General features: G+C 72.4%; 199 protein-coding genes, 3 pseudogenes and 1 riboswitch (1 of these 203 only partly in view). Of the genes and pseudogenes, 96 read left to right on the top strand and 106 right to left on the bottom strand.

All coding sequences use genetic code 11. The features are described from left to right. Positions 1-802 precede the first annotated feature (802 nt). The 7 genes from ACGFIM_RS30710 (at position 803) to ACGFIM_RS30680 (ending at position 7,213) form a co-directional block, all read left to right on the top strand. On the top strand, positions 803-1,276 hold the full coding sequence (locus tag ACGFIM_RS30710; protein WP_393207781.1) for a hypothetical protein: 474 nt from the start codon (positions 803-805) through the stop codon (positions 1,274-1,276). A gap of 582 nt (positions 1,277-1,858) precedes the next feature. After that, positions 1,859-3,217 carry a Pup--protein ligase gene (gene pafA / locus ACGFIM_RS30705; protein WP_393207210.1) on the top strand — a complete coding sequence of 453 codons (1,359 nt, stop codon included), beginning with the start codon at positions 1,859-1,861 and terminating at the stop codon, positions 3,215-3,217. Between the two features lie 301 nt (positions 3,218-3,518). Next, positions 3,519-4,451, top strand: coding sequence for an FKBP-type peptidyl-prolyl cis-trans isomerase (locus ACGFIM_RS30700; RefSeq protein ID WP_393207207.1), 933 nt, complete (start codon positions 3,519-3,521; stop codon positions 4,449-4,451). Between the two features lie 232 nt (positions 4,452-4,683). After that, a complete protein-coding gene (locus tag ACGFIM_RS30695) occupies positions 4,684-5,580 on the top strand; it encodes an FKBP-type peptidyl-prolyl cis-trans isomerase (protein WP_393207204.1) in 897 nt (298 codons plus the stop codon). Positions 5,581-5,595: 15 nt separating this feature from the next. Next, positions 5,596-5,970, top strand: a complete 375-nt coding sequence (locus ACGFIM_RS30690) for a hypothetical protein (RefSeq protein WP_393207201.1) — start codon at positions 5,596-5,598, stop codon at positions 5,968-5,970. A gap of 24 nt (positions 5,971-5,994) precedes the next feature. Then, on the top strand, positions 5,995-6,666 hold the full coding sequence (locus ACGFIM_RS30685) for a helix-turn-helix transcriptional regulator (protein ID WP_393207778.1): 672 nt from the start codon (positions 5,995-5,997) through the stop codon (positions 6,664-6,666). Between the two features lie 61 nt (positions 6,667-6,727). Beyond that, positions 6,728-7,213 (top strand): DUF3291 domain-containing protein, encoded by a 486-nt coding sequence (locus tag ACGFIM_RS30680; protein WP_393207198.1) that lies wholly within the window; start codon positions 6,728-6,730, stop codon positions 7,211-7,213. Here the strand turns inward: ACGFIM_RS30680 and ACGFIM_RS30675 are convergent. Further along, entirely contained in the window at positions 7,153-8,226 is a 1,074-nt protein-coding gene (locus tag ACGFIM_RS30675; RefSeq protein ID WP_393207195.1) for a DUF3866 family protein, read from the bottom strand. The genes ACGFIM_RS30680 and ACGFIM_RS30675 overlap by 61 nt on opposite strands. Before the next feature lie 40 nt (positions 8,227-8,266). Between ACGFIM_RS30675 and ACGFIM_RS30670 the strand changes: the two genes are divergently transcribed. From ACGFIM_RS30670 to ACGFIM_RS30625, 10 genes are all read left to right on the top strand, one after another. After that, positions 8,267-9,229 carry a helix-turn-helix transcriptional regulator gene (locus tag ACGFIM_RS30670; protein ID WP_393207192.1) on the top strand — a complete coding sequence of 321 codons (963 nt, stop codon included), beginning with the start codon at positions 8,267-8,269 and terminating at the stop codon, positions 9,227-9,229. A 52-nt stretch (positions 9,230-9,281) separates the two neighbouring features. Continuing rightward, positions 9,282-10,256, top strand: a complete 975-nt coding sequence (locus tag ACGFIM_RS30665) for a helix-turn-helix transcriptional regulator (protein WP_393207189.1) — start codon at positions 9,282-9,284, stop codon at positions 10,254-10,256. Then, entirely contained in the window at positions 10,253-10,420 is a 168-nt protein-coding gene (locus tag ACGFIM_RS30660; protein WP_393207186.1) for a hypothetical protein, read from the top strand. Before ACGFIM_RS30665 ends, ACGFIM_RS30660 begins: the two co-directional genes overlap by 4 nt. Before the next feature lie 66 nt (positions 10,421-10,486). Continuing rightward, on the top strand, positions 10,487-10,816 hold the full coding sequence (tatA, locus tag ACGFIM_RS30655) for a Sec-independent protein translocase subunit TatA (protein WP_393207183.1): 330 nt from the start codon (positions 10,487-10,489) through the stop codon (positions 10,814-10,816). A gap of 105 nt (positions 10,817-10,921) precedes the next feature. Further along, a complete protein-coding gene (gene tatC / locus ACGFIM_RS30650; RefSeq protein ID WP_393207180.1) occupies positions 10,922-11,755 on the top strand; it encodes a twin-arginine translocase subunit TatC in 834 nt (277 codons plus the stop codon). Between the two features lie 39 nt (positions 11,756-11,794). After that, positions 11,795-12,682: a diacylglycerol/lipid kinase family protein gene (locus ACGFIM_RS30645; RefSeq protein WP_393207177.1), complete on the top strand. Its 888-nt coding sequence runs from the start codon at positions 11,795-11,797 to the stop codon at positions 12,680-12,682. A gap of 90 nt (positions 12,683-12,772) precedes the next feature. Continuing rightward, complete coding sequence (locus ACGFIM_RS30640) at positions 12,773-15,496, top strand: DEAD/DEAH box helicase (protein ID WP_393207174.1); 2,724 nt, start codon at positions 12,773-12,775, stop codon at positions 15,494-15,496. A gap of 793 nt (positions 15,497-16,289) precedes the next feature. Continuing rightward, on the top strand, positions 16,290-17,954 hold the full coding sequence (locus ACGFIM_RS30635; RefSeq protein WP_393207171.1) for an ABC transporter ATP-binding protein: 1,665 nt from the start codon (positions 16,290-16,292) through the stop codon (positions 17,952-17,954). 1,297 nt (positions 17,955-19,251) lie between these two features. Continuing rightward, on the top strand, positions 19,252-19,833 hold the full coding sequence (locus ACGFIM_RS30630; RefSeq protein WP_393207168.1) for a TetR/AcrR family transcriptional regulator: 582 nt from the start codon (positions 19,252-19,254) through the stop codon (positions 19,831-19,833). A 486-nt stretch (positions 19,834-20,319) separates the two neighbouring features. After that, positions 20,320-21,513, top strand: coding sequence for a hypothetical protein (locus ACGFIM_RS30625; RefSeq protein WP_393207165.1), 1,194 nt, complete (start codon positions 20,320-20,322; stop codon positions 21,511-21,513). Positions 21,514-21,608: 95 nt separating this feature from the next. Here the strand turns inward: ACGFIM_RS30625 and ACGFIM_RS30620 are convergent, their stop codons facing one another. Then, a complete protein-coding gene (locus ACGFIM_RS30620) occupies positions 21,609-22,505 on the bottom strand; it encodes a siderophore-interacting protein (protein ID WP_393207162.1) in 897 nt (298 codons plus the stop codon). A 172-nt stretch (positions 22,506-22,677) separates the two neighbouring features. Here ACGFIM_RS30620 and ACGFIM_RS30615 point away from each other — a divergent pair, with 172 nt between their 5' ends. Together ACGFIM_RS30615 and ACGFIM_RS30610 are read left to right on the top strand one after the other, a co-directional pair. After that, the gene (locus ACGFIM_RS30615; RefSeq protein WP_393207159.1) at positions 22,678-24,750 is read left to right on the top strand and encodes an alpha-galactosidase; all 2,073 of its coding nucleotides are present in this window, start codon (positions 22,678-22,680) and stop codon (positions 24,748-24,750) included. An 85-nt stretch (positions 24,751-24,835) separates the two neighbouring features. Next, entirely contained in the window at positions 24,836-25,789 is a 954-nt protein-coding gene (locus ACGFIM_RS30610; protein WP_393207156.1) for an ACT domain-containing protein, read from the top strand. 20 nt (positions 25,790-25,809) lie between these two features. Here ACGFIM_RS30610 and ACGFIM_RS30605 read toward each other — a convergent pair whose 3' ends face one another. The 9 genes from ACGFIM_RS30605 to ACGFIM_RS30565 are packed head-to-tail and all read right to left on the bottom strand — an operon-like array spanning position 25,810 to position 36,475. Beyond that, positions 25,810-26,712 (bottom strand): dihydrodipicolinate synthase family protein, encoded by a 903-nt coding sequence (locus tag ACGFIM_RS30605; RefSeq protein ID WP_393207153.1) that lies wholly within the window; start codon positions 26,710-26,712, stop codon positions 25,810-25,812. Then, positions 26,709-28,049 (bottom strand): aminopeptidase P family protein, encoded by a 1,341-nt coding sequence (locus tag ACGFIM_RS30600; protein WP_393207150.1) that lies wholly within the window; start codon positions 28,047-28,049, stop codon positions 26,709-26,711. Before ACGFIM_RS30600 ends, ACGFIM_RS30605 begins: the two co-directional genes overlap by 4 nt. Next, positions 28,042-29,319 carry an alpha/beta fold hydrolase gene (locus ACGFIM_RS30595; protein WP_393207147.1) on the bottom strand — a complete coding sequence of 426 codons (1,278 nt, stop codon included), beginning with the start codon at positions 29,317-29,319 and terminating at the stop codon, positions 28,042-28,044. Before ACGFIM_RS30595 ends, ACGFIM_RS30600 begins: the two co-directional genes overlap by 8 nt. Beyond that, positions 29,316-30,128, bottom strand: coding sequence for an ATP-binding cassette domain-containing protein (locus ACGFIM_RS30590; RefSeq protein WP_393207144.1), 813 nt, complete (start codon positions 30,126-30,128; stop codon positions 29,316-29,318). The genes ACGFIM_RS30595 and ACGFIM_RS30590 overlap by 4 nt, the downstream gene beginning before the upstream one ends. Next, positions 30,125-30,925, bottom strand: coding sequence for an ABC transporter ATP-binding protein (locus ACGFIM_RS30585; RefSeq protein ID WP_393207141.1), 801 nt, complete (start codon positions 30,923-30,925; stop codon positions 30,125-30,127). The genes ACGFIM_RS30590 and ACGFIM_RS30585 overlap by 4 nt, the downstream gene beginning before the upstream one ends. Beyond that, positions 30,922-31,920, bottom strand: coding sequence for an ABC transporter permease (locus ACGFIM_RS30580; RefSeq protein WP_393207138.1), 999 nt, complete (start codon positions 31,918-31,920; stop codon positions 30,922-30,924). The genes ACGFIM_RS30585 and ACGFIM_RS30580 overlap by 4 nt, the downstream gene beginning before the upstream one ends. Continuing rightward, positions 31,917-32,855, bottom strand: coding sequence for an ABC transporter permease (locus ACGFIM_RS30575; protein ID WP_393207135.1), 939 nt, complete (start codon positions 32,853-32,855; stop codon positions 31,917-31,919). Before ACGFIM_RS30575 ends, ACGFIM_RS30580 begins: the two co-directional genes overlap by 4 nt. Then, positions 32,856-34,541: an ABC transporter substrate-binding protein gene (locus ACGFIM_RS30570; protein WP_393207132.1), complete on the bottom strand. Its 1,686-nt coding sequence runs from the start codon at positions 34,539-34,541 to the stop codon at positions 32,856-32,858. After that, positions 34,538-36,475 (bottom strand): glycoside hydrolase family 127 protein, encoded by a 1,938-nt coding sequence (locus tag ACGFIM_RS30565; RefSeq protein ID WP_393207129.1) that lies wholly within the window; start codon positions 36,473-36,475, stop codon positions 34,538-34,540. Before ACGFIM_RS30565 ends, ACGFIM_RS30570 begins: the two co-directional genes overlap by 4 nt. 159 nt (positions 36,476-36,634) lie before the next feature. On the opposite strand from ACGFIM_RS30565, the gene ACGFIM_RS30560 reads away from it, so the two are divergent. Continuing rightward, complete coding sequence (locus ACGFIM_RS30560; protein ID WP_393207126.1) at positions 36,635-37,252, top strand: DedA family protein; 618 nt, start codon at positions 36,635-36,637, stop codon at positions 37,250-37,252. Here the strand turns inward: ACGFIM_RS30560 and ACGFIM_RS30555 are convergent. From ACGFIM_RS30555 to ACGFIM_RS30545, 3 genes are all read right to left on the bottom strand, one after another. After that, positions 37,226-37,966, bottom strand: a complete 741-nt coding sequence (locus ACGFIM_RS30555; RefSeq protein WP_393207123.1) for a GntR family transcriptional regulator — start codon at positions 37,964-37,966, stop codon at positions 37,226-37,228. The two genes, ACGFIM_RS30560 and ACGFIM_RS30555, sit on opposite strands and share 27 nt — an antisense overlap. A 64-nt stretch (positions 37,967-38,030) precedes the next feature. After that, on the bottom strand, positions 38,031-38,729 hold the full coding sequence (locus ACGFIM_RS30550; protein ID WP_393207120.1) for an HAD family hydrolase: 699 nt from the start codon (positions 38,727-38,729) through the stop codon (positions 38,031-38,033). Continuing rightward, entirely contained in the window at positions 38,726-39,346 is a 621-nt protein-coding gene (locus ACGFIM_RS30545) for a hypothetical protein (protein ID WP_393207117.1), read from the bottom strand. Before ACGFIM_RS30545 ends, ACGFIM_RS30550 begins: the two co-directional genes overlap by 4 nt. Positions 39,347-39,586: 240 nt before the next feature. Between ACGFIM_RS30545 and ACGFIM_RS30540 the strand changes: the two genes are divergently transcribed. Continuing rightward, positions 39,587-40,423 carry a helix-turn-helix domain-containing protein gene (locus ACGFIM_RS30540; RefSeq protein WP_393207114.1) on the top strand — a complete coding sequence of 279 codons (837 nt, stop codon included), beginning with the start codon at positions 39,587-39,589 and terminating at the stop codon, positions 40,421-40,423. Positions 40,424-40,438: 15 nt separating this feature from the next. Here the strand turns inward: ACGFIM_RS30540 and ACGFIM_RS30535 are convergent, their stop codons facing one another. Further along, positions 40,439-41,092 (bottom strand): GntR family transcriptional regulator, encoded by a 654-nt coding sequence (locus tag ACGFIM_RS30535; RefSeq protein ID WP_393207111.1) that lies wholly within the window; start codon positions 41,090-41,092, stop codon positions 40,439-40,441. Between the two features lie 68 nt (positions 41,093-41,160). Between ACGFIM_RS30535 and ACGFIM_RS30530 the strand changes: the two genes are divergently transcribed. The 3 genes from ACGFIM_RS30530 (at position 41,161) to ACGFIM_RS30520 (ending at position 43,604) form a co-directional block, all read left to right on the top strand. Then, entirely contained in the window at positions 41,161-42,348 is a 1,188-nt protein-coding gene (locus tag ACGFIM_RS30530) for a CaiB/BaiF CoA transferase family protein (protein ID WP_393207108.1), read from the top strand. Then, a complete protein-coding gene (locus ACGFIM_RS30525) occupies positions 42,345-43,190 on the top strand; it encodes an HpcH/HpaI aldolase/citrate lyase family protein (protein WP_393207105.1) in 846 nt (281 codons plus the stop codon). The genes ACGFIM_RS30530 and ACGFIM_RS30525 overlap by 4 nt, the downstream gene beginning before the upstream one ends. Positions 43,191-43,355: 165 nt before the next feature. After that, positions 43,356-43,604 carry a hypothetical protein gene (locus ACGFIM_RS30520; protein WP_393207102.1) on the top strand — a complete coding sequence of 83 codons (249 nt, stop codon included), beginning with the start codon at positions 43,356-43,358 and terminating at the stop codon, positions 43,602-43,604. Here the strand turns inward: ACGFIM_RS30520 and ACGFIM_RS30515 are convergent. The 5 genes from ACGFIM_RS30515 to ACGFIM_RS30495 form a co-directional block, all read right to left on the bottom strand. Next, positions 43,570-44,760, bottom strand: a complete 1,191-nt coding sequence (locus ACGFIM_RS30515; RefSeq protein ID WP_393207099.1) for an FAD-dependent monooxygenase — start codon at positions 44,758-44,760, stop codon at positions 43,570-43,572. The two genes, ACGFIM_RS30520 and ACGFIM_RS30515, sit on opposite strands and share 35 nt — an antisense overlap. A gap of 132 nt (positions 44,761-44,892) precedes the next feature. Beyond that, entirely contained in the window at positions 44,893-45,744 is an 852-nt protein-coding gene (locus ACGFIM_RS30510) for a class I SAM-dependent methyltransferase (protein ID WP_393207096.1), read from the bottom strand. A gap of 788 nt (positions 45,745-46,532) precedes the next feature. Further along, entirely contained in the window at positions 46,533-51,242 is a 4,710-nt protein-coding gene (locus ACGFIM_RS30505; protein ID WP_393207093.1) for a GH92 family glycosyl hydrolase, read from the bottom strand. 331 nt (positions 51,243-51,573) lie between these two features. Further along, positions 51,574-52,341: a helix-turn-helix domain-containing protein gene (locus ACGFIM_RS30500; RefSeq protein ID WP_393207090.1), complete on the bottom strand. Its 768-nt coding sequence runs from the start codon at positions 52,339-52,341 to the stop codon at positions 51,574-51,576. An 8-nt stretch (positions 52,342-52,349) separates the two neighbouring features. Continuing rightward, entirely contained in the window at positions 52,350-52,943 is a 594-nt protein-coding gene (locus ACGFIM_RS30495) for a histidine phosphatase family protein (protein WP_393207087.1), read from the bottom strand. Positions 52,944-53,125: 182 nt separating this feature from the next. On the opposite strand from ACGFIM_RS30495, the gene aroQ reads away from it, so the two are divergent. The 8 genes from aroQ (at position 53,126) to ACGFIM_RS30455 (ending at position 61,950) form a co-directional block, all read left to right on the top strand. Then, complete coding sequence (gene aroQ / locus ACGFIM_RS30490; RefSeq protein WP_393207084.1) at positions 53,126-53,755, top strand: gamma subclass chorismate mutase AroQ; 630 nt, start codon at positions 53,126-53,128, stop codon at positions 53,753-53,755. Positions 53,756-53,871: 116 nt separating this feature from the next. After that, a complete protein-coding gene (locus ACGFIM_RS30485) occupies positions 53,872-54,411 on the top strand; it encodes an RNA polymerase sigma factor (protein WP_393207081.1) in 540 nt (179 codons plus the stop codon). Then, positions 54,408-54,887, top strand: coding sequence for a hypothetical protein (locus ACGFIM_RS30480; protein ID WP_393207078.1), 480 nt, complete (start codon positions 54,408-54,410; stop codon positions 54,885-54,887). Before ACGFIM_RS30485 ends, ACGFIM_RS30480 begins: the two co-directional genes overlap by 4 nt. A 313-nt stretch (positions 54,888-55,200) precedes the next feature. Further along, the gene (locus ACGFIM_RS30475; RefSeq protein ID WP_393207075.1) at positions 55,201-56,730 is read left to right on the top strand and encodes an alpha-N-arabinofuranosidase; all 1,530 of its coding nucleotides are present in this window, start codon (positions 55,201-55,203) and stop codon (positions 56,728-56,730) included. A 121-nt stretch (positions 56,731-56,851) separates the two neighbouring features. Beyond that, positions 56,852-57,850 (top strand): LacI family DNA-binding transcriptional regulator, encoded by a 999-nt coding sequence (locus ACGFIM_RS30470; RefSeq protein WP_393207072.1) that lies wholly within the window; start codon positions 56,852-56,854, stop codon positions 57,848-57,850. A 98-nt stretch (positions 57,851-57,948) separates the two neighbouring features. Next, positions 57,949-59,436, top strand: a complete 1,488-nt coding sequence (locus tag ACGFIM_RS30465) for an alpha/beta fold hydrolase (RefSeq protein ID WP_393207069.1) — start codon at positions 57,949-57,951, stop codon at positions 59,434-59,436. Positions 59,437-59,596: 160 nt separating this feature from the next. Beyond that, positions 59,597-61,057, top strand: a complete 1,461-nt coding sequence (locus ACGFIM_RS30460) for a glycoside hydrolase family 43 protein (RefSeq protein ID WP_393207066.1) — start codon at positions 59,597-59,599, stop codon at positions 61,055-61,057. A gap of 164 nt (positions 61,058-61,221) precedes the next feature. Next, complete coding sequence (locus ACGFIM_RS30455; RefSeq protein ID WP_393207063.1) at positions 61,222-61,950, top strand: protein-L-isoaspartate(D-aspartate) O-methyltransferase; 729 nt, start codon at positions 61,222-61,224, stop codon at positions 61,948-61,950. Between the two features lie 63 nt (positions 61,951-62,013). Here ACGFIM_RS30455 and ACGFIM_RS30450 read toward each other — a convergent pair whose 3' ends face one another. The 3 genes from ACGFIM_RS30450 to ACGFIM_RS30440 form a co-directional block, all read right to left on the bottom strand. After that, positions 62,014-62,982, bottom strand: coding sequence for a CapA family protein (locus ACGFIM_RS30450; protein ID WP_393207060.1), 969 nt, complete (start codon positions 62,980-62,982; stop codon positions 62,014-62,016). A gap of 150 nt (positions 62,983-63,132) precedes the next feature. After that, positions 63,133-63,990 carry an IclR family transcriptional regulator gene (locus tag ACGFIM_RS30445; protein ID WP_393207057.1) on the bottom strand — a complete coding sequence of 286 codons (858 nt, stop codon included), beginning with the start codon at positions 63,988-63,990 and terminating at the stop codon, positions 63,133-63,135. 251 nt (positions 63,991-64,241) lie between these two features. Beyond that, entirely contained in the window at positions 64,242-65,108 is an 867-nt protein-coding gene (locus tag ACGFIM_RS30440) for an LLM class F420-dependent oxidoreductase (RefSeq protein WP_393207054.1), read from the bottom strand. Positions 65,109-65,267: 159 nt separating this feature from the next. Between ACGFIM_RS30440 and ACGFIM_RS30435 the strand changes: the two genes are divergently transcribed. After that, entirely contained in the window at positions 65,268-67,544 is a 2,277-nt protein-coding gene (locus ACGFIM_RS30435; protein WP_393207051.1) for an FdhF/YdeP family oxidoreductase, read from the top strand. A 12-nt stretch (positions 67,545-67,556) separates the two neighbouring features. Here ACGFIM_RS30435 and ACGFIM_RS30430 read toward each other — a convergent pair whose 3' ends face one another. The 7 genes from ACGFIM_RS30430 to ACGFIM_RS30400 form a co-directional block, all read right to left on the bottom strand. After that, entirely contained in the window at positions 67,557-67,694 is a 138-nt protein-coding gene (locus tag ACGFIM_RS30430) for a hypothetical protein (protein WP_393207048.1), read from the bottom strand. A 149-nt stretch (positions 67,695-67,843) separates the two neighbouring features. Beyond that, on the bottom strand, positions 67,844-69,097 hold the full coding sequence (locus ACGFIM_RS30425) for an NAD(P)/FAD-dependent oxidoreductase (RefSeq protein ID WP_393207045.1): 1,254 nt from the start codon (positions 69,095-69,097) through the stop codon (positions 67,844-67,846). A gap of 209 nt (positions 69,098-69,306) precedes the next feature. After that, complete coding sequence (locus ACGFIM_RS30420) at positions 69,307-70,824, bottom strand: PucR family transcriptional regulator (RefSeq protein WP_393207042.1); 1,518 nt, start codon at positions 70,822-70,824, stop codon at positions 69,307-69,309. A gap of 70 nt (positions 70,825-70,894) precedes the next feature. Further along, the gene (locus ACGFIM_RS30415) at positions 70,895-71,224 is read right to left on the bottom strand and encodes a TraR/DksA family transcriptional regulator (RefSeq protein ID WP_393207039.1); all 330 of its coding nucleotides are present in this window, start codon (positions 71,222-71,224) and stop codon (positions 70,895-70,897) included. Positions 71,225-71,292: 68 nt separating this feature from the next. After that, entirely contained in the window at positions 71,293-72,186 is an 894-nt protein-coding gene (locus tag ACGFIM_RS30410) for a hypothetical protein (protein WP_393207036.1), read from the bottom strand. 819 nt (positions 72,187-73,005) lie between these two features. Further along, positions 73,006-73,389, bottom strand: coding sequence for a hypothetical protein (locus ACGFIM_RS30405; RefSeq protein ID WP_393207034.1), 384 nt, complete (start codon positions 73,387-73,389; stop codon positions 73,006-73,008). A 261-nt stretch (positions 73,390-73,650) separates the two neighbouring features. Then, complete coding sequence (locus tag ACGFIM_RS30400; RefSeq protein WP_393207031.1) at positions 73,651-76,215, bottom strand: ATP-dependent Clp protease ATP-binding subunit; 2,565 nt, start codon at positions 76,213-76,215, stop codon at positions 73,651-73,653. Positions 76,216-76,572: 357 nt separating this feature from the next. Between ACGFIM_RS30400 and ACGFIM_RS30395 the strand changes: the two genes are divergently transcribed. Then, entirely contained in the window at positions 76,573-77,757 is a 1,185-nt protein-coding gene (locus ACGFIM_RS30395) for a substrate-binding domain-containing protein (protein ID WP_393207028.1), read from the top strand. A 25-nt stretch (positions 77,758-77,782) separates the two neighbouring features. Here the strand turns inward: ACGFIM_RS30395 and ACGFIM_RS30390 are convergent, their stop codons facing one another. Then, positions 77,783-79,759 (bottom strand): DUF2264 domain-containing protein, encoded by a 1,977-nt coding sequence (locus ACGFIM_RS30390; RefSeq protein ID WP_393207025.1) that lies wholly within the window; start codon positions 79,757-79,759, stop codon positions 77,783-77,785. A gap of 393 nt (positions 79,760-80,152) precedes the next feature. Between ACGFIM_RS30390 and ACGFIM_RS30385 the strand changes: the two genes are divergently transcribed. The 9 genes from ACGFIM_RS30385 (at position 80,153) to ACGFIM_RS30345 (ending at position 90,873) form a co-directional block, all read left to right on the top strand. Further along, positions 80,153-81,160, top strand: a complete 1,008-nt coding sequence (locus tag ACGFIM_RS30385; protein ID WP_393207022.1) for a hydroxyacid dehydrogenase — start codon at positions 80,153-80,155, stop codon at positions 81,158-81,160. Between the two features lie 33 nt (positions 81,161-81,193). Then, positions 81,194-82,489 carry an ABC transporter substrate-binding protein gene (locus ACGFIM_RS30380; protein ID WP_393207019.1) on the top strand — a complete coding sequence of 432 codons (1,296 nt, stop codon included), beginning with the start codon at positions 81,194-81,196 and terminating at the stop codon, positions 82,487-82,489. Between the two features lie 78 nt (positions 82,490-82,567). After that, positions 82,568-83,479 (top strand): sugar ABC transporter permease, encoded by a 912-nt coding sequence (locus tag ACGFIM_RS30375; RefSeq protein ID WP_364065191.1) that lies wholly within the window; start codon positions 82,568-82,570, stop codon positions 83,477-83,479. Then, a complete protein-coding gene (locus ACGFIM_RS30370) occupies positions 83,476-84,354 on the top strand; it encodes a carbohydrate ABC transporter permease (protein ID WP_393207015.1) in 879 nt (292 codons plus the stop codon). The genes ACGFIM_RS30375 and ACGFIM_RS30370 overlap by 4 nt, the downstream gene beginning before the upstream one ends. Beyond that, positions 84,351-85,067, top strand: coding sequence for a hypothetical protein (locus ACGFIM_RS30365; protein ID WP_393207012.1), 717 nt, complete (start codon positions 84,351-84,353; stop codon positions 85,065-85,067). The genes ACGFIM_RS30370 and ACGFIM_RS30365 overlap by 4 nt, the downstream gene beginning before the upstream one ends. Before the next feature lie 51 nt (positions 85,068-85,118). Continuing rightward, complete coding sequence (locus tag ACGFIM_RS30360; RefSeq protein ID WP_393207009.1) at positions 85,119-85,985, top strand: LLM class F420-dependent oxidoreductase; 867 nt, start codon at positions 85,119-85,121, stop codon at positions 85,983-85,985. A 171-nt stretch (positions 85,986-86,156) separates the two neighbouring features. Then, on the top strand, positions 86,157-87,008 hold the full coding sequence (locus ACGFIM_RS30355) for a fumarylacetoacetate hydrolase family protein (protein WP_393207006.1): 852 nt from the start codon (positions 86,157-86,159) through the stop codon (positions 87,006-87,008). Beyond that, the gene (locus ACGFIM_RS30350; protein ID WP_393207003.1) at positions 87,009-88,016 is read left to right on the top strand and encodes a zinc-binding dehydrogenase; all 1,008 of its coding nucleotides are present in this window, start codon (positions 87,009-87,011) and stop codon (positions 88,014-88,016) included. It abuts the gene before it with no gap. A gap of 13 nt (positions 88,017-88,029) precedes the next feature. Then, a complete protein-coding gene (locus ACGFIM_RS30345) occupies positions 88,030-90,873 on the top strand; it encodes an FAD-binding and (Fe-S)-binding domain-containing protein (protein WP_393207000.1) in 2,844 nt (947 codons plus the stop codon). Positions 90,874-90,899: 26 nt separating this feature from the next. On the opposite strand, the gene ilvA is transcribed toward ACGFIM_RS30345, so the two are convergent. Then, on the bottom strand, positions 90,900-92,234 hold the full coding sequence (gene ilvA, locus ACGFIM_RS30340; protein WP_393207775.1) for a threonine ammonia-lyase IlvA: 1,335 nt from the start codon (positions 92,232-92,234) through the stop codon (positions 90,900-90,902). Positions 92,235-92,648: 414 nt separating this feature from the next. Here ilvA and ACGFIM_RS30335 point away from each other — a divergent pair, with 414 nt between their 5' ends. Next, the gene (locus tag ACGFIM_RS30335) at positions 92,649-93,158 is read left to right on the top strand and encodes a hypothetical protein (protein WP_393206997.1); all 510 of its coding nucleotides are present in this window, start codon (positions 92,649-92,651) and stop codon (positions 93,156-93,158) included. Between the two features lie 356 nt (positions 93,159-93,514). Continuing rightward, positions 93,515-95,176 carry a hypothetical protein gene (locus ACGFIM_RS30330; protein WP_393206994.1) on the top strand — a complete coding sequence of 554 codons (1,662 nt, stop codon included), beginning with the start codon at positions 93,515-93,517 and terminating at the stop codon, positions 95,174-95,176. 177 nt (positions 95,177-95,353) lie between these two features. Here the strand turns inward: ACGFIM_RS30330 and ACGFIM_RS30325 are convergent, their stop codons facing one another. Together ACGFIM_RS30325 and ACGFIM_RS30320 are read right to left on the bottom strand one after the other, a co-directional pair. Further along, complete coding sequence (locus ACGFIM_RS30325; RefSeq protein WP_393206991.1) at positions 95,354-95,614, bottom strand: helix-turn-helix domain-containing protein; 261 nt, start codon at positions 95,612-95,614, stop codon at positions 95,354-95,356. Positions 95,615-95,705: 91 nt separating this feature from the next. Further along, positions 95,706-98,378, bottom strand: a complete 2,673-nt coding sequence (locus ACGFIM_RS30320) for an AAA family ATPase (RefSeq protein WP_393206988.1) — start codon at positions 98,376-98,378, stop codon at positions 95,706-95,708. Between the two features lie 258 nt (positions 98,379-98,636). Here ACGFIM_RS30320 and ACGFIM_RS30315 point away from each other — a divergent pair, with 258 nt between their 5' ends. Continuing rightward, positions 98,637-99,047 (top strand): ATP-binding protein, encoded by a 411-nt coding sequence (locus ACGFIM_RS30315; protein ID WP_393206985.1) that lies wholly within the window; start codon positions 98,637-98,639, stop codon positions 99,045-99,047. 102 nt (positions 99,048-99,149) lie between these two features. Then, entirely contained in the window at positions 99,150-99,941 is a 792-nt protein-coding gene (locus tag ACGFIM_RS30310; RefSeq protein ID WP_393206982.1) for a class I SAM-dependent methyltransferase, read from the top strand. A 105-nt stretch (positions 99,942-100,046) separates the two neighbouring features. Here ACGFIM_RS30310 and ACGFIM_RS30305 read toward each other — a convergent pair whose 3' ends face one another. After that, complete coding sequence (locus tag ACGFIM_RS30305; protein ID WP_393206979.1) at positions 100,047-100,520, bottom strand: hypothetical protein; 474 nt, start codon at positions 100,518-100,520, stop codon at positions 100,047-100,049. Between the two features lie 495 nt (positions 100,521-101,015). On the opposite strand from ACGFIM_RS30305, the pseudogene ACGFIM_RS30300 reads away from it, so the two are divergent. Both ACGFIM_RS30300 and ACGFIM_RS30295 read left to right on the top strand, forming a co-directional pair. Beyond that, positions 101,016-101,060 (top strand): annotated as a pseudogene (locus tag ACGFIM_RS30300) (hypothetical protein); the annotation flags it as partial. A gap of 120 nt (positions 101,061-101,180) precedes the next feature. Then, a pseudogene (locus tag ACGFIM_RS30295) lies at positions 101,181-101,400 on the top strand (DUF4865 family protein); the annotation flags it as partial. A gap of 373 nt (positions 101,401-101,773) precedes the next feature. On the opposite strand, the gene ACGFIM_RS30290 reads toward ACGFIM_RS30295, so the two are convergent. The 11 genes from ACGFIM_RS30290 to ACGFIM_RS30240 all read right to left on the bottom strand — a co-directional run bounded on the left by ACGFIM_RS30290 (position 101,774) and on the right by ACGFIM_RS30240 (position 114,015). Next, positions 101,774-102,646 (bottom strand): aldehyde dehydrogenase family protein, encoded by an 873-nt coding sequence (locus tag ACGFIM_RS30290; RefSeq protein ID WP_393206976.1) that lies wholly within the window; start codon positions 102,644-102,646, stop codon positions 101,774-101,776. After that, a complete protein-coding gene (locus tag ACGFIM_RS30285; protein WP_393207772.1) occupies positions 102,639-104,060 on the bottom strand; it encodes an aldehyde dehydrogenase family protein in 1,422 nt (473 codons plus the stop codon). Before ACGFIM_RS30285 ends, ACGFIM_RS30290 begins: the two co-directional genes overlap by 8 nt. A gap of 14 nt (positions 104,061-104,074) precedes the next feature. Then, positions 104,075-105,004 carry a deoxyribose-phosphate aldolase gene (deoC, locus tag ACGFIM_RS30280; RefSeq protein WP_393206973.1) on the bottom strand — a complete coding sequence of 310 codons (930 nt, stop codon included), beginning with the start codon at positions 105,002-105,004 and terminating at the stop codon, positions 104,075-104,077. Further along, positions 104,988-105,971, bottom strand: a complete 984-nt coding sequence (locus ACGFIM_RS30275; protein WP_393206970.1) for an ABC transporter permease — start codon at positions 105,969-105,971, stop codon at positions 104,988-104,990. The genes deoC and ACGFIM_RS30275 overlap by 17 nt, the downstream gene beginning before the upstream one ends. Positions 105,972-106,009: 38 nt before the next feature. Further along, positions 106,010-107,509 carry a sugar ABC transporter ATP-binding protein gene (locus tag ACGFIM_RS30270; RefSeq protein ID WP_393206967.1) on the bottom strand — a complete coding sequence of 500 codons (1,500 nt, stop codon included), beginning with the start codon at positions 107,507-107,509 and terminating at the stop codon, positions 106,010-106,012. After that, positions 107,506-108,444, bottom strand: a complete 939-nt coding sequence (locus ACGFIM_RS30265) for a sugar-binding transcriptional regulator (protein ID WP_393206964.1) — start codon at positions 108,442-108,444, stop codon at positions 107,506-107,508. The genes ACGFIM_RS30270 and ACGFIM_RS30265 overlap by 4 nt, the downstream gene beginning before the upstream one ends. Beyond that, positions 108,434-109,945 carry a ribulokinase gene (locus tag ACGFIM_RS30260; protein ID WP_393206961.1) on the bottom strand — a complete coding sequence of 504 codons (1,512 nt, stop codon included), beginning with the start codon at positions 109,943-109,945 and terminating at the stop codon, positions 108,434-108,436. The genes ACGFIM_RS30265 and ACGFIM_RS30260 overlap by 11 nt, the downstream gene beginning before the upstream one ends. Before the next feature lie 2 nt (positions 109,946-109,947). Next, positions 109,948-111,003, bottom strand: coding sequence for a galactitol-1-phosphate 5-dehydrogenase (locus tag ACGFIM_RS30255; protein ID WP_393206958.1), 1,056 nt, complete (start codon positions 111,001-111,003; stop codon positions 109,948-109,950). A 33-nt stretch (positions 111,004-111,036) separates the two neighbouring features. Then, positions 111,037-112,026 (bottom strand): substrate-binding domain-containing protein, encoded by a 990-nt coding sequence (locus ACGFIM_RS30250; RefSeq protein WP_393206956.1) that lies wholly within the window; start codon positions 112,024-112,026, stop codon positions 111,037-111,039. Between the two features lie 153 nt (positions 112,027-112,179). After that, the gene (locus ACGFIM_RS30245; RefSeq protein ID WP_393206953.1) at positions 112,180-112,614 is read right to left on the bottom strand and encodes a hypothetical protein; all 435 of its coding nucleotides are present in this window, start codon (positions 112,612-112,614) and stop codon (positions 112,180-112,182) included. An 873-nt stretch (positions 112,615-113,487) separates the two neighbouring features. Further along, the gene (locus ACGFIM_RS30240) at positions 113,488-114,015 is read right to left on the bottom strand and encodes a DUF6292 family protein (RefSeq protein ID WP_393206950.1); all 528 of its coding nucleotides are present in this window, start codon (positions 114,013-114,015) and stop codon (positions 113,488-113,490) included. Between the two features lie 341 nt (positions 114,016-114,356). Here ACGFIM_RS30240 and ACGFIM_RS30235 point away from each other — a divergent pair, with 341 nt between their 5' ends. Further along, positions 114,357-115,199, top strand: a complete 843-nt coding sequence (locus tag ACGFIM_RS30235) for a helix-turn-helix domain-containing protein (protein ID WP_393206947.1) — start codon at positions 114,357-114,359, stop codon at positions 115,197-115,199. A 67-nt stretch (positions 115,200-115,266) separates the two neighbouring features. Further along, positions 115,267-115,449, top strand: coding sequence for a DUF397 domain-containing protein (locus ACGFIM_RS30230; protein ID WP_393206944.1), 183 nt, complete (start codon positions 115,267-115,269; stop codon positions 115,447-115,449). Positions 115,450-115,582: 133 nt separating this feature from the next. Here the strand turns inward: ACGFIM_RS30230 and ACGFIM_RS30225 are convergent, their stop codons facing one another. After that, a complete protein-coding gene (locus ACGFIM_RS30225) occupies positions 115,583-116,335 on the bottom strand; it encodes an SDR family NAD(P)-dependent oxidoreductase (RefSeq protein ID WP_393206941.1) in 753 nt (250 codons plus the stop codon). 130 nt (positions 116,336-116,465) lie between these two features. Here ACGFIM_RS30225 and ACGFIM_RS30220 point away from each other — a divergent pair, with 130 nt between their 5' ends. After that, complete coding sequence (locus ACGFIM_RS30220; protein ID WP_393206938.1) at positions 116,466-117,218, top strand: SDR family oxidoreductase; 753 nt, start codon at positions 116,466-116,468, stop codon at positions 117,216-117,218. Positions 117,219-117,468: 250 nt separating this feature from the next. Here ACGFIM_RS30220 and ACGFIM_RS30215 read toward each other — a convergent pair whose 3' ends face one another. Together ACGFIM_RS30215 and ACGFIM_RS30210 are read right to left on the bottom strand one after the other, a co-directional pair. Then, positions 117,469-118,209 carry a glycoside hydrolase family 25 protein gene (locus ACGFIM_RS30215; RefSeq protein WP_393206935.1) on the bottom strand — a complete coding sequence of 247 codons (741 nt, stop codon included), beginning with the start codon at positions 118,207-118,209 and terminating at the stop codon, positions 117,469-117,471. 12 nt (positions 118,210-118,221) lie between these two features. Continuing rightward, positions 118,222-118,366: riboswitch (cyclic di-AMP (ydaO/yuaA leader) on the bottom strand. Between the two features lie 188 nt (positions 118,367-118,554). Beyond that, entirely contained in the window at positions 118,555-119,775 is a 1,221-nt protein-coding gene (locus ACGFIM_RS30210) for a malate:quinone oxidoreductase (protein ID WP_393206932.1), read from the bottom strand. Positions 119,776-119,941: 166 nt separating this feature from the next. Between ACGFIM_RS30210 and ACGFIM_RS30205 the strand changes: the two genes are divergently transcribed. Together ACGFIM_RS30205 and ACGFIM_RS30200 are read left to right on the top strand one after the other, a co-directional pair. After that, entirely contained in the window at positions 119,942-120,244 is a 303-nt protein-coding gene (locus ACGFIM_RS30205) for a hypothetical protein (RefSeq protein ID WP_393206929.1), read from the top strand. A 180-nt stretch (positions 120,245-120,424) separates the two neighbouring features. Next, positions 120,425-121,309, top strand: coding sequence for an NAD-dependent epimerase/dehydratase family protein (locus ACGFIM_RS30200; RefSeq protein ID WP_393206926.1), 885 nt, complete (start codon positions 120,425-120,427; stop codon positions 121,307-121,309). Positions 121,310-121,323: 14 nt separating this feature from the next. On the opposite strand, the gene ACGFIM_RS30195 is transcribed toward ACGFIM_RS30200, so the two are convergent. Both ACGFIM_RS30195 and sigJ read right to left on the bottom strand, forming a co-directional pair. Further along, positions 121,324-122,505 (bottom strand): NAD(P)/FAD-dependent oxidoreductase, encoded by a 1,182-nt coding sequence (locus ACGFIM_RS30195; RefSeq protein WP_393206923.1) that lies wholly within the window; start codon positions 122,503-122,505, stop codon positions 121,324-121,326. A 70-nt stretch (positions 122,506-122,575) separates the two neighbouring features. Continuing rightward, positions 122,576-123,454 carry an RNA polymerase sigma factor SigJ gene (sigJ, locus tag ACGFIM_RS30190; protein WP_393206920.1) on the bottom strand — a complete coding sequence of 293 codons (879 nt, stop codon included), beginning with the start codon at positions 123,452-123,454 and terminating at the stop codon, positions 122,576-122,578. Positions 123,455-123,957: 503 nt separating this feature from the next. On the opposite strand from sigJ, the gene ACGFIM_RS30185 reads away from it, so the two are divergent. Beyond that, the gene (locus ACGFIM_RS30185; protein WP_393206917.1) at positions 123,958-125,577 is read left to right on the top strand and encodes an ABC-F family ATP-binding cassette domain-containing protein; all 1,620 of its coding nucleotides are present in this window, start codon (positions 123,958-123,960) and stop codon (positions 125,575-125,577) included. Positions 125,578-125,658: 81 nt separating this feature from the next. Here ACGFIM_RS30185 and ACGFIM_RS30180 read toward each other — a convergent pair whose 3' ends face one another. The 6 genes from ACGFIM_RS30180 to ACGFIM_RS30155 form a co-directional block, all read right to left on the bottom strand. After that, complete coding sequence (locus tag ACGFIM_RS30180) at positions 125,659-126,090, bottom strand: cupin domain-containing protein (RefSeq protein WP_393206914.1); 432 nt, start codon at positions 126,088-126,090, stop codon at positions 125,659-125,661. 197 nt (positions 126,091-126,287) lie between these two features. Then, positions 126,288-126,761, bottom strand: coding sequence for a hypothetical protein (locus tag ACGFIM_RS30175; RefSeq protein ID WP_393206911.1), 474 nt, complete (start codon positions 126,759-126,761; stop codon positions 126,288-126,290). Positions 126,762-126,891: 130 nt separating this feature from the next. Next, complete coding sequence (locus ACGFIM_RS30170) at positions 126,892-127,401, bottom strand: GNAT family N-acetyltransferase (RefSeq protein WP_393206908.1); 510 nt, start codon at positions 127,399-127,401, stop codon at positions 126,892-126,894. A gap of 239 nt (positions 127,402-127,640) precedes the next feature. After that, positions 127,641-127,772 carry a hypothetical protein gene (locus tag ACGFIM_RS30165; protein ID WP_393206905.1) on the bottom strand — a complete coding sequence of 44 codons (132 nt, stop codon included), beginning with the start codon at positions 127,770-127,772 and terminating at the stop codon, positions 127,641-127,643. Between the two features lie 125 nt (positions 127,773-127,897). Beyond that, entirely contained in the window at positions 127,898-129,559 is a 1,662-nt protein-coding gene (locus ACGFIM_RS30160) for an RICIN domain-containing protein (protein WP_393206902.1), read from the bottom strand. Positions 129,560-129,878: 319 nt separating this feature from the next. Then, positions 129,879-130,823: an SDR family NAD(P)-dependent oxidoreductase gene (locus ACGFIM_RS30155; RefSeq protein WP_393206899.1), complete on the bottom strand. Its 945-nt coding sequence runs from the start codon at positions 130,821-130,823 to the stop codon at positions 129,879-129,881. 58 nt (positions 130,824-130,881) lie between these two features. Between ACGFIM_RS30155 and ACGFIM_RS30150 the strand changes: the two genes are divergently transcribed. The 4 genes from ACGFIM_RS30150 to ACGFIM_RS30135 all read left to right on the top strand — a co-directional run bounded on the left by ACGFIM_RS30150 (position 130,882) and on the right by ACGFIM_RS30135 (position 133,308). Next, positions 130,882-131,298 (top strand): MerR family transcriptional regulator, encoded by a 417-nt coding sequence (locus ACGFIM_RS30150; protein WP_393206896.1) that lies wholly within the window; start codon positions 130,882-130,884, stop codon positions 131,296-131,298. A gap of 218 nt (positions 131,299-131,516) precedes the next feature. Next, on the top strand, positions 131,517-132,125 hold the full coding sequence (locus tag ACGFIM_RS30145) for a hypothetical protein (protein WP_393206893.1): 609 nt from the start codon (positions 131,517-131,519) through the stop codon (positions 132,123-132,125). Positions 132,126-132,722: 597 nt separating this feature from the next. Beyond that, entirely contained in the window at positions 132,723-133,091 is a 369-nt protein-coding gene (locus ACGFIM_RS30140) for a YciI family protein (protein ID WP_393206890.1), read from the top strand. A gap of 7 nt (positions 133,092-133,098) precedes the next feature. After that, on the top strand, positions 133,099-133,308 hold the full coding sequence (locus ACGFIM_RS30135) for a hypothetical protein (RefSeq protein WP_393206887.1): 210 nt from the start codon (positions 133,099-133,101) through the stop codon (positions 133,306-133,308). Between the two features lie 397 nt (positions 133,309-133,705). Here ACGFIM_RS30135 and ACGFIM_RS30130 read toward each other — a convergent pair whose 3' ends face one another. From ACGFIM_RS30130 to ACGFIM_RS30120, 3 genes are all read right to left on the bottom strand, one after another. Next, positions 133,706-133,897, bottom strand: coding sequence for a hypothetical protein (locus tag ACGFIM_RS30130; protein ID WP_393206884.1), 192 nt, complete (start codon positions 133,895-133,897; stop codon positions 133,706-133,708). Between the two features lie 3 nt (positions 133,898-133,900). Next, complete coding sequence (locus ACGFIM_RS30125) at positions 133,901-134,260, bottom strand: cupin domain-containing protein (RefSeq protein ID WP_393206881.1); 360 nt, start codon at positions 134,258-134,260, stop codon at positions 133,901-133,903. A 227-nt stretch (positions 134,261-134,487) separates the two neighbouring features. Beyond that, positions 134,488-135,645, bottom strand: a complete 1,158-nt coding sequence (locus ACGFIM_RS30120; protein WP_393206878.1) for a GDSL-type esterase/lipase family protein — start codon at positions 135,643-135,645, stop codon at positions 134,488-134,490. 407 nt (positions 135,646-136,052) lie between these two features. On the opposite strand from ACGFIM_RS30120, the gene ACGFIM_RS30115 reads away from it, so the two are divergent. Further along, positions 136,053-138,128, top strand: a complete 2,076-nt coding sequence (locus ACGFIM_RS30115) for an alpha/beta hydrolase-fold protein (protein ID WP_393206875.1) — start codon at positions 136,053-136,055, stop codon at positions 138,126-138,128. Positions 138,129-138,283: 155 nt separating this feature from the next. Here the strand turns inward: ACGFIM_RS30115 and ACGFIM_RS30110 are convergent, their stop codons facing one another. The 5 genes from ACGFIM_RS30110 to ACGFIM_RS30090 all read right to left on the bottom strand — a co-directional run bounded on the left by ACGFIM_RS30110 (position 138,284) and on the right by ACGFIM_RS30090 (position 142,769). Next, positions 138,284-139,123: a lytic polysaccharide monooxygenase gene (locus ACGFIM_RS30110; protein ID WP_393206872.1), complete on the bottom strand. Its 840-nt coding sequence runs from the start codon at positions 139,121-139,123 to the stop codon at positions 138,284-138,286. A 193-nt stretch (positions 139,124-139,316) separates the two neighbouring features. After that, complete coding sequence (locus ACGFIM_RS30105; protein ID WP_393206869.1) at positions 139,317-140,288, bottom strand: glycine betaine ABC transporter substrate-binding protein; 972 nt, start codon at positions 140,286-140,288, stop codon at positions 139,317-139,319. A 69-nt stretch (positions 140,289-140,357) separates the two neighbouring features. Beyond that, positions 140,358-141,140 carry an ABC transporter permease gene (locus tag ACGFIM_RS30100; RefSeq protein WP_393206866.1) on the bottom strand — a complete coding sequence of 261 codons (783 nt, stop codon included), beginning with the start codon at positions 141,138-141,140 and terminating at the stop codon, positions 140,358-140,360. Then, entirely contained in the window at positions 141,137-142,129 is a 993-nt protein-coding gene (locus ACGFIM_RS30095; RefSeq protein WP_393206863.1) for an ABC transporter ATP-binding protein, read from the bottom strand. Before ACGFIM_RS30095 ends, ACGFIM_RS30100 begins: the two co-directional genes overlap by 4 nt. After that, entirely contained in the window at positions 142,116-142,769 is a 654-nt protein-coding gene (locus ACGFIM_RS30090; RefSeq protein ID WP_364065040.1) for an ABC transporter permease, read from the bottom strand. The genes ACGFIM_RS30095 and ACGFIM_RS30090 overlap by 14 nt, the downstream gene beginning before the upstream one ends. A gap of 124 nt (positions 142,770-142,893) precedes the next feature. Here ACGFIM_RS30090 and ACGFIM_RS30085 point away from each other — a divergent pair, with 124 nt between their 5' ends. After that, a complete protein-coding gene (locus ACGFIM_RS30085) occupies positions 142,894-143,760 on the top strand; it encodes an IclR family transcriptional regulator (protein ID WP_393206859.1) in 867 nt (288 codons plus the stop codon). 406 nt (positions 143,761-144,166) lie between these two features. Beyond that, positions 144,167-144,982: an SAM-dependent methyltransferase gene (locus ACGFIM_RS30080; protein WP_393206856.1), complete on the top strand. Its 816-nt coding sequence runs from the start codon at positions 144,167-144,169 to the stop codon at positions 144,980-144,982. 14 nt (positions 144,983-144,996) lie between these two features. Here the strand turns inward: ACGFIM_RS30080 and lexA are convergent, their stop codons facing one another. Next, positions 144,997-145,665 carry a transcriptional repressor LexA gene (lexA, locus tag ACGFIM_RS30075; RefSeq protein ID WP_393207769.1) on the bottom strand — a complete coding sequence of 223 codons (669 nt, stop codon included), beginning with the start codon at positions 145,663-145,665 and terminating at the stop codon, positions 144,997-144,999. A 91-nt stretch (positions 145,666-145,756) separates the two neighbouring features. Between lexA and ACGFIM_RS30070 the strand changes: the two genes are divergently transcribed. Next, positions 145,757-146,077: a hypothetical protein gene (locus ACGFIM_RS30070; protein WP_393206853.1), complete on the top strand. Its 321-nt coding sequence runs from the start codon at positions 145,757-145,759 to the stop codon at positions 146,075-146,077. Between the two features lie 46 nt (positions 146,078-146,123). On the opposite strand, the gene ACGFIM_RS30065 is transcribed toward ACGFIM_RS30070, so the two are convergent. The 4 genes from ACGFIM_RS30065 to ACGFIM_RS30050 form a co-directional block, all read right to left on the bottom strand. Next, positions 146,124-146,504 (bottom strand): hypothetical protein, encoded by a 381-nt coding sequence (locus ACGFIM_RS30065; protein ID WP_393206850.1) that lies wholly within the window; start codon positions 146,502-146,504, stop codon positions 146,124-146,126. 136 nt (positions 146,505-146,640) lie between these two features. Next, entirely contained in the window at positions 146,641-146,883 is a 243-nt protein-coding gene (locus ACGFIM_RS30060) for a hypothetical protein (protein ID WP_393206847.1), read from the bottom strand. A 397-nt stretch (positions 146,884-147,280) separates the two neighbouring features. Further along, positions 147,281-148,900, bottom strand: a complete 1,620-nt coding sequence (locus ACGFIM_RS30055) for an FAD-binding oxidoreductase (protein ID WP_393206844.1) — start codon at positions 148,898-148,900, stop codon at positions 147,281-147,283. A 168-nt stretch (positions 148,901-149,068) separates the two neighbouring features. Then, positions 149,069-149,662: a MarR family winged helix-turn-helix transcriptional regulator gene (locus ACGFIM_RS30050; RefSeq protein WP_393206841.1), complete on the bottom strand. Its 594-nt coding sequence runs from the start codon at positions 149,660-149,662 to the stop codon at positions 149,069-149,071. Between the two features lie 168 nt (positions 149,663-149,830). Between ACGFIM_RS30050 and ACGFIM_RS30045 the strand changes: the two genes are divergently transcribed. Continuing rightward, entirely contained in the window at positions 149,831-151,966 is a 2,136-nt protein-coding gene (locus ACGFIM_RS30045) for a serine/threonine-protein kinase (RefSeq protein ID WP_393206838.1), read from the top strand. Between the two features lie 170 nt (positions 151,967-152,136). Here the strand turns inward: ACGFIM_RS30045 and ACGFIM_RS30040 are convergent, their stop codons facing one another. Beyond that, positions 152,137-152,466 carry an ArsR/SmtB family transcription factor gene (locus tag ACGFIM_RS30040; RefSeq protein WP_393206835.1) on the bottom strand — a complete coding sequence of 110 codons (330 nt, stop codon included), beginning with the start codon at positions 152,464-152,466 and terminating at the stop codon, positions 152,137-152,139. 308 nt (positions 152,467-152,774) lie between these two features. Here ACGFIM_RS30040 and ACGFIM_RS30035 point away from each other — a divergent pair, with 308 nt between their 5' ends. The 9 genes from ACGFIM_RS30035 to ACGFIM_RS29995 all read left to right on the top strand — a co-directional run bounded on the left by ACGFIM_RS30035 (position 152,775) and on the right by ACGFIM_RS29995 (position 162,693). Continuing rightward, the gene (locus tag ACGFIM_RS30035) at positions 152,775-153,758 is read left to right on the top strand and encodes a sugar ABC transporter substrate-binding protein (protein WP_393206832.1); all 984 of its coding nucleotides are present in this window, start codon (positions 152,775-152,777) and stop codon (positions 153,756-153,758) included. Continuing rightward, complete coding sequence (locus ACGFIM_RS30030; protein WP_393206829.1) at positions 153,755-154,786, top strand: ABC transporter permease; 1,032 nt, start codon at positions 153,755-153,757, stop codon at positions 154,784-154,786. Before ACGFIM_RS30035 ends, ACGFIM_RS30030 begins: the two co-directional genes overlap by 4 nt. Beyond that, positions 154,783-155,544 (top strand): ATP-binding cassette domain-containing protein, encoded by a 762-nt coding sequence (locus tag ACGFIM_RS30025; protein ID WP_393206826.1) that lies wholly within the window; start codon positions 154,783-154,785, stop codon positions 155,542-155,544. Before ACGFIM_RS30030 ends, ACGFIM_RS30025 begins: the two co-directional genes overlap by 4 nt. A 276-nt stretch (positions 155,545-155,820) precedes the next feature. Beyond that, positions 155,821-156,795: an alpha/beta hydrolase gene (locus ACGFIM_RS30020; RefSeq protein WP_393206823.1), complete on the top strand. Its 975-nt coding sequence runs from the start codon at positions 155,821-155,823 to the stop codon at positions 156,793-156,795. A gap of 201 nt (positions 156,796-156,996) precedes the next feature. Beyond that, entirely contained in the window at positions 156,997-158,307 is a 1,311-nt protein-coding gene (locus tag ACGFIM_RS30015) for an MFS transporter (RefSeq protein ID WP_393206820.1), read from the top strand. Continuing rightward, the gene (locus tag ACGFIM_RS30010; protein WP_393206817.1) at positions 158,304-159,251 is read left to right on the top strand and encodes a hypothetical protein; all 948 of its coding nucleotides are present in this window, start codon (positions 158,304-158,306) and stop codon (positions 159,249-159,251) included. Before ACGFIM_RS30015 ends, ACGFIM_RS30010 begins: the two co-directional genes overlap by 4 nt. Then, entirely contained in the window at positions 159,239-160,273 is a 1,035-nt protein-coding gene (locus tag ACGFIM_RS30005; RefSeq protein WP_393206814.1) for a DUF917 domain-containing protein, read from the top strand. The genes ACGFIM_RS30010 and ACGFIM_RS30005 overlap by 13 nt, the downstream gene beginning before the upstream one ends. After that, positions 160,270-161,784 carry a PucR family transcriptional regulator gene (locus tag ACGFIM_RS30000; RefSeq protein ID WP_393206811.1) on the top strand — a complete coding sequence of 505 codons (1,515 nt, stop codon included), beginning with the start codon at positions 160,270-160,272 and terminating at the stop codon, positions 161,782-161,784. The genes ACGFIM_RS30005 and ACGFIM_RS30000 overlap by 4 nt, the downstream gene beginning before the upstream one ends. 36 nt (positions 161,785-161,820) lie before the next feature. Beyond that, on the top strand, positions 161,821-162,693 hold the full coding sequence (locus ACGFIM_RS29995; RefSeq protein ID WP_393206808.1) for a metallophosphoesterase family protein: 873 nt from the start codon (positions 161,821-161,823) through the stop codon (positions 162,691-162,693). 210 nt (positions 162,694-162,903) lie between these two features. Here the strand turns inward: ACGFIM_RS29995 and ACGFIM_RS29990 are convergent, their stop codons facing one another. From ACGFIM_RS29990 to ACGFIM_RS29980, 3 genes are all read right to left on the bottom strand, one after another. Continuing rightward, positions 162,904-164,532, bottom strand: coding sequence for a hydantoinase B/oxoprolinase family protein (locus tag ACGFIM_RS29990; RefSeq protein ID WP_393206805.1), 1,629 nt, complete (start codon positions 164,530-164,532; stop codon positions 162,904-162,906). Further along, positions 164,529-166,553: a hydantoinase/oxoprolinase family protein gene (locus tag ACGFIM_RS29985; protein WP_393206802.1), complete on the bottom strand. Its 2,025-nt coding sequence runs from the start codon at positions 166,551-166,553 to the stop codon at positions 164,529-164,531. The genes ACGFIM_RS29990 and ACGFIM_RS29985 overlap by 4 nt, the downstream gene beginning before the upstream one ends. 204 nt (positions 166,554-166,757) lie before the next feature. Continuing rightward, on the bottom strand, positions 166,758-167,165 hold the full coding sequence (locus ACGFIM_RS29980; RefSeq protein WP_393206800.1) for a hypothetical protein: 408 nt from the start codon (positions 167,163-167,165) through the stop codon (positions 166,758-166,760). 81 nt (positions 167,166-167,246) lie between these two features. Between ACGFIM_RS29980 and ACGFIM_RS29975 the strand changes: the two genes are divergently transcribed. Next, positions 167,247-167,867: a YigZ family protein gene (locus ACGFIM_RS29975; RefSeq protein ID WP_393206797.1), complete on the top strand. Its 621-nt coding sequence runs from the start codon at positions 167,247-167,249 to the stop codon at positions 167,865-167,867. A gap of 98 nt (positions 167,868-167,965) precedes the next feature. Here ACGFIM_RS29975 and ACGFIM_RS29970 read toward each other — a convergent pair whose 3' ends face one another. Continuing rightward, positions 167,966-169,195: an isochorismate synthase MenF gene (locus ACGFIM_RS29970; protein WP_393206794.1), complete on the bottom strand. Its 1,230-nt coding sequence runs from the start codon at positions 169,193-169,195 to the stop codon at positions 167,966-167,968. Between the two features lie 218 nt (positions 169,196-169,413). Between ACGFIM_RS29970 and ACGFIM_RS29965 the strand changes: the two genes are divergently transcribed. Beyond that, positions 169,414-170,253: a GDSL-type esterase/lipase family protein gene (locus ACGFIM_RS29965; protein ID WP_393206791.1), complete on the top strand. Its 840-nt coding sequence runs from the start codon at positions 169,414-169,416 to the stop codon at positions 170,251-170,253. Between the two features lie 4 nt (positions 170,254-170,257). On the opposite strand, the gene ACGFIM_RS29960 is transcribed toward ACGFIM_RS29965, so the two are convergent. Further along, entirely contained in the window at positions 170,258-170,974 is a 717-nt protein-coding gene (locus tag ACGFIM_RS29960; RefSeq protein WP_393206788.1) for an HNH endonuclease family protein, read from the bottom strand. A gap of 72 nt (positions 170,975-171,046) precedes the next feature. On the opposite strand from ACGFIM_RS29960, the gene ACGFIM_RS29955 reads away from it, so the two are divergent. From ACGFIM_RS29955 to ACGFIM_RS29945, 3 genes are all read left to right on the top strand, one after another. Continuing rightward, the gene (locus tag ACGFIM_RS29955; RefSeq protein ID WP_393206785.1) at positions 171,047-171,502 is read left to right on the top strand and encodes a CrcB family protein; all 456 of its coding nucleotides are present in this window, start codon (positions 171,047-171,049) and stop codon (positions 171,500-171,502) included. Beyond that, positions 171,499-171,858, top strand: coding sequence for a fluoride efflux transporter CrcB (gene crcB, locus ACGFIM_RS29950; protein WP_393206782.1), 360 nt, complete (start codon positions 171,499-171,501; stop codon positions 171,856-171,858). The genes ACGFIM_RS29955 and crcB overlap by 4 nt, the downstream gene beginning before the upstream one ends. Before the next feature lie 184 nt (positions 171,859-172,042). Next, positions 172,043-172,963 (top strand): S1C family serine protease, encoded by a 921-nt coding sequence (locus ACGFIM_RS29945; protein ID WP_393206779.1) that lies wholly within the window; start codon positions 172,043-172,045, stop codon positions 172,961-172,963. A 32-nt stretch (positions 172,964-172,995) separates the two neighbouring features. Here ACGFIM_RS29945 and ACGFIM_RS29940 read toward each other — a convergent pair whose 3' ends face one another. The 4 genes from ACGFIM_RS29940 to ACGFIM_RS29925 form a co-directional block, all read right to left on the bottom strand. Beyond that, entirely contained in the window at positions 172,996-174,333 is a 1,338-nt protein-coding gene (locus ACGFIM_RS29940; RefSeq protein ID WP_393206776.1) for a glycosyltransferase family 4 protein, read from the bottom strand. Between the two features lie 159 nt (positions 174,334-174,492). Beyond that, positions 174,493-177,660 carry a PDZ domain-containing protein gene (locus tag ACGFIM_RS29935; RefSeq protein ID WP_393206773.1) on the bottom strand — a complete coding sequence of 1,056 codons (3,168 nt, stop codon included), beginning with the start codon at positions 177,658-177,660 and terminating at the stop codon, positions 174,493-174,495. Between the two features lie 486 nt (positions 177,661-178,146). Beyond that, positions 178,147-179,985: a GTP-binding protein gene (locus tag ACGFIM_RS29930; protein ID WP_393206770.1), complete on the bottom strand. Its 1,839-nt coding sequence runs from the start codon at positions 179,983-179,985 to the stop codon at positions 178,147-178,149. 907 nt (positions 179,986-180,892) lie between these two features. Beyond that, a complete protein-coding gene (locus ACGFIM_RS29925; protein WP_393206766.1) occupies positions 180,893-181,936 on the bottom strand; it encodes an Rv2578c family radical SAM protein in 1,044 nt (347 codons plus the stop codon). Positions 181,937-182,069: 133 nt separating this feature from the next. On the opposite strand from ACGFIM_RS29925, the gene ACGFIM_RS29920 reads away from it, so the two are divergent. Beyond that, a complete protein-coding gene (locus ACGFIM_RS29920) occupies positions 182,070-182,351 on the top strand; it encodes a DUF3040 domain-containing protein (protein WP_393206763.1) in 282 nt (93 codons plus the stop codon). A gap of 228 nt (positions 182,352-182,579) precedes the next feature. On the opposite strand, the gene ACGFIM_RS29915 is transcribed toward ACGFIM_RS29920, so the two are convergent. From ACGFIM_RS29915 to ACGFIM_RS29890, 6 genes are all read right to left on the bottom strand, one after another. After that, the gene (locus ACGFIM_RS29915) at positions 182,580-183,050 is read right to left on the bottom strand and encodes an OsmC family protein (RefSeq protein WP_393206760.1); all 471 of its coding nucleotides are present in this window, start codon (positions 183,048-183,050) and stop codon (positions 182,580-182,582) included. Between the two features lie 251 nt (positions 183,051-183,301). Next, positions 183,302-184,876, bottom strand: a complete 1,575-nt coding sequence (locus ACGFIM_RS29910; protein ID WP_393206757.1) for a penicillin-binding transpeptidase domain-containing protein — start codon at positions 184,874-184,876, stop codon at positions 183,302-183,304. 82 nt (positions 184,877-184,958) lie between these two features. Then, positions 184,959-185,618 carry a lysophospholipid acyltransferase family protein gene (locus tag ACGFIM_RS29905; protein ID WP_393206754.1) on the bottom strand — a complete coding sequence of 220 codons (660 nt, stop codon included), beginning with the start codon at positions 185,616-185,618 and terminating at the stop codon, positions 184,959-184,961. 524 nt (positions 185,619-186,142) lie between these two features. After that, positions 186,143-186,739, bottom strand: a complete 597-nt coding sequence (locus ACGFIM_RS29900; protein WP_393206751.1) for an NUDIX hydrolase — start codon at positions 186,737-186,739, stop codon at positions 186,143-186,145. A 33-nt stretch (positions 186,740-186,772) separates the two neighbouring features. Next, the gene (locus ACGFIM_RS29895; protein WP_393206748.1) at positions 186,773-187,039 is read right to left on the bottom strand and encodes a hypothetical protein; all 267 of its coding nucleotides are present in this window, start codon (positions 187,037-187,039) and stop codon (positions 186,773-186,775) included. 121 nt (positions 187,040-187,160) lie between these two features. Then, positions 187,161-189,179, bottom strand: a complete 2,019-nt coding sequence (locus ACGFIM_RS29890; protein ID WP_393206745.1) for a HelD family protein — start codon at positions 189,177-189,179, stop codon at positions 187,161-187,163. Between the two features lie 67 nt (positions 189,180-189,246). Between ACGFIM_RS29890 and ACGFIM_RS29885 the strand changes: the two genes are divergently transcribed. Next, positions 189,247-189,849: a TetR family transcriptional regulator gene (locus ACGFIM_RS29885; protein WP_393206742.1), complete on the top strand. Its 603-nt coding sequence runs from the start codon at positions 189,247-189,249 to the stop codon at positions 189,847-189,849. A gap of 314 nt (positions 189,850-190,163) precedes the next feature. Here ACGFIM_RS29885 and ACGFIM_RS29880 read toward each other — a convergent pair whose 3' ends face one another. Beyond that, positions 190,164-191,138 (bottom strand): helix-turn-helix transcriptional regulator, encoded by a 975-nt coding sequence (locus ACGFIM_RS29880; protein WP_393206739.1) that lies wholly within the window; start codon positions 191,136-191,138, stop codon positions 190,164-190,166. 123 nt (positions 191,139-191,261) lie between these two features. Between ACGFIM_RS29880 and ACGFIM_RS29875 the strand changes: the two genes are divergently transcribed. After that, the gene (locus tag ACGFIM_RS29875) at positions 191,262-191,657 is read left to right on the top strand and encodes a RidA family protein (protein ID WP_393206736.1); all 396 of its coding nucleotides are present in this window, start codon (positions 191,262-191,264) and stop codon (positions 191,655-191,657) included. 96 nt (positions 191,658-191,753) lie between these two features. Here ACGFIM_RS29875 and ACGFIM_RS29870 read toward each other — a convergent pair whose 3' ends face one another. Continuing rightward, complete coding sequence (locus tag ACGFIM_RS29870) at positions 191,754-192,725, bottom strand: tyrosine-type recombinase/integrase (RefSeq protein ID WP_393206733.1); 972 nt, start codon at positions 192,723-192,725, stop codon at positions 191,754-191,756. 10 nt (positions 192,726-192,735) lie between these two features. Next, positions 192,736-194,400, bottom strand: a complete 1,665-nt coding sequence (locus ACGFIM_RS29865) for an acetolactate synthase large subunit (RefSeq protein WP_393206730.1) — start codon at positions 194,398-194,400, stop codon at positions 192,736-192,738. 137 nt (positions 194,401-194,537) lie between these two features. On the opposite strand from ACGFIM_RS29865, the gene ACGFIM_RS29860 reads away from it, so the two are divergent. Further along, positions 194,538-195,545, top strand: coding sequence for an aldo/keto reductase (locus ACGFIM_RS29860; RefSeq protein WP_393206727.1), 1,008 nt, complete (start codon positions 194,538-194,540; stop codon positions 195,543-195,545). A 234-nt stretch (positions 195,546-195,779) separates the two neighbouring features. Continuing rightward, positions 195,780-196,163 carry a VOC family protein gene (locus ACGFIM_RS29855; protein WP_393206724.1) on the top strand — a complete coding sequence of 128 codons (384 nt, stop codon included), beginning with the start codon at positions 195,780-195,782 and terminating at the stop codon, positions 196,161-196,163. Here ACGFIM_RS29855 and ACGFIM_RS29850 read toward each other — a convergent pair. Both ACGFIM_RS29850 and ACGFIM_RS29845 read right to left on the bottom strand, forming a co-directional pair. Then, positions 196,158-196,724 (bottom strand): hypothetical protein, encoded by a 567-nt coding sequence (locus ACGFIM_RS29850; protein WP_393206721.1) that lies wholly within the window; start codon positions 196,722-196,724, stop codon positions 196,158-196,160. The genes ACGFIM_RS29855 and ACGFIM_RS29850 overlap by 6 nt on opposite strands. A 165-nt stretch (positions 196,725-196,889) precedes the next feature. Continuing rightward, positions 196,890-197,291 (bottom strand): cation:proton antiporter regulatory subunit, encoded by a 402-nt coding sequence (locus ACGFIM_RS29845; protein WP_393206718.1) that lies wholly within the window; start codon positions 197,289-197,291, stop codon positions 196,890-196,892. Positions 197,292-197,723: 432 nt separating this feature from the next. Here ACGFIM_RS29845 and ACGFIM_RS29840 point away from each other — a divergent pair, with 432 nt between their 5' ends. Continuing rightward, complete coding sequence (locus ACGFIM_RS29840; RefSeq protein WP_393206715.1) at positions 197,724-199,442, top strand: potassium/proton antiporter; 1,719 nt, start codon at positions 197,724-197,726, stop codon at positions 199,440-199,442. A gap of 304 nt (positions 199,443-199,746) precedes the next feature. Then, the gene (locus tag ACGFIM_RS29835; RefSeq protein WP_393206713.1) at positions 199,747-200,775 is read left to right on the top strand and encodes a hypothetical protein; all 1,029 of its coding nucleotides are present in this window, start codon (positions 199,747-199,749) and stop codon (positions 200,773-200,775) included. 455 nt (positions 200,776-201,230) lie between these two features. Here ACGFIM_RS29835 and ACGFIM_RS29830 read toward each other — a convergent pair whose 3' ends face one another. The 5 genes and pseudogenes from ACGFIM_RS29830 to ACGFIM_RS29810 form a co-directional block, all read right to left on the bottom strand. Next, the gene (locus ACGFIM_RS29830; protein WP_393206710.1) at positions 201,231-202,493 is read right to left on the bottom strand and encodes a sulfite oxidase; all 1,263 of its coding nucleotides are present in this window, start codon (positions 202,491-202,493) and stop codon (positions 201,231-201,233) included. Positions 202,494-202,619: 126 nt separating this feature from the next. Continuing rightward, positions 202,620-203,765 (bottom strand): alpha/beta hydrolase family protein, encoded by a 1,146-nt coding sequence (locus ACGFIM_RS29825; protein ID WP_393206708.1) that lies wholly within the window; start codon positions 203,763-203,765, stop codon positions 202,620-202,622. A 70-nt stretch (positions 203,766-203,835) separates the two neighbouring features. Continuing rightward, positions 203,836-204,357, bottom strand: coding sequence for a phosphotransferase (locus tag ACGFIM_RS29820; protein WP_393206705.1), 522 nt, complete (start codon positions 204,355-204,357; stop codon positions 203,836-203,838). Between the two features lie 276 nt (positions 204,358-204,633). Then, positions 204,634-205,299, bottom strand: a complete 666-nt coding sequence (locus ACGFIM_RS29815; RefSeq protein WP_393206702.1) for a TetR/AcrR family transcriptional regulator — start codon at positions 205,297-205,299, stop codon at positions 204,634-204,636. 55 nt (positions 205,300-205,354) lie between these two features. Continuing rightward, positions 205,355-205,516 (bottom strand): annotated as a pseudogene (locus ACGFIM_RS29810) (cytochrome P450); the annotation flags it as partial. Between the two features lie 198 nt (positions 205,517-205,714). Here ACGFIM_RS29810 and ACGFIM_RS29805 point away from each other — a divergent pair. After that, positions 205,715-206,344, top strand: a complete 630-nt coding sequence (locus ACGFIM_RS29805; RefSeq protein ID WP_393206699.1) for a TetR/AcrR family transcriptional regulator — start codon at positions 205,715-205,717, stop codon at positions 206,342-206,344. A 211-nt stretch (positions 206,345-206,555) separates the two neighbouring features. Here the strand turns inward: ACGFIM_RS29805 and ACGFIM_RS29800 are convergent, their stop codons facing one another. The 7 genes from ACGFIM_RS29800 to paaA all read right to left on the bottom strand — a co-directional run bounded on the left by ACGFIM_RS29800 (position 206,556) and on the right by paaA (position 212,116). Then, positions 206,556-207,443 carry a 3-hydroxyacyl-CoA dehydrogenase family protein gene (locus ACGFIM_RS29800; RefSeq protein WP_393206696.1) on the bottom strand — a complete coding sequence of 296 codons (888 nt, stop codon included), beginning with the start codon at positions 207,441-207,443 and terminating at the stop codon, positions 206,556-206,558. Beyond that, the gene (locus ACGFIM_RS29795; RefSeq protein ID WP_393206693.1) at positions 207,433-208,194 is read right to left on the bottom strand and encodes an enoyl-CoA hydratase/isomerase family protein; all 762 of its coding nucleotides are present in this window, start codon (positions 208,192-208,194) and stop codon (positions 207,433-207,435) included. The genes ACGFIM_RS29800 and ACGFIM_RS29795 overlap by 11 nt, the downstream gene beginning before the upstream one ends. Positions 208,195-208,265: 71 nt before the next feature. After that, positions 208,266-209,354, bottom strand: a complete 1,089-nt coding sequence (gene paaE / locus ACGFIM_RS29790) for a 1,2-phenylacetyl-CoA epoxidase subunit PaaE (RefSeq protein WP_393207766.1) — start codon at positions 209,352-209,354, stop codon at positions 208,266-208,268. Next, positions 209,351-209,896, bottom strand: a complete 546-nt coding sequence (paaD, locus tag ACGFIM_RS29785) for a 1,2-phenylacetyl-CoA epoxidase subunit PaaD (protein ID WP_393207763.1) — start codon at positions 209,894-209,896, stop codon at positions 209,351-209,353. Before paaD ends, paaE begins: the two co-directional genes overlap by 4 nt. Before the next feature lie 23 nt (positions 209,897-209,919). Further along, complete coding sequence (paaC, locus tag ACGFIM_RS29780) at positions 209,920-210,852, bottom strand: 1,2-phenylacetyl-CoA epoxidase subunit PaaC (RefSeq protein WP_393206690.1); 933 nt, start codon at positions 210,850-210,852, stop codon at positions 209,920-209,922. An 11-nt stretch (positions 210,853-210,863) separates the two neighbouring features. Then, a complete protein-coding gene (paaB, locus tag ACGFIM_RS29775; protein ID WP_364064855.1) occupies positions 210,864-211,157 on the bottom strand; it encodes a 1,2-phenylacetyl-CoA epoxidase subunit PaaB in 294 nt (97 codons plus the stop codon). Then, positions 211,154-212,116 carry a 1,2-phenylacetyl-CoA epoxidase subunit PaaA gene (gene paaA, locus ACGFIM_RS29770; RefSeq protein ID WP_393206685.1) on the bottom strand — a complete coding sequence of 321 codons (963 nt, stop codon included), beginning with the start codon at positions 212,114-212,116 and terminating at the stop codon, positions 211,154-211,156. The genes paaB and paaA overlap by 4 nt, the downstream gene beginning before the upstream one ends. 104 nt (positions 212,117-212,220) lie before the next feature. Here paaA and paaZ point away from each other — a divergent pair, with 104 nt between their 5' ends. The 6 genes from paaZ to ACGFIM_RS29740 all read left to right on the top strand — a co-directional run bounded on the left by paaZ (position 212,221) and on the right by ACGFIM_RS29740 (position 219,742). Beyond that, positions 212,221-214,266: a phenylacetic acid degradation bifunctional protein PaaZ gene (gene paaZ, locus ACGFIM_RS29765; RefSeq protein WP_393206682.1), complete on the top strand. Its 2,046-nt coding sequence runs from the start codon at positions 212,221-212,223 to the stop codon at positions 214,264-214,266. Further along, complete coding sequence (locus tag ACGFIM_RS29760) at positions 214,263-215,054, top strand: enoyl-CoA hydratase/isomerase family protein (RefSeq protein WP_393206679.1); 792 nt, start codon at positions 214,263-214,265, stop codon at positions 215,052-215,054. The genes paaZ and ACGFIM_RS29760 overlap by 4 nt, the downstream gene beginning before the upstream one ends. Before the next feature lie 153 nt (positions 215,055-215,207). Next, complete coding sequence (locus ACGFIM_RS29755; RefSeq protein ID WP_393206677.1) at positions 215,208-215,747, top strand: Lrp/AsnC family transcriptional regulator; 540 nt, start codon at positions 215,208-215,210, stop codon at positions 215,745-215,747. Between the two features lie 404 nt (positions 215,748-216,151). Next, on the top strand, positions 216,152-217,249 hold the full coding sequence (gene pdhA, locus ACGFIM_RS29750) for a pyruvate dehydrogenase (acetyl-transferring) E1 component subunit alpha (protein WP_393206674.1): 1,098 nt from the start codon (positions 216,152-216,154) through the stop codon (positions 217,247-217,249). Positions 217,250-217,259: 10 nt separating this feature from the next. Beyond that, complete coding sequence (locus tag ACGFIM_RS29745) at positions 217,260-218,309, top strand: alpha-ketoacid dehydrogenase subunit beta (RefSeq protein WP_393207760.1); 1,050 nt, start codon at positions 217,260-217,262, stop codon at positions 218,307-218,309. Further along, positions 218,306-219,742, top strand: a complete 1,437-nt coding sequence (locus ACGFIM_RS29740; protein WP_393206672.1) for a dihydrolipoamide acetyltransferase family protein — start codon at positions 218,306-218,308, stop codon at positions 219,740-219,742. Before ACGFIM_RS29745 ends, ACGFIM_RS29740 begins: the two co-directional genes overlap by 4 nt. A gap of 27 nt (positions 219,743-219,769) precedes the next feature. Here the strand turns inward: ACGFIM_RS29740 and ACGFIM_RS29735 are convergent, their stop codons facing one another. Beyond that, the gene (locus ACGFIM_RS29735; protein ID WP_393206669.1) at positions 219,770-220,483 is read right to left on the bottom strand and encodes an aspartate/glutamate racemase family protein; all 714 of its coding nucleotides are present in this window, start codon (positions 220,481-220,483) and stop codon (positions 219,770-219,772) included. A 204-nt stretch (positions 220,484-220,687) separates the two neighbouring features. On the opposite strand from ACGFIM_RS29735, the gene ACGFIM_RS29730 reads away from it, so the two are divergent. Both ACGFIM_RS29730 and ACGFIM_RS29725 read left to right on the top strand, forming a co-directional pair. Then, on the top strand, positions 220,688-221,224 hold the full coding sequence (locus ACGFIM_RS29730) for a DUF488 family protein (RefSeq protein WP_393206666.1): 537 nt from the start codon (positions 220,688-220,690) through the stop codon (positions 221,222-221,224). Between the two features lie 217 nt (positions 221,225-221,441). Continuing rightward, the gene (locus tag ACGFIM_RS29725; RefSeq protein WP_393206664.1) at positions 221,442-223,115 is read left to right on the top strand and encodes an FAD-binding dehydrogenase; all 1,674 of its coding nucleotides are present in this window, start codon (positions 221,442-221,444) and stop codon (positions 223,113-223,115) included. A 25-nt stretch (positions 223,116-223,140) separates the two neighbouring features. On the opposite strand, the gene ACGFIM_RS29720 is transcribed toward ACGFIM_RS29725, so the two are convergent. Both ACGFIM_RS29720 and ACGFIM_RS29715 read right to left on the bottom strand, forming a co-directional pair. Continuing rightward, positions 223,141-224,985 (bottom strand): SulP family inorganic anion transporter, encoded by a 1,845-nt coding sequence (locus ACGFIM_RS29720; protein WP_393206661.1) that lies wholly within the window; start codon positions 224,983-224,985, stop codon positions 223,141-223,143. Beyond that, the gene (locus ACGFIM_RS29715; RefSeq protein ID WP_364064827.1) at positions 224,982-225,323 is read right to left on the bottom strand and encodes a metalloregulator ArsR/SmtB family transcription factor; all 342 of its coding nucleotides are present in this window, start codon (positions 225,321-225,323) and stop codon (positions 224,982-224,984) included. The genes ACGFIM_RS29720 and ACGFIM_RS29715 overlap by 4 nt, the downstream gene beginning before the upstream one ends. 277 nt (positions 225,324-225,600) lie before the next feature. On the opposite strand from ACGFIM_RS29715, the gene ACGFIM_RS29710 reads away from it, so the two are divergent. Then, complete coding sequence (locus ACGFIM_RS29710; protein ID WP_393206658.1) at positions 225,601-227,214, top strand: polyprenyl synthetase family protein; 1,614 nt, start codon at positions 225,601-225,603, stop codon at positions 227,212-227,214. Next, a protein-coding gene (locus ACGFIM_RS29705; RefSeq protein ID WP_393206655.1) for a phytoene desaturase family protein crosses the window boundary here: on the top strand, positions 227,207-228,095 show its 5' portion. Its footprint extends 566 nt past the window's final position; 889 of the gene's 1,455 nt are visible here — the first part of the coding sequence; it begins with the start codon at positions 227,207-227,209; its stop codon lies off the right edge, out of view. Before ACGFIM_RS29710 ends, ACGFIM_RS29705 begins: the two co-directional genes overlap by 8 nt.

Below are 228,095 nucleotides of genomic sequence, written 5' to 3'. Positions count from 1 at the left end.
CAGGAAGACCGTGTGTCCGGGGTCACCGCGTGTCCGGGGCCACCGTGTGTCAGGAAGACCGCGTGTCCAGGGGGCACCGTGTGTCCGGGCCGGTGGTGTGTGTGGTCCCGCCGGTCTTCGGCGCTCGACCGGGGTGTCTCGGCCCCGGCGTGCCCGGGTGCCTGCGGGCTGTGAGCGGCCCGCTGCGGGGTTCCGGGAGGCCGTCGTGTCCTCGTGGGCCTGATCATCCCTCCCGCGAGGTGAGAGAGGCCTCAGGGGCGTGGACAGGCCCTGTCCGCCGGCAGGGGTCGGTCGGCGGACAGGGTCCGCCTGAGGCGGGCGCAACGGGTCACGGTTTCCGCCCTGGCCGGGGCCGATCGCTCCGAAGGGGGCGCGGCGCGATGGCCGGGAGGGCCTGTTCGTGCAGGGTTCCGGCAGTGGGTGAGGAGGGGCCTGCTCGGAGGAGTCGGGCGATGGCGGAAGGGCCTGCTCGAAGGGTTCAGGTGCTGGGCGGGGAAGGGCCTGTTCGACGGGTTCGGGTGCCGGGCGGGGAGGGACCCGGTCGGAGAGTTGGGCGCTGGGTGGGGAGGGGGCCAGTCGGGGTGGCTCAGGTCTCAGGTGAGGACCGGAAGCGGGCTGGTCTGAGCGGCCCGAGCAGGAAGGGGCAGGCCCCGTCCTGGGCGAGGCGAGCGGCGGGTGGAGGGTGGGGAGTGTGACCTGTTTCACTCTGATACGCCCGAACTCGCCAGGCCGCCCGTGGATCTCAAAAGCCGTGAACACTCCACTACGTAGCCTGGCGGCGTTAGGCGCCGCCGCGGCCGTGATGCTGGCTTCGGGCGCGCCCGCCGAGGCGGCCCCGAAGATTCCGAAGTTCAAGGCGCCGAAGACCTTCGGCACCACCTTCCAGTCCGACCCGAAGCACGATTTCACCAAGGGCATCCACTCCCGCCGCAACGGCATCCTGCGCGGGTGGATCACCTACATCCGGGGCGGCGTCGCCGAGTACGAGCCCATCAAGTGGAAGCCCGCCAAGCGCACCGAGGGCTACTTCGTGGGCCCGCCCGAGGGCAGCGCGATGGCCTACGCCTCGCCCATCGCCAAGGACGTGGTGTACCTGTCGGCCTTCGGCTGCAAGGCCTCGATGAGCGAGCTGACCACCACCCGCAACAGCAGCCTGGGCAACAAGCGGTGCTCCAGATCCACGCTGATCAAGCGGCACGGCAAGTCACCGATCCCGTCGCTCATCACCGTCTATAAGGGCAGGATCGTCAAGGTTCAGGAGATCTTCACTCCCTGACCTGCGCAGTGGCGGAACCCGCGCCCCGTGGGGCGGGCGCGGGGTACGAACGGTACGAGCCCCCGCGCTCCCGCGGAATCGCGGCCGGGACAGGCTCCGGTGGCCGGTGAAAGACGCGTCCGGAATTCGGCGGAAACGGTCTCGTGGCCCGGCCGGGAGACGCCCACCATCCCTGGCGAAGGGTCTCGGGGCCGGGTCGGAAGGCGGCTGAACGTCCGGCCGGCAAGGGTTTCGGGGGCAAGTCGAGAGGCGGCCGAACGCCCGGCCGGCCTCGGGGTCTGGTCGGAGGCGCTGGTTCCGGCGGGGATGGTCTCGGGATGCCGGCGGGAGGCGTTCGGTTCCGGCGGGTACGTATGCGAGGGCCGGTCGGGAGGCGTTCGGTTCCGGCGGGGACGGACGCGGGGGCCGGTCGGGAGGCGTTCGAGGCCCGGTCGGGAGCGGTCTCGGGGGCCCGCCGGAGAGGATTCCGGACTCGGCTTGGGCGGGCTGCGGGGGTCGGGCGGGGGTCATTCGGGACTCGAAGCGGAAAACACGTGGGAAAGATCTCTCCCGCTCGCCGATCCGTGGGCATAGTGTGAGGTGATGGATCGTCGCATCTTCGGGCTGGAGAACGAGTACGGCGTGACCTGCACGTTCAGGGGCCAGCGCAGGCTGTCCCCCGACGAGGTCGCGCGGTACCTGTTCCGGCGGGTCGTGTCCTGGGGCCGATCGAGCAACGTCTTTCTCCGCAACGGCGCGCGTCTGTACCTCGACGTGGGCAGCCATCCTGAATACGCAACACCCGAGTGTGACAACGTCATCGAGCTCGTCACCCACGACAAGGCCGGGGAGCGCATCCTAGAGGGCCTGCTCGTGGACGCCGAGAAGCGGTTGCGCGAAGAGGGCATCGCCGGTGACATCTACTTGTTCAAGAACAACACCGACTCGGCCGGCAACTCGTACGGCTGCCACGAGAACTATCTGGTGGGCAGGCACGGCGAGTTCGGCCGGCTGGCGGATGTGCTGATCCCGTTCCTGGTGACGCGGCAGATCGTGTGCGGCGCGGGCAAGGTGCTGCAGACGCCGCGCGGCGCGGTCTACTGCGTGTCCCAGCGGGCCGAGCACATTTGGGAGGGCGTCTCCAGCGCCACGACCCGTTCGCGGCCGATCATCAACACGCGTGACGAGCCGCACGCGGACGCCGAGCGGTTCCGCCGCCTGCACGTGATCGTGGGCGACTCGAACATGAGCGAGACCACGATGCTGCTCAAGGTGGGGGCCACCGACCTGGTGCTGCGCATGATCGAGTCGGGTACGGTGATGCGCGACCTGTCGCTGGAGAACCCGATCAGGGCCATCCGCGAGGTCTCCCACGACATGACGGGCCGGCGCAGGGTGCGGCTGGCGAACGGGCGCGAGGCGTCGAGCCTGGAGATCCAGCAGGAGTACCTGTCGAAGGCGAAGGACTTCGTCGACCGGCGCGGCGGCGACGCCATCGCGCACCGGGTGCTGGAGCTGTGGGAGCGCACGCTGACCGCGGTCGACACGGGCAACCTCGACCTGGTGGCGCGCGAGATCGACTGGGTGACGAAGTACCAGCTGATCGAGCGGTATCGCCGTAAGTACGACCTGCCGCTGTCGTCGCCCCGGGTGGCCCAGCTCGACCTGGCCTACCACGACGTGCACCGCAAGCGCGGCCTGTACTACCTGCTGCAGAAGCGCGGCTCCGTGGAGCGGGTGGCGTCCGACCTGAAGATCTTCGAGGCCAAGTCGGTGCCGCCGCAGACCACGCGGGCCCGGCTGCGGGGCGAGTTCATCCGCAAGGCGCAGGAGAAGCGGCGCGACTTCACGGTCGACTGGGTGCATCTCAAGCTGAACGACCAGGCGCAGCGGACCGTGCTGTGCAAGGACCCGTTCAGGAGCGTGGACGAGCGGGTCGACAAGCTGATCGCCGGCATGTGAGCGCGGGCGGGGTGCCGGTGCGGCCCGCCTTCCTTCGCGCGGGAGGGAGGGGTCGCACGGCCCCCGTCGCGGGGCCGGACTCTGGGGCCGCGCTGGGCCTCAGGGCGGGCGCCGGGCCGGGCTGAGCACGGGGCGGGTGCTCGGTCAGGGCGGGTGCGGGTTCGGCTGAGCTCGGGGGCGGGTTCTCGGTCAAGGCGGGTGCGGGCCGGGCCGGGGCGGGTTCTGGGGCGTCGTTTACCGCGGCCCTACGTCGAAGTCGGGTAGTGTGACGCGAATCTGACGTCTCTTCCGAGGGAAATCCATGCGCCGCGCTCTGGCCGTACTGGCCGCCGTGCCATTGATCTTGTTTGCCGCCGCCTGCGGCTCCGACGACGGTTCCGGCACGACCGCCTCCTCCGGCGGATCGTCCGGGGTCAAGGTCGAGGGGAACGTCGGGGCCAAGCCCACCGTGACGTTCCCGTCCGGTTCGCCCGCGACCACCTCGTCGTACGAGGTGATCGAGCCGGGGAACGGCGAGGGCGTCCAGGCGGGCGACCGCGTGGTCGTGAACCTGACCGTCTACAACTGGGACGGCAAGGACAACGCGGTCCAGGGGTCGTCGTACGACACGAAGGCGCCGGAGACGATCCCGGTGACCGAGCAGCTGCCGGAGGTGCTGCAGGAGGGCTTCACCAAGGTCAAGAGCGGCGGGCGGCTGCTCGCCGTGCTGGCCAACGACTCGGTGCAGGGCCAGCAGCAGGACGCGCAGGCCGAGCCGACGAAGGTGTTCGTGTTCGACGTGGTCGGCAAGCGGCCGGCGCCGCTGAAGGCGGCCACCGGCGAGGAGACCGGCGAGTCGCTCAAGGGTGTGCAGGTCGAGAACCCGGGCGGTGACCAGGCGCCGAAGCTGACCACGAAGACGAAGGAGAAGGCTCCCAAGGACCTCGTGGTCAAGACGCTGATCAAGGGCACCGGCGAGAAGGTGACCGCGAACCAGACGCTCACCGTGCACTACACGGGCAAGATCTGGGGGACGGACAAGCAGTTCGACTCCAGCTGGGAGCGTGGCGAGCCGGCCGAGTTCCCGCTCGCTCAGGTGATCCAGGGCTGGCAGAAGGGCCTGGCCGGGGTTCCGGTCGGCAGCCGGGTCGTGTTGAGCATCCCGCCGGAGATGGGCTACGGCAGCCAGGAGCAGCAGGGCATCCCGGCCAACAGCACACTGGTGTTCGTCGTGGACGTCCTGGGCGCTTACTGAGCGCTGAGCCGCTGACCGTCCCGGGACGGGCCCGTCAGGTCGGAGGGCCCGGTTCCGGGGCCGGATCGGCGTTCGGCGGGTACGCCCGCGGGCGGCCCGGTAACATCGCGAGGCCCGGTGGCATGGTGCCGCCGGGCCGCTTCGCGTGGGAGGGCCGATGCGCCGCCGTGCCGCCGTCTGGACGCCGCCGTGCACGCCGCGAAGGTCGCTGAGGGCCTCGCGGAGGCGGTTCGTGAGCGCCGCCGTGCGGGTGCCGGCGGCGGCGGTGCTGGCGCTGCCGATGGCCGCCGGGTGCACGGGTGAGGGCGCCGAGCCGCGGGTGGGCGGGCCGTTCGGGGCGCGTCCGACGATCGTCTTCCCCACCGCCAGGCCGGCCGCGGAGCTGCGGGTGGATGAGCCGGTCGCGGGCAGGGGCGAGCCGCTGCGGACCGGCGATCTGGCGATCGTGCAGTACACCGCGCACGTGTGGGACGGCGCGGCCAGCCGCCTGGTCGGATCCAGCTTCACCCGGGGCACCCCGGCCGCGTTCCCGGTGGGAGAGCTGTTGCCGGGGCTGGAGCGGGCGCTGCGGGGCCGCAGGGTGGGCAGCAGGGTGACCGTGGCGATCCCGCCGGGGGAGGGGTTCGGCGCGGCCCCGCCGCGCGGCCTGAAGGCGGGGGAGGAGCTGTTCTACGTCGTGGACATCCTCGGCGCCCATCATCGGGACGACGCGGTGGCGGCGGGTCCCGGCGAGCTGGCCGGTGTGCGGATCGGCGGCGGCCCCAGGCCCTCGCCGGCGGTGCCGCGGGGTGCGCCGCCGCGGACGTTCGCCTCCGCGGTGCTGCGCAGGGGAGCGGGCCGGCCGGTGCGGCCGGGGATGCTCGTGGTCGCCCAGTACGCGGGCGCCGTCTGGCGCACCGGGAGGGTGTTCGACGCGACGTGGGCGTCCGGCGGGCCGAAGGCGTTCAAGCTGGGCGACGGCGGCGTGATCAGCGGCTGGGAGAAGGGGCTTGCGGGGGTGCCGGTGGGCAGCAGGGTCGCGATGGTGGTGCCGCCCGCGTACGGGTACGGCCCGTCCGGCCGCCCCGAGGACGGGATCGAAGGGTCCGACACGCTGGTCTTCGTCGTGGACGTGATCGGAGCCTACTAAGGCAGGATATTTCCCATGATCCGTTGGCTTGTCATGATGGTATCTGCGTTAACCGTTCTGCTGGGCCTCGCCCCGGCCGCGAGCGCCGCCACCAGCGCCACCACGGGCCCCGCCGAGAACCCGCCGTTCTGCAAAGGCGTCGAACACTGCCGCTTCGGCGGCGACCCCGGCGTGACCTGGGTCACCGCCTACGCCTCCTCCCGCGCCAAGGCGAACAAGGCGGCCGCGCGCCTGCTGCGCAACGCCAAGGCCGTGCACCGCCGCTACGGCGCGCCCGAGCACATCGACATCCGCGTGCTGAAGAGGGGCGGATGCTGGAAGAAGTACGGCCCGGGCATCCTCGAGCCCAGCCGCGTCTGCGTGCTGAAGCGGGTGGAGCGGCGGCTTTAGACTCCGCGTGTGAGTAGCGAGCCCCTGAGCGGCGGCGACCTCGAGGCGCTGGCCCTGTTGCACGATCCCGTCCGCCGCTCCCTCTACGACGTCGTCGCCGCGCACGGCGGCGAGGTGGGCCGCGGCGAGGCGGCGCAGGCGGCGGGCGTGTCCAGGACGCTGGCCGGTCACCATCTCGACAAACTGGTGGAGGCGGGCCTGCTGGAGAGCGGGTTCCGCCGGCCGGAGAAGAAGGGACCGGGCAGCGGCCGTCCCGCGAAGGTCTATCGCAGGGCGAGCGGCGAGCGTTCCGTGAGCCTGCCGCCGCGCGACTACGTGACGCTCGCCTCGGTCCTGGCCGAGGTGGTCGACGGGCTGGGCGCGGAGGAGCGGGCGGAGGCGGCGGCGCGGGCGGCGGGCCAGCGGCTGGCGGGCGAGCGGCGCGGCGAGCCGGTGGAGCGGGTGCTGCGCGAGCGCGGCTACGAGCCGTACGAGGAGGGCGGGCGGCTGCGGCTGCGCAACTGCCCGTTCCACGTGCTCGCGCGGGAGCAGCCGCTGCTGGTGTGCTCGATGAACCTGGCGCTGTGCCAGGGCGTGCTGGAGGGGCTGGGCGACGATCCGGCCAGAGCGGAGCTGGATCCGCGCCCCGGCGAGTGCTGCGTGGTGTTCAGGCGGCCTGATCCTCCGGTGCGGCGGGACGAGCGCCGGCCTGAGTGAGCCGGACTTCTAAAACAAACCCATATTGACATAGAAGCGTCCGCGATGGTGAGCTGAGCCCATGCATCTTGCCCAGCTCAACATCGCCCATCTGCGCGCTCCCGTCGACAGCCCCGAGATCGCCGAGTTCGTCGCCCTGCTCGAACCGATCAACGCCATCGCCGACCAGGCCCCTGGCTTCGTGTGGCGGCTGAAGGAGAGCGAGACCGACCCCACGGCCACCGTCAAGCACGACTACGGCGACCTGCTGCTGGTCAACTTCTCGGTGTGGGAGTCGATGCAGGCGCTGTGGGACTACGTCTACCGCAGCCCTCATCTGGGCGTGCTGCGGCGGCGCAGGGAGTGGTTCCTGCGCATGGCGGAGCCGTACATGGTGATGTGGTGGGTGCCCGAGGGCACGATCCCGTCGCTGGCCGAGGCCATGGCACGGCTGGAACGCCTCAGGGCCGAAGGGCCGGGCCCCGAGGCGTTCACGTTCAAGGACCCCTACCCGGAGCCCAGCAGCGAGGCCGCGTGCCTGCCCGCCGCGGCCGAGGCGAGGAAGTAGGCCAGGTCCTCCTCCAGGCCCCTGCCCATCGTCGACAGCCGCACCGGCGACTCGCGCAGCGCCTCGTGCAGGCCGTCCACGGGGACCGGCACCAGCCGGTGCCGTACGGCCAGCAGCTCCGCCTGGTCCCTGACCCGCTCGCCGAACTCGCCGGGCAGCTCGGGCACCGGCACGTCGGCGGGGCTCAGCGCCACCCGGCCGTAGGCGGTCAGCGAGTGGTGCGAGACGCCGTAATGGCGCTCGCGCTTGTCGCCCTCGCTGACCCGCAGCGCCGCCACCGGCCGCCCGAGCAGCACGCCGGCCGCGTTCACCGCCTCGCCCGCCGACACTCCGGAAAAGCCCCACCGGGTGCCCGTGCCCAGGTTGCCGGGGCCCTGCGCGACGATCGCCAGATCGGCCTCCAGCACGTACTTCGCCGCGAGCAGCCCGGTGTGCACGGTGACCGCCTCGACGTCCCCGCCGAACGCCTGGCCCACCGTCACCACCCCGGCCAGCCAGCCGATCTCGCGCAGCCGGGCCGCCGACATCGAGAACCACGACGGCAGCGCGCCGCCGTCCTGCATCACGTACGCCACCCGGACGCCCTGCCTGGCCTCGTACAGGCCGCACAGGATCGGCGCGAGGGCCGAGTGCAGGTCGGCCACGATCACCGGCATGCCGTCGATGGAGTCCGCCTCGCGCAATCTGTCGTGATGCGGGGAGCCCTGCTCGTCGGCGCCCAGCACCGTGGCCTGCAGCGGTGTGTACCGGGCCTTCACCAGGTGCCCGGGGCCGGAGGGATCTTCCGGCAAACGGTTAGGGACGGCCACCACCATGGCGTAACCTCCCGTACCGAGACCCATCGCGAGCGCGGTCGTGTTGAGCAGCACCTCGTCGCCGGGTTGCGGGCGGCCCACCAACGGCGGGTACGCCAGCGCCCTGCACTCACCCTCGGGCACGGTGACGTCCAGCTCCACCGCTCCCGGCCACTCGCGTCGGATCCGTACGACCTCGCCCTTGCGCCATCTGATCACGGGGGCAGGGTAGCGTCGATGAAGGAGGAGTGAGAGGCAGATGTCGCGCCGGAAGACAGAACGGTTGCTCAATCTCGTGATCTGCCTGCTCGCCACCCGGCGCCCGCTGTCGGCCGAGCAGATCCGCCAGGCCGTCCCCGGTTACGACCGCGAGAGCGACGAGGCGTTCCAGCGCATGTTCGAGCGCGACAAGAACGAGCTGCGCGAGATCGGCATCCCCATCGACGTGGTGCGCGACCCGTGGGAGGACGAGCCGGGCTACCGCATCGAGCGGGAGGCGTACGAGCTGCCCGAGATCACGCTGGAGCCCGACGAGGCGGCGGTGCTGGGCCTGGCGGCGCAGGTGTGGCAGCGCGCCAGCCTGGCCGAGGCGGCCTCGGGCGCGCTGCTGAAGCTGCGCGCGGGCGGCGTGGCCACCGATCAGCCGGTCGGCGGCTCGATGGGCGGCGGGGCGCTGGAGCTGCGCGTCGACACCCGCGACCCGGCCTTCCCCGCGCTGTGGAACGCGGTGCGCGACCGGCGGGTGGTCCGCTTCGACTACCGGGCCTCGGGCAGCGAGACCGTGCGCAGCCGCACCGTCGAGCCGTGGGGCGTGGTGAGCAGGCGCGGGCGCTGGTACCTCGCGGGCTTCGACCGCGACCGCAACGCGCCGCGCGCCTTCCGCCTCAGCCGGATCAGCGGCGAGGTGACCGCGGTCGGCAAGCCGGGCGTCGTCGAGGTGCCGCAGGACGTCGATCTGCGGGCCATGGTGAACTTCCCCGACGAGCCGAGCGAGGAGCGGACGGCCCTGGTGCGGGTCAGGCAGGGCGCGTGCGAGGGGTTGCGCCGACTGGCCGCGTCCGTACGTGAGGGGAGCGGCGGCTGGGACGAGGCGGAGCTGTCGTTCTCCGACACCGAGCGGCTGGCCGGATGGATGGCCAGCCTGGGCGCCGACGTCGAGGTGGTGGAGCCGCCGGACGTCCGCGAGGCCGTCATCCGCCGCCTGAAGGGTGCGCTGGCGTGAACGGCGCGGCGGTGGTCGAGGTGAACGGGCGACTAGGCGAGGGGGAACGGAAGTGAGCGGGTCCGCCGATCGGCTGCCGCGGCTGCTTGCGCTGGTGCCGTACCTGATGTCCCATCCGGGGGCGACGGTGGGCGAGGTCGCGGCGGTGTTCGGGCTGAGCGAGAAGCAGCTCATCGACGACCTGCAGCTCGTGTGGATGTGCGGGCTGCCCGGCCACACCCCGGGCGACCTCATCGACGTGTCGTGGGACGGCGGCGAGATCCTCATCGACAACGCCGACACCATCGCAAGGCCGCTGCGGCTCGGCATCGACGAGGCGAGCGCGCTGCTGGTGGCGCTGCGCACGCTGGCCGCCACCCCCGAGCCGGCGCTGCCCGACGGCGGGGTGCCCGACGCGCTGCCGCGGGTGATGGCCAAGCTGGAGCGGGCCGCGGGCGAGGGCGCCGCCACCGTCAGCAGCCAGGTCGCCGTGGACGTCGACGCCGCGCCCGACGCGCTGCCGCGGGTGCGCGAGGGGCTCACCAAGGGCCGCCGCCTGTCGCTGCGCTACTACGTGCCCGGCCGCGACGAGGTGACGCCGCGCGAGGTGGACCCGATGCGGGTGCTGATCGTGGACGGCCGCGCCTACCTGGAGGGCTGGTGCTACCGGGCCGAGGCGATGCGGCTGTTCCGGCTCGACCGGGTGCTCGGCGTGGAGGTGCTGGACGTGCCCGCCGACCCGCCGGCCGAGGCCGAGCCGCGCGACGTGACCGACGGGGTGTTCCGTCCCTCGCCCACCGACGAGCTGGTGGAGCTGGAGCTGAGCGCCGCGGGGCGGTGGGTGGCCGAGTACTACCCGTGCGAGCAGGTCACCGAGCTGGGCGAGGGGCGGCTGCGGGTGGCGCTGCGGGCCCGCGACGAGGACTGGATACTCAAGCTGGCGCTGCGGCTGGGCGACACCGGCAAGGTCGTCTCGCCCCCGGAGATGGCCGAGGCCGTGCGCCGCGAGGCGGAACGCGCGCTCGCCCTGTACGCTCACCGGTCATGACCTTGCTGTTCGTGTCCGTGGGGATCGGCGTCGCCGGCCTGCTGGCGCTGCTGGTGGCCGGTGCTCGCGTCGTGGTGGCGGCACGTACTCTGAGAAGGGAAGTGGCCGAGGCGCAGGCCCAGCTTGAGCCCCGGCGGGCCAGATTGACCGGCCATGGGGGGTGAGACCACGCCCCCGGCAGCGTACGATCGTGGCTGAACGAGGCAAGTGTCGCTAGAAAGGGCGTTCTCATGCCGAACCTCGGAGTGGGCGAACTCCTGATCATCCTGCTGGCCCTGGTGCTGCTGTTCGGTGCGAAGAAGCTGCCCGACATGGCTCGCGGCCTCGGCCGGTCCCTGCGCATCTTCAAGGCCGAGACCTCCAAGCTGCGCGACGACGATGACGACGACGTCCAGCACACCGCGCAGCAGGCGCCTGCTGCGCAGGCCCAGGCTCAGCCCGTCCAGCCGCTGCCGGCCCCCGCGCCCGGGCTGTCAGCGGAGGAGCAGGCCCGCCAGCTCGAGGAGCAGGCCGCGAGGCTGCGTGCGAGCGCCGCCCAGTCCGACAACAAGCACGCCTGATCTGCCCCCTTTCCTCCTCTTCCTGATCTGGACTGCTAGATGGCGCTGCTCAAACGATCGAGCAATCCGAGGCCGGAACGCGACCCCGAAGGTCGCATGCCCCTCATGGAGCATCTGCGGGAGCTGCGCAACCGCCTGCTCATCGCACTGGCCGCCGTGGTCGTGGGCATCATCATCGGCTTCTTCCTCTTCGACCCGGTCTGGGCGTTCCTCAAGGCGCCGTTCTGTGACACGCCCGCGGCGCAGCAGCTCCGCGTCGGCCAGTGCACGCTCACCTACAACGGCATCTTCCAGTCGTTCTTCCTGACACTGAAGGTGTCGGCGCTGGTCGGCCTCGTGGTCTCCTCACCCGTCTGGCTGTACCAGATCTGGGCGTTCGTCACGCCCGCCCTCTACCGCAACGAGAAGCGGTATTCGATCACGTTCATGTCGATCGCGGTCCCGCTGTTCCTCATCGGTGCCGCGCTCGCGTACATCATCATGGACACCAGCCTCGCGATCCTGCTGGGCTTCGCGCCGAGCGACACGGTCGCGACCATCCAGATCGATGAGTACCTCAGCTACGTGCTCATCATGCTGGTGATCTTCGGTATCTCGTTCGAGCTGCCGCTCCTGCTGGTGTTCCTCAACATCATCGGCGTCCTGTCGCACGCCACCGTCAAGAAGCACCGGCGCACGGTCGTCTTCATCATGTTCGTCTTCGGCGCGGTCATCACGCCCGGCGGTGATCCGCTGACGATGATGGCGCTCGCCATGCCGATGATCGTGCTGTACTTCCTCGCCGAGGGCGTCATCTTCCTGCGCGAGAGGCGCGCGCCGGCCGGGGACGACTTCTCCGGTCTGTCCGACGACGAGGCCTCGCCGCTGCCCGAGGACGGCACGCCGGTGGAGCCCTCCGGGCTGGCGGATGAGGAGCCACCGGGCACCGACAAGCGCTGAGGCATTCCCGTGCCGCCCCGGAAACGATAGGTTCCGGGCGTGTCCCCCCATATCGCCCTGCTCGTCAATCCCGCCGCCCGCGGCGGGCGTATGCTGCGCCTGCTCGAGCCCGTGGCGCGCCGGCTGCGCGCCGGAGGGGCCGAGCTGTCGGTGATCGTCGGTGACGACGCCGCCGACGCGCTCACCCGAGCCTGCACGGCCGTCTCCGAACGTCCCGACGCGCTCGTCGCCTTCGGCGGCGACGGGCTGGTCCATCTGGCGGTGCAGGCGGTCGCCGGCACCGACGTGCCGCTCGGCATCATCCCCGCGGGCACCGGCAACGACATCGCCGCCGCGCTCGGCGTGCCGCGTAAGGATCCGCTCGCGGCGGCCAGAGCCGTGCTGCGGATGAAGACCCGGCCGGTGGACGCCGCCCGCATCGCGGCCGGCGGCGCCGAGGAGCTGTTCGCGGGGGTGGCGTGCTGCGGGTTCGACTCCCGCGTGAACGAGCGGGCCAACGCCCTCACCTGGCCGCCCGGCACGGCCCGCTACCTGGTGGCGACCGCGCGGGAGCTGCGCGCGTTCCGCCCGATCCCGTACCGCATCGCCTTCGACGGTGGCGAGCCGGTCGAGCGGGAGGCGATGCTGGTCGCGATCGCGAACACCACCTCCTACGGCGCGGGGATGCGGGTCTGCCCGGATGCCAGGCCCGACGACGGGCTGCTGGACGTCGTGACGGTGGGCGCGCTGTCCACGGGGGAGTTCGTGCGGGTCTTCCCGAGCGTCTACCGCGGCACCCACGTCACGCATCCGGCGGTGTCGGTACGGCGGGTGCGCAGCGTCCGGGTGGAGGCCCCCGGCGTGATCGCCTACGCCGACGGCGAACGCGTCGGCCCGGCCCCGCTGCACTGCGAGGTGCGGCCGGGCGCGTTACACGTCATCGTATGAGATCTACTTTGTAAAGGCGCCGGGCCGGGAACCCCCGAACGGGCCGCTGCCGGGACGGACCGGAATGGCGGTTTCGATAGGCTGGCGACTATGACAACGCCAGCGGAACGCTATGCGGCCTTCCGTCAGAAGTTCGGGGACGACGGGGCCGCGCTGAGATCGTTCCGAGGTCTCTACGACTTCCCGCTGGACGACTTCCAGGTCGACGCCTGCCGGGCCCTGGAGGCCGGCGACGGCGTGCTGGTGGCGGCGCCCACGGGGTCGGGCAAGACGGTGGTCGGCGAGTTCGCCGTCCACCTCGCCTTGGAGCAGGGCCTGAAGTGCTTTTACACCACCCCCATCAAGGCGCTGTCCAACCAGAAGTACAACGACCTGGTCAAGCGCTACGGCACGGCCAAGGTCGGGCTGCTGACCGGCGACAACAGCATCAACGGCGAGGCGCCGATCGTCATCATGACGACCGAGGTGCTGCGCAACATGCTGTACGCTGGCTCGGCGACCCTGACCGGGCTCGGGTTCGTGGTGATGGACGAGGTCCACTACCTCGCCGACCGGTTCCGCGGCGCGGTCTGGGAAGAGGTGATCATCCACCTGCCGGAGTCGGTGCGGCTGGTGGCGCTGTCGGCCACGGTGAGCAACGCCGAGGAGTTCGGCGAGTGGCTGGGCGAGGTGCGCGGCGACACCACGGTGATCGTGGACGAGCACCGTCCCGTGCCGCTGTGGCAGCACATGATGGTCGGCAAGCGCATCTACGACCTGTTCATCACCGATGACCTGACGCCGCGCATCAACCCGACGCTGATGCGGGTGACGCGCGAAGCGGAGCGGCTGCTGGCCGGCCGCGGCCGGCGCGGCTACGGCCGGGTGCCGCGCTCGCGCCCGCCGGACCGGGTGCAGGTCATCGAGAAGCTCGACGCCGAGGGGCTGCTGCCGGCGATCACGTTCATCTTCTCGCGCGCCGGCTGCGACGCGGCGGTGCAGCAGTGCCTGTACGCCGGCATCCGGCTGACCAGCGACCGCGAGCGGCACGAGATCCGGCAGATCGTCGACGAGCGCACGGCGCACCTGCCGGACGAGGACCTGGCCGTGCTGGGCTACCTCGAATGGCGCGAGGGCCTGGAGCGTGGCCTCGCGGCGCACCACGCGGGCATGCTGCCGGCGTTCAAGGAGGTCGTGGAGGAGCTGTTCACCCGCGGCCTGGTCAAGGCGGTGTTCGCCACGGAGACGCTGGCGCTGGGCATCAACATGCCGGCGCGCACCGTGGTGATCGAGAAGCTGGACAAGTGGAACGGCGAGACCCACGCCGACCTGACGCCGGGGGAGTACACCCAGCTCACCGGCCGGGCGGGGCGGCGCGGCATCGACGTCGAGGGCCACGCGGTCGTGCTGTGGCAGCCGGGCATGGACCCGCTGGCGGTGGCGGGCCTCGCGGGCACGCGGACGTACCCGCTGCGGTCGAGCTTCCAGCCGTCGTACAACATGGCGGTCAACCTGGTCGGGCAGTTCGGCCGCGAGCGGGCCAGGGCGCTGCTGGAGGAGTCGTTCGCGCAGTTCCAGGCGGACCGCGCGGTCGTGGGCCTGGCCAAGCAGCTGCGCAAGCACGAGCAGGCGCTGGAGGGCTACCAGCAGGCGATGACCTGCCACCTGGGCGACTTCGCCGAGTACGCGGCGCTGCGGCGGCGGCTGTCCGACCGCGAGGCGGAGCTGTCGCGGCAGCGCGGCGCCGCGCGGCGGGCCGCGGCGGCGCGCTCGATCGAGGCGCTGCAGCCGGGCGACGTGATCCGGGTGCCGGGCGGCCGGCGCGCGGGCCTGGCGATCGTGCTGGACGTGAGCCGCAACCCGCGCGGTCACGGGCCGAGCCCGCTGGTGCTGACCATCGGCAAGCAGGTGAAGAAGCTCGACCTGTCCGACTTCCCGGTGCCGGTGGAGCCGCTGGAGAAGATCCGCATCCCCAAGAACTTCAACTCCCGCTCGCCGAAGGAGCGGGCGAACCTCGTCGCGACGCTGATGGCGAAGATCGGCGACCGGGACCTCGGCAAGCCGCCGCGGGTGCGCGACCACACCGTGGAGGACCCCGAGATCAACGAGCTGCGGCGGCAGATCAGGCAGCATCCGTGCCACGGCTGCGACGAGCGCGAAGACCACGCCCGCTGGGCCGAGCGCTACTACAAGCTGCTGCGCGAGACCGAAGGGCTGCGCCGCCGGGTCGAGGGGCGCTCCCACGTCATCTCGCGGACGTTCGACCGGATCTGCTCGGTGCTGGAGCAGCTCGGCTATCTGCGCGGCGAGACGGTCACCGACGAGGGGCGGCGGCTCGGCCGCATCTACACCGAGCTGGACCTGCTGACCGCCGAATGCCTGCGCAACGGGCTCTGGGAGGACCTCGACCCGGCCGAGCTGGCGGCGTGCGTGTCGGCGCTGGTGTTCGAGTCGCGGGCGTCCGACGACACGCGGCGGCCGAAGATCCCGGCGGGCAAGGCGCAGGACGCGCTGTCGGCGATGATCCGGCTGTGGGGCGAGCTCGAGGGCATCGAGTCCGACCACGGGCTGTCCACGATCAGGGAGCCGGACCTGGGGTTCGCGTGGGCGGCGTACCGGTGGACGAAGGGGCACAGCCTCGACGCGGTGCTGATGGACGGCGTGGGCGGCAACGAGCTGGCGGCCGGCGACTTCGTACGGTGGATCAAGCAGCTGATGGACCTGCTGGGCCAGCTGGGGAACGCCGCGCCGGAGGGCAGCAAGATCCGGCAGACGTCGGTGAAGGCGATGGACGCGATGCGGCGGGGCGTGGTGGCTTACTCGTCGCTCAACTGACCCCGTGCCCGAAGACCTCGGGCCGGGCGCTGGACCGCCTGGGGGCTCGTTGCTGAGGCGCGCTCCGGAGCTTGTCGCCGCCCCTGCGGTGTGGGGTCGTGCCTTCAGCGTGAGGTGCCCCTGCGGTGTGGGGTCGTGCCTTCAGCGTGAGATGGCCCTGTCGGTGGGAGGCCGCCCCTAAGGTGTGAGGCGGCCCTGTCGGTGGGAGGTGCCCCCTCGGGCGTGAGGCCGCCCTGCTGAGGTGAGGTCGCCCCTCGTTCGCGAGGTCGCCCGGCCGGGGCCCGCCCCCCTCACCCCTGAGGCCGTTCGATGCCCTTCGGCGGGGGGTTCGAGGGCGCGCCGGAAGCGCGGCTTCTGGGGCGCCTTTTTGCATTCGATGACGGTGGTTTTACGTTTTTACCGGTGGGCGGAGGCCTTTACTTCTTCGCCGGAAGCGCCTTTCCGCTCGGGTTTTACCAGTCAAGCCTTCCTGAAATCGACGATTATCTGCTGATTTGCAGCATTTCGGATGCTAACGTCCGATTTGTCAGTGTTCAGCCAACGGGGGAGGAATCATGGCGAACACGCAACTGTCCGCGGTCGGCTTCAAGCAAGGATGGGGATGCCGCAGGCGCCGCCGCTGGCGTCGGTGGGGCTGGGGGTGCGCCCGTCGCAGGTGGTGGGGGTGCTAGACACTCCCGATGAGGGCCGGCGGCCTGGCCGCCGGCCCCCTTTGAGCGCCTCCGGCCGTGAACTCGCTCCGGCGATCACCATTCGCCGCACGTTCCGCGAGTTCTGGCCGGACACTCGCGGATTGCGGCGCCATTTCGCGGCCGGGGTGGTTTTCGCCATCCTTGCCGCGCTCTGCGAGGTCGCCGCGATCCGCCTGTTCGGGCACATCACCGACGAGGTGCTGACGACCCGGAACCTCGATGCGTTCTGGTCTCCGGCGGCCATATGGCTCGGGCTCGCCGTCGGTGCCGGTGCGCTGTCCTTCGCCGGGGCGTACCTGACCGCGCTGGGCGCGGAGCGGTTCCTGCTGGCCCTGCGCGACCGCGTGTACGCGCACGTACAGACGCTCGCCCCCGACTTCTCCGAGAAGCGGCGGCTGGGCGACCTGATGGCGCGCATGACGGACGATGTGGAGGCCATCGAGGAGCTGGTCGGCTCCGGGCTGGTCAAGGCCATCACCACCGTGTCCGGCATCGTCTTCTTCGCCGGGGCGGCCTTCTACATCCGCTGGGACCTGGCACTGCTGACGATGGCGTTGATCCCGCTGTTCGTGATCACCTCGAAGGTGTTCGCCTCGAAGTTCAGGACGGCGGCGGCGCGCGAGCGGGCCAGCAACGGGGCGATGAACAGCGTCCTGGAGGAGGGGCTGGCCAACCAGCCGCTCGTGCAGGCGTACAACCGGCAGGACGAGGAGTCCCGCAGGCTGCACGACGAGGGACGCACCTGGCTGCGGGCCAACATGTCGCAGGCCTGGCTGTCGGGTCTGTACAACCCGGCGGTGCAGGTCATCGAGACCATCTGCCTGATCGCCATCCTCGGGTTCGGCGCGTGGGAGATCGCGGCCGGCCGGCTGACGATCGGCGGGCTGCTGTCGTTCGCGGCGTACCTGGCCCTGCTCTACCCGGCCGTGCAGAGCCTGGGCGAGCTGGCCCTGACCGTCTCCGAGGCGGCGGCGGGATCCGACCGCGTGATCGAGATCCTGCACACCAGGCCCGCCGTACGCGACGCCCCGGACGCCGTCGCGATGGGCCGTTGCAACGGACGGATCGTCTTCGACCGGGTGAGCTTCACCTATCCGGGACGTAGCCGGCAGGTGCTGCGCGACCTGTCGTTCACCGCCGAGCCCGGCGAGGTCGTGGTGATCACCGGCCCCAGCGGGGCCGGCAAGTCCACGATCGCCAAGCTGCTGCTGCGCTTCTACGAGCCGGACTCCGGGCGCATCCTGCTGGACGACACCGACATCCGGGGCATCACGCGGCAGTCGCTGCGCGACAACATCACCGTCCTGCACCAGGAGACGCTGCTGTTCTCCGGCTCCGTACGCGACAACATCGCCTACGGGCGTCCCGGCGCCTCGTTCGACGAGGTGCTCAGGGCGGCCGAGGTGGCCGGGGCGCACGACTTCATCCAGATGCTGCCCCAGGGGTACGACTCGCCGGTCGGGCAGCGCGGCCGGCTGCTGTCCGGCGGGCAGCGGCAGCGCATCGCGATCGCCAGGGCCATCCTGCGCGACACGCCGGTGCTGGTGCTCGACGAGCCCGTCACCGGACTGGACGTCGCCACCGCCGCCCACATCATGGAGCCGCTGCGGCGGCTCATGGCCGGGCGTACCACGCTGCTCATCACGCACGACCTGCGGCAGGTGCCGGAGGGGGCGCGGGTGATCGAGATCGAGCCGGTCCCGCGGGAGGAACGGGGCCGGCTCAAGCGTGTCGGCGCGCGGTCCGGCTGGGGAACGTCCACCTGACCCCCGGTCTCGCCGGCCCGGCACCCGTCCCGACTCCTCCGGGGCGGGTGCCGGGCTTTTCCACCGCCTCCCGCCCGTGGCCGCCACTCCCCGTCGTTACCATCCACCGCTGCACCACCGCACCTACTGAGGTGCCGCCGCAGCACCGACTACGGAAGCCCTCCCGCCCCGCCCCATCACCCCCATCGCCGCGCCGCCATCATCGCCGTCCGGGCCGTCATGTCGTGCCGCCGTCACTGGTTTCGGGGGTTGTGCCGTCATCGTCGCGTCGTTTGGGTTGTGTCGCTGTCCTGCTGCCGGCGTGTCATCGTCGTGCTGGTTCCGTTGGGTGTCTCTGTCGTGCCGCCATCGCTGCTTGCGGGGCATCGTGCCGCCACTGCTGTGGCGTCCCGCGCCTTCGGGCTGTCACCGCCACGCCGCCGTCGCTGGTTTCGGGGCGTTGCGCGGGTCTCGCCACCGCCGTCCCGCTGTCGCTGCCAGGTTGGTGCGTCGTCACCGCCGCGGCGGGATCGTCGCTTACAGGCCGTTTCCGCTCGTCTCGGACCGTCGTGTGGTCATCACCACCGCCGTGACCGTCGCATCGCCCGCAAACATCGTCGCGACGTCCCCGCGACCGTCGCACCGCCCGCAACCGCGTCGCGTCGTCCCCGTAGCCGTCGTGTTGTCTCCGTAGCCGTCGTGTTGTCTCCGGGCCGTCGCCGTCTTGCCGTCGGGTGCCATCGTCGTGTCGGCTCCGTGGTGCCTCCGTCGTGCCGCCGTGGCTGGTTTCGGGGCGTGGCGCCGTCAGCGCCGCGTCGCCCCGGGTCGTCGCGCCGTCTCGCTCACCCCCGGCATCGTCGCTTCGAGGCCGCGCTTCCGCCGCCCTCGAGTCGTCACCGCCGTCATCGTCGTCTCGGGCCGCCGTTGCGGTCGCGGAGCCGTCAGCGCGGAGCCGGCACCTCCGCGACGCTGCCACCCTCCGCGATGTCATCGCCCCTGTGATGCTGCGCCCTGCGCCTTGCGGGGCTGCCTTGTGATGTCGCGATCCTTGCGGCGCTGTCGTGTGATGTCGCGATCCTTACGACGTTGCCCTGTGATGCCGTCACCCTCTAGAAACCGTTGCCGCTCGCCGAGTGGCGGTTGTTGGCGGGATTTTGCGGGGATTAGGCGCGGTCGGCTACTGGGGTGTTTCTGGGGTTTCGGTGGAGTTTTGGGGGTGTATGTCGGGGAATCTCCCGGGATAGAATCGGAGAGCATTCTCCGTTTGTCGCCGCGGGCCGCTTTTCGCCTGCCGGCGGGCCGAAGGCAGGTGGAGATCATGGGCGACGATCACGGCGCCGCCAGGCCGCTGCGCGCCGACGCCCGGCGCAACAGGGAGCGAGTGCTGCAGATAGCCCAGCAGGCCCTGGCGAGCGACGGCCTGACCATCTCCTTCGACGAGATCGCCCGGCGCGCCGGGTTCGGCGTCGGCACCGTTTACCGGCACTTTCCCACGAAAGAGGCCCTGTTCGAGGCGGTGCTGCTGGGGCGGATCGAACGGTTCGTGGCCGACGCCCGCGCGCTGGCCACCGCCGAGGACGCCGGGCGGGCGTTCTTCTCCTGGTTCGCCGGGGTGGTCGAGCAGGCGTCGGTCAATCAGGCGCTGTGCGACATGCTGGACAGCGGTGCGGCCATGCCGGTGCGGCCCGGCTCCACGCTGGCCAGGGACTTCGCCGCCGCGCTCGGCCGGCTGCTGGCGCGGGCGCAGCGGGTGGGGGCCGTACGTGCCGATCTCACCGCCGAGGACGCCCTCGATCTGCTGCGCGGCTGCCTGGTCGCCGAGCGCGGCGCCCGGGCCAGGGGAGGGGCGGTGCGGATGGCGGACGTGATCTGCGACGGGATGCGGGCCCGGTCGCTCTGACCGGCCCGCCGCTGACGGTCAGGGCTCTGGTTCGCGCGGCTTGAACGGCCCGCCCCTGCAGCCGGGTCCGCTTCGCGTGCGGCCCGGCCCTCGGAGGTCTGGTGCGCGCGGCCCAATCGTCCCTGATGGGCCTCAACCGTTTCTGACGGCCCCAACCGTCCCTGATGGATGGGTGCCGGATGCGTGCAGTCTGGGACGTCTCTCATGGCCGGGTGCGCTTTCTCTGGTTGGGTCGCTGGGTGTGTACGGTCCGACCGTCCCTGAAGGATGAAGGCTGGGTGCGTGGGTTTGGGCCGTTCTAGACGGTTGGTGTTGGTGTGTGCGGTGCTTGCGAAAAGGGATCTTGCGTTACCGAATCCAAGAAATGCGGGTCTTATGACGCGCTGTGCTTGCTGAGCGTTATTTGCGGAAATTCAAGTGTTTGTGGGGATCGATCACACTACGCTGCTACCGCTTGCCGGGTACGAGGGGAAAGCGGACAACAACGTGTTCATCGCAGTCACACTGCTGGCCGCGGCCGTGGTCGGCGCGATGGTCTGGTGGCTCCGCCGGGGGACGGGGGATGGTGCCGCCGAGGGCGGATTCGAGGTGGACCGTACGTGGGGGTTGCTGCCGCCCGGCGTGGAGGCGGCTTTCGTGGAGGGGCTGCGGGCGTACCACGACTCCGGCAGCGCGCTGCGGGTCCACGACGAGCTGGAGGTGCTGGTCGCCTGCGACCCGCCGCGGTCGATCTCCCTGCCCCTGCTCGCGGAGGCCTTCGCCGCCCGCGGGGACGCCGCCTTGCACGACCCGCAGGGCACGGTCGCAGAGCTGATGGCCGAGCTGGCGGCGGCCGAGCGCCCCGGCGTCCTGCACCTGCGGGGCGAGTGGCCGGCGGCCGGGCTCGACGCGGCGGACGGTGGCCCGGACGATGGGGGTGGCGCTCCCGAGGGTGCGGACGGCTTGGACGCCGAACGCTTCGCCTCCGCCGTGGCTCGAACCGTGAGAGAGCTGGTGGCCGCGGCGACGGGGACGCCGGGAACAGCGGCCGATGCGGTGGCGGTGGACGCGGGGGCAGCGGCGGCGGATGCCGCCGTGAGCGGTGCGGCGGCTGCGGATACGGCGGTGACGGCCGAAGCGTCTACGGGCGGGACGGCGGCTGCGGATACGGCGGTGACGGGCGAAGTGTCCACGGGCGGGACGGCGGCTGCGGAACCGGCGGTGACGGCCGAAGCGTCCGCGGGCGGGACGGCGGTGGTGGACTCGGTCGGGGAGGGGCTGGTCGCGGCGGCTCCCGAGGAGCCGGTTCCGTGGGCGGTGGATGCGAAGCTCGGGGCGCTTCACGTCCGCGTTCCCGCCCTGCCCCGTGCCACAGGGACAGGGGAGCGGACGCACGTCAACGGGACGCCCGTCAAGCCGCTGCCCGCCCTCCGGGGCGCCGCCAGGGAGCCGGAGGCCGCACGGGACATGGCCGCCGGGGTGGCCCCGGACCGGGCGAACACGCTCATGCTGGATCTCGTCCGCGTGCTCGACCGCTACCGGGCGGTACGCGAGCGGCGCCCGGCCGCGCCTGCCGGTGAGGTGCTGCGCGAGGCGGTCACAGGGCTGATCGCCGCCGGCGGCCCAGGCGTCACGTGGGCCCACCCGCCGACCCGGGCCCAGCGCCGCCTGCTCCAGGGCGGCTCACCCGAGCCGTCCTGATCGCCCCGCGGGCGGCTCGGGCGGGCTCGCCGGCTGTCTGGCGTGCGGTTCGCGCGCGGGCGTGCCAGGGGTGGGCGTCGCCGGTGTGCGGGTGGTCAGTTCTCGGCGCGGCCGAGACGCCAGTAGCCCATGAAGGCGACCGCGCGGCGGTCCATGCCGCGTTCGGCCACCAGGTGGCGGCGGAGGGTCTTGATGACGCCGGCCTCGCCGGCCAGCCACGCGTACAGGGGGCCGTGGTCGGGGGCCTCCTGCGGGACCTCCCACAGCTCCTCGGCGTCGACGTCCACGTCCTCGAAGGAGCCGGGGACGGCGGCGGCGGACGGCGTGGGCAGGAGGCGGGCGGCGGCGGCCTGGACGGCGGGGATGAGCTCGGCGCCGCGCTCGCCGCCGTTCCTCGCCAGCCAGGTCACCTTGACGTTGGCGGGCGCCTCGATGGGCAGGGCGTCGGCGTCGAGTGGCACCTCCATGAGCACTTCGCCGGCCAGGTGCGCGGGGAGGCGTTCGAGGATGGCGCAGATGGCGGGGACGGCGGTCTCGTCGCCGGCGATGAGCACGCAGCCGGTGCCGGCGGGCGGGCGGAACTCCAGGCCGCCGTGCGGGCCCTCGTGGTCGGCGTTGGGGCCGAGGAGCGCGGCCACGTCGCCGGGCTTGACCTGCTCGGCCCAGCGGGCGGCGGGCCCGCCGTCGGGGTGCATGACGATGTCGACATCGACCTCGCCGGTGTCCCGGCGGACCGTCCTCGCGGTGTAGGTGCGCATCACGTTGCGCTTGCCGGGGTCGAGCTCCCGCCAGCGCTGATACCAGTCGGGCCCCTTCGGCAGGTACGCCATGCCGTGCTCGGGGGTCGGCAGGAAGAGCTTGACCCGCTGGTCGAAGCCGTTGTCGGCGAAGTGGCGCAGGTCGTCGCCGGTGAAGGTGACGCGCAGGAAGGACGGGCTGAGGCGGTCGAGCCGGTCCACTCGTACGTCGAACATGCGAAAGGGCTCGGTCATCCCCGGACTCCTCCATTGGCGACATCTTAGGTGAGCCTAACCTAAACGATCGTGGTCATGTAAGCGAGCCCGGGTTAGTGCATCGGCCCCACTCGGGACGATAGCGTCGTGAAGCATCGTGAACGGTGAAAACCGGGCCGCTGTGCCCGCCCTCCAGATTGGAGTCCCGATCTTGTCTTCCGTGATCCTCTCCGCGGCGGGTGCCGCACTGGTGCTCGACGCCTCCGGCCCCGGCCTGCCCCGGGTACGGCACTTCGGCGCGGACCCCGGAGCCGGCGGACAGGACCTGGCAGCGGTGCTGCCGCCGTCGCCGGGCGCACCCGCGCCGTCGCTGCTGCCCGCCCAGGCCGAGTCCTGGTACGGCAGGCCCGGCCTGTCCGGCGTGCGGGACGGCGAGCACTGGCCGGTGCGCTGGAACGTGGAGAACCTGGAGACCTCCGCCGAGCCGGGCGCGGGCGGCACGGTGACCGTCACGGCCGCCGACGAGCGCGCCGGGCTGCGGCTGGTGTGCGAGCTGGTCATGGAGGGCAGCGGCCTGGTACGGATGCGGCACGCGGTGACGAACACGGCCGCCACGCCGTACCGGCTGGCGGGGCTGGTGTGCACGCTGCCGGTGCCCGCCCGCGCTGCCGAGCTGCTGGACTTCACCGGCCGGTGGGCGCTGGAGAAGGTGCCGCAGCGCAGGGAGTTCACCCGCGGGGTGTGGTCGCGGGAGAACCGCAGGGGCCGCACCGGGCACGACGGCACCGGGCTGCTGATCGCCGGGACCGGCGGGTTCGGGTTCAGGAGCGGCGAGGTGTGGGCCGTGCACGCCGGCTGGAGCGGCGACCACCTGCACTACGCCGAGCGGCTGCCCGAGGGCGTGTCGCTGCTGGGGGCGGGCGAGCTGCTGGAGCCCGGCGAGGTCGTGCTGGCCCAGGACGACACCTACCGTACGCCGTGGGTGTTCTTCTCCTGGTCGGGCAGCGGCCTGGACGACGCCTCGCACCGCCTGCACGAGCACCTGCGCGCCCGCCCGCTGCCGGTGCGGCCGGTCACGCTGAACAACTGGGAGGCCACCTACTTCGACCACGGCCTCGACCGCCTGCTCGAGCTGGCCGAGCGGGCCGCCGCGGCCGGCATCGAGCGTTTCGTGCTGGACGACGGCTGGTTCCGGCACCGCCGCCACGACCGGGCCGGGCTCGGCGACTGGTACGTGGACGAGGGCGTCTGGCCGGACGGCCTGCACCCGCTCGCCGACCGGGTGCGCGAGCTGGGCATGCAGTTCGGCCTGTGGTTCGAGCCCGAGATGGTCAACCCCGACTCCGACCTCGCCCGCGAGCACCCCGACTGGATCCTCGCCAGGCCGGAGCGCATGCCGCCGCCCCAGCGCCACCAGCAGGTGCTCGACCTGGCCAGGCCCGAGGCGTGGGCGTATCTGCTGGAGCGGATCGACGCGCTGGTGCGCGAGTACAAGCTCGACTACATCAAGTGGGACCACAACCGCGACATCGCCGAGCCCGTGCACGACGGAGCGCCCGGCGTGCACGCGCAGACCCTCGCCACCTACCGGCTGCTGGACGAGCTGCGCGAGCGTCACCCCGGCCTGGAGATCGAGTCGTGCTCGTCCGGCGGCGCGCGCATCGACTACGGCATCCTGGCCCGCACCGACCGGGTGTGGACCTCCGACTGCAACGACGCGCTCGACCGGCAGTCCATCCAGCGCTGGACCGGGCTGCTGGTGCCGCCGGAGCGGATGGGCGCGCACGTCGGCGCGAACCGCGACCACAGCACCGGGCGGATGCTGCCGCTGGCGTTCCGGGCGGCGACCGCGCTGTTCGGGCACATGGGAGTGGAGTGGGACATTACCTCCGCCACCGCCGGGGAGCTGGAGGAGCTGGCCACCTGGATCGCGCTGCACAAGCGGCTGCGGCCGGTGCTGCACTCCGGCCGGGTCGTGCGGGCCGACCACCCCGACCCGACCGCGTTCCTGCACGGCGTGGTGCTGCCCGAGCGGGGCGTGTTCGCGTACGTGCAGCTCACCTCGCGGGTGGACGCCGGGCCCGCGCCGCTGCGGCTGCCCGGGCTCGACCCCGAGGCGACGTACGAGGTGCGCCTGGCCGGGCCCGTCCCCGAGCGGGCCGTGCTGCCCGAGTGGGCCGCCGGGCCGGTGCGGCTGCGCGGCTCCGTGCTCGGCGAGCTGGGGCTGCCCGCGCCCGCCATGCGTCCCGCCTCGGCGCTCGTCCTCGAGGTCGAGCGGGTCTGAAACCGCGGGCCGGTGAACCGGGTTTAATCCGGACGCAACGCGGACGCCGGTGGTCAGGTAACACGGGTGCCGCAGACTGTCGGTCATGGATGATGCACCCAAAGTGACGCAGGCCCGCCCCGAGCCCGCCACCGGCCGCCGGGCCGGGCTCGGGACCGGGCCGAGCGCCGTGCCGGCCGCCGGGCTCGGGGCGGGGGCGCGTGCCGTCCCCGCCGGCGGGCACAGGAGGGCCTGGTGGCGGGAGCTCGTCGAAATCGCCGCACTGTTCGTCGCGGTCGGACTGGCGCACCTGCTCGCCACCCTGCTCGGCCACAGCGAGCCGGGGCCGATCGTGCTCATCGGGCTGGGCGTGGCGCTGATCGCGGGATCGGCGCTGCACCGGTGGCTCGCCCATCACCGCCCGGTGGGACCCGTACGGCGGCGGGCACGGCGCCGAGGAGCGGAGGCGCCCGAGGCCCTGATGGCGGAGAGCGGGCGCGTCATGACGCTGTGGCGGATCCGGATGCTGGTGGTGGAGCGTCCGGGGCGGCTGGCCACGGTCGCGGGCGCGTTCGGGCGGCTCGGCTGCAACATCCTGGCCCTGCACATCGCGCCGACCGGCGGTGGCGCGATCACGCCCGCCGGGTGCGACGCGCTGGACGAGTTCGTCATCGAGGCGCCGCGCGGCCTCGCGCCCGCCGTGCTCGCCGGCGCCCTGGAGGAGGCGGGCGGGCATAACGTGGTGATCGTGCCCGCCAGGGTCACCGACCTGACCGATCCTGGCGTGCACGCGCTGGTGCTGGCGCAGCGCGTCAGCGACGATCCCGCGCGGCTGCCGGAGGCGCTGGGCGAGCTGCTGCGCGCCCCCGACGTGCAGTGGCGGCGGCCCGGCGACACCGTCGACGACGACGCCGACCCGGCCACCACGATGGTGGTCTCGGTGACCCCGGACAGGGCGCTGCTGGTGCGGCGGCCCGAGCTGCCGTTCACGCCGACCGAGGCGGCCCGCGCCTCGGCGCTCGCCGCGGCCGCCACGCACGCCCGCTACAGCGCCGGGTGACGGCCGCGGGCCGGCCCGGGTCAGCGGTAGCCCTTGGCGAGCACCTCGCGGGTCTGGCGGGTGATCTGGGCCTCCTGCTCGGCGGTGAGCGCGACGCGGGGCGGGCGGCAGGGCCCGCCCTTACGCCCCGCCAGGTCCATCGAGAGCTTGATCGACTGGACGAACTCCGTCTTGGAGTCCCACCGCAGCAGCGGGTGCAGGTCGCGGTAGATCGGCAGCGCCTTCTCGACGTCCCCGGCGACCGCGAGCCGGTAGAGCTCGACGGTGGCGCGGGGGATCATGTTGGGGTATCCGGCGATCCAGCCGACCGCGCCGGCGATGGCCAGCTCCAGCAGCACGTCGTCGGAGCCGATCAGCAGGTCGAGCCCGGGGGCCAGCTCGGCGATCCGGTACGCGCGCCGCACGTCCCCGCTGAACTCCTTGACCGCCACGATGAGCCCTTCATGGTGCAGCTCGGCCAGCAGCTCCGGCGTCAGGTCGACCTTGGTGTCGATGGGGTTGTTGTAGGCGACGATCGGCAGCCCGGCCTTGGCGACCTCGCGGTAGTGGGCGACGACGGCCCGCCGGTCGGCGCGGTAGGCGTTGGGCGGCAGCAGCAGCACGGAGGAGGCGCCGGCCTCGGCGGCCTGCTCGGCCCAGCGCCGCGACTCGGCCGCCCCGTAGGCGGCCACGCCCGGCATGACGTGGAAGCCGTCGGGCGCGGCCTCGACGGCGGTGCGGACGACGCGGGCCCGCTCGTCGGCGGTGAGCGTCTGGTACTCGCCGAGCGAGCCGTTGGGGCAGACGCCGTCGCAGCCGCCCTCGGCGAGGAAGCGGACGTGCTCGGCGTAGGCGTCGTAGTCGATGGTGAGGTCGTCGTGGAAGGGCAGCGCGGCGGCGACGTGCACGCCGTGCCAGACCGGAGCGTTCGCCTGGGCGGTCATGATGTCCTCTCTTTGGTCCAGCTCTCCAGGCCGCTCGCGGTGATGGGCAGCGCGGCCGACAGGTTCTCGGCGCCGCCGGCGGTCACCAGCAGGTCGTCCTCGATACGGACGCCGATGCCGCGCAGCTCGGGCGGGACGGTGGTGTCGTGGGCGTGGAAGTACAGGCCGGGCTCGACGGTGAGCACCATGCCGGGCGCCATGTCGGCGCCGTGGTAGGCCTCGGGCCGGGATCGAGCGCAGTCGTGCACGTCGAGGCCGAGGTGGTGGCCGATGCCGCAGACGAGGTAGCGGCGGTGGTGCTGGCCGTGTTCGGACAGGGCCTCGTCGACGGAGACGGGCAGCAGGCCCCAGTCGTGCAGGCCGCGCGCGATGACCTCCATGGCGGCGTGGTGGAAGGCGGTGAACGGCTTGCCGGGCCCGACCTCGGCGAGCCCGGCCCGGTGCGCCCGCTCGACGAGGTCGTGCACCTGCCGCTGGGCGGGGGTGAAGCCGCCGGATGCGGGGATGGTGCGGGTGACGTCGGCGGTGTAGTGGGAGCGGGTCTCGACGCCCATGTCGAGCAGCAGCAGCTCGCCCGGCAGGACGGGGCCGTCGCAGCGCACCCAGTGCAGGGTGGGGGCGTGCGGGCCGCTGCCGACGATGGAGGCGTAGCCGGGGCCGTTGCCGTAGGTGCGGGCGTAGCGGTCGAAGGTGCCCTGCAGCCAGCGCTCGCCGCCGGCGCGCATGGCGGCCGGCACCTCGGCGGCGACGGCGGCGAAGCCCTCGACGGTGCGGTCCACGGCCTCGCGGAGCTGGGCGATCTCCCAGTCGTCCTTGATCATGCGGAGTTCGGCGAGCACCTGCCGCAGCTGCTCGTCGTCGGCGGTGAGCGCGCCGCCGGGTGTGCCGGGGTAGTCGGGCAGCGGCAGCACCGTCACGCCGAGCGCGGCCGACCACTCGGCGAGCGAGGGGGAGGGGCCGACCCACAGCTCGCCGTAGGCGGCGTCGGCGTAGAAGCCGGTCTCGCCGGGGCGGGCGGGCGGCGGCAGGTAGAGGGTGGCCTCGCCGTCGCGGACGACGGCGATCGCGTTCTCGGCGGCGCAGCCGGTCAGCCAGTAGAAGTCGCTGTCGACGCGGAAGTCGTAGGCGGTGTCGTTGGAGCGGATGGGGGCGCGGCCGGCGGCCACCACGACGGTGCGGCCGGGCAGCGCGGCGGCCAGGCGGGCGCGATGGGCGGCGGCCGCCTCCGCGGCCCCCGGCACCAGGTCGGGGGCGCGGGCGGGAGACTCCCACCCCTGGGCGATGTACTCGGCGAACGCGGGGACCTCCGACAGCCGAGGCAGCCTGCGGTCACTCATCGGCGATTCCTCCTCCCATCTGGCGGACGAGCTCGGTGAGGCGGGCGAAGACGCGTTCGTCGGCGATGCCGTCGTGCTCGTACTCGTTGGTGACCCAGGCCTGGGTGTTGCCGACCCGGGCGGCGGTCTGCAGCTGCAGGCCGGAGTCGACGTACATGTCGTCGAAGTAGACGGCGGCGGCGACGGGCACCTCGTTGGCGGCCAGCCGGTCGAGGTCGTACAGGGGCGGCCAGTCGTCGCGGGCGGCGAGCAGCTCGACGGCGCCGCGGAAGGGCCGCAGGTTGCGGATCTCCTCGAACATCCAGGGGTAGATCATCTCGCCGGTGAACAGCAGCGGCCGTGCGTCCTCGGCGAAGGCGGGGTGGCGCTCGCGCTCGCGCTGCGCGGCCCAGGCGGTGGCGCCGGGGCCCGAGCCGTAGATGCTCTCCTGCAGGGCGGCGAACAGCGGGTTGTCGGCGTAGGAGGAGCGGGCGAGCACCTGCTGCAGGAACGTCTCGGGCAGCCCGTCGGACTCGTCGAGCAGCCAGTGCATGCGCTCGTAGCCGGGTTTCATGCCGAAGTCGATGCCGAGCGACTGCAGCCGCCGCACGGTGAGGACGTCGCCGTCGGGCAGCAGCACGTCGCCTTCGGCGAGCCGGTCGGCCAGGCGGGCGGTGGTCTCGACGTGGTGGGGGTAGCGGCGGTAGAACTCGGCGTTCTTGGCGGCCACCCGCGGATAGGTGCGGCGGTAGACCTCGGCGGCGTCGGGGTCGAGCGAGGGCAGGCCGCCCGCGACGTAGCAGGCGCTCAGGCCCTCGGGCGCGCGCGAGAGGTAGGTGAGAGTGAGGAAGCCGCCGTAGCTCTGGCCGAGCGTGGACCAGCGGCGGCCGCCGAAGACGGTCGTGCGCAGGTGCTCGGCGTCGGCCACGATCGAGTCGGCGCGGAAGTGCGCGAGGTAGGCGGCGCCCTGCTCGGCGGTGAGCGTGCTCATCAGCCGGCCGTCGACGCGGGAGCTGCGGCCGGTGCCGCGCTGGTCGAGCAGGATCACCCGGTACGTCCGCAGCGCGTGCCCGAGCCAGCCGGACGTGCCGACCGGCCGGGGCGCCTTGCCGCCCGGACCGCCCTGGAGGAAGAGCAGGCAGGGCAGCTCCTCGCGGTCGCGGGCCGGGTCCACCAGCTCGCGGGCGAACACCTCGATCGCCGGCCCGTCCGGGTCGGACCAGTCGAGCGGGACGCGTTCGACGTGGTCGCGCACCCGCATGCCGGGGATGGTGTAGGTGGCGGTGATCAACTGTTCTCCCTCCTGCGGCGGTCCCACTCGGGGTTGATGCGGGGGATGGCCGCCAGCAGCGTGCGGGTGTACTCGTCCTGGGGGTCGCCGAAGACCTGCTCGGTGCTGCCGAGCTCGACGATGCGGCCCTTGCTCATGACGGCGACGCGCTGGGCGATCTGGCGCACGACGGCGAGGTCGTGGGCGATGAACACGTAGCTGAAGCCGCTCTCGCGCTGCAGCCGCCGCAGCAGCTCGATGATCTGCGCCTGGACCGAGACGTCCAGCGCGGAGACGGCCTCGTCGCAGATCACCAGCTTGGGGTTGACGGCCAGGGCACGGGCGATGCCGATGCGCTGGGCCTGGCCGCCGGAGAACTGGGCGGGGTAGCGCAGCGAGTGGTCGGGGTTGAGCCCGACGCGTTCCATGAGCTCCTTGGCGTAGGCGCGCCGGCCGCCCTTGGGGGTGCGGCCCTGGTAGATGAGGGGCGCGTTGATGATGCGTTCGACGGTGTGGCGGGGGTTGAGCGAGGAGAACGGGTCCTGGAAGACGACCTGGACGTTGCCGCGGAAGCGGGTCAGCGCCTCGCCCTTGGCGTGGGTGACGTCCTCGCCGTCGAACTCCAGGGTGCCGGAGGTCGGGTCCATCAGCTTGGCGATCATGCGGGCGGTGGTGGACTTGCCGCTGCCCGACTCGCCGACCACGGCGAGCGTCTCGCCGAGCCGTACGTCGAAGCCGACCCGGTCCACGGCGGTGAACTCGGTCTTGGCGCCGAGCGGGCCGCGGGTGACGAACCTCTTGGTGAGGTCCTTGGCGCGCAGCAGCGTCATGGGGCCACCTCGTCGTCGATGCGGGGGATGCTCTCCAGCAGCATGCGGGTGTAGGCGTGGCGGGGCTCGGCGAAGATCTGCTCGGCGGTGCCGTACTCGACCTGCTCGCCGCGGCGCATCACCAGCACGCGGGTCGCGATCGAGCTGATCACGGCCAGGTCGTGGGTGATGAACACCATGCCGGTGCCGCTCTGGCTGCGCAGGTCGGCCAGCAGGCGCAGGATCTGGGCCTGCACGGTGACGTCCAGGGCGGTGGTGGGCTCGTCGGCGATGAGCAGCTTGGGCCGGCACACCAGCGCCATGGCGATCATGATGCGCTGCCGCTGGCCGCCGGAGAACTGGTGCGGGTAGTGGCCGGCACGCCGCTCGGGGTCGGGCAGGCCGACCTGGGCGAGCGCCTCGACGGCGACCTTGCGCGCCGCCTTGCGCGACCGGTCGCGGTGCGCGCGGTACATCTCCTCGATCTGCAGCCCGACCGTGTAGTACGGGTTGAGCGACGACAGCGGGTCCTGGAAGATCATCGACATCTGGTCGCCGCGCAGCCTGCGCAGCTCGCGCTCGGGGCGGCCGAGCAGCTCGACGCCGTCCAGCCGGATGCTGCCGCTGGTCCTGGCGCCCTTGGGCAGCAGGCCCATGACGGCCAGGCTGGTCATCGACTTGCCGGAGCCCGACTCGCCGACGATGCCGACGGTCTCGTCCCTGCCGACGGTGAAGGAGACGTTCCTGACCACGTCCACGGGGCCGCGCGTGGTGGGGAACGTGACGGTGAGGTCTTCCACCTCCAGCAGCTCGCTCATGGCGACGTGATCCTCACTCTCGGGTCGAGCCGGGTGTAGACGAGGTCCACCACGACGTTGCCGACCACCACGAAGAACGCCGCCAGCAGGGTGACCGCCATGATGACGGGCTGGTCGTTCTTGGCGATGGAGTCGGCGGCCATCTTGCCGACGCCGTTCAGCCCGAACACGGTCTCGGTGATGAGCGCGCCGCCCAGCAGGCCGGCGAAGTCCATCCCGAAGATCGTGGCGATCGGGGTGAGCGCCGGGCGCAGGGCGTGCCTGCGCATGGTCAGCAGCGGCGGCAGGCCCTTGCTCCTTGCGGTGCGCATGAAGTTCTCGGCCAGGGTGTCGATGACGTTGGCGCGGGTGAGCCGGGCGTACAGGCAGGCGTAGCCGGTGGCCAGCACGATCCACGGCATCAGGTACGACTGGAACCACGTCAGCGGGTCGTCGGAGAACGCCACCGCCTGCGGAAACGGCAGCACCTGGAGCCGGACGACGAGCACGTACTGCAGGGCGAGCGCCAGCACGTAGTTGGGGATGCTGGAGCCGCCGAGCGCCAGGCCCATCGCGGTGCGGTCGATCCAGGTGCCCTCCTTGACGGCGCTGAGCAGGCCGGCGGCGATGCCGACGAGCAGCCACAGCACGGCGGCGCCGATGGCGACGGTGGCGCTGACCGGCAGCCGCTCCACCACCATCTCCATGACGGACTGGTTGGTCTGGAAGCTGTAGCCGAGGCAGGGCGCGGGGCAGTGGACGAGGTTGGCGCCCTCGCCGTAGTCGCGCCCGGCGAAGATGCCGGCGAGGAAGCCGAAGAACTGGGTGAGGAACGGCCGGTCGAGGCCGAGCACGCCGCGGATCTGGTCGATGCGTTCCGGCGTGCAGGTCTTGCCGCAGATCATCACGGCCGGGTCGGGCTGCAGGGTGAAGAACAGCACGAACGTGAACAGGCACACCAGGAACAGGATGACCACGACGCCGGCCAGCCGGCCGGCCACGTAACGGGCCATCATGCGGCCTCCCCCGCGTCGTAGGCGGCTCTGATCCGGTCGCCGAGCACGGTCAGCGACAGCACGGTGAGGAACAGGAAGCCGCCGGGGATGACGAAGTACATCGGGTCGACGGCGTACCAGCCGACCGAGCTGGAGATCATCTGGCCCCACGACGGGGTGGGCGGGGTGACGCCGACGCCGAGGAACGACAGCCCGGCCTCGGTGCCGACGTACCCGGGCACGGCCAGGGTGGTCATGACGATGAGGGAGCTGCGCAGGTTGGGCAGGATCTCCTTGAACACCAGCGCCCCCGTGGAGGCGCCCGAGGCCCGTGCGGCCTCCACGAACTCCCGGTTGACCAGCGTCAGCGTCTGCCCGCGCACCACCCGCGCCAGGTACGGCCAGCCGAACACGCTGATCACCACGACCAGCAGCACCGGCCGGTTGCCCTGGGGCAGTGCCGACAGGATGGCGATCATGAAGATGAGCGCGGGGAAGGCCATGAGGAAGTCCATGACCCGGCAGATCACCTGGTCCACCCAGCCCTGGTAGAACCCGGCCAGCATGCCGAGCACGACGCCGAGCAGCGTGGTCAGTGCGGTGGCCGAGGCGGCGATGATGAGCGAGACGCGGGCGCCGTAGGCGATGCGGGCGAGGATGTCGCGGCCGTTCTGCGGTTCGACGCCCAGCGGGTGATCGGCGCTGATGCCGCCGAGCGCACCGTACGGGACGCCGCCCAGGTCGGTGTCGACCGCGGCGGTGTCGAAGTCGTTGGGGCCGTGGCCGGTGATCGCGGTGATGAGCGGGGCGCAGACCGCCATCAGCACGATCAGCGCGAGGTAGGCGCCGCTGAGCACGGCGCCCCGATCGCGCAGCAGCACGCGCAGGACGCGCCGGCCCGAGGTGGCGGGCGCGCCGCCCGCCACCTGCTGCTCTGGATGCGCTGCGACCGTCATCTACTTCGTCGGGTCCTTGAGGCCGACGGAGACGAGGTCGACGCCGCCGGAGTAGGAGTTGTGCTGGTAGGCGCCGGCGATGTTGGCGCCGTTGACGAGGATGAGCTTCTCGTAGGCCAGCGGCACGACCGGGGCCAGCTCCATGATCTGCTTGTCCAGTTCGCCGTAGGCGGCGTTGGCCTCATCGACGTCGGTCATCGCGGCGATCTCGTCGATCCTGGCGTTGACGGCCTTGTCGTTGATCTGGGCGATGTTGGCGTTGCCCTTGGCGGTGATGTTGCGGCCGTCGAACAGCGGCGGCAGGAACGTCGCGCCGGACGCCCAGTCGGGGCACCAGCCGGTGACGGCCATGTCGTTCTGCTTGGCGGGGGTGCCGATGACCTCGTAGAAGGTGGACGCGTCGATGTTGTTGATCTTGACGTCGATGCCGATCTTCTTCAGCGACTCCTGCACGGCGACCGAGACGGCGGCCATCTTCGGCTGCGCCCTGGTGTCGAGGGTGAGCGAGAAGCCGCCGGACAGGCCGGCCTCGGCCAGCAGCTGCTTGGCCTTCTCCACGTCGTACGGGTAGGGGTCGTAGTCCACGCGGCCCGCGACGGTGGGCGGCTGGATGGAGGTGCCCTTCTCGGCCAGCGTGGAGCCGCCCAGGGCGGCGACGATGGTGTCCTTGTCGATGGCGTGGTTGATGGCCTGCCGGACGCGCACGTCCTTCAGGTACTTCTTGGTGGTGTTCAGCCCCATGTAGGTGGTGCAGCCGTTGAGGCCGGACAGCGTGCGCGCCTTGATCTGCGGAGCCTGCACGCGGGCCACGGTGGCCGCCTGGATGCTGGGGCCGATCGCGTCGGCGTCGGTCCCCTGCCCGGCGAGCATGCGCTCGTCGATGGTGGCCGGGTCCAGGCCGAAGGTCCACTCGAAGCCGTCCGGCCTGGCCGAGCGCACGGTGTCGGTCTCTGGCTTCCAGTGCGGGTTGCGCTCCAGCTTCAGCGAGACGTTGCGCTGGTAGGAGGCCACCTTGTACGGCCCGCTCGCGATGGGCTCGCTGTCGAAGGCGGCGCCCGCGCCGGTGCCCTTGGGGAAGGGCGTGAAGTTGGGCAGCGCCAGCGCGCTGGGGAAGTCGGCGTACGGCTTCTTGAGGTGGATGACGACGGTCTTGTCGTCGGGGGTCTCGATCGTGTCGAGGTCGCCGGACAGGTAGGGGCCCTTGTAGTCCTTGGGGGCGTCCAGCAGCAGCCGGCCGTACGGGGAGCCGATGCCGGCCTCGGGGTCGAAGGCGCGGGAGAAGCCGAACTTGACGGCCTCGCTGGTGATGGGGGTGCCGTCCTCGAAGAAGATGTCGTCCTTGAGGGTGAAGGTCCAGGTCTTGGCGTCGTCGGACGGGGTGCCGGTGTCGGTGGCGAGATCGGGGACGATCTTCGTGCCCTCCTCGCCGGGCCCGGCGCCGAACGTGGTCAGGCCCCGGTAGATGAGCCGGTAGAAGTTGTTGACGCCGCCGTCGAAGCCGCGCGCCGGGTCCAGGTGGGAGAAGTCCGCGTTGGCCAGTACGTGCACGATGCCGCCCTTGGCGGGGCTGGCGGAGGTGCCGGTCGCGCCCGTGCCGCCGGGGCTCTGGGCCGCTCCGCCGCCGCATGCCGACAGTGCCAGCACGACGGTCATCGTGGCGCTGGCGAGCGCCGCCGGTCGTCTCATGTCGCCTTCTTTCCGTTGGTCGTGTTCGGGGTCCTGACCCAGACCCGCATGGCCGCGGGGCCGCGGTTGCCCCACAGGAAGTAGGGGACGAAGGTCACCGGAACCTGCGTCCGGGGCTGAGGAGTCTCGGTGGCCGGCAGCTCGGGGTAGAGCTCGGGCGGGGGCGGGGGAGCGGTGCGCGCGGTGACGTTCAGCACGACCGCGCCGGGTGCGAGCTCGTCGCGCCGCTCGACGCCGGCCTCGAGGGCCTCCGGCACGCCGACCAGCAGGTCGTCCACGGCGGCCTGCGGGCTGTCGTGCTGCTCGACGCAGTAGACGATCGGGCCGCGGGCCAGCGCGATCGCGCCCCTGGTGGCGTCGAGGTACGGGTGCGAGCCGTGCGCCCTGACCGGCATCGGCAGGGTGAGCCGTACCTCGTCGCCCGCCGACCAGGCGCGCTCGATCGTGAGCCAGCCGCCGTCCGGCGCGCCGCTCCACGCCTCGCCGTTGACGGTGGCGGTCGCGCCGCGGGCCCAGCCGGGCACGCGCAGCGCCACGGCGTACGGTCCTGCGGGGGCGCGGCGGACGGTGATCCGCACGTCGCCGTCCCACGGGTAGCCGGTCTCCATGTCCAGGTCGAGTGCGGCCGTCTCGACGCGGGCGGTGGCGTACTGGGCGATGAGCAGCGCGCCGTCGCGTTCGGCCGCCACGTAGTCGGCGAGCTGCGCCATCCAGCGCACGATGTTGGGCGGGCAGCACGGGCAGCCGAACCAGGCGCGGCGCAGCGGCTCGCCGCCCGCTTCGGCGCCGCTGCGCTGGGCGTGGTCGGGGCGGCGCTGCAGCGGGTTGTCGTAGAAGAACGCGCGGCCGTCGGCGGACAGGCCGACCGCGTAGGCGTTGTAGAGCACCCGCTCGAACACGTCCAGGTACCCTGCGCCGCCGCTGGCGAGGAACATGCGCCAGGCCCACTGCATGAGCGCGATGGCGGCGCAGGTCTCGGCGTAGGCGCGCTCGGACGGCAGCTCGTAGCGGTCGCCGATGGCCTCGTCGGAGTGGCGGCTGCCGAGCCCGCCGGTGATGTAGAGCTTGGTGGCGACCATGTCGTCCCACAGCCGCGTGAGCGCCTGCTCCAGCGTGGGGTCGCCGGTCTCCAGCAGCACGTCCGCCGCTCCGGCCGCCAGGTACGCCATCCGCACCGCGTGACCGGTCACCGACGGCAGCTCGCGGAAGGGCACGTGGTCCTGGAAGTAGTCGCCGGGGAAGATGCTGTGCGTGAGCTGCCCGGAGCCGCGCCGGTCGATGAACGCGGCGGCCAGGTCGAGGTAGGCGCGCTCGCCGGTCTCGCGGTAGAGCTCGACCAGCGCCATCTCCACCTCGGGATGCCCGTCCAGGCCGCTGTCCGCGAAGCGCTCGGTCACCAGGTCGGCGAAGCGGCGGGCGATGCGCAGCAGCCGGTCGTCGCCCATGCGGCGGCTCGCGGCCACGGCGGCCTGGATGAGGTGGCCCAGCGTGTACAGCTCGTGGCCCCAGGCCGGGTCCTCCCACGGCTTCTTGGCGGCGGCCGGGTCCTGGAAGAACGAGTTGAGGTAGCCGTCGGCGGCCTGCACGCGTTCCAGCAGGGAGACGACCTCGTCGTAGAAGCCGCGCACCCCGTCTTCCGCGGTGCCGTCGCCGAGGTCGTAGGCGAGCCCCTCCAGGGTCTTGTAGAGGTCGGTGTCCAGGAAGGGGTAGCGGCCCCGGTACGGCGGAGGGTCCGGCTCCAGGAGGCGGCTCAGGTTGGTCACGTTGCCCGCCGCGCGGAGCTGCTCGATGGTGTGCGGGATCGTGGCCGTGCTGTTGCGGACCCGGAAGTGGTGCAGCAGACCGCCGGTGATCCGCACTCCCGGGAGCGGGCGTACGGCCCCAGAGGCCGTGCACACGGCGCCGGCTCGTGGCGTGACCTGCTCAGACGTCATGAACCATCCAAGTAATGTGTGGCATTGCACTGCACCCTAGAAGTCGGGATGGTTCCTTGCCAAGGGGCACGGGCCTACAGAAACGAACGTAATGACCCCGGAACCTCCGGTTAATACGGACGGTTCGAGCAGCGTCCAGACGGCGCTAGGGTTTTCGAGATGCACATCGATGACTGGCTGCAGGCGATCCCCGCCGGCTGGCTGTACGCCACCGTCGCCCTCGTCATCGGCCTGGAGAGCCTCGGCATCCCGCTGCCCGGCGAGATCGTCCTCGTCAGCAGCGCCATCCTGGCCGCCAAGGGCGTTGTGCACCCGGCCTGGGTCGCCGCCTGTGCCGGCACGGGCGCCATCATCGGCGACTCGGCCGGATACGCCATCGGCCGCAAGGGCGGCGCCGCCCTGTTCGCCCGGCTCGGCCGCCGCTTCCCCCGCCATTTCGGGCCCCGCCACATCAGCAGGGCCGAGCACTACTTCACCCGCTTCGGCATGTGGGCGGTCTTCTTCGGCCGGTTCGTGGCGCTGCTGCGCATCCTGGCCGGACCGCTCGCGGGGGCGCTGCGCATGCCGTACTGGCGCTTCGCCGTCGCCAACGTGCTCGGCGGCATCGTGTGGGCGGCCGGCACCACCGCGGTCATCTACTACCTCGGGCTGGTCGCCGAGAAATGGCTCAAGGGCTTTTCCTGGGCAGGGCTCGGCGCGGCCGTCGTCATCGGCGTGTGCACCACGCTCTACCTGCGCCGCCGCGCGGCCTCAGCGTTCGATGAGGGTGACCTCTAGCGAGTAGTGGGAGGCGCGGTAGACGTGCGAGCCGTGCTCGACCGCCCGGCCCTGGTCGTCGTAGGTGGTGCGGACCATCGTCAGCAGCGGCGCGCCCCTGCGCTCCTGCAGCAGCCTGGCCTCGGCCTGCCCGGCGGCCCGCGCGCCGATGCGCTGGTTGGCCACCCGCATGCGCACGCCCGCGCCGCGCAGCAGCTCGTACAGGCCGCGGCTCTCCAGGTCGGCCGCGGTGAGCTGGGCCAGGCCCAGCGGCAGCCAGTTGTGCAGCACCGCCAGCGGCTCGCCGGCCGCGAAGCGGAGCCGCTCCAGATAGAGGATCTGCGAGCCGGGCTCCACGCCGAGGATGGCGGCGATGTCCTCCTCCACCGGGCGCGGCTCCAGCACCAGCACCTGCGTGGCCGGCTCCTGGCCCGCCCTGCGCAGGTCGTCGTAGAGGCTGGTCAGCTCGACCGAGCGCTTGACCTGGCCGTGCACCACCTGCGTGCCGACGCCGCGCTTGCGCACCAGCAGGCCCTTGTCCACCAGATATTGGATGGCCTGCCGGATGGTGGGCCGCGACAGGCCGAGCTTGTCGGCCAGCAGGATCTCGTTGTCCAGCCGCGAGCCCGGGGGCAGGTCGCCACGCCGGATCGCCTCGGCGATCTGCTCGGCCACCTGGAAGTACAGCGGCACGGGGCTTGACCGGTCGAGGTCGATGGCCAGGTTGGCGGTCATGCTGATCAGCTTAACCCAGGTCAGAATGTCCTGACAAATGTGTCAACCTGTCGTGGCGCCCCGGTCAGGACCGCAGCAACGGCGCCAGCCCGGCCAGCGAGGTGATCCTGGGGAACCCCTCAGGGCCGCCGCCGGCGTCCAGCCGGTCGAGCCAGACCGAGCGCATGCCCGTCGCGGCCGGGCCCGTCACGTCCTTGACGACGTCGTCGCCGACCAGCAGCACCTCCTGCGGCGCCAGCCCCAGCGCCGCCGCGGCCCGCGTGTACGCCTCCGGATCCGGCTTGAAGCGGCCCGCCAGCACCTCGCCGGTCAGCACGGGACCGACCTTGCCCTCCAGCCCGATCGCGCGGACCTTCGCCTCCTGTGCGCGCTGCCCGCCGTTGGTCAGCACGCCGAGTGCGAACCCGGCCAGCTCCGCCACCGCGTCCGCCGCGTCGGGAAAGGCCCGGCAGGAACGCCGGTAGCGGACGAGGAACTCCCCGTAGGCGGCGTCGAGATCGCCGGGGGCGGGCACGTCCAGCTCGGCACAGAGCGCCGAGAGCCGCAGCCGCCGCTGCTCGCCGACGGTGCAGCGGCCCGCGCGCCACATCGCCAGGTACGGCTCCTCCAGCGCCGCCCACAACGCCGGCACCTCCGCCAGCCGCGGATGCCCGGGGAAACGCCCGGCCGCCCAGGAGGCGATGGCCGCGTCGGCCGCGCCGCGATGGTCCAGCAGCGTCCCGTCCAGATCGAACAGCACGCCCTTGATCGCCGGGCCGGTCATGCGGCGGCGCTCGCGGCGATCCTGGCCGCCGTCTCGCGCGGCGGATAACCCAGCGTCAGGCCGCGCACCGACAGCGCCGCCCGCGCGAAGAGCTCCTCGGCCGGCTCCGACAGCACGTACGACAGCGCCGGCGACAGCGCGCGATGCTCCTCCAGCGCCGCCGCCTCCCGGTCGGCCAGCTCCTTCGGCAGCGCCTCGCGGTAGTCGGCGATCAGCGCGTCGAGGTCGAACAGCTGCCCGTAGCGCTCGGAGGTGCCCGCCACCACGCGCACCACGTCGCCCTCGGCCCGCGCCTGGTAGACGAGGTTCGTGCCGCCGCTCTTGGCGAACCAGCGCAGCGCCTCCTCCACCGGCAGCGTGAACGCGCCGTACGGCTTGCGCCCGTACAGCAGGGCCTCGGCGATCCACCGGTCGCACCACAGCTCGTCGCGGTAGGGCGCGGGCGCGCCGGGATCGACCGCCATGCCCTGGGCCAGCACCGGGTTCCAGGGCGACACCATGGGGCTGGAGAAGCGCGGCATGCGGGGCCCGCACCAGCGGCTCAGCGCGTAGCCGTACCAGACGGTCACCACCTCCATCTGGCGCCTGGGCAGCGGCCGCTCGTAGGTGCCGTTCATGATCTGGCCGTCGTCGGGGTGGCGCCACGGGCCCGGCGGGAGGTCCGTCTCAGTGGGGACCGGGGGAGTCCGGTAGTCGGGTTGGAGTGTCCAGGCGTCCGCCAACAGTCCCTGCCTTTCGGATCGGCGTATGCATTCGGGGTCGGGCCACTAGAGTGGCCATCGTGCATCACCCGTCACCCTGTTGCAATAGACCAGGTGTAAACGCTGATATTTGTCATCGGTGGTTGTGACAGACGTATGCAGCTGAGCGTTGTGGCGGCCCGTCTCTCCGCGTTGCGCGTCGAGGCCGGGCTGTCGATGAAGTCCGCCGCCGACGCCGCCGGTCTCAACACCTCCACCATCTTCCGCATCGAGCACGGGCTGGTCGCGCCCCGCGAGGCCACCGTGCGCACGCTGCTGGAGCTGTACGGCGAGGGCGAGCACGCCTCCCGCGTGCTGGCGCTGCTGCGCGAGGAGCGCGCGCCCGGCTGGTACGACGCCCCCGGCGTGCCGCTGCGGCTGTCGGCGTTCCTGGAGCTGGAGGACCGGGCGCAGATCATCTACACCTACTGCCCCCACCAGATCCCGGCCCTGCTGCAGACCCCCGCCTACGCCCTGTCGGCCGCGCTGGCCGGGCTGCTGCCCGGCGCCACCTACGAGAAGGCCGCCGCCTGGGCCGGGATGATCGCCACCCGGCAGCGGCTGCTCGACCGGGAGCGCGGGCCGCGCCTGTGGGCGGTCATCGACCGTACGGCGCTGCTCGACCCGCCGCTCAGCCGGCCCGAGGACCGCCGCGCGCAGCTCGACGCGCTCACCGCGGCCACCAAGCAGCAGCACATCGCGCTGCAGGTGGCCCGGCCGGTCGCCGAGAGCGGCTACCTCTACCAGGGGCCGCCGTTCACGCTGCTGCGCTTCGCCGAGCCGGACCGGCCGGATGCGCTGGTGCTGCACCTGCTGCACGCGCCGGTCGTCGTCGAGGACCGGCGCCGGGTCGAGGAGCACCAGCAGGCGTTCGCCCGGCTGTCGCTGTCGGCGCTGCCGGTCGACGCGACCGCCGACGTGCTCGACGAGATCAGGAACTCCCTGCCCGGCTGATTCCGAGGCCGTCCGTCAGTGGCGCCGGCGGTAGGCGCCGGCGGCCTGGACGTGGTCGATCATGATGCGTTCGGCCGTCTCGCCGTCGCCGGACTCCAGCGCCGCCAAAATGCCCTCGTGCGCGTCGAGCTGCGCCCGCACCTGCGTCTCGTCCAGCCACAGCGACGCCTCGGCGGGCACGGGGAAGCTATTGCGCACCGACCTGGCGTGCCCGCCGAGGAACGCGGGCCCGCCGATGTCCACGATGCGCAGGTGGAAGCGGCGGCTCTGCTCGCCGAGCCGGTCGTTCCTGCCCTCGGCGGCGTCGCGTTCCATCGCGGCGTGCAGCTCGCGCAGCTCGGCCAGCTCGCCGGCGGTGATCCTGGCCGCCGCCAGCCGCGCGCCCAGCCCCTCGACGACCGCGCGCAGCCCGTAGTACTCGGCCAGCGCCTCGTCGCCCAGGTCCACCACGGTCGCGCCGTGGTGCGGCTCGTAGCTGATCAGCCGGTCCTTCTCCAGCCTGCGCAGCGCCTCGCGCACCGGCGTGACCGACACCCCGAGCCGCTTGGCCACCTCGGCGGCCCTGACCGCGGTCCCTCCGGGGATCCGCGCCGAACGGATCTCCTCCAGCAGGACGGTGTAGACGTAGTCGGCCTTGCTCATCGGCGGCCGCGGCTCGGTGTCTGACATATCCCTAAGTGTCTCGCAACATGACCATATGGTTGACCTATGACTTATTTCTTATAAGTTACATACCCATGATGAGCCTCGACGACCTGCGGGTCATCGACGCGGCGACCCTGTTCGCCGGTCCCTCCGCCGCCATGATGCTCGGCGACTTCGGCGCCGACGTGATCAAGATCGAGCACCCGAAGCGGGGCGACCCCTCGCGCGGGCACGGCGCCTCGGTCGACGGCGTGGGTCTGTGGTGGAAGACCCTGTCGCGCAACAAGCGCACCGCCGCCGTCGACCTGTCGCGCCCCGAGGGCCAGGAGATCCTGCGCCGCCTCGTGGAACGCTCCGACGTCCTGATCGAGAACTTCCGTCCCGGCACGCTCGAACGCTGGAACCTCGCGCCCGACGACCTGCTCGCGCTCAACCCCCGGCTCATCGTCGCCAGGATGACCGGGTTCGGGCAGTTCGGTCCCATGGCCAAGCGGCCGGGCTTCGGCACGCTCGCCGAGGCCATGAGCGGCTTCGCCGCCATGACGGGACAGCCCGACGGGCCGCCCACCCTGCCGCCGCTCGCCCTGGCCGACGGCATCGCCGGCCTGGCCATGTCGTACGCGATCATGGTCGCGCTGCACGCCCGCGAGCGCACCGGGCGCGGCCAGGTCATCGACATGGCCATCATCGAGCCGATCCTGGGGCTGCTCGGGCCGCAGATGACCGCGTACAAGGCGCTCGGGATCGTGCCGAAGCGCACCGGCAACCGCTCAAGCAGCAACGCCCCGCGCAACACCTACCGCACCCGCGACGGCCGCTGGCTGGCCATCTCCACCAGCGCCCAGCCCATCGCCGAGCGCGTGATGACCCTCGTCGGCCGGCCCGACCTGGTCGAGCAGCCCTGGTTCGCCACCGGGCACGGCCGGGTGCAGCACGTGGACGAGCTGGACGAGGCCGTCGCCTCCTGGATCGCCGAGCGCGACGCCGACGAGGTCATCGCCGCCTTCGAGGAGGTGCAGGCCGCCGTCGCCCCCATCTACGACGTCAGGGACATCGCCGAGGACCCCCAGTACGCCGCGCTCGGCACGTTCGTCGAGGTGCCGGACGAGGAGCTGGGCTCGCTCACCATGCAGAACGTGCTGTTCCGCCTGTCGGACACCCCCGGCGAGATCCGCTGGCCGGGCCGCCCGCTCGGCCACGACACCGACGAGGTGCTCGGCGATCTCGACTATCCGCAGGACCGCATCGCGCGGCTGCGCGAGGACGGGGTGATCGCGTGAGCGCCCCCGAACGCCCGCCGGTGACCTGGCTGTACGTCCCGGGCGACCGGCCCGAGCGGTTCGGCAAGGCCGTCGCCTCCGGCGCGGACGTCGTCATCATCGACCTGGAGGACGCGGTCGCCCCGGCCCGCAAGGACGAGGCCAGGGAGAACGCCGTCGCCTACCTGCGCGAAAGGCCCGACGGCGGCGTGCTGCACGTGCGGGTCAACGACCCCGCCACCGCGCGCGGCCGCGACGACCTGGCCGCCGTCGCCGATCTGGCCGACGCCGTGCGGCTGCCGAAGGTCGAGTCCACCGCCGTGCTCGACGCGCTGACCGGCGCGCCCGCGTACGCGCTGCTCGAATCCGCGGCCGGCATCGTCAACGCCCACGAGATCGCCGCGCACCCGCGCGTGGCCGGCGTGGCGCTCGGCGAGCAGGACCTCGCCAACGAGCTCGGCATCGCCGACGAGCAGGCGATGAACCACCTGCGGCTGCAGGTCGTGCTCGCCGCCGCCGCGGCCGGGCTGCCCCCGGTGCCGATGTCGGTCTACCCGGACGTCAAGGACGAGGCGGGCCTGCTCGCCTCCTGCCGGGCCGGACGGGCGATCGGCCTGTTCGGCAGGACCGCCATCCACCCGCGCCAGATCCCCGCGATCCGGCGGGCCTTCCGCCCCGGAGAGGAGGAGACGGCCAGGGCCGCCGAGATCGTCGCCGCGGCCGAGCGGGCCGAGCAGGCCGGGCTCGGCGCGGTCGCGCTGCCCGACGGCCGCTTCGTGGACGCCCCCGTCGTCGCCAGGGCCCGCCGCACGCTCGCGCTCGCCCGCCATCTCGCCGAGCCTCCCGCGCAGACCGGCACCTGAACCCCGGGCGCCACACACCCCACCGGCCCTGGGACCTCACGCCATCGAAAGCGCCGCATGGACGCTCATCGCCTGCTCGCCGTCGTCGCCGTCTCTCGTGCTCGTGCCCCGCATGGACGGCGGCGGCCTGGGTAGTCGTGCCGCCGAACATCGCGGGGGGAAAGCATGAAGACGCAGCTGCGGAGCGACAAGCGCGGCATGGACCGGGCCGTCAGGCTGGCGAGGACGGCCGCATCGCCCAAGCCCGGCATGGGCCGGCGGATCACGAAGCGGGTCACGAAAGCCGTGACCCGCCCCAAGACGGTCCTGGTCGGCTCGGCGCTGCTGGCGGCGTTCCTCGCCGGCCGGGCCACGCGCCGCCCCCGCAGGCCGGGTCACCTCATTCCGATATCGGGCGGCGCCCGCCGGGGATGAGCCTGGCGGCCAGCAGCGACAGGTTCTGCGCCGACCGGCCCAGGAAGTAGTACAGGCGCGGCGGCAGCAGCGGCAGCAGCCGCGAGTGCCGCTCGTTCAGCAGCGCGACCATCTGCTTCGGCGGCAGGTCGATGTAGCGGGGCACGTTCTCGTACCAGCGGGAGCTGTTGCGCGCCGCCCGCTGCGAGACCCGGATGGCCGCGCGGCGCTCGCGCTCGTAGCGGGCCAGCGCGCGCTCCAGATCGGGCTCGGCGTGCAGCGCGTCCACCAGGTACGCGGCGTCGCCCAGCGCCAGCGCGGTGCCCGCGCCGATGGAGTAGTGCGTGGTGTGCGCGGCGTCGCCGAGCAGCACCACGTTGCCGCGGTACCACCTGCGGTTGGTCAGCGTGCGGAAGTTCAGCCAGCGCGCGCTGCCGCCGCCCTCGCTGCGGGTGAGCAGCGGATGGCCGTCCAGCACCTCGGCGAACAGCTTCTCCAGCTTGGCCAGCCCGTCGGCCTCGCTCGCCGTGTCCAGCTCCAGGCCCCGCCAGGTCTCCGGCGCGCACTCGACGATGAACGTGCTGTGGCCCGGGTCGTAACCGTAGCCGTAGCCCCAGATCCAGCCGTGCGGCGTCTCGGTGAAGGCGAAGGTGAACGCGTCGAGCGCCTTGGTGGTGCCGAGCCACATGTACATGTTGCGGCCGACCGACACCTCGGTGCCGTAGTGTCCGGAGTCCCGCTCGCGCAGCACGCTGTTGATCCCGTCGGCGGCCACCACCAGGTCGGCGTCCGGGAACTCCGTCTCGGCGGTGATCTCGCGCTCGTACTCGATGCGCACCCCGAGCTCCGTGGCCCGTGCGGCGAGGATGTCGAGCATGCGCCGGCGCCCGACCCCGAACCCCTCGTCGCCGTGCTCGACGACGACCGTGGCGCGGTCCTGCACGTGCACGACCCAGCTGTCCCACCGCACCGACGACTCGCCGATGGCGCGCGCGGACTCGGGATCGACCTCGTGCAGGTAGTCGAACAGCTCCTCCCAGTACGTCACCCCCCATCCGTAGGTGGCGCCGGCCGGGTAACGCTCGTAGACGGTGATCTCGTGGGAGGGGTCCACCCGCTTCATCAGGATGGAGAAATACAGGCTGGCGGGTCCGCCGCCGACGCAGGCGACCTTCACAACGAGCTCCTCACCATACGAAACGTCACCATTCAGGTGCAGAGCGTAGCAACGGGAAAGCGGCGCGACCGGACGCCGCGCCGCTCACCAGGCCGAACGCGTACCTTTTCTGGACCTTCCGCCCTTCGCGGGTCAGGCGGTCACTCTGGCGTGCACGAGGCGGCACACGTCCGACGGGCGCAGCGCGTCGCCGCGCTGCCAGAGCGCCGGATCGACGCAGTCCGCCTGCCGCACGTGCTCCGTCACCTCCAGGCCGTGCCGCTTGAGCAGGGCCGTCAGGTCGTCCGGGGCGAAGAACGACAGCCACGGCTCGCCGCGCTCCGCGGCCGCGCCGGCCGCCTGCTCGGCGTACGCGGCGCCCCGCCCGTCGCGCAGCCCGGGCGGCAGGGCGTACTCCATGACCAGCTCGCTGCCCGCCGGCAGGCGGCCGAGCACGCCGAGGGTGGCCGCGACGGCCTCCTCGGTGAGATACATGGTCACGCCGAGCCAGCTCACGAACGCGGGCTCGCCGTCGCCCGGCCCGGCCGCGCGCAGCGCCCGCGGCAGGTCGCCGGTCTCGAAGTCGAGCGGCGCGAACGCCGGCCCCTGCGGCTGATCGAGGCCCGCCGCGGCCATCAGCTCGCGCTTCCACCGCTGGGTGTCCGGGTGGTCCACCTCGATCACCCGGACCTCCGGTCGCGCCCGCCAGGCGTAGGTGTCGAGGCCCGCGCCCAGCAGCACGTGGTGGCGTACGCCCGCCTCGGCCGCCTTCGCCGCGCGCCGCTCGGTGTAGGCGCTGCGGGTGGTCACCTGGGCGCGGGTGCCGGCCAGGATGGGATGCTCGCCGAAGCGGCGGTGGTAGCCGATCGGCTCGTCGGCCGCGCCGCCGAGCAGCCGGGCGGCCAGGGTGTCGCGGAAAAGGAACGGCTCGGCGTCCACGATGAGATGGGCGGCGCGGGCGGCGGCGGCCATGAGCGCGGTCTGGCTTGGTTGCGCGTCTCGCATGTAGGGTGCGTTCCTTTCGGGAATTGTTCGGGAACGCTGATGTTAAGCGCGCAATTCACCATTGCAAAACCATCATAGCAGCCTAAAATAAAATGCCGATTGTATGCTTATTGCGGGCGAATAACGAATGCTTTCTGGTATTTGTCCGTCACTGCGGTGATGCTCGGGGAGCACGGTCCGGGGACGAGGGCGGAGGGTGCCGGCCTCGAACGGCTTCGAAGCGGAGACGCGCTCGGCCGTCGAACCGATCTCGAAAGCAGCGGGAGCGGGAGCGGCCATAAGGGCGCTGAGCGTGACGTGAGAGGCGTGACGCGACTGCTGGGGGCGCAGGGTTCGCGCGGCGTGAGCGGCGCCAGGAGCCTGGCGCATGATGCGAGGGGAGGCGCGCGAGGGGGCGAAGGTGCGCGTGACGCGGCGCGAGGGGACGCGCGTGACGCGGGGTGCGAGGGGAGGCGGCGCGCGAGATGAAGGGCCCGGAGTGAGGGTGCGCGTGACGCGAGGGTGAGGGGAGGCGCGTGACGCGGGGTGCGAGGGGAGGCGGCGCGCGAGATGAAGGGCCCGGAGTGAGGGTGCGCGTGACGCGAGGGTGAGGGGCGTGCGGGGGTGAGGGCGCGGGGCGCGAGGGGCGAGGGTGGGCGTGAGACGAGGGCCGTGGGATGTGGAGTGGCTGTCGGGGTGATCGAGACGGCGGGGCGTGCACGGAGGGGTGCGGGGAGGTGCCGTGCCTGGGCTCCCGCGAGGGTGGGAGCCCGCCGCGCGGGTCGGGCGGCGGGCAATCCCATCCCGGGTCAGGTGGTCAGGTCGAGGCGGACGTGGGCCAGCCAGGAGCCCCAGCCGTCCTCCGGGCGGCTGTCGCCGATCCGCAGGTAGAAGGTGTGGCCGTCGCCCAGCAGCTCGTCCAGGTCGAGCGTGCGGGGCGAGCGGTTGGACAGGTCGCGGACGTTCTCGCTCTCCCGGAACACCGTCCGCCAGTTCTCGCCGTCGGTGGAGACGTCCACGAGGAACTGGTTGCCGATGTCCAGCGTGAGCGTGCCGCCGCGCACGCCGGACGGCAGCGCGAAGCGGTAGACGGCGTGGCTGTCGCCGTCGGTGAAGCGGGCCCGGCCGTCGAAGACCTCGCCGTCGAGCTGCGAGCCGTCCTCGTCGAGCAGCCACGGCTCCTCCGCCGCGGTGCCGGGCGTGAACTCCACGGTGTCGCCGATCACGGTGATCGTCACCTGCTTCCCGGCGGCGCCGAGGCCGGTGCCGGCGGTGGAGAACCGTAGGCGGTGCGCGCCGGGCGCGGCCGAGGCCGGCACGTTCACCCGGAACGTCACCGTCTGCGAGGCCCCGGAGGCGAGCGGCCCGAACGCCGCCGACGCGGGCTCGGCCGTCCAGCCCTCGGGTACGGCCGCGACGACCTGCCCCTTGGCGGACCCGCCGGAGTGGTTGGCCACGGTCACCGGCACGCTCACCTGCTCGCCGCGCCCGGCCACCGCCGGGGGAGCGGTCAGCACGATCGGCGAGGTGTCCGGCGGAGCGGGCGCGAGCAGCTCGATCTCCGCCAGTGACGTGCCGCCGGTGAACCTGATCCGGTACTGCGCGTACGAGCCCGGCTTGGCGATCTTGAACGGCCGGGTCTGCAGCCGCCACGCGAACGTCTCGCCCGACCGCTCGTCCAGCACCGTCCACCGGGTGCCGTCGTTCGAGCCTTCGAGCACCCAGCCGGCCGGGTCGCCGGCCTCCTCATCGCCGGAGGTCAGCGTGTAGAAGGCGGCCCGCCGCCGCTCGCCGAAGGTGTACGTCACCGTCTCCGGCAACGCCGCCCGCGTCGTGGAGTCGTCGTCGAACAGTGCCGCGACCTCGGCCGGTGCGTCGCCGGGCCGGGTCAGGTCGCCCAGCGGCTCGGGCACCCGGTCACTGCGGCTGATCGACGGCGGCGCGGCGTCCTTGCCGGTGCCCCAGCGCGACGGCCGCGGCCCCATCTCGAACTCCAGCTCGCCGCCCTTGGCGAGCAGGTCGTGCGGCAGGTACGTCTTGCCGTACGGCCTGCCGTCGACCTTCAGCCCCTGCACGTACACGTTGCGGGCGCTGTTGTCGCGCGCCTTGATCACCAGCTTCTTGCCGTTCTCCAGGCGCAGCGTCGCCTTCTCGAACAGCGGCGAGCCGATCGCGTAGTACGGGCTGCCCATCTGCAGCGGGTAGAGGCCGAGCGCCGAGAGCACCTGCCAGGCCGACATCTCGCCGTTGTCCTCGTCGCCGGCGTAGCCCTGGCCGATCTCGCTGCCGAGGTACAGCCGCGACAGCGCCTCGCGCACCTTGGCCTGTGCCCGCCACGGCCGGCCCGCGTAGTCGTACATGTACGGGATGTGGTGCGAGGGCTGGTTGCTGTGCCCGTACTGGCCCATCCGCACGTCGCGGGCCTCGCGCATCTCGTGGATGATCCCGCTGTACGAGCCGGGGAACAGCGCCGTCTCCTGCTCGGCGAAGAACGCGTCCAGCTTGGCCGCGAGCTCGTCCCTGCCGCCGTAGAGCGCGGCCAGGCCGGCGCCGTCATGCGGCACGTGGAAGGCCATGTTCCAGCCGTCGGTCTCGGTGTAGTCGAAGCCCCAGACGCGCGGGTCGTACTCCTGCGGCGGGCGGCGGAAGGAGCCGTCGGCGTTGCGGCCCTGGAAGAAGCGGGTCGCCGGGTCGAACATGTGCACGTAGCCGAGCGCCCGGTTCGTGAAGTACTCGGCCTCCTCCAGGTAGCGGGCGCGCTCGGCGCCCTTGGCACGGGCGGCCAGCGCCTTGGCCATGTTGGCGATGCCGAAGTCGTTGATGTAGCCGTCCAGCGCCCACGACATGGCCTCGCCGGTCGCCTGGATCGGCGTGTAGCCGAGGAACGCCGAGGTGGACAGCCCCTTGCGGCCCACGTGCCGGGTGGGCGGCGTGACGGTGGCGTTCTTCACCGCCGCCTCGTACGCCTCCTTCGCGTCGAAGCCGGGCACGCCCTTGAGGTAGGCGTCGGCAAAGGCGACGTCGGAGCTGGTGCCGACCATCGCGTCCGCGTAGCCGGGCGCGGACCAGCGGGCGATCCAGCCGCCGTCCCGGTACTGCTGCACGAACCCGTCCACCATCTCGCCCGCCGCCTTCGGCGTGAGCAGCGCGTACGCCGGCCAGGTGGTGCGGTAGGTGTCCCAGAAGCCGTTGTTGACGTACACCTTCCCGTCGGCCACCCGCGGCTCGGCCGGGATGTCGGTGGAGGTGGAGGACTGCACGGCGTGCCGGTAGACGGGCCGCTCGGCGGTGCCGGTGTTCTCGTGCGCCGAGTTCGGATACAGGAACAGCCGGTACAGGTTCGAGTAGAGCGTGACGAGCTGGTCCTCGCTCGCGCCCTCCACCTCGATGACGCCCAGCTTGGCGTCCCACGCCTTGCGGGCGCGCTCGCTGACCTTCTCCAGGGTGTCGGATGCGGAGATCTCCAGCTCGAGGTTCTTCCTCGCCTGCTCCACGCTGATCAGCGAGGACGCGATGCGCATGCTGACCTGGCGGCTCTTGCCCGCGTCGAAGGCGAGGTAGCCGAGCACGTTGTCGCGGCCCTGACCGGTCAGCTTGCCGCCGCCGGTGACCGGGCGGTCGAAGACGGCGTAGAAGTACATGCGGCCCGCGCCGTTCGACGACTCGGTGCGCACGTCGGAGTAGCCGGTCACCACGCCGTTCTCCACGTCGAGGGCGAGGCCGCCGCGGTCGTCGACGTTGTCGAAGATCAGCTTGGCGGCGTCGCCGGGGAAGGTGAAGCGGGCCAGCGCCGCGTGGTCCGCGGGCGCGATCTCGGTCTTCAGCCCGTTGTCGAACGTCACCGCGTACAGGTGCGGGCTCGCCACCTCGCGCTCGTGGCGGAAGGGGAGCGCGCGGGCGGTGCGCGACGGGTCCGGCACCCCTTCGGCGGCCGACGGCATGAACTGGAACGTCTGCCGGTCGCCGATCCACGGGCTCGGCTCGTGGCTGGCCGTGAACGCCTCGATCTCCGGCAGGTTGGCGGCGTTGTTGCCGCGGTGGTACTCGTACAGCCAGCGGGTCGAGCCGGCGTCGGTCATCGGCGTCCAGAAGTTGAAGCCGTGCGGCACCGCCGTGGCGGGGAAGGTGTTGCCGCGCGAGAACCCGCCGGTCGAGTGGGTGCCGCGGGTGGTGACCACGTACTGCGAGGGCGAGGTGCGCCGGTGGTCGCGCCCCTCGTACGGGCCGCGCTTGCGCTCGGAGACGATCCTGATGTCGTCCACCCAGCCGCGGAAGCCGGCCTCGCCCGCGGGCGTGTCGAAGGCCACGAGGATGCGCTTGATGCGCCTGCCCTTGGCCACCTCGCCGATCCTGGACCGCTTGTAGTTCCACTGGTCGGCGTAGAGGGTCTTCGACTCGCCCTGCGCGCGCGGGTCGAGCCGGACGCCGTGCTGGTCGGTCGCCTTCAGGTCGCTGAGGTAGGTGCCGTCTGCGAAGGCCAGGTCGATCGAGACGTACGTGCTGGGGTAGCGCAGGTCGGCGCCGGTGAACTCGGGGAAGACCACGTAGGACAGCTCGGTCGTGGGCGTGACCGGGATGTCCACGTCGAACACCTTGTTGGTGGCGTGCCCGCCCTTCTTCGTGGTGGTGCCGCCGGAGTAGCGCAGCGCGTGCAGGCCGGTGAAGCCGGCGCGCGGTTTGGCGGTGTGTCCGCGGGTGGGGCCGGTGCCGACCCGGCTGCGCATGTCGCTGGGCGGCGGCGCGCCCGTGCCGCCGTCGGACAGCTCCCACTCGGCGAGCTGCAGTGTCGAGCCGTCGCCGATGCGGGTGACGTTCAGCCGGTAGTGGGCGTAGGCGGTGGTGTTGGGGAAGCGGTACTCCTTGCGCTGGTGGCGGGCCGTGAACGTCTCGCCGGTGCGGGTGTCGAGCGTCGTCCAGGTCGTGCCGTCCTGCGAGCCCTGCAGCTCCCAGTCGCGCGGGTCGCGTTCGGGGGAGTCGTCTGCGGAGGTCAGCGCGTAGTGCGTGACCGCGACGGGCTCCGACAGCGCGTACGCGGCCCAGCCGGTGCCGGAGAAGACCAGCCACTTGGTGGTGGCGTCGCTGTCGGCCAGGTTCTCGCGGACCTCGCCGCCGCCGGCGTTCTCGCCGCTGGCGGTCACCTGGGCGATCTTCTCGACGATGCTGCCCTCGATGATGCCGGGCATGGCGCCGGTCACGCCGGAGGACTTCTCGGAGGTGTCGGTCCAGGCCGGTGCGGGGTCGCCGGGCTCGAAGGAGGAGGCGAAGGCCGCGCCCTCGTCCTTGGCCAGGGTCTGGCCGTCCTGGGCGGCCCTGCGCTGTGCCTGCTCGGGCGGTGGGGGCTCGGCCGGTGCGGGGCCGGGCGGCGGGCTGTAGGAGGGGCCGGGGGCGGGGGTGCCGGACGGCCCCGGGTTGGGGACGGGCTCGGGGCCCGGTCCCGATGCGAGTGCGTAGGCGGCTGGGGTGGCGATGAGGAGTGCGACGACGGGCGATAAGACCGCCGTGATGAGAGGGCGCTTCACCGGGGTCACCTTTCGTGCGCGGGCTCGTTGACAACGTTGTCAAACCCGATCACTCAAGAAAGTTTCAAGTGGTGAACGTGTTGTCAAGACATCGTTGTCAATCGCCGGGCGAATGGCCAGGAGAATGCCCCGCCGGAAAAGCATGCGGAGAAGCGGTGGATGCGAATCCGGGCACGCCGCCGCTCTCTATGTTCGACGGCGCATGCGGAGAACGGGAGGCGGCGTGATCGGTGACGCCGTGGGCGTTCCCGTGATCGCCGTCGCGGTGGTCACCGTCGTGATCCTGCTGAGGGGCGGCGTGGGCGCATCGCGGACTCGACGGAGACGGACGTCAGGATCCGTCGCCGCGGTAGAGGAGGGAGAGCGGCTCGGTGGTGTCCGGCGCGGCGAGACGCGTGGCGGTGCGGCCGATGAAACGGGTCAGCGACCGCGCCAGATGCGGCTGGTCGAAGTAGCCCAGGCGGTGCACGACCTCGACGGCCGGCACCCCCTCCCGGATGAGCACCGCCGCCGTCCTGGCCCGGTCGATCTGGCGGACCGCGTTCCTCGTCAGCCCGGTGGCGGCGAGGAAGCGCCGCTGCACCGTACGTTCCGACACGAAGGACGCCGGCCCGCCCCCCGAGGCCACCAGCGGGTCGCGCACCAGCACCTCCTCGCGCACCAGCCGCTCCACGAACGGCTCGGCGTCGTCGTAGCCCGGCACCTGCCACCACGACCCCTTCAGGTGGAACGAGCGCCGCGTGGCGCCGGGGAGCACCAGGTTGCCGTCCACCAGCTCCGCGAGCGGCAGGTGCGGCATCGACACGCCCAGCGCGAAGCTGATGCCGACGAACGTCGCCTCCTCCGGCACCGGCGCCCGGCCGGCCCGCGTCTCCGGCCCCTGGACGGCCACGTTCATCCGGCCCTGCTGCTCCCAGAAGACCAGCTCCAGGCGGGCCGAGGCGACCGACAGCATCTGCGAGACGCCGCTGCTGCGGCTGCGCCAGACCCGCTCGACGTACGGCGAGCCGGAGCGCCGGCTCTCCATCTCCAGGCCCATCTCAGGATCGCCTCCTTCCTCGATCGCGCCGGGCGTCGCGGGCCGTCCCGCTGCCGCCATGAGAGAGCTCACACCCGCAGCGCGGCGGGGAAACCGGTCCAGCGCAGCTCGGGCGGCAGGTGGCTCATGTCGTTGAAGAACAGCGGCGACGGCGGCAGCTCGGGGCGGTAGAGGATCACGGTGAGCGCGCAGTTGCCCTGGTTGAGCCCCATCCAGCGGGCCTCGGGCGCGCCCAGCGCGTGCCGGACGAACCAGGCGATGAGGTAGTTGTGCGTGACGATCAGCTCGTGGGTCTCGACCTCGGCCGGGCCGGCGTGCCGGGCGATCGCCTCGGCGGCGAGCGGCGGACCCGAGGTCAGCTCCGTCTCGGTGAAGCCGCCGAGGAACGCGGCGTGCGCGGGCGGCAGCTCCTCGCGCGGCGGCGCGGCCGGGACGTAGTCGCCGTAGACCTCGCCGGACCGCACCTCGGCATGGGGCAGATGGGCGGCGACGATCGCGGCGGTGGCCGCGGCGCGGGGGAGCGGGCTGTGGTGCACGGCGGTGATGGGGTACTCGGCGAGCCGCTTGCCGAGCAGCTCGGCCTGCTCGCGCCCGGTCGCGCTCAGCTCGCCCTCGTCGATCGCCTCGCCGTGCCGCGCCAGGTACAGATAGCGATTCGCCACTTGCGCTCCTTTCAGGGGCGAGAAGGAAGTTTGTCATAAATTGCGGATTTCATGCGGCGCATCCTCCTGGAACGGCCATGCCGGGGTGTCCTCGCCGTCGCGAGGCGCAGGGGCGGATGGTGGACCGCCGCCAAGGGCATGTACGGTGCGTCGTCAAGGATTCACGCACAGGAGTCATCCTCATGCCTCGTCAGGCGCTACCCCTGGCCTGCCATGCCGCGGCCATCGCCGCCGTCCTTTTCGCCGTCACGACCGCGCCCACCCAGCGATCCGGTCTCACCGCCACCGACGACCCGGCGTCGCTGCCCGGACCCGCCGGGCTCGAGGAGCTGCCCGAGCTGGCGGAGCTCACCGTACGCCGGCTGCTGCTCGCCGACGCGGTCGCCGCCGCCAAGTACGGCACCGCCACGCCCGTCACCGACCCGGCCCGCGAACGCGAGCTGCTCGACGCCGTGGCCGAGCACTCCGTCGAGATCGGCCTGCCCGCCCAGACCGGCGTGTGGTTCTTCCGCGCCCAGATCGAGGCGGCCACGCTCGTCCAGCACGGCCTGCACGACCGCTGGCAGGCCCGGCCCGCCCTGCTCCCGCAGCCGCGCCCCGACCTGGCCGGCGAGGTGCGCCCGCAGCTCGACCTGCTCACCCCGCGCCTGCTCCACCTGCTCAAGGAGACCGAGCCGGTACGCGGGGTGCCAGGGCGCTGCACGCCCGCCCTGGCCGAGGCCCGCCGCGCCGCCGAGACCCGCGCCGGGCTCGACCGCCTGCACCGCGACGCCCTGACCCTGGCCCTCGCGCCCGTCTGCGCCGCAGACTGACGCACGGGAGCCCTCTCGTCCGCGAGGCCGGTGAACGGACCGCGATCCTTCTCCTGAACCGGCTCGTGAACCGGATCGGCCTCCCGCCCGACTGTGCAGGGTGACGGGAGGACGAGATGACCGATGAGCTGCTGGTCGTACGCGCCCAGCTGGGAGAGCGGGACGCGCTGGCCGAGCTCGTGTCCCGCTGGCGCACGCCGGTGTGGACGTACGTGCGGCGCATGCTGGACGCCGAGCGGGCCGACGACGTGAGCCAGGAGGTGTGGCTGGCCGTGGTGCGCGGCCTGCCGCGCCTGCGCGAGCCGGACAGGTTCGCGCCCTGGCTGTTCACCATCGCCCGCAGGTCCGTGATGGACCGGCTGCGCGGCCGGTACGCCGCGCCGCCCGCGCCGGCCGGAGACGAGACCGCCTCCGACCCGGCCGGCACGCCGGTCGATCCGGTCGGCGCAATGCTCGACCGCGCCGAGCTGATCGCCGCGCTGGAACTGCTGCCGCCGCCGGAGCGGGAGATTCTCGTCCTCTACTACCTGGAGGACCTGTCCGTCGAGGACTGCGCGCAGATCTGCGGCATCCCGGCGGGAACGGTCAAGTCCCGGCTGAGCAGGGCGCGGCGGCTGATGCGCGCGCGCATGGAAGAGAAGGGGTACCGGCCATGACGAACGAGGAGCCGCGCCTGTCGGCGCGCGAACTGCTGGAACGGCTCGAACCCGCGCTGTCGCCCGCCCGGCGGGCCCGCGCGGTGGCCGCACTGATCGCCGGGGCGGCGGGTGCGCTGTTCGTCACCGGGCTGTGGGCGAGCGAGCCGGGGCCGATGCCGGGGCGCACCCACCTGGTGTTCGGCCTGCTCACCGCGTTCTGCCTGGGCTGGGCCTGCTACGGCGGGTGGCTGCTGCGGCGGCGGGTGGCGCTGTTCGCGATCGACCGGGTGGTGGCCGGGTGGCTCGCGCTGATCGCCTCCGCCTCGACGACCACGCTCGTCGTCGTGCTGGCCGTCCAGCGGGGCGAAGGGCTCGGGGTGGCGCTGGGGGCCGGCGCGCCGGTCGTCGTGGTGGCGCTGGCACTGACCATCAGGGCGCATGTCCAGCGTGCCGCGCTACTACGCCGCAGACGCGAACTGTCCGGCGGCCACTGACACCGCCACCGCTGGAACCGTCATCACCACCGCCGCACATCACCACCGCCCGCCGCCCATCGTCCGCCGCTCGGGGCTCGGCGGGTGGAGGCCGCGGAGACGGGGTGCCGGGCGTTGCTCCTGGAGGCGGGGGTGCGCGGCGTTGCCCCGGAGGAGGTGTGAGGTGCTGCTCCCGGCGGTGGCGGCGGGGTGCCGTTTCCGGCAGGCGGGGCCGGGCGATTGTCCCTGACGTGCCGTCCGGGGGCTCGCCAAGCGGGAAAGTTTATCGATAAAGTCGCTCCGACCGGCACCCTAACCGCGAGGAAACGCAGTGATGAGCCCTGTCACCGTGCCCGCCATCATCAACGTCGACGTCCCAGGCCCCGTGATCAGCCGCCACCTGTACGGCCACTTCGCCGAGCACCTGGGCCGCTGCATCTACGGCGGCTTCTACGTGGGCGAGGACAGCGACCTGCCCAACGAGGGCGGCATCAGGCTCGACGTCGTCGAGGCGCTGCGCGCCCTGAACATCCCCAACCTGCGCTGGCCCGGCGGCTGCTTCGCCGACGAGTACCACTGGATGGACGGCATCGGCCCCAAGGAGAGCCGTCCGGTCATGGTCAACACCCACTGGGGCAACGTCGAGGAGAACAACCACTTCGGCACCCACGAGTTCATGGCCCTGTGCGAGCTGCTCGGCGCCGAGCCGTACATCAGCGGCAACGTCGGCTCCGGCACCGTGCGGGAGATGAGCGACTGGGTCGAGTACCTGACCCGCGAGGGCGACTCGCCGATGGTGCGGCTGCGCAAGGCCAACGGGCGCGAGAAGCCGTGGCGGGTGCGCTTTTGGGGGCTGGGCAACGAGGCGTGGGGCTGCGGCGGCAACATGAGCGCCCAGCAGTACGCCGCCGAGGCCCGCCGCTTCGGCACCTACTGCCGCGACCACGGCGACAACAAGCTCTACCGCATCGCGGCCGGGGCCAACGGCGCCGACTACGCCTGGACCGAGACGCTGATGAAGCAGCTCGGCGAGCTGGGCTGCGCCTACCGGCCGGCGCCGTTCATGCAGGCGCTGTCGTTCCACTACTACACGATCCCCGGCACCTGGCAGGACAAGGGCTCGGCCACCGAGTTCGGCGTGGACGACCACTACCGCACGATGGTGCAGGCCGCCCGCGTGGACGAGCTGATCACCGGTCACTCCAACGTGATGGACTGCTACGACCCCGGCAAGAACGTGGGCCTGGTGCTGGACGAGTGGGGCACCTGGTGGAACGTCGAGCCCGGCACCAACCCCGGCTTCCTCTACCAGCAGAACACGCTGCGCGACGCGCTCGTGGCGAGCCTGCACTTCGACGTCTTCCACAAGCACGCCGACCGCCTGGTCATGGCCAACATCGCGCAGACCGTGAACGTGCTGCAGGCGATGATCCTCACCGACCCCGACTCGGGCGCGCTCGTGCGCACGCCCACGTACCACGTGTTCGAGATGAACAAGGGCCACCAGGACGCCGCCTCGCTGCGGGTGGACCTGCCCGACGGCCTGCCCGCCCGGCAGGTGGACGGGACGGAGCTGCGTACGGTGTCGCTGTCGGCCAGCAGGAAGGACGGGAAGCTGCTGGTGTCGCTGTCGAACGTGGACGCGGCCGAGGCCGCCGACGTCGAGCTCGACCTGCGCGGCGGCGCGATCGCCGAGCCGCGCGCCCGCATCCTCACCGCCGGCGAGCTGCGCGCGCACAACACCCCGGACGCGCCGGAGTCGGTGGCGCCGCGCCCGCACGACCAGGTCAGGGCCACCGCGTCCGGGCTGCGCGTCCACCTGCCCGCGCACTCCTTCGTCACCGTGGAAGCGCGCCTGGCCTGAACCCACGCTCGGCGTGAAGGTGCGTCCGGCTCAAGTCTCGGTCGCCGTGGACGTGCGTCCGGCCTGAGCCGGTCGCCGTGGAGGCGGGCTTCGCCGGAGCCGCGGCGCTACTCTCGGCGGCATGGTGACGATGGACGACGTCGCCCGGCTGGCCGGGGTGTCGAAGATGACGGTCTCCAACGTGGTGAACAACCGCGGCGGGGTCAGTGAGCCGGTGCGCCGCCGCGTGCGCGAGGCCATCGAGCGTTCGGGCTACCGGGTCAACGTCTCGGCCCGCACGCTCAGGTCGGGGCGCACCGGCGTGATCGGGCTGGCCGTGCCGGAGATCGACCGGCCCTACTTCGGGCGGCTCGCCTCCCACGTCATCGAGGCGGCCGGGCGGCGCGGCTTCCACGTCGCGATCGAGCAGACCGGCGCGGCGGCGTCCGGGGAGATCGACGCGATCGCGCACGCGCGGACGCTGCAGTTCGACGGGCTGATCCTCAGCGCGGTGGGGCTGGACGGCCGCGAGCGCGTGCCGCCCGAGGGCGACCATCCGATCGTCATGCTCGGCGAGCAGGACTTCGCCGGGCGCTTCGACCACGTCGCCATGCCGAACGAGGAGGCCACCGCGGCGGCCACCGCCCACCTCCTCGACCGTGGCTGCCGCGCCGTCGCGATCGTCACCGGCCGCCTCGACCTGGGGCTCAACATGGTGACCGCCCGCCACAGCGGCTACCTGTCGGCGCTGGCCGCCCGCGGCCTCGACGCCGACCCGGGGCTGCGCGTGGAGCTGGACACGCTCACCATGGAGGCGGGCCGCGAGGCGGCGCACCGGCTGGCCGCGTCGGGGCGGCCGTTCGACGGCGTGGTGGCGGTGACCGACACCGTCGCCATCGGCGTGCTGCGCGGCCTGGCGGATGCGGGGCTGCGGGTGCCGGACGACGTGCGGCTCGCCGGGTTCGACGACATCGCGGAGGCGGCGTACCTGGTGCCGTCGCTCACCACCGTGGCGCCCGGCCACGCATGGATGGCCGAGAAGGCGGTCGAGCTGGTGACGGCGCGGATCGCCGACCCCGGGCGGCCGACGGGGCGGTTCGTGGCGCCGTACGAGCTGGTGCGCCGCGAGTCCACCCGCTAGGGATATGTCGGTTTTCTCCATTTATGTGAGGTGTGCCGCTCCAAGCTGTTAGATTCGGGGGCCATTGATCTTGGAGGGGCCCCATCCCTAGGAGAAGTGTGCTGAGGAAGACGGCCCTGCTCGCCGCGGTGCTCATGATGGCGGGGACCGCCCTGACGGTCCCCATCGCGACCGCGTCGGTGACGGGCAAGGACGTCACGGACGCCGTCGGCAGGCGCGGCGTCACCTGGCGGCCGTGCAGGGAGGAGCCCGGCGTCGAGTGCGCCACGCTGAAGGTGCCCGTCGACTGGTCCAAGCCCAACGGGCCGGCCATCGGGCTGGCCCTGGCGCGCCGCAGGGCCAAGGACCCCTCCGCGCGCATCGGGTCGCTGCTCACCAACCCCGGCGGGCCCGGCAACTCCGGCGTCGACGGCGTCCTGCGCCCCAGCGGGTTCAGCGAGGAGATCCAAAAGCGCTTCGACATCGTCGGCTACGACCCGCGCGGCGTCGCCCGCAGCGGCTCGGTCACCTGCACCGCCTCGGTCTACAACCGGATGCCGAACCCGGTGATGACCGGCCAGGCCGACTTCGACCAGTGGCTGGCCTTCGGCAGGACGCTGCGCGCCGACTGCCGCAAGCGCACCGGCCCCCTCTACGACCACCTCGACTCGGTCAACGTCGCCCGCGACATGGACGCCATCCGCGCCGCGCTGGGCGAGACGAAGCTCACCTCGTACGGCGTCTCCTACGGCACGCTCGCCCAGCAGATGTACGCCGAGCTGTTCCCCCACCGCATCCGCGCCATGGTGCTGGACGGCAACATGGACCACAGCTTGAACGTCAAGGCGTTCCAGGTGAGCGAGGCGGCCGCCGTCCAGGACGGCTTCGACGAGTTCGCCGCCTGGTGCGAGCGCTCCGCGGACTGCGTCCTGAACGGCCGCGACATCCGCGCGCTGTGGCAGCGGCTCATCGCCAAGGCCGAGCAGGGCCGGCTCGTCTGGCCGGGTGGCGACGACAAGGTGAGCGCCCACAACCTGCGCTGGCTCGCCGTGATCATGAACGAGGCGCCGAACTGGCACCTGGAGGCCCGGGTGCTGCTCGCGCTGGGCGGCGGTCCCGTGCCGGACGACATGCCGGGCCCGCCCGGCAACGGCCCGGTGAACGGCAGGTGGGCCGAGCTGCCCACCGCGATCCTGTGCCAGGACTTCGACCTGGGCCTGCGCGACTACGAGGAGTACGCCGCCATCATGCGGGCAGCCGACGCGGTCGCGCCCGACGTCCGCTACAACCCGATGCCGATGGGCGACATGCCGATCTGCCAGGGCCACCCGGTGACCAACCCGCAGCACCGGCTGCGCTACACGGGCAGCGCGCCGCTGCTGGTGGCCACGTCCAGGCACGACCCCGACACGCCCTACCAGTGGTCGGCGAGCGTGGCCAGGCAGCTCGGCCCGAAGGCGGCGCTGCTCACGTACGAGGGGTGGGGCCACGGCGTCTACGGCATGACCGAGTGCACCACCAAGGCCATGGACGCCTACCTCATCGCGCTGACCGTGCCCGGGCGGGACGCCCGCTGCCCGGCCGAGGAGCCGCAGCCGACGAGCTGAGGACGGTCGCCGAAAGGGGAAGCCGTGTTGCCGTCGTTTGCAGGGGTTCGTTGACCGCCTGGAACCCCGCGATCACACTGAGGGCGCCGCCGATGTGAACGCGACGCCCGGCGGCACGGAAATGTTAACGCTAACAGAAGCGCCTCACGAGGGAGACGCAATGTCCGCGACCCTGCCCCGCAGGACCGCCGTGGTGCTCGCCGCAGCCTACCTCCTGCTCACCTGCCTGGCCGCCCTCGCCCCCAAGCGGGCCGCCGCGCTCGAACCGTTCACCGGCTACCTCATGGCCCACTTCACCGGCGAGTCCGCCAACGGCGAGCAGATCTACCTCGCCCACAGCGACGACGGCCTGCACTGGACCGACCTCAACAACGGGCAAGTCGTCTTACGTTCCACCGTCGGCACGCGCGGCGTGCGCGACCCCTCGCTCGTCCGCTCACCGGACGGCGACCGGTACTGGATCGTCGCCACCGACCTGCGCATCGCCGGCGGCACCTCCTGGGACGACGCGGCCAACCGCGGCAGCACCTCGCTCGTCGTGTGGGAGTCGCGCGACCTCGTGAACTGGTCGGAACCCTGGCTCATCGACGTGGCCGGCGCCATCCCCGGCGCGGGCAACGCCTGGGCGCCCGAGGCCATCTACAACCCGGCCACCGGCGACTACGTGCTCTACTGGGCCACCAACTCGCCTGTCAACGGCATCAAGAAACATCGCATCTGGTACGTCCGCACCAGCGACTTCCGCTCCTTCACCGCGCCTCAGCTCTACATCGAGCGCGGCGGTACCCAGGGCATCATCGACACCCAGATCATCGAGGTGCCCAGCGGTGCCGGCGGATACCACTACTACCGGGCCTCCGCCGACGGCCACATCACGATCGAGGCCTCCGACTCGATCCTCGGCACGTGGACGACCCTCGGCGACCTCTCCCACCTGGGCATCTCCAACGGCACCGGCGGCGGCACCGTCGTCGAAGGCCCCATGTGGGCCCGCTTCAACGACCGCGACGAATGGGCGCTGTGGCTCGACCAGTTCGCCACCGGCCGCGGCTACATGCCCATCACCTCCACGAACCTCGGCAGCGTCCGCAACTTCCGCACCCGCGGCGACTACTCCATGGGCGGCGATCGCAAGCGGCACGGCTCGATACTCAACCTCACCGCCGCCGAAGAGAGCCGGGTGCTCGGCCGCTGGGGGAACACCGTGCCCATCAGCCGCATCCAGTCGTACAACTTCCAGGACCGCTACATCCGGCACGCCGACTTCGACGTACGCATCGACGCGAACGTCAGCCCCGCCGAGGACGCCCAGTTCCGGCTGGTGCCGGGCCTGGCGGGCGGGTCCGGCACCGTGTCCTTCGCCTCGGTCAACTACCCCGGCTACTACCTGCGCCACTACGGGTTCGATCTGACGCTGGCCGCCGACGACGGCAGCGGCACCTTCGCCGCCGACGCCACGTTCCGGCCGGTCGCCGGGCTCGCCGACCCCTCGTGGACCTCGTACCAGTCGGTCAACTATCCCGACCGCTACCTGCGCCACTACGACTACCTGCTACGGCTCGACCCGATCACCGACGCCCAGGCCCGCGCCGACGCCACCTGGCGCCAGGTCGCAGGCTGACGGGCGGTGAGACCGGGCCCTCACGGGTAGGGGGCTCGTACGCCGGAAGGGACGCCGTACGGCACCCGAATCGGCGGGCGGCCCCGCCGCCCGCCGGCCTGGGCGGCCGGAGAACCCGGCCGCGTGGCGGGGAGACGGCCGGCGGTCGCTGGGGGGAGCGCGTGATGACGGCCGCGAGGGGCGCAGGGGACTCCCGCCTGCAGAGCCTGATCGAGGCGGCGAGGCGGGCAGGGGACCCGCACGCCCTGGAGCTGGCCGAGGCCGCCGAACGGGACTGCCGCGCCGCCCGCCTGGTGGTGGCGGCCGAGGAGGCCGGGGTACGCGACCTGCGCCTGCTCGCGGCCATCGCCGCGACGCCGCGCGAGCTGTTCGTGCCCCCGCGCTGGATGGCGCGCGCCTACGAGGACGAGCCCATTCCGCTCGACCACGGCCAGCCCACCAGCCAGCCGTCCCTGGTCGCCCAGATGATCGACACGCTGCGGCTGTCGGGCGGCGAGACCGTCCTGGAGATCGGCACCGGCTACGGCTACCAGACCGCGCTGCTGGCCCGGCTCGCCCGGCGCGTCTCCTCCATCGAACGCCTGCCCGACCTCGCCGCGCACGCCCGCGCCAACCTCGCCGCCGCGGGCATCACCGGCGTCGAGGTGCTGGTCGGGGACGGCGCCGCCGGGCTGCCCGAGCACGCGCCGTACGAGGGCATCATCGTCTCCGCCGCCGCCCCCGACGTGCCCGCCCCGCTGGCCGGGCAACTGGCCGAGGGCGGCCGCCTCGTCATGCCCGTCACGGGACAGATCGCCGACATCGTCACGCTCTTCACCAAGCGCCGCGGCCGGATCACGCGGATCCGCGAGCTGACACCCGCGTCCTTCGTCCCGCTCGTTTCCGGCCCGTAAGAGGAGCATGCCGCCGTCGCCGTCCCGGATGATCCGGTGGCGTCCGGACCGGGCGGTGCGGGGTCAGCGCAGGTCGACCAGGAGGCTGCCGTCCTCCCAGACGACCTTCGTGCCCAGCGCCGCGCAGGCTGCCGTGAAGCGGCTCGCCATCCAGGCCCGTTCCGCGCCTCTGGCCAGGGTCGTACGGCAGTAGTCGAGCTTGAGCGGCACCGCGCGCAGCTGGAGCGGGCCGAGCTGGTCGATGGTGACCAGGAACAGCAGCGACAGGTCGTTCCGCAGGCCGGGGTCGACGGCGTAGTCGTCGATGAAGTCGCCCATGTCGTACAGGACGGGCGGCGCGACCCCGTGCGGGACGTGCGCGGAGTGCCCGGCGATCAGCGTGGCGCCGGCGCCGGCGAGGATGCTCGCGGCGGACCTGATGTACGGCGGCGGCTCGGTCGTCATGTTCGGGCCCCAGTGCGGGCTGACCAGCACGACGTCCGCCTCCGCGCGCGCCCCGGCCACCGTGCCGGTCAGCCAGGACGGCACCCCGGAGGGCAGGTCGGCGTAGGCCACGCCAGGCCAGTCGGGCGTGGCCGCGAAGTCGTCGGGGTGGTCGGTCACGGAGATCACGGCCAGGCGCAGCCCGCCCACGTCGATCAGCACGGGCTCGCGTGCCCGGTCCAGGTCGGGACCGGCTCCGGCGGCGCGGATCTCGACCCGGTGCAGGTGGGCGAGGGTGTCGAGGAGCGCGTCGTACCCGAAGTCGAGCGCGTGGTTGTTGGCCAGCGTCACGCAGCCCACGCCCAGCTCGGCCAGCAGGTCGGCGGCTCGCGGCGGGCCGCGGAAGTGGAAGATCTTGCCCGGCGCGGGCCACGGGCTGCCGCGGTCGGACAGGCAGCATTCGAGGTTGAGCAGCGTGAGATCGGCCTCGGAGAGGTACGCGCGGACCGCGTCCGACACGTAGTCCCCGGGGTCGGCGGACCTCGCCAGCAGGTCGGCGACGCCCCGGCCGAGCATCGTGTCCCCCGCCAGCGCGAGCGTGACCGTCACCTCGCTCCTCTTCCCACCCCACCACCCCCAAACCCGGCCCGGCACGCCGTCCCCGCCTGCCGCGCGGCAGCGCGATCGTGACCACCTCGCCGGTCACCGCGCGCTCGCGCGGCCCCCGCGTGACGGCGGGCGGGGCCCTCCGCAGCACCACTACGACGCCGGGCCGGCCCCCGGGGGAGTGCGCGGGCGGGTGGCCTCGCGTACCCGCCCGTGCGGGCGCGGCGCCGGAGCCCCCGCAGAAGGTGCGCCGAGCGCGCGCGAGATGCTGCGCGCGGTCGTCGTCATCGCCGGGACCAGCGCGTGCGGCGAGGCGGAGCCGCTCGGCACGGTGATGCCGAGCGCCGCCACCACCTTGTCGCGCGGCCCCCTGATCGGCACGGCCACGGCCGTCACCCCGTAGGTGAGCTGGCTCTCCACGACCGCCACCCCCGTCCTGCGCACCTCGGCGAGGAAGCGCCGCAGCTCGTCGGGGTCGGTCAGCGTCTTCGCCGTGTAGCCGCGCAGTTCGCGGGCCAGCACCTCATCCTGGAACTCCTGCGGCGCGTACGCGAGCAGCACCAGCCCGGTGCCGGTGGCGTGCAGCGGCCAGCGCCCGCCCTGGCGGCTCGGCACGGGAACGGTGTCGCGGGCGCGCAGCGACTCGACGTGGATCACGGCGTGCCCGTCGGGCACGCCGAGGTGGATGTTGGCGCGCAGCGCGTGCTGGAGGTCGTGCAGGTACGGCAGCGCGATCTCGCGCAGCCGCCCGCCCTGGGGCGCCAGCGTGCCCAGCTCCAGGATGCGCAGCCCGATGCCGTACGTGCCGTCGCTGTGCCGGGTGAGCGCGCCCCAGCAGCACAGCTCGTTGAGCAGCCGGTGGGTGGTGCTGAGCGTGAGACCGGACCGGCGGCTGATCTCGCTGAGCGACAGCGCCAGGTTCTCGGCGTCGAACGCGCCGAGTATGGACAGCACGCGCTGTGCCGATGTCAGGCGATGGGACTCCGCGGACCGGTCTGCCAGGACAGTCACCTGCTCACCTGCCTGTCCGTTAATCGGGTTATGTGAGTGTTAACACAGGCTGTCCGCGCCGACAACTCACCGACGGTGCACACGAACCTCCCGGAATCGTCTTCCCGCGAAGCGCCTTGTCACCGGCTCGTGAACGCCACGCCGGCCGGCCATCGCAGGCCCGACACGGATGAGCGCTCGGCGAGCCCAGCAGGCCGCGCAGCGGCCTCCGCGGGGTGGCCTCCGCGGGGTGGCCGGGGCGGCGAGGCGGGTCAGCGGCGGAGGCCGAGGGCTTCGGCGGCGGTGGCCAGGGCGGCGAGGTGGTCGTCCACCGTGGCCAGCCCGGCCCGCATGGTGTCGATGGCGATGTGCGTCGCCCCGGACTCGCGCCACCGCCTCGCCAGCTCCGCCACCTCGTCGGCGTCGCCCCGCCAGGGGAGCCGCCCCTCCATGCCGAGCGCGGCCGGGTCACGCCCGGCCTGCGCGGCCGCCTCCTCGACCACCGCCTTGGCCTCGTCGAGGCGCGGCCCCGGCGACATCTGCGGGAACCAGCCGTCGGCCAGCCGCCCCGCACGCCGGTAGGCGGCCGGAGACTGGGCGCCGATCCAGACCGGGATCGGCCGCTGCACCGGCAGCGGCGCCAGCCCCGCCCCGGTGACCCGGTCGAACTCGCCCTCGAACGTGACCGTCTGCTCGGTCCACAGCCGCCGCATCAGCGCGATCTGCTCTTCGGCCCGGCGCCCCCGGGTGGAGAAGTCCTGGCCGAGGGCTTCGTACTCGACCCGGTTCCAGCCCAGACCGACGCCCAGGCGGAACCGTCCCTCGGTGAGCAGATCGACCTCCGCCGCCTGCTTGGCGACCAGCGCCGTCTGCCGCTGCGGCAGGATGATGATGCTGGTGACCAGCTCGAGCCTGGTGATCGCGGCGAGGTAGCCGAACATCACCAGCGGCTCGTGGAAGGTGGTGTGCACGTCGTACGGGCCGTCCCAGCCCTTGTGCACGTCGGGGTCCGCGCCGAGCACGTGGTCGAAGGCCATCACATGGGCGTAGCCGAGCTCCTCCACACCCTGGCCGTAGGCGCGCAGCGCGCCCACGTCGCCGCCGAGCTCGATCTGCGGGAAGACGACACCGATGCGCATGCGTACTGCCTCCAAGAAAGCACTCGATCAGATCAGCACCATCTTCACCGCATTGCACATCATTCACGTACGCGACGCTCCGGGCGGCCCCGCCCGGGGATGAGAGCTGTCGCGGACCGGCGGTAACCTACGCAGCGAGCCGCGAGGAGATGGTCACCGATGAACAGGGCCGAAGGCGACAAGCCTCTTCACGTCACGCCGCCCAAGACGTGGGCGGCCGGTCTGCCCGGCGTCACCCACGCGCTGCAGTACTCCCTGGGCCAGACCACCGTCCGGCGCACGGCGCTGACCCTGCTCAACGTCAACCAGACGGCCGGCATCGACTGCCCCGGCTGCGCCTGGCCGGAGCCGGGCCGCAGGCACCGCAACGAATACTGCGAGAACGGCGCCAAACACATCAGCGACGAGGCGACCTCGCGCCGGGTCACCCGCGACTTCTTCCGCGAGCATCCGATCTCCGAGCTGGCCGGCCGCAGCGACCAGTGGCTCAACCAGCAGGGCAGGCTCACCGAGCCCATGGTGAAGCGCCCCGGCGGCGACCACTACGAGCCGATCGGCTGGGACGAGGCGCTCGGCCTGCTCGCCGGCGAGCTGCGCACGCTCGACGACCCCGACCAGGCGCTCTTCTACACCTCGGGGCGGCTCGGCAACGAGGCCGCGTTCCTGCTGCAGCTCTTCGCCCGCGCGTACGGCACCAACAACCTGCCCGACTGCTCCAACATGTGCCACGAGTCCAGCGGCCACGCGCTCATCGAGACGCTGGGCGTCGGCAAGGGCAGCGTGAGCCTGCAGGACATCCACGACTGCGACCTGGTCTTCGTCGTCGGCCAGAACCCCGGCACCAACCACCCCCGCATGCTCTCCGCCCTGGAGCAGACCAAGCGCTCCGGCGGGCGCGTCGTCGCGGTCAACCCGCTGCCCGAGGCCGGGCTGATGCGGTTCAAGAACCCGCAGAAGCCGCGCGGCGTCATCGGGCGCGGCACCCGCATCGCCGACGAGTTCCTGCAGATCAGACCGGGCGGCGACCTCGCGCTCTTCCAGGTGCTCAACCTGCTGCTGCTCCAGGCCGAGGACGAGCGGCCCGGCAGCGTGCTCGACCGCGCCTTCATCGAGGCCCACACGACCGGGTTCGAGGAGTTCGCCGCGCACACGCGTACCCTCGGCTGGCCCGACCTGCTCGCCGCCACCGGCCTGGACCGCGCGCAGATCGAGCGCGTCCACGAGATGGTGCTGAGCAGCGAGAAGATCATCGTGTGCTGGGCGATGGGGCTGACCCAGCACAAGCACGGCGTCGCCACCATCCGCGAGATCGTCAACTTCCTGCTGCTGCGCGGCAACATCGGCCGCCCGGGCGCGGGCGTCTGCCCGGTGCGCGGCCACAGCAACGTGCAGGGCGACCGTACGATGGGCATCTGGGAACGCCCGCCGGAGTGGTTCCTCGACGCGCTGGAGAAGGAGTTCGGCTTCGCCCCGCCGCGCAAGCCCGGCTTCGACACGGTCGGCGCCATCCAGGCCATGCTGGACGGCCGTGCCCGCGTGTTCCTCGGCGTGGGCGGCAACTTCGTCCGCGCCACCCCCGACAGCGCCGTCACCGAGCGGGCCATGCGCGCCTGCCGGCTCACCGCCCACATCTCGACCAAGCTCAATCGCTCACACACCGTCTGCGGCGAGACCGCGCTCATCCTGCCCACGCTCGGCCGCAGCGACCGCGACGTGCAGGCGAGCGGCGAGCAGTTCGTGACGGTCGAAGACTCGATGAGCCAGGTCCACGCCTCCCGCGGCCGGCTCGAGCCCGCCTCGCCCCACCTGCTCAGCGAGGTCGCCATCATCAGCCGGCTCGCCCGCCGCGTCCTCGGCGACGACCCGGACATCCCGTGGGAGACGTTCGAGGCCGATTACGGCACCGTGCGCGACCGCATCTCCCGCGTCGTGCCCGGCTTCGAGGATTTCAACGCGCGTGTCGCCGATCCCGGCGGCTTCCGCCTGCCCAACCCGGTCAACGAGCGGGTCTTCCGCACCGCGAGCGGCAAGGCCGTCTTCACCGCCAACGCCTTCACCAAGCTGGAGGCCCCGCCCGGCCACCTCATCCTGCAGACGCTGCGCTCCCACGACCAGTGGAACACCGTCCCCTACTCCGACGACGACCGCTACCGCGGCATCCGCAACAGCCGCCGCGTCGTGCTCGTCAACCCCGACGACCTGGCCGAGCTGGGCTTCGCCGACCGCGACGTGGTGGACCTCGTCGGCGTCTGGCACGACGGCGTCGAGCGCCGCGCGCCCGGCTTCACCGTGGTCGCCTATCCGGCCGCGCGCGGCTCGGCCGCCGCCTACTACCCGGAGACGAACGTCCTGGTGCCGCTCGACAGCGTGGCCGACGGCAGCAACACCCCGACCTCGAAGTCGGTCGTCGTCCGGCTGGAGCGCCCCGCGCCGTAGTCGCGGGCGCTCTCAGCCCAGGTCACGGGTGATCAGCGCGAACGAGACCGCGCCCATGAACGCGTACGTGAGCGTCAGCAGCACCGTCCCCGCCACGATCAGCAGGCGGCGGCTCAGCGGCGGCCTCCCCGACATGTCGTCGTCGTGCATAACCGGACGTTAGCATCCGATCACCCCGGGTCACCGGGAAAAGCGAGGAAAGCCGGTCAACGGCCGCGCCGGAGTGTGAGGCCGCCCCGAGGGCGCGATGCCGCGCACCGCGCCGGACCCGCCTCGGGGCGGAGCTCCAGGGGGCGGGCTCAGCGCAGGGGGTCGAACTCGCGCAGCGCGGCGGGCTGCTTGCCCGTGGTGATCTGCTCGGCCAGCAGCCGCCCGGTGGCCGGGCCGTGGGTCATGCCCCACATGCCGTGCCCGCCCGCGACGTACACGCCGGGCATCCGGGTCGCGCCGACCAGCGGGCGACCGTCCGGCGTCACCGGCCGCGGACCCACCCAGACGTCGGTGCGCTCCTCCCACCGGACACCGTCGAGCAGCGGCCGCGCCGAGGCGATGATCGCCTCCAGCCGGGCCGGCACCAGCGGCGCGTCGGGGGAGCGGAACTCCATCGTCCCGGCCACCCGCAGCTTCCCCTGGTACGGCGTGCACGCCACCCGCACCTCCGGCAGGTAGATCGGCCCGGGGACGGGACGGTCGACCGGCACCGTGAAGGAGTAGCCGCGGCCCGCCCGGACCGGCGTGCGCACGCCCCACTTCGCGGCCAGGCGCGGCAGCCACGCCCCGGTCGCCACGACCACCGCGTCCGCCGTCAGCGTCGTGCCCTTGGACGAGGCCACGGTGATCTTCCTGCCGTCGGCGCGCACGTCGGTGACCTCGAAGGCGTATACCGTCGCGCCCCGCTTCATCACCGCGTCGCCGAGCGCGTGCACGAACGCACCGGGATCGACGTACCGCTCGCCGTCGAGCCGCACGCCCGCGGTCAGCGCATCGGAGGCGAGCGGCACGTACTCCACCAGCTGTTCCCTGCCGAGCGGGGCGTGTGGGACCTGCTGCCCGGCGGCGGAGATGCGGCGCAGCTCGCTGAGCAGCGCCCGCGCCTGCTTCGGCGTGCGGAACGCCGCCGTGATCGGGGCGTGCACGAGCGGCGCGCGTACGCCGTTGTACGTGAGCACGTCGAACGCCTCGATGCTCTCCTCGTTGAGCGGCAGGTTGGCCCGCACGGCCCGGGTCCACGACGGCCACCGGCAGTTGGCGGCGAACTTCAGCAGGAACGACCACAGCCCCGGGTCGAGCGTGACGGGAACGTGCAGCGGAGCGGAGGGGTTCAGCAGCGAGCGCAGCCCGTACCGCAGCACGGACGGCTCGTTCAGCGGGATGGCCAGCCCGGGGGAGATCCACCCGGCGTTGCCCCAGGACGCACCGGCCGCCACGCCCTTGCGATCGACGACCTCGACCTCGACCCCGCGTTCCTGCAGGAACCACGCCGTCGACAGGCCGACGATGCCCGCGCCCACCACGATCACCTTGCGCGGCCAGCCGCTGGTGCCGTCGACCATGACGCCGTCTCCTCTCGGCTCTCGGAAGACTCGCTTACGGTGACAGGATGACCGCCGCCGGGCGGGTGAGCGCTGTGCGATGAGGACAATTCGGTCGCGCGAATTGTGCGCCCGTCACAACCGCGTCGCTTACCGCGCGCGGATGGTGCGTCGCTTGGAGACCCGTGTCGCGCGCCGAGCGCGAACGGCGCGTCCCCCCGCAACCCGTGTCACTCGCCGAGTGCGGCGAGTTGGATGATCATGGCGAGGCGCTGGCGGGCGTCGTCCAGGTCGAGCGGGGTGATCTCGCCGATCTTGCGCAGCCGGTTCCTGACCGTGTTGGGGTGCACGCCGAGCCGCTCCGCCGCCGCCACCGGGTCGCCCTGCGCCTCCAGCCAGGCCCGCAGCGTCGCCACATAGCGGGTGCCGTGGCGGGCGTCGTGCCGCCGCAGCTCGCCGACCGGGCCACGCGCCGGAGTCCTCCCGGTACGCGCGGCCGCCCGCAGCCGCTGCAGCAGGATGTCGCCCCACGACTCGTCGTACACCGGCGGCGCGCCGCCCGCGCTCTCGTGCAGCGCCAGGCACTCGTCCGCCTCCTGCCGCCCGGCGGGCAGCTCCGCCGCCCCGGCCGGAGCGCCGATCCCGGCCACCAGCTCCACCTCGGGGGGCAGCGCCGCCTGCAGCGCCGCCACCCACGCCAGCGCGCCCTGCGCCTCCTCGCCCGGCAGGATCGTGTACAGCGTGTTGCCGAGCAGCGTGCTGCGGCCCGGCCGCGACCAGCCGAACCCCGTGGTCGCCCGGTCGAAGGCCAGCAGCAGCGCCGCCGCCCGGTCCCTCGCGGCGCCCGCGCGTACCGCGATGACCCGCATCGGCCCCGGCGCCAGCCCGAGCTGGCTCAGCGCGGTCGCCGCGTCGGCGCTGCCCTCCAGCAGCCGGATCACCAGGTCGGACTCCACCTGCCGCTCCAGGTCCGCGCTCGCGCGCGAGCGCAGCAGGTGAAGCGCCACCGTACGCGCCCCGTCGGACAGCGCGGTCAGCCGCTGGCCCGTCAGCGGCCGGTCGCACGTCGCCCACACCGTGCCCAGCACGTCACGTCCGGCCCGCGCCGCCACCGCCATCCGCCCCGTCAGCCCGTGCTCGGGATCCGGCTCCACGAAGATCGGCTCATCGGACGCGGCCAGCCGGGCCAGCACCCCGCGCGCCTCGAACAGCTCGCGCAGCCGCTCGGGCACCTGCCGGGCCAGGATCGTCTCGAGCCGGGCCGGGTCGCCCGCCTGCTGCGAGCGCGAATACGCCAGCACCCGCGACAGCCGGTCCTCGATCGTCACCGCCGCCCCCACCACGTCGGCCAGGCTGTCGGCCAGCGCGAACAGGTCCGTCGGCCCCCGCCCCGACTCGGTCTCCCTGCCTTCGAGCACCAGCCCGTACACGATCCCCGCGAGCTGGCTCCACGACACCGCCGGATCCACCAGCAGCACCGCCACCCCCGCATCCTGCGGCACCTCGCGCGCCGCCCCATCGCCCGCGCGCACCAGCACCGCCGCCGCGCGTGCCTCCCGCGCCCACGCGATCGCCTCCGCCACCGAGGCCGCGCCCACCGCCAGCAGCACGTCGCCCACCACCTGGCGCTCGTCCGCGGGGTCCGGCATCGCCACACTGCGCAGCTGCACCGTGCGGGCGTCCGTCCTGCCGGCCAGGCGCACGCCGTACCCGCCCAGCACGTTCACCAGGCGGTCCAGTCTGACCACGGGCGTTCGACCTCCGTGCTCGGGGTGGCGGGACGGCCCTTCGGCCGCCCCGCCACGCAGTCTGCCCGCCTCAGGCGGCTTCGTACCGACGCTGGCAGGTGATGCAGAGCTTGGCCAGCGGCCTGATCTTCAACCGCTCGTACGGGATCTCCGCCTCGCAGTCCGAGCAGCGGCCGTACGTGCCGTCCTTGACGCGCTCCAGCGCCTGCGACAGCTCGGCGATCGCGCGGTCGGCCGCCGCCAGGTTCACCATCAGCTCCTGGTACTGGGCGTCCGCGCCCGTGCCGCCCTCCGCCTCGGCCTGCAGGCCGAGCAGCTGGCGGCTACGCCGTTCGAGCTGCTGCTGCAGCTCCTCGCGCAGCTCCTGAAGCTGCACGCTGCTGAGGTGAGAAACGGTCATGACGATTCCCCTTTCTAGAGGACTGTTGTGGGGGGACTGGCTTGTGGGGGCGCCGGGCGCCGGCGCGTTCATCGGCCGTGCCGGGTGATGCGCGGCAGGAGGTCCGGTCGCCGGGCTAGGTAGGACAGGCCGCGGACGGTCGCGTGCTCGGGCTCCGGCGCCGCGTGGACCGGCATGCGCAGGGCCTGCCGCAGGCGCTGCAACAGCCGCTCCTGCCGGGCGCCGCCTCCCGTGACGACCAGGGAGGGTACGGCCCGGCGCACGTCGCCGGGCAGCCGCCGCACCAGCGCCGCGGTCATCTCCACGACCCCGTCCAGTGCGTACGGTGGCAGCCCCGTGCCTGTCGTGGCCCCGAGCTGCAGCGCGGCCGCGTCGCGCACCACGCCGCCGCGCACCGCCACGGCCTCCACGATTCCCGCGCCCACGTCCAGCAGCAGGAACGGCCGCGGCCCCGCCACGTCCAGCCCCGCTCCCGCGGCGGCCGCCACCGGCTCGTCCACCAGCCACACGGGGGCAGCGGCCGGATCGCCGGCCCCGCTCGCCCTCGTCTCGGCAAGGGCGGCGGGTGCCGCGGCGGCCTCGCGCCGGGCGGCCGGTGCGGCGGTGGCCTCGAGCACAGCGCGTGCGGTGGCTTCGTGCGCGGCGGCGGGTGCGGTGGCTTCGTGCGCGGCGATCGCCTCGCGTACGGCGGTGTGCACGGCGCGGCGGTCACTCTGGGTCGCCGCCAGCGGAACGCCCACCAGCACCCCTTCCAAGGGCTCGCCGTCGGGAGGTCTGGCGTCCTGGAGCGCCTCGCGTACCAGCCGGAGGCACGCGGACGGGTCGGCGACCATGCCGTGACGAAGCGGGCGTACCCAGGCATTGGAGTCCTGGGACGAAGCGGCGGGCACCTCCGTCGGACGATCGGCGATGGCGTCCCCGCGCGAGGTACGGGTGCGCGCCGTACCAAGGTCCAACGCCACGAACCCGCACCCGTATTTCACGGACCGCGCTGCCGGGCTCATGCCCCGCCTCCTGAGCGATCCCACCGGACGCGGCCCGTCCGTTCCTGCGATGACCTGATCACGGCCATGACTGACTGACTCCTTGCTGTGACGATGACGACGCGGAACGGCACGACCACCGCCCCACGGACACGACCGGCCGCCCCTCCTCCCACCGCCAACCCGCACAGGCCCAGGCGCCGGCACCCAGCCCAGGGCCGGCACCCCGCGCAAGGGCCGGCGTCGGCACCCGCACAGCGGCTGGTGCCGGCACCCCGCTGGCCGCGCCACGGCTCCCGTCGCCAGGACGCCGCAAGCAGCCGAATCCGGAGCCGGAGCCCGGCAGCTTGTGCCGGAGCCGGGCAGGCCGACGGCTTGTGCCGGAGCCGGGCAGGTCGCGGCCACGCGCCAGGCGCGCGCAGGGCACGGCGCCGGACCTCCGCTCAGGGAGCGAGTGCCGGACCTCCGCTCAGGGAGCGAGTGCCGGACCTCCGCGCAGGAGTGAGCGCCGGCCTCCGAGCCGGTGAGGCGGCCGGGTGCCTGTGTTCACCTGTGGGTCAGCCGATGCCCGGCATCGTCAGCGCCGGTCGGCCGCGCGCTGCGGTACGACCGGGCACGCCGGACATCCGGCCGCGCCGAAGGCGTGCCGGCGCCCCGCCATCGGGTCCCCTGGCCACCGAGTGCCGGAGACCCGCGTCGGCGCGGCGCGTCCGGTCGGAGGATGCGCGAGCGGGGCCTGCCCAGGGCATGGGCCAGGCCGGGCTGAGGATGCCGCGGGTTGCGAAAAGAGAGGAGGGGTCAAGAGAGCGGCGGGCTGCGCGAACCCGCGGTGCGGTGTCCGACCTGCTGCGGGTCGCGGATCGCCGGGCCCTCGGCACCAGGCGAGGGCAGGAGCGCCAGGTGGGCGGCCTCGTTGTTACGCGTGCCGCGCAACGGCGGCCACAGCGACAGCGTGTGGTGCTCACGGGCGTTGCCCGCCTGCGGTGGCAGGCTGGACAGCTTCTCCTTGTACGCGCCCGCGAGCCACACCTGCCCGGCGGACGCACCGGACAGGCCCGCCTGGCCGCCGCCGTACCAGGCGACGGACAACGCGCCGGCCACCAGCAGGGACAGCAGGACCAGGCCCATCACGCCGCCGCGCGGCGAGATGAACCCCCGTGAGGTGAGCCCCGGTCCCGTCATACGGCCGACCATAGCCCAGGAAGTGCGAAAAGGCATGCCCCGCCTTTCCGGACCGCACCCGAGCCGGCGCCATCTCGCCCGGTGCCTGCGCTATCGCGGGTGGGTGTCGGGGGCGTCTGCGAGCCGCCGCGCCTGCGCACCTGAAAGGGCGCACCCGATGTGCCCGCCTGAGCCCCAGTCTGGAGAGGATCCCGGAGTCCGGGCCCGGGGACCGAGACCACGCCGGCCGAAGCCCCGAGCCCGAAGGCTCGGGGCTTGCGGTCAGAGGTAGTGGCCGATGTTCTCTTCCCGCCGGTCCTGCGGCGAGCGGGGCGTCGCCTTGGCGACCGCGTTCGGGCGGGTATCAGGGCCGGCCTCGGCGCCCTGGTCGAGGACGGTGATGGTGAGGTCGTCGTCCCGGACGGCGACGTGCGCGCGCTGCCCCTCGCGGAGCGTCCCGTTGAGCAGCATCCGCGAGAACGTGTTGTCCAGCGTCCGCTGGATCATCCGGCGCAGCGGCCGGGCGCCGAAGGCCGGCTGGTAGCCCTCCCGGGCCAGCCAGTCGATCGCCGCGTCCTCCATCTCCAGCTCCACGCCCTGCGCGTGCAGCCGCCGCCTGGTCTCCTCCAGCAGTAGCGAGGTGATCTCGCGGAGCTGCTCGGCGTCCAGGCCGCGGAACATGATGATCTCGTCGATCCGGTTCAGGAACTCGGGCCTGAACCGCTGCTGCAGCAGCCGCATGAGCTGGCCGCGCAGCTCGCGCGAGGCATCGCCGGGGTGGGACATGATGAGGTCGGCGCCGATGTTCGACGTCATGATCAGCACGCTGTTCCTGAAGTCGACCGTACGGCCCTGCGAGTCGGTCAGCCGCCCGTCGTCCATCACCTGCAGCAGCAGGTTGAACACGTCGGTGTGCGCCTTCTCGATCTCGTCGAGCAGGATCACCGAGTACGGCCTGCGCCGCACCTGCTCGGTGAGCTGCCCCGCCTCCTCGTAGCCGACGTAGCCGGGCGGCGCGCCGACGAGCCGGGAGACCGTGTGCCGCTCCTGGAACTCGCTCATGTCCAGCCGGATCATCCGGTCTTGTTCGCCGAAGAGCGCCTCGGCCAGGGCCCTGGCCAGCTCGGTCTTGCCGACGCCGGTCGGGCCGAGGAACAGGAACGAGCCGATCGGCCGGTTGGGGTCGCTCATCCCGGCGCGGGACCGGCGCACGGCCTCGGCGACCGCCCGTACCGCCTCGTCCTGGCCGACGACCCGCCGGTGCAGGTGCTCTTCGAGGCCCAGCAGGCGCTCGCGCTCCTCCTGGGTGAGCTGGGCGACGGGGATGCCGGTGGCGCGGGAGACGACCTCGGCGATGTCCTCAGGGGTGACCTCGGCGAAGCCGCAGCGGTTGTCCTTGGCCTGCTCGATGCGGGCCTTGAGCTCGGCGATCTCGTCGCGCAGCTCGCGGGCGCGATCGTAGTCCTCGCGTTCGACCGCCTGGTCCTTCTCGCGCTGCCGGTGCTCCAGGTCCTCCTCCAGCTCGCGGGTGCCCGCCGGGGTGGTCCTGGTACGCAACGCGACCCTGGCCCCCGCCTGGTCCATGAGGTCGATGGCCTTGTCGGGCAGGAACCGGTCGGAGATGTAGCGGTCGGACAGCTCCGCCGCGGCCACCAGCGCGTCGTCGGTGAACTTGACCTGGTGGTGCGCCTCGTACCGGTCGCGCAGGCCGCGCATGATCTCGATGGTGTCCTCGACGGTCGGCTCGGGCACCAGGATGGGCTGGAAGCGGCGTTCGAGCGCGGCGTCCTTCTCGATGTACTTGCGGTACTCGTCGAGCGTGGTCGCGCCGATGACGTGCAGCTCGCCGCGGGCGAGCGCGGGCTTGAGCATGTTGGAGGCGTCGATCGCGCCCTCCGCGCCGCCGGCGCCGACGATCGTGTGCAGCTCGTCGATGAAGATGATCAGCTCCTCGCTGTGGGCGCGGATCTCCTCCATCAGCTTGCTCAGCCGTTCCTCGAACTCGCCGCGGTACTTGGTCCCCGCGACCAGGCCGGCCACGTCGAGCTGCACCACGCGCTTGCCGCGCAGCGTGTCGGGCACCTCGCCGCTGACGATGCGCTGCGCGAGGCCCTCGACGATCGCGGTCTTGCCCACGCCGGGCTCGCCGAGCAGCACAGGGTTGTTCTTGGTACGCCGCGACAGCACCTCGACCGCCTGCGTGATCTCGTCGTCCCTGCCGATCACGGGGTCGATGCCGCCCTCGTTGGCGGCGGCCGTCAGGTCGTTGCCGAACTGGTCCAGCGTCGGCGTGCTGCTCGGCTGCGGCGGCTGGTGCGGCATCTGCTCGGCGGCGCTCTTGCCCTCCTGGATGAACGACTCGGGCGTGAGCCGGGCGTGGCGCAGCAGCCGCCCGGCCACCGACAGCGGGTTGGCCGACAGCGCGAGCACCAGGTGCTGCGCCCCGATGTACGACGCCGCCGTGGCCCTTGCCACCTGGCGCGCGTCCAGCAGGGCGCGCTTGGCGGCGGGCGCGAGGCGTACCGGGCCCTCGCGCGGCTCGCGCTTGTCGGCGGTCTGCTCGACCTCTCTGGCCAGCGCCTCCGGATCGGCCCCTGCGTTCTCCAGCATCGCCCGGGTCGACTCCACCTGGGTGGCGGCCCACAGCAGGTGCTCGGTGTCGAGGTAGTCGGCGCCCCACGAGGCCGCCTTCTGGGCGGCGGTGCGCAGCAACTCGATGGCGTCCTCGCTGAGCAGCCGTTCGAGGTCGACCCGCCGGCTGTACGGCGGCGGCCCGAACCCGAAGAACCTGGCCAGCAATTCGTCCATGGGGCCATATCCGTAGTGCCAGTAATCACCAGAGGTCATGGGTCCCCCCTTCATGACGTCGCTTCCGGGCCGCCTACCCCTGGCCGTACGCCGTAAGCACGGCGATTCTGCTGGTGGGCGGACGAGGGGCGATCCCGCTTCTGCTCGTGGGCGCATGGGCGCGAATGCGTGGCGGAGGCGCCGACGAGGCCCGCGAGGATCGGCCGCGCGGGACCCCGGCGCTCCCGGCTGCCAGGGTGATCAAGGCGCACTACGGTAGGCGGGGCGGCGTGGCGGCCGGTACCGGCCCGAGGCCTGATCACGTCCGAGGGCCGTCACAAACGAATCATGTCTGTTACTTGTTAATTCACCTTTGATCAGTTTCGATCGGTACTATGGCCGTCGGCAAGGAGGAGTATGACCAACGTGGCCACGGGCGCATCACCTGCCGAAGACCAGGACGAGGAGCGAAACGGCCGAGCCGCCGACACGCGCGCCGGCTCCGACGCGGCGGGCAGGCTGCCGGACGAGCGGCGCAACCGGCTGGTCGAGCTGCTGCGGCGGCGCGGCATCATGCGCGTGCACGACCTGGCCACCGAGCTGGCGGTGTCGGCGATCACCATCAGGCGCGACATCACGCTCCTCGCCGAAGAGGGCGTCATCCGCCGGGTACGCGGCGGCGCCGCGCTCACCGAGCCGCCCGCGCCCGAGCCGCAGCCCGCACGCGAGCCGTCGGAGGCCCCCGCCCAGCAGGGCAGCCCGCTCACGGTGGGCATGGTCGTGCCCTCGCTCGACTACTACTACCCCGACGTGATCCGCGGCGTGCGCGAGGCCGCGGCGGAGGCGGGGGTGCGGGTGGTGCTGCGCGGGGCCACGTACCAGGTGGCGGACGAGCGCCGCCAGCTCGCCTCGCTCATCGAGTCCGTCGGCGTGGACGGGCTGCTGGTCGCGCCCACCACCGAGAGCGACGAGGGCGAGGAGCTGGTCCGCTGGCTGCACTCGGCGGGGGTGCCGGTGGTGCTGATCGAGCGGGCCGCGGCCGTCGGGCCCTACCGGGAGGCCATGGAGTCGGTCGTCAGCGACCATGCGCTCGGCGCGGCGATGGCCGTACGCCACCTCGCCGTGCTCGGGCACCGCAGGGTCGGGCTGATCACCACGATCAGCAGCCCCACGGCCCCGCACGTGCGCGCCGGCTGGCGGCAGGCCTGCGAGGAGCTGGGGCTGGAGATGGAGGGCACGCCCCAGGCCCGTACGGTGGACCGCCGCGACCCCGGCTGGGCTCAGGCGCTCGACGACGTGCTCGACGCCTGCCTGGCCTCCGGCACCAGGGCGCTGCTCGTGCACTCGGACCCCGAGGCCATCTCGCTGGTCGAGCGGTGCCAGGACCGCGGCATCCGGGTGCCGGAGGACCTGGCGGTGGTCACGTACGACGACGAGGTGGCCGAGCTGTGCGACCCGCCGCTCACCGCGATCCGGCCGCCGAAGAACGACATCGGGCGGGCCGCGTTCACGCTGCTCCTCGAACGCCTGCGCAACCCCGACAGGCCCGCGCACCGCGTCGTGGTCGGGCCGCAGCTCATCGTCCGCGAGTCGTCCTCCTGACCCGCCCGCCCCCGAGGCGGGCGGGTCAGGAGAGCAGCGGAGCGGGCTCGAAGGCGTCGCTCACACCGTCCGGCCAGCTCACCTGGCAGCGCGGGCCGTCCCACGCCACGGCGGGCGGCTCGCCGGGCTCGGCCGCGCCGAGGTGGATCGCCGCCGCGTACCAGACGTCCGTACGGGCCGGGCCGCTCGTCGCCCGCCACGGCACCAGCGTCCAGCGGGCGAGCGGCGAGGCGTCGTCCGCCGAGGTGACCCCGCCGGCGTCCAGCCCGGCCACGTCCCATACTCCGGAGCACAGCTTGCCGTCGCTCACCTGGGAGGCCTTGCCGTCCTCGTGCGGGCCGTCCTCGTGCGGGCCGTTCTCGTGCGGGCCGTCCTCGTGCGGGCCGTCCGCGGGCAGCGGCCAGCCGCCGACCCGCAGCCGGCCGGCCGGAGCGCCGGCGGGATCGGCCTGTGCGCGGACCAGCCGCACCTCCCAGGCCCCCCGCAGCACCGACAGCACCTCGAGCCACGGCCCCAGCCGCACCTCGCCGGACCGCCCAGAGCCGTGATCGGGCGCGTCCTCGTCGGGCTTCACCCAGTGCGCCCGCCAGCGCGAACCGCCGGCGACGGTCCCGGTGGCGAGCCGTTCCAGGCGGAGCGTGTCGAAGCCGGTCCTGTGGCTCGGCTCGCCGTCCGCTGACAGCAGCGTGACCGACTGGTCCAGGGGCCGGGCGGCGTGCGGCCCGGCGAGCAGGGGAGAGGTGGCGGTCGAGTAGCCCAGGCGGGCGTAGAGCGGCGAGTCGGTCAGGTGCGAGCCGGGATGCGAGTGGTCGGTGCCGTGGTTGACGACGCGAACGACGCCGTCGGCCCGCGTCCCGCTGACCAGCCAGCCGGGGGCGGGCAGGACGCGGCCGTAGTCGCCGCGCTCGACCGGCAGCGGCTCCTCCACCGCGGTCCACACCGGGTGGTCGGCGGGCAGGGTGAGCCCGAACAGCCCCTTGGACGCCCAGTACGGCGAGCCGGGCCCCGAGTACGACTGCGCGATCGGCCGCCACGGCCCGTGCCAGCCCAGCGTCAGCAGTCCGTCGTCGCCGGGGGCGCCGTGGGAGACGAAGTGGCGGGCGATGCCGGACGCGGCCCGCCGCAGCAGCCCGGGTGCGGGCGTGTCCAGCCCGTACCTGGCGCCGGTCCAGAACGGCACCGCGGCGGCGAACCGGTAGGTGAGGCTGCGCCCCTGGATGAGCGGCGAGCCGTCGGCGCCGACGAGGTGCACCGCGTCGGCCAGGTAGCGTTCGAGCCGCCGCAGGTAGACGGGGCGGCGGGACTCGGCCTCGGGGCTGCCCGCGGCCATCTCGGCCCACAGCAGCGGGTAGAACTGCAGCGCCCACCCGGCGTAGTGGTCGTAGGAGCGCTCGTCGCCGTCGGCGTACCAGCCGTCCTGGCGGGCGAAGCCGTCGGTCAGCGCGAGCCCGGCCTCGATGTCCTCCGCCGAGTACGGCCCGCCGACGGACTTGAGGAACTGCTCGACGACGATCTGGAACCACACCCAGTTGATCGGCGGATACCACGAGCCGATGGCGGGCTTGAGGTAGTCGACGACCTGCTCCTGCACGACGGGGTCGAGCCGGTCCCACAGCCAGGGCCTGGTCAGGTGCAGGACGAGCGCGAGCGAGGCGGCTTCGACCTTGGCCTGGTCGTGCTCGTCGAGCCGGACCCAGCGCTCGGGCGAGTGCGGGTCGGTGCCGGCGGCGATGCCGTCCGCGTACCACTCCATGAGGTTGAGCGGGTCGGCGCCGTTCTCGCCCGTGACGCGGAAGCCCGCGGCGAGGAACGTGCGGGCGAAGCCTTCGAGCGCGTCCACGTCGGGGCCGTAACCGCCGGGCCGGCCGGGGAAGGAGACCCTGGCGCGCCCGGGCGAGGCGTGGCGGCGGGCCGCCAGCAGCATGCGGTCGGCCAGGTCTGCCCAGTGCGCGCGCGTCCACCCGGTGAACGGTGACAGCCGCAGGTCGTCCAGGGGCGGCATTCACGAGTCCCTTCGTGCCGAGACGATGTTTACGTAACCATCGATTCACGCGATGGTTACAGCGCCCCGGTTGCCCGTCAAGCGGTCACCAGCCCATCCGGCCGCTTTGTTGAGCAGTTGTGATCTAAGGCGAACGTTGATGATCGGAGCGATTGGATTGCCTCTTGACGTTTTCCTCATGGTCGCGCTTAACTCCATGGCAACGCCGACCGATCACAGATGAACGAAGCTGATCGTTTGCCGATCGGATCCCCTTCAGGCGCCCTTCTCTCGCCGTGCCGTCATGCGCGCGTGCCGAAAACACACCCGACGTACCCACGCAACAAGGAGCATCAGGTTGAACAGCAGAATCCGCGTCGCCGGCCGGTCGGACAGGCACACGGGCGCGTCCCGATGACGCGGCCCCAGGCCCTGCTGGTCATGAACCCGGACACCTACCGGCTGCAGTTCGGGCAGCGGCAGATGCGCCGGCTGCGGGACATGGCCGAGCTGGGCGACCCGATCTGCGTCGACGACCTGGACACCCCCTCCGCGCGGCGCCGCCTGCGGGAGTGCGAGGTGCTGCTGACCTCCTGGGGCTGCCCGCCGCTGACCACCGAACGGCTGGCCGACGCCCCCCGCCTGCGGGCCATCTTCCACTGCGCCGGGACCGTGCGCCCGTTCGTCACCGACGAGGTGTGGCGCCGCGGCATCGTGGTGACCAGCGCCGCCGACGCCAACGCCATCCCCGTCGCCGAGTTCACCCTCGCCGCGATCATCTTCGCCGGCAAGAAGGCGCCGTTCCTCGCCCAGGACGCCCGCAAGCACCGCGACGACTGGAACTACGTCTCGCGGCGCGGCGAGCTGAGCAACCGCGGCCGCACGGTCGGCGTCGTCGGCTTCTCGCGGGTGGGCCGCCGGGTCGTCGAGCGGCTGCGCAGCCTGGAGGTGGACGTGCTGGTCTCGGACCCGTACGCGGCGCAGGAGGAGGTGAGCGCGGCCGGCGGCCGCCTGGTCGAGCTGCCCGAGCTGCTGCGCCGCTGCCACGTGCTGACCCTGCACGTGCCCTCGCTGCCCGCCACCCGGCACCTCATCGGCGCCGCCGAGCTGGCCATGCTGCGCGACGGCGCGACCGTCATCAACACCGCGCGCGGCGCCGTGCTCGACACCGCGGCGCTGGAGCGCGAGTGCGCCTCCGGGCGGCTCGACGCCATCCTCGACGTCACCGACCCCGAGCCGCTGCCCGCCGAGTCGGTGCTGTACGAGCTGCCCAACGTCATGATCACCCCTCACATCGCCGGTTCGCTGGGCAGCGAGACCCGGCGCATGAGCGACAGCGCTCTCGACGAACTCGAACGCCACCTGGCCGGCCTGCCGCTGCGCACGGCCGTCACGCCGGACGAGTTCGCCGTCAGCGCCTGACCAACCCCCTGTGACGGAGAGGAGACCGGATCAATGATCACGTCAGGCAAGGGCGGTGCGCGGCGGCAGGCGGTCAAGGGCCTGGCCCTGGCGGGCGCGCTCTCGCTGACCCTCACGGCCTGCGGCTCGGGCGGCTCCGAGCCCGCCGACCCCAACGGCAAGATCACGCTGAGCGTCACGGTGTGGAACCTGGCCAAGACGCCCGAGTTCAAGGCGCTGTTCGACGCCTTCCAGCAGGCCAACCCGAACATCACCATCAAGCCGGTCGACATCCTCGCCGACGACTATCCGGAGAAGGTCACCACCATGCTGGCGGGCGGTGACAAGACCGACGTGATCACGATGAAGAACGTCACCGACTACTCCCGCTACTCCAGCCGCAACCAGCTCCTCGAGCTCACCGACATGGTGAAGTCGACGGACACGAGCAACCTCGCGGGCCTGGACGCCTTCGACGTCGGCGGCAAGTACTACGCGCTGCCGTACCGGCAGGACTTCTGGCTGCTGTACTACAACAAGACGCTGTTCGAGAAGGCGGGCGTCAAGATGCCCGAGAGCATGACCTGGGACGACTACGTCACGATCGCCAAGCAGCTCACCTCGGGCGAGGGCGGCGACAAGGTCTACGGCGCCTACCACCACACCTGGCGCTCGGTCGTGCAGGCCATCTCCGCCGCGCAGACCGGCGGCGATCAGCTCGGCGGCGACTACACGTTCTTTACCGACCAGTACAACGTGGCCAAGGGCCTCCAGGACGCCGGCGCCGTGCTCGACTTCGGCACCGCCAAGTCGCAGCAGGCCGACTACCGCACCCAGTTCGAGAGCGGCAAGACCGCGATGATGCCCATGGGCACCTGGTACATCTCCGGCATCCTCGAGGCCAAGGAGAAGGGCGCCACCGACGTCGAGTGGGGCCTTGCGCCCATGCCGCAGCGGCCCGGCGCCACCGGCGTCACCACGTTCGGCTCGCCGACCGCGTTCGCCGTCAACAAGCGCTCCGAACACGCCGACGCCGCCAAGAAGTTCGTCGAGTTCGCCGCGAGCAAGGCCGGCGCCGAGGCGATCACGAAGGTCGGCGTGGTGCCGGCGCTGCAGACGCCCGAGATCACCGAGGCGTACTTCGGGCTCAAGGGCATGCCCGAGGACGAGCTGTCGAAGAAGGCGTTCGAGCCCGACAAGGTCGTGCTGGAGATGCCGGTCAGCGAGCACACCTCCGACATCGACACGATCCTCAACGAGGAACACGAGCTGATCATGGTCGGCGACAAGTCGATCGCCGACGGCATCCGCTCCATGAACGAGCGCGTCAAGAGCGAAGTACTCAACTAGGGCGGTCGCGGGCCCGGGCCGCCGTCCGGGCCCTCCGGCGCCTCACGGAGAGTTCCGAAGGACACCATGACACAGGCAATGACGCGACCGCTGCCGCCGGCCGCACCGCCCCGCCGCCGACGCTCCTGGCGCAACATCCTTGTCGGCTGGAGCTTCATCCTCCCGAACTTCATCGGCTTCGCCCTGTTCACGCTCGTGCCGATGCTGGCCGCGTTCGCGCTGGCGTTCCTCGACTGGGACTCCTACAGCACCCCCGAATGGGTCGGGCTGGAGAACTTCGAGCGGCTGTGGCGCGACCAGAACTTCCACGTCGCGCTGCGCAACACGCTCTTCTACGCGGCCGGGCACATCCCGCTGACGCTGGCCGTCGCGCTCGGCCTGGCCATCGTCCTCGACAGGAAGATCCGCGGCGTGCAGTTCTTCCGCACCGCCGCGTTCTTCCCGTACATCACCTCGCTGGTCGCCGTCGCGGTCGTGTGGAACATGCTGTTCAACCCGACCGCGGGCCCGATCAACCAGTTCCTGGAGGCGATCGGCATCTCCGATCCGCCGCGCTGGGTGGCCAGCACCGACTGGGCGATGCCCGCCGTCATCATCACCAGCGTGTGGCGGGACATGGGCTACTACATGGTGCTCTACCTGGCCGGCCTGCAGACCATCCCGCGCGAGTACTACGAGGCCGCCAGGGTGGACGGCGCCGGCGCCTGGCAGCGCTTCTGGAACGTCACGCTGCCCTGCCTGCGGCCCACCACGTTCTTCGTCCTGGTCATGCTGACGATCCAGAGCTTCAAGGTGCTGGACCTGATCGTGGTGATGACCGACGGCGGCCCCGGGCGCAGCACGCTCGTGCTGGCCCAGCTCGTCTACCGCGAAGGCATCCGCGAGGGCCAGTTCGGCTACTCATCGGCCATCGCGCTGGTGCTGTTCCTCATCGTGCTGACGGTGACCGTCCTTCAGTTCCGACTCAACGAGCGCAGGAGCACGTCATGACCGCGCTGCCAGGAGCCGCCACCGAGGCGGGCGCCGCCGGCGGGCGCAGCCGCGCGCGGCGGCTGCTCCGCACCGTCCCCGCCTACATCGGCCTGATCGTGATCGCGGCGCTGGTGCTGGTGCCGTTCGCGTGGATGGTGTCGTCCTCCCTCAAACGCGACAACCAGGTCTTCTCGGTGCCGATCCAGTGGATCCCCGACGAGCTGCGCTGGCAGAACTTCGTGGAGATCTGGGAACGCATCCCGCTGCTCACCTACCTCGGCAACTCGGCGTTCCTGTCCGTGACGATCACCGCGCTGCAGGTGCTGACCGGCAGCTTCGCCGCCTACGGCTTCTCCAAGGTGCGCTTTCCCGGCAGGGACGGGCTGTTCCTCGCCTACATCGCGACCATCGCGGTGCCGTGGCAGGCGTACATGGTGCCGCAGTACATCATGATGCAGCGGGCCGAGCTGACCGACACGTTCTGGTCGATCATCCTGCTGCAGGCGTTCAGCGCGTTCGGCGTCTTCCTCATGCGGCAGTACTACATGTCGATCCCCGACGACCTGTGCGAGGCGGCGCGCATCGACGGCCTCAGCGAGTACGGCATCTACCGCCGCATCATGCTGCCGCTGTCGAAGCCGGCGCTGGCCAGCCTGGCGCTGCTGACGTTCGTCAACACCTGGAACGACTACATGGGCCCGTTCATCTACCTGACCAGCAACGAGCTGTGGACGGTGCAGCTCGGCCTGCGCTCGTTCGTCGGCCAGTACGAGGCCGAGTACGCGATGATCATGACGGGCTCGGTGCTGTCGGTGCTGCCCATCCTGGTGATCTTCCTGTTCGGCCAGCGGTTCTTCATCCGCGGCATCGCGACGAGCGGGCTCAAGGGATGAGCGCGCCGCGGGACGTCCCCGAGGGCGGCGGCGGCGTGGCGCGCCGGCTGCTGCGCCCCGCCCGCCAGGAGACCTACGAGAAGGTGTTCTCCACCGTCTACGTCGGCCTCATGACGAACGTGCTGCTGGCGCTCTCCTGCGCGCCGCTGCTGCTCGCCCTTGCCGTCGTACGTGACCCCCTCGCCTCCTGGCCGTTCTTCGGCGTGCTGTCGCTGCTGTGCGCGCCGGCGCTGGCGGGCGCGTTCGGCTGCTTCGAGGCGCTGGACGCGGGAGACACCGGCGTGCTGCGCGCGTTCTGGGGCGCCTACCGGCGGACCTGGCGGCGCGCGCTGGCCGTCTGGGCGGCGGCGGGGACGGCGGTCGCGGTGCTCGCGGTGGACGCGGCGGCCGTGGCCGGCACCGGCTGGGGCCCGGCCCTGGTGCCGTTCTTCTGCACGGCGGCCGCGCTGGTGATCTCGGTGGCGTTCGCGCTGCTGGTGCTGGCCGGCGAGCCCAGGACGGCAGCGGAACGCACGCGGCTGCGCGCGCTGGTGCTGCCCTGCCTGTTCCTGGTCGCCCGGCGCTGGTACCTGGCGGCGGCGACCCTCGTCGTGCTCGGCCTCGCCGTCGCGGTCGTCCTGGTCAAGCCGGTGGCCGGGCTGCTCCTGCTCACCTCCCCGCTGCTGTACGCGGCCTGGGCGACCATGCGGTACGTCGTCGCGCCGATCCGCTGAAGGGCGTGGCGGAGCTCCGCTCGGGCCGATCGGCGTGGTATCACGAGAATCATGAAAAATCTTGCAGGCGCGGGCATTTGGAGCACGCAACTGAGGCACGGTGACCCGGGCGAGGCCGCCGAAGCGGCCGCCGAGCTGGAGGAGCTCGGGTTCACCGCGCTGTGGATACCCGACGTCGGAGGGCCGGTCTTCGAGGCGGTCGAGCGGCTGCTGTCGGCCACCCGGCAGGCGACGATCGCCACCGGCATCTTGAACCTGTGGATGCACACCGCCGAGGAGACCGCCGCCTCGTACGCGTCGCTGACGGCGGCCCACGGCGACCGGTTCCTGCTCGGCATCGGGGTCAGCCACGCCCCCCTGATCGACTCCACCGAGCCGGGCCGCTACCGCCGCCCGCTCGCCGCCATGTCGGCCTTCCTCGACGGGCTCGACACCGCCGAGCAGCCCGTGCGGCCCGGCGACCGGGTGCTGGCCGCGCTCGGTCCCAAGATGCTGGAGCTGGCCAAGGAGCGCTCGCGCGGCGCCCACCCGTACCTCGTCACCGTCGATCACACCCGCCGGGCCCGCGAGGCGCTGGGCGCGGGGCCGCTGCTGCTGCCCGAGCAGACCGCGATCCTGTGCTCGAACCGCGACGAGGCACGCGCGATCGGCACCGACTGGCTGCGCGGCTACCTGTCCCTGCCCAACTACGCCAACAACCTGCTGCGGCTCGGCTTCTCCCAGGAGGACCTCGAGACCGTCAGCGACCGGCTGTTCGACGCGCTCATCGCCTGGGGCGACGAGGAGGCGGTCAAGCGGCGGGTGGACGAGCACCGCGCGGCCGGCGCCGACCACGTGACCGTCCAGGTGCTCACCGACGACCCGAAGGGCTTCCCGCGCGAGGAGTGGCGCAGGCTCGGCCCGGCCCTGAACGGCTAGCGCGGGCTCTGCGGGCCGCCCGCCTCCCGGAGCGGTGCCCGACGCGCTCGGCGCGCTGCGGTCCGCACCCGCCTACCACTGGTCACCGCGGGACGACAGCCTCTCATAATGGGGAAAACCGTCGCACCGCCGTCGTCAGCAGAGACCTGGAGGCGAGCCGCCTTGTACCTCATGCGCATCGGAGCCCCCGGCGCCGAGAAGCCCGTCGTCCGCGTCGACGACACCCGCTACGTCGACGTCTCCGACGTCACCCCCGACTTCGACGAGCGCTTCTTCGCGGCGGGCGGCCCCGCATCCATCGCCTCCGTGGTCGATGAGCGCATCGCCCGCGGCGACGTACGCGAGTTCGCCGGCGAACGCGTCGGCGCGCCCATCGCCCGGCCGCACCAGATCCTGTGCATCGGGCTCAACTACAGCGACCACGCCGCCGAGACCGGGCAGGCGGTGCCGAAAGAGCCGATCCTGTTCACCAAGTCGCCGAACACGCTCGTCGGCCCGTACGACGACGTGCGCATCCCGCGCGGCGCCACCAAGACCGACTGGGAAGTGGAGCTCGGCATCGTCATCGGCCGCCGCACCTCCTACCTCGACTCGGTCGAGGAGGCCAGGGACGCGATCGCCGGCTACTGCGTGGTCAACGACGTCAGCGAGCGCTCCTTCCAGATGGAACGCGGCGGGCAGTGGAGCAAGGGCAAGTCGGCCGAGACGTTCAACCCCGCAGGGCCCTGGCTGGTCACCCCCGACGAGATCCCCGACGTGCGCGACCTCGGCATGTGGCTGAACGTCAACGGCGTGCGCCGCCAGACCGGCAACACCAAGACCATGATCTTCGACCCGTACGTGATCGTGCACCACCTGAGCCAGTTCATGGTCCTCGAGCCCGGCGACCTCATCGACACCGGCACCCCGCCCGGCGTCGGCATGGGCCACGACCCGCAGGTCTGGCTCCAGCCCGGCGACGTCATGGAGCTGGGCATCGACGGCCTGGGCACCCAGCGGCAGACCGTCGTCGGACCCCGCTAGATGCGCGCCCTGGTGCTCACCGGCCCCGGCCAGGCCGAGGTCCAGGAGGTCGAGCCGCCGCGCGCCGCGCCCGGCGAGGTCGTGGTGGACGTCGAGCGGGCCGGCGTGTGCGGCACCGACGTCGAGCTGTTCACCGGCAGGATGAGCTACCTGAGCACCGGGCGCGCCTGGTACCCGCTGCGGCCGGGCCACGAGTGGTGCGGCCGGGTCAGCGCGGTCGGCGACGGCGTGGACCCCGCCTGGCTCGGCCGCCGCGTCACCGGCGACACCATGCTCGGCTGCGGCCGGTGCGCGCGCTGCCTGGCCGGGCGGCACCACGTGTGCGCCGGCCTCGCCGAGATCGGCATCAGCAGGGGCCGCCCCGGCGCGCTCGCCGAGCGGCTCCCCGTACCGGCCGCCGCGCTGCACGCGCTGCCCGACGACCTGGACCCCGCGCTCGGCGCACTGGTCGAGCCGGGCGGCAACGCGCTGCGCGCCGTACGCGCCGCCGCGCTCGGCCCGGGGGAGCGGCTGCTCGTCCTCGGCACCGGCACCATCGGCCTGCTCGCCGCGCTGTTCGCCCGCGCCCAGGGGACCGAGGTCCACCTGCTCGGCCGCGACCTCGCCCAGCTCGGCCTGGCCGCCGGCCTCGGCTTCCCCGGCGTCTGGACCCGGGACGAGCTGCCCGACCTGCCCTGGCACGCCGTCATCGACGCCTCCACCGCGCCCGAGCTGCCCGCGCTCGCCCTGTCCCTCGTCGAGCCCGGCGGGCGCGCCGTCTACATCGGCCTCGCCCCGGACCCGTCCGCGATCGACACCCGTGACCTGGTGCTGAAGGACGTGACGGCAGTCGGTATTCTCGGCGGTTCAGCCGGACTCGACGGGGCCGCCGCGGCCTACGCCGACGGCTCGGTGGACGCCCGGCCGCTGGTCGCCGCCACGATCGGGCTCGCCGAGACCGCCGAGGCGCTGGCCGGGCGCCGCCCGCAAGGCCCGGGACCCAAGATCCACATCGACCCGCGACGCTAAGGAAGCACCTACCGTGATCGACCAGCCGGACCCCGCACTCCTCGCCGCGGTCGAGACCGCCGTGCCGGGGATCGCCCGGACGAGGGCGAGCGACCGGCTCGGCCTGGCCCACGACGCCTCCCACTACCTGCTCACCCCGCAGGCCGTCCTCGTGCCGCGCGACACCGCGCAGGTCGCCGCCCTGCTCAAGGCCGGGCTGCCGATCACGTTCCGCTCCGGCGGCACCAGCCTCAGCGGGCAGGCCGTCAGCGACAAGCTGCTGGTCGACACTCGCCGCCACTTCCGCGGCATCGAAGTGCTCGACGACGGCGCGCGCGTCCGCGTCCAGCCCGGCGCCGTGCTCCGGCAGGTCAACGCCAGGCTCGCCCCCTACGGCCGCAAGCTCGGCCCCGACCCCGCCAGCGAGTCGGCCTGCACCATCGGCGGCGTCGTCGCCAACAACTCCAGCGGCATGACCTGCGGCACGCACGCCAACACGTACCGGACGCTCGAATCCATGACGCTCGTGCTGCCCAGCGGCTCCGTCATCGACACCGGCGCGCCCGACGCCGACGAGCGGCTGCGCGCGCTCGAACCCGCGCTCTACGAGGGCCTGGCCCGCCTGCGCGACCGCGTGCGCGGCAACCCCGAGTCCGTGCGCCGCATCCAGGCGCAGTTCTCGCTCAAGAACACCATGGGCTACGGCCTCAACAGCTTCCTCGACCACGACACGCCCGCCCAGATCCTCGCCCACCTGGTCATCGGCAGCGAGGGTACGCTCGGGTTCGTCGCCGAGGCCGTCTTCCGCACCGTGCCCGCCCACCGCCTGGCCGCCACCGGCCTGCTCGTCTTCCCCGCGCTGCGCGAGGCCATGGCCGCGATGCCCGCGCTGGTCGCCGCCGAGCCCGCCGCCGTCGAGCTGCTCGACGCCGAGTCGCTGCGCGTCGCCCAGACCGACCCCAAGGCCGACGACGTGCTGCGCACGCTCGCCGTCCAGGAGCACGCCGCGCTGCTCATCGAGTGGCAGGAGTCCGAGGCCGAGCTGCTCGCCGAGCGCGAGCGCGCCGCCGAGCGGGCCTTCGCCGAGCTGCGCCTCGCCGTGCCCGCCAGGCTCAGCCGCGACGCCGGCGGCCGCGCCGGGCTCTGGCACATCCGCAAGGGCCTGTACGCCGCCGTCGCCGGCGCCCGCCCCAGCGGCACCACCGCCCTGCTCGAAGACGTCGCCGTCCCCGTGCCCGCGCTGGCCGACCTGTGCGACGACCTCACCGCCCTGTTCGCCGCCCACCGCTACGAGCGCAGCGTCATCTTCGGCCACGCCAAGGACGGCAACCTGCACTTCATGATCAACGAGCGGTTCGGCACCGACCTCGACCGCTACGCCGCCTTCACCGAGGACATGGTGGCGGCCGTCCTCGACCGCGGCGGCACGCTCAAGGCCGAGCACGGCACCGGCCGCGTCATGGCGCCGTTCGTCCGCCGCCAGTACGGCGACGAGCTGTACGAGGTGATGCGCGAGGTCAAGCGCCTGTGCGACCCGGCGGGCACGCTCAACCCCGGCGTCGTGCTCACCGACGACGACGAGGCCCACCTGCGCGACCTCAAGCGGGTCGTCAGCGTCGAGCCCGAGGTGGACCGCTGCGTCGAGTGCGGCTACTGCGAGCCCGTCTGTCCCAGCCGCGACCTCACCACCACGCCCCGGCAGCGCATCGTGCTGCGCCGCGAGCTGGCCGCCGCCCGCGCCGCCGGCGACCACGCGCTCGCCCGCGAGCTGGAGTCCGAGTACGCCTACGACGCCGTCGACACCTGCGCCGTCGACGGCATGTGCGCCACCGCCTGCCCCGTCCTCATCAACACCGGCGAGCTCACCAAGCGGCTGCGCGCCGAGCGGCACGGCCGCCTGGCGAACAAGGGCTGGGCGTCGGCCGCCCGCCACTGGGACGGCGTCACCCAGGCCATGAACCTCGCCCTCGACACCGCCGCGGTCGCCCCCGCCCCGCTGTCCGAGGCCGCCGCCCGTGCCGCGCGCCGCGTCGCCGGAGCGGACGCGGTGCCGCAGTGGTCACGCGACCTGCCCAAGGGCGGCGCCCGCCGCCGTCCGCGCCCGTCGCGGCGGCCCGACGCGATCTACCTGCCGTCCTGCCTCAACACGATGTTCGCGCCCGCCGCCGGCGGGCCCGGCGTGATGACCGCGTTCCAGCGCCTGGCCGCCCGCGCGGGGGTCGAGCTGCTCGTCCCGGAGGGGATCGCGAGCCTGTGCTGCGGCACGCCGTGGTCGTCCAAGGGGTACGGCGACGGCCACGCCACGATGGCGGAGCAGGTCCGCACGGCCCTCGGCCGCCTGGGCCTGACCGGGGACACCGCGCCGGACGGAGGCTCGGCCGGCGACGCGGCTCTTGGTGCTCCGGTTCCGGGCGCCGCGGGCGGGGAGCGCATCCCGGTCGTCAGCGACGCCGCCTCCTGCACGGAGGGCTTCCGCCACCTGCTCCCCGGCGTCGAGGTGCTCGACGCGGTCGCCTACACCGCCGAGCACCTCCTGCCCCGGCTGACCGTCAAGCGCCGCCTGCCGAACCTCGCCCTGCATCCCACCTGCTCGTCCACCCGGCTCGGCCTCGACGCCGCCATCACCCGGCTCGCCGAGGCGATCGCCGAGAAGGTGGTCGTGCCGGACGGCTGGCAGTGCTGCGCCTTCGCCGGCGACCGCGGCCTGCTCCACCCCGAGCTGACCGCCTCGGCCACCCGCGCGGAGGCCGCCGCCGTCCAGGCCGCAGGCTGCACCGCCCACGCCTCGGTCAACCGCACGTGCGAGCTCGGCATGACCCGCGCCACCGGCAAGACGTACCATCACCTGCTCGAATACCTCGACCGCGCCACCGCCTGACGGGTGGCCGCTTGTGCGGTGGCGCGTCAGGTGACGAAGCGGAAGAGCGGGCTGGACGGATCGATCTGCTCGATGCGGTGCGGCGCGGCCTCCATGCGCTTCAGCAGCGCGGGAAGATCGTCGGGGCTGGACAGCTCGATGCCCACCAGCGCGGGGCCGGTCTCGCGGTTGTTGCGCTTGACGTACTCGAACAGCGTGATGTCGTCGTTGGGGCCGAGCACCTCGTCGAGGAAGCGGCGCAGCGCGCCCGGCTCCTGCGGGAACTCGACCAGGAAGTAGTGCTTGCGCTCCTCGTGGACCAGGGCGCGCTCGACGACCTCGGCGTACCGGCTGACGTCGTTGTTGCCGCCGGACAGCACGCAGATCACCGTCGCGCCCGCCGGGATGCCGGTCAGCGCGGGCGTGCGCAGCACGGCGGTGGCCAGCGCGCCCGCGGGCTCGGCGATGATGCCGTCGGTCTGGTACAGCGCCAGCATCTCGCTGCACACCTGGCCCTCGGGGACCGCCACCAGGTCCACGGCGGAGCCGGCGATGATCGGGTACGTGACGTCGCCCGCCCGGCGCACGGCGGCGCCGTCGACGAACGTGTCGATCGTCTCCAGCGTGACCGGCCCTCCGGCGGCCACGGCGGCGGCCACACAGGCGGCCCCGGCCGGCTCGACGCCGATCACCCGGGTGCCGGGGTGCCGCTCCCGCAGCCAGGCCAGCGAACCGGCCAGCAGCCCGCCGCCGCCCACCGGGATCACCACCACGTCCGGCGTCCTGCCGAGCTGCTCGACCGCCTCGCGCAGCACCGTGCCCTGCCCGGCGATCGTCCGTACGTCGTCGAACGCCGGAACCAGCGTCGCCCCCGTCGCCTCGGCGTCGGCCTTCGCCGCGGCGGACGCCTCGTCGTACGTCTCGCCGCCCAGCACGATCTCGATCATGTCGCCGCCGAGCGCCGCGATGCGGTCCCGCTTCTGCCTGGGGGTCAGGCGCGGCAGGTAGACCCGGCCGCGCACACCGAGCGCCGAGCACGCGTACGCCACCCCCTGGGCGTGGTTGCCCGCGCTGGCCGCGACCACCCCGGCCGCTCGCGCCTCCTCGCCGAGCTGCGCGATCAGGTTGAACGCCCCGCGCACCTTGTACGAGCGCACGGTCTGCAGGTCTTCGCGCTTGAGCCAGATCTCGGCGCCCGTCATTTCGGACAGGCGTGGGTTGCGCTCGAGCGGCGTCGTCGCCACGATCCCCGCCAGCCGCCCCGCCGCCGCGTCCACATCGGCTGCACCGACGGCCGCGGCCTCTTTCCCAGCGGCGCCTTTCCCAGCGGCGCTTTTCCCAGCGGCGCTTTTCCCGGCGGTGTGTTCCCCGGCAGCTGCCATCCCGGCGCCGGTGGCTTTCCCGGCGGCGGCGTCCTTCACAGTGGCGGCGTCTCGGGCCGGTGACGCCGCCGCGGCGGACTCGTCCTCACGTGAATCACTCACGTCACATTTCCCCTTGATTGCGTATATGTCGATGCCGGAACCCCCGCCGGCCAGGCGACACGCGCGGATCCCACGGCGGCGCGGTGCAGACCTGCTCTCAGGTTCTTAGTGCATCGAACCCGCCCGGCCAAATCGCCGGATCCCGGTTGTCCGCAATCCGGAGAAATCGGGGGCGACACGGTCCGTCAAGCGACCTGAAGCGACCCCGCAAGTCACCTGAAATCCACTGATCGCCCCCGTAAGCCGCTTGAAATCGCCTCAACGCACAGTAATGCCATCGCACGCACGCCACAGCCCAAAAGGATCGCCGCCATGACGCTCTCCCGGACTCTCGCCCTGGCCACCGCCGCCATCGCCACCGCCGCGACCGCGGCCGCGTTCGCTCCCGCCGCCAACGCCACCACGGCCGGGACCACCACGGAGATCACCGCCTCGGCCGGCACCTCGGCCAAGCGCTGGGGCACCTACTACGCTCCCCGTCGCGCCGCCAAAGCCCTGGGCACGCTGACCATCACCGGCGAGGACCACGCCACCCTGCCCACGGCCGACACCGTCCGCATCTCCGGCAAGGTGTACGACAACACCCGCCGCTCCTCCTGCGGCTGGGCGCTCTTCCGCATCACCTACCGCGACGGCAACCAGCTTCCCTTCCGCGAGCGCTGGGTCCGCGACTGCACCTTCGGCAGCCCGGTCCGCTTCTCCTTCCGCCAGAACGACGTGTACCAGATCGAGCTCAAGGTCTGCTCCGAGCCCCGCGCCGCCCGCCCCTCGGCGAAGTGCCGGTACAGCGGCACCTGGGAGACCCTCTACCTGTCGAAGTGAGCCTTGCCGATCGGCCCTCGGCTCACGGCGCGCCGTGACAACGGACCGCGTCCGCCACGGAGGGGAGGCGGGCGATGCCGGCCGGTGCCGCCGGGATGAGGGGCCGGCAAGGGTCATCGTTCGCGACCGGCCGCGAGCCGGGTACGGCGATGACCGGGCGGCGCGGCCGCCGCGACAACGACGTCGTGGTGGCCGCGCCGCCCTTTCCGCGTTCCTGCACCGTTCCACGGCCATGGACGGGGGTCCTTCCGGGGAGCCTTAGCACTTGTACGTGCCGGTGCGCGGGGCCGGTTCAGTCTCATGCCATATGGCGGTGTACCGGGGGAAACGCCGAAATTTCGCCTGATGATGGGGCAATGACTCACCCTTCAGCACCGGACCCGTGGGGTCCGCAAGCGCATGGGCGGCCGGAGCCGGGAGGGCGCGAGCCCGGCCGCCCTCCGTACGGGCACCCGGCCACGCCCGCCCGGCGCCACCAGGGCTCGGACGCCGCGGGCTACGGTGACCACGAGGTAGGGCCCGCCGATCGCGTCGCCCAGGGACCGCCTCCCGGCTTCGGGGCGCGGCGAGGCCGCCACAGCCAGCCGAGCCCGCCGGACGACGGCTACCCGTACGCCCCGCAGGACTCGAACGCCCAGGGATACGGATCCTCCTACGAGGCCCAGGAGCCGTACGGCCGCCGGCCCGCGTACGAGGCCTCGTACGGTGACCAGACCACCTACCGCGAGCAGGACGTCCACGGCGCCCCGAGCGGGAACGGCGCTCCGAGCGGCCACGGCGAACAGAGCGGTTACGGCGAGCAGGGCGGCTACCGGGAGCGGGATGGTTACGGTGAGCAGGGCGGTTACGGAGAGCGGGGCGGCTCTGGTGAGCAGGGCGGCGGCTACCGGGAGCGGGGTGGCTCTGGTGAGCAGGGCGGCTACCTGGAGCGGGGTGGTTACCCTGAGCAGGATGGTTACGCTGACCGGAGCGTGTACACCGACCGTGGCGTCCACGGCCGCACCGACCGTGGCGTTCCCGGCGAGCAGGACTCGTACGGCGGCCCCTACGCCTCCTACGGCCGCCACGACGACTACGGCCCCCCGAGCCACCCGCATCCGCACTACGGCAGCGGCCCGCACGACCCCTACACTCACCAGCGCCTTCAGGACGGTTTCGACCACCTGACACCAGCCACGCTCGACCCGCCCCTGAAGCGCGGCAAGACCATGGTCATCGCGCTCTCGGCCGCCCTCGGCGTGCTGCTCCTGGGCGGCGGCACGGTCGGCGCGATCTCGTACGTCAAGTCCTCGAACGGCACGCCCGCGGCCCTGCCGAGCGGCGGCACGAAGCCTTCCGCGACGGCGCCGTGGCCGTCGGACGAGCCGGCCGAGGCCGACGCGGGCGGCGACGCCCCACCCTCGGACGACTCGTCACCGAAGGGCGACCCGTCATCGCAGGGTGAGCCGTCAGCGGCAGGAGAGCCGAAGGCGGAGGAGGTGCCGTCGGGCGAGCCGACCGGTCCCGCCACGACGCCGTCGCCCTCCTCCTCGGCCGTCCAGCCCGGCTCGCCCATCGCCCACACCGAGTTCGACGACTGGAAGTTCGACTTCTCGGGCGCCACGTTCGCCGCGAACAAGGTCGGCGGCTGGACGTACGGCACGTGCGAGCCGGTCGACGCCCAGGGCCTGCTGGAGCAGAACAAGTGCCGCCGCGCCGTCCAGCTCGCCTACTCCGCCTACCGGGGCCACCTCAAGGCGATTCAGGTGCTGCTGGAGTTCCCGTCGGTGAAGGCGGCCACGAATGCGGCCACCCAGATGGTCGGCTCCAAGACCGACACCGTCAACGTCCGCAGGGACATGGCCCTGCCGACCTACGAGTACGGCAAGATCAGAACCACCCCGGCCAAGAAGTATGTGGTGGTCACCATCGTCACCGCCGACAAGACCGCCAAGGCGAAGGCCGATGACTTCCACCTGTACATGCAGGCCGACAGGGTCAGCTACTTCCTGCTCCGCGACGTGACGATCACGAGCTGAGAACCCCCGGCGGAGCAGGCACCGCGGCACGATGGGCGCCGACGGAAAGGGGGCGGTCGGCGCCTCAGATGGCGCGCTCGCCGACGAGAAAAGCCCGCACTCGATCAACGGATGAGAACGCGTGGCATGCGGGCTGGGCGAACGTGCGGCGTGCGGGCTGGGCGAACGCGTTCCGTCTCACCGCTTTCCGCCGGTCCGTTCCCAGGACTTCAGCACCTGCCTGACCTGGTCGCTCGTGACCACCACATCCTCGCGCTCGAGTGCCCTGGCAAGACGTTCGGCGCTCCAGGCGGGATACTTTTTCGCCAGCGTGACGATGAGATCTTCAACCGACTTGGAAGGCGGCGTGCCTCCTTCTTTGATCGGCTTGTCCTTTGTATGGATGACGTGATGCGCCGGGGCGCCCAGATCGTCAGCAATACCCAATGTGATCCCCATGTCGTCCTTGACCGAGGTGAGTGGGGCACAGCTTATCTGGGATGTTGGTGTGGACAGGGCGCGATGAGAGGTCTGTTCGCGTTGGCCGGGCTCAGCTCTCGGTTCGGCGGCTCGGTGAGGTGGCGAGGACGTCCATCACGTCCCGCAGCCGGCCAGGGCGCCGCCCGCAACGGTCGAGCCGCTCGAGAAGGAAGCGGAGCCGGTCGACCAGGATCGGCGTGGGCGGGGTCAGCGCACGCGCCTTGCCGAACGCCTCGATGGCGTCCGCGAGCCCGTCGTGAGAGTCCAGCAGCAGGCCGCACAGAGCGAACGCCTTGGCGTCCCATGCGGTGAAGTCGCGCAGGTCCCAGGTGGTCTCGTCGGTCCGATCGGGCATGAGCCTGTGCTCGGCCTCCTCGTGCAGGCGGGCGAAGAGCACCTCAGCCCTGCCGACGTCGCGCAGCTCGCGCGCGAGCAACGCCTCGAGCGCCGGCACGAGCAGGGAGCGGCCTGTGCGCCGGTACCGCGCGGCGCGCTCGATCTCGTACGCGGCCTCGTCGACGCGGCCGGTCCGCAGGTAGGCCAGACAGAGCGTGGTCCTGGCCTGGAGCAGCGAGAGCGGGTCGCTCGTCCGCAGCGCCTGCTCCACCGCCTGGCCGGCCGTCTCGATCGCCCAGCCCACCTGCGAGCCGAGGTAGAGATCGGCCCGGCCGTCCAGGCAGGACGCGAGGAACCACCGGTCGTCACGTGCCGCCTCCTCGCGCTCGGCCGTTTCGAGGAGGCGGACGGCGTCGTCGGACCTGCCCAGCTCGGCGTACCAGCGGGACAGCCGCAGCGCGAGCGCGATCCGCCTCGTCGAGCCGAAGTCCCTGGCGTCGTCGGTGCTCGGGAACTCCGGCAGCAGCAGGATCTCCAGGGCCTTTTCGGCGCAGCCGATGGCCTTCTCGTACTGGCCCCAGCGCCGGTGGCAGTTCGCAAGGCCCTCGAGCGCGCCCATCTTCACCCAGATGTCCCCCTGCCGCTCCGCCTCGTCGAGCGCGTAGACGAACTGGCTGTAGGCGTCGTTGGTCCTGTTGACCTCCCAGTACATGGCCGCCATGTTCGCGTGGATCTTGGTGCGGGCGCCGACGTCGTTCAGGGTGTTCGCGTGGTCGAGCGCTCTGCCGTAGGCGTCGCTGGCCTGCGCGAACTTGCCCTCCCTGGCGTAGAGATCGCCCAGCGCGTTGTCGTTGGCCATCTCGAAGTACTCGTCACCGAGGCGGCTGCGCAGCGCTTCGCGGTGCGGGAGCAGCAGGGAGCCGTAGTTCCACGCGCGCAGCACGGCGTCGATGTCCTCGATCAGCTCGTACGCGGGGCGGTGCAGCCCGGCCCGCATGAGCGCGTTGAGCTCGGCGAAGTGGATGCGCAGATCGTTCACGCCGCGCGGATGGGGGTCGCGGAGCAAGGTCAGTTCGTCGGCGGCGCGGTGCAGCAGGTACGACCAGCGTTTCTCGTGGCCGGGGCCGTGCCCGGCGATGCGCTCCGCGGCCCAGCCGGCCACGAGATGCGGCAGGAAGTACCCGCCTTCCGAGGTTCTGCGCACGAGGCGGCGGGAGACCAGTACGTTCAGCGCGTTGCGCACTTCGTCCTCGCCGCGGTCATCGAGCAGCGCGAGGACCGCTCTTTCGGGCACCGGCGTCGCGTACGCGGTCAGCGCTTCGAGCACGCGGTGCTGCACCGGCCCGAGCCCGCCGGCCACCAGGCCGATCAGAAAGCGCGGAATGTTCTTGGGCGGCAATGTGGCCAGCTGCTTGATGAGCGAGCGCACGCCGAAGCCGGTGTCGATGAGCAGCGCGGCGTAGAGGAGCTCCGCCAGGAGGAGATTGCCCTGCAGGCGGTGGTGGAGGGTGGTGAGCAGGCCGTCGGGCAGGGAGGTCAGGCCCAGCGCCCCGTCCCGGTCGAGCTCGCCGAGATAGGAGACGAAGCAGTCGTACGGCAGCTTCGTGACGACCACCGGCTCCTCCGCGGACGGCCAGGTGCGCTGCTCGGGGGAGCCGGGATCGACCTGGGTCACGAGCACGATCCACACGCGGTGCCGCTGCCGGGTCGCGATCACCTCGAACGCCTCGTCGAGGTCGACGTCGGCCAGCCGGTTGTCGCCGGGGTTCACCAGGTGTTCCGCGGAGTCGATGACGATGACGATCGGACGGTCGCCCAGGTGCTCGAGCGATGCCTCCAGGCGGGCCGGCGACGACTGCCCCTCCCGGGCGGGCGGCGCCGCTCCGGCCTCGATGTCGTCGATCAGTGTCCTGACGTCGAGGCGTACGTCCGGGGTCGCCTCGTGCTCGACGACCCGCAGGCCTGCCGTGCGCCGCCGTACTTCGTCGAGGGCGGCGCGGACCACCGTCGTCTTGCCGACGCCGGCATCTCCCCGCACGATGACGACGCCTCCCCGGGGTTCCGTCAGCCGGGTGACGAGCGCCGCCCGCTCTCTGTCACGGTCCAAGATCTGAGCGGGCTCGGGTTCGGTCGTCTCCGCGGTGGCCGGTGCGGGAGCCTGGTGCGCCTCGGCCGTGACGGCGCTGCTGCCCGAGCGCAGGGTGAGGAGGCCGAAGATGATCGAGATCGGCAGGCCGAGCGCCCCGGTGATCCAGCCGATGCGCTCCACCCAGTCCCACGGGAGCTCCGGGGGATCTCCCAGGAGGGCGCTCCACCAGCTCGATCGCGCGATCGCTGTGAGGAGCAGGGCCAGCAAGGCCAGCAGGATCCCGCCGAATACCACTCGCCGCCATCCCGATCTGCTCACGCCGCCATCTTCGCGCCGTTCCGGGAAACCGGGAAATATACAGATAGGTCACCAATTCGGTGCCATCTGCCACGCTCTGGCGATCATGTCTAGTGGCCGGGTCTCGAAGGCGGGGGAGCGGATCGGCTGAGGTGGCGGCCCTGCGACGGTGCGACATGCCCGCACCTCATGTCCTGAAAATCGCCCAATAATATACGAAAAATTGTTTGTCAAGGGTGGCCTCGGGCACAACCGGGTAATGGACTGGAGGTGACCGGTATGGAACTGGGAATTGCCCTGTCGATTCCCATGGAGAAGGCGTCCGTCACGCTGACTCGAAATGTGGTCGATGTTGCGCTGAAGCGCTGCGGCGTCTCGCCCGACGCCCGTCAGGACATCGGGCTCGCGCTGACGGAGGCGTGCGCGAACGCCGTACGCCATTCGGACACGAAGCGCGAATACCGGGTCGACGCGGCTCTGCGCCACAACCGGTGCGTCGTCGAGGTGACCGATCACGGTGGGGGGTTCGTCATGCCCGATGTGCCGCCCAGCGCGCCGCCGGACTCGGAGGACGGGCGGGGCCTGATGTTGATGTACGCGCTGACGGATCTCGTGGAGATTCACCGGCACTGCGGCGACGGGATGACCGTACATTTCGAGAAGAATCTGGACGGCGCCCTTACCGGGTGACCCGAAAAACCGGGGGCACGTTTCGGGCCGGGCCGTCCGTGGCATGACGGTACTCACCGTACGGCCGACACGGCGAAACCCCTTCACCTGGGAGCGCCCCGCATGAAGCAGCACGCCGAACTCGAGGACTTCTGGGAGCGGCGCCTGGGCGCCGACTGGACGGAGAGCGGGGTCGGCTACCAGCGGCTGGGGCTGGCGTTCAACACGTGGATGTACCGGGTGCGCGGCGAGGTGTTCCGCCGCGAGGTGGGGGCGCTCGGCCTCGACCTGTCATCGTCCCGCGTGCTCGACGTGGGCTCGGGCACCGGCTTCTACCTGCGGCAGTGGCGCGCGCTCGGCGCGAAGTCGGTCACCGGATCGGACCTGACCGCCGCCGCCGTCGGGCGCCTGCGCGAGCGTTTCCCCCACACCGAGATCCTCCGGCCCGACATCGCCGCCCCCGGCGGGACGCTCGAGCCCGGCTCCTTCGATGCGGTCTCGGCCATGGACATGCTGTTCCACATCACCGACGACGCGCGGTACCGCGCCGCGCTGCGCTCCATCGCCCGCGCCCTGCGGCCCGGCGGCGCGTTCGTGCTGTCGGAGAACTTCCTGCACCGGCCGGAGCAGCGCGGCGACCACCAGGTCAACCACACGCTCACCTGGATCACCGGCGCGCTCGGCGAGGCCGGGTTCGACGTCGTGCGCCGCACGCCGATGCTCGTCCTCATGAACGCGCAGGTGGACGCCAACCCCGTGTGGCGCAAGCTGTGGGGCGGCCTGCTGCGGGCCGTCACCCTCACCGAGACCACGGGCGAGATCGCCGGTGGGCTGCTCGCGCTGGCCGAGCGGCGGCTGGTCCGCGTCCTGCGCGAGAGCCCCACGACCGAGCTGATGATCTGCCGCCGCCGCTGATCTCCCGGGGCGGCGGGCGCGGCCGTTCACGGCGCACCGGTCCGCCCAGGGTGTCCGGCGCCGCGCGCCCGGCGGCACCTCCCCGCCGGGCGCGCGGCGCTCGCCTCACTTCTTCGACAGGATCCGCCCGCGGAACTTGGGATGCCTGGTCTCCCAGTACCGCCATCCCTCGACCCGGCTGGGCACGTTGGCGATGCCCGTGGCGACCCGGTGCCGCTCGCAGGTGCCGAGGACCGACCAGGCCGACCAGCCGATGCGGTAGCCGAGCACGCGGTACCACATGTTGCCGTACATGCCGTCGCTGATCTCGCGCCTGTAGTCGTGGCCGGTGAAGACCTTGTGCCGCTCCTGCAGGTGGGGCAGGCCGAGCCGGCGGATGCTTGCCACGACCGTCTTGGTGTCCGGGCCGGTGTCGCCGGGCTTGTCCAGGTCGAAGGCCTTGCTCAGCGTCTTCGTCTTCTCGTTCTCCGTCTCCAGGAACGCGACGATCTCGTGCTCGCGGGTGACGCTCACCGTGATGGAGCCGCCGGGGCCGTCGATGTACCGGGTGCGCGGCACGAAGAAATTCCGCGGTGACATCTGATGAATGCGCCAGAACGTGTGCGGGCGGCAGTTGCGGCCGCCGTCCTCGTCCTTCCTGGTGGTGTGGAAACCCCGGTCGCTGTGAATTTTCCGGAATTTCCGGAGCCGGTCATGGTCGGTGTCCGCGCCGGCAGGCGTCGCGGTGGCCGCCAGCGCCACCGTGAGGAGGGCATGGGCGGCAGGCCGCGCGAGTTTTCGCAGTGGGGTGAACATTTACCGTTCCTCTCGGAAAAGCACTCACGGTGGCCATGGCCCGTACGATGCTTACAGTCGACGCGAGCCAGATGAGAGCGCCACGCCGCACGCGAACATCCCGCACCTGGAAAGAATGGGAAAAAGAGCATCAATATCCGGGCCGCCCGCTGACACTCGCCGTCCACGGCGTCGGCTGTTCTGTACCTACTAGTATGTAAGGGCTCGTCGGTCTTCGAGAAAGGTGGCTCTCACGTGTACGCCAAGCAGTACGAGATCACCCTGCCCGCCGACTACGACATGGAGATCATCCGCAAGCGGATCGCCGGCGCGGGTCACGTCCTCGACGATCGCGCCGGGCTGGGCCTGAAGGCGTACCTCATCCGCGGGCGCGGCGTCGCCGGCCGCCACCCGCCGGCTCACCCCCGTACCCGACGATCGCGACGGCACCGGAACGGGCCTCGCCGCGCTGATCGAGCAGGAGACCGAGCGGCTGCGCGAGCTGTCCCGCCAGGACGGCGTGCACACCACCGCGCTCGCCGTCGATCCCCGCCACTGGCGGCTCGTACGCTTCACGCTCTGGGCGGACGGCGCGGCGCGGGACGCGGACGCCACCGAACGCTACGAGGTGCTGCACCTGTCCGCCCCCGACCTGGGCGAGCTGCCGGAGGGGCGGACCTGGTAGGGCCGGGGCGACCCCGGAGGGAACGGGCGCGACACCAGGAAGGGCGGCGCCGCCTCCGCAGGGGAGGGAACGGGGCGGCCGCCGCCATCACGCACGTCCCTGCCGGGGATCACCGGTCCCTGACGCACCAGCGTCATGCGGCCGGGGCCACGTTCGCGACCATAACAGCAGTTCAGGGGTTACGGACCCGTCTCTCAGCCATTTGTGACTTGTCTGTGTCAAAGACCCGGACATCTCGTGTCATGCCGGAACGCCGGCCGCCGCCGGCGCCTGCAGCGCAGGCACGACGCCGCCGTCAAGAGCCCGGCCGAGGGCCGGGCACGACGCTCGGCCTCGCCCGGGGGAAGGAGACCGGGCGAGGCCGGGTGGACGGTCAGCGGCCGATCGGGTGCCAGACCGTCTTCGTCTCCACGAAGGGCCGGATGCGCTCCAGCCCGGGATCCGCGTCCTCCCAGTCGTCCTCGGGCCGGGGCCGCAGCACCCGCTTGAGCGTGGTCGCCGCCAGCTCCTCCAGCTCGGCCGCGAGCTCGCCCGCGCCCGCGAGGTCGAGCGCGTTCACATCGGCGTGCCCGGCCAGCGGCGGGCCCAGCTCGGCGGTCCTGCCGGTGAGGATGTTGGCGACGCCGCCCGGCAGGTCGGAGGTGGCCAGCGCCTCGGCCAGCGTGATCGCCGGCAGCGGCGCCCGCTCGTCGGCGATCACCACGGCCGTGTTCCCCGCCGTGATCACGGGCGCGAGCACGGCGACGAGGCCGAGCAGCGAGGACCCGGCGGGCGCGAACACGCCCACGACGCCGGTCGGCTCCGGCTCCGACAGGTTGAAGTACGGCCCCGCCACCGGGTTCGCGCCGCCGAGCACCTGGGCGATCTTGTCGGCCCAGCCCGCGTAGTAGACCCACCGGTCGATGGCCGCCGACACCAGCGCCTGCGCGCGGTCGGCGCCCACGCCCTCGGCCGCGGCCACCTCGGCGGCGAACTGGTCGCGCCGCCCCTCCATCATCTCCGCGACCCGGTACAGGATCTGCCCGCGGTTGTAGGCGGTGCGGCCCGACCAGCCGGGGAACGCCTTGCGCGCCGCCACCACGGCGTCGCGCACGTCCTTGCGCGAGGCCAGCGCCGCGTTGGCGAGGTGGGACCCGTCCGCCGAGGTCACGGGGTAGGACCTCCCTGATTCCGAGCGCGGGAACGCGCCGCCGACATAGAGCTTGTACGTCCTGAGCACCGCGATGCGCGGCGGGATGTCAGCCAAGGTACGCCTCCAGTCCGTGCAGCCCGCCCTCGCGGCCGTATCCGGACTCCTTGTAGCCGCCGAAGGGACTGGCGGGATCGAACACGTTGAAGGTGTTGGACCACACGACACCGGCGCGCAGCCGGCTCGCGGTCCACAGCATCAGGGAGCCCTTCTCCGTCCAGACGCCGGCCGACAGCCCGTACGGCGTGTTGTTCGCCTTGGCCACGGCCTCCTCCGGCGTGCGGAACGTGAGCACCGACAGCACCGGGCCGAAGATCTCCTCCCTGGCGATCCGGTGCGCCTGCGTGACCCCCGTGAACACCGTCGGGCGGAACCAGTAGCCCCGCTCGGGCAGCGGGCAGGCGGGCGACCACGAGGTGGCGCCCTCGGCCTCGCCGGCGGCGGCCAGCTCCCGGATCCTGGCGAGCTGCGCCGCCGAGTTGATCGCCCCGATGTCGGTGTTCTTGTCCAGCGGGTCGCCGAGCCGCAGCAGCTCGATGCGGGCCCGCAGCCGCGCCAGCAGCTCCTCGGCGACGGACTCCTGCACCAGCAGCCGGGAGCCCGCGCAGCACACGTGCCCCTGGTTGAAGAAGATGCCGGACACGATGCCCTCGACGGCCTGGTCGATGGCCGCGTCGTCGTAGACGATGTTGGCGCCCTTGCCGCCCAGCTCCAGCGTGAGCCGCTTGCGGGTGCCCGCGACGGCGCGGGCGATCTGCCGCCCCACCTCGGTCGAGCCGGTGAAGGCCACCTTGTCGCCGCCCGGGTGGGCGACCACGGCCGCGCCGGTGTCGCCGGCGCCGGTCACGATGTTCACCACGCCGGGCGGCAGCCCCGCCTCCTGGCAGATCTCGGCGAAGACCAGCGCGGTCAGCGGCGTGGTCTCGGCCGGCTTGAGCACCACCGTGTTGCCGGTGGCCAGCGCGGGCGCGACCTTCCACGCCAGCATGAGCAGCGGGAAGTTCCACGGGATGACCTGCGCGGCCACGCCCAGCGGCCGGGTGCCGAACCCGGCGTGCCGCAGCTTGTCGGCCCAGCCCGCGTAATAGAAGAAGTGCTGCGCGACGAGCGGCAGGTCGATGTCGCGCGTCTCCTTGATGGGCTTGCCGTTGTCCAGCGACTCCAGCACGGCCAGCTCGCGGGAGCGCTCCTGGATGATCCGCGCGATCCTGAACAGGTACTTCCCGCGTTCGGCCGGCGGCATCGGCCCCCACACGCGCTCGAACGCGCGCCGCGCGGCGGCGAAGGCCCGGTCCACGTCGGCCTCGCCGGCCACGGCCACCTCCGACAGCGGCTCCTCGTCGGCCGGGTTGACGGTGACGATGCGCTCGTCGCTCTTGGCGGGGACGAAGTCGCCGTCGATGAACAGGTCGTACGACGGCCGGATGGACACGATGGAACGTGACTCCGGCGCGGGCGCGTACTCGAAGATCTCCACGCCTCTCCCTAGTCGATGGTGTAGTAGTCGGGCCCGGAGTAATGTCCGGTGTCGAGCTTGGTCCGCTGCATGAGCAGGTCGTTCAGCAGCGATGACGCGCCCAGCCTGAACCACGCGGGGTCCAGCCAGTCGGCGCCGGCGATCTCCTTGACCAGCACGAGGTAGCGGATGGCGTCCTTGGTGGTGCGGATCCCGCCGGCCGGCTTCACGCCGGCCTGCCGCCCGGTGGCGGCCCGGTAGTCGCGTACGGCCTCCAGCATCACCAGCGTGACCGGCAGCGTCGCGGCGGGGGAGACCTTGCCCGTCGAGGTCTTGATGAAGTCGGCGCCCGCGTGCAGCGCGAGCCAGGACGCGCGGCGCACGTTGTCGTAGGTGGCCAGCTCGCCGGTCTCCAGGATGACCTTCAGGTGCGCGTCGCCGCACTGCTCCTTGACCGCGACGATCTCGTCGAACACCTTGCGGTAGTCACCGGCGAGGAACGCGCCCCGGTCGATCACCATGTCGATCTCCGTGGCGCCCGCCGCGACCGCGGCCGCCGTGTCGGCCAGCTTGACCTCCAGAGACGTACGCCCCGAGGGGAAGCCGGTGGCCACCGAGGCCAGCCCGACCCCGGTGCCGGCCAGCGCCTCCGCGGCCGTGGCGACCATGTCGGGGTAGACGCACAAAGCGGCCACGGACGGCGCGGTGGGGTCGGCCGGGTCCGGGTGCACGGCCTTGGCGGCCAGCGCCCGAACCTTGCCGGGCGTGTCCGCCCCTTCGAGCGTGGTCAGGTCGACCATGCGGATGGCCAGGTCGATGGCCTTCCGCTTGGCCGTCGTCTTGATCGACCTGGTGGCCAGGCCGGCGGCCCGCCGCTGCACGCCGACCTCGTCGACGCCGGGCAGGCCGTGCAGATAGGCACGCAAGGAACCGGGGATGGTGTCAGGCACGAGCGCCACGCCTCTCGATGAGCATGTTGAGTACGAGGGCGACCAGCAGGATGAGGCCGGTCACCACCATCTGGAAGAAGGAGCCGAGGCCGAGCAGGTTGCACAGGTTGCGCAGCACCGACAGCAGCAGCACCGCCACGAACGTGCCGAACACCCCGCCCCGGCCGCCGAACAGGTTGGTGCCGCCGAGCACGACGGCCGCGATCGCGTCCAGCTCCAGGCCGTTGAACGCGGTGGGCTGCCCCACGGTCAGCCGGGAGGTGAGCAGCACCCCGGCCAGCGCGGCCAGCGCGCCCGACACGGCGAACACGGTCGTGATCACCCCGCGCACCGGCAGGCCGGACAGCCGGGCGGCCTCCTTGTTGCTGCCGACGGCGTAGACGTACTCGCCGAACGTGGTGCCGCGCAGCACCAGCGCCGCCAGCACCGTGATCGCCACGAAGATGATCCCGACGATCGGCACGTATCCGATGAACCCGCCGCCGAGGAGCTGGAACGCCTCCGAGCCGCCCGCCTCGGCGGGCTTGCCGTCGGTCAGCAGGTACGTCAGGCCGCGGATCGCGGTCAGCCCCGCCAGCGTGGTCATGAACGACGGCAACGACAGATACGCCGACATGCCGCCCATGAACGCGCCGAACACCGCGCCGGCCGCCACGCTGATGAGGATCGCCGGCAGCACCGGAACCCCCGACCCCAGCAGCAGCGCGATCGTCATGCCGCCGAACGCGGCCACGCTGCCCACCGACAGGTCGATGCCGGCGGTCAGCACGACCATCGTCATGCCGATGGCCACGATCCCGGTCAGCGACGACTGCTGGAGCAGGTTCGCGATGTTGCGGCCGGTCAGGAACTGCGGCGCGAGCAGCGAGGCGACCACGCACAGCCCGAGGAAGACCAGCAGCAGGTTGGACTTGACGATGAGGTCGGCGCCGCGGCGCCGGCGGGTCATGCCTTCCTGGGGGAGGGCTGTGGTCACGGTCGGTCCCGGCGTACCCGTGGATCCGAGGGAAGCTGTCATGGTGCGGCTCCTGTGATGACGGTGTGCGCGATGACGTTCTCGGGGCTGACCCGGGGGTCGAACTGCGCGACGTTGCGGCCCTCGTACAGGACCTGGATCCGGTCGGCGTTGGCGGTCAGCTCGTTGAGCTCGCTGCTCGCGAGCAGCACGGCCACGCCCTGGTCGGCCAGGTGGCGCACCTGGCGGTAGAGGTCGGCCTTGGCGCCGACGTCCAGGCCGCGCGTGGGCTCGTCCAGCAGCAGGACCTTGATCCCGCCCCGGGTGATCCACTTGGCCAGCACGACCTTCTGCTGGTTGCCGCCGGAGAGCTGGCCGACGGGCTGGTTCGGGCCCGACGCCTTGACGCCGAGGTCGGCGAGCGCCGGTTTGGTCAGGCGCTGCCCGAGCTTTCCGGGCAGCAGCCACGGCGGGCGGCCGAGCGCGCTGATCGCCGCGTTGCGGCTGACCGACAGGCCCAGCATCAGGCCCTGTTCCTTGCGGCTCTCCGGCACGAGCGCGAGGCCCGCGCGTACGGCGGCGGCCGGGCTCGCGACCTTGAGCGGCCGGCCGTCGAGCCGGGCCGTCATCTGGGCCTTGAGGTCGCCGAACAGGGCGCGCAGCAGCGTCGTACGTCCCGCGCCGCCGAGCCCGGCCAGCCCGACGACCTCGCCGGGCCGCACGTCGAGGCCGCGCACGTCCAGCAGGCCAGGCACGTGCACCCGCTCGATGCTCAGCAGCGGCTCGCCGGTCGGGGCGGGCCGGCCTGTCGCGCCCACCAGCTCGCTGCCCGCCTCGCCGATCATGGCGGCGACCAGCTCGTCAGGGCCGGTGGACGACAGGTCGTAGACGCCGACCGCGCGGCCGTCGCGCAGTACCGTGGCCCGGTCGCCGATCTCCATGACCTCGTCCATGCGGTGCGAGATGAAGATCACCGAACGGCCCTCGGCGGTGAGCGACCTGATGACGTCGAAGACCGCCTGCAGCTCGGCCTCGCCGAGCGTCGCGGACGGCTCGTCCATGACGATCACCCGGGCGTCGGCCGTGAGCGCCTTGGCGATGGCGGTGAGCTGCTGCGCCGCGATCGGCAGGTCGCCGACCTTGGCGGTCACCGGGAAGGACGCGCCCACCCGGTCCAGCGCCTCGCGGGCGAGCTTCGCCCGCTGCGCCCTGCGGACGAACGGGCCCAGCCTGGGCGCCCTGCCGAGCAGCAGGTTCTGCGCCACGGTCAGGTCGGGCAGCAGGTCCAGCTCCTGGTAGATGACCGCGATGCCGGCCGCGAGCCCGGCGTGCGGAGTGGCCGGCGCGTACGGCTCGCCGTCCAGCAGGATCGTGCCCTCGTCCGGCCGGTACGAGCCCGCCAGGATCTTCATCAGCGTGCTCTTGCCCGCGCCGTTCTCGCCGAGCAGGCAGTGCACCTCGCCGGGCCGCACGCTGAGCTCGACCCCGTCGAGCGCGACGGTGCCGGGGAAGCGCTTGACGATCCCCGACATGCGCAGGCGTTCGGGAGTCTGGCTCATGCCGCCTCCAGCAGGTGTCTGGCGTTGTGGTCGTCGGTGATCAGCACGTCGCACAGGCCGCTGGTCACCACCGCCCGGCACACCGCGCGCTTGGCCGTGCCGCTGACCAGCGCGACCGAGGTGGTGGACGAGCGCAGGAGGTCGAGCGAGAGCCCGAGGGTGCGGGCGTCGAGGTCGGGGTCGACGATCCGTCCCTCCGCGTCGATGAAACGGCCGAGCACGTCGCCGACCGCGCCCGCGGCGGCCAGCCTGGCCAGGTCGCTCGCGTCGATCTGCCCGGAGTCGACCAGCACCGAGTCGCTGCCCATCGCGCCGGGGCTGAACAGGAACAGGTCCGCCTTGGTCGCCAGGGTCAGCACGTCGGCCACGGCGCGGTCGCTCTCCAGCACCTGGCGGGTGCTGCGCTGCTCCAGGATCGCCGGGGCGGCGAGCAGCGTCGCGGTGCCGCCGCCGTGGTGGGCGATCATGCTGGCCATGCTGTGGGCGCTGGTGGGCTGGCGCGAACGGCTCAGCGCGCCGTTGATCTGCACCACGTGCACGCCCGTCGCCCAGCCGGGGACGAGGTTGCCGGCCAGCCGGTCGAGCGTGCGCCCCCACGACACCCCGATCAGCCGGGGCGCCGGGCGCATCTCCATGAGGTGGTCGGCGCCCGCCGCGGCCACCCGGTCGCGGGCCTGCTCGGCGTCGTCGCCGCCGACCGACACCACGACGGCGTCGCGCAGCCCGAACCGCTCCTTGACCGCCTGCTCCAGCGTGCGCACCCGCGAGCGCGGATGCAGCACCTCGATGCGGACGATGCCGACCTCGCGCGCCTCGGCCAGCATCCTGCCGACCTTCCAGCGGGTCAGGTGCAGCGCGTTCGCGATCTGCTCCTGCGTCTCGCCCGCCTCGTAGTACCGGACGGCCACCTGGTAGAGCTGGTCGTCATCGGTCATCGCGGCCTCCTCCGCTCAGCCGGTGGGAGATGCCGGTCGTCGCGGCCGTGGCCGCCAGATAGTCGGCGTAGCCCGCCTCGTACGCCTGGGCGTGCGAAGCGACCGGCTCGACCGTGCGCACCTTCGGGGCGTACTCGGCCGCCGCCTCCTCCAGCGAGGCGTGCCGTCCCGAGCCGGCCGCGGCCAGCACCGAGCAGGCCCGCAGCGTCAGGTTGTCGCCCGTGACCAGGTGGACGGGGCGGCCGAGCACGTCGGCGGTGGTCTGCAGCCACAGCTCGTTGTGCTGGATGCCGCCGGACAGGAAGATCTCCGACACCGGGACGCCGCCCTCGGTGAAGGAGTCGATGACCTGCCGGGTGCCGTAGGCGACGCCCTCGACCGCCGCCCGGTAGACCTGCTCGGGCGTGCTGGCCAGGGTCAGGCCCAGCACCGCGCCGCGCAGGTGCGGGTCGCGCAGCGGGGTGCGGTTGCCCATGAAGTAGTCGAGCACGATCAGGCCGTGCTCGACCGGCGGCACCTGCGCCGCCGCCGCGATCAGGCCGCCGATCTCCGCGCGCGGCCGGCCGATGAGCCGCTCGCCCGCCCACGACAGCACCGAGCCCGCGCTCACCTGACCGCCCTCCACGAGCCACCGCCCCGTGCGCAGCGCGTCCGGGTACGGCCCCCACACCGTGGGCGGGAACACCGGCTCGGCGATCTCCGTGACGAACGCGTTGGACGTGCCGCACACGATCGACACGTGGCCCTCGTGCGCGCCGCCGATGGCCAGCAGCGACAGGTGCGCGTCGATGCCGCCGCAGACCACCGTGGGAGCGCCGGTGACGCCCAGCTCCTCGCAGGCTCCGGCGGCCATGGGACCGATCGGGTCGCCGACGGGCACGATCTCGTCCGGCAGCTTGTCCGCCAGGTCGGGCACGCCGAGCCGCTCGTACAGGTCGCGGGGGAAGCCCGCGCCGCGCGGGTCGTAATTGCTCTTGCAGACGGCGTTCATGCGCGAGCCGGCCCAGCGGCCGGTGAGCCGCCACACCATGTAGTCGACCGCCTCGACGATGCGCGCCGCCGCGCGGTACGTCTCCGGCTCGTGCCGGGCCAGCCACATCGCCTTGGGCACCAGCCACTCCACGGCGTCGCAGCCGCCCGCGTACCGCAGGACCGGATGGCCGGTGCGCGCGGTCAGCTCCGACTCCTCGCCGGCGCGGCCGTCCATCCACAGCAGGGCCGGCCGCAGCGGCCGGCCCCGCTCGTCGAGCACCGCCACCGTCGAGGCCGTGGTCGCCACCGCGACCGCCTCGATCGCCGGGCCGCCCGCCGCGGCGAGCGCCTCCCGCGCGGCCGACACGCTCGCCCGCCACCAGTCGTCCGGATCCTGCTCGGCCCAGCCGGGCCGGGGGAAGCGGGTCGGATACGCCGCGGCGCCCGACCCCAGCAGCGACCCCTGCTCGCCGTAGACCGCCGCGCGGGCGCCTTCGGTCCCCAGGTCGAGGGCGAGGAAGGCAGCCATGTTCACTCCTCGTTCGGCAGGAAGAGAACCTTCGAACTGAAGATCGACCGCTCGCCGAGCGCGGTCATGGTCTGCGGTAGCGCGTCCAGGCCGAGCTCGTGCGTGATCATGAACTTCCACTTCAGCTCGCCCGAGGACAGCGCGCGCGCCGCCGTCCGCCACTCGTCGCCGGGGAACGGCGCCGAGAAGGAGTTCCACGCGCCGTGCAGGGTCACCTCGCGGCGCAGGAACGCGCTGAACGTCGACTCCGGCAGCACCACCGGGTCGTGCGGGATGCCGATGAACACCGCCTCGCCGTGCCGGCCCGCCAGCGCCACCGCCTGGTCGATCGTCGCCGGCACGCCCGCCGACTCGATGACGACGTCGTAGCCCTCGCCGGCCACGTCGGCCGCCTCCTGGGCGCTGGTCGCCGTGTGCGTGGCACCGGCCTCGGCCGCCATCGCGGCCTTCTGCTCGTTCAGCTCGATCACCAGCACCTCGGAGGCGCCGGCGATCCTCGCCCACTGCACCGCGAACAGCCCGATCGGGCCCGCGCCGACCACCGCCACCCGGCGGCCGCCGCGCATGTTCGTCCGCCACAGGGCGTGCAGCGCGATGGCCGCCGGGTCCATCATGGCCGCCGCCCTCGGGTCCAGGTCCGCGGGCAGCACCATGAGGTTGCCCGCGGGGACCGTCACGTACTGGGCGTACGCGCCGTCGCGGCGGCTGCCGAAGTAGCCGTACCGCTTGCACAGGCTGAAGTGGCCCTGGCTGCACGGGGCGCAGGCGCGGCACGGGATCAGCGGCGGAACGGTGACCAGGTCGCCCTCGCGGACGGTGCCCTCGGCGGCCAGGTTCGCGCCCAGCCGCACGACGTGGCCGGAGAACTCGTGCCCGCAGATGATCGGGAAATGGTAGGCGATTCCCGGTTGCAGCATGCGGGCGATGTCCGACCCGCACACCCCGCAGGCCGCCACGCGTACGAGCGCCTCGTCAGGCCCCGGCTCGGGCACGGGCACCTGCTCGACCCTGATGTCCCCGGGCGCATGGAGCACCGCCGCCTGCATGGTTTCCGCCATCGTTGTGCCTTTCCTGCTTCGTGATTGCCTGGGCTACTGCGCGGTCGCCTGGGCGAACTCGGTCTCGCCGATGTACTGGTCCGCGTTGTCCTTGTCGATCAGCGCGGTGCCGGCGTCGATGTTCGCCTCGACCTGCTCGCCCTTCTTGACCTTGAGCACCGTCTCGACGGCCTTGGCCCCGAGGGAGATCGGGTCGTTGAGCGCGGTGGCCACGTACTGGCCGTTCGGGATCTGCTTGACCGCCTCCATGAGGCCGTCAACGCCCGCGACCAGGACCTTGTCCTTGCCGTTCTCCTTGAGGACCTGCAGCGCGCCGAGCGCCATGTCGTCGTTGTGCGCGTACACGGCGGCGACGTCGGGGTGCACCTGGAGCAGGTCCTGCATCGCGGTGACCGCCTTGGAGCGCACGTAGTCCGAGTAGGGGCCCTCGATGATCTTGATGTTCGGGTTGCTCTTCACGGCCTCGTGGAACCCGGCGCTGCGGTCGCGCGCCACCGCGCCGCCCGCGTCGCCGCGGATCTCGATGACCTTGCCGCCCTTGGCGCCGAGCGCCTCGCTGAGCCGCTTGCCGACGAGCTCGCCCATCGCCTTGTTGTCCCGCCCGACCTGGGCGACCGCGCCCTCGGGCACCGGGCGGTCCACCGTCACGACCGGCACGCCTGCCGCCTTGGCCGCGGCGATGCCCGGCTGCACGCCCTGGGGATCGACCGGGTTGACGAGCAGGACGTCCACCTGGCGGGTGATCAGGTCCTGGATGTCGTTGTTCTGCTTGGTGACGTCGCCGCCCGCGTCGGCGAAGTACAGCGAGGCGCCCGCCTGCTTGGCGGCGGCCTCCGCGCCCTCGCGGAGCTGGACGTAGAACGGCGACTGCTGGGTCGCCTGGCTGAAGCCGATGGCGACGGGGCCGTCGGAGTTCCCGCCGGCCGCGTCCGTGGAACCGCCCGGCGACGTGGACACCGAACAGGCGGTCAGAGCGGTGATCAGGAGGAGTGAGGGGATTGTGAGCAGCCGAAATCTACTCATTGGGGCCTCCGTATGTGATGTAGGTAACGCACCGTAAGTCGGGAATTAACCTCGTTGCAACACTTGAGCCGAAATTTGCTCATATGAGCAGACTCGGGGTCCCTGTCCCGCTCGTACGTTGCCCGTCACAGGAGTTTCCGCAGCTCACAGGGGTTACAGCGGCCCTGCGACGCTTCTGCGCCCCGCGTCCGTGCCGGACTCCCCGTCCCGCCAGGGAGCGATGCCCGATTCCTCGCACCTGCCGGGGACCGATGCCGGATCCCGCACCCGCATGAACTGGCCCGGCCCGCACACACCGCCCCGCGCCGCTATCGCGTCGGCCCGCGCCGCTATCGCGTCGGCCCGCGCCGCTATCGCGTCGGCCCGCGCCGCTATCGCGTCGGCCCGCGCCGCTATCGCGTCGGCCCGCGCCGGCGTCTTCGCCGCCCATCTCCCCGTCGTCACCGCCGCCGTCAGCCTGCCCGCGATCCAGCGGGCCCTGCACGCCTCCACCCCGCAGCCGTCGTGGATGCAGGACGCGTGTGTGCTGCCGGTGGCCGCGCTGAGCCGCACCGCGGGGATCGCCCCCGATGCGCCCGGGCGCAACATGGCCTACCAGGCGGGCCCGCCTGGTGCGCCGGGGCCGCGCTGGTCGCGCTGCGCGCCCCGTCGATCCCCCTCGTCCAGCCCGACCAGGGGGATCGACCCGTGCGGGCGCCGCCGCGCTGCTGCCGTGACGCTCGCGCTCATCGACCACGCTGCGCCGATCCCGCTTCGCGCGGCAAGCGTCGCCGCCCGGCTGCTGCCCGAACTGCGCGCCTCGGCAGCAACTGCGCGGCCCGGCAGCGGCCGTCGCCTCGACCGGCCCCGCCAGATCACCGCCGCCATGACGATCCCCGCGCTCGTCTACGGCGTCATCGGGCAACGCGCACCCCTACGGCACTCCGCGCACCATGGCCGCCCTGGGCGTCGCCGTGCTCGGCGGCACGTCGTTGGCGTCGGTGCCGTGGCGGCCGCCTTGCTCGGGCTCGGTCCCGGCACGACCTTCCGCAGCCTGGCAGGCACCGCCGTGGGCTCCGTACCGTCCCGGCCGGCCGGCATGGCGGCGCCCTTCCGTCAGGTCGGCGGCGCGCTAGGACCGGCCTCGCGCGACGCGCTGCTCACCGTCCGCGCCCTCGATGCGATCCACGGCCATCTCGCCGCCGCGGGGCTCGACGGCCCGCGCGTCCAGCAGGGATGCACGCCGCCGACGCGGACGGGCTCGGCGCGGTCGCCGGGCTCGACCTCGGCGCCGCCGCCGGCCCGCCCTGGCCGCCGAGTCGGGCGTGTTCTTCGACGGCATGCGGCAGGCTCCGCCCCACCGTCTCGGCGATCCTCCTGTGATCGCCGCCGCCGTAGTGCTGCTGCGCCGCCCCCGCCGCACCCGGGGGCCGCCCGCCGCTCCGTCGGCGGAAGACGTACCGGCCGGCTGACCCTTCGCGGTCAGGCGCCCGCGGGCGGCTGCCCGGCCTGGCCCGCGTACGGCACGTCCGGCGGCAGATGTGCCCGCAGCCGGTCGTCGAAGCCGTCGTCCACGTCCCGGTACGACCGGTACGCCGGCGGGTAGCGCCACCCCCAGGGCTGCTCCCGGTGATGACCCCACCACCAGCGGCGCGGCTGCCGCAGCCGCTCCATCATTGCCAGCACCGTGTCCCCCACCTCGGCGGGGTCGGGCAGCACGTCACCGCCGAAGTACCGCTGCCGTCTCAGCAGCGTCGGACAGCGCACGTCCCCCTGCACGAAGCTGCCGAACCGCCACCCGCTCTCCTCGTCCCAGGCCAGCCCCAGGACGCAGTCGTCGACGAGCTCGCGGTCCTCGATGAGAATCGACGCCGAACGTGGCAGGAACTCCGCGATCCAGTGGTCGCTCGGCTGAATGGCCCTGCGGACGAGGGCGAGGTAGACATCGTGCAGGTAGCCGACGTGCAGCTCCTGCCACTCCACATGCCAGACGCCCCGCGGTGTCACCACATCGGTGCCCGTGGGGCGCCGCCCCCACGCGGTAAGCCGGCCATGCTGCATACCGCCCTTGACCCGTACGTGAGAACCAGGGCCATGCAGGGCTCCCCTCTGCCTAGCGGAACCAGGGATGCCGAGCTGCCGACGTGCGGGCCTGTGAAGCAGTTCCCCGTCGTCGGCCAATTCGTTTGTCATTGCACCCCTCCCGCTTACTATGGTGGAGTGCAGTAAGTCTGCATGCAATCTTGCACGCAGTCTTACTTCTGTGGCTCAATGGCTGGAGTGATCAAGGCGCAATCCGGGAATTAGCCACTTTTAGGACATACATGGCCAATCGCACTACTCCGCCCACTGTGCAGCGTCGCATTCTGGCGCGGGAGCTGCGACATTTGCGTGAGCGCAAGTGTCTCACCGGCGACGACATCAAAGAGCGCCTCGGCTGGTCGCCGTCGAAGGTGTCGAGAATCGAGAACGCCCGGATCAGCGTCTCGCAAAAGGACATCGAGCGGCTTCTCGAGGTGTACGAGGCGACCGACAGCCAGCGCGAACGCCTCCTCGCGCTGGCCGGCAAAACCCAGACCCCGCAGTCGTGGCGCGCCTATCCGGCACCGACCCAGGAGTACCTGTCCTTCCTCGACGTCGAGAGGGTCGCCGACTGGATCCGGCAGTGGGAGGTGGGCGTGGTGCCGGGCGTTCTCCAGACGGAGGCGTATGCACGGCATCTGATCCAGAGCTGGCGGACGATCGACAACACGCTGACGCTCAGCGAGATCGAGGATCGCTTGGCCATTCGGATGGGCCGTCAGAAGCGCTTTCTACCCCCTGAATCCGCACAAATCTGGATAATCCTGGACGAAGCAGTACTAATGCGGACAGTGGGTGGGCCCGATGTGATGGCCGAGCAGCTACGGCATCTGCTGGACCTCTCCCTGCTGCCGAACATGACGCTTCAGGTCGTGCCGCTTGACCGCCCCCGGGAGGTGCTGGAGGAATCCTTCACGCTGCTCAACTTGGACCGGAGCAATCCTCTCGAGCAGAGTGTGGTGTACATCGACCGAAACGTCACCGATCAGTTTCTCTTGGACGAGCAGCGGTCGCGCTATTTCGAGAAAATGTTCGATTATTTTCTCAGTTGTGCTCTTGACGAGGAGGCGACCCGAGGCCTTATTCGTGATCAGATGGCGAGGATCGAGTGAGTCATGAGATGGCGAGGATCGGGTGTGTCGGGTGAGTCGCAAGGGGCGCCAGTATAATATCGCCCGCATGCTAAATGAGTGGACGCGTTCCAGCTTCTGCGGGCACAACGGTAATTGCGTTGAAGTTCGTCTGCTGGATGATGATATGGTCGCCATCCGCGACAGCAAGAACCCTGGTCAGCAGCCCCTCGTGCTCACGGCCTCTGTGTATCGCCAGTTCATCGAGAGGGTGAAGCGCGGCGGCGCCTGACGCCCGCTCGCAGCAATCTAGGCCACTTTGTCCGTTTATGCAGCCGGCTCCAAGAAGGGGCCGGCTGCTTGATGTCATGGCCGGGTTCTGTGGCCGCCCCTGGCCGGGAAGCAGCGGCCGGGCATCGCAGGACTCAGGTGAGGGCGAGGCCGCCGTCCACCGCGATGATCTGGCCGGTGATCCAGGTGGCGTGCGGGGTGGCGAGGTGGACGATCCAGGCGGCCACCTCTTCGGGGGTGCCGCGGCGGCCGAGGGGGATGCGTTCGGCCTCGTCCTTCTTGATCTGCTCGACGACCTCGGCGGGCAGGCCGGCGGCGCTCAGCGCCTCGCTCTCCGTGGGGCCGGGGGCGACGGCGTTCACGCGGATGCCGTCGGCGGCCAGCTCCAGGGCCCAGCTGCGGGTGAGCTGCTCGATGGCGGCTTTCGAGGCGGCGTAGTGGGCGGCGCCCGGCAGGGGGCGGTGGCCGTACGTGCTGGAGACGTTGACGATCGTGCCCCGGGTGTCGCGCAGGTGCGGCAGCGCGGCGGAGGCGAGCAGGCTGGGCGCGGTGACGTTCAGCGCGAGCAGGGCGGTGACGCGGTCCGCGTCGGTGTCGGCCAGCGGCATGAGCGCCGTGCCTCCGGCGTTGTTGACCAGCACGTCGAGGCGGCCCCAGCGGTCGATCGACGCATCCACCACGGCCTGCGGCGCGCCGGCGGCGGTGATGTCGGCGGGCAGGACGGCGATGCGGGGATGCCGGGCGGCGGTCTCCTCCAGGGGGCCGGGGCGGCGGCCGACGGCGAGCACGTGCGCGCCCGCCTCGGCCAGGGCGATCGCGGTCGCCCGGCCGATGCCGGAGCCTGCGCCGGTGACGATCGCCGCCTGACCGTCGAGATCACTGGTCATGCGTTCGTTCCTTCGTTGTTCGTGCCGTCATGTCGTCTGCCGCATGAGCGCGCAGGGACTTTGCCGGGGTGAGAGCTTAGCGGGGGATACGGAGGGGAGGGTGGCGTGGACCGTTCCGGGGAGGCGCGTCATGAGGGTCGTGGTGGTCGGCGGGACCGGCCTGATCGGATCGAAGCTGGTGGAGAGGCTGTCGCGGGACGGCCATGAGGCGGTGGCGGCCTCGCCGCGCACCGGGGTGAACACGCTCACCGGTGAGGGGCTGGCCGAGGCGCTGGAAGGGGCGGAGGCGGTGGTCGACGTGTCGAACGCGCCGTCGTTCGAACCGGCCGCCGTGCTCGGCTTCTTCGAAACCTCCACGGGCAACCTGCTCGCCGCCGAGTCGGAGGCCGGGGTCGGGCACCACGTCGCGCTGTCCATCGTCGGTACCGAACGCTCGCCGGACAACGGCTATTTCCGGGCCAAGGCCGCCCAGGAGCGGCTGATCGAGAAGTCGGGCGTCCCGTTCTCGCTGGTGCACGCGACGCAGTTCTTCGAGTTCGTGAAGGGGATCGCCGACGAGGCCGCCGATGGGGGAGTGGTGCGGATCGCGCCGGTGCTGTTCCAGCCGATCGCCGGGGACGACGTGGCGGCGGTGCTGCGCGAGGTCGTGGAGGGCCCGCCACTCAACGGCCGGATGGAGATCGCCGGGCCGGAGCGGGTCAGGATGGACGTGTTCGTCCGCGAGGCGCTTGCCGCTCTGGGCGACCCTCGTGAGGTGGTCACCGATCCCGGCGCTCGGTACTTCGGTGCCGCGCTCGCCGAGCACTCGCTCGTTCCGCTGGGTGAGGCACGGCTCGGCAAGATCCGGTACGGGGACTGGGTGGCCGCCGCGGCCGCTACGTGACGGCACCGCGTGCCGAGGCGACGTGAGGGCTTGTTCGCATGCGAAAGCCGCGTGACGGTCGGTGCTGTCATGCGACAGGACCGGCACGCGGCTTCATGTGCGGCCCCGGCGAGCCCCGAGGCCTGAAACGGCCGGATGAGGGGTCGCGCGCGGAGCGTTCAACGGGCCGGCCGGGGTTCCGCGTCAGGCGGACTGCGGCCGGCCGAAGGGCTGCGCGCCGGGCGTTCAACGGCCGGCCGGGGGCTCCGCGTCAGGCGGACCGGCGGCCGAGGGCGCGGAGCTGGTCGGGCGTCAGCGCGGAGACGTTCTGGTCGACCGGCGTGTCGGTGTACTGGTGGATCGTCCAGGTCTTCCAGTCGGCCGGCGGGGTGACCGCGCCCTTGGCCCGGCTGTAGTGGGCGACCCACAGCGGGTACTGCGACAGGCCGTGGCCGTAGGTGTTGGCGAAGTTCCAGCCGCTGTAGAAGAGCGGCTTGACGCCGGTCTGCTGCTCCACGTACGACAGCCACGCCTTGGCCCAGGCGTTGACCTCCGCGACGGACTTGCCGTCGGTGGTCTCCAGGTCCAGGACCAGCAGGTCGCCGGGCTTGGCGGGCTGGGCGTTCACGGTGGTGAGGAAGTGGTTGGCGTCGGCGATGGGGTCGTTGGCGGGGTGGCCGAAGTGGTACGCGCCGCGCACGATGCCCTTGTTGCCGAGTTCGCGCCAGTGCCTGGCGAAGGACGAGTCGACGAAGTCGGTGCCCTCCGTGGCCTTGATGATGCCGAACTGCGCGGAGCTGGAGCTCCAGTCGTACAGCGCCTCGTAGTGGGAGAGGTCGAGGCCGTAGGTCAGGGAGCGGGCCTGCTGCTGGGAGGTGTGCTGCGCGGCCTCGTGCGGGGCGCCGTGGTCGGCGACGGAGGCGTGGGCGGTGCCGGTGACGGCGGTGACGGCGAGCACGGCTCCGCCGAGCGCCAGTCCGAGGCGCTTGCGGTTGTCGGCAAGCTTGGGCATGCGGGTGTTGACTCCTTGCTTCCATGCCGCCTACCGGGTTAGCTGACGGGTTCGGGACTGGAAGTGCCCTACGGACGCGGGCCTGGCCAGGCGTCCGATTCACCCCGGAAAGGTGGGTCCCCGGTTCCGCATGAGGCGGATTCGGCGGCCGCACGCCGGCTGAAGGCGTACGGTCCGGTCAAAGGTGCGAGGCACGCCGCAGACGTGCCTCGACCCGCAAAAGTACATAATTCGCAAAAGGGTCGGCAAGTACCCTAAAGGGATTGCCTTCGCACTACGCGGGTTACTCCTCCGTAAGCCTTATGTCAGAGCGGTTTCCGGTCAAAGTAAAGTTTTCCGGCCTGCTCACTCCAGGCCCAGCGTCCTGGCCGTCTCCCGCGCCGGCTCGGGCCGCTCGGACGGCGCGGTCCCGTACGCCGGAACGAGCTCCCGCAACGCCGGCCGCCAGCCGGGCAGCCGTCCGGGGAAGGCGCGTTCGATCACGTCCAGCATGATCGCCACGGACGCCGAGGCGCCCGGGGACGCGCCCAGCAGCGCGGCGAGCCCGCCGTACGCCGACGTCACCACCTCGGTGCCGAAACCGGCGATGGATCCGCGCCCGTTCACCGGCTTGACCACCTGCACCCGCTGGCCCGCGGTGATCGGCTCCCAGTCGCCCGCCCGCGCCCGCGGGACGAACCTGCGCAGCGCCCGCAGCCGGTCGCGGCCGGTCTGCGCGAGCTGCCCCACGAGGTAGCGCAGCATGGCGCGCTCGGCGCGGGCGGCGCCGAGCAGCGTGGGCAGGTTGCCGGGGGTGATGGAGCCCGGCAGGTCGGTGAGCCGGCCGCGCTTGAGGAAGCGGGGCGAGAACGCGGCGAACGGGCCGAACATCAGGTACGTGCGCCCGCCCACGACCCGCGTGTCGAGATGCGGCACCGAGAGGGACGGCGCGCCCGGCTCGGCGTGGCTGTAGACCTTGGCGTGGTGGGCGGCCACCAGCTCGGGCCGGTCCGTACGCAGGAACCGCCCGCTGATCGGGAATCCGCCGTACGCCCGCGTCTCGGCCACCCCCGCGCTTTGCAGCAGCGGCAGCGTGCCGCCGCCCGCCCCGAGGAACACGAACGACCCGTGCACCCCGTAGTCGCGCCGGCCCGCCAGGTCGCGCACCCGCAGCCGCCACGACCTGCGGTCACGAGACAGCGAGCGCACCTCGTGCCCGGTCCGCACCTCGACGCCGTCGCGTTCGAGCGCGGCGAACAGCCGCCTGGTCAGCACGCCGTAGTCGACGTCGGTGCCGCCGCGCGAGCGGCACAGCGCCACCTCCTCGTCCGCGGGGCGGCCTTCGAACATCAGCGGCAGCAGCTCCGCCATGGCGTCGCGGTCGCGTACCAGCTCAAGGCCCTCGAAGAGCGGGTGCCCGCGCAGTGCCGCGTGGCGCAGGCGCAGGCGCTCGACCCCGGCCGCGCCCCGCGCGAACGAGTAGTGCGGCACGCGGCGCAGCAGCACGCCGAGCGTGGCGCTCATGGCGCCACCGCCGACCAGCACCACGTCGTAGCCCTCGGCGACCACCGCGACCCGGCTCCCCACAACTCGTATGACAGGTTCGCTCCTTGTATAACATCCTGCGCGCGCGGCCCGGGATCCTCGCTAGCGTGGATCGAGCAGGTCTCCGCCAGGTCGAGGAGGTGATCACGGTGCACCCGGTCTGTTGACGGCCCCATCCCGGGGCGTCACGGAGCCGAAAGGTGACCGTATGAGCAAGACCGACAAGACCCGGCCCTGGTGGGTGAAGATGGCCGACGCGCCGATGGTGTACTGCCGGCCCGTTCACGACCACCGTGACGGCGCCTGCACGCTGCCCGGCCGGATCGACCGGGAGAGCGCCTCGCTCTCCCGGCGTCTGAGCGGCTGCTACTGGCAGGCGACCGGCACGTTCCTATTCGGGGAGGGCCGGCTCAACGGGGGTCGCGAGTGGGCACTCTACCGTCGCGAGACGCGCCGCCGCGAGCGCCGCCAGGCCCGCCGCGAGCTGCGCCGTCGCCGCGACGACGACTGACCGAACCTCTGGGGGTCCGGCCTGATGGCCGGGCCCCTTTTTCCATGCGCGAAAACGGATAGCTCGTCGATTCGGATGACTCATCCGTTTTTCTGGTACGGTCGAAGCAGAGGCCGGAAGGGCGCACGCCCGCCTCCGGCCTCGCGATGCCTCCTCACCCCTGAAGGGAAGCGAACGACCATGCGCATCTTCGTCACCGGCGCCAGCGGCTACTTCGGCGGCGCGCTCACCGAGCACCTCATCGCCGCCGGTCACACCGTCGAAGCCCTCGCCCGTTCAGACCGCGCCCGCGACCGCGTCTCCGAGCTGGGCGCCACCCCCGTCGCCGGCAGCCTGTCGGACACCGGCGTCCTCCACGAGGCCGCCGCCCGCAGCGACGCCGTCGTGCACGCCGCCGTCGACTACGGTGACCGGGACATGCAGAACGTCGAGCAGCCCGCGCTCGACGCGCTCCTGTCCGGCCTCCCCGACGGCCGCCCCTTCGTCTACACCAGCACCGGCCTGGTCTACCCCGACACCAAGGGCAGGCCGGTCACCGAGGACGAGGAGGTCACCGAGCAGACCGCCAGGCAGCCGCACAAGTACCTCGGCGAGCGCCGCGTGCTCGCCGCGGCGAACCTCGCCACCACCGTCGTCAGAGCCGGCATGATCTACGGCCGCGGCGGCACCACCCTGCTCCAGCTCATGATCGGCCAGGCCCGCCAGCAGGGCGTCGTCACGTACGTCGGCGACGGCGCCAACACCTGGTCCACCGTCCACGTGGACGACCTCGCCGCCCTGTACGCCGCCGTCATCACCAGGGAGGAGGGCGGCGGCATCGTCAACGCCGCCAACCGCACCGGCACCGCCATCCGCGACATGGCCGAGGCGGTCGCCACCCTCACCGGGGCGCGCGCCGTCTCGCTGCCCCTCGACGAGGCCATGAAGGCCTTCGGCCCCATGGCGCTCGCGCTCACCAGCTCCACGCCCCTCGACCCGTCGCGGGCCGAGCGGCTCTACGACTGGAAGCCGTCCGGCCCGTCCGTGATCGACGAGATCCTCCACGGCAGCTACGCCGCGGCGTAAGGCGTGCGGCCCGATCAACGGGTGGCCGTCGCGCCGGTACGGCGGGCCTCCACCCGGCCGCCCTCGGCGGCGTCCCGGCGCGCCGGGCCCTTCACCCACATGTAGGTGCCCGGACGGCGGCGCTCCATCTTCAGCGACGCGACCGTGAACCGGCAGATCTGCTCCTTCACCCACGCCGCGGTACGCCCGCTCAGGATCCGCTCCTTCGGCGTGTCGTCACCGTGGACGAACTGGACGAGCCCGTCCCGCCGGCCCAGGCTGACGCACTGCAGCAGGTAGCGGAACCGGAACGGCTCGGCGGGCCGTCCCGCGGCCCGCGCGTTGATCACATCGGCGGCGTGCGCGGCGATCGGCATGCCCGCGGCGCACGACATCCGGTGGGTGCCGCCCGGCAACCGCACGGCGGCCGCGTCGCCCACGGCGTACACGTCGGGGTGCGACACCGACCGCAGCGTCTCGTCCACCACGATCCGGCCATGATCGTCCACGGCCAGCCCGGCCTCGGCGGCCAGTTCATGCACCCTGAACGACCCCGCCCACACCACGACGTCCGCCGCGATCAGGCCCTGGTCCGTACGCACCCCGTCACGTCCCACGCTCTCCACGTGCGTGCCCTCGCGCATGCGCACACCGAGCCTGGTCAGCGTACGGGCCAGGTGGCGACGGCCCTTCTCCGACAGGCCCGCGCCCGCCACGCCGCCGGTGACCAGCGCCACCCGCCACGCCGGGTACGACTCGGCGAGCTCGGCGGCCATCTCCACACCCGTCAGCCCACCGCCGACCACCACCAGCTCACCGCTGCCGCCGTGCAGCCTCGCCCGCAGCTCGCCCGCCTGCTCGGCGGTGTAGGCGTGCTCGGCCACCCCGGGAGTGCCGGTGTCGGTGCGGCTGCCCAGCGCGTACACGAGCGTGTCGTAGGCGAACTCCCGCCCGTCCTCGGTGCGCACCCGCCTGCCGTCCGGGTCGATGGCGTTCACCCGGCCGCGCACGGTCGTGATGCCGGTGCCCTTCGTCAGCTCCTTCAGCGGCACCGTCACCTCGGGACGGCCCGCGGCCAGCTCGTGCAGCCGGATCCGCTGCGTGAAGTGCTCGTCCGCGCTGATGAGGGTGATGCGGTGCTTCCTGTCGATCCGCAGCGCCGTCGTCAGGCCCGCATAGCCCGCGCCGATGATGACGATGTTCCGTGTGGCGTCCATGTCGTGTCTCCTTGTGCGAACTTCTGCGACGGAGACGAGACAGCGCCGGGAAATGTGATGGTGATCCGCGTCACACCGTGGCGAGCTTGGCCGGATTGCGCACCACGTCGATCTCCGTGACCCGCCCGTCCTCGGCGACGGAGAACGCCGCCACCGTGTCCGCCGTGCCGTCCGCGGCCCGCACCACGACCCCGAGCCCGCCGTTCACCTCGGCGAACTCCACCGTCATGCCCTCCAGCCAGCGGCTCACCAGGCCGTGCACCAGCCTGGCCACCCGGTCCGCGCCCGCCACCGGCTGCAGCGCAGACGACACCGCGCCGCCGCCGTCCGAACGCCACACCACGTCCGGATCGAGCGCCGCGACCAGGCCCGACAGGTCGCCGTTCAGCGCCGCCGCGGTGAACGCCTCCACCGCCTTGCGATGCGTCGAACGGTCGGTCGTACGCCGGGGACCGTGCGCGCGCACCCTCGCCCTCGCCCGCGACGCCAGCCGCCGCACCGCCTCCTCACTGCGGCCCAGCACGTCCGCGATCTCCCCGAACGGCACCGCGAACGCATCGTGCAGCACGAACGCCACCCGCTCCGCCGCCGTCAGCCGCTCGAGCACCGCCAGCATCGCCATGCTGACCGAGTCGTCCATGGCCGCCCTGTCCTCCGGGCCGGGCTCCTTCACGACCGGCTCCGGCAGCCACGGCCCGACGTACGCCTCCCGCCGGACCCGCGCGGAGGTGAGAACGTCGTAGCAGATGCGGCTCACCGTCGTGGTGAGGTAGGCGCGCACGTCCCTGACCTGCGCGACGTCGGCGTGCCGCCACCGCAGCCAGGCCTCCTGCACCGCGTCGTCGGCGTCCGCCTTCGTCCCCGTGATCCGGTACGCCACGCCCCACAGGTGATCGCGGTGCTCCTCGAACTCCGCCGGCCGCCCGCCCGCACCCGCCCCGCTCCTCATGCGCCCCATTATCCGATCCCCACCCTGCGGTGGGACCGTCGATCACCGGCAGGCGGCCGGCCGGCGACCGCGTCCACCGCCCTGCCGGCCGCCGTCACCCTGCTGGTGCCCGCGGTGTGGCGCATCCGCGACGCCTGACCGGCCGTGGGGTTCGCGGGGGTGGCGAGGGGCGCGGTGGCCGTCCTGCGTGAAGACGATCGCCGTGGGGCTACCGGCGCGACGCGAAAAGGTGTCGATGCGGCTTGCGATGGCTGCTATGGTGTGACGCGTTCTCGTGCCGGATGTGCCCCGGCCGGGCACGTTCCGCGACTCGACTCGACTCGACGAGGAGACCAGACATGGCAGGTGACGACGACATCTCCGGGTGATACCGGAGGTCCCGGCCCCGGGCGGGCGCGTGCTGAGCGCCGCCGCGTGTGGCCGTGAGTTCGTCGTTCCCTCAGTCCGTGTCGTCATGGCGGGCGGCTTGCCATGCGCCCGCGTTCCCGTACGAGGTCTTCCAGATGTCCGACGTGTCCATCGTCTGCTCCCACCTGTCCTTCTCCTGGCCCGACGACACCCCGGTCTTCGCCGACCTGTCCTTCAGCGTGGGCGGCGGCCGTACCGGGCTGGTCGCGCCCAACGGCGCGGGCAAGAGCACGCTGCTCAAGCTGATCGCCGGCGAGCTGCGCCCGCGCGGCGGTTCGATCACGGTGGAGGGCGAGCTCGGCTACCTGCCGCAGACCCTGCCGCTCACCGGAGACCTGACGGTGGCCGAGGTGCTCGGCATCGCGCCCGTGATCGCCGCGCTGGACGCCATCGAGGCGGGCGACACGGCCGAGGAGCATTTCACCACCATCGGCAACGACTGGGACATCGAGGAGCGCACTCGCGCCCAGCTCGACCGGCTCGGTCTCGGCGGTCTCGCGTTCGACCGCCGGCTGGAGACGCTGAGCGGCGGGCAGATCGTCTCGCTCGGCCTGGCCGCGCAGCTGCTCAGACGGCCGGACGTGCTGCTGCTCGACGAGCCGACCAACAACCTCGACCGCGCCGCCCGCCGCCGCCTCTACGACGTGCTCGGCGACTGGACCGGCTGCCTGCTGCTGGTCAGCCACGACCGCGAGCTGCTCGACCGCATGGACCGCATCGCCGAGCTGGACCGGGGCGAGATCCGGTTCTATGGCGGCGGCTTCACCGCGTACGAGGAGGCGGTGCGCACCGAGCAGGAGGCCGCCGAACGCAGCGTGCGCAACGCCGAGCAGGAGCTCAAGCGCGAGAAGCGGGAGATGCAGCAGGCCCGCGAGCGCGCCGAGCGGCGGGCGGGAAACGCCGCGCGCAACCTGAAGAGCGCCGGTCTGGCGCGCATCGTCGCGGGCGGGCTGAAGCGCAGCGCACAGGAGTCGGCCGGGCGGGCGGGCCAGATGCACGCCTCCCGCGTCGGCGACGCGAAGGCCAAACTCGACGAGGCCGAGCGGGCACTGCGCGACGACCAGCGGATCGTCATCGAGCTGCCGGACACCCGCGTGCCGGCCGGGCGCACGGTGTTCGAGGGCCGCGGGCTGCTCGTGCGGGACCTGTTCGCGCAGCCGGGCATCGATTTGTCGGTACGCGGCCCGGAACGCATCGCGCTCACCGGCCCGAACGGCGCCGGGAAGTCCACCCTGCTCCGCATGATCAGCGGCGACCTGGCGCCCGGCGCGGGCACGACCCGGCGGGCAGAAGGGCGCGTCGCGTACCTGTCGCAGCGGCTCGACCTGCTCGACCCCGGCCGTACGGTGGCCGAGAACCTGGCCGCGTCCGCCCCCGGCATGGCCGCGGCGGACCGGATGAACCTGCTGGCCCGCTTCCTGTTCCGGGGTCAGAGCGCGCACCGGCAGGCCGGCGTGCTGTCGGGCGGCGAGCTGCTGCGCGCCACGCTGGCCTGCGTGCTGTGCGCGGAGCCGGCTCCGCAGCTCCTGCTGCTCGACGAGCCCACCAACAACCTCGACCTGGTCAGCGTGAGACAGCTGGAGAGCGCGCTCGGCGCGTACGAAGGGGCGTTCATCGTGGTGAGCCACGACGAGCGGTTCCTCGCGGAGATCAAGGTGGAGCGGTGGCTCGAGCTGTCGGACGGCCGGCTGCTGGAGACCGCCGCCCCCGCCTGACGGCCGGCCTCTGGAGCCGGCCGGCCCCGTCCGGAGGCTCCGCACGGCACTCATGACCCGCAGGCCTCCGGCCCGGAGGCCTCAGGGGCGTGGGGCGCGGCGGTCGCGGCGGGCCTCCAGCTCCTCCGCGCTCACCGGGATGAGCATCGGCTGCCCGCGCACCCCGAACATCGTCACCACGAACGTGGTCTCTTCGTCGGCGAGGTTGTTGGCGTCCTGATAGTGGATGACGTCGCCGCCCGGCTCCCAGAACGCCTCCCCGGCCATGATGACGCGTTCCTGCTCGCCTTCCAGCTCGAAGAGCATCTCGCCCTTGATGAGGTAGCCGAAGGCGGGCCCGGTGTGCCGATGCGGCGGGTTGCCTGCGCTGCCCGGCGGCAGGGTGACGAGTATCGTCATCGCCTCCGCGCCGTCCGGCACCGGAGGCGCGGGCACCGACGCGACGAGGTCGATCGCCGGCGGCGGGGTGGTGGCGTTCGGGTTGTCGAGGTGGTGGACGTGCTCGGCTTTCATGGTGTCCCCGTTCCTGACCAGCGCGAAGGCGGGGGGATCGGTCCCCTGCCCTGCGTGCGGCCCTGCTCGTGTCCGGTCGGCGGGGTTCACCCTGCCCGCCCCGCCGCGCGGCTACCGGACGGCGGGTTCAAGGCTTGGTGACGATCGGCCCGTGACCGGGCGGGCACGTACGTCATGGCGCGCCCGCCCGCGCGGGCTCACGGGATCTTGTACTCCTGCGCCTTGCCGCAGTAGCTGATGCCGAACGGGGTGTTGCTGAAGCGGCAGACCTGCACCACGACCCGGTCGATGGTGCGCAGCTTCGCCGGGTCGGAGAGCGAGAAGGCGAACTTCACCGTCTCGTCGTCCGCCTCGTACGTCTCGGTGTCGACCAGCTCGTCCCCGTAGTAGCCGTTGAACGTGGCCGTGGAGTGCATGTCGTCGGGGTTGCACACGCTCGGCTTCGCCTCGTCGAGCAGCGCGCCCTCGATGTCGATCCGCGGCGCGATGACCGGGCCGTCGTAGCGCTGGATGGTGCCTTCCGTGGATCCGCGCAGGCAGGAGTCGCCCGAGTCCGCGGCGAACGGCACCGCCTCGGCGGCCAGGGCGGGCGGGGCGGCCAGAAGGCCGGCGGCGAGCACTGCACTGGCGGCGAGCACTGCACTGATCGATAATCCGGCGAGCAGACGCACGAGATCACCTTTCCGTTTCTGCGGAATTACGGAGATTCCTGACCGTGGTGGTGAGCTTCGGTCGTTCGGCCTGTGCCCCGTGATTACAGCCCGCAGCAGTGATTTCGGTCAAGGTCCGTTTCGCGCGAGATCAGCGTCCCGATTCCCACGCCTCTCGTACCAGGCCCATCGTCACCGACGTCCACCATGTCCCGCCGACTTCGATGGAACTTTCATGGACGCGCTCCTCCTGGAACCCGAAACGCTCGTACAGCCGCCTGGCCACCGCGTTGTGCGCGTAGACGCCGAGGGTGACCCGCGAGACGCCGGGGTCGGCGAAGGCGGTGCCGAGCGCCGCGTCCACCATGGCCGCGCCGACGCCCTTGCCCCGCGCGTACGGCGCCACCAGGACGAGGCCGAGGCGTACGGCGCCGTCGCCGGTGGGCCGCAGCGAGAAGTGGCCGATGACGGCGCCGGCGGCATCGGTGGCGACCATGAGGCGGCGGCCGGGATCGGCGGCCCGCAGGGCGAGAAGCTGCTCCGCGGCGAAAGGCCAGGTGAAGCCGGACTTGCCGGACCACAGGATGAGGTCGTCCAGGCCGCCGATCCAGGTGGCGATCGTGGCGGCGTCGGCGGGCTGGAGGTCGCGGAGGCTGAGCATTGTTCACTAGTAGCGCAGCGGCGATGCGCCGGGCAAACCGATTACGGCCGCCGGCACGAAGGCCTCCTGCGGCCCGCCGCGTTCGAAGGCAAGACGATCACGGTCTTCACCGGGTGGGACGCCAGGACGCGGATCAAGGCTCCTGATCCCGGCGAGGCGACGGCGGAGTGACGTCCGGCCTGCGGGGTCCGCTCAGGGCGGCGGCACGGGCTTCGAACAGCTCGCGCTCGCGTTCCGCGTCAGCCCGGCCGCCCGCCCGAACTCGGCCGCCGCCTCCTGGTCCCGGCCCGGCCCAGCGCGAGCAGCGGGCGAGCGGGATCGACGGCGGTCGAACGGGTGGGGGAGAGGATGGTGGAAAGCGGTGCGGTCATGGTGGTCGTCCTCGCGTTCGCGGGCCGCCCGCGCCCTCTCACGGAAGCACCCGGTGTGGCTCGGGGGCCGCGCCGCCAAGGGCTTGCAGGAGGGGCGCGGCCCCGCTGGAGGCTCCCCGGGGGCGTCAGGGGGTTACGGGTGTGCCGCCGAAGGTCACGATGAGGCGGCCGTCCGAGGCGAACGACCAGCTCAGCGGGCCGCTGTAGGAGGAGCAGCGGGAGCCGTTCGAGCCCGTCCAGAACTGGTTGGAGCCGTCGGCGTTGCCCACGACCTTGTCGTTCGACCCGCTGCCGCTGCGGCACGAGGTGTTGTCGCGGAAGACCGACGTGCCGGCCTCGAAGGTGAAGTTGCGCTGGGCGTTGTCGATGCCGATGTTGCCGGAGATCGTCATGGTGCCCGGGTTGCGGTTGTAGGTGAAGCCGTGCTTGCCGTTGCGGTAGGCGATGCTGCGCCGGACGATGTGGTCGACCCCGATGTCCTCGCCGCCGAGCTTGTAACCGTTGCGGTCGCCGTTGCCGGCCTGGCTGCCGTCGCTGAGCGTGCCGTTGTCGTACGACAGCGAGTCCTCGATGGTCACCGCGCCGATGGGGCCGGTGTCGTTCTTGGTGTAGAGGTCCCAGCCGTCGTCGATGTTGTTGCGGGCGACCGAGTAGCGGAAGACGTTCCCGGAGCCGACGGTGAGCTTGGCGGCGAAGCCGTCGGCGTCCTCGCCGTCGGAGTCGGCGTTGTCGTGCGACAGCGCGCTGAGCACGAGGTTGTTGGACGGCCACTGGGAGCGCGGCGTGTCGGAGGAGATCCTGGACAGCTGCAGGCCGGTGTCCCGGTTGTAGCGGGTCACCGTGCGCTCGATGATGTTGTTGCTGCCGCCGACGAAGATGCCGTTGTCGCCGGCCCGCTCCACCACGATGCCGTAGATGTGCCAGTACGACCCGTTGACCGCGAGCCCGCGGTTGGCGGAGTCCTCGCTCTGGGCGGAGAAGTTCAGGATCGGCGTCTCACCCGGGTAGGCGGAGATCTTCTTGCGGGCGCTGGAGGTGCCGTTGTTGCCCGGCGCGATGGTGATCGTCTGCGAGTGGTTGTACGTGCCGCCGCGCAGGTAGATGGTGCCGCCGGGGGCGATGCGGGTGATCGCCGAGGTGAGCGTGGTCGGGTCGGACTGGGTGCCGCTCGCGCCGTCCCTGCCGTTGGGCGCGACGTACAGGACGTCGTCGCCGTCGGCCGGCGGGTCGGTCGGGTCCGGGTCGGGGTTGCCGCTGCCGGCGGTCTTGAGCGTCCACTGCTTGGTGGCGACCGAGTCGCAGGAGTTCTGCTGCAGCGCGGCGCCTGACGAGGTGGAGTTGTCCTTGACGTTCAGGCACTTGCCGCTGTTGACGTTCACGACCCGGTAGCTGGAGCCCGACTCGGTGAGCATCCAGGTCTGGGAGGCCGCGCCCGTGCACGTCTCCTGCTGCACGGCCTTGCCCGCGCTGGTGGAGGCGTCCTTGACGCCGAGGCACTTGCCGCTGTGCGCGGCCTTGATCTGGTGGCCGGCGCCGGACGCGGTGATCGTGAGCACCTGGCCTGCGGCGTCGGAGCAGGCGTTCTGTACGAGCTGCACGCCGTCGCCCGTGCTCTGCCCCGGCACGGTGGCGCACAGCCCGCTGGCGCCGTTGACCAGCGTGTAGTCGCCGTTCGCGGGGGCCGCGGCGGCCGGGGTGCTCACCGCGGTCACCAGGCCGCCGGTCGCGATGAGGCCGCTGGTCAGGACGACGGTGAGCCTTCTGGCGAAGGGTTGGTTCTTGCGCACGTCCCAGCTCCATTCGGTACGGGGGGTGTCGTGTCCGGGCGTGCCGCCCGCCGCGGGGAGGCGGCGGTGGCGGGTGGCCGTCGCGCGCGGAGTGCGGGCGGCACGCGCGGGTCGCTGGTTCTGGTTCTGCGGGTACGGGATGACAACCGGTTGCAGTAACAGTGACGTTACGCGGATGAAACGTCAATACATCCAGGTAAAACTGCAAACGCTGGCGGGCGTTCGCCCTGGTCATGTCCGAGATCACTGCAACAACCGATTGCAATGTTCATGCGATGCGGCCCCGGATCGCACGGTTCCCGCACCCGCGTGCCCGCGCTCAGGAGAAGGCGTCGAGTCCGGTGAGTTCGGCGGAGAGCGCCCAGAGCCGGGACGCGGAGGCGGGGTCGATCGCCCAGGGCTTCACGCCGCCGATGAGCATGTCGTCGGTGGCCGCCATCTCGGCGATGTCGCAGTCCTGGCAGTATGCGCCGCCGTACTCCTCCAGCCGCGGTTCGGTCGCCGCCCACACGGCCGTCGCCGCACCCTGGGCGGGCGTCTTGAAGCCGCGAGCCTGGCGGCCGTCCCGGTCGATCCAGCCCTGAGCGATCTGCTCCTCGCGCGGGATCCGCCGCTGCAACGGGGTGAGGATGCTGCCGGGGTGCACGGAGAAGGCGCGCACTCCGAGAGCGTTGAGGTGCACGGCGAACAGGGCGTTGGCGGTCTTGGACTGCCCGTACGCGAGCCAGTGATCGTAACCGTCGCGGAAGTGCGGGTCGTCCCAGCGGATGTCCGACAGGAAGTGTCCCGCCGAGGCGACGGACACCACGCGCGCCGCATCGGGGGACAGCGCCGGGCGCAGGCGGTTCACCAGGGCGTAGTGCCCCAGGTGGTTGATCGCGAAGTGCGCCTCCCATCCCGGGCCTACGCGCTCGTCGGGGTAGGCCATGACGCCCGCGTTGGTGATGACGATGTCGATGAGCCTGCCGGACTGCAGGAACCGGTCGCTGAACGCTTCGACGCTGCCGAGATCCGCCAGGTCGAGCTCCCCGACCTCCGTGCGGGGGATGCCGCGCAGCGCCTCCTCCGCCACGGCGGGGCGGCGGGCCGGCACGACCACGTACGCGCCCGCCCGTACCAGTGCGCGGGTGGCCTCGAGCCCGAGACCCGAGTAGCCGCCGGTGATGAGCACGGTCTTGCCGGAAAGGTCGATGCCGGCCAGGACGTCGTCCGCGGTGCTGTGCGCGCCGAAGCCCGAGCCGATCTTGTGCTGGATGATTGCCATGCGCCGGAGGCTAGGATCTAGAGTGCGATCTAGGTCAAGTTCTGGGTGGTGCGGCGGAATGGGCGTCAAGGGCGGGCTGTCCATCGGAGACGTCGCGAAGGCGACCGGTCTGGGCGTGCACGCGCTCCGCTTCTTCGAACGCGAGCAGCTCTTTCTCCGCCCCATCCCGCGCACGGCCGGCGGGCAGCGCGTCTACGAGCAGGCCGACGTCGAGTGGCTGCTGCTGTGCAACCGGCTGCGGGAGTCCGGCATGCCCATCGCCACGCTGAAGAGGTTCGCCGAGCTCGTACGCTCAGGGCCCGGCAACGAGGAGGAGCGGCTCGCGCTGCTGGAAGAGCACGAAAAGGCGGTACGGGAGAAGCTCGCCGCATTGACGGCGAGCTTGGAGATCATCCACGACAAGGTCGTGACCTATCGCAAGCACGTCGACGAGGGGACCGCGGCCGGCGTCTGGGCGCCGACGCCCTCGGCGTAGCCGCTACGGGCACCGGGCGAGGAGCCGGCCGGCGGCGCGCGGGTACCCGCTTCGACGGCGGGGCCGCCGGAGGTCTGCGCATCCGGCGCATGCCCGCGCACGGCCTGGTCCCGGCGGGCGCGTCTGCGGGACACGTGGCCGTACTGCTTGGCGAATCTCCGGCCGTGCCCATACGGTCGTCGCGTGCCCATGCGTACTGAGGTCTCAAGGGCGAGACCGTGAAGCCCGCCCGAATCGCGACGTCCACCCCGACCGTCACGAAACACATCTGCGCCGTCATCGCCGTGGCCGCGCTCCTCGCGGCGGGCTGCTCCGGCGGGCGGGAACCGCAGGCGCCCCCGAGCCCCGGCGCGACGTCTCCCACCGGCTCGGCGCCGCCGTCTGGCACGTCGTCCGAGGCGGGCACGCTCAGCCCGACGGCCTCCGCGACGTCGAGCGGTTCACCCAGCCCCACCGTGTCCGAGCCCGCCAACCCGGCCCGCGCCGAAGGCGAGATCAGACGCGCCTGGGAGACGTTCTTCAACGAGCGCGGCTCGACCGCGTCCAAGGTGAAGATCGTGGAGAACGGCGAGATGAACGAGCTGATGGTGCAGGCGTTCGGCGCGGACAAGCGGTTCGGCGAGGTGTCGAGCCGGGTCAGGAACGTGCGCTTCGACTCGCCGACGCGGGCCCAGGTGTCGTACGTGCTGCGCCGCGGCGAGCGGACCCTGCTGTCGAGCAGGCGGGGCAAGGCCGTGGAGCAGGGCGGCCGGTGGAAGATCGCGTTCAGCACGGTGTGCTCGTGGGCGAAGTACGGCGAGGACGTCCCGAAAGCGCCCACCTGCTGAGCCGCGCCCGAGAGACGGCCGGTTCCCAGGGAAGGGCCGGTCACCGGGCCGCGCACGAAAGCGCCGGCCGCGAGGAGCGGGCCGGACACAGGAAAGGGCCGGACACAAGGAAAGGGCCGGACATCGTGTGTGTCCGGCCCTCTCGGGTTCCGTCATGTGATCGGCCACCTCGGTGACCTCTGCTCAGCGGCGCCGCCGCCGACGGCGGGCGCTCTGCCCGGCGTTCCCAGCGTTGCCATTCCCGCCAGGAAGCTCCTTTGGCGGGCGAGCAGCCCCGAATCCCATCAAACCGAAGTAGTGCAGCGTCGCCATGGCAACCAACCCCCGTTTATAGCTGTGTGCGACTCTTCGTACTCGCACTTTGATGCGAACATCTACGGCAACCCGGCGGTTCGCCGGATCCTTCCCGTGAAACCCCCATCACGGCTTTCATCACCCAGTTTTTACCGTCTGACCTGCTCTTTCATCGGCGCGGACGCCGTGTGCGGCGGGCCGCCGTACAGTGATGGCTCCGGCATGTCGAAGACGCCACGGTCGCTCCGACCACCTGATGAGCGGCGCCGATGGCGGTGCCGCCGTCCGTACGGAGGAGACGACGTGAAGTTCCTGTTGATCATGCACGTGAACCCGCAGATCTGGGACGGGCTGACCGAAGAGCAGCGCAACGCGGTGATGAACGGCCACGAGGCGTTCATGGAGACGATCAAGAAGTCCGGCGAGTTCGTCGAGACCGCCGCGCTGGGCGATCCGTCGGAGAGCGCCGTGGTCCGCGTCCGCGGCGGCGTCCCGGCCGTGACCGACGGGCCGTACCTGGAGGCCAAGGAGTACTTCGGCGGCTACTACCTGGTCGAGGTCGAAAACCGCGAGCGCGCTCTCGAGCTGGCCGCGCTCATTCCCGACGCGGCGGTCGAGGGCCTCGGCATCGAGGTGCGCCCGGTCGTCTTCTCGGCGACGGGCGAGGACTGAGCGGGCGGTGCGGTTCGTCCTGACCCTGCATCGCGGGCCGGGGAAGGGCCTCGGGGACCTGGAGTTCCTGGCCGCTGCGGGTGAGGCGGGCGAGCTGGTCGGCGGGCACGCGCTGGCCGACCCGTCCATTGGTGTCGTCGTACGGGTCATGGCCGGCGTGCCGCGCGTGAGCGGCGGGACGTACGTCCGGGCCCGCCCGCCGCCGCTCAGTACGTGATCGACTGCGCTGATCGGGAACGCGCCGTGGAGCTGGCCGTGCTGCTGCTCGGCGACCGGGGCGGTGGCGTCGAGGTGCGGCCGGTGATGACGGCGGCCGGCATGGAGATGTGACGGTGGCGCCGCCGCCACCTGGACGTCGTCGCCGGCTCTCAGGTGGCGGCAGGCGTCGCTCCGGCCCGCACCCGACGCGGGGACCTGGGCCGATCGCCGGAGCCGGCAGCCGGACCATGACGGCATGGCGACCTGGCGGCGTCGCGACCTGACGGTGCGGCGACCTGATGGCGTCGTGACCTGATGGCGTCGTGACCTGATGGTGTGGCGACCTGGCGGCGTGGACGCGGGCGTGCGCTGGCCGGGCGCGGCCGGGCCCACGCGCGATCGCGCCCGTCCGCCGGTCATGGCCTGGTGAGCCAGGTGACCTGGGATCCGTTGCTGAAGATCTCCCGGTGCGTCACCGTGAACTGGGTGGGCTGGAAATCGCCGTTGAACATCGAGATGCCCCCGCCCGCCACCACCGGGTGGCTCTTGACGATGAGCTCGTCGATCTCAGCACTGACGGGCCGGCTCGCGCCGCCGGCCCGTCGCACGGGTTACGTGTCCGCCTTGGCGTACGTCGCGGCGCCGCCGGCGAAGTCGTACATGACGACCTGTTCGTCGCCTACCACCCAGGCGTCGTGCCCCGGTGTGCAGACGAAGACGTCGCCGGGTCCGATCTCGGCCTCCGTGCCGTCGTCGGTGCGCAGCCGCATCCTGCCCTGCACCACGAACGCGTTGTGGTGCACCTGGCAGGAGTCGGTGCCGGCGATCGGCTTGACGGACTCCGTCCAGTGCCAGCCCGGTTCGAACGTGGCGATGCCGAAGGTGCAGCCGGACAGGTTGCAGACTTCCAGATGTCCCATGGGGAAGTCGCGGCGTTCGTCCGGCTTGTCGATGTTCTTGATCTCGATCATGACGGGCCCCCTTCCGTCACCCTCAGTCTTTCACCGGACAAAACCCCTCACAAGCGGGCAAATCACCCATTCTTGGGACGGTGCTGCCGCGCATGCCGGGTCGCCGGTTTCGGCGGAGCCGCTGGGCAGGTGGCGTTTCCTGAGCCGGCGGCGCGAATGAGCGAGGAGATGCCGGAGCCGATGGGGCGGATGCGCAAGCGACGCCGCCGCCCTCGGCGAGGCACCCCCTAGGCGAACGCGCCGCTCGGGCCGAAGGCCAGGCGGGCGAAGTTCGCCGCGATGCGGTGGTGTCCCTCCTCGCTCGGATGCAGGTCGTCGGGCAGCGGCAGCTCGGTGTGGTCGGGCTCGCCGTAGAGCGAGCGGCCGTCGAGGTAGTGCAGGTGCGGGTCGTCGCCGGCCCGTTCGGCGACGATGCGGGCCAGCTCGCCGCGGATGACGTCGAGGGTCAGGTGGCCGGACGCGCGGTCCGCCGGGTCGCCGGTGGGCCGGAAGCGTACGGTGCCGTCCTCGAACGCGGCCGTCAGCGGCCCCGGCGTGTGCTCCTGCATCGGGCAGAGAATCGCCGACACGACCAGCAGCGGCGTCTGCGGATGCCCTTCCCTGATCGTGTCGAGGAAGCCGTGCACGGCGGGAACGAAGGCACGCAGCCGCATGGCGTCGGAGTTGGCCAGGTTGATGCCGATCTTGACGCTGATGAGGTCGGCCGGAGTGTCCCGCATCGTACGGGCGGTGAACGGATCGAGCAGCGCGCCGCCGCTGAAGCCCAGGTTGACCAGCTCGACCCCGCCGAGCGCGGCGGCGAGGGCGGGCCAGATGGCGGTGGGATGGGTGGCGTTGGAGCCGTGGCTGATGGAACTGCCATGGTGCAGCCACACCCGCCGCCCGCCGGACGGTGCGGGGAAGACCGGCGCGTCGGTGCGCAGGGCGCCGAGCTCGGCGGTCTCGTTGTGCGGCAGCCAGATCTCGACGTCCTTGTCGCCTGCGGGCAGCCCGGTGAAGCGGGCGGTGCCCGCCGGTCCTTCGCGCAGCTCGACGGCCCCGGTCGCCAGGTCGGCGACGCGCACCCGCCCGCCGGGCACCGTGGCCTGGGCGGCGAGCCGGCCGTCGATGACCAGGTCGTAGACGCCGTCCTGCGGCTGCGGCAGCCCGCGGTAGGCGCGCTTGGTGGGCAGCACGTCCAGCTCGATGACGGTGGCGGCGGTGCGGAAGGCGAGCCGCACGCCGGACGGCTGGCTCTCGGCCATGGCGAGCTGCGCGTCGGGGATCTGCCTGCGCGCCCACGCGGGCAGCCGGTGGGGGAGCAGCCCGTACGGGGTGCGCTCCGCGTCGAGCGCTCCCCGCAGCAGATCCGCGGTCACGGGTGTGGTGATCAGTTTGCTGTTCATCGCCTCGGCCTGGGAAAAGAGGAAAATAACTTATGCCTATTATGCAATAACTTAAAGATGTTAAGTTCGTTGGCGGTCGTGCCGGCCGTCTCCGCGCCGCCGCTTCGCCGGGCAGGTGCGCTTCCGCTCCGCGCGGCCGCCGGGCCAGGGGGTGCGCGATCGTGTGGCGGGCCGGCTCCGTGGCGGCCCCCTGTCCAGGGTGGGCGGTCGCGTGCCAGGTCGGCTTCGCGTGGCCGCCGGTCGGGGCGGTGTTCGTGTGGTGGGTCGGCTCGGCGCGACCGCCGGGCCGGGGGCGGGCGATCGTGTGGCGGGCCTTTTCCTGTCGGCCGGTTGACAGGGCACCCCCCTCCCCATGAAACTCTCCCGAAACATGAGGCGGGTTCGGTAAACGTTTACAGGAGTGGTCGATGCCCCTACCCCGATGGATCACCGCCGGCGCGCTCGCCGTCGTGACCGCGCTCAGCCTGAGCGTTCCCGGCCAGACCGACGTGCGGGCCGGCGGAACGATCACGACCGGCGCCGCGCCCTCGCCGGCCCTGGGCGAGGACATCGCCTACAACGTCTACCTGCCCGCCGGCTACGACCGGGACGAGTCCCGCCACCCCGTGCTCTACCTGCTGCACGGCCGGGGCGACAGCATGCAGGCGTGGACGCGGGTCAAGACGACCCTCGACGACATGATCAGGACCAAGCGCATCCCGCCCGTCATCGCCGTCATGCCGGACGCCCCCTGGAGCGAGCGCGGAAGCTGGTACGTCGACTCCCGGTACACCGGCGACGACCTGCCGGGCCGACCGGTGGAGACGGCGCTGACCAGGGACCTCGTCAAGCACGTGGACGCGACGTACCGGACGGCGCCCATCAGGCAGGCCCGCCTGGTCGGCGGCTACTCGATGGGCGGCGCGGGCGCGCTGCGCTACGCGCTCGCACACCAGGACCTGTTCGGCGCCGCAGCGGTGCTCAGCCCCGCCGTCTACACGCCGCTGCCGCCGTCCGACTCCTCGGCCCGCGACTACGGCGCGTTCGGCAAGGGCGGTGCGAAGTTCGACGACGAGGTCTACAAGGAGCTCAACTATCCGGCTCTGCTGCCGGACCTCGACCCCGATCTTCCGGTACGGCTGTTCGTCGCGGTCGGCGACGACGAGTACGCCAATCCCGACCCCGCCGACGCCCGTCACGACCTCGACTTCGAGTCCGCCGCGCTCTACAACGCCGCCCGCCGCTCGCCCGCGATCTCCGCGCAGCTCCGGGTGCTGGACGGCGGCCACGACTGGGACGTCTGGACGCCCGCGTTCGAGCAGGCCATGGCCGACCTCGGCCCCGCGCTGAGCGTCACCCCGCCGACGGGCCTGCCCGCGCCGCTGCACGGCGGCGCCGGCGTCGACTGGGCGGGCGGCGTCGCCGTCTCCGCCGACGGCGCCCTGACCATCGGGTACGCCACCACGGAGAACGGCGACCTGGACGCCGTCGTCAGCAGGATCGGCGGCTGGACGCGCCGCATCGCGACGCCCGCCGACGAACGCCTCTACGGGGTCGTCCCGCTGCCGGACGGCGGCGTGCTCGCGGCCGGCTACACCAAGGGCGACCTGGACGGCGAGCACGCGGGCAACACCGGCGACGACGCGTTCGTGGTCAGGATCGGCGCGGACGGCGAGGTCCGCTGGACCACCCAGTTCGGCGCACCGGACGCCGCCGACCGCGTCTACGGGCTGGCCGCCGCCCCCGACGGAGGCGCGTACGTCGCCGGCTACACCAAGGGCGCGCTCGACGGCGAGAACGCCGGAGACAAGGACGCCATCGCCGCCCGCATCACGCCCGACGGCAAGGTGGCGTGGATCCGCCAGTACGGCGGCCCCGGCGAGGACAAGGCCACCGGCGTCGCCGCCGGACGCGCCGGCCTCTACCTGACCGGCAGCACCTCGGCCGCCATGCCCGGCACGACCGCGCGGGGCGGCACGGACGGCTGGCTGGCCGCCTACACCGCCGACGGCACCAGGACCTGGGCCGTCACCGAGGGCGGGGCGGGCGACGACCGGCTCAACGCGGTCACCGTCACCACCGGTGGCCTGGTCGTCGCGACGGGCGCCACCGAAGGCGACGCGCTCACCGTCGCCTACACCGACCGGGGCAAGCGCCGCTGGCAGCACACGCTCGCCACCGCACAGGCGGACGAGGGCGCCGCGCTGGCCGCGCTGCCCGGCGGTGACGTCGAGGTGGTCGGCTACACCCGGGGCAAGGTCGGGGTGCCGGCGGGCGGCGCCGACGTGGTGGCGCTCCGCCTGGACGCCAAGGGAACCCAGCGCGCCGCCGCCCAGCTCGGCACCGCCAGGGACGACGCGGTGGACCCGTTCTCCGAGCCCAACCTGTTCGCCGCCGCTGCGGGGGAGGGGAAGGCCGCGATCTCGGGCCTGACGTACGGCACGCCGGAGGGCGGCCGCGCGCTCGGCAACGGTGACGTCTTCCTCGCCACCGTGCAGCACTGACCAGGGGAGTCCAGCACTGACGAGAGGGATCGTCCGCGGCGAAGCGGACGATCCCTCCTCGCTTACCGCGACGGCTCCTTATATGAGCGACCGCTCCTTATCTATAGGTCAGACGCATAGAGCGGTCAGATCTATAGGTCAGACGCATAGAGCGGTCAGACGCGCTTCCAGAGGGCGGGCACGTTCGGCGGCTCCCAGCCGGTGAGCGAGGTGTGCGCCTGGATGCACTCGTACGTCGCCCCGCCGTACGTCACCCGGTCGCCGACGGCGTAGGCGTGGTTCGGGCTCCAGGAGCCGCCGGGCTGCGGGTCGGGGTCCGGGTCCGTCGGGGTGGGGCTGGGCTCCGGCTCGGGGTCGGGGTCGGGCGTGCCGCCGCCGCCGAAGTCGATGTCGGAGCAGGTGTAGAAGGCCTCGTTGCTGCCGACCACGCGCTGCCAGATCGAGTAGAGGATGTGCCGGCCGGTGCGCTGCGGCAGGGTGATGGTCCAGTTCGTGAACGTGGTCGGGTTCTGGTTGGTGAACGTCTTGATGTGCACCAGGTCCGACCACTTGAGGGGCATGGTGGGGTTCCAGCCCTCGCGGGTGATGTAGAACTCGAAGTCGCTGTTCGCGTGCGGGGCGGTCGCGTGGTAGGTGATCGTGAAGTCGCCGGGCCGCACGGGGGTGGCGGGCCAGTCGGCCCGTTGCAGGTCGAGGCCGCGGTACTTGTCGCGGCCCGCGCTGCAGAGCCTGCCGTCGGGGATGAGCTCGCGGTGCCTGCCGCCCGCTTCGAGGAGGGAGACCTCGTTCCAGTCGTAGAACGCCTGGGTGCCGCCGGCGGCGACGGCCGCCTTGCAGGCTTCGGACTGCGGCGTCTCCGGGCCTTCGTTCTTGCAGACGTAGACGCGGCTCGGCGGGTTGGACATGGTGCCGTGGGCGTGGGCGGCCGATGCGGGCAGCAGCACCAGCACGCCGGTGGCCGCCGTGACGGCGGCGGCGAACGTTCTCTTGCGCACCTGCGCTCCTGGGGGGTGAGGACAGGATTAAAAAGGAAACCTTATTAAGAATTAACGATTCCTGACTGGCGCGCAAGCGGTCCCGGTCAAGGGACCGGTTCGAACGCGGAAGCGGCCCGCGCCATCGTGGCGCGGGCCGCTCGCATCTCTCCCACCGAAGGGGGTGCCGGCGAGAGTCATCGGCGAATGCGGATCAAGCCGCGTCCGAGCCCAGGAAGCCCTCCTTCTTCAGCCACTCGGCGCTGACCTTGTCCGGCTCCATGCCCTCGACGTCCACCTGGGCGTTGAGCTGCTGCATGGTGGCGTCGTCCAGCTTGGCGATGACCGGCTGCAGCACCTGCTCCAGCGCCGGGTACTTCTCGAACGTCTCCTGCCGCACCGTCACGGCGGCGTTGTAGATCGGGAAGAACTTCTTGTCGTCCTCCAGCACCGTCAGGTCGAGCGCGGCGATCCGGCCGTCCGTGGTGAACACCTCGCCGAAGTTGCAGGTCTGCCCCTTGTCGGTCTCGGTGTAGACCACGCCGGTGTCGAGCAGCTTCACCTGGTTCTTCGGGATCTCCATGTCGTACGCCTTGGACAGGCCGGGCAGGCCGTCGTCACGCGTGGAGAACTCCGTCTCGATGCAGAGCGTGACCTCCTGCGGCTTGGTCTTGAGCAGCTCGGCCACGTCGGAGACGGTCTTGACGCCCAGCTCCTGCGCCTTCTCCGAGCGGATGGCCAGGGCGTAGGTGTTGTTGAGCGGGGTCGGCCCGATCCACTTGATCTTGTTCTTGCTCAAGTCCGCCTCGGCGGTGGCCTTGAACTGCTCGGCCGAGTCCTGGATCGGCTTGGTGTTCTTGAGGAACTCGATCCACCCCGTGCCCGAGTAGTCCCAGTACAGGTCGATCTCGCCGGACTCCAGCGCCTTACGGTTCGACACGGTGCCGCCGAGGTTCGTCTTGTCCACGATCTCCGCGCCGTGCGCCTTCAGCAGGTGCACCGCGATCTTGCCGAGCATGATGTTCTCGGTGAAGTCCTTGGAGCCGACGACGAACTTGGCGCCCTCCAGCTCGTTGCCGGCGCTTCCCGTTTCGACGGCGCCGGCGCCGCCGCACGCGCTCGCCGACAGGGTCAGCGCCGCGGCGGCGAGAAAGGTGAGTGTCGTCCTGAGGGGACGGAAACGCATACGGATACACCTCTATGGGGGTTGCTTGCGAGTACTGCTTGACGAAACGGGGGGATTTTCAGGGGAAGATCACATGCCGCGCGGCTTGAGCACGTGCTCGGCCAGACCGCCGAGCCAGTCGATGAGGAACGCGATGGACGCGGTGAGCACGCCGCCCACGATGGTGACGGGCATGCGGTTGAGCTTGAGTCCGTTGATGATCAGCTCGCCGAAGCCGCCGGCGGCGACGAACGCGCCGAGCGTGGCCACGCCGACGGTCAGCACGAGCGCGGTGCGCAGGCCGGCCAGGATCGCCGGCACCGCGAGCTTGAGCTCCACCCGCCACAGCACCTGGCCGCGGGTCATGCCCATGCCCCGCGCGGCCTCGATGAGCGCGGGGTCCACCTGCTGCACGCCGACCATGGTGTTGCGCAGCACGGGCAGCACGGCGTAGGCGACCAGGCCGACCAGCGCGGTCTGGAAGCCGACGCCCATGAGGAACGTGGCGAGCACCAGCAGGCCGATCGCGGGGACGGCCTGGCCCAGGTTGCCCACCGTGAGGATGATCGGGGCGACGAACCTGTTGCGGGCCCGCGAGGCGACGATGCCCAGCGGGATCGCGATGATCACGACGAGGAGCGTCGCGGCGGCCGTCATCTTCACGTGCTCGACGGCCTTGGTGAGGAGGACCGAGGCGTTGAGGCTGCGCTGCTCGATGGAGTCGAGCTCGAGCGTGCCGACCCACAGGTAGAGGGCGGCGAGCACGACGGCCACGGCGAACGGGGTGAGCAGCAGCTGGCGCAGGTGGGGAAAGCGCCGCTCGAGGGGGCGTACCGGCGCGGCCGTGGCGGCGGGCAGCGTCTGGGCGGTCATCGGCCGCCTCCGCTCCCCGCGCGCTGCTGTTCCGGCGCGCCTACGGCCGCGCAGAGCGTGGCGTACGTCACCACCCCCGACGGCGTGCTGCACCGGTCTGTGCCATGGGCCAGCATGAAGTCGAGCGCCTCGCGCAGCGTGGTGCCCGCCGCCACCTGGGGGAGCGCCGGGTCGGGCTCGGGGCTCTCCACCGGCACGTCCTCGACCCGCAGCAGCGCCAGCCGCTTGAGCGTGCCGTCCTGGCCGATGAAGCTCGCCACGTAGTCGTCGGCGGGGTTGGCGAGGATGTTGGCCGGCGTGTCGTACTGGGCGATGTGGGAGCGCTCGCGCAGGATCGCGATGCGGTCGCCCAGCTTGATGGCCTCCTCGAAGTCGTGGGTGACGAAGATGATCGTCTTGCGGAGCTGTTTCTGCAGACGGACGAACTCGTTCTGCAGGTGCTCGCGGGTGATCGGGTCGGTGGCGCCGAACGGCTCGTCCATGAGCATCACGGGCGGGTCGGCGGCCAGGGCGCGGGCGACGCCGACGCGCTGCTGCTGGCCGCCGGAGAGCTGGCGCGGGTAGCGGTCGCGGAACGCGGACGGCTCCAGGCTGACCAGCGCGAGCAGCTCCTCGACCCGCTCGGCGATCTTGGCGGCGGGCCAGCCGAGCAGCTTGGGCACCAGGCCGATGTTCTGCGCGACGGTCAGGTGGGGGAACAGGCCGACCTGCTGGATGGCGTACCCGACGTGGCGGCGCAGCTCGTCCGGGTTGAGGCTGAGCACATCCTTGCCGCCGATGCGGATCTCGCCGGACGTCGGCTCCACCAGGCGGTTGATCATCTTCATCGTGGTCGTCTTGCCGCACCCCGACGGCCCCACGAACACGACGAGCTCGCCCGCGGGGATGTCGAGGGTGACGTTGTCGACCGCTGGAGCCTCCTGCCCCGGGTACTGCTTGGTCAGCGAGCGCAGCTCGATGCGCACGCCTTCGGAGTCACGGTCGAACACGAAGCCCCCTCGGGGTGGTCAGTAGGCGGACGGCGAAGAAGAACAGGTCGAACAGCACGGCGACGACCACGACGCCGAGCGTGCCGGCGAGCGTGGCGTTCAGCGAGTTCACCGAGCCGAGCCTGGACAGGCCCTCGAAGATCTGGTTGCCGAGGCCGGGGCCGTCGACGAAGGCGGCGATGGCGGCGATGCCGATGAGCATCTGCGCCGAGATCCGCACGCCGGCGAGGATCAGCGGCCAGGCCAGCGGGAGCTGCACCTGGAACAGCACCCGCGTACGGGTCAGGCCCATCCCGCGCCCCGCCTCCACGGTGGCCGCGTCCAGGCCGTTGAGCCCGGTCACGGTATTGCGGATGATGGGCAGGAATGCGTACACGACGAGCGAGACCAGCGTGGAACCCCAGCCGAGCCCGGTGATCGGGATGAGCAGGGTGAGCAGCGCCAGCGAGGGGATCGTGAGCACCGCCGCCGAGACCGCTATCGAACTGCCGCGCACTCTTGGCCGGTCGTAGGAGAGGAGTCCGATGCCGACGCCGATCACGGTGGCGATGAGGATCGCTATGCCCACGACCAAGGCGTGTTCCGCGGCGGCCAGCGAGAGAGTGTCCCATCGAGAGACCACGTACTCGCCGAAACTCATGAAGTGACCACCTTCGCTTACGCTTTCATGGATTCGCAAACGTATGCGATCTGTTGCGGTGAGCGCAAAATGTGATGCAGTGAGCGCAACACTAGTGCAATGCTTTCGTTACGAACGGACAAGGATGACGGAGAAGCCGCCATTGTCCTCGGCCGGGCTACGCCGGGACCTGGAGATCCTCGAAGTGCTGGCAGGTCATGGGGATGATCGGGACGCCGACGGCTTCGGCGTGAGCTGGATCGCCGAGCGGCTGGGCCGCGAGAAGAGCCAGGTCTCGCGGGCCCTGCGGTCGCTGGAGCTCGAAGGCATGGTCGAGCGGGATCCCCTGACCAGGCGCTATCGTCTGGGGTGGCGGTTGTTCGCGCTGGCCGCCCGCACCCAGCACGCGCGGCTGGTCCGCCTGGCCGCGCCCTACGTGCGGCGCCTGGCCGCCGCCTTCGACGAGGACGCCTACCTGTGCGTGCTGCGCGGCAGCATGGTCCTGACCCTGCTGTCGGTGCCCTCGTCGCGGGCCTATCACCGGGTCTGGGAGGGGGTGTCGGTGCCGGTCATCATGGCCGGCGCGGGGCGTTCGCTGCTGGCCGACTGGGACGACGACCGCGTTCGCGAACTGCTGAACGCGACCCTGCCGTCCGGGCTGGACAGCGCGGTGAGCAGCGAGGAACAGTGGCTGGCCGCCATCGAGCAGGTCCGCACGGCCGGTTACGCGATCTCCGACACCGAGCTGGACGACAGCGAGATCGCGGTGTCCGCACCCGTACGCGACCACCGGGGGCTGATCACGGCGGCGCTGAGCGTGTCGGTCACCCGGGCCGCCGGCCGGTCCCGCCTCCACGAGATCGGAGGGATCGTCGCGCAGACGGCGGCGGAGTTCTCGATCGCGCTGGGCCACTCGACGCCGGGCCCCCGGCCCGCGGCGGAGCAGCCCCGCCCCCGCAGACCAGGCCGCCCCGCCGCCTCCGCCCGGCAGGACCTCGGCGTCCAGCCCTAAGCACGGCCCCCGGCCCCGGCGCGTCGCCAGGGGCCGGCGCCGCCCGCCGCCCCTCCGGCGATGGGCTCGTCGGCGGCCCACCACACCGGCGGCGGGCTTGGCCGGCGGCCCCTGCGCTGAGGGTGGGCTCGTCGGCGCCGGGCGCTCCGGACACGGCCGGTGCGGTCCCCGGCCGTGTGCCGGAGCCACCCACCGCCCTCCGGGTGGGTCAGGGGTGCGGCGGTTCCGGACGTTCACCGGGCGTCGCGCTGACGTGCCGTGGGGCCGTTCGCCGGGCGTCGTGCCGATGCCTCGCACACCGTTCACGCTGACGGCAGAGACCTGCGGCGTTCTCCCTGCGAAGGCCGACGATCAGGTCTATGTTGATCACGAAAAACGTGAGAAATGTTACTGATGAGGAGCTGTGATGGGGGAGGACCGCCAGCAGACTGACCCCGCCGCGCCGGCCGAGCGGATGGACACCTCCGTGCCGCACCCCGCCAGGGTCTGGAACTACTGGCTCGGCGGCAAGGACAACTACGCCCCCGACCGCGAGGTCGGCGACGAGATCGTGAAGGTGATGCCGGACCTGCCGGTCAACGCGCGCGCAGAACGCGAGTTCATCGGCCGCGTCGTGCGCCACCTGGCCGGCGAGTGCGGCATCGACCAGTTCCTCGACGTCGGCACCGGCATCCCCACCGCCGACAACACGCACGAGGTGGCCCAGCGGGTGAACCCCAGGGCGAAGATCGTGTACGTCGACAACGACCCGATCGTGCTGGCCCACGCGCGGGCGCTGCTGGTGGGCACCGAGGAGGGCGCGACCGACTACCTCGACGCCGACCTGCGCGAACCCGAGCCGATCCTGCGCGACGCCGCCCGCACCCTCGACCTCTCCCGCCCGGTCGCGCTGCTGCTGATGGGCGTGCTGGAGTTCGTGCCGGACGCCGAGCTGGCCCACCGCTCGGTCCGCACGCTCGTGGACGCGCTCCCGTCCGGCAGCTACCTCGCGATCGCCCACAGCGTGCGCAGCCCGTCGATGGACAAGGCCGCCGCCGAGTGGAACGCGAGCGGCGCCACCCCGCTGACGCTGCGTACGGAGGAGGAGCTGCGCGCCTTCTACGACGGGTTCGAGCTGCTGGAGCCCGGCGTCGTCTCGCTGCCGAAGTGGCGTCCGGAGCCGCAGACCAGCTTCCAGGACCGCGAGGTGTTCCAGTACGGCGGTCTCGGCCGCAAGCCCTGACCCGGGGCGCCCGCTCAGACGCTGCGCAGCACCGACACCACGATGCCCAGCACCGTGGCCTCGTCACCGTCGATCACCTCGTACGCCGGGTTGCGCGGCTCGAGGTAGACGTGGCCGCCCCGGCGGCGGAACACCTTGACGGTGGCCTCACCGTCGATCATCGCGGCGACGATCTGCCCCGAGTGCGCCTCGGGCTGCTGCCGCACGATGACGATGTCGCCGTCGCAGATCGCCGCCTCGATCATCGAGTCGCCGCGCACCCGCAGCGCGAACACCGTGCCGCGCCCCGTCAGGTCGCGCGGCAGCGTCAGCGCCTCGTCGATCACCTCGTCGGCCGGGATGGGGACGCCCGCCGCGATGTCGCCCACCACCGGCACGCTCACCAGGTCGGCGCTCGGCCCGGAGGACTCCGGGCGCAGGAACGACCGCACGTCGATCGGCCGCGTCATCGTCGAGCTCCGGCGCAGCAGCCCCTGGTCCTCCAGCGCCTTCAGGTGCTTCGACACCGACGAGGCCGAGCGCAGCCCCACCGCCTTGGCGATCTCGCGCGTGCTCGGCGGGTAGCCGTATCTGACCACGTGATCCCTGATCACGGCCAGGATGTGCTGCTGCCGCCGGGGGAGCGATGAGAAGTCGAAGTATTCGAACGCGTCGGGGTCGCCGTAGGTGCTCACCGGCGAAATGCTAGAGCCTGCCGCCCCGCCGCGTGGTCATCGCGGAGTCAGGCTCCGGGAAGGGCCTATCGCGTCCTGCGCTCCTGCGTACTCTCAGGGCATGGCGCAGACATCGGGCGAAGAGGCGGCGTGGGAGTCGGCGTGGGAGTCGGCGTGGAAGGTGTTCGCACCGGTGACGGACCTGGTCACGCCCATGGCGGTACGCGTGGCGGCCACCCTGCGCCTGACCGATCCCATCGGCGGTGACCGCGTGCCGGCGGAGGAGCCGGCCCGGCGCAGCGGCGCGCACGCCGACGCGCCCACCCGGCTGCTGCGCCACCTGGCCCATCAGGGCGTCTACACCGAGTGTGGGCGCCGGTTGAGCCCTCGCCTGCGCGCCGGCTGGACCGCTCCTCGCCTGCGTGCCGGCCTGGACCGCTGAAACCGCGCTGCTTCGTGGGAACCGCGCTACTTCGTTGAAAATTGGGCTACTTCGTGCAGGACCCGGCCCGCCGGGCGCCGCCGCGTACGCCGTGACCGGCGGGCGGGCGCCAGTCGGAGCGCCGGGGCCGGATCGCCCCGCGCAGGTAAAGGGCGCTGGCGGCGCGGCGCGCGAGGATGTCGAGGTGCGCGTCCAGCAGCGGCACCGGGGTGTCGGCCAGCTCGGTGCGTATCACCTGGACGAGGTGGTCGAGCAGGGGCAGCTCGGCCGGGTCGGCGGGCCGCTCGGGCGCGATCTCGCCACGGTGCAGTCCCGGCCGCCGGGGATCCTCCGGCTCCCCGCAGACGCGGCACTCCTCCTCGGCGTCCGGGTCACCGGGGTCCTTCCAGGGGACGTAACGATGAGGCTGGACATGTGTCTCGTACATGACAATCACCTCATACCCAGCCTAGAAACCCCCTCGGCGCCCGGCCAGCGCCGCAGCCGCCCCGGACGCCGGAGATCGGGCCGGTCGCCCCGGGCACCGGAACCGTGTCGATCGCCCTCTCGACGCCGGGACCAGGTCACTCGCCCCCGTCGCCTCCGTCGCCGCCGAAACCCCCGTCTCCGCCCCCGTAGCTCGCACCCCCTCCGCCGTAGTCGCTGCTTCCGCTGCCGGGCTCGTCCCATGACAAGACGGCGGCGAGTAAGAAACCCAGGAAAATGAAGTATCCGAGGGAGTCGATCCCGGCGTCCGGATCCGTCGCCGCGTAGAGGACGTCCAAGCCCATCAGCGCCAGGATCACGATGCACACCCACTTGCGCACGGCATCTCCTCGCCTTCGCGGGCGGGCCCTCCCGAGCAGAGGAGGGGCCGGGACGGCCGGGCGGGGGGAACCGCAGGCGGACGCGACGTCTCCGATGAGCAGTTTTCCCGGCGCGGGGAGGCGGCAACCGCGGGCCGCCCCGGGGCAAGGCGCGCGGCGGGGCGGCTCGCGGGTGGCGGGTCCCGGGCCTGGGGTGCGGCGGGTGGCCCGTGGGTGGCGAGCCGAGGGCCTGGGGGTTGCGGCGGGTGGCCCGTGGGTGGCGAGCCGAGGGCCTGGGGGTTGCCGCGGGGCGGCTCGCGGGTGGCGGGGTCCCGGCTCAAGGCGCGGGGGCGGTCCGCGAGTGGGGAATCCCGGAGCCTGGCGGAGTGGCCTGCGAGCGGCGGGTCCCTGGAGCGGGTCAGGGCTTGGGGAGGCGGATCGACATGGCGTGGCGGAAGACGTCGCGCGGATCCCAGCGGGCCTTGACCTTCTGCAGCCGGGCGTAGTTCCCGCCGTAGTAGAGGGTCGTCCACGGGACACCGGAGGTGTTCCACTTCGGGTCGGCGTGGTCGATGTCGGGGTAGTTGATGTACGCGCCGCCGCAGTTGCCGCCCGGCACCGGCACGCCGCCGGTGGCCGCGTACAGGTCGCGGTGCAGCTCGCGCACCCATTGGAGCTGGGCGGCGCCGTCCTGGCCGTCCTGCCAGGAGGACAGGCAGATGACCTTGAGGATGCTGGCGCGTTCCGCGGTGGCGGTGGCGGCGGGCGGCACGGTGTTGACCTGCCCGCCGTACGAGACCGCCCACAGCGTCCGCGGCAGGGAGGACGGCTTGCCGAGGTGGTCGTAGGCGGCGTCGATCTGCCGGTCGGTGAAGCGCTTGCGCAGGTAGCTGGACTTGACCTTGAAGTGGCTGGACTGGTCGGCCTCGCTGAGCGCGAACGAGCGCACCGCGTGGTACCAGGGCTGCCGGTCGACCGGCAGGACCGTCATATCCGGCTTGACCCCTTCGCCGACGGCGGCGAAGAACGCCCGCAGCTTCTTCTCGGCGTCGGGGACGGTGGCGTCCATCTGGCAGGCCAGCGTGATACCGCCGGGGTCGGCCCCCTCGCTCTTGCCGTTGAGCATGAGCACGCCGAACAGCGAGGCGTACGGGGAGCCCGGGTCGCTGTTGCGCTCGTGCCACTCGCCGTGGTTGCGGACCAGCCTGCGGAACGACTCCTTCGTCATGCCCTGCCACGGCCAGTACGCGACGCCGGTGAGCAGCGCGGCGGGCGGCCTGGGCAGCAGCGTGGCCGGGTCGCCGCCCTTGGCCTTCGGGTCGCGCAGCCAGTAACGGGTGACGACGCCGAAGTTGCCGCCCCCGGCTCCGGTGTGCGCCCACCACAGGTCGTGGTTCGGGTCGCGCGGGTCACGGGTGGCGACGACCGCGCGGGCCCGGCCCGCCCGGTCCACCACCACGACCTCCACGGCGTGCAGGTAGTCGACGGTGAGCCCGTACATGCGGGACAGCGCGCCGTACCCGCCGCCCAGGATGTGACCCCCGGCCGCGACGGTGCCGCACTGGCCGCCGGGCAGCGTCACGCCCCAGCCGAGGTGGAGGGTCCGGTACGCGTCCATCAGCGTCGCCCCCGGCTCGACCGCGAACGCGCCGCGCCGCTCGTCGAAGTACACCTTGTTCATCTCGCACATGTCGATGACGACCTGCGCGCCGTCGCCGACGAAGTTCTCGTAGCAGTGGCCGCCGCTGCGCACCGTCACCCGTTTGCCCGCGCGCACCGCGTCGCCGACGGCCTTGACCACCTGCTCGGTGGAGGTGACCACGTGGAAGTACTCGGGCTGGGGGCGGAAGCGCTGGTTCATGCCGCGCACGACGAGGTCCGCGTAGCGCGGGTCCGACTTTCCGACGCGGACGAGGCCGGGGCCCTTGGCCGCGGCGGTCGTGGCGGCGGCGGGCAGCGCCGGAAGGAGGCCGGCGGTGGCGGCCCCGCCGAGCACGGCCGTGCCGCCGAGCAGTCGCCGGCGCGTGACGTCACTCATATCTGCGACTCCTGGTGGTGAGGTGATCTCTCAGTGCCTCACCGACGCTAGGAGCGGCCCGCCGGCCGGGGAATGCACCTAGATACACCCCTGGGCGGGCCTGCCTGCACACTTCCGCGGCGCCTTGCTGCAGGCGGCGGGGTGCAGGCGGCGTCTCGGCGCAGGTGATCAGTCCTGGGCGGCGGCGGGAGCGCGGCGGCGGCGTCCGCTGCGGCGGGGCGCGGGCTCGGCGCCGGCGAGCAGCGCCAGCCGCCGCGCCTCGCCCTGCTCCTCCACCTGGAGCACGACCTGGCGCAGACCGTCGGCCAGCGCCCGGCAGGCCTCGCGGTCGAGCCGGGAGGTGACGAACACCTCCTCGGCGTTGAACGCGGGCAGCGACCGCCTCATGAACTCCTCGCCCTCGGCGGTCAGCCGCACCAGCACGAGTCTGCCGTCGGTGGGATGGCGCAGCCGCCGGGCCAGCCCGCGCGACTCCAGCGTGCGCAGGACACCGGTCAGCGTGCCCTTCGAGATCCCGGCCTCCTGGGCGACGTGGCGGCTCTCCGGCTCGCCCCAGAGCCAGATCACCCACAGCACCACGAACGCGGTCCAGGTGAGGTCGCCGCTGCCGCGCAGGACGGTGTTCTCCAGATGCTGGCGTACGGCGGCCGCGGCGCGGTAGATGTTCGCCACCACGGCCATGCGCTCGCGGTCGATCGGCATGTCGCCGAGCCTGGCCTCGACCAGCTTCTCCGCCTCGGTGATCGACCGTTGCCCGGGCACGCGGCCCTCCCTATCGCCTGCGAGCGGAAGTCCGGCTTCCGAAGTATAGGTCCAGCTCCAAGCCCTGCCCGTTCTGCCCGATTTCACGGATCGCCGAACCGTTGCGGCGGTTCCAACGTCTTCAAGTAGAACGGGGGCTTATCGGAGTGAAAGGTGGGCCGGACGAACATGATCATGCCGGAGACCGTGCTGGCGGGCCGCTACCGTTTGCTGTCGCGGCTGGGCAGCGGGGGACACGGCGAGGTCTGGCGTGCCCGGGACGTCCTGCTCGACCGGATCGTGGCGGTGAAGACCGTGCGTGCGGGGCTCGACGGCGACGCGGTGGCCCGCTTCCACGCCGAGGCCAGGGCGATGGCCACCGTCGAGCATCCCGGCGTGGTGGGGGTCTTCGACTACGGGATCGCCGACGTGGACGGGCGGCGCACGCCGTACCTGGTGATGAAATACCTCGACGGCGAGCCGCTGCACCTGCTGCTGGAGCGCAGGGGGCGCATCTCGGCGGGCGCGACGCTCGACCTCGTCGCCCAGACCGCCGAGGCGCTGCAGGCCGCGCACGACGCCGGCGTGGTGCACCGGGACGTCAAACCGGCCAACCTCATCGTCCGGGCCGACGGCAGCGTGGTGCTGACCGACTTCGGCATCGCCCGCGCCGCCGAGGGGCACAAGCTCACCGCCTCCGGCATCGTGCTGGGCACCGCCACCTACTGCGCGCCCGAGCAGGCCGAAGGCGCCGAGCCCAGCGCCGCCATGGACGTGTACGCGCTGGGCGTGGTCGCGTACGAGTGCCTGGCGGGACGGCCGCCGTTCCGCGGCGAGAACGCGGTCGCGATCGCGCTCCAGCACGTGCACGACCCGCCACCGCCGTTGCCCGGCGACGTGCCCGCGCCGGTCGCCGAGGTCGTGATGCGCGCCCTGGCCAAGGACCCGGCGGCCCGCTGGCCCAGCGCCGCCGCCCTGGCCGCGGCGGCCCGCGCCCTGTCCGCCCAGGTGAGCGGCGACTCGCCGCTGACCGACGGCTTTCCCGTCCCCGACCGGCACGCGCAGACCGCCTCGGCGGCGACCCCGCGCGACCGCGCTTCCCAGACGGCGGAGAACCCGGAGGGAGCCTATGACGGCACCGGGTCACGCGGCGGGGCAGGTGCGGCGGGGCCGAGTGGGAGAGCCAAGGACACGACGGGCTCACCCGGCGGGGGCGCGGGTGCGGCGGAGGCGCGCGGTCGTGGCGCCGGTGCGGCGGGGCCGCGAAGCGGGAGCCCGGACGCGGCCGGGAGAACCGCCGGCGGGTTCACGCGCGCTCAGGCCAAGAGCCGCGAGCGGGCGGGCAGGCGGAAGCGGGCGGTGGCCACCGCGGGCGCGCTGGCCGTCGCCGCGAGTGCGGCCGCCGCGGCGTGGGCGCTGCTGCCGGACGAGAAGCGTACGCCGTCGCAGGCCGGCGCCCAGGTGACCGCGGAGGCGTCCCGCCCGGCCGACCCCACCCCCGACTTCATGACGAAGACCGAAGAGCCCGAGCCGAGCAAGACCCCCGAGCCCTCCCGCACCAGCACGTCCCCGACCCCCAAGCCCGCCGACCCCACGCCCACCCCGGCGGAGGGCGCGATCGTGGGCGGCATCCGGTACACGGGGGCGTCCGCGCCCAAGGAGTACCAGCCCGGCATGGTCGAGGTCTTCAACGACAAGGGCAAGCGCGTCGCCGGCCGCCGCGCCGACCGCGACGGCTACCGCTTCGCGCTCCTCCCCGGGGGATACCGCCTGCAGACGCTGCTCGGCGGCACCAAGTGCTGGACGCTCGCCAAGGTCAAAGCGGACGAGACCACCAAGGCCGACCTGACCTGCCGCATGCCGGAGCCGGAGGAGCCGTCGTTCCTGGGCGCCGCGGTGCACGACGCGGCCGGTGACGCCAAGCCGGGCGGTCCCGGCGCGGGCAAGGCGCCCGCGTACGCGGACCTGACGGCGGCGGTGGCCAAGGGCGGCGAGGACGGCGTGCGGCTGGAGTGGCTCACCGGCGGTGCCGTCCCGGCCGAGGCTCCGGCGGAGGGCGCGGGGGAGAGCCGCTACACCGCCACCTTCACGCAGTCGGGGGAGAGCGCGACGGTCACGCTCACCGGCGCCAAGGGCGCCTGGACCGTCGTGGCGTTCGGCAAGGAGGTGCCCGCCAAGCCGGCGTTCGCGGGGACGGGCGTCGCGGTGACGCTCGACCGGGCGACGCTGGAGTCCGCGCCGGTCGACTTCACCAAGCCGTATGAGGTGAGCGCCGCCGCCACCGTGACCGTGGGTGCGCATACCTGGACGGACGCCGCCCCCTGACAGGCGTGCCCCGGCCCCTGATCGCGCGGCCCGGTCACGGACGGCGTATCCCGCTCCTTCGCCGCACGACCCGCCCACGGTGACCGGGCCGGGCCACGCTCGGACCGCCCAGGGAAGGCCGGCCTGCCTGAATCCCCGGACCACCCGCGAACACCCGACGGGCCGGAGGGCTATAGGGAGCGGCCGAGGAGCGCGACGAAGGCGGCGATGCGCTCCTCGTCGCGCCGGTAGTGCGTCCACTTGCCGATCCTGGTGGAGCGCACCAGCCCGGCGCGTTCGAGCACGGCCATGTAGGACGACACGGTCGACTGCGCGAGCCCGGTCTTGGCCTGGATGTGGCTGACGCACACACCGGCCTCGTGCGGGTCGGCGATGCCCTCGGCCATGGGGAAGTGCCGCTCGGGCTCCCGCAACCAGGACAGCACCTGCAGGCGCACGGGGTTCGCGAGCGCTTTGAGCACGTCGATCAGGTCGAGCTGCGGTTCTGTGCGGGCGGTCATGGGCGATCCAGAAGAACGACAATTCGCAAAGTCTCGTTATGGTACCGGCCGCGAGCAGGAGCGCGGAGCACGGCCCGCGCCCCCGGGACGCTGCCGGCACGGCCACCCCGCCGTCTCGCGCGCTCTGCCCGGAAGGGGGCCGCGGCCTGCGGCCCTGGCCTGCCGGCGCTCAGGTCACCCGTTGTCTCGTGTGCTCCGCTCGGAAGGCAGGGCGCGGTCGCGGGGCGATGCCATAAGTCAGCATGTCTATACAAAGGGATGATATTGAGGTACAACCGGGGCGAGCCTGTTGGTGCTGGAGGTGTCCTGTGAGACGTACCCCGATCGTGCTGGCCCTGCTAGGAGCGCTCGCCATCAGCGGCTGTTCCTCTTCCTCCTCCCCGTCCTCCGGAGGCGAGAGCGGCGCGCCGCCCGCCTCCTCAGCCCAGGCGGGCGGCGCCACCTACGCCGTGATCACCCACGCCTCCGCAGGCGACTCGTTCTGGGACGTGGTCAAGAACGGCGCGGAGGCCGCGGGCAAGGAGTACGGCGTGACCGTCACCTACCAGGGCGACGGCGACCCGGCCCGGCAGTCGCAGCTCATCGACCAGGCCGTGTCCGAGAAGGTGGACGGCATCGTCGTCTCCATGGCCAACCCCGACGCGCTCAAGGAGGCCATCGGCAAGGCCGTCGCGGCGAAGATCCCGGTGGTGACCATCAACTCGGGCGCCGACCGTTCGAAGGAGTTCGGCGCGATCACCCACGTCGGCCAGTCGGAGGACGTCGCCGGACGCGGCGCCGGCGAGCAGCTCAAGGCGGCCGGCGTCACCAAGCTGCTGTGCGTGATCCACGAGGCCGGCAACGTCGGGCTCGACCAGCGCTGCAAAGGCGCGGAGGAGACGCTGGGGGGCACGGTCGAGCGGCTGCAGGTGGACGTGAGCAACCTCGCCGACGTCACCTCGAAGGTCGCCGCCAAGCTCCAGTCCGACACGCAGGTCGACGGCGTGCTGGCGCTGAACCCCGCCGTCGCCATGGCCGCCAGGGACGCCATCAAGGACGCCGGCTCCCAGGCGAAGCTGGCCACGTTCGACCTGTCGGCCGACGTGGTGAGCGCGATCACCGACGGCGAGATCCTCTTCGCCGTGGACCAGCAGCAGTACCTGCAGGGCTACCTGCCGATCACGTTCCTCCACCTGTACAAGACCAACCTCAACACGGTCGGCGGCGGCCTGCCGGTCAACACCGGGCCCGGGTTCGTCACCCAGGAGAACGCGGCGCAGGTGGCCGAGCTGGCGGAGGCGGGCACGCGATGACGGCGGTGGCGGACGAGCGGGTGGCGAGGGCCGGGCTGGCCCGCCGCCTGCTCATCAGACCGGAGCTCGGCGCGGTGGTCGGGCTGGTGCTGGTGTTCGCGTTCTTCGCCGCGCAGTCGGAGGTGTTCCGCTCGCCCGACGGCATCGCCAACTGGCTCGACCCGGCCGCGACGCTCGGCATCATGGCGGTCGCGGTGGCGCTGCTGATGATCGGCGGCGAGTTCGACCTGTCGGCGGGCGTGCTGACGGGCACGAGCGGGCTCGTGCTGGTGACGCTGGCCACCAGGTTCGGCTTCAACGTCTGGGCCGCCATGCTGGCCGGGCTGGTCGTGGCGCTGGCGGTCGGGTTCGCCAACGGGATCGTGGTCACCAGGACCAGGCTGCCCAGCTTCATCGTGACGCTGGGCACGTTCCTCATGCTGCAGGGCGTCAACCTGGGCGTCACCAAGGCGATCACCGGCACCGTGCAGGTGAGCGGGCTGCGCCGGGCCGACGGGTTCGAGCTCGCCAACGCGATCTTCGCCGGGACCATCGACATCGGCGGCACCGCGTTCCGGGTGGCGATCCTGTGGTGGATCGCGGTGACCGCGGTGGCGACCTGGGTGCTCATGCGCACGCGGGCGGGCAACTGGATCTTCGCGGTCGGCGGCAACGAGCAGGCGGCGCGGGCGGTGGGCGTGCCGGCCGCCCGTACGAAGATCGCGCTGTTCATGACGACGGCGTTCGCCGCCTGGCTGGTCGGCTCGATCCTGGCGCTGCGCTACACGTCGGTGCAGGCCAACGTCGGCATCGGCCAGGAGTTCATCTACATCATCGCGGCCGTCATCGGCGGCTGCCTGCTCACCGGCGGCTACGGTTCGGCGATCGGCGCCGCCATCGGCGCGCTGATCTTCGGGATGGCGGACAAGGGCATCGTGTTCCTCGGATGGGACGCCGACTGGTTCACGTTCTTCCTGGGCGCGATGCTGCTGCTCGCGACGCTGGCCAACCGCCTGGTACGGCGCTATGCCGAGGAGGTGCGGCATTGACCCCGATCCTGCAGACGCGCGGCATCGGCAAGACGTTCGGCTCGGTGCTGGCGCTGCGCGACGTGTCCATGAGCGTGTCGGCCGGGCAGGTCGTCTGCGTGCTCGGCGACAACGGCGCGGGCAAGTCCACGCTCATCAAGATCCTGTCGGGGGTGCACCGGCACGACTCGGGCCAGTACCTGGTGGACGGCAAGGAGGTGCGGCTGACCGGCCCGCGCGACGCGCTGGACCGCGGCATCGCCACCGTCTACCAGGACCTGGCGATGATCCCCCTGATGTCGGTCTGGCGGAACTTCTTCCTCGGCTCCGAGCCGCGTAAGGGCCTGGCGTTCGACGTCGCCAAGGCCCGCAGGGTGGCGCGCGAGGAGCTGCGCGCGATGGGCATCGACATCCGCGACGTGGACCAGCCGGTCGGCACGCTGTCGGGCGGCGAGCGCCAGTCGGTCGCCATCGCCAGGGCCGTGTATTTCGGCGCGCGCGTCCTCATCCTCGACGAGCCCACCTCGGCGCTCGGCGTGAAGCAGGCGGGGGTGGTGCTGCGCTACATCGCCCGCGCCCGCGATCGGGGGCTCGGCGTGATCTTCATCACGCACAACCCCCACCACGCCTACCCGGTGGGCGACCGCTTCCTGCTTCTCAACCGCGGCACCTGCATCGGCGAGTACGGCAAAGCGGACATCACTCCGGAAGAGCTGACCTCTCTCATGGCGGGCGGCGCGGAATTGGCGGAGCTCGAACACGAGCTGCGGCGCCGGTGATATGACCTGCGCCACTTTTGTGCGCGGGAATAGTGGCGTGCATCACGCTGAACATTGATATTCAGTGTGGTGTACGTCACTCTGCCGTGAATTACGCCAGTGTGGTCTGCGTCACGCCACACCATCGCTGACCTGGATCTTTACGAAAAGCCCGGGATTTACAGGCTTTGCCAGGAGTGATTTGGCCAACATTTGGGATGATCTCGCGATCGATCATGGCTTAAGGCAGGCAGAAGACATCGAACATGCCGAACACGACAGAAAGGTGTGATCGTCATGACCACGACCGCGACGGGCCGAGTCGTTCTGGAGAAGGCCGCTCAGGAGTTTGTTGAGGCCACCGCGAACCCGCCCTTCCTCTACCAGGTCCCGGTCGAGCAGGGCCGCGCGACGGTTGAGCAGGTCCAGTCCGGCGAGGGCGTCGAGAAGCCCGAGATCGACGATGAGTGGATCACGGTCGAGGGCGGCCCGACCGGTTCTGTGCCGGTGCGGATCGTCAAGCCGAAGGGTGCGACCGGCACGCTCCCGGTGATCATCTACATCCACGGCGCCGGCTGGGTCTTCGGCTCGGCCAACACCCACGACCGCCTCGTCCGCGAGCTGGCCGTCCGTTCCAACGCCGCCGTCGTCTTCGTCGAGTACGACCGGGCGCCGGAGAAGAAGTACCCGACGCAGATCGAGCAGAACTACGCCGCCGCCCAGTGGGTCGTCAAGCACGGCGCCGAGAAGGGCCTCGACGCCTCCCGCGTGGTCGTGGCCGGCGACTCGGTCGGTGGCAACATGTCGATCGTCCTGGCCCTCATGGCCAAGGAGCGCGGTGACGTGGAGCTGAGCGGCCTGCTCGCGTTCTACCCCGTGACGGACGCGAACTTCGACACCGGCTCCTACGAGCAGTTCGCCACCGGCTACTTCCTGCACCGCGAGGGTATGAAGTGGTTCTGGGACCAGTACACGACCGACCCGGAGGAGCGGGCCAACCCGCACGCCTCGCCGCTGCGGGCCAGCGCCGAGCAGCTGCGGACCCTGCCTCCCACGGTCGTCATCACCGGTGAGGCCGACGTGCTCCGCGACGAGGGCGAGGCGTTCGCCGCCAAGCTCCGCGAGGCCGGCGGCGACGTGACCGCCGTGCGCTTCGAGGGGATCGTGCACGACTTCGTGATGCTGGACACGCTGCGCAACACCAACGCCGCCAAGGGCGCCCTGGAGCTCGCCACCAGCAAGCTCCGCGAGTGGCTGAAGACCTCGCGGTAAGGCGCACGCCGTGATGCTCTGGCCGGTGCCTCTCCCGGATGGTGCTGACACCCGGGCGAGAGACCGGCGGGCGGGCCGCCCTGCCGGGGCGGTCCGCGTCATCTCAGAGCGGGGGCGGACCTCAGGGGAGCTGGTCGCACAGCTCCCCTCTTGTTAACTCCACGTAAAAGTGAGGTTAACTCCGTCCATTAAGGAGTTTACATGACCGCCGCAGGTGCTGCGCGGACGATGCCCATCGGGGCGGCGTTCGACCACATGCCGTTCACCCGCCGGCACGTGCTCATCGGGCTCGCGCTGTTCGTCGCGTTCGTCATCGAGTCGTGGGAGCAGCTCGCCCTCGTGTACGTCTCCGGCGACCTCGGCGTGAAGCTCGGGATCGGCGAGGCCGGCATCGGCGTGGTGCTGTCGGCGGTCGCGTTCGGGATGATCCCCGGCGTCCTGGTGTGGGGGCCGGCGGCCGACAGGATCGGCCGCCGGCCCACCGCGTTCTGGTCGCTGCTGGCGTACGGGGTGCTCGCGCTGGCCTCGGCCTTCTCCCCGAACGCCGGGGTGCTGGTGGCGCTGCGGGTGGCCTCGGGGCTGGCGCTCGCCGGCATCTACACGATCACCTTCCCGTACTTCCTGGAGCTGCTGCCGACCCGGCACCGGGGCAGGGCGGCGGTCTACCTGTCGATCGGCTGGCCCATCGGCATGCTGGCCGCCATCGGCGCGGCCGTGCTCCTCGGCGACCTCGGCTGGCACGTGGTGGTGATCGCCAGCGCGGCGGCCGGGTTGTGGGCGTTCGCGGTACGGGGATGGGTGCCGGAGTCGCCGTACTGGCTGGCCGCGCGGGGCAGGCAGGAGCAGGCCGGCGCGGTGCTGCGCGAGCTGCGCAGCCCCGCCGCAGGGGCCACCTTCACCGTGGCGGGCGAGCGCGCCGGCCGGCCGCTCGGCCTGTTCAAGGGCGGTCTCGCCCGCATCACCGTGGTCATGCTGGCGCTCAACTTCGTCTTCAACTGGGGCTACTGGGGGCTGCAGACATGGCTGCCGACGCTGCTGCAGGAGCGCGGGCTGACGCTGTCGGCCTCGCTCGGGTTCGCGGCGCTGAGCGCGCTCATGATGATCCCCGGCTACGTGAGCGCGTCCCTGCTGACCGGCCGCTACGGCCGTAAGAAGGTCTTCCTCGCGTACGTGGCCGCCGCCGCCCTGGGCGGCCTGTGGTTCGCCACCGCCTCCTCCACGACCGGCCTGTACCTCGGCAACTTCGTGCTGTCGTTCTTCAGCCTCGGCGCCTGGGGCGTGTGGAACACCTGGAACGGCGAGTTCTACCCGACCAGGCTGCGCGGCACCGGCTACTCGTGGGCCACGGCCGCCCAGCTCGTCGCCACCACCGTGGCGCCGGCGGCGGTGGGCGCGTTGCTCGCGGCGGCCACGGGCTTCACCGCCACCATGCTGATCATCAACGCGTTCTTGGTGGCCACGGCGCTGCTCGCGCTGCCGCTGCCCGAGACGGAAGGACGCGAGCTGGAGTGATCCTCGGCGTCGCGCTCGACACGGCGGCGGGCGGGCAGGGCCCCGCTCCCGTGCTGGTCGCGGCCGGCGAGAGCGGGCCGATCTGGCCGGTCCCGCGGGCGGTGGCGCGCACGGCGGCCCGCGTGTGCGTGGCGCTCGACCTCACCGGCGCCCCGGTGGCCCCGGTCGCCGCCATCCGGGTGGGCGGCCCGTGCCCCGAGGCGCTGCGCCCCGTGGCCGATCCCGGCGTGGCGACCATCGTGCGCGGCGGCCACGGCCTGACGGGGCGACGGCTCGCACCGCTGGACACCGAGGCCGTCCGGCGCTTCGCGGCCGGCTGCGGGCTGCTCGACTTCGCCGTGACCGCGACCGGGTCGCCCGTCCTGCCCGAGCACGAGCTGGAGGTCGCCGCGATCATCATGGCGGAGGTGCCGCAGGCGCGCATCACGCTGTCGTACGAGTTCGGCCACCCAGGGCTGCGCGAGCGGGAGGCCGAGGCCGTCCGCAACGCCGCGCTGTCGGCGGAGGCGGCCCGCATCGCCGACGACGTTGCGCGGGAGCTGCCCGGCGTGCCCGCCTACTTCGCGCGGACGGACGGCGGGCTGGTGTCGGCGAGCTACTTCCGGCGCTTCCCGCTGGCCTGCGACCTGGGCGCGACGGCGAGCCGCGAGCGGGGCCGCGCCGAGCTGGGGCCCGGCGTCTCCGACGGGGTGGCGGCGGCGTACGGCGCCGCGCTCGGCCGGCCGGTCGCGCTGGTGGAGCGGATCGTGCAGGCGCGCGGCAGGGCCGAGCTGGAGCGCGTGCTGCAGGACGCCAGGGACGAGGCGCTGACCCGGGTGGTCAGCGCCGGAGCCGCGCCCGGGTCGGCGGAGATCGCCGAGACGACGGTGAACCCGCTGTCGTACCTGCCCGACGGGCTGTACCGGGTGCGCGTGACCGCGGACGGGCGGCTGTGGCCCGGCTGATCGACCGCGACGGGCTGCACCGCTTCTCGGCCGGGTCGCGGGTGCTCGCCACGGGGGCGGCGGAGTCGGCGTACCGGCTGTCGCTCGACTGGGCGTGCGCGGTCATCGGAGACGGCGTCGAGCTGGTCTCCGCGGACGAGCTGCCCGCCGGCACCTGGTGCGCGGTCATCACGCTGGTCGGCTCGATGACCGCGCTGGGCGAGCAGATCCCCGAGGGCGACGAGCCCGAGCGGGCGGTGCGCGCCCTGGAACGGCGGCTCGGCGAGCGGGTCGGCGCGATCGCGGCGCTCAACCTCGCCGCCGAGAACGCGCTGATGCCGCTGATCACGGCCGCGGGGCTGGGCGTGCCGCTGGTGGACGGCGACGGAACCGGGCGGGTGTTCCCGCTGGTGGAGCAGACGACGTACACGCTGGGCGGGGTGAACGTGGCGCCGCTCGCGCTGGCCGGCGGCTCCGGTGAGCTGGTGGTGCTGGAGACCGCCGCCGATCGGGTGGAGGAGCTGCTGCGCCCCGTCGTGCTGTCGGTCGGCGGCTGGGGGGTCGCCGCCTGCTACCCGATGACCGCCCGCGACCTGGCCGGGGTCGTGGTGCCGGGAACGGTGAGCCTGCTCATGCGGGCGGGCGAGCCCGGCGTGCCGCGCTCGGCGGCCGCCCCGTACGGCGCGCGCACGCTGTGCCGCGGCCGCATCCTCGCCGTGGAGGGCGGCACCGGGCAGGGCCCCGCCGTCGGGCTGCCGTCGCAGCCGTCGTCCATCGTGATCCGCGAGTCCGACGGTCTGCGCCGCCTGGTACGCCTGGAGGCGCACAACGAGGTGGTGCTGGCCCTCGCGGACGGCGCCGTGGTGGCGACCGTACCGGACCAGATCTGCATGATCTCGACCAGCGGCGGCATGGTGGTGGACGTGGACAAAGCCGAGCCCGGCCTGGAGGTGGAGATCATGGTGGTGCGGGCGGCGCCGGTGTGGCACTCCGAGCGGGGCCTGGCCCTGGGTGGGCCGCGCGCGTTCGGGATCCCGCTGTGAGCGGCGTGCGCACGGCCGGCTGGGAGGCCCCCGTCACGGTGGCGGAGCTGGTCAACGCGGGACCGCTGGCCGGGGCCCGCATGTACGGCGCGGGCGAGCACCCCGTACGCGGCGTGCGCATCGTCGACGAGCTGTCGGTCTTCGCGACCGTCGCGCCGCACACCGCGGTCGTGCTGACCGGGTCCGCGGCCGGCGGCGGATGGGCGGTCGAGATGGCCATGCGCCGCGCCTGGGAGCAGGCCGCCGCCTGCGTCATCGCGCCCTCCGGCGGGCTCAGCGAGCACTCGGGCGAGGTGCTCGCGGAACGTCTCGGCGTCACGCTGGTCTTCGTGGACGAGGACCCGCTGCTGGTCGCGCTGCGGGTGGCCTCGGCGGCCTCCCGCCCCGACGCGGCGCGCACCCAGCTCGTGGCCCGCTGCGCGACCCGGCTGGCGGAGGCGGGCCCGTCCGCGCGGCGGGTGCTCGGCGTGCTGAACGCCGAACTGCCCGGCACCGCCGTAACCTTCCTCGACCGGTACGGCCTGCCGCTCGCGGGCCGCCGCGACGCCATCGAGCCGTCGTCGGGGCGCGGCCGCTGGTCGGCCGAGGTGGAGGTGCCCGGCCCGGCGGGCGAGTCGCTGGGCCGGCTGGTGGCGTCGGGCACCTCGCGCTCGCCGGGCTGGCCCGCGGTCGTGCGCACGGTGCTGGACCTCGCCGTGGCGCCGCTGACGGCATGGGCGGCAAGCGAGCGGCTGCACGCATCCCGCGAGTTCGCGCTGCAGGCATCGCTCGCCGAACGCCTGCTCAAAGCCGCCAAGCAGCCCACCGCCGACGCGGACTGCGAGCAGGAGGAGTGTGCGGCGGCCGTCGCGCTCGGCTGGCCGGTCCGGGGCCCGCTGACCGCCTACCACGTGCGCCCGCACACCGAGGACGGCGCCCCGCCGCAGGCCGACCCCGCATCGGCCGCCGTGCTCATCACCGCCGCGCTCGGACAGGTGCCGGTGCTCGTGCGGGGCGGCGGCTGGGCCGGCTGGTCGGCGCTGCCCCCGCAGGACGTCGCCGAGCGGCTGCGGCGCTGCCTGCCCGCCATGCCGTGGCCGGCCGCCGCGGGCGTCGGCACCCAGGTGAACGGGCTGGCCGCGGCGGAGGAGTCGCTGCTGGGCGCGCAGGCGGCGGCGTTCGTCGCCGCTCCCGGCACGGTCGCGCGGGCCGACCGCATGGGCCCCGCCGAACTGCTCGGTGCGCTGCCGGTCGCCGGGCTCCAGGCCCCCGCGGCGGTCGTGCTGCGCCCGCTGCTGGCCGTCGACAAGGACGGCACGCTGCTGGAGACCCTGGCCGCGGTGCTCGACGAAGGAGGCGCGCTGCGCGCCGCCGAACGGCTCGGCGTCCACCGCAACACGATCACCACCAGGCTGGAGCGGATCAAGGCCGCCGGGTTCGACCTCGACGACCCCACCACGCGGCTCGCCTTGCAACTCGCATGCCACGTCGTACGGAGATCATCGGGTACGCCGCACGCCACGCCGGCATGACATCCTCTTAGTCAGCGGCAGGAAAGGAGACCCTCGTTGCCCGAACCCCAGCCCGACGGCAGATTGCTCGCGGTCAGCGACCTGCACGTCGCCTACCCGGAGAACCGCGCCATCGTGGAAGAGCTGAAACCGTACTCACCGGGCGACTGGCTGCTGGTGGCCGGCGACGTCGGTGAGCGGCTCGACGACATCCGCTGGGCGCTCGGCCTGCTGGCCGGCCGGTTCGAGCGGGTGGTGTGGGTGCCGGGCAACCACGAGCTGTGGACCTCGCCAGGGGATCCGCCCGAGCTGCGCGGCGTCGCCCGCTACAACGAGCTGGTGCGCATGTGCCGGGAGCTGGGCGTGCTCACGCCGGAGGACGGCTACCCCTTATGGCTGGGCGCGGGCGGCCCCGTGCGGATCGTCCCGCTGTTCCTGCTGTACGACTACACGTTCCTCCCCGCGGGCCACACCACCAAGGAGAGCGCACTCGCCTACGCCCACAGCACCGGCGTCGTCTGCACCGACGAATACCTCCTCCACCCCGACCCCTATCCCACCCGCGAGGCCTGGTGTCGGGCCCGCGTGGCGATCACCGAGCGCCGGCTGGCCGCGCTGGAAGACGACGTGCCGCTGGTGTTCGTCAACCACTACCCCCTGGTACGCCAGCCGACCGACATCCTGCGCTACCCCGAGTTCGCCCAGTGGTGCGGCACCACGGCCACGAAGGACTGGCACGTACGCCACCCCACCGCCGCGATGATCTACGGCCACCTGCACATCCCGCGCGTCACCCGCCACGACGGAGTGCGCTTCGAAGAGGTGTCGCTCGGCTACCCACGCGAGTGGAAGCCCCGCCCCGGCAACCGGCGGCTGCTGCGCGACGTGCTGCCGGACCGGCGGCCCTCAGGAACACCGGATCGCCCCTGATCGCCTGAGCCCGCCGCCCCGGTGGCAGGGGAAAGCACCGCGCCGAGGCCTGCTTCGAGGTCTCTTCGCCCCGCCGCCCCGATGCCAGGGGAACGCACCGGGACGGCGGGCGAGTCTCATGCGGGCGGGTTCGCGGGTGGGTCCGCCGGGCAGGTCTTTCGCGGGCCGGTCCGCCGGACGAAGTTTTCGCGGGTGGGCCGGGCGGCAGGGCTATCGGGTGACCATGCCTTCCGCGAGGTCCTCGGCCACCGCCTCGGGCGCCCGCAGCTCGGGCGGGCCGTAGCCGCCGCCACCGCCCGTCTCGCAGCGCAGCACGTCACCGGCCTTGACCGGCAGCGCGTTCACCTTGAGCAGGCGCCGCTCGCCGGGCGTGCCGGGGTTGAGCGTGACGCGCGGCGGCGCGCCGTCGCCCCCGCCGGCGAGCCCCCACGCGGGCGTGACCGACCGCTCGAACCACAGCGACAGCGCGCCGTCGGCGCGGAACTCGTACTCGCGCACCACGCCGTTGCCGCCCCGCCAGCGGCCCGCCCCGCCGGTGCCGGGGCGGATCTCGTAGCGGGTGACGCGGACCGGGAACAGCGTCTCCAGCACCTCGATCGGCATGTCCCGCAGCGAGCCGTTGACGTTGTTGATCAGGCAGCTCTCGCCGTCGCCGCCCTCCCAGGCGCCCCAGCCGCCGACCGTGGCCTCCTGCGAGACGTACGGCTTGCCGGTGCGCGGATCGGTGCCGGTGAACTGCACGATCATCGAGTCGCCGTACGACGCGGCCGCCGCCTTGTCCGGCAGCACCGGGGCCAGCGCCTTGACCACCAGGTCGATGAGCAGTCCCAGGTGCGAGTAGTAGTACTGGCAGGCGGCCGGCGACTCGGCGGCCAGCATCGAGCCCGGCCTGGTGCGCACCGTCAGCGGGCGGAACGAGCCGCCGTTGAGCGGCACGTCGCCGGAGAGCAGCAGCTTGTAGCCGACCCGTACGGCCGCGACCGCCTGCGCGGCGCCGCAGTTGACCGGGCCGGTGGCCTGGTCGGCGCAGTCGGTGAGGTCCACGTGCATCGAGTCGCCCGACACCGTGATCACCACCGTGACCGGCAGCGGCGTGTCCAGGTCGATGCCGTCGTTGTCGAGGAGTCCCGAGGCCCGGTAGACGCCGTCGGGGATGGCTGCGATGGCGGCGCGCTCCATGCGCTCGGTCTGGTCGTAGATCTGCTCGCGCGCCTCGGCGAGCGTGTCCAGGCCCCACCGATCGACGATCTCCTTCAGCCGCCGCCGGCCGGTCAGCACACAGCTCACCTGGGCGCGCAGGTCGCCCAGCGTGGCGTGGGGGAAGCGCACGTTGCGGAAGATCACCTCGTGCAGGTCGCGGCAGGGCTCGCCGCCCTCGTACACCTTGACCGGGCCCATGCGCAGGCCCTCCTGGTAGATCGAGGTGGAGTCCATGGAGCCGCCGGGGTCCTTCGAGCCGACGTCCAGCCAGTGGGCGCGCGAGGCGGCGAACCCGGCCAGCTCGCCGCCGGCGAAGATCGGCCCGTAGACGGTGACGTCGTTGAGGTGGGTACCGCCGATGTAGGAGTCGTTGAGCACCCACACGTCGCCCTCCCGCCACACGTCCCGCCCGTACCGGCGCTCGGTCTCGCGGGTGCACACCTCCAGATTCCCGAGGAAGATCGGCAGGCCGGACGACTGGCCGAGCACGTTGTGGTCGCGGTCGAGCAGCGCGACCGCGCAGTCCTTGGCCTCGTAGATGACGGGGGTGTAGGAGCTGCGGATCAGCGTGGTGTTCATGTCCTCCGCCGCCTGCAGCAACGCGCAGCGGATGATCTCCGTGGTGACAGGGTCGATCACTTGTCCACTTTCACGATGAGGAAACCGTTGCCGTCCACGCTCGCCAGGCAGCCCGGCGGGATCACCGTGGTCGCGGTCTCCTCCACCACGATCGCCGGCCCCTCCAGCTCGCCGCTCAGGCCCGCGCGCCGCAGCACCGGCGTGCGGTGCACCTCGCCGTCGAAGATCACATCCCGTACGCCGACCTCCTGCGGCCCCGCGGCGCCCGCCTCGGGGGCGGCGGCGCGGGGGAAGGAGCCGAACCCGGTGCTGCGCAGCATGACGAACTCCACCGGCGCCTCCGGCGTCGCGTGCCCGTACCGGCCGGTGTGCGCCTCGGCGAAGCGGGCGGCGATGCACTCGAGGAAACCCGCCTGGGCGGGCTCGGTGGCGTCGCGCAGCGGGATCGTCAGCGTGTAGTCCTGACCCTCGTAGCGCATCTCCACCGCGTGCTCGACACGGCGCCGGTCCTCGGGCACGCCCTGCGCGGCGAGCGCGGCCAGCGCCTCCCGCTCCAGCCACACCAGCCGCTGCGACATGTCGCCGCCGTCCAGGCTCTCCTGCGGCCGGTAGTACGGGTCGGTCAGGTCCCTGCGCACGTCCGCCTGCAGCATCCCCCAGGCGGAGAACGCGCCGGGGAAGCGCGGCACCACCACTTCCGAGATGCCGAGCTCCTGCGCGATGAACGCGGCGTGCATCGGGCCCGCGCCGCCGAAGGCGACCAGCGCGAAGTCGCGCGGCTCCAGCCCGTGCTCCACGGTGAGCGTACGGATGGCCTGCGCCATCTTGGCGTTGGCCACCGCGCAGACGCCCTCGGCCAGCTGCAGCGGGTCGAGCCGCAGCTCACCGGCCAGATCCGCCACCGCCGCGCCGGCCGCTTCGGCGTCCAGCGTCAGCAGCCCGCCCGCGAACCAGGACGGATCCACCCGGCCGAGCGCCACGTTCGCGTCGGTGACCGTGGGCTGCGTGCCGCCCCTGCCGTAGCAGGCCGGTCCCGGCACCGCGCCCGCCGACTGGGGACCGACGCGCAGCGCGCCCGCCTCAGTACAGGCGATCGAGCCGCCGCCCGCGCCGATCGTGTGCAGGTTGACGATCGGCATCAGCACCGGGTGGCCCTCGATGCGCGCCTCCGCGTTGACGTCCGGCCTGCCGTCCACCACCAGCGACACGTCGAACGAGGTGCCGCCCATGTCGATGCAGATGGCGTTCTCCCTGCCCAGCAGCCGGGCCGCCGCCACGCCGCCCATCGTGCCGCCGACCGGGCCCGACAGCAGCGTCTGCAGCGGCCGGTGCATCGCGTACGCGGCGTTGACCAGCCCGCCGGACGACTGCATGACGTGCACCGGCACGCGAAGGCCGCGCTCGGCGAAGCGCCGCTCGATGCCCGCGAGATAGTGGCGCACCACCGGCCCGGTGTACGCCTCCAGCACCGACGACGACGTGCGCTCGTACTCGCGCCACTCGCGCGCCACCTCGTGCGAGAGCACGACCTGGACGTCGTCGCCCAGCTCCTCGCGCAGGATCCGGCCCGCCCGCACCTCGTGCTCCGGGTTGACGTACGAGAACAGCAGGCACACCGCCACCGCGTCGAACCGCTCGTCGCGCGCCCGCCTGGCCGCCTCGCGCACCGCGTCCTCGTCGAGGGGGACCAGCTCGTGGCCCCGGTAGTCCAGCCGGCCCGCCGCCTCCATCACGTGGCGGCGCGGCACCAGCGGCTCCGGCTTGCGATAGCGCAGGTCGAACATGCGGTCGCGGTTGCCGCGCGCGATCCGGTAGACATCGCGCCCGCCCTCGCTGGCCAGCACCAGCACCCTCGAACCCTTGCGCTCCAGCAGCGCGTTGAGACCCTGGGTGGTGCCGTGCACGAAGAACGAGATCTCCGAGGGGTCGCCGACCACCCGGCCCAGCGCGGCGAAGACGCCGTCCGCGAGGTCGCCCGGGGTGGTGGGCGCCTTCGACGCGGTCACGGCACCCGTACGCTCGTCGTAGCAGACGACGTCCGTGAAGGTGCCGCCGATGTCCATGGCGACGCGATAACTCATGATGTGAACGGTATGTAACGCCGATCGCGCGATCTTGGGCGTCGCGCACAACCTGAGCCGCGCGGAAGTGCAGAGCGCCCCTGCGCGGGCGCCGCCGGTCAGGGCGAGGCGGTGGGCCTCGGCAAGCCAGGGGAAGACGCCGCCCGCGGCTCGGGAGATCAGGGAGGAGGCGCCGTCCTGCCGGCGGCTCGGCGGGCCGGTAGATCAGGGGGAGGCGTCGCGTCCGGCGCTCGCGGGCGCGGGCGTGCCGGGCAGCATGGCCGCCACCTCGGCGCGCAGCAGCGGGTCGGCGCGGAACTCCTTCGTGATGGCCAGCCTCAGCGCGGTCCGGCGGCTCTCGTCGTCGGGCTTGGCGGTCGCCACCGCGCCGATCACCTCGCGGGAGGCGGCGTCGCCGCGGCCGAAGATCCGCTGAAGGATGCGCGCGCCCCGCGCCATCGGCGCGTCCGAGGCCAGCTCGCGGGTCCTCGCCAGCACACCGGTGCCGTAGGCGTCGATCGCCGCCGTCGCGTACGGCATGACCGCGACCGCCGTCCGGTGGGCCTCAGCGCCGTGCGGCCCGGTGTCGTGAGGTACGGTCTCGTGGGGCGTGACGTCTTCCGGACTGTCCATGAGACCCCTCCCGGTCCTGACGGCATCGACGCGATGGTAGCTCGCGCGAGGGCGGTCCGGCGTGGGCGTAATCTGTCGGATGTGCCAGCCCCGTACCTCACGTTGAACACCGTCGTCGAACACGAGACCGAGGCGCGGCGCTCGCGCTTCATCTGCGCGCTGGCCCCGGCGCGCAGCGTGGAGGAGGCCAACGCGTTCATCGCCGAGCGCCGCAGGCTCTACGCCGACGCCACCCACAACTGCACCGCCTACGTGATCGGCGAGCGCATCCAGAAAGGCGACGACGACGGCGAGCCCGGCGGCACCGCGGGCACGCCCATGGTGCAGGCGCTCGTGGGCCGGGGGTTCAGCGACGTGGTGGCGGTGGTGACCCGCTACTTCGGCGGCATCCTGCTGGGCGCGGGCGGGCTCGTACGCGCCTACGGCTCGGCCGTCACCGAGACGCTCGACCGGGTCGAGCCCGTACGGATGGTGCCGGCCAGGCTCGTCCACGTCTCCGTCGCGCACGACCAGGCCGGGCGGGTCGAGAACGACCTGCGGGCATCCCGCTACGCGGTGCGCGACGTCACGTACGCCGCCGAGGTGACCTTCGCCGTCGCGGTGGGGGAGGACGAGGTCGAGGCGTTCACCGACTGGGTGGCCACGCTGACGGCCGGGCGCGCCCGCGTCGAGCTCGGCGACGGCCTCCACGTCCCGGCCTGACCCGCCACGTCGCTGCGCGCCCTGAACCGGCAGCCCGGCGCCCGCGCCTCCACGCTGCCTGCGCGCTCCGGCTTCGGCACCGCTTCTCCGGCGTGCGGTCAGCCCTCCAGGGCGTACTGCATCACGCGGAACTTCGCCTGGGCCTCGGCCAGCTCGGCGGCCGGGTCGGAGTCGCCCATGATGCCGCCGCCCGCGAACAGCCGGGCGCGCCGCCCCTGGATCAGCCCCGAGCGCAGCGCGATGCCCCACTCGCCGTCGCCGTGCGCGTCGATCCAGCCGACCGGACCGGCGTAGCCCGCGCGGTCCATGCCCTCGAGCTCACGGATGACCTGGATGGCGGTGTGGGTGGGGGTGCCGCCGACGGCCGCCGTCGGGTGCATGGCGGCCACCACGTCGAGCACCGACGCACCGTCGGCCAGCCGCCCGGTGACGTGGCTGGCGAGGTGCTGCACGTTGGGCAGCACCAGCAGCTCGGGCTCGTCGGGCGTGGTCAGCGACGAGCAGAGCGGGGCCAGCGTCTGGCGTACGGAGGCGATCGCGCACTCGTGCTCGTGCCGGTCCTTGGCCGAGGCGAGCAGCGCCGCGCCGCGCGCGAGGTCGTCGGCCCGGTCGGTGCCGCGCGGCGTGGTGCCGGCCAGCACCAGCGACTCGATCTCCTGCCCGGTGCGGCGGATCAGCAGCTCGGGCGTGGCGCCCACCAGCCCGGCGACCGAGAACGTGTAGCACTCGGGGTAGCGGCGGGCGAGGCGGGTCAGCAGCAGCCGCACGTCGATCGGCCGCTCCGCGGTGGCGACCAGGTCGCGGGCCAGCACCACCTTCTCCAGCTCGCCCTCGCGGATGCGCTTGGCGGCCTGCGCCACGACGTGCTCCCACTCGGGGGCCGACAGGCTGCCGTCGCCGTAGCTGATGCGCCCCGGGTCGCGGATGGGCGTGAACGTCTCCAGCGGCGACTCGCCGATCGTGGTCAGCCACGCCCGGCCGCCCCGGCGGGCCAGCACGGCCCTCGGCACCACGAGCACGGAGCCGTGGGCGTCCTCGTCGAAGGTGAAGCTGCCGAAGGCGACCGCCCCGGAGCCGGGCGTGCGTACGGAGTCGTCGACCTGGGCCTCACCGAGGACGGTGGACAGCCACTTGCGGGCCCAGGCGAAGCGCCCGGGGCCCGGGGGGACGGCCACCCTGGCGGCCTCACCCCATCCGACGAGGCCCTCGCCGTTCCTGACCCATGCGTACGGGGCCGTGTCGGGGAGGGAAGCCAGCAGGTCACCGGGGTCGCCGACAGGGGTTGTGCGAACCGGCAGCGGGCGGGTTGTTCCGAGCGCGACACTCACTCAAGACACTCTATGCGGGAACTGAACACGTTCGACTCAGACCCCCGTGAATGCACTGTTACCGCTAAAGGACACGGAAAGAGCGGGCTGCGGCCCGGTGCATGGGGCGGCGGGGGCCGGCTGCGGCTGTCAAGCCGCCCTATGAACTCGGTCCTGAACAGGTAGTACGCGTCCCGAGATCATGGCAGGCGGGTGATCGCGTCCCTACGTTGGTGCCCATGATCGCTCGTACGGGCTGCGTGCTCGCCGCCGCCGTCGTCCTCACGGCCTCGGGTACGGCCGTGCAAGCCGCCCCGATCGCCCAGCCGGTGCCCCAGGTCATGGCGGCGCTCGGCGACTCCATCTCGACCGGGTTCAACGCCTGCGGCTGGTACGTCTCCTGCACCGCCCGTTCCTGGTCCACGGGCGACAACAAGACCGTCAACAGCCACTACCTGCGGCTGTCGGAGATGTCCGGCTCGCTCGACAAGCACAACCTGAACTTCGCCAAGCCGGGTGCGACCAGCGCCGACCTGCTCGGCCAGGTGAAGCAGGCGGTCGCCGCCAAGGCCGACTATGTGACGATTCTCATCGGCGCGCAGGACGCCTGTGTCCGCACCGAGGAACGGATGACGCCGGTCGCCACCTACCGCCGCCGCATCGACGCCGCGCTCGCCGAGCTGCGCGCCGGCATGCCGGGAGCGAGGGTGTTCTTCGCCAGCATCCCCGACCTGCGGCGGCTGTGGCAGATCGGCAAGTCCAGCGCGCTGGCCAGGACGTTCTGGGGAGCGGGCCGCATCTGCCAGTCGATGCTGGCCAAACCCGCCTCCACCCGCCGCGCCGACGAGCAGCGCCGGGCCAGGGTGCGGGCCCGCGTCATCGCGTACAACAGGGCCGCCGCCGCGGCGTGCGCCGCCTACGGCCCCTCCTGCCGCACCGACGGGGGAGCGGTCTTCGGCTACCCGTTCACGCTCGACCACGTCAGCCGCTGGGACTACTTCCACCCCAACTCCGAGGGACAGCGGGTGCTGGCCGAGCAGACCTACCGGCGCGGCTTCCGCTGGCTCGACCCGCGCTGAGCGGTCATCGGCACTGTGCCAGCATGATCTTCTTGTCGGCCGGGCGGACCGGCACGTCGTACTTGAGCGCGACCTGCGCGAAGCGGGTCACGTACGCGCAGCGTATGCCGCGCCTCGGGGGCAGCCAGCTCGCCGGGCCCGAGGCTCTCTTCTGCTCGTTGGCCCGTCCGTAGACCGGCAGCAGGTTCAGCGGGTCGTTGGCGAAGTCGACCCGCTTGGACATCGGCCAGCGCGGCGCTCCCATGCGCCAGCTGTAGTTGAGCGGCACCACGTGGTCGACCTGCACCTCGTCGGCGTTCTTCTTCCGCCAGTGGATGACGCGGCCCGTGTAGGGGTCGGTCAGCTCCATGGAGACGACCTCGCAGTCCGAGCCCTTGCGGAATTTCACGTTCCGCCCGTCGCGGGCCAGCAGGTCGTCACGGGTGCGGCAGCCGTTGCGCGCGTACGGCACCCCTGTGGCCGAGTCGGCCCAGTTGTCGCCGAAACGGGTGCGCGCGTACCCCGTGTTCGGGCCGAAGCCCTTCGTCCGCAGGCGTTTGATGATCCCGCGTGCCTCGGCCTTGTCGGACTTCGAGATGATAGGGGCCAGTCCGGGCAGCGTGCCCGTGATGTTGCCCAGCGGGCTTGCCGCGGTGGCGGCCTGAGGGGTTTTCGCAGTGCTGACGAGAGAAGCGACGATGATGGCTCCGGCGAGGACGGCGACCGCGTCCTTGGTGCTCAAGCAAGCCTCCATGAGCTCCGGGTTGTCTAGAGAGATTCCCGGCCCGCCGCGTGACGACACGGGGAGGGTTATGTGACTGATCGTCCTATCGATCCGGATGTCGATCTTCACGTTCCCGCTCAGCGCGCCGAGCTCCACTGGCCGGTGCTCGCGGTGATCGCCGCGGGCGGGGCGCTGGGGGCACTGGCCCGCCACGGCGTGCAGACGGCGCTGCCCGCCGCGCCGGGCGGGTTCCCGTGGGCGACGTTCCTGGTCAACGTGTCGGGCTGCCTGCTCATCGGGGTGCTCATGGTGGTCATCACCGAGGTCCGCACGGCGCACCGGCTGGTGCGGCCGTTCCTCGGCGTGGGGGTGCTCGGCGGCTACACGACCTTTTCCACGTACGTCGTGGACACCCAGCGGACGGTCGCCGCGGGTGCGCCGGCGACGGCCCTCGTCTACCTCGGGGCGACCCTGGCGGCGGCGCTGCTCGCGGTGGCCGCCGGGGTGCGGCTGACCCGGCGGGTGGCCGGAGTGCGTGCCCGATGACGCCGCTGCTGATCGCGCTCGGGGCCGCTCTCGGCGCGCCGCTGCGCTATCTGGCCGACCGGGCCGTGCAGGCGCGCCACGACACGTCCTTCCCATGGGGGACGCTGGCCGTCAACGTCGCGGGCTCCGCGCTTCTCGGCTTCCTGGCCGCGCTGCCGCTCGGCGACGGCGTGATGTCGCTCGCGGGCACCGGGTTCTGCGGGGCGCTGACGACGTACTCGACGTTCGGGTACGAGACGGTCCGCCTGCTGGAGGAGGGTGCCCGCTTCCACGCGGTCGCCAACGCGGTGGCCGGCGTGGCCGCCGGGCTCGGCGCCGCCTACTGCGGCATGGCCATCGCCCAGGCGATCACCTGAGCCGGTCTGTTCGCTGCGGCCTCTCGCTGACCCGCCGACCGGCGTGCCCCGTCGGTCGGTGTGGGCCGCCTTGCCGCTCGTAGCCCCCGCCTGCGGCATCCGCCGGTTCGGAAATGTCTGGATTTCTGCCTGTGTTGCCTTCCGGAGTTACCGTGTAAGCACGTAATCATTTCGTGGAGGCGTGATGGCCGATCCCCTCGACGCCTACTCTCGCGTCGTGTCGTCCGTGGCGGCCGAGTTGCTGCCGAAAGTGGCCGGCGTACGGGCCGGCCGGGGGAGCGGGTCGGCGGTGGTGTTCACCGCCGACGGGTTCCTGCTGACCAACGCGCACGTCATCGGCGGCGCCAGGACCGGCACCGTCGCCTTCGCCGACGGCGTCTCCGGCGGCTTCGAGGTGGTCGGCCGCGACCCGCTGTCGGACCTCGCGGTCATCAGGGCGCAGACCCCCACCCCGCCCCCGGCCGAGCTGGGCGACAGCGACGGCCTCGTGGTGGGGCAGCTCGTGGTGGCCGTGGGCAACCCGCTCGGGCTGACCGGATCGGTCACCGCAGGAGTGGTGTCCGGGCTCGGCCGTTCGCTGCCCGCCCGCAGCGGCGCCGGCATGCGGCTCATCGAGGACGTCATCCAGACCGACGCCGCGCTCAACCCCGGCAACTCGGGCGGGGCGCTGGCCGACGCGCACGCGCGGGTGGTCGGCATCAACACGGCGGTCGCCGGGGTCGGCGTGGGCCTGGCCGTGCCGGTCAACGCGACCACCAGGTCCATCATCGCCGCGCTGATCAGGGACGGCCGGGTCAGACGGGCGTTCCTCGGCCTGGTGACCACGCCCGCCCCGCTGCCCGAGCCGCTGCGGCGGCGCACCGGGCAGGACAGGGCGCTGCGCGTGGTCGAGGTGGTGCCCGGCTCGCCCGCCCAGCGCGCCGGGTTACGCGCCGGCGACCTGATGCTGAGCGCGGGCCGTACGCCGGTGAGCGACGCGCAGAGCCTGCAGCGGCTGATGTTCGCCGACGCGATCGGGCGGCCGCTGCCCATCACCGTGCACCGCAACGGGGCGCTGGTGGACGTCATCGCCGAGCCGGTGGAGCTCACCGGCACCGGCGTCTGACCCGCGCCGGGCGGCGGCACGGCCCGGCGGGGTCAGGTGGCGGCGGGCTCGGCGGGCTGCTCGGCCGGCTGCTCCGGAGGCCGCTGCCGGGGAGTCCGGCCGGCCCCCGTCCGCTTGCGATAGCGGGCCTCGCGCCGAGCGAGCAGGTCGGCGAGCAGCTTGTCCCACTTCTTCCCGATCACCTGCAGGTCGTACTTCTGCGCGGTCTCCAGCGCCCGCGCCCCCAGATCGCGCCGCAGCCGCTCGTCCTCGATGACGCGGATGACGGCCGCCGCCAGGTTGGCGTTCGTCCGCGGTTTGACCAGCAGCCCGTCCACCCCGTTCTTGATCATCTCCTTGGGTCCGTGCGGGCTGTTGAAGCTGACGATGGCGAGCCCCTTGGCCATGGCCTCCAGGATCGTCATCGGGAAGCCCTCGTGGCGCGAGCTCATCACGTAGATCGACGCCTTCTCCAGCTCGGCGCCGACGTCCGTGGTCGGCCCTGGCAGCTCCACCTTGCCTTCGAGCCCGGCCTCGGCGATCTGCCTGGCCAGGTTCTCCTCCTGCGGTCCCGCCCCGTAGATGCGCAGCGTCCAGTCGGGGTGCGCCTGCGCGACCGTCTCCCACGCGGCGATCAGCCGGTGGAAGCCCTTGATGCGGGTCATCCTGCCGACCGCCACGGCCACCTTGGCGTCGAGCTTCGACACCTCGCCGCCCATCGGCGGCACCGCGTTCGGGATGCGGACCAGCTTGCGCGGCTGCTTGGCGAGCGTCTCGCGGTAGTCGTTCAGGTCCGCCTTGGTGAGCGTGACCAGGGCGTCCAGGCGGCGGTAGCGCCACTTGATCAGCTCCTGTACCGGCTCGGGCTGGGTGGCCAGGGCCACGTGCTCCTGCCCGATCGTGATGACGCCGGGCGGCGCGAGCTGCGCCATCGCGAGGTTGAGCCCCGGACGGGTGGCGATGAGCACCCCGTCGTCAAGCGAGCGGATGAACCGCGCCAGCTTGAGGTCGGTCCACAGCGTGAACCGGTGGTAGGCCGACTCCTCCTTGGGGATCAGCCGGCTCGGCAGCTTCGACAGCAGCGCCCGTACGGGATCGCGGCTCGGCTCGAGGCGATCGTCGAGGAAACGGACCTTCACCCGCGGGTCGATCGGGAAGAACGGGTGCTCGGCCTCCTTCAGCACCGAGACGATCTCCACCTCGTGCCTGCCGGCCAGGTACGAGGCCAGGTTGAACACCGTCCTGATCGTGCCGCCCATGCCGTGCGCGTGCAGGAGGAGGATGCGTATCCGCCTCGTCGAGGGCGGCGGTGCGGTGCGTGCCTTACGTCTGTTGTACCCCCGATACAGCCGGCCCACCGCCGACTTGCCCTTGCGTGCGAGTGCGCGCACCAGTCATATCTCCTATCAGCCGCCAATGAGCTGTACACACACATCGCCGGTGGTGAGGACCTACGCCTCGCCACCGGCCCGATCATGATCGGCGGGGTGCGCATTGTTCACGTTTTATGCGCTTTCCCCTCCTATGATCGTTAGACGCCATGAAGATGACTAAGGTTGCATGCCGGGCCGGTGCCGGGGGTCCGGAGTGTGCGGCGGATGCTCGGCCAGCAGCTCGAGAGCGACGTCGATCGCCTTCTCCAGCTGCGTGTCCACGCCCCTGGCGTAGTCCTGCGGCGTGATGTCCACGTCGATGTCCGGGTCGGTGCCGTAGTTCTCCACCTGCCAGCCCACATCGTCGAAGGCGAACGAGAACTCCGGCTGCGTCGTCACCGTCCCGTCCGCGAGCCGATGGCGCGGCCAGATGCCGATCACCCCGCCCCACGTGCGCTTGCCCACCAGCGGGCCGAGGCCGAGCAGCTTGAAGGTGTGGCTGAAGATGTCGCCGTCCGAACCCGCCCACTCGTTCGTCACCGCCACCAGCGGGCCGCGCGGCGACTCCGGCGGGTACGGCTCCGGGGCGCCCCACCGCGGATAGTCGTAACCGAGCCGCCGCCTGGCCAGCTTCTGCAGCAGCAGCGACGAGACGTGCCCGCCGCCGTTGAACCGCACGTCCACGATGAGCGCGTGGCGATCGTACTCGGCGAGGAATCCCCGGTGGAACTCCCCGAACCCCTCGGCCCCCATGTCGGGCACGTGCAGGTAGCCCACCCGGCCGCCCGAGCGCTGGTGGCAGCGGGCCCGGTTCCCGTTCACCCAGTCCCGGTAGCGGGCCGGGCGCTCGTCGGCGAGCGCGCGTACGGTGACCGTGAACACCCGGTCGCCGCGCCGCAGCGTCAGCTCGACCTCCTCGCCCGCCTGGTTGACCAGCCGCTCGTTCGGGGTGGCCATGGGGCCGATCGGCGCGCCGTTGATCGCCAGCACCGCGTCGCCCGGCCGCACGTCGAGACCGAGCCGGTTCAGCGGCGAGGTCGCCTTCGGATCCCACCGGTCGCCGGTCACGATCGACGTGATGTGGTAGACGCCGTCCCTGAGCTCCCAGTCCACCCCCAGCTTGCCCTGGGTGTAGTCCGGGCCAGGACGGTACTCGCCGCCGCTTTCGAAGGCGTGGCTGGTGGCCAGCTCGCCGTGCAGCTCCCACAGCAGGTCGGAGAACTCGCTCCGGGTCGTGACCCGATCCACCAGCGGCAGGTAGCGGTCGTACACCGCCGGCCAGTCCACGCCGGCCATGTCCTCGGTCCAGAAGTTCTCCAGCTGCAGCCGCCACGCCTCGCGGAACATCTGCCGCCACTCCGCCTCCGGGCAGACCGGCACCTTCACCCGCGACAGGTCGATCCAGCCGGTGTCGCGGCCCGGCGCGTCGCCGTCGCCCGGCACCTCCCCGGCTTTGACCACCCGCAGCCGGTCGTCCGCGCGATACAGCAGCGTGCGATGGTCGCGGCCCAGCTCGAACGCGGTGACGCCCTCGGCGAACGTCTCGCTCTCGCCTTTGGCGAAGTCGAACAGGTGCAGCGTGCCCTCGCCCTCCAGCGAGGTGCTGAGGAGCAGCGCCTTGCCCTTGCGCAGCCCGGCCACCTGCTCGTAGCGGCCCTCCGGCAGCGGGAAAGCCGTCACCCGCCCGGCCAGCCCGTCCAGGTCGATCCGCAGCGGCTCACCGCCCCCATCGTCCCCATCTCCTCTGTCGTCGTCGCCGTCGTCCTTGTCCTCGGCGAGCGGGCGCGGCACCGGGACGAACGGGTCCGGCACGTCCGCGCGCAGCGCCACCGCGTACGGCCGGGTGCCCAGCGGGAAGCCCAGGTCGAACTGGAGCTGGTCGTAGACGGGGGAGAAGACGCGCCGGCCGATGAAGTACAGGTAACGGCCCTCGGGGTCGAAGGCCGGCGCCGAGTCCTTCAGCACCGGCTCGCTGGCCAGGACCGTGCGGCCCGTCTCCGGATGGTGCAGCTTGATCGCGGTCGTCTGGGCGTTGAGCGGGCTCGCGTACGCAAGCCACCGCCCGTCCGGCGACCACGCGGGATCCTCGGGCGCGCCGTGCGGGTTGGCCTCCACCAGCACCGGCCGGCCCTGGGACAGGTCGAGCAGGTGCAGCTCGTGGCGGTGGTTGACGATCGCCACCCGGTCGTGGACGGGATCGGGCACCAGGGCGTTGATCCGCCCCAGGCGGGCCACCTCGGCACCGGGGCCCGCGTACGGGTCGTCACCGCTCGGCAGGTCCCCGACCTTGCCCGGCTCCAGGATGACCAGCCGCTCCTCGTCGCCGTCGTCGCTGGCCGCCGCGACGAGCCTGACCCCGTCGTTCAGCCAGGTGAGGAAGCGGTAGCGGACCCCGTCGGGCGAGCCGTAGCGCCGTACCGGGCCCTCCCAGTTCGCCATCCCGTACGCCTTGCCGCGCGTCGTGATCGCCACCGTGCTGCCGTCGGGGCCGAGCGTGGCGCTGTCGAGGTACTCGGCGGCGTCGACGAACCTGCGGTTGCGCTGCGTCCTGGAGCTGGCCAGCCGCACGTCCACCCGGCGCGGCGGCTCGCCCGGCTCCAGCAGGTACAGGTCGGCGCCGGCGTGGTAGACCAGGCGATGCCCGTCGCCCGACAGGTTGCGGGCGTAATAGTCGTCGTGATGGGTGAGCTTGCGCAGGTCGTCGCCTTCTGGGGTGCACGAGTAGACGTTCCCGACGCCCTCGTGGTCGGAGATGAAGCACACCCGGCCGTCGCTCCAGCAGGGCGAGGCCAGATTGCCCGGCAGCCGGATCAGGCGGCGGAACTCGCCGTCCCCCGTCGGGTCGATCCACAGGTCGCCGACCGTGCCGCCGCGGTAGCGCTTCCAGCGCGCCGGGTCCGCGGTGTTGCGGCCCAGCACGATCTTGCCGTCGGGCGCGTACGCGATCGAGTTCGCCGGCCCGTACGGCAGCCGCTCCGGCACCCCGCCCGGCGCCACCCGGTGCAGCCACTTGCGTCCCTCGAAGGGCTGGCCCTGGTCGCTGGCGTACAGGATGCGCCCTTCCGGATCCCAGCCGGTCACCGTGCAGCGGGCGCCGTGGTAGGTCACCCGGCGGGCCGCGCCGCCGCCGGCCGGCATCACGTACACCTCTTCAGGGCCCTCCTCGCGTCCCACGAACGCGAGCTGGTCGCCGCGCGGCGAGATGCGCGGATAGCCGGCCTCGGCCAGTCCCGCGGTCAGCCGGAACGCGCGGCCGCCCTGCGCGGAGACCATCCACAGGTCGTCCTCGGCGGCGAACACCACCACGTCCTGGAACACGGCGGGGAAACGCAGGTAAGCCGACATGAGCGCAGCCTCACAGTCGATCGGACGGTCGAGGCCCCCCGCCTCGGCCGTCCGATCACCTCACCGGACGGGCAGCCTGCGAGGGCTGCCCGGAAGATCACTCTTCGCCGGTCGGCTTGGTCTCCCGCTTGGTCTCCTTGGCCTGCCGGCTCGACTTGATGGCCTGCTTCTTGGACTTGCCGGACTTGGCCGCGGGTTTCTTCTTCGTGTCAGCCATGAGGATCATCCCCCCTGTACGGACGTGGCGCACCGGATTGGTGCACCACGCCCCTTAATACCCATCGAGCGACGAAACCCGACATGCCTCTTATGTACTCTTCGTAACGCCTCGACCACGCAGCCGTATCGGCCGCGAACACCCACGTGCGACCCTCACCGGACCGCCGCCGGGGGCGCGCCCGGTCCGGATGGGAGGCCGGCCGATGGCCGGCGTTCCGGGCGGGTCAGGTCGGCTGCGCGGCCGGGGCCGGATGGCGGACCGGCCGATCACCCGCCGCTTCCGACCACCACACCCCCTCGCCATGCGACACGGCCGGGCAGGCGCTGCTCGAAGACGTGCACCGCCGCCGCCGGGATCTCCCCGGTCAGCAGCCACGTATCGGTCCGCCGCCACGTTTCGCGCAGCTCGCCGCCCAGCGCCGCGAGCTGCGCCGTGACCGGGCCGAACGTCTCCAGCGGCACCTCCACCTCGAACCGGTGGCACGGCTCGTGCACGATCGTGCCCGCCCGGCGCAGCGCCTCCGCGAGCACCCTCGGCGTCCGGCCGCGGAAGTCGGCCGCCACCGTGCCCGGCGCGTAGTAGCCGGTCCTCGTCACCGCCACCGTCACGTCGGTGACCGGCCAGCCCTGCGGCCCCTCGTGCAACGCCGTGCGCACACTCTCCTCGATCGCCTGGTGGAACGCCAGCGGCAGCGAGCCGAGCGCGACCTCCAGCCGGTAACGCACCCCCGTGCCCGGCGGCGCCGGCTCCACCCGCAGCCCCACCGTCGCCATGAACTCGTTGGGGCCGTGCCGCTTGATCTCCTCCAGCGCCTCGCCGGTGCCCGCGGGACGTTCGAAGTAGACGGGGCGGCTCGGCTCGAACGTCGCCTCCACCCCGTACTCCCTGGCCAGGGTCTCGGCGATGACCTCCTTCTGCACCTCCCCGTACAGCAGGACCGAGGTCTCGCCGCTCGCCAGCGTGCGCGTGCCGATCAGCGGGTCCTGCTCGGCCAGCGCGAGCAGCGCCGCATGCAGCCGCGGCTCCTCGCCGGGGACGCGCGCCCGCACCACCGTCTCCAGACTGGGCGGCGTGAAGTGCGCCTGCCCGGCCGGGCCAGGCCCGCCCAGGTGATCGCCCACCCGGATCTCCGGCACGCCCTGCACCTTGACGATGTCGCCGGCCAGCGCCGTCCGCCGCTGCGGCGCACCGGCCACGGTGAGCGCCGTCAGCCGCCCGTCGTAGGCGTGCGTCCCGTCCCGGTAGAAGCCGATCTTCTCGCGGGTACGGAGTGCGCCCGCGCGCAGCCGTACGTACGCCGCCTTCTCCCCGGACGGGGCGCGCTCGACCGCGAACACAAGCCCGCGCGGCCGCCCTCCCTCTTCCGGCTGAGCCACGGAGGGGAGCAGGCCGGCGATGCCGTCGAGCAGCTCGGCCACGCCCTGCCCGGTGATCGCCGAGCCGAACAGCACCGGGTACGCCTCCCCGGCCGCGCACTGCCCGGCCAGCGCCGCGCGTACCTGGCCGGATGTCGGCTCGCCGCCCTCGACCAGCAGCTCCAGGAGAGCGTCGTCGCGTTCGGCCAGCACCTCTGCGGCGGGCCGCAGCGAGGCGAGCGGCCGGGTGACGGCGCCGCGCCCGCCGATCCCCTCGACGGTGGTGATCGGCACGACGGACGGCGACAACCGCCGCCGCATCTCGTCCAACAGGTCGTGCTCGCGCGCCCCCGCCCGGTCGATCTTGTTCACGAAGATCAGCGTCGGCAGGCGCAGCTTGCGCAGGGTCCGCATCAGAACCCGGGTGTGCGGCTGCACCCCTTCGACGGCCGACAGCACCAGCACGGCGCCGTCCAGCACGCCGAGCGCCCGCTCCACCTCGGCGACGAAATCGGCGTGCCCCGGCGTGTCCACCAGGTTGACCCGCAGGTCGCCCAGCGTGAACGAGGCCACGGCGGTGCGGATCGTGATGCCGCGGCGCCGTTCGATCTCGCCGGTGTCGGTCTGGGTGCTGCCGTCGTCCACGCTGCCCGGCCGGTCGATGACGCCGGTCTCGTAGAGCAGCCGCTCAGTCAGGCTGGTCTTGCCCGCATCCACGTGCGCGAGGATGCCGATGTTCAGGATATGCATACGTGAGGAAGCCTCGGAAAACTCTCGAGCTAACAGGGCGCTGGGAGATTCCGTGGCACCTCATCTCGAACTCCTGATCATCGGCGGACACGTGCGTCGATCATGGTGCCACCCGCACCGCATCCGCCGCCAACGATTTTCCGCGCGCCCCTTTGCCCAGAACCCCGCCGCCGACCCACCCGCACCATGCACCCGCCCCAGCCGCCCCGGCGCCCCCGGCCGCCCGCCCCGGGTCCGACCCGCTTGGCCGCTCCGGCGTCTCGCCCGCGTCGGTGTCTCGCCCGGTTGGGCGTCATGCCTGCTCTGGTGCCAGGCTTGCTCGGTCGGCCGCGTCGGGGTCCGACCCGCTTGGCCGCTCCGGCGTCTCGCCTGCCCCACCCTCCGTCCTTTTCCGGACGCCAGGCCCAGCCCATCGGGTGGGCCGGTTGGACGTCTCGCTCGCTCCGGTGCCCGGCTGGCTCGGCTCGCTCGGTCGCCCGCCTTGGTGTTCTCCCCGCTCGGCCGCTCCGGTGCCTGGCCGGCTCGGGCCGGTTTGCCCGCCCCACCAGGGCGCCCGCCTCCGCGGTTTGCCCGCCCGGCCAGGGCGCCCGCCTCGGCCGGGCCGCCACCCCGTGCGGGTCGTGTACCTGGTTTGCCTCGGGGAGGTCGCCCATCCCGTGTGGGGGGGCTCGCCCTGCGCGGGTCGCCTACCTCGCTCACCCGGCGTAGGTCGCGTACCTGCTCATCTCGCGGAGGCCGCGCACCTCGGGGATGTCGCGCACTGGGGCGAGTGCGGCGGGTCTCCGCGGCGGCCTTCGGTCAGGCGGCGCAGCCGGGCGGGCAGTCGCACGCGACGGGCGACGTCGCGGTCCTTGCCATGCCGCGGCGGCTCCGGGCGCCGCACCGGCGAAGAGAGCCGGCTCGCTCGCTACAGCATGCGTAGTTGTTCGGGCTCGGCGACGGGTCGCCTGGGAGCGGAGCGGGCGGGGGGAGGGAGGCGGCGGGCGACGGCGGGGGTGGCGCGGCCGACTCCGTGGCGTTCGGCCAGCTCGCGCACCAGGCCGATGACGCGCTGCTGGTACGCCTTCGGCGCGTAGGCGCCGCGGCCGTACAGCTCCAGGTAGCGCGGGACGAGCCGCGGGTGCTCGCGGGACAGCCACGACAGCCACCACTCACGGGCCCCGGGGCGCAAGTGCAGGACGATGGGGGACAGGTGGGTGGCGCCCGAGTCGGCGATCTCCTTGACCGTGCGGTCGAGCTGGGCGGGGGAGTCGGTGAGGTAGGGCAGGATGGGGGCCATCAGCACGCCGCAGGCGATGCCGTTGTCGTTGAGCGTCGCGCACGTCTCCAGCCGCCGTCGCGGATGCGGAGTGCCGGGCTCGACCGCCCGCCACAGCTCCTGGTCGACGAACCCGACCGAGACGTTGGCCCCCACCTCGGTCACGTCGGCGGCCTCGGTGAGCAGGTCGAGGTCGCGCAGGATCAGCGTGCCCTTGGTGAGGATGGAGAACGGGTTGGCGGCGTCGCGCAGCGCGGCCAGGATGCCGCGCATCAGCCTGTAGCGGCCCTCGGCGCGCTGGTAGCAGTCGACGTTGGTGCCCATGGCGATGTGGTGGCCGCCCCAGCGCGGTGCGGCCAGCTCCTTGCGGGCCAGCTCGGCGGCGTTGACCTTCACCACGATCTTCGAGTCGAAGTCGGCCCCGGCGTCGAAGTCCAGGTATTCGTGGGTCTTTCTGGCGAAGCAGTAGACGCAGCGATGGGTGCACCCACGGTAGGGGTTGATCGTGTATTCGAACGGCACCCGGCTCGCGGCGGGCACGCGGTTGATGATGGATCGGGCCTGGATCTCGTAGAAGGTCATCCCCTTGAACTCAGGGGTGTCGAACGTTCGGGTCACCGCGCCGCGAGCGAACAGCGGCACGGCCGGATCGTCCCGGCCGGGCCCGGCCAGGCGCAGGTTGTCCCAGCGCATGCCATGATTAGAACAAATATTCGAGCTGATCGCAAACCGAAAAGAGGCCGCAATTACATGGTCAGCGGGGGGCTAATGATCTTCATGGTTGGGCAGAAAGACGCCACGGAGCTTGCGTTCGGGAGGTGCACCTATGGCCTGGTCGCAGGACGAGGAGCGGATGCTGGCCCAGATCGAGCAGCACCTCGTCGACGACGATCCGCGGCTCGTGGCTCGGCTTGAGTCCTTCAACGAGCGGGTGCGTCGTGCTGAGGCGAGGTCGAAGGGGCAGCCGGGTCTCAAGCGCCGGCCGCGCCGCTCGACGGTCATCATCTTGATCAGTTGGATCCTGATCGCCACATTGGTCGCGACGTTGCTGGTCATGGTGCTCCGCCATGAGGCCGCTGCCGCCTTGGCCCTGACGGCCATCGTGTGAGATCCGGGTCGCCGTCGGCGTCATCCGCGGCGCGCTGAAGCCCGGGATCTCCGTTCTCGTGTGAGAGAGGCGCGGTGACGCCTCCCCGCCGATGGACTGTGCCCTCGTGCGCCGGCAGACCGTGTCTTCTCGTACGTCGCCCCGTCCGTACGTCGCCCCGTCCGTACGTCGCGTTGCGCCGCCTGCGGTGGCCCGGCGTAACTCGCTGCGGGCCACCGGGGATCGAGGTCAGCCCGCCACGCGGACCGTGGGCTCGTGGCGGACGGGGAAGTTGACCGAGGCGGCGATGAAGCAGGCCTTGTGGGCGTCGGCGTGCAGCGCGATCGCCGTCTCCACCATCTCCGGCGAGGCCACCGTCACCACCGGCCGCAGCACGACCTCGGTGAAGTGTCCGCCCTCCGCGGTCTCGGTCATGGTGCCTTCGGCGGTGTCGACGTAGTCGGTCACGACGACCTTGGCCGTGGCGCACTTGTGCAGGTACCAGAGCATGTGGCACTGCGAGAGCGCGCCCACCAGGAGCAGCTCGGAGTTCCAGCGGGCCGGGTCGCCGCGGAAGTTCGGGTCCGAGCTGGCGAGGATGGCCTCGCGGCCGTCGGCGGCCAGCTCGTGGTCGCGGCTGTAGTCGCGGTAGCCGCTGGTGCCCGTGCCTTTGTTGCCGGTCCAGGTGACCACGGTCCGGTAGTGGTGCAGGCGGCTCATGGGTGCTTCGTCCTCACTCTCGTCGGGGTTCGGCAGGACGACCGTAGCGAAACGGCATCGCCAAGATCTCTCAAGGGTGGCTCTTGTCCGCCGCACACGTAGATTCGCGGGCGAACATTCGGATGCGAGGAGTGCGGCATGGGCAAGCGGCGACCGGTGACCAACCTGCCGGCGCTCGCCGTGCTCACCGCCGTCGTCCAGCGCCCCATGCACCCGTACGAGATGGCCTCCGTCCTGCGGGCGCGCGGGGATCAGTAGTTCTTCAGGAACGTGGCGGCGAGCGGCGCCGCGACCGCACCGCCGCCGCCCCCGCCCTCGACGACCACCGCGAACGCCACGTCCCCTTTGAACCCCATGAACCAGGCGTGCTCGTTCAGGTCGTCGCCGGTGCCGAACTCGGCGGTGCCGGTCTTGCCGTAGGTGCCCGCGGGCAGGCCGGCCTTGCTGGCGGTGCCCTTGGTCACCACGGCCGCCATCATCTGGTGCAGCCCTTCCTTGACCTCGTCGGGCAGCTTGCGCTCCTTCGCCTTCTGCTTCAGCTCGGGCACCAGCGTCGGCGGCCGCCACGTGCCGTCGGCGATCGCGGCGGCGACCGAGGCCATCGACAGCGGACTGGCGGTGATCCTCGCCTGCCCGAACGACTCGGCCGCGAGCTCGGCGTCGGACTGCGGCCGGGGGAAGCTCGCCTTGGTGGCCGGCACGCCGATGTTGAGCGGCTGGTTGAAGCCGACGCTCTCGGCCGCCTTCAGCAGCTTGTCCGCGCCCAGCTTCTGCGCCGCCAGCGGCGCGAACGTGGTGTTGCACGAGTGGGCGAAGGAGTCGAGCAGCGACAGCGAGCCGAACGACTCCTCGCCGGAGTTGCGGATCTTCAGGCCGCCGACCGTGGAGTACTTGGGGCAGGTGACCTTGTCCTGCGGCGACATGCCGGCCGCGAGCAGCCCGATCGCGGTCACCGCCTTGAACGTCGAGCCGGGCGGGTAGCGGCCGTCCAGCGCCCTGTTGAACCCGCCCACCGTGTTGACCACGGCCAGGATCTCACCGGTCGACGCCTTGATCGCGACCAGCGACGTGGGCTTCTTCATGTGCTTGACGGCCGTCACCGCGGCCTCCTGGGCGCGCGGGTCGAGGGTGGTGCGCACCGGCTCGCCGGGCTTGCCCTCGATGGTCTTGAGCGTCTTGTCGCCGAGCTTGATCTCCGTCGTGGGCGTGCCCGCGAGCCGCTTCTGAAACGTCTCCTGCAGCCCGCCGCGCCCGACCGCCTGGCCGACCTTGTAGGAGGAGCCGAGCTTGGCGACGTCCTTCTTGGTCGCCTTGTCCAGGTAGCCCACGAGCTGCTGCACGGAACCGCCGGCCTCGCCGGTGTCGATGCGCGAGCCCTCGCTGTCGGTGATCTCGGCGCGCTGCGGCCAGCGGGTCTTCAGCGCGAACTTCTCCCCGCCGGTCAGCGAGGGATGCAGCGTCGAGGGCTTCCAGTCGACCTTCCACGTGCGGTCGGACACCACCAGGTCGATCTTGCCCTGGTAGGTCCACTCGCCGACGTTCTTCAGGCCGAGCGTGGCGGTGTAGGGGACGCTGGCCCGGTCGTCGCCCTCGGTGACCCGGCCCAGCTCGATCTTGGTGGACTCGACGGCGAGCGCGCTGCGCTGCTGGTCGTACGCGGTGAGCTGCTGCGGCTTGGCCAGCTCCTTCGTCATCGCGTTCTTGTCGCCCGCCTCCCAGGCGGCGGCGAACCGCTGCGCGGTCTCGACGGGTGTGCCGCGCGTGTGCAGCACGTAGTAGGCACCCCCAGCCGCGGCACCCACCGCGAGCACGGAGGTCACGGACACGATCGCGATGGTACGGCCCCGCGCCACTGATCAGCCCCCCGCTCACTCGACGACAAGTTACGAGACTAGCGGGAGCTCCTAATCAGGACATACCATTCTCGGCTTTGACGCTGGCGGCGTACCGCGGCACGTACTCCTGGCCGGACAGCCTCTGAATGGCGGCCATGATCTCGTCGGTGACCCGGCGGCGGTCCTGCGCCTTGGTGTGGTCGCCGGTGAAGTGCATGGGCGCGCCGATCGCGATGCCGATGGGCGCGGGGCGCGGCACCTTCGCGCCGTACGGCATCACCTTGTCGGTGCCGCTGAGCGCCACCGGCAGCACCGGGGCGCCGGTGCGCAGCGCCAGCCAGGCCACGCCGACCTTGCCGCGGTAGAGGCGGCCGTCGGGGGAGCGGGTGCCCTCGGGGTGGATGCCGAACAGCTCGCCGCGCTCCAGCAGCGCGGCCGCCTCCTCCAGCATGGCCTGCGCCGAGCGCCCGCTCTCGCGGTCGACCGGCAGGCTGCGGCCGAGCCGCATGAAGAAGCCCGAGATGGGGTCGCCGGAGAAGTACTCGTTCTTCGCCGTGAACGTCACGTGGCGCGGCAGCAGCGCGGGCAGCAGGAACGAATCGAGCACCGACAGGTGGTTGGCGGCCAGGATCGCCGGTCCCGTACGCGGGACGTACGCGGCGCCGGAGATGTGGGGGCGGCACATCGCATGGACGAGCGGCGTCGAGGCGAACTTGGCCACGTGGTATAGCAACGAGCTCTCCTGATCGTCGGCTGACGGCCACCCCACAATAGAGCAGGCGCCTCGCGGGTGCTGCGGGGCGCCTGAGAAAGCGTTGAGGCCGATGTGGCGGTCGCCTCCTCGGCGAGATGCACAACACGGCTCCAGCCGAACGGTATTCCGTGAAGGCGGTAATTTGCGGCCCGGGGGACACAAACCACATCGGCATCTCGAGTTAAGCACACCGGGGGTCCCTGAAGGTAATCGTGCCCGCCCTTTGGGGCGCTGTTGGCGGGCCTTCGGTGGCCGCTGAGCAGGGACTTCCCGTCGCCGCAAAACACCCGAAATCGGACAGATGGTGTGGATTCGAGTGGGGGTCCTGTAGGGGTGGGCGGGGACGGACGACGAGGGTGCAGGTGCGGGTCCGGCGAGGGGTGGGCGGTGAGGAGGCCGGGTGCGGGTTCGGCGGGGGCGGTAAGGGGGTCAGGTGGGCGTCCGGCGGGGAGGGCCGGCGAGCAGGTCAGGTGGGCGTCCGGCGGGGAGGGGCGGTGAGGAGGTCAGGTGCGGGTCCAATGGGGCTGGGCGACGTCGAAGACGCGCTGCTCGCGCCCGCGTAGCGCCACCTCGGCGAACTGCCACAGGATCGCCCCGGTCGGCGCGTGGATCACGATGGACGGCCCCAGCGGCATCTGCAGCAGCTCACCCCGCCAGCGCGGCACGCCGGGCGCGAGGAAGCGTTCGAGCGGGACGGCGTGCACCGACGCCACCTCGCGGGGGTCGGCCACCGGCTCCTGCCGCCCGCCGAACGCCACCACCGGCGTGATCACGAACCCCGAGTCGGTGACGAAGTCGTCGAGCAGCCCGGCCACCTCGACCCCGGTGACGCCGATCTCCTCGGCCAGCTCGCGCAGCGCCGCGTCCTCGGGCCGTTCGCCGTCCTCGGCGCGCCCGCCGGGCAGCGCCCACTGGCCGGCGTTGCGGCCTTTGGCCGAGCGCCGGATCACCACGACGTACGGGCTCCGCCCGGCGTCCTCCAGGACGCACACCGTGACCCCGGCCCTGCGCAGCCCGCCCGCGGGCGGGACCTGCCGCCGCCGGAAGGCGGCCAGCCGGGCGGTGACCTGCGCGCGCAGCTCGTCGATGGGCGGAAACATCGGTCAAGGATCTCACGCCGTAGGGAGGGCGGGTCAGGTCGTGGTGAGCAGGATGCCGAGCATGGTGCCGATCAGCATGGCCGCGCCCGCCGCGATGGCGGCCCAGCGGCCGAGCGGCTCGCCGCGCGTGTGCGCGATGACGCCGAGCACCACGCCGCCCAGCCCGAACAGGATGGGGATGAACAGCAGGGCCATGGCCGCGCAGGCGAACCCCATGATGGACAGCATCTGATCGCTCGTGCGGGGATCGTCACGGGGCGTGTGCGGCGTGGCGTCGTACGGGTCATGAGGTGAGGTCATGGGCCGGCTTCTCTCAAAGGCGGTGACGCGACATCACACGCCTGGGTGGGCGGAGCTGTCGAGTCGTTCGTTCCCGGCATCGGCCCATCTCAAGCCGCCTTCAGCGCTCCCGGAGACGGCGTCACCGGGCCTCCGCGGGCAGTGCGGCGACCGGCGCGTCCTCCTCCGCCGGGATCGAGAGCTGCGCGGGCAGGGGGCGGTGGTGCAGGACGTCGAGGCGGGAGACGGCGCGGGTGAGCGCCACGTACAGGCGGTTGAGGCCGCGCCGCTCGGCCTCGGCGATCGCGGCGGGCTCCACGACGATCACGTGGTCGTACTCCAGGCCCTTGCACAGTGTGGCGGGCATGACGCTGAGCCGCTCTCCCGCGTCGATGCCCTGGAGCGCCGCGGTGAGCGTGGGGACGTCGGCGTCGGCGGCGATGACGCCGATCGACCCCTCGAACGCCATGGCCTCGCGTACGGCGGCGGCCACCCCCTCGCGCAGGTCGGCGACGCGGGTCACGCGCAGCCGCCCGTCCGACCGGTACGAGCGGATCTGCGGCACCTCGACCTCCAGCGCGGCCAGCAGCGAATTGGCGAGATCGACCACGGCCGCCGGCACCCGGAAGCCGGTGGTGAGCGCGACGATGCGGGCATCGGGCTTGCCGAGCAGCGCCATGCGCTCCGGCCATGAGGTGGCCGCCCACGGGGTGGTGCCCTGGGCGAGGTCGCCGAGCACGGTGATCGAGCCGTGCTCGCTGCGGCGGGCGACCGCCCGGCACTCCATCGGCGACAGGTCCTGGGCCTCGTCCACGATGACGTGTCCGTAGCCGCGCGGCCGCTCGATGAGGGCGGCGATCTCGTCGAGCAGCACGAGGTCGGCCGCCGACCACTTCGCGCTCTTCGCGCTGCGCGGCGGCCTGTCCCAGGTGAGCGCGGCGCGTTCGGCCTCGGTGAGCAGGCCGCGGGCCGGGTCGGGGGCGTCGCCGGAGGGGCCGCGCAGCACCTCGTACAGGACCTGGACGGGCTTGACCGGCGGCCAGACCGTGTCGAGCCAGCCGGTGACGCCGCGGCCGATCTTGCGCAGCCAGGCGGCGTTGGGGGTGGTGCCGCGCTGCTCGGCCTGGCGCCTGATCGCCTCGACGACGCGGGCGCGCACGCGCTCGCGGCCCACCGCGTACGGCACGGGCTCGCGGCGGGTGTCGTCCACGATGCGGCGCAGCTCGTCCTCGTAGACCCGCCACCGGGAGGAGCCGTCGGGGACGGCGACCGGCTCGACCGGCTTGCGTATGCGCCCGTAGAGCGCTCTGCGCAGCACGTCCGCCATGCGCGCGTCGTGCTTGACCGCGGCCGTCTCCGGGGCGTCGGCGGCGGTGACGGGGACGGTGGCGAGCAGCCGGTCGAGCGTGGTCTGCTCGACGTCCATCTCGCCGAGCGCGGGCAGCACGGCGGAGATGTAGCCGAGGAAGGCGCGGTTGGGGCCGAGGACGAGCACGCCGTCGCGTTCGAGCCGCCGCCGGTGCGCGTACAGCAGGTAGGCGGCGCGGTGCAGGCCGACGGCGGTCTTGCCGGTGCCGGGTGCGCCCTGCACGCACAGCGAGGTGTAGAGGTCGGCGCGTACCAGGTCGTCCTGCTCCGGCTGGATGGTGGCGACGATGTCGCGCATGGGGCCCACGCGGGGGCGCTCGATCTCCGCCTGGAGAATCCTGCTCTCGGCCTCCTCGCCCTGGCCGAGCCGCTCGTCCTCGAAGCTCGTCAGCGTACTGCCCGACCAGCCGAAGCGCCGGCGTACGGCGACGCCCTGGGGGTCGCGGGCGCTGGCGCGGTAGAAGGCGCGCGCGACCGGTGCGCGCCAGTCCACCACCACGGGCGTGCCGCCGTGCTCGCCCGCGATGTGCCGCCGCCCGATGTGGTAGGCCCGGCCGCGGTGCTCGCCCGCGTCCTCGCCGAAGTCGAGCCGCCCGAAGAACGGCGGCCCCTCCGGCTCCTCGCTCAGCTCCTTGGCCAGGCTCTTCAGGTGGCGCCCCAGCCGTTCCGCGCTGTATCTGTCGCCGGCCACGCTCTCGCCGACGATGACGTTCTCGCGCGCGGCCTGGAGCATCCTGCGCAGGCCGTCCTTGCAGCGTTCGACGTACGCGCGCTCCTCGTCGAGCGTCGCCATGACACCTCCCAAAGCGTTAACTCGGTTAAGAGATTGACCAGGTTAACACTTTGCTAGGGTGGGCCTCATGACGGGACTTCGGGAGCTGCAGCGGCAGCGCGTGCGCGAGGCCATCTCATCGGCGGCCATCACGCTCTTTCTTGAACGCGGCTTCGACGAGGTGCCGGTGACGGAGATCGCGGCGGCGGCGGGCGTGTCCAAACCGACGCTGTTCAAGTACTTCCCGACCAAAGAGGACCTGGTCCTGCACCGCATCTCCGACCATCTCGGCGAGTCGGCCCGCGTCGTGCGCGGGCGCGCGCCGGGCGAGTCGCCGGTCGAGGCGCTGCGCCGCCACTTCCTCGACGGCCTGGCCAGGCACGATCCCGTGACGGGGCTCAACGACGACCCCCAGGTGGTGGCCTACCACCGCATGGTCTTCTTCACCACGCCCAGCCTGCTGGCCCGGCTGCACCAGCACATGGCGCGCGACGAGGAGCTGCTCGCCGAGGCGCTGGCCGAGACCTGCGACGAGCTGACCGCGACCCTGCTCGCCGGGCTGCTGGTGTCGACCCAGCGGGTGCTCGCTCGGCGCAACTGGGCGATGCTGGCGGGCGGCAGGCCGCTCGCCGAGGTGGAGTCGGAGGCGGTGCGCGCCGCCGAGCGCGCCTTCGCGATGCTGCCCGCATAGCCCCGCGTTGCCCATCTGATCGCCGTGGGCGTACTCGCCCGACGCCTCTGACGTGCGCGGCCCGGGCGGGCGGGTCGCGCACCCCCGGGCCTGCGGCGCATCTCCGGTCGTGCCGCGTGCCACTCCCTTCCCCGAGGCCGCCGGCGCGCCGAGGACGGGCATGCGATCAGGACGGAGAGCGCGCCCAAGGCCGCGGCCGGAGAGGTGTGTGGGGGCGGTGCGGTGAGGGCTTCGCCTGGTGGTGGGTGGTGAGGCGGAGACCGAGGGGAGGCCGGTGATGGGCAAGGGGGAGGGCGCCGTCTGGTGGCGGGCGGTCAGGGATGGGGACCGTAGCGGGTGGCGATGGCGGTGGCACGGGCATAGAGGTCGTCGCGGAGCCACTGCGGCGACAGCGCCTCGGCGCCGGCGGCGAGTTGCCACAGCGCCCACACGGCGTGCCTGCGGTCCTGGAAGGACACCCGCAGCCGCAGCCGGCCGTCTGCGCCGGTCTCCTCGGCGTGCACGGCCAACGCGGTTCCCACCAGCTCCTCCCGCCGCTCGGGATGCACCAGCACCTCTGCGGTGACCTGGTCGTCGCCGTGGCGGAACCGGGTGCTGCGCTCCTGCCAGGCACGGTCGAGATCGACGCGGTCCGGCCGCTCGGCGGGCTCGTCCAGCTCCTCGGCGGCGAGCACCCGCGACAGCCGGTACGTGCGGTCCTCGCCGGAGCGGGTGGCCAGCAGGTAGCCGCGCCCGCGCACGGTGACCAGACCGATCGGGTCCACCGTGCGCCATACCGGCTCGCGGCCGGGGGCGGCGTAGTGCAGCCGCAGCCTGCGCCCGGCGAACACCGCGCCGAGCACCGCCGCCATCACCTCGCCGGGCACCTCGTCCACCGGCATCCGGCGGGCGAGCAGGTCGGTCTCGGGCTCGATGAGCAGGCGTTCGGCGGCGCCGGCGGCGGTGTCGCGATGGCCGTCCGGCAGCGCGTCCACCACCTTGAGCATCGCCGAGGCGAGCGCGGAGCCGAGGCCGAACGCCTGCGCGCCGCGCCGCGACCCGGCGACGAGCAGGGCGAGGGCCTCGTCGCGGTTCAGCCCGGTCAGCTCGGTACGGAAGCCGGGCAGCAGGGCGAAGCCGCCGTGCCGCCCGCGTTCGGCGTAGACGGGGACGCCGGCCGCCGACAGTGCCTCGATGTCGCGCAGCACCGTACGGGTGGAGACCTCCAGCTCGCGGGCCAGCGCGGTGGCGGTCATCCGGCCGTGCCGGCGCAGCAGCAGCACCAGCGCGACCAAACGGTCGGCACGCATGCGAAAACCCTACAGAGATACACGACACAAGATGTCGTGATTTGTCGGAAGGCTGAACTGCGACGCGAACGACCGCGCCGGCGCTTCCGCGCGCCGGCCGATACAGAAGGAGCCGATATCACCATGGAGCGAACGGCGGTCAACCCGTGGCCGTGGTCGGTGGCACTGGGGTACAACCAGGGCGAGCTGGTCTCCGGGCAGACCAGGACGCTGTACTGCTCGGGGCAGACCGCGATGAGCGCAGACGGCAAGCCGCAGCACGCCGGTGACATGGCCGCGCAGCTCGCGCTGAGCCTCGACAACCTGGAGGCGGTGCTCGCCGAGGGCGGCATGTCCCTGGCGGACCTCGTCCGGCTCAACGTCTACACCACCGACGTGGACCGGCTCTTCGAACACTACGACGTGCTGGCGGCGCGGCTCGGCGCGGCCGGGGTCGCGCCGGCCACCACGATGCTCGGCGTGACCCGCCTGGCCCTGCCCGGCCTGCTGGTCGAACTGGAGGGCACGGCAGTGGCCTGACCCCGGCCCCGCGCCCGCCCGGCTCAGCCGAGTCCCGGCCCGTCCCCGGCCCCGGCATCCCGGCGGATTCAGACCGGGCAGGCCGGGGCTCCCTGTTCAGGCCAGAGGCCGGGGCTTGGGGAGGTGCAGACGGTCGACCGCTTCCCTGCGGGTGCGTTCCGGGCGGCGGTCGTAGCGGGCGGTGGTGGCGGGGGAGGCGTGGCCGACCAGGGCCTGCGCGGTGGCCAGGTCGACGCCCGCATCCAGCAGCTCGCCGATGAACGTGCGGCGGAAGTCGTGCGGGGTGCGCCGCGCCGCCCCCGCCGCCTCGAAGCGCCGGGTCAGGATGTCGGAGATGCCCTGCCCGGTCAGCCCCACGGGACGCCCGTCGCGCATCCGCAGCCGCCCGGCGGTGCTGATCGGGCTGAACAGCGCACCAGGCGCGGTGCCGCGCACCGCGAGCCACCGTTCGAGCAGCCCGATCGCGTCGGCGGTCAGGTAGACGAGGCGTTCCTTGTCGCGCTTGCCGCGCACCCGCAGCGAGCGCGCGCCCGGGTCGTAGTCGGCCAGCTGCAGCCCACCCAGCTCGGCGCGGCGGCAGCCGGTCGAGTAGAGCACCGCGATCAGCGCCGCGTCGCGCCTGCCGGCGGGGGAGTCGTCGCAGGCCGCCAGCGCCGCGCCCACCACCTCGGGCGGCACGTGGTGCCCGGCGGGCAGCCGGCTCTGGCGTACCGGGGCCAGGTCGGAGGCGCGCGCCATGTCCTCGGCGCTGGTCTGGCCGAGCCGCCACGCCTCCTTCAGCACCCGGCGCAGCGCCACCAGGTGCTTGTTGACATACGCCGCCGACCAGCCCTGGTCGGTGAGCATCGTGCGGATGCGCACGGTGTGCTCGTACCGCAGCAGGTGCCATGGCTGGCCCGCGCCCGTCGCGTTCGGGTCGCCGGTGAGCATGCGGGCCAGCCGGTCGAGACAGCCGCGCATGGTGCGGCGCGACTCGGGACTGGTCAGGGAGTCGAGATAGACGTGGTACGGGTCGCGCGCCGGTTCGACCGCCGGCGCGCCCGGTGCGGATACGGCGGGCAGGCTCACCCGGCCGATCTTAGAAGGGTCCGGTCAGCTCGCCCAGCTTGTCGGTCAGCTGGAGGTTCGCCGAGTAGTCGACCGGCACCGCGATCACCGACACCACGTCGTCGGCCAGCGCCTTGCGCAGCGTCGGCAGCAGCTCGCCGGCGCTGCCGATGCGGTAGCCGCGGGCGCCGAAGCTCTCGGCGTACTTGACGAAGTCGGGGTTGCCGAAGGCCACGTTGGAGTCGCGGCCGAGCTCCAGGTCCATCTTCCACTCGATCAGCCCGTACGCGCCGTCCTCCCACACCAGCACCACGAACGGGATGCGCTCGCGCACGGCCGTCTCCAGCTCCTGGGAGTTCATGAGGAACGCCCCGTCGCCGGTCGCCGCCAGCACCTTGCGCCGCGGATGGGCGAGCTTGGCGGCCAGCGCCCCCGGCACCGCGAACCCCATCGATGACAGCCCGTTCGAGACGATCATCGTGTTCGGCTCGTACGTCGGATACATGCGGGCCATCCACATCTTCACCGCGCCCGTGTCGGCCAGCACGATGTCCTCGCGCCCCATGGCCTCGCGGATGTCGGCCACCACGCGGCGCGGCGACAGCGGGAAGCCGTGCTCCTCGCGGCCCTGCTCCAGCTCCTCGCGCAGCATCCGGCGGATCTTCTCGCCGGTGCCGTTCATGGTGAACCGGCGGTGCACGGCGTCGCCGAGCGCGTGCAGCGAGCGGGAGATGTCGCCGTGCACGCCGACCGCCACCGGATAGTGGTCGTCCACCTCGGCGGGGAACCGGTGCACGTGGATGATCTTCTTGTCGCGGTTCGGGTTGATCTTGACCGGGTCGAACTCCTGGAGCTCGTAGCCGACCGTGATGAGCACGTCGGCCTCGTCGAAGCCGAAGTTCACATAGTCGTGCCGCATGAACCCGACCGCGCCCAGCGCGTGGCGGTGGTCGTCGGGGAAGACGCCCTTGCCGTTGAACGTGGTCGCCACCGGCAGCCCCAGCTTCTCCGAGAAACGCACGAGCGCGTCGGACGCGCCCGCCCGGGTGGCGCCGTGACCGGCCAGCACGATCGGGCGGCGCGCGGTGGCCAGCACCTCGGCGGCGCGGGCGATCTGGGCGGACGAGGGGTCCTGCGGGCGCACGATGTTGAGCGGCAGCGGCGCGAGGTCATCGGGCGCGGGCGCCGACTCGACGTCCTCGGGGATGGCCAGGTAGACGGCGCCGGGCCGCTCGGTCTGCGCGGTCTTGAACGCCTTGCGGATCATCTCGGGCAGCGCCTGCACCGAGGGGGCCAGCTCCGACCACTTCGTGATCGGCCGGAACAGCGACACCAGATCCACCACCTGGTGGGTCTCCTTGTAGATGCGGTCGAGGCCGACCTGCGCCGTGATCGCCACCACCGGGGTGCTGTTGGTCGTGGCGTCGGCCACGCCGAGCTGCAGGTTGATCGCGCCGGGGCCGAGCGTGGCCGAGGCGACGCCCGCCTTGCCGGTCAGCCTGCCGTAGATCTCCGCCATGAACGCCGCGCCCTGCTCGTGGCGGACGAGGATGTAGCGGATGGAGGAGTCGTTGAGCGCGTCGACGACATGGATGTTCTCCTCGCCCGGGATGCCGAAGACGTACTCGACGCCCTCCGCCTCCAGGGCCTGCACGATGAGCTGGGCCGCCGTCTTCCGCGTGGCCTGCGCTGACATGCGAAACGCCTTCTTTCACCTGTGACTGCATCCCTCACAGCACGCCCGCTCCGCCGTTCATTCCACCCCCTGTGACCAGCGGTCATGGCATTGAGAATGCCTGGATGCGGCAGGTGGCGGGCGAGCACTGTGGAGCCATGACGACTCAGAGTGAAAAGAACCGCCTCGCAACGCGCCGCCTCGGCCGCACCGGTCCCGCAGTCACCTCGCCGGGCCTCGGCTGCATGGGGCTGTCCGGCTCGTACGGACCCGTGGACGAGCGGGAAGGCGTACGAGTGGTGCACGCCTACCTCGACGCCGGCGGCACCCTGCTCGACACCGGCGACTTCTACGGCTCGGGGCACAACGAGCTGCTGATCCGGCGCGCGCTCGAGGAGCGCGACCGCGACGACGTCGTGCTGTCGGTGAAGTTCGGCGCGCTGGCCGGCCCGGACGGCGTGATGACCGGGTTCGACGGCCGCCCGGCCGCCGTGGGCAACTTCCTCGCCTACACCTTGCGCCGCCTCGGCACGGAGTACGTGGACGTCTACCGCCCCGCCAGGCTCGACCCGTCGGTGCCCATCGAGGAGACGGTGGGCGCGATCGCCGAGTGGGTGGAGAAGGGGTACGTACGCCACATCGGGCTCAGCGAGGTCGGCGCGGAGACCATCCGCAGGGCCGCCGCCGTCGCGCCGATCTGCGACGTGCAGATCGAGTACTCGCTGTTCAGCCGGGGCGTCGAGGACGAGATCCTGCCGGTCTGCCGCGAGCTCGGCATCGGCGTCACCGCGTACGGCGTGCTGTCGCGCGGCCTGATCGGCGGCCGCGGGGGCGTCGCCGGCTTCCGCGCGCTCTCGCCCCGCTTCCAGGGGGAGAACCTCGTACACAACACCGCGCTCGCCGGACGCGTCAAGGAGCTGGCCGAGGCCAGGGGCGTCTCGGCCGCGCAGCTCGCCATCGCCTGGGTCGGCGCGCAGGGCGACGACATCGTGCCCGTCGTCGGCTCCCGCACCCTGGAGCAGGTCGGCACCATGATCGACGCCGCCGGCATCACGCTCACCGCCGAGGAGCTGGCCGAGATCGAAGCCGCCGTCCCCCGCGACGCCGCCAAGGGCGACCGCTACCCCGCGCACCTCATGGCGAGCCTCGACAGCGAGCGCCGCTGACCCCTGCCCGCGAAGCGGCCACCCCGGGCGAGAAGGGGTGACCGCTTCGCGGTCGGAGTGGTGTGAGGGGGCCGTGGCTCTGGGGGAGGGGTGAAATGGGGCGGCCGTCGCTTGCGTGCGAAAAGTCGCTCGCCGCCGCGCCGGCCGCTCGGATACGATCGCCGGACCGTTCCGGCGGCTGGGGCCCAGGTGACGGGCGTCCGGTCGCCGTCGACCGAAAGTGGGTGTTCCTGGGTGGCGTCCCGGATCAGCGAGCTGGTGCTCGCCTGCCGTGACCCCGAGCTGCTGGCGCGGTTCTGGTGCGAGGTGCTGGACTACGTCGAGCTCGACCGCGAGGAGAACGGCTCGATCGAGATCGGGCCGCGCGAGGGGTTCGGCGGGCCGCGGCCGACGCTCGTGCTCAGCCCCGAGGCCGACGTGCCCGACGCGGGCCTCTTCCGGCTGCACATCGACATCAACGCCACCGACCGCGATCAGGACGCCGAGCTGGAACGCCTGCTGGCGCTCGGCGCCCGCCACGCCGACGTGGGACAGACGGGACAGGAGCCCTGGCACGTGCTCGCCGACCCGGAAGGCAACGTGTTCTGCCTGCTCAGGAGGCGTCTCGACGCGCTATGAGGCAGCGCGCCGGTGCCGGCGCTGGTACGAGTACGCGACCGCGAACGTCAGCGGCCCCCAGGCCAGCAGCGGCAGGTAGCAGGCGATGAGGAGCGCGTGCCCGGTGCCCGACAGGAACGGAAAACCCGAGCCGAGCTGCAGGATCGCCGCGAGCACCGCGTACCCGCAGAACAGCACGATCAGCGCCGCCCCGGTGTAGGCGGCGGCGAGCACGATGCGCGGGCGCATGCGCCGCCCGCCCACCAGCGGCAGCCAGCGGGGCGGGACCTCGCCCCAGGGCTTGACGAGCCCGATCGTCAGCAGCGCGGCCAGCTCGCTGACGACGCTGAGGCCGACGATGTAGGCGACCTCTCCTGCGGGCAGGTCGCGCACCTCGGGCGGCACGTCGGCGACGTATCCGATGGGCAGCCCGGCCACGAGCGCGATGCGCCACAGTCCCGACGGCAGAGTGACGAGGGCGACGGCGTGCGCGGCGCGCACCGCCCAGCGTGGCGGCGGCGCGGGCGCCTGCCGGGCCGCCATGGCAGGCGCCGGGGAAGACGCCCTGGAAAACATGCTCATACCGGCAGTGTCGTCGCCGGGGGAGGACCGCCGCCTCCCCCGGCAGAGGGAGGCGGGCCGCCCTGGCGGGGGAGATCGCCTCGTCACGCCGGCCCCGGCGAGGACGGAACCCGAACGGGCCGCCCCGGCGGGGGATCGCCTCTCACGGTGGCGAGACCGGCACGCTCACCCGTCGGCCAGGATGCCGGCGACCGCCTGCACGCTGTCGGCGCTGCCCACCACGACCACCACGTCACCGGCGGCCAGCACGAAGTCGGGGCCGGGGCTGGCGACGATCTGCGCGCCGCGCACCACGGCCACGATCGAGGCGCCCGTACGCGTGCGCACCTGCGCGTCGCCCATCGGCCGCCCCGCGTAGGGCGAGTCCGCGGGGATGGGCAGCTTCTCGCTGACCAGCCCCTCCACCTCGCGGTGCAGCTCGTTGAGCCGCCGGATGATGCGCGGCGCGCCCAGCAGCTCGGCCAGCGCATCGGCCTCGTCGTCGTTGAGCGGGACGGTCTCGCACGCCTGGTCGGGGTCGTGCGCGTCGTAGATCACCAGATCGCGGCGGCCGGTGCGGTGTGACACGACGGCGACACGCCGCCCGGAGCGCGTGGTGAACTCGTGTCGCAGTCCAATCCCTGGCAGCGCTGTTTGTTCGATCTCCACCGGTCACCTCACGTCGTCTTGCACCGCTCGACCGGGGATCACTCCGGCGGGCCTCGCCGTCGTCCCCCTATCGACCCTTCTATCGATCCTTTACGAGGATGACAGGATCCCGTAAGTGGACGGCAGGTGCGACTTCCGGGCTTTCTCCCTCTTTTCCGGGTACGGGAAACACCGCGACCGTCGACATGAGCATCCATCGGCCACGCCGTACCCCCCACAGGCCGGGTTCGCCCAGGAAGATAAAGAGACCGTCCCTGTCACACGGAGGAGTCCGTCCATTCAGCTTTATCAACGTGCGATGAGAAATGATCGCGGCATGACCGCTTCACCGACGCCACGTGGGGGTTCACGATGAGTCTGCATCAGCTGTACGGCGTGTTACTGGCCGGTGGACTGGTTCTGCTCGCGAGCATCGCCGCGGCGCGCACCGCGAGCAGGATCGGCCTGCCGGGCCTGCTGCTGTTCCTCGCGCTGGGCGTGCTGCTCGGCGAGGACGTGCTGGGCATCGACTTCGACGACGCCCAGATCGCGCAGACCCTCGGCACGTCGGCGCTCGGCATCATCCTGGTCGAAGGCGGTTTGAGCACCCGATGGTCCGACATCAAACGGCTGATGGTGCCGGCCGGGCTGCTGGCCACGCTCGGCGTGGCGGTGAGCGTGACGATCACCGCCGCCGGAGCGCATTTCCTGCTGGGTTTGAACTGGCAATTGTCCTTGCTGCTCGGTGCGATCGTGTCATCGACGGACGCCGCCGCCGTGTTCTCCGTGCTGCGCGCGCTGCCGCTGCCGCGCCGCGTGGCCGGCATGGTCGAGGCGGAGTCGGGTTTCAACGACGCGCCGACCGTCATCTTGGTGCTGGTGTTCTCGACGGCCTTCACCGACCTGCCGGACCCCGTGGGGATCGCCTCGCAGATCACGTTCGAGCTGGGGGTCGGCGCGGCGATCGGCCTGGCCTGTGGCTGGGCGGGCACGCTCGCCCTGCGCTACGTCGCACTGCCCGCCACCGGCCTGTACCCGCTGGCCACCGTCGGCCTCGGCATCATCGCGTTCGCCGCGGCCGGTACGCTGCACGCGTCCGGCTTCATCGCCGCCTACCTCGCGGGCCTCGTCCTCGGCAACGCCGAGCTGCCGCACCGCGCCGCCACCCGGTCGTTCGCCGACGGCATCGGCTGGCTGGCGCAGATCGGCCTGTTCGTCATGCTCGGCCTGCTCGTCACCCCGCACGAGCTGCCCGGCGCGCTGCTGCCCGCCTTCGTCATCGGATTGGTGCTGCTGCTCATCGCCAGGCCGGCGTCCGTCGCGGCCTGCCTGACCTGGTTCCGTACGGGCTGGCGGCACCAGGCGTTCATCGCCTGGGCGGGGCTGCGCGGCGCGGTGCCGATCGTGCTGGCCACCTACCCGATCGTGGCCGAGGTGCCCGGCAGCAAGCACCTGCTGAACATCGTGTTCGTCCTGGTCATCCTCTACACCATCGTGCAGGGCCCGACGCTGCCGCTGGTCGCCAGGGTGCTCAAGGTCACCCAGCCGCACCAGGCCAAGGAGGTCGAGATCGAGGCCGCGCCGCTCGACGTCCTCGCGGCCGAGCTGCTCACGCTCACCGTGCCGCCCGGCTCGAAGCTGCACGGCGTGGAGATCTTCGAGCTGCGGCTGCCCAAGCCGTCCATCGTCACGCTCGTCATCCGCGGTGGCGACACCCTCGTGCCCGAGCCCGACACCATCCTGCGCGAGGGCGACGAGGTGCTCATCGTCACCACGCCCGCCACCCGCGCCGAGGTCGAACGGCGGCTGCGCGCCGTCGGCAGGGGCGGCCGCCTGGCCCACTGGCACGGCGAGGACGGCGAACCCGAGAACGGGCAGGCCGCCACCGCGCCGCAGGAGCCGCGCCGGGAGCCCGCCGCCACGCCCGCTCCCGGCCGCCGCCGGGCCGGGCTGAGCTGGCGTACCCGGCTGACCGGCGGACGGCAGCGCCACGTCCGGCCCATCGCGCCCCCGCAGCAGGAGCCGCCGGTCAAGCCCGGCGACGACCTGGTGCCCGGCACGGAGTCGGAGTCCGACCGCGCCATCACCTGACGCCCTGGCGCCACTCACCCGCACGCCCCCGCGCCCGCTCACACGGCCGGCGCGGGGGCGTGCGGGCGCGGGCGCTCGACCCGCGCCCGGCGGTCGAGCCGCGGCCGCTGCGCGACCGTCACAACGGCGCGGGGGTGGGGACGCGGTCGGCCGCTGCGCGATCGTCGCCCGCGAGATGCGTCGCCCGCGCGCGGAATGCCCGGTGTGCGCGGTACTCCCGGTGGGGTTTCGATGACATCTCCGGTCGGGGCCGTTACGGTGTCGTGCTGTGCTGGACACGTCGCGTGACCCCCGGGGACACTTCATGCGCTTCGCAGCTGCGATCCTGACTTTTCTGCTCGCCGCCACCCTCCTACCGGCGAGCGAGGCGGCGGCCGCCGCCACGGCACTGCCCGGCGGCAAGTCCACGTTCGTCGTCTCACAGGGCCACCTGAAGGCCTCGTCGCAGCAGAACTGGGTACGCCTGGGCAACTACGGCTTCGCCAGGAACGGCACCGTGAGCGCCGCCTTCTACCTGTGGTGGCAGCGCCAGCCCAAGGCCAGGCAGAGCACCGGCACGAAGCCGGACGCGAGCTGCACCTCCACGGCCGGCGGCAAGACCACCAAGGTGCGCGCCTGCCAGGTGCTCACCGCGGGCGGCTTCACCGGCGGGCCGTCCGAGCGGCGCACCGGGACGTACACGCTGTCGGGCAACGTGCTCACCATCACGTGGAAGATCGCCCAGACCTGGACCGAGCAGTGGTACGTCCGCACCTCGCCCGACGGCAAGCTCGCCCGCCTCGACCTCAAGCGGAGCACGCTCGCCACGCACGGCTACGGCTACGGCAGCAACGCCTCCTACGCCACCCGCCGCGCGATGAGCTCGGTCAAGGCGTCCGCCGGCGGGCTCAGGCAGGACCTGACGAGCTGGGCGGGCGGCAAGCTGGTGCCGTCGTCCGACCAGCCGTTCGGGCTGTCCTCGTTCCGCCAGTGCTCCGGCACCACCTCGTGCCTGACGTACCTGCAGCCCTCGTCCAACAGCGCCTGCCAGAAGGAGGGCGGCTGCCCGAGGTACGGCGGCGGCACGAAGGCCAACATCAGCTCCATCCAGTACTACCTGACCATGGTCGGCAAGGCCGACCGCCGCGACACCCTGTGGCACTGGTGCACCTGCCTGGCGATGGAGCGCAAGCAGTTCTGCTACACCGGCAACTCCCACGTCAAGCCGCTCCTGCAGATCATCGACGACTCGGGTGTGTTCCGCGGCTGGGTCGGTGCGGAGGCGTCGTTCTCGACGGACGGCTCGCGCGCCAAGGACATGCTGGCCGTGTTCCGCATCTCCGACTTCCGCTGAGCGTACGCACGGCGCTCGGGCTCACCGCGAGCGGCGGCCTCGAACCTACGGCCGGCGCCACCACGGTACGGGTGCGCGGCGGCGAGGTGCCGATGATCGACGGCCCCAGATCGTGGCCGGGGTCAGCCTGATCGGGTGCTCCTCCCGGGAGGAGGCGCTGGAGGCGGCCCGGACGCCTCCGGTGGCCCGCCACGGCACGATCGAGCTGCGGGCGCCGCAGCCGTGACGGGCCTCGAAGGCCGCGCGAGCCCGTGACGAGCCCCGATGAGCCTCGGGAGACGGTGGCGGCCCGCGGTTTCCTCGGCTGACCCGGCCAGCGCGGCTCAGCGGAGAAGGCGGCGCGAGCCGGCTCGGGCGGGGTGCGCGGATCCGCCCGGGCCGGCTCCGGCCCTGCTGCGCGGGCCCCTCGTCCGGGCCCCTCGTCCGGGCCGGGCGGGGAGGCGCCGGGGCGCGGGTCAGGTCACCTGCACCGGGTGGGCGACGATCGCGTCGAACAGGTAGCCCATCGTGTTGAACGGCGTGGTGGCCGGCTGCACGGCGCCGGTCTCGTCGGTGGCGCGGGCGAGCAGTTCCGTACGGCCGGGACGCGGGTCGGGCCAGGTGATCCGCCAGCGCGTCCAGGGGCCGCGGCGCCCGCCGTCGAGCAGCTGGGCGTCCCGCCAGCGGATCCCGCCGTCGGTGCTCACCTCGACGCGGGTGATCCGGCCGCGTCCCGACCACGACCTGCCGTGCAGCCGGTACGGCCGCCCCGCCGGGATGCTCGCCTCCCAGCCCAGCTCGAACGCGCTCTTGGTGACCTGCCGGGTGAGCGGCGCGCTGCCCTCCTCCGGGTAGCCGGGCCCGAAGAGGCGGTAGTAGATCGTGTTCCACGGTGAGGAGAGCGGCTCGGTGGACACCTCGATGTCGCCCACCCACTTGATCGAGGCGATCCCGACCCACCCCGGCACCACCACCCGCACCGGGAAGCCGTGGTCGGGCGGCAGCGGCTCGCCGTTCATCTCGTACGCCAGCAGCACGTCGTCGAGCGCCTTGTCGATCGGCAGCGGCCGGCGTACCCGGCCGAGGTTCTGCCCGTCGCTGACGTAGTCGGCGTCCAGGCCGGACGGCATGACGTCCACCGCGTTCTTCGACAGCCCGGCGCGGCGCAGCACCGTGCCCAGCGGCACGCCGCGCCAGCGCGCCACCCCGACCGCGCCGAGCCGCCACTGCGTGCCCGACGCCCCCTCACCCTGCTGGGTGGCGAAGAACGAGCGGCCGTTGCCCGCGCACTCGATGGCCGCGTCCACCGTCACCGACGGCAGCGCGCGCAGCTGCGCGTAGCTGAACTCCTGCGGGCGGCGCACCCCGGAGCCGTGCACGCGCAGCCGCCAGGTGGCCGCGTCGATCCTGGGCGTGGCGGTGTGGTTGCGGACGAAGAACCGCTCGTTGGGCACGTAGTAACCGATGTCGCGCAGCGCCTCCCAGCGGGTCTCGGCGTTCGACCCGTACGCGATGAACACCTCGGGTGGCAGCGGCTTGACGATCGGGCCCTCCGCGCGCCGCACGGCCGGCGTCAGCGCCGCGCCCAGCGCTGTAGCCTCCGCCGCGCCGCGCGCTGTGGCCCTCGCCGTGCCCGCGAGCGGCCCGGCCAGCATCGCGGCCCCGCCCAGGGCTGGTAGGGCGCGGAGCACGGCGCGCCTGCCCGGCAGGTCCTCTCGTCCGGAGTTTCGGTACGGCATCCGACCACCTCTCACATTCCGGCTGTACCTATCAGTAGACGGGGAAATCAGAGCGGTCAAGAACCTGTGTGATCGTGATCCGGTGGCTTCTCGCGGGGGTCCTGGGGTGGTCAAGACCCCCAGCGGTCAGGGGTTGTGGAAGGTGACCTCCGGGTTGGTGCGGGTGGGGCCGTCCAGGAGAGGGCGCTTCTTGCTCTGAAGGTGCCGGTCGAAGAACGCGCCGACGTACGAGGTGGTGATTTCGCCCGACCGCTTGCCGGACAGCGGCGCCTCGGGGTCGGTGATCCCGGCCTGGCCGCCCAGCACGGGCAGGTCGATGAACGTGAAGTGCCCCGAGTCCTTGACGGTCAGCCAGCGCTTCCAGCCGTCCAGCCGCCGCCAGTCGCGCGGCCAGCTGGCGTCGGCCGAGCCGGGGGAGTGCCCCGACTGCGTGCCGAGCATGAGGAACGGCCGGCCGCCGAGCCCCTTGGCGGGGACGGGCGCGAAGAACGTGCCGTCCAGGTTCGCTCCGGCGCGCACCCGGCGGTCGGCGGCCATGAGCGCGGCGGCGGCGTTCCCGCCGATCGAGTGACCGGCCGCGCCGATCCGCTTCGTGTCGATCATCGCGTGGCGGCGCCACCCCGTGACGCGGGTGACGCGGTCGATGACGAACGACAGGTCGGCCGCCCGCCCGGTGGCGACCTTGGCCATCAGCCGCTTGCTCGCCTCGTCGGACGGCGCCTTCTCCACCGCCTCGCACGCGGCGCAGGTCAGCGTGCGGCCGCCGGGGAAGCTCGTGCCGTACGACTCGTAGGCGTGATCCACCAGCGCGACCACGTTCCCGCGCGAGGCCAGCTCCTCGGCGAGCATGGTCAGCGTGGCCCGGTTGAGGGTGAAGCCCGGCGACAGCACCACCAGCGGGTGGCGGCCAGGGGCGGGGCGGGCGTCCTCCCGAGCGTTCACCCGGACCCCTGCGATCTGCTCGGGCTTGACGCGGGTGTCGAGCTTTTGCGCCTTGAGCAGCGCCGCCGCCTCGGCGATCGTCATGTACGCGGCAGGCCGGCCGCCGGAGCGCGCCGGGTAGTACATCGAGACCATCAGCTCGCGCGGGGTGGCCTTCGGCGCCCAGGGGTCGCGGCGGCCGGTGTCCACCATGTGGAGGACGTCCCGCCCGACCTTGTACGCACCGGTCGGCCGCGGGATCGCGAACGTCACGCCGGCGGCTTCGGCGGGGAGGGACACGGCCGTGAGGGGCAGGCCGAGGGCGAGCATGATGGCGGTGGTTTTGATCATGGGGAACAGTCTGGGGGCCGGCCCACGGCCTCCGGCATGACCGAAAGGCAGGAGCGGACCTTGACTTTCGTCAGGGTCCGAGGCGTTCGGCGATCTCCGGCCAGTGCGTCACCTCCGAGGCGGAGAAGTGGCGGATCACCCAGTCCACCTGGCGCAGGCTCATGTGGGCCCAGCAGCGCAGCGCCGCCGTCTCGGGCAGGTCCACGTGCAGCTCGTGGCTCCGGTGCGCGAGGTCGGAACGGAGCGTGACCAGGTCGAGGGCGGCGTCGCCGCGACGGACGCCGTCCCAGTCGATCACGCCGGTGATGGCACCGCCCGCGTCCACCAGCACGTTGCCCGCGGGGACGTCGCCGGGCAGCAGCTCCTGGACCAGGTACGGCGGGTGGACCAGCTCGTACGCGGGCGCCGGGATCCCCGCAGCCCGCGCCACCTCCAGCAGCGGGCTCACGTCGGGCCCCCGGGTGAGCACGGACCGGTGGCCGTCGGGCCGGCGGACGTAGGCCGCGCCCACCTGCCCGCCGGGACACGGCCCTTCGCAGGCGAGCCGGACGGGCGGCACGCGCAGGGCCTGCCGGATGTCGAGCTTCGGCATGGGCGGCAGCGTCACGATCTCTCGGTTCTCCTCGGTGCGGTGGGGGAGGCGTCGCTCACAGCCGTCACAGCCGGACGGGGTGTCCCGTCTGAGAGGGCATGGAACGAACGAGTGTATGGATCACCGGAGCGAACAAGGGACTGGGTTGCGAGACGGGCCAGGCGGCTCGGCGCGGTGGGCTGGACCGTCTTCCGCGGCTCCCGCGATCTTCCCCGGCTCCCGCGACCTTCCCCGGCTCCCGCGACGAAGGGCGGGGCCTTCTGCCGGGACGGTGGTTCAGCGGTGGCGGCCGGCCGGGGCCGTCCAGAGGCCGGTGAGCGCGTCGATGAGGGCGGTGGCGGCGTCGTCCCAGCCGGCGCTGCTGAGCGGCGCGCCCTCGTTCAGCGCCCGCTCCCGCTCGGCCAGCGCGTGCACCAGCAGCAGCCGGCTCATGTCGGCGCGGTCGCGGCGCGTCTCCTCCGGCAGGCCGGGCAGCAGCCGGAACATGCCCGCGAGGCTCGCCTGCATGGACGGCGTGGCCACGGACTCGTCGATGACGATCTGCCGCATCGCGGGCACGGTGTTGATCTGCGCGATGCACTGGGCCCGCACGCTCGGCACCCCCAGCGCCTCCAGGTGGTCGGTGGCCGGGCGGACCAGGCAGGAGATCCAGTCGCGCAGCTCCTCCGACTCGCCGATCTCGGCGAGCAGCCGCAGCCGCCGGCGCTCCATGTCGTGGGTGTAGCGGCGGACGATCGCCCGCACCAGCCCGGCCTTCGACCCGAAGTGGTAGCCGACGGCGAAGTTGTTGGCCTGTCCGGCGGCCTCGCTGATCTGCCGGGCGGACACCTCGCCGACGCCGCGCTCGGCGAACAGCCGTTCGGCCGTGTCGAGCAGCGCCTCGCGTGTGTCCTTGGCCCGTACGCCGCGGCGCTCGGGTGCGGGCCCGCCCGATGTCACCATCTCACCGGCACCTCTCCAGCCCTGCGACGACCAGCCCCTCGCGCCGGCGCAGCCGGCGGGGCATGCCGAAGCCGGGGTCGGCGTCGAAGCGCAGCGGCTCCTCGACGGCGGAGCGGATCAGCGTGCGGCCGGCCGGCAGCGCCTCCCGGCGGCTGCGGTCGGACAGCAGCATCGCCATCACCTTCCCGATCATATTGGCGGTCGTCTCGTGCCCGGCCCCCTCGCCGGTCGTGCTCCGGCCGCCGCTGCGGAACACCACGTGTCCTCCCGGAGGTCCGGATGACGCCCAGCCAAGTCAGTCGTCTCGATCAGAGCAAGCGATCGGGGACGGCAGCGCACCGTGGGCGTCGCTCCAGGCGTCCGTACGCACCGCATGACGGCAATGAGTGGGGCGGACGCGTGAGATGCTGCATTTGTGACCACGACTGAGCAGGCCGAACCAGCCCCGCGCCGCCGGCGGGGCCGTCCCGGTTATGACCAGTCCGCGATCCTGCGCGCCGCCGTCGAGTTGTTCAACCGCCGCGGCTACGACGCCACCAGCATGGGCGACCTGGCCAAGGAACTCGGGCTGACCAAGGCGGCCATCTACCACCATGTCACCAGCAAGGAGCAGCTGCTCGGCCAGGCGCTGGACGACGCGCTCGACGAGCTGACCGCCGTGGTGACCGAGGCGTCCCGCGACGAGGCCGGGGGCAGCGCGTACGAGCGGCTGCGCGGCGTGGTGCGGCGCAGCGTCGAAGTGCTGGTGGCGCACCAGCCGTCGGTCACGCTGCTGCTGCGCGTACGCGGGAACAGCGAGGTCGAGCTGGCCGCACTCGAACGGCGGCGCTGGCTCGACGACCGGCTGGCCGCGCTGGTGGCCGACGCGGTCGCCGAGGGCTCTCTGCGCGACGACGTGCCGCCCGCGCTGGTGAGCCGCCTGCTGTTCGGCATGGTGAACTCGCTGGCCGAGTGGTACCGCCCCGGCGGGGCCTATGACCAGGCGATGGTGGCCGACGCCATCACCTCCATCGCCTTCGACGGCCTGGCCAGGCACGAGGCCTGACCGTCACGGACGGCACGGCCTGGCGCGGCACCCGCCGGCCGCAAGCGGCGGGTCGGGTGCCGGCGGCGGGGCGGGGCTGGCGGTGGCCGGATGCCGGCGGCGGGGCCGGGCCGAAGCGGTGGCCGGATGCCGGCGGCGAGATCGGGCCGAAGCGGCGGGGCCGGGGTCCAGGCGGGCCGGGCCGGGCGCGAGCACCCGGACCCGGCGCGCGTCACCAGGTGTAGAAGCCCTGGCCGGTCTTGCGACCGAGGTGGCCGGCGGCGACCAGGTCGCGCAGGATCCGCGGCGGCTCGAAGCGCGGGCCCAGCTCGCGGGCCAGGTGCTCGGCGATGGCCAGGCGCACGTCCAGACCCACGATGTCGGTGGTGCGCAGCGGCCCCACCGGGTGCCGGTAGCCGAGCGTCATCGCGGTGTCGATGTCGGCCGCGCTCGCCACGCCCTCTTCGAGCATGCGCATGGCCTCGAGCGCCAGCGCCACGCCGAGCCGGCTGCTGGCGAAACCCGGCGAGTCGGTCACGGTGATGGGCGTCTTGCCGAGCGCCGTCACCCAGCCCTGCGCCCGGGTGACGAGATCGGGGTCGGTGGCGGGCGCGGTCACGATCTCGACGAGGTCGCTGACCGGGACGGGGTTGAAGAAGTGCAGGCCGAGGAAGCGCTCCGGCGCGGACAGCGCGGCGGCGAGCCCGGCGACGGACAGGCTGCTGGTGTTGGTGGCGAGCACCGCGCCCGGCGCCCGCTTCTCGGCGGCGGACAGCACCTCCGCCTTCAGCGCCGCGTCCTCGGGCACGGCCTCGACGATCAGCTCGCAGCCCGCCAGGCCGGCCGGGTCGGTGGTGGTGCGCAGCCGGCCGAGCACGGCCTCCTGCGGCTCGCCGAGCGTGCCCTTCGCGGCGGCCTTGGCCAGGCTGGCGGCCACGCGCTCGCGGGCGGCGGCGGCCGTGTCGTCGGCGCTCTCCACGACGACGACGGAGCAGCCGGCGAGGAGGAACGCGTGCGCGATGCCGGCGCCCATGCGCCCTCCGCCGTAGACGCCGACGCTGCCGGGCAGGGCGGCGGTCTCCGTGCTGCTCCTGTCGTCATGCCGGTCATCAGCGGTCATGAGGGCGTCCTTTCCGCTCGCGGCGCTCCAGGAACGCCGTCATCCGCGCGTGCTTCTCCTCGGTCTCGAACAGCACCGCCTGCGCCACGTCGTCCACGAACGGGTGCGCCTGGCGCGGCGCGTGGAAGACCGCCTTCATCAGCCGGGTCGCGAGCGGCGCCTGCGCGGCGATCCTGTCGGCCAGCCGGTGCCCGGCGGCGAGCAGGTCGTCCGGCTCGACCACCTCGTTGAGCAGCCGCACCTCCCGCGCCTCGGCAGCCGACAGCACGCGCCCGGCGAGCAGGATCTCCTTGGCCAGCGGCTCGCCCACCAGCTCGGCCAGCCGCCAGGCGGCTCCGGCGGCGGCGAGGATGCCGAGCCCGGTCTCCGGGTTGCCGATCTTGGTGCGTTCGGTGCCGATGCGGAAGTCGCAGGCGTAGGCCAGCTCGGCGCCGCCGCCCAGGGCGTACCCGTCGAGCAGCGCGATGGTCGGCATCGGCAGCCGGTGGATCCGGTCGAAGATCTTCGAGTTGATGCCGCGCAGCGCGTCCTCGCGGCCCCGCTCGCGCAGCTCGGCGATGTCCGCGCCGGCCGCGAACGTGCCGCCCTCGCCGGCCAGCAGCACGATCTTCGGTTCCGCCTCGACCGCCGCGCACGCCTCGTGCAGCGCGGCGACCAGCTCGCGGTCGATGGCGTTGCGCCGCTCGGGCCGGTTGAGCCGCCACACCACCCGGTCCTCGTCCTCCTCGACGAGGAGGCTCGGCCCGCTCACGGACGTCCCCGGCGGCGGGCGGGCGCGGGCAGGGCGAAGGAGATCTCTGACACGTGGGCTCCAGACGTGTTCTAGGCGTCGTAGTCGATGGTGACCTGTTCGCTCACCGGGTAGGACTGGCAGGTCAGCACGAACCCGGCGGCCAGCTCGGACGGCTCCAGCGCGTAGTTGCGCCGCATGTCCACCTCGCCCGAGCGCACGACGGCCCGGCACGTGCCGCACACGCCGCCCTTGCACGCGAACGGCAGGTCCGCCCGGCTCGCCTGCGCGCCCTCCAGCAGCGTCGTCTCCCGGGAGACCGTCGAGGTGGTGCGCAGCCCGTCCAGCACGGTCGTCAGCTCCGTGGTCGCGCCCGGCGGGACGGAGCCGTCCCTGCGCGGCGGAGGCGGCGGCGCGTCGGCGTAGAACAGCTCGACGTGCACCCGCTCGGCCGGGACGCCCAGCTCGGCGAGCACCGGGCGGGCCTCCTCGATCAGCTGCAGCGGCCCGCACAGCCACACGTGGTCGAACACCTCGACCGGCACCAGGCGGGTGAGCAGGCGGCGCAGCCGGTCGCCGTCCAGCCGCCCCGACAGCAGCTCCACGTCGCGCGGCTCGCGGGAGAGCGCGTGCACGATCTGCAGGCGCGGGCCGTAGCGGTTCTTCAGGTCCCCCAGCTCCTCGGCGAACATCACCGTGCGGCTCGTACGGTTGCCGTACAGGAGGGAGACCTGGGCGCGTGGATGGACGAGCACGGTCGAGGCGATCGACAGCAGCGGCGTGATGCCCGAGCCGGCCGCCACGCACAGGTGCCGCTCGCCGCTGTCGGGGTCGGCCTGCCAGGCGCCGCTGGGCGGCTGCACCTCGATGACGGTGCCGGGACGTACCTCGTGGACCAGCCAGGAGGAGAACAGGCCGCCGGGGATCTCGCGCACGCCGATGCGCGGAGCGGCGCCGACCGGGGAGCAGATCGAGTACTGGCGGCGCTCCTCGCGCCCATCGACGACGCGGCGCAGCGTGAGCGACTGGCCGGCCTTGAACGCGTACGTCTCCCGCAGCTCGGGCGGCACCTCGAACGTGATCGCGACGGCGTCGTCGCACAGCCGGTCCACCGCGGACACGGTCAGCGGGTGGAAGACGGCCGCCCTGGACGGCGCGGTCCCGAGCATGGTCATCGTCAGATCTCCTTGACGTGCTCGAACGGTTCGAGGCAGGCGGCGCAGCGGTAGAGCGCCTTGCAGGCGGTCGCGCCGAACTCGGAGGTGAGCCGGGTGTCCGCCGAGCCGCAGCGCGGGCAGGGCGGCGCGGCCCGCTGCGGGCCGAGCGTGAGCAGCACGGGCCCGCTCCGCCGGGGCGCGGGACCCGGGGGCGACAGGCCGGCGGCGCGCAGGGCGGCCCGGCCGCGTTCGGAGATCCAGTCGCTGGACCACGGCGGGTCGAGCACGACCCGCACCTCCACCCGCTCGAACCCGGCCTCCTTCAGCCGGTGCACGAGGTCGTCGCGCATGGTCTTCATGGCGGGGCAGCCGGTGTACGTCGGCGTGATCGAGGCGACGACCACCTCGGCGCCCCCGGCGTCGCGCGTCACCTCCACGCCGCGCAGCACGCCGAGGTCGGCGAGCGTGAGCATCGGCATCTCGGGATCGCGCACCTGCCCGGCCACCTCGGCGGCCTCGGCCGCGCGCCGCTCGGCCGCCGGGGCCTCGCGCTCCTGCGCCCGCACGCCGGCGCGGGCCTTCTGGGCGTTCACCAGCGCCCCATCGGGTGTGCGCGGGCGACGACCTGCATCTCGGCGAGCAGCCTGCTCAGCGCCTCGGTGTGCATGCCGTCCCTTCCGGTACGCCCGCCGACGCCCGCCAGCGGCGCCCGCTCAGGACGTTCGACGCCGCTCACGGCCAGGACCTGGTCGACGACCGCGTCCACCTCGCCGGCCACGGACGCGGGATCCACGCCCACCCCCGCCTCGGCCATCGACCGTTCGAGCGGATGGGAGGCGACCAGCTCGGCCCGCAGCGGCCACAGCGCGTCGAGCGCGGCGAGCAGCCTGCGGTGCGACTCCTCGGTGCCGCGCGCCAGCGTCAGGAACCAGCGCCCGGCCCAGTCGCGGTGGTAGGCGAGCTCCTTGACGCCCTTGCTCGCGACGGCGGCCAGCACCTGGTCGCGGCTGGCGCGCAGCCGTTCGAACACCGCGAGCCGGGCCGCGGAGAACAGCAGCAGCCGCACCACCACGTGCGCGAAGTCGCCGTTCGGCACCTCGGCGAGCCGCACGTTGCGGAACTCGCGGTCGTCGCGGAAGAACGCGAGCCGGTCCTCCGGCGGCACCGGCGAGCCCTCGGGCAGCGCGGGCACCGCGGACGGGTCGGCCGCCGCCGCTCGCGCCAGCAGCAGCCGCGCCTGACCGAGCAGGTCGAGCGCCATGTTCGCGAGCGCGATGTCCTCTTCCAGGTCGGGGGCGCGGCTGCACCACTCCGACAGCCGCTGCGACATGATCAGCGCGTCGTCGCCGAGCATGAGGCAGTACGCCGCCAGCCCGGCCGGGTCCACCCCGTCGGGCGTGGTGGTGTCGACGCCGGCCAGCGGGTCCTCGAAGTCCGTGCCGAAGGCCCACTGCCCGGAGTCGCCGGCCTCCAGCAGGCCATCGAAGATGCTGCCGTGTCCGCCGTCGTTCACGTCGTTCATAGGTGATCCGATCAGATATGCGGGACGTCGGCCGGGATCTCGTAGAACGTCGGATGCCGGTAGACCTTGTCGCCGCTGGGCGCGAAGAGCGGGTCCTTCTCGTCGGGGCTGGAGGCGGTGATGGCGTCGGCGCGCACGACCCAGATGCTGACGCCCTCGTTGCGGCGGGTGTAGACGTCGCGGGCGTGCCGCAGCGCCATCTGGTCGTCGGGGGCGTGCAGCGAGCCGACGTGCACGTGGTTGAGCCCGCGCTTGCCGCGTACGAACACCTCGTACAGCGGCCACTCCCTGCGGTCCGCGGTCATCGCGCGGCCTCCTCTCTTGAGCGCTCGGCGAACGCCATGGCGGCCTCGCGCACCCAGGCGCCCTCCTCGTGCGCGGCCCTGCGGTGCGCCATGCGCTGGGCGTTGCACGGCCCGTCGCCGCGCAGCACGGCGGCGAACTCGTCCCAGTCGGGCTCGCCGAAGTCGTAGTGCCCGCGCTCCTCGTTCCAGCGCAGCTCGGGGTCGGGCAGCGTCACGCCGAGCGCCTCGGCCTGCGGGACCGTCATGTCCACGAACTTCTGGCGCAGCTCGTCGTTGGAGTTGCGCTTGATGCCCCAGGCCATCGAACGCGCGCTGTTGGGCGAGCGGTCGTCCGGCGGGCCGAACATCATCAGCGACGGCCACCAGAACCGGTTCACCGACTCCTGCACCATGGCACGCTGCTCGTCGGTGCCGCGCATCATCGTCATCAGCAGCTCGTACCCCTGCCGCTGGTGGAACGACTCCTCCTTGCAGATGCGGATCATCGCGCGGCCGTACGGGCCGTAGGAGGTGCGGCACAGCGGCACCTGGTTGCAGATCGCGGCGCCGTCCACCAGCCAGCCGATGGTGCCGACATCGGCGTACGACAGCGTCGGATAGTTGAAGATCGACGAGTACTTCTGCTTGCCGGCGAGCAGCAGCTCGGTCAGCTCGGCCCGGGAGACGCCCAAGGTTTCGCACGCGGAGTACAGATAGAGCCCGTGACCCGCCTCGTCCTGCACCTTGGCGAGCAGGATCGCCTTACGGCGCAGCGAGGGGGCGCGGCTGATCCAGTTGCCCTCCGGCTGCATGCCGATGATCTCGGAGTGCGCGTGCTGGGCGATCTGGCGGATGAGCGTCTTGCGGTAGGCGTCGGGCATCCAGTCGCGCGGCTCGATGCGGTCGTTGCGGGCGATGGTCGCCTCGAACCCCGCCTGCAGCCGGGCCTCGAGGTCCGGCTCCGCTGGAGTGGTCGTCATCGTTCCTCCGACACCTCGGGCTCATTTACTTATCGCTCGGTCAGTAATAAGGTCGCACACAGAGGGGCGCCCGCGCAAGGTCGCGCCAGGCGAGAGGAGATGATGTGAGCACGCTGCTGGAGAGCTATGCCGCCGGACGGTGGTTCCGCGCGGCCGACGAGGGAGAGCCGCTGCTCGACGCGGCCACGGGCGAGGAGGTCGCGCGCATCTCCAGCCGCGGCCTCGACGTCGCCGCGATGGTCAGGTACGCCAAGGAGACCGGCGGTCCCGCCGTGCGCTCGCTCACCTTCCACGAGCGGGCCGGCCTGCTCAAGGAGCTCGCCAAGCACCTGCTGGAGCGGAAGGAGGAGCTGTACGCCCTGTCCGTGCGCACCGGCGCCACCTCCCGCGACACCGCCATCGACGTGGACGGCGGCATCGGCACCCTGTTCAGCTACTCCAGCAAGGGCGTGCGCGAGCTGCCGAACGACACCGTCTACCTGGACGGCGGCCTGGAACGCCTCGGCAAGGGCGGCACGTTCGCCGGCCAGCACATCTACACCTCCAGGCCGGGCGTGGCCGTGCAGATCAACGCCTTCAACTTCCCCGTGTGGGGCATGCTGGAGAAGCTCGCCCCGGCCTTCCTCGCCGGCCTGCCCACGATCGTCAAGCCCGCGAGCCAGACCGCCTACCTCGCCGAACGGGCCGTCCGCCTCATCATCGACTCCGGCATCCTGCCGGAAGGCTCGCTCCAGCTCCTCGCCGGCAGCGCGGGCGGGCTGCTCGACGAGCTGACCGTGCAGGACTCCGTGGCCTTCACCGGCTCCGCGCACACCGCGGGCATCCTGCGCCGCCACCCCAACGTGCTGGACGGCGGCGTCGTGCTCGGCGTCGAGGCCGACTCGCTCAACTGCTCGATCCTCGGCCCCGACGTACGCGCGGACGACCCCGAGTTCGACCTGTTCATCAAGGGCGTCGTCACCGAGATGACGGTCAAGGCCGGGCAGAAGTGCACCGCCATCCGCCGCGTGCTGGTGCCCTCGTCCATGGCCGCGCAGGTCGAGGAGGCGCTGGCCGCCCGCCTGGCCAAGGTGACCGTCGGCGACCCGCGCAACCCCGACGTGCGCATGGGAGCGCTGGCCGGTCTCGCCCAGCGCGAGGAGGTCCGCAAGGCCGTCGAGGCCCTGCGGGCGAGCGCCGACGTGGTGTTCGGCGACCCCGCGGGCGGGCCGCTGCTGGACGGCGACGCCACGCGCGGCGCGTTCATGACCCCGCTCGTGCTGCGGGCCAGGCCGGGCGCCACCGAGCCGCACGACGTCGAGCCGTTCGGCCCGGTCAGCACCGTGCTCACCTACGACGGGCTGGACGAGGCCGTCGCCCTGGCCGCCAAGGGGCGCGGCAGCCTCGTCGCCTCCGTCGCCACCCACGACCCCGAGGTCGCCAGGTCCGTGGTGCTCGGGCTCGCGCCCTGGCACGGCCGCGTCCTGGTGCTCGACCGCGACGACGCCAAGGAGTCCACCGGGCACGGCTCGCCGCTGCCCACCCTCGTGCACGGCGGCCCCGGCAGGGCCGGCGGCGGCGAGGAGCTGGGCGGCATCCGCGGCGTGCTGCACCACATGCAGCGCACCGCCGTCCAGGCCTCGCCCGACCTGCTCACCGCCGTCACCGGCCGCTGGACGCCCGGCGCCGCCCGCCGCGAGAGCGACGTGCACCCCTTCCGCAAGTCGCTGGCCGAGCTGCGCATCGGCGACACCATCGCCTCCGAGCCGCGCACGGTCACACTGGAGGACATCGAGCACTTCGCCGAGTTCACCGGCGACACCTTCTACGCGCACACCGACCCCGAAGCGGCCGCGCGCAACCCGCTGTTCGGCGGCATCGTCGCCCACGGCTACCTGGTCGTCTCGCTGGCCGCCGGGCTCTTCGTCGACCCGGCTCCCGGACCGGTGCTGGCCAACTTCGGCGTGGACTCGCTGCGCTTCCTCACCCCGGTCAAGGCCGGCGACAGCATCGCCGTGACCCTCACCGTCAAGCAGATCACCCCGCGCCGCAGCGCCGACTACGGCGAGGTGCGCTGGGACGCCGTGGTGACCAACCAGGAGGGGCAGCCCGTCGCCACGTACGACGTGCTCACCCTGGTCGCCAAGACCTGGGACGGTGACGCCTCGTGAGCGGCGCCTGCGTCCTCGTCGAACGCGACGGCGCCGTGGCGGCCGTCACGCTGAACCGGCCCGAGCGCCGCAACGCGCTCGACGCCAAGACCAAGCTGGAGCTGCGCCACGCCCTGGAGGAGGTCGCCGCCGACGCCTCCGTGCGCGCGGTGCTGCTGTCCGGCGCCGGCGGGGCGTTCTGCGCCGGCCAGGACCTGGCCGAGCACGCGGCGGCGCTGCGCGACGACCCCGGGCACGCCTTCGACACCGTCGAGCAGGACTACGCCCCGATCGTGCGGCTGCTCGCCACCATGGCCAAGCCGGTGGTCGCGGCCGTCGGCGGCACCTGCGTGGGCGCGGGGCTCGCCCTGGCGCTGGCCTGCGACCTGCGGGTGTTCGCCGACGACGCGGTGCTCGGCACGGCGTTCTGCTCGATCGGGCTGACCTGCGACTCCGGCCTGTCGGCCACGCTCACCCGCGCGGTCGGCGAGGCGCGGGCCAGGGAGCTGGTGCTGCTCGCCGAGACGTTCACGCCGCGGCAGGCCCTCGCATGGGGGATCGCGGGTCGCGTGGTGCCGCCCGGCGAGCTGGCCACGGCCGCGCGCGAGCTGGCCGGACGGCTCGCGGCCGGGCCCACCGCCGCCTACGCCGAGTCCAAGCGGCTCATCGCCGACGCGTGGGGACGCGACCTCGGCGCGACGCTGGCGGCCGAGGCGGTCGCCCAGGCCCGCCTGGGGCGCACGGCCGACCACGCCGCCGCCGTCGAGGCGTTCCTGAACAAGCGCAAACCCGCCTTCGAAGGCCGCTGAGAGACCCTTCATGAGTGACGGCCGCCCGCTCGCCGCTCCGGTGGGCGGGCACCCGCGGATGTCCCGCACGGGCGTGCGGGCGGCCTGCGGACCTCCGGCGGGGAATGAGGGACGCGGGCGGGCATCCGGAGAGCATGGGCAAGGAGTGAGGGCATGGAGAGCCACCCGTCCACGGCACCCGGCGGCGCGGCGGGCGTCCCGGGCGGCGACGCATGGCCGGAACGGGCCGCCGCCCCGCTCGACGACGTCGACCGCGCCATCATCGCCGAGCTGCGCCGCGACGGCCGCATGTCCGTGCGCACCCTCGCCGAGCACGTGCACATCTCCCGGGCCAGCGCGTACGCCCGGCTGACCCGGCTCATGGAGGACGGCGTGATCACCGGCTTCACCGCCGAGATCTCGCCGGCCAAGGCGGGCCTCGGCACCAGCGCGTACGTGTCGATCACCATCGAGCAGAACTCCTGGCGGCAGGTGTCGGCGCGGCTGCGCGAGACCCCCTACGTCGAGCACTTCGCCATGGTCGGCGGCGACTACGACGTGCTGGCGCTGGTCAGGACGCCGGACAACGCGGCGCTGCGGCACGTCGTGCTCGAACGCATCCAGGACATCCCGGGCGTGCGGGCCACGCGGACATGGCTGGTCTTCGACGAGGCCCGCGGCCAGGGCGCGCACTGGACCCGCCCCCGCCCCTGAGCACCCTCGCGCCCACCTGCGCTCTTGCGTCCGCCTGCGCCCTCGTCCGCCCACCTGCGCTCTTGCGCCCGCCTGCGCTCTTGCGCCCGCCTGCGCCCTCGTCCGCCCGCCTGCGCGCCTCGTGTCCGCCTCCTCGCGTCCGCCTCCTCGTGTCCGGGTGGGCCTTTCGCCTGGGCGGGCCTCAGCACGCTGGCCTTGCCTTGTGCCTGGTGCGCCGTCGCGCGGGAGCGGGCGGGCGGCAAAACGTCCGGCGGGGGCCGTCCTGGCCGGGAGCTGGATCGACAAATGGCCGCCTGAAGAGTGCTTTGCGGCCATTTGTCGCCTATCAGCGCTGATGTCTTGAACGATTGGCACGCGACGCGGACGCTTGCCTTGTCCACCGTCCAGAGAAAGCGAGCGTCGCCATGTCCCATCCCCAGGTGGTCGACGGTCTCCTCCCCGCGCCGGTCCCGGTGCGCTTCGTCGCCGAGGACGGCACCGCCGTCGATCCCCCCGCCGACTACCCGATGCCGGACGGCGAGCGGCTCACGGAGGCCTACCGCCGGATGGTCGTCGGCCGCAGGTTCGACCGCCAGGCGACCGCGCTGACCAAGCAGGGCCGGCTCGCCGTCTACCCCTCCAGCCTGGGGCAGGAGGCCTGCCAGATCGGCGGCGTGCTCGCGCTGCGCGACACCGACTGGCTGTTCCCCACCTACCGCGACAGCGTGGCCCTCGTCTCCCGCGGCCTCGACCCGGTGGAAGTGCTCACGCTGCTGCGCGGCGACTGGCACTGCGGCTACGACCCGCAGGCCGCCCGCGTCGCCCCGCAGTGCACGCCGCTCGCCACCCAGACGATCCACGCGGTCGGCATGGCCGAGGCGCTGCGCCGCAAGGGCGAGGACGCCGTCGTGCTGGCCTTCATCGGCGACGGCGGCACCAGCGAGGGCGACTTCCACGAGGCGCTCAACTACGCAGGGGTGCTGCGCTGCCCGGTCGTGTTCCTCGTGCAGAACAACAAGTACGCCATCTCGGTGCCGCTGGCCAGGCAGACCGCGGCGCCCGCGCTGGCGTACAAGGGCGTCGGATACGGCGTGCCGTCGGAGCAGGTGGACGGCAACGACCTGGTCGCCGTGCTGTCCGTGCTGACCACGGCGGTCGAGCGGGCCCGCGCGGGCGGCGGGCCGTTCCTGGTCGAGGCGCACACGTACCGGATGGACCCGCACACCAACGCCGACGATCCCACCCGCTACCGCGACGACGAGGAGGTCGCCCGGTGGGCCCAGGCCGACCCGCTGACCCGGCTGGAGACCTACCTGCGCGGCAGGGGCCTGCTGGACGACGAGGGCGTGGCCGCCGCCGCGCGGGCCGCCGACGAGTACGCCGCCCGCGTCCGCGAGCGCATGAACGCCGACCCGGAGACCGACCCGTTCGAGCTGTTCGACCACGTCTTCGCCGAGCCCACCCCGCAGCTGCGCGAGCAGCGCGAGCTGCTGCGGGCCGAGCTGACCGCCACGGAGGAGTGACATGACCGCCATGTCCGTATCCGCGCCCGCGCCCGTTTCCGCGCGGAAGCCGACCACGATGGCGCAGGCGCTGAACGCCGCGCTGCGCGACGCGATGCGCGAGGACGAGCGGGTGCTCGTCTTCGGCGAGGACGTCGGCCCGCTCGGCGGCGTGTTCCGCATCACCGACGGGCTGACCAGGGAGTTCGGCGAGGAGCGCTGCTTCGACACCCCGCTCGCCGAGTCCGGCATCGTCGGCCTGGCCGTCGGCATGGCGATGGGCGGCTTCCGCCCGGTCGTCGAGATGCAGTTCGACGCCTTCGCCTACCCGGCGTTCGAGCAGATCGCCTCCCACGTGGCCAAGACCCGCAACCGCACCCGGGGCCGGGTGTCGCTGCCGATGGTGATCCGCATCCCGTTCGCCGGGGGCATCGGCGGGGTCGAGCACCACTGCGACTCCAGCGAGGCGTACTACGCCCACACCCCCGGGCTGAAGGTCGTCACGCCCGCCACCGCCGAGGACGCGTACTGGCTGCTGCGCGACGCCATCGCCGACCCCGACCCGGTGATCTTCATGGAGCCCAAGCGGCTGTACTGGGCCAAGGAGGACTTCTCGCCCGCGGAGCGGCGCGCCCCCGGCTTCGGCCGGGCCGTGGTGCGGCGCGAGGGGCACGACGCCACGCTCGTCGCGTACGGGCCGGGCGTGCCCGTCGCGCTCCAGGCAGCGGAGGCGGCCGCCGCGGAGGGCCGCTCGCTGGAGGTGGTGGACCTGCGGACCATCGTGCCGTTCGACGACGAGACCGTGGTGGCGTCGGTCCGTAAGACCGGGCGGTGCGTGGTGATCCAGGAGGCGCAGGGCTTCGCCGGGGTCGGCGCGGAGATCGCCGCCCGTGTCCAGGAGCGCTGCTTCCACTCGCTGGCCGCGCCCGTGCTGCGCGTCACCGGCTTCGACATCCCGTACCCGCCGCCCAAGCTGGAGCACACCCACCTGCCCGACGCGGACCGGGTGCTCGACGCAGTGGACCGGCTCCAGTTCGACGACCAGCCCGACCTGCTGCACCTGAGCAGGGAGGCGTCATGACGGCCACCGGCACGCGCCAGGTGTTCCGGCTGCCCGACCTGGGCGAGGGACTGACCGAGGCCGAGGTGCTCGACTGGAAGGTCGCGGTCGGCGACACCGTCGAGGTGGACCAGATCGTGGTGGAGGTCGAGACGGCCAAGGCGGCGGTGGAGGTGCCGGTGCCGTACGCGGGCACCGTGCTCGCGCTGCACGCCGCGCCCGGCGCGGTCCTGTCGGTGGGGGAGCCGCTCATCGAGATCGGGTCCGAGGATCCCGCGGCCGCGCAGTACCGGGAGGAGGAGCGGGCGGGCAGCGGCAACGTCCTCATCGGCTACGGCACCGGCCACCGCCCGTCCTCCCGCCGCCGTCGCCGCGCCACCGCCGCGCCGTCCGCGGCCGGCACGTCACCCTTGACCGGCCCGCGCCCGCTCCGGCAGGCCACGCCGGAGGATGCCGCGAAGCCACGAGCGGCGCAGGCGCGCCCTGCCGGGGAGGGTGAGGCGCGCCCGCTCCGGCGGGCCGTCCCGGATGAGACCCGGCGGCAGGCGCCGCGCGTGATCTCGCCGCTGGTGCGCAGGATCGCCCGCGAGCACGGCATCGACCTCGCCGGCATCACCCCCACCGGTCCTCGCGAGGTGATCCTGCGGCGCGACGTCGAGCAGGCCATCGAGCGGGCGAGAACGGCCACGAGCGAGCAGGCCGCCGGGCCGGTGCCGCAGGAGGCCAGGACGGAGACGCGGGAGGCCCGGCCGGCGTCCGCGGAGGTCGAGCGCATCCCGCTGCGCGGCGTGCGCAGGGCCGTGGCCGAGAAGCTGAGCCGCAGCCGCGCCGAGATCCCCGACGCCACGACCTGGGTGGACATGGACGCCACCGACCTCGTGGCCGCCCGCGACGCGCTCCGCCGCACCCGCCCGCAGCTCGGCATCGGGCTGCTGGCGCTGCTCGCCCGCATCTGCGTGGACGGCCTGCGCCGCTTCCCCGAGCTGAACTCGACGGTGGACACGGGCCGCTCCGAAATCGTCAGGTACGGCCGCATCCACCTCGGCTTCGCCGCCCAGACCGACCGGGGCCTGGTCGTGCCCGTGGTCCGCGACGCGCACCTGATGACGACGGCCCAGCTCGCCGCCGAGCTGAAGCGGCTCACCGGCCTGGCCAGGGCGGGCAAGCTGCCGCCCGAGTCGCTGACCGGCGGCACGTTCACGCTCAACAACTACGGCGTCTTCGGCGTGGACGGCTCCACCCCGATCATCAACCACCCGGAGGCGGCGCTGCTCGGCGTCGGCCGCGTCATCGAGCGTCCGTGGGTGCACGACGGCGCCGTCGTCCCCCGCAAGATCGCCCAGCTCTCGCTGACGTTCGACCACCGGGTCTGCGACGGGGGAGCGGCGGGCGGCTTCCTGCGGCACGTGGCCGACTGCGTGGAGAACCCGGCGATCCTGCTCGCCGATCTCTGACCACCAGGCCGCCCCCGGCCTGCGCGCCTACGCCGTGCGCACGGCCGCGTCCGGCACGAGGGCGAGGTCGAGGGCGGCCTCCACATGAATGCGGGTGGAGTCGAACACCGGGACGGGGCTGTCGTCCTGGCCCACCAGCAGGGTGATCTCGGTGCAGCCGAGGATGACGCCCTGCGCGCCGCGCCCGGCGAGATCGGCGATGACCCGCCGGTACGCCTCCCGCGACGCCGGTTCCACGCGTCCCAGGGTGAGCTCCTGGTAGATGACGTCGTGCACGAGCGTGCGGTCCGGCTCGCCGGGCACCAGCACGTCGATGCCGTGGCCGCGCATCCGCTCGCGGTAGAAGCCCATCTCCATCGTGAAGCGGGTGCCGAGCAGGCCCACCGTGGTGAGCCCGGCCGCCGCGATCCGGCGCGCGGTGGCGTCCACGAGGTGCACGAACGGCACGTTCACCGCGCCTTCGATGGCGTCCGCGACCTGGTGCATGGTGTTGGTGCACAGCACGATCAGGTCCGCGCCCGCCCGCTCCAGGCTCCCGGCGGCCCGCGCGAGCAGCTCGCCCGCCCGGTCCCACGCGCCGTCGCGCTGCATCGCCTCGATCTCGGCGAAGTCGACGGTCAGCATGATGCTCTTCGCACAGTGGTGCCCGCCGAGACGGCGGCGGGTCTCCTCGTTCAGCATCCGGTAGTACTCGGCGGAGGACTCCCAGCTCATGCCGCCGATCAGTCCGATGGTGCGCATCACGGACTCCACCCTGCCCGGTTTCTCCGCACTTGGGAAATCCTGCCGGGCCCGTCCGGCGGCCATGACCCATCGGCAGCGGCGCGCCCGGCGCAGGTGGGGTTCGTGCGGCGGTGGCCGTGGCGTCGGAGCGCGGGGTGATGCGCGCCGCGCGATAGCGTGGAGAGCCCTGCGGTGTGCTCCTCGGGGAGCGGAGGCATCACGATGACGAACCGCGTCTGCACGATCGGCCACTCCAACCGCGCGTTCGGCGAGGTGCTGGAGATGCTGCGCGCCCACGACGTCACGTGCCTGGTGGACGTCCGGTCGTTCCCGTCGTCGCGCACGTTCCCGCAGTGGAACCAGCCGGCCGTCATCGACGCGCTGCCTCCCGGCATCGGCTACCGGTGGATCCGCGAGCTGGGCGGGCGGCGGCACACCCCGGAGGGCGTCCAGAGCCCCAACGGCGCGTGGGAGGTCAAGGCGTTCCGCGACTACGCCGACCACATGGCCACCGACGAGTTCCGGCGCGGCCTGGACGAGCTGCTCAAGCTGGCGGAACAGGAGCGCCCGGCGATCATGTGCAGCGAGGCCGTGCCGTGGCGCTGCCACCGCCGCCTGATCACCGACGCGCTGATCGTGGCAGGCGTCGAGGTCGTGCACATCATGTCGGCGACCTCGGCGCCGCCCGCGGAGCTCCACGAGCACGCGCGGGTCGTCGACGGGCATCTCGTCTATCCGCCGCCCGAAGGCGGCACGTGACGCCGGCCCACGCGGACGCCGCGGTCGCGCCGGCTCCCTCTGCGGAATCGGCCTCGACCGCTGTGCCACTCACCGTGCCCTCGCCCGTGCCCTCGCCCGTGCTGCGCGAGCGCGGCGAGCGGCGCGCGGACGCGTGGGGGAGCGGCGCCCGATACGTCATGATGTTCCCGCCACGGCAGCAGCACGCCGCCGGAGTGCTGGAGAAAGGAGTGCCGCCATGGACGCGGACGTCATCATCGTGGGCGCGGGCCTGTCCGGGCTCGTCGCGGCCCAGGAGCTGACCAGCAGGGGACGCAAGGTGGCGCTGGTCGACCAGGAGAGCGCGGCCAACCTGGGCGGGCAGGCGTACTGGTCGTTCGGCGGGCTGTTCCTCGTCGACTCGCCCGAGCAGCGCCGCCTGCGCGTGAAGGACTCCTTCGAGCTGGCCTGGAACGACTGGCAGGGCAGCGCCCGCTTCGACCGCCTCGACGACGAGGACCTGTGGGCCGAGCGGTGGGCCCGCGCGTACGTCGAGTGGGCCGCGAGCGAGAAACGCTCCTGGATCGAGGCCCAGGGCATCAAGCTGACCCCCGTCGTCGGCTGGGCCGAACGCGGTGGCCTGCGCGCCGACGGTCACGGCAACTCCGTGCCCCGCTTCCACATCGCCTGGGGCACCGGCACCGGCGTGGTGGCGCCGTTCGTACGCGCCGCGAGAAGGGCCGCCGACGCCGGGCTGCTCCGCTTCCATCACCGCCACCGGGTGGACGAGCTGATCGTCCAGAACGGCGCGGTCACCGGCGTGCGCGGCAGCGTGCTGGCGGGTGACGACTCGCCGCGCGGTGTCGCCTCCAACCGCGACGTGACCGCCTCGTTCGAGCTGACCGCGCAGGCCGTCATCGTGGCGAGCGGCGGCATCGGCGGCGACCTCGACCTCGTCCGCGAGTCCTGGCCGCGGCGGCTCGGCACCCCGCCGCAGAACATGATCATCGGCGTGCCCGCGTACGTGGACGGGCGCATGCTCGGCATCAGCGCCGCCGCCGGCGCCCGCATGGTCAACCGCGACCGCATGTGGCACTACACCGAGGGCGTGCAGAACTGGAACCCCATCTGGCCGGGTCACGGCATCCGCATCCTGCCGGGGCCGTCGTCGCTGTGGTTCGACGCGCTCGGCCGCCGCCTGCCCGACCCCTGCCTGCCCGGCTACGACACCCTCGCCACGCTGAAGTACCTGCGCACCACGCCCGACATCGCCGAGTACGACCACTCCTGGTTCATCCTCAACCAGCGGATCATCGAGAAGGAGTTCGCGCTCTCCGGCTCCGAGCAGAACCCCGACATCACCAGCGGCGACCGCAAGGCCGTGCTGCGCAGCCGGCTCTTCGGCAAGGGCGCGCCCGCGCCGGTCGAGGCGTTCAAACGGAACGGCGCCGACTTCGTCGTGGCCCGCACGCTGGACGAGCTCGTCGCCAAGATGAACGACCTCACCGACAAGCCGCTGCTCGACGCCGCCGAGCTGCGCCGCCAGATCGAGGCCCGCGACCTGCAGATCGCCAACCCCTACAGCAAGGACGCGCAGGTGCAGGGCATCCACAACTCCCGCCGTTTCCTCGGCGACCGGCTCACCCGCACCGCCGCGCCCCACCGCATCCTCGACCCGCAGGCGGGCCCGCTCATCGGCGTCAAGCTGCACATCCTCACCCGCAAGACCCTCGGCGGCATCCAGACCGACCTCGACTCGCGGGCGCTCGGCGCCGATGGCGCGCCCGTCCCCGGCCTGTACGCGGTGGGCGAGGCGGCCGGGTTCGGCGGCGGCGGCGTCCACGGCTACAGCGCCCTGGAGGGCACCTTCCTCGGCGGCTGCCTGTTCTCCGGCCGCAGCGCGGGCCGCGCCGCCGCCGACGCGGTCGCGTGACGCGGCCGGTCGGCGGCGCGCCGCTCTAACTGGCGGTGGGCGCGGGGCCTGCGGGCTCGGCGGGCTCCCCCGAGGAGCCCGCACCGACGGGACCGGCGGGTTCGCTCGACGGGGGCGCGCCGGCCGGATCGTCGGGCCCGCCGGTGCGGCCCGCGCCGACCGGCCCGGGAGCCGCGGACCGGTTCGCGGGGAGGATGCCGGCCTCGCTGAGCAGGCGGCGGGCCGCGGCGATGGCCTCGGGCGTGGAGGCGAAGACCCGCCCCGCCTCGTCCAGCCGGGCGATCACCCCGAGCGCCCGCAGCGGCTTGTGGTGGCCGTCGCGGATGCCGGAGACCAGCACCGTGACGCCGCGCCGTTCCAGCCGGGTGATCGCGTCACCGAGCACCAGCGCGCCGCTGGCGTCGATCGTGGTGACCCGCGACATGCGCAGGATGACCACGGACACGTCGGACACCTCCGACAGCTCCAGCAGGAAGCGGTGCGCGGCGGCGAAGAACAGCGGGCCGTCCAGCCGGTAGGCCACGATGTGCTCGGCGAGCAGCGCACGCTCCTCCTCCTCGTCGTGGTCGCCGGGCAGATCGCGGTGCAGCGGCACGTCCTCCAGCCGGACGTTGCGGGCGATGGCCCGCAGCGCGAGCGCACCGGACACGATCAGACCGATGATGACGGCCGCCACCAGGTCGAGCGCGAGCGTGGCGATCGCGGTCAGCGCCAGCACGAGGGCGTCGGAACGGGTGGAGCGCAGCATCGCGCGTACCGAGCCGACTTCGACCATGCGCACCGCCGTGGCGAGCAGCACGCCCGCCAGCGCCGCGAGCGGGATCCTGCCCACCAGGTCGGCGGCGGTGAACACGATCACGCCCAGGATCGCGGCGTGCGCGAGCGAGGCCAGCCGGGACGTGGCGCCCGCCCGCACGTTGACCGCCGTACGCGCGATCGCGCCCGTGGCCGGCACGCCGCCGAACAGCGGCGCGAACAGGTTGGCCAGGCCCTGGCCGAACAGCTCCTTGTCGGGGTCGTGCTTGTGGTTGACGCTCATGCCGTCCGCGACGGCCGCCGACAGCAGCGACTCCAGCGCGGCCAGCGCGGCGACCGCGATCGCGGGGGCGATCAGCGAGCCGAGCGCGGAGACGTCCAGGAACGCGAGCGACGGGGCGGGCAGCCCGGCGGGCAGCTCGCCGATGCGGTCGACCGGCAGCTCCACCAGCTCGGCGACGATCGTCGCGGCGGCCACCGCCAGCAGCGAGAACGGCACGGTCGGCCGCCACCGCGCGCCTGCCAGCATGACCGCGGCGACCGCGCCGGCCATCGCGAGCGCGGCCCAGTTGGGACGGGCGGCGAAGTCGAGCACCGCCTGCCAGGCCACCGCCGGGACCTTGTCGCCCTCCGGAGTCGGCACGCCGAGCGCGGCGGGCACCTGCTGCAGGCCGATCACGCAGGCGATGCCCAGCGTGAAGCCCTCCACCACCGGGGCCGGCACCAGGGTCATGAACCGTCCCGCCCGTGCCAGCGACAGGCCGAGCAGGATGACCCCGGCCATCACCCCGACGGTCAGCACGCCGGTGGGTCCGTACGCGTGCGTGATCGGCACCAGCACCACCGTCATCGCGCCGGTCGGCCCCGACACCTGCAGCGCGGAGCCGCCGAACACGGCCGCCAGCGCGCCCGCCACCACGGCCGTGGCCAGGCCCGCCTCGGCGCCGAGACCGCTGGAGATGCCGAAGCCGAGCGCGAGCGGCAGCGCCACGATCGCCACCGTCAGCCCGGCCAGCAGGTCGCGGCGCGGGTGGCGGCCGAAGGCGGCCAGGTCGGCGCGGGCGGGCAGGACCGAGCGCAGGCGGGCCCAGCCCGCCAGGAGCAGGTCGTTCACCGCTCGCCGGCCTCCGCTTCGAGGAGCTCGTTCAGCAGCTCGTGCCGGCCGGAGAGCTTGGCCTGGAGCAGGTGGCGGGCCGCGCGCAGCAGCTCGGCCACGTCGCCGCCGGACATCGCGTACACCACGGTGGAGCCGTCACGCCGCGCGGTGACCAGCTCGGAGCGGCGCAGTACGGCCAGGTGCTGCGACAGCCCGGTCGGCTCCACCTCGATCTCCGCCAGCAGGTCGCGCACCGGCTTGGGGCCGTCCTGCAGCAGTTCGAGCACCCGGATGCGCACGGGGTGCCCCAGCAGGCGGAACAGCTCGGCTTTCGCCTCGTACAAGGGCACCGACATCTCGACGTGCGTCCTTTCCATGCTTTCTTGGGGTGCTCGGATCATGGGATGACCCGGGTTAGTTTCCAATGAATTGCGAAAAATCGCAATTTCGCTTCTTCGACTTTCGCGAGACGGTCCGTCACGGCCGGTCGGCGGGGTGTTCGGACGGTCTTCCTGGCGTGTCCCGGTTGGGATGCGGCGTCCGATGGTTACCGTGTTGCTACGGGTCATAGCTCTACGTAATCAGGGTCGGCTCCTCTGACAGATATCCGAACGGCGACAAGGAGCTGTGTGCATGGACACGGTGACGGCGCGGACCGGCTACGTACGCGAGCTGGTCGACCGCCACTTGGAGCGCCTGCTCGAACGGCAGCTCGGCCGGCTCGCGTTCCTGGACGACGAAGACGCCGGGCTGGTGCGCGAGCACCTCGTCGCCTTCGTGCTCGGAGGCGGCAAGCGGCTGCGGCCGGAGTTCGTCTACTGGGGCTACCGCGCCGGGGGCGGAGAGCGGCCTGAGGAGGTGCTGCCCGCGGCGTGCGCCGTCGAGCTGGTGCACGCGGCGGCGCTGCTGCTCGACGACATCATGGACGAAGCGGGCGCGCGACGCGGCCGCCCGCCCGCCCACGTCGCGCTCGCCGGCCTGCACCGCGCGAAAGGCCTGCGCGGCGATCCCGAACGCTTCGGCGAGTCGGTGGCGACGCTGCTCGCGCTGCTCGCCTTGACCTGGGCCGACGCGGCCATCCTGGAGACCGGCGCCCATCTGCCCGCCGCCCTCGACCACCTGAACCGGCTCCGCGTGGAGGCCATCGGCGGCCAGTACCTCGACCTCACCCGCACCTTCACCGCCGGCACTCCCGCCGAGCGCCCTTCGTCCGGCGCCCGGCCCTCTACCGGTACGCGAGCCGACGATGAGGCGGGAGACACCGCACCAGGGAGCGGCGGGGAGGCCGCCGGGCAGACCCCTGCCGACGGGAAGGCTGCGGAGCAGGGCCCTGCCGGTGGACGAGAGGCCGGGGAGAGCGGCGGGACGGCGGAAGAGGAGCAGGCCCGGCTGATCTCGCTATACAAGTCCGGCAAGTACACCGTCGAGCGGCCGCTCCTCCTCGGGCACGCCGTCGCGGGCGGGTCCGCGCCGACGCGCCGCCTGCTCAGGGCGTACGCGCTGCCGCTGGGCGAGGCGTTCCAGCTCAGGGACGACATCAACGGCGTGTTCGGCGACCCCGCCGTGACCGGCAAGCCCGCTGGGGCCGACCTGCTCCAGGGCAAGGCCACGTACCTGCTCGCCGAGGCCCGCAGGCTGACCGGCGGCGCGCCCGCGCTCGACGCGATCACCGGCCCTGAAGGCGTGACCGAGGCCCGCCGGCTGATCGCCGGGTGCGGTGCCCTGGAAGCGGCGGAGCGCCGCATCGCCGGCCTGGTCGCCGAGGCGGTCGCGGCCCTCGACCAACCGCCCGGCCTCCCGCCCGACGTCCGGCGCGCCCTGACCGACCTGGCCGCCGCGGCCACCCGATCGCCCGGCGCCGCGGCGCCCCAGGCGCAGCCCACCGCCACCGGCGGACGCGCCACGCCGGCACAGGAGGGCGGTGAGGCCGCGAAGTCCCCCGCCACGCCGGTACAAGGGGACAGGAAGGCCACAAAGCCCCCCACTCAGGACCCAGGCACGGATGCGCCTTCCGGCCCGGCCGCCGAAGGCGGCTCGGCCGTGGCGTTCGGCCTGCCCACCGGAACCCGCCCGACCTGGGCCGGCTCGGCCGCCCAGGTCGGCTCGGCGGCTGGAGCGCCGGCGAGGGCAGGTGGCGGGGCGGGCTCACTTCCCGCGGGCGGAATCGGGGACTCGGAGTCCGGCGGCGATGCCGAGGCGTTCACGGACCGTCCCGGGGCGTGGGCCGAAGGGCGGGGCGATGAGTGACGTGGTGGTCGTCGGGGCGGGGCTCGGCGGGCTGGCGGCGGCGGTGTGCCTGGCGGGGGCCGGGCGGCAGGTCACACTGGTCGAGGCCACGGCCGAGCCCGGAGGGTGCTGCGGCACCGCGCGGGTCGGACCGTACCGGTTCGACGCGGGGCCGTCCGTGCTGACCATGCCGGACGTGCTGGCCGAGGTGTTCGGAGCGGCCGGTGAGGAGCTGCGCCACTGGGTGCCGCTGCGCCGCCTCGACCCGTCGTACCGGATGGTGTTCGACGACGGGTCCAGGCTGGACGTGCGGCCCGACCGGGAGGCGATGATCGACCAGGTCCGTACGCTGTGCGGCCCCGCCGAGGCCGCCCGCTACGAGCGCTACCGCGCGCTGCTGGAGGAGATGTTCCGCGTCGAGTGGCCGGCGTTCATCGACGCCGACATGACCCGGCTGCGCGCGCTCGCCAGGCCGGCCGCGCTGCTGCGCCTGGCGGCGCTGGGCGGCTTCCGCCGGCTGGACCGCCTGGCGGCCCGCCACCTCACCGACCCGAGGCTGATCAAGGCGCACACCTTCCAGGCCCTGTACGTGGGCCTGCCGCCGCAGCGCGCCCTCGGCGTCTACGCCGTCATCGCCCACATGGACACGGTCGGCGGCGTCTACTTCCCCGAGCACGGCGGCATGTACGCGATCCCGCTCGCGCTCGCCGCGCTGCTGGAGAAGCTGGGCGCGACCACCAGGTACGGCGTGCGCGCCCTGGAGATCCTGACCGACGGCGACGGCGTCACGGGCGTGCTGCTCGACGACGGCGAACGGCTGACCGCCCGCCACGTGGTGGTGGCCTGCGACCGGCTGGCGGCCCGCAGGATGCTGCCCGCCCTGGCCGGCGACTGGCGGCTGC

Origin of the sequence: Nonomuraea sp. NPDC049309, assembly GCF_043196965.1 — a bacterium.
In the GTDB taxonomy this organism is placed as follows: Bacteria; Actinomycetota; Actinomycetes; order Streptosporangiales; family Streptosporangiaceae; genus Nonomuraea; species Nonomuraea fastidiosa.
This window is presented reverse-complemented; position numbering and strand designations above follow the sequence as displayed.

Bases quoted from the DNA above. Each gene is read 5' to 3' on its own strand.
- ACGFIM_RS30710 (WP_393207781.1), top strand. From the start codon at position 803: ATGCTGGCTTCGGGCGCGCCCGCCGAGGCGGCCCCGAAGATTCCGAAG.
- pafA (WP_393207210.1), top strand. From the start codon at position 1,859: ATGGATCGTCGCATCTTCGGGCTGGAGAACGAGTACGGCGTGACCTGC.
- ACGFIM_RS30700 (WP_393207207.1), top strand. From the start codon at position 3,519: ATGCGCCGCGCTCTGGCCGTACTGGCCGCCGTGCCATTGATCTTGTTT.
- ACGFIM_RS30690 (WP_393207201.1), top strand. From the start codon at position 5,596: ATGATCCGTTGGCTTGTCATGATGGTATCTGCGTTAACCGTTCTGCTG.
- ACGFIM_RS30680 (WP_393207198.1), top strand. From the start codon at position 6,728: ATGCATCTTGCCCAGCTCAACATCGCCCATCTGCGCGCTCCCGTCGAC.
- ACGFIM_RS30670 (WP_393207192.1), top strand. From the start codon at position 8,267: ATGTCGCGCCGGAAGACAGAACGGTTGCTCAATCTCGTGATCTGCCTG.
- ACGFIM_RS30660 (WP_393207186.1), top strand. From the start codon at position 10,253: ATGACCTTGCTGTTCGTGTCCGTGGGGATCGGCGTCGCCGGCCTGCTG.
- tatA (WP_393207183.1), top strand. From the start codon at position 10,487: ATGCCGAACCTCGGAGTGGGCGAACTCCTGATCATCCTGCTGGCCCTG.
- tatC (WP_393207180.1), top strand. From the start codon at position 10,922: ATGGAGCATCTGCGGGAGCTGCGCAACCGCCTGCTCATCGCACTGGCC.
- ACGFIM_RS30640 (WP_393207174.1), top strand. From the start codon at position 12,773: ATGACAACGCCAGCGGAACGCTATGCGGCCTTCCGTCAGAAGTTCGGG.
- ACGFIM_RS30630 (WP_393207168.1), top strand. From the start codon at position 19,252: ATGGGCGACGATCACGGCGCCGCCAGGCCGCTGCGCGCCGACGCCCGG.
- ACGFIM_RS30620 (WP_393207162.1), bottom strand. From the start codon at position 22,505: ATGACCGAGCCCTTTCGCATGTTCGACGTACGAGTGGACCGGCTCGAC.
- ACGFIM_RS30610 (WP_393207156.1), top strand. From the start codon at position 24,836: ATGGATGATGCACCCAAAGTGACGCAGGCCCGCCCCGAGCCCGCCACC.
- ACGFIM_RS30605 (WP_393207153.1), bottom strand. From the start codon at position 26,712: ATGACCGCCCAGGCGAACGCTCCGGTCTGGCACGGCGTGCACGTCGCC.
- ACGFIM_RS30600 (WP_393207150.1), bottom strand. From the start codon at position 28,049: ATGAGTGACCGCAGGCTGCCTCGGCTGTCGGAGGTCCCCGCGTTCGCC.
- ACGFIM_RS30590 (WP_393207144.1), bottom strand. From the start codon at position 30,128: ATGACGCTGCTGCGCGCCAAGGACCTCACCAAGAGGTTCGTCACCCGC.
- ACGFIM_RS30585 (WP_393207141.1), bottom strand. From the start codon at position 30,925: ATGAGCGAGCTGCTGGAGGTGGAAGACCTCACCGTCACGTTCCCCACC.
- ACGFIM_RS30580 (WP_393207138.1), bottom strand. From the start codon at position 31,920: ATGATGGCCCGTTACGTGGCCGGCCGGCTGGCCGGCGTCGTGGTCATC.
- ACGFIM_RS30575 (WP_393207135.1), bottom strand. From the start codon at position 32,855: ATGACGGTCGCAGCGCATCCAGAGCAGCAGGTGGCGGGCGGCGCGCCC.
- ACGFIM_RS30570 (WP_393207132.1), bottom strand. From the start codon at position 34,541: ATGAGACGACCGGCGGCGCTCGCCAGCGCCACGATGACCGTCGTGCTG.
- ACGFIM_RS30565 (WP_393207129.1), bottom strand. From the start codon at position 36,475: ATGACGTCTGAGCAGGTCACGCCACGAGCCGGCGCCGTGTGCACGGCC.
- ACGFIM_RS30560 (WP_393207126.1), top strand. From the start codon at position 36,635: ATGCACATCGATGACTGGCTGCAGGCGATCCCCGCCGGCTGGCTGTAC.
- ACGFIM_RS30555 (WP_393207123.1), bottom strand. From the start codon at position 37,966: ATGACCGCCAACCTGGCCATCGACCTCGACCGGTCAAGCCCCGTGCCG.
- ACGFIM_RS30550 (WP_393207120.1), bottom strand. From the start codon at position 38,729: ATGACCGGCCCGGCGATCAAGGGCGTGCTGTTCGATCTGGACGGGACG.
- ACGFIM_RS30545 (WP_393207117.1), bottom strand. From the start codon at position 39,346: ATGAACGGCACCTACGAGCGGCCGCTGCCCAGGCGCCAGATGGAGGTG.
- ACGFIM_RS30540 (WP_393207114.1), top strand. From the start codon at position 39,587: ATGCAGCTGAGCGTTGTGGCGGCCCGTCTCTCCGCGTTGCGCGTCGAG.
- ACGFIM_RS30535 (WP_393207111.1), bottom strand. From the start codon at position 41,092: ATGTCAGACACCGAGCCGCGGCCGCCGATGAGCAAGGCCGACTACGTC.
- ACGFIM_RS30530 (WP_393207108.1), top strand. From the start codon at position 41,161: ATGATGAGCCTCGACGACCTGCGGGTCATCGACGCGGCGACCCTGTTC.
- ACGFIM_RS30520 (WP_393207102.1), top strand. From the start codon at position 43,356: ATGAAGACGCAGCTGCGGAGCGACAAGCGCGGCATGGACCGGGCCGTC.
- ACGFIM_RS30510 (WP_393207096.1), bottom strand. From the start codon at position 45,744: ATGCGAGACGCGCAACCAAGCCAGACCGCGCTCATGGCCGCCGCCGCC.
- ACGFIM_RS30500 (WP_393207090.1), bottom strand. From the start codon at position 52,341: ATGGCGGCAGCGGGACGGCCCGCGACGCCCGGCGCGATCGAGGAAGGA.
- aroQ (WP_393207084.1), top strand. From the start codon at position 53,126: ATGCCTCGTCAGGCGCTACCCCTGGCCTGCCATGCCGCGGCCATCGCC.
- ACGFIM_RS30485 (WP_393207081.1), top strand. From the start codon at position 53,872: ATGACCGATGAGCTGCTGGTCGTACGCGCCCAGCTGGGAGAGCGGGAC.
- ACGFIM_RS30480 (WP_393207078.1), top strand. From the start codon at position 54,408: ATGACGAACGAGGAGCCGCGCCTGTCGGCGCGCGAACTGCTGGAACGG.
- ACGFIM_RS30475 (WP_393207075.1), top strand. From the start codon at position 55,201: ATGAGCCCTGTCACCGTGCCCGCCATCATCAACGTCGACGTCCCAGGC.
- ACGFIM_RS30470 (WP_393207072.1), top strand. From the start codon at position 56,852: ATGGTGACGATGGACGACGTCGCCCGGCTGGCCGGGGTGTCGAAGATG.
- ACGFIM_RS30460 (WP_393207066.1), top strand. From the start codon at position 59,597: ATGTCCGCGACCCTGCCCCGCAGGACCGCCGTGGTGCTCGCCGCAGCC.
- ACGFIM_RS30455 (WP_393207063.1), top strand. From the start codon at position 61,222: ATGACGGCCGCGAGGGGCGCAGGGGACTCCCGCCTGCAGAGCCTGATC.
- ACGFIM_RS30440 (WP_393207054.1), bottom strand. From the start codon at position 65,108: ATGCGCATCGGTGTCGTCTTCCCGCAGATCGAGCTCGGCGGCGACGTG.
- ACGFIM_RS30435 (WP_393207051.1), top strand. From the start codon at position 65,268: ATGAACAGGGCCGAAGGCGACAAGCCTCTTCACGTCACGCCGCCCAAG.
- ACGFIM_RS30430 (WP_393207048.1), bottom strand. From the start codon at position 67,694: ATGCACGACGACGACATGTCGGGGAGGCCGCCGCTGAGCCGCCGCCTG.
- ACGFIM_RS30425 (WP_393207045.1), bottom strand. From the start codon at position 69,097: ATGGTCGACGGCACCAGCGGCTGGCCGCGCAAGGTGATCGTGGTGGGC.
- ACGFIM_RS30415 (WP_393207039.1), bottom strand. From the start codon at position 71,224: ATGACCGTTTCTCACCTCAGCAGCGTGCAGCTTCAGGAGCTGCGCGAG.
- ACGFIM_RS30405 (WP_393207034.1), bottom strand. From the start codon at position 73,389: ATGACGGGACCGGGGCTCACCTCACGGGGGTTCATCTCGCCGCGCGGC.
- ACGFIM_RS30400 (WP_393207031.1), bottom strand. From the start codon at position 76,215: ATGACCTCTGGTGATTACTGGCACTACGGATATGGCCCCATGGACGAA.
- ACGFIM_RS30395 (WP_393207028.1), top strand. From the start codon at position 76,573: ATGACCAACGTGGCCACGGGCGCATCACCTGCCGAAGACCAGGACGAG.
- ACGFIM_RS30390 (WP_393207025.1), bottom strand. From the start codon at position 79,759: ATGCCGCCCCTGGACGACCTGCGGCTGTCACCGTTCACCGGGTGGACG.
- ACGFIM_RS30385 (WP_393207022.1), top strand. From the start codon at position 80,153: ATGACGCGGCCCCAGGCCCTGCTGGTCATGAACCCGGACACCTACCGG.
- ACGFIM_RS30380 (WP_393207019.1), top strand. From the start codon at position 81,194: ATGATCACGTCAGGCAAGGGCGGTGCGCGGCGGCAGGCGGTCAAGGGC.
- ACGFIM_RS30375 (WP_364065191.1), top strand. From the start codon at position 82,568: ATGACGCGACCGCTGCCGCCGGCCGCACCGCCCCGCCGCCGACGCTCC.
- ACGFIM_RS30370 (WP_393207015.1), top strand. From the start codon at position 83,476: ATGACCGCGCTGCCAGGAGCCGCCACCGAGGCGGGCGCCGCCGGCGGG.
- ACGFIM_RS30365 (WP_393207012.1), top strand. From the start codon at position 84,351: ATGAGCGCGCCGCGGGACGTCCCCGAGGGCGGCGGCGGCGTGGCGCGC.
- ACGFIM_RS30360 (WP_393207009.1), top strand. From the start codon at position 85,119: ATGAAAAATCTTGCAGGCGCGGGCATTTGGAGCACGCAACTGAGGCAC.
- ACGFIM_RS30355 (WP_393207006.1), top strand. From the start codon at position 86,157: ATGCGCATCGGAGCCCCCGGCGCCGAGAAGCCCGTCGTCCGCGTCGAC.
- ACGFIM_RS30350 (WP_393207003.1), top strand. From the start codon at position 87,009: ATGCGCGCCCTGGTGCTCACCGGCCCCGGCCAGGCCGAGGTCCAGGAG.
- ilvA (WP_393207775.1), bottom strand. From the start codon at position 92,234: ATGGCAGCTGCCGGGGAACACACCGCCGGGAAAAGCGCCGCTGGGAAA.
- ACGFIM_RS30335 (WP_393206997.1), top strand. From the start codon at position 92,649: ATGACGCTCTCCCGGACTCTCGCCCTGGCCACCGCCGCCATCGCCACC.
- ACGFIM_RS30330 (WP_393206994.1), top strand. From the start codon at position 93,515: ATGACTCACCCTTCAGCACCGGACCCGTGGGGTCCGCAAGCGCATGGG.
- ACGFIM_RS30325 (WP_393206991.1), bottom strand. From the start codon at position 95,614: ATGGGGATCACATTGGGTATTGCTGACGATCTGGGCGCCCCGGCGCAT.
- ACGFIM_RS30315 (WP_393206985.1), top strand. From the start codon at position 98,637: ATGGAACTGGGAATTGCCCTGTCGATTCCCATGGAGAAGGCGTCCGTC.
- ACGFIM_RS30310 (WP_393206982.1), top strand. From the start codon at position 99,150: ATGAAGCAGCACGCCGAACTCGAGGACTTCTGGGAGCGGCGCCTGGGC.
- ACGFIM_RS30305 (WP_393206979.1), bottom strand. From the start codon at position 100,520: ATGTCACCGCGGAATTTCTTCGTGCCGCGCACCCGGTACATCGACGGC.
- ACGFIM_RS30270 (WP_393206967.1), bottom strand. From the start codon at position 107,509: ATGAGCCAGACTCCCGAACGCCTGCGCATGTCGGGGATCGTCAAGCGC.
- ACGFIM_RS30265 (WP_393206964.1), bottom strand. From the start codon at position 108,444: ATGACCGATGACGACCAGCTCTACCAGGTGGCCGTCCGGTACTACGAG.
- ACGFIM_RS30260 (WP_393206961.1), bottom strand. From the start codon at position 109,945: ATGGCTGCCTTCCTCGCCCTCGACCTGGGGACCGAAGGCGCCCGCGCG.
- ACGFIM_RS30255 (WP_393206958.1), bottom strand. From the start codon at position 111,003: ATGGCGGAAACCATGCAGGCGGCGGTGCTCCATGCGCCCGGGGACATC.
- ACGFIM_RS30250 (WP_393206956.1), bottom strand. From the start codon at position 112,026: ATGAGTAGATTTCGGCTGCTCACAATCCCCTCACTCCTCCTGATCACC.
- ACGFIM_RS30245 (WP_393206953.1), bottom strand. From the start codon at position 112,614: ATGTTGCGCCCGGGCGCATCGGGGGCGATCCCCGCGGTGCGGCTCAGC.
- ACGFIM_RS30230 (WP_393206944.1), top strand. From the start codon at position 115,267: ATGCTAAATGAGTGGACGCGTTCCAGCTTCTGCGGGCACAACGGTAAT.
- ACGFIM_RS30225 (WP_393206941.1), bottom strand. From the start codon at position 116,335: ATGACCAGTGATCTCGACGGTCAGGCGGCGATCGTCACCGGCGCAGGC.
- ACGFIM_RS30220 (WP_393206938.1), top strand. From the start codon at position 116,466: ATGAGGGTCGTGGTGGTCGGCGGGACCGGCCTGATCGGATCGAAGCTG.
- ACGFIM_RS30215 (WP_393206935.1), bottom strand. From the start codon at position 118,209: ATGCCCAAGCTTGCCGACAACCGCAAGCGCCTCGGACTGGCGCTCGGC.
- ACGFIM_RS30205 (WP_393206929.1), top strand. From the start codon at position 119,942: ATGAGCAAGACCGACAAGACCCGGCCCTGGTGGGTGAAGATGGCCGAC.
- ACGFIM_RS30200 (WP_393206926.1), top strand. From the start codon at position 120,425: ATGCGCATCTTCGTCACCGGCGCCAGCGGCTACTTCGGCGGCGCGCTC.
- ACGFIM_RS30195 (WP_393206923.1), bottom strand. From the start codon at position 122,505: ATGGACGCCACACGGAACATCGTCATCATCGGCGCGGGCTATGCGGGC.
- sigJ (WP_393206920.1), bottom strand. From the start codon at position 123,454: ATGAGGAGCGGGGCGGGTGCGGGCGGGCGGCCGGCGGAGTTCGAGGAG.
- ACGFIM_RS30185 (WP_393206917.1), top strand. From the start codon at position 123,958: ATGTCCGACGTGTCCATCGTCTGCTCCCACCTGTCCTTCTCCTGGCCC.
- ACGFIM_RS30180 (WP_393206914.1), bottom strand. From the start codon at position 126,090: ATGAAAGCCGAGCACGTCCACCACCTCGACAACCCGAACGCCACCACC.
- ACGFIM_RS30170 (WP_393206908.1), bottom strand. From the start codon at position 127,401: ATGCTCAGCCTCCGCGACCTCCAGCCCGCCGACGCCGCCACGATCGCC.
- ACGFIM_RS30165 (WP_393206905.1), bottom strand. From the start codon at position 127,772: ATGACCGCACCGCTTTCCACCATCCTCTCCCCCACCCGTTCGACCGCC.
- ACGFIM_RS30155 (WP_393206899.1), bottom strand. From the start codon at position 130,823: ATGGCAATCATCCAGCACAAGATCGGCTCGGGCTTCGGCGCGCACAGC.
- ACGFIM_RS30150 (WP_393206896.1), top strand. From the start codon at position 130,882: ATGGGCGTCAAGGGCGGGCTGTCCATCGGAGACGTCGCGAAGGCGACC.
- ACGFIM_RS30125 (WP_393206881.1), bottom strand. From the start codon at position 134,260: ATGATCGAGATCAAGAACATCGACAAGCCGGACGAACGCCGCGACTTC.
- ACGFIM_RS30120 (WP_393206878.1), bottom strand. From the start codon at position 135,645: ATGAACAGCAAACTGATCACCACACCCGTGACCGCGGATCTGCTGCGG.
- ACGFIM_RS30115 (WP_393206875.1), top strand. From the start codon at position 136,053: ATGCCCCTACCCCGATGGATCACCGCCGGCGCGCTCGCCGTCGTGACC.
- ACGFIM_RS30105 (WP_393206869.1), bottom strand. From the start codon at position 140,288: ATGCGTTTCCGTCCCCTCAGGACGACACTCACCTTTCTCGCCGCCGCG.
- ACGFIM_RS30100 (WP_393206866.1), bottom strand. From the start codon at position 141,140: ATGACCGCCCAGACGCTGCCCGCCGCCACGGCCGCGCCGGTACGCCCC.
- ACGFIM_RS30090 (WP_364065040.1), bottom strand. From the start codon at position 142,769: ATGAGTTTCGGCGAGTACGTGGTCTCTCGATGGGACACTCTCTCGCTG.
- ACGFIM_RS30085 (WP_393206859.1), top strand. From the start codon at position 142,894: ATGACGGAGAAGCCGCCATTGTCCTCGGCCGGGCTACGCCGGGACCTG.
- ACGFIM_RS30080 (WP_393206856.1), top strand. From the start codon at position 144,167: ATGGGGGAGGACCGCCAGCAGACTGACCCCGCCGCGCCGGCCGAGCGG.
- ACGFIM_RS30070 (WP_393206853.1), top strand. From the start codon at position 145,757: ATGGCGCAGACATCGGGCGAAGAGGCGGCGTGGGAGTCGGCGTGGGAG.
- ACGFIM_RS30065 (WP_393206850.1), bottom strand. From the start codon at position 146,504: ATGTACGAGACACATGTCCAGCCTCATCGTTACGTCCCCTGGAAGGAC.
- ACGFIM_RS30055 (WP_393206844.1), bottom strand. From the start codon at position 148,900: ATGAGTGACGTCACGCGCCGGCGACTGCTCGGCGGCACGGCCGTGCTC.
- ACGFIM_RS30045 (WP_393206838.1), top strand. From the start codon at position 149,831: ATGATCATGCCGGAGACCGTGCTGGCGGGCCGCTACCGTTTGCTGTCG.
- ACGFIM_RS30040 (WP_393206835.1), bottom strand. From the start codon at position 152,466: ATGACCGCCCGCACAGAACCGCAGCTCGACCTGATCGACGTGCTCAAA.
- ACGFIM_RS30030 (WP_393206829.1), top strand. From the start codon at position 153,755: ATGACGGCGGTGGCGGACGAGCGGGTGGCGAGGGCCGGGCTGGCCCGC.
- ACGFIM_RS30020 (WP_393206823.1), top strand. From the start codon at position 155,821: ATGACCACGACCGCGACGGGCCGAGTCGTTCTGGAGAAGGCCGCTCAG.
- ACGFIM_RS30015 (WP_393206820.1), top strand. From the start codon at position 156,997: ATGACCGCCGCAGGTGCTGCGCGGACGATGCCCATCGGGGCGGCGTTC.
- ACGFIM_RS29985 (WP_393206802.1), bottom strand. From the start codon at position 166,553: ATGAGTTATCGCGTCGCCATGGACATCGGCGGCACCTTCACGGACGTC.
- ACGFIM_RS29980 (WP_393206800.1), bottom strand. From the start codon at position 167,165: ATGGACAGTCCGGAAGACGTCACGCCCCACGAGACCGTACCTCACGAC.
- ACGFIM_RS29965 (WP_393206791.1), top strand. From the start codon at position 169,414: ATGATCGCTCGTACGGGCTGCGTGCTCGCCGCCGCCGTCGTCCTCACG.
- crcB (WP_393206782.1), top strand. From the start codon at position 171,499: ATGACGCCGCTGCTGATCGCGCTCGGGGCCGCTCTCGGCGCGCCGCTG.
- ACGFIM_RS29945 (WP_393206779.1), top strand. From the start codon at position 172,043: ATGGCCGATCCCCTCGACGCCTACTCTCGCGTCGTGTCGTCCGTGGCG.
- ACGFIM_RS29935 (WP_393206773.1), bottom strand. From the start codon at position 177,660: ATGTCGGCTTACCTGCGTTTCCCCGCCGTGTTCCAGGACGTGGTGGTG.
- ACGFIM_RS29930 (WP_393206770.1), bottom strand. From the start codon at position 179,985: ATGCATATCCTGAACATCGGCATCCTCGCGCACGTGGATGCGGGCAAG.
- ACGFIM_RS29925 (WP_393206766.1), bottom strand. From the start codon at position 181,936: ATGCGCTGGGACAACCTGCGCCTGGCCGGGCCCGGCCGGGACGATCCG.
- ACGFIM_RS29920 (WP_393206763.1), top strand. From the start codon at position 182,070: ATGGCCTGGTCGCAGGACGAGGAGCGGATGCTGGCCCAGATCGAGCAG.
- ACGFIM_RS29915 (WP_393206760.1), bottom strand. From the start codon at position 183,050: ATGAGCCGCCTGCACCACTACCGGACCGTGGTCACCTGGACCGGCAAC.
- ACGFIM_RS29900 (WP_393206751.1), bottom strand. From the start codon at position 186,739: ATGTTTCCGCCCATCGACGAGCTGCGCGCGCAGGTCACCGCCCGGCTG.
- ACGFIM_RS29895 (WP_393206748.1), bottom strand. From the start codon at position 187,039: ATGACCTCACCTCATGACCCGTACGACGCCACGCCGCACACGCCCCGT.
- ACGFIM_RS29890 (WP_393206745.1), bottom strand. From the start codon at position 189,179: ATGGCGACGCTCGACGAGGAGCGCGCGTACGTCGAACGCTGCAAGGAC.
- ACGFIM_RS29885 (WP_393206742.1), top strand. From the start codon at position 189,247: ATGACGGGACTTCGGGAGCTGCAGCGGCAGCGCGTGCGCGAGGCCATC.
- ACGFIM_RS29880 (WP_393206739.1), bottom strand. From the start codon at position 191,138: ATGCGTGCCGACCGTTTGGTCGCGCTGGTGCTGCTGCTGCGCCGGCAC.
- ACGFIM_RS29875 (WP_393206736.1), top strand. From the start codon at position 191,262: ATGGAGCGAACGGCGGTCAACCCGTGGCCGTGGTCGGTGGCACTGGGG.
- ACGFIM_RS29865 (WP_393206730.1), bottom strand. From the start codon at position 194,400: ATGTCAGCGCAGGCCACGCGGAAGACGGCGGCCCAGCTCATCGTGCAG.
- ACGFIM_RS29860 (WP_393206727.1), top strand. From the start codon at position 194,538: ATGACGACTCAGAGTGAAAAGAACCGCCTCGCAACGCGCCGCCTCGGC.
- ACGFIM_RS29850 (WP_393206721.1), bottom strand. From the start codon at position 196,724: ATGAGCATGTTTTCCAGGGCGTCTTCCCCGGCGCCTGCCATGGCGGCC.
- ACGFIM_RS29840 (WP_393206715.1), top strand. From the start codon at position 197,724: ATGAGTCTGCATCAGCTGTACGGCGTGTTACTGGCCGGTGGACTGGTT.
- ACGFIM_RS29835 (WP_393206713.1), top strand. From the start codon at position 199,747: ATGCGCTTCGCAGCTGCGATCCTGACTTTTCTGCTCGCCGCCACCCTC.
- ACGFIM_RS29830 (WP_393206710.1), bottom strand. From the start codon at position 202,493: ATGCCGTACCGAAACTCCGGACGAGAGGACCTGCCGGGCAGGCGCGCC.
- ACGFIM_RS29825 (WP_393206708.1), bottom strand. From the start codon at position 203,765: ATGATCAAAACCACCGCCATCATGCTCGCCCTCGGCCTGCCCCTCACG.
- ACGFIM_RS29820 (WP_393206705.1), bottom strand. From the start codon at position 204,357: ATGCCGAAGCTCGACATCCGGCAGGCCCTGCGCGTGCCGCCCGTCCGG.
- ACGFIM_RS29815 (WP_393206702.1), bottom strand. From the start codon at position 205,299: ATGGTGACATCGGGCGGGCCCGCACCCGAGCGCCGCGGCGTACGGGCC.
- ACGFIM_RS29800 (WP_393206696.1), bottom strand. From the start codon at position 207,443: ATGACCGCTGATGACCGGCATGACGACAGGAGCAGCACGGAGACCGCC.
- paaC (WP_393206690.1), bottom strand. From the start codon at position 210,852: ATGAACGACGTGAACGACGGCGGACACGGCAGCATCTTCGATGGCCTG.
- paaB (WP_364064855.1), bottom strand. From the start codon at position 211,157: ATGACCGCGGACCGCAGGGAGTGGCCGCTGTACGAGGTGTTCGTACGC.
- paaA (WP_393206685.1), bottom strand. From the start codon at position 212,116: ATGACGACCACTCCAGCGGAGCCGGACCTCGAGGCCCGGCTGCAGGCG.
- ACGFIM_RS29755 (WP_393206677.1), top strand. From the start codon at position 215,208: ATGGAGAGCCACCCGTCCACGGCACCCGGCGGCGCGGCGGGCGTCCCG.
- pdhA (WP_393206674.1), top strand. From the start codon at position 216,152: ATGTCCCATCCCCAGGTGGTCGACGGTCTCCTCCCCGCGCCGGTCCCG.
- ACGFIM_RS29745 (WP_393207760.1), top strand. From the start codon at position 217,260: ATGTCCGTATCCGCGCCCGCGCCCGTTTCCGCGCGGAAGCCGACCACG.
- ACGFIM_RS29740 (WP_393206672.1), top strand. From the start codon at position 218,306: ATGACGGCCACCGGCACGCGCCAGGTGTTCCGGCTGCCCGACCTGGGC.
- ACGFIM_RS29735 (WP_393206669.1), bottom strand. From the start codon at position 220,483: ATGCGCACCATCGGACTGATCGGCGGCATGAGCTGGGAGTCCTCCGCC.
- ACGFIM_RS29730 (WP_393206666.1), top strand. From the start codon at position 220,688: ATGACGAACCGCGTCTGCACGATCGGCCACTCCAACCGCGCGTTCGGC.
- ACGFIM_RS29725 (WP_393206664.1), top strand. From the start codon at position 221,442: ATGGACGCGGACGTCATCATCGTGGGCGCGGGCCTGTCCGGGCTCGTC.
- ACGFIM_RS29715 (WP_364064827.1), bottom strand. From the start codon at position 225,323: ATGTCGGTGCCCTTGTACGAGGCGAAAGCCGAGCTGTTCCGCCTGCTG.
- ACGFIM_RS29710 (WP_393206658.1), top strand. From the start codon at position 225,601: ATGGACACGGTGACGGCGCGGACCGGCTACGTACGCGAGCTGGTCGAC.